Below are 230,686 nucleotides of genomic sequence, written 5' to 3' on the forward strand. Positions count from 1 at the left end.
TACTTTCTGCATAACGCTGATTTTTCTTTATTTTATCTTTTAAGGTTTTACCTTGGCGTAGTGGCTTGCGTTCACTTGCCACTAAAGAAAAATCCACTTGACGTTGTTCAAGACTCACGGCTTCTACTTTAATACGTACTTTGTCACCAAGTCGATAGATCATACCACTATTTTCACCAATTAAGCGCTGCTTAGCTAAGTCAAATTGGTAATAATCATTATCTAAAGTCGAAATATGTACCAAACCATCGATGAATAAATCATCTAAGCGTACGAATAAGCCAAAGCCAGTGACAGAAGAAATAACACCACTAAACTCTTCACCGACATGATCTTGCATGTACTCACATTTCAACCAGTCAGCAACATCTCGAGTCGCATCATCGGCACGACGTTCAGTCATTGAGCAATGATCACCTAATAGATCCATTTCATCGAAGGAATAATGATATCCTCCAGTATCGGTTGTTTTGCGTTTTGAACCTTTTAATTTAGCTAAAATATATTTAATGCCACGATGGAGGGTTAAGTCAGGATAGCGCCGAATTGGTGAAGTAAAATGCGCGTATTCTTCTAAAGCCAGACCAAAATGACCAATATTATCAGGTGAATAAACAGCTTGGCTTAATGAGCGCAATAACATAGTTTGAATCAGTTCATGATCAGGACGTTCTCGTACTTGCTCTAACAATTCGGCATAATCAGCGGTTGTTGGTTTCGTACCACCACCTAAGCCTAAACCACATTCATTCAAGAAACCGCGGAAAGCGGTAATTTTTTCTTCACTTGGACCTGCATGAATACGGAATAGAGCAGGTTCTTGGTGTTTTTCAACAAAACTAGCCGCTGCAATATTGGCTAAGATCATACATTCTTCGATGATTTTATGTGCGTCATTACGAATAACAGGTTCAATACGTTCAATGCGTCCCATTTCATTAAAAACAAATTTACTTTCAATAGTTTCAAAATCAATGGCACCGCGTTGATGTCTTGCTGCGATAAGTGCTTGATACATTTTGTGTAGTTCTTGTAAATGCGGAACGAGGTTATGGTAACGCTCGCATAACTCTTGATCACCTTCCAGAATACGTGCAACTTTGGTATAGGTTAAACGTGCATGCGAGTTCATAACAGCTTCGTAAAATGTATAACCCGTGATTTTGCCTTTAGTTGAAACGTTAAGCTCACAGACCATACATAAACGGTCGACTTGTGGATTGAGTGAACAAAGTCCATTAGAGAGAATTTCGGGTAGCATTGGTACAACTCGGTTTGGAAAATATACCGAGTTACCGCGTGCATGTGCTTCGGCATCTAGTGCGCTACGTAGGCGCACATAATAGCTCACATCAGCAATTGCGACCCAAAGGGTCCAGCCACCACCTCGTTTTTTCTGACAAAAAACCGCATCATCAAAATCACGTGCATCTTCGCCATCAATAGTCACTAATGGGAATTGACGTAAATCGACGCGACCTTCTTTTGCTTGTTCTGGTACTTCTTCACTGAGTTTTGCGACTTGTTTTAACACCGCTTCAGGGAATTGGTGTGGGATATCGTGATTACGAATCGCAATTTCAACTTCCATACCTTTTGCCATGTTTTCGCCCAGTACTTCAGTAATCATACCGACAGGTTGAGTAAATGTCGCAGTACGAGGTTTTAATTCAACTACGACGACTTGTCCCATACGTGCACCTTGACGATGTTCATTTGGGATCAAAATATCGCGATTAATACGACTATCATCAGGCACAACATAGCCAATACCATCTTCAAGGAAAAAACGCCCTACAATTTGTTTTTTACGTTGTTGTAATACACGGACGATACGGACTTCTTGGCGACCTCGTCGATCAAATCCATTTGGTTGAGCAAGCACATAATCGCCATGCATGACACGTTGCATTTGGTTATTTGGGATGAACCAATCGCTGTCTTTGCCTTCCACTTGTAGAAAACCATAGCCATCACGATGACCTAATACGCTGCCTTTTAATAAATCTAATTTTTCTGGTAGGGCATAACGTTTACGTTTAGTAAAAACAAGTTGCCCATCATTTTCCATCGCACGTAAACGGCGGCGCATGGCTTCTTGTTGTTCTTCTTGTTTAAGTGAAAATATGGCGAATAACTCTTCTTTTGAAATAGGGGCATTATGTTGGCGAATAATGTCGAGGATGAATTCACGGCTAGGGATAGGGTTTTCATATTTGGCAAGTTCTTCTTGATAGTTAGGATCTTGCGATAACTTACTTTTCTTAATCTTTGACATAGGTTGTTCCTTTTTCAAATGAAAAACGACATACATTAAACTAGCGCAAGTTTGACACTCCGCTACCGTGAAAGCAAGCACAATACTAGGTAGAGAGAGAATCAATTGGATATTATGCTATTAAAGAATGCTTAAATAGGAAAGACAAGGCAATTTTCGATAATTTACAGAAAATTTTCTGTTATAAAGGTACATTTTTTGGTACATTTATGACAATTTTTTCAATACTCAAACTCGAGTATTCATCATTCAATTTAGTTCAGCGGAATTCTTATGTTATTCAAAAAAATTCGTGGTTTATTTTCAAATGATCTGTCGATTGATCTTGGTACAGCTAATACTCTCATTTATGTTAAAGGGCAGGGTATTGTCTTAGATGAGCCTTCTGTCGTGGCTATTCGGCAAGAGCGTTCTGGTGCGTTAAAAAGTATTGCTGCTGTCGGTAAAGATGCAAAATTGATGTTAGGACGTACGCCCAAAAGCATTGCCGCAATCCGCCCAATGAAAGACGGGGTAATTGCCGATTTTTTTGTGACTGAGAAAATGTTGCAATATTTTATTAAACAAGTACATAGCGGTAACTTTATGCGACCAAGTCCACGTGTTTTAGTATGTGTACCTGCTGGCGCGACTCAGGTTGAGCGCCGTGCGATTAAAGAATCCGCTATTGGCGCGGGTGCGCGTGAAGTTTATTTAATCGAAGAACCAATGGCAGCCGCTATTGGTGCTAAGTTACCTGTATCGACGGCAACAGGTTCAATGGTGATTGATATCGGTGGCGGTACTACTGAAGTGGCAGTGATTTCATTAAATGGTATCGTTTATTCCTCTTCTGTACGCATTGGTGGTGATCGTTTTGATGAGGCCATTATTTCTTATGTACGCAAAACATTTGGTTCAATTATTGGTGAGCCAACTGCAGAACGTATTAAACAAGAGATTGGAACTGCATGTATCCAAGATGGCGATGAAATTCGTGAAATTGAGGTGCATGGTCATAATTTAGCAGAAGGGGCACCTCGTTCCTTTAAATTAACTTCTCGTGATGTATTGGAAGCTATTCAACAGCCTTTAAATGGTATTGTTGCGGCAGTACGTACAGCACTAGAAGAATGCCAGCCAGAGCATGCTGCAGATATTTTTGAGCGCGGTATGGTTTTAACTGGCGGTGGCGCGCTTATTCGTAATATTGATGCGTTGCTTTCGAAAGAAACTGGCGTGCCAGTCATTATTGCTGAAGATCCATTAACTTGTGTTGCACGCGGTGGTGGTGAAGCGTTAGAAATGATTGATATGCACGGTGGCGATATTTTTAGTGACGATATTTAATTTCATACAAAAGTGCGGTAAATTTGACCGCACTTTTCCTCACCTTTTTATTGCTGACATTACTAGTCTGATTCAGGTATGAAACCCATTTTTGGAAAGGCTCCGCCTTTAGGTCTTCGTTTAATTTTAGCTATTATTGCATCTATCGCATTAATTGTGTCTGATGGACAAACTAATGCGATGATTAAAGCTCGTAGTGTTATGGAAACAGCAATTGGTGGATTATATTACCTTGCTAATACACCTCGTACTGTACTGGATGAAGTGTCTGATAACTTAGTTGATACGAATAAACTACAAATTGAAAACAAAGTGTTACGTGATCAGCTACGCGAAAAAAATGCAGATTTATTGTTATTAGATCAACTTAAAGTCGAAAACCAGCGTCTTCGTTTACTCCTTAACTCACCTTTACGTACTGATGAATATAAGAAAATTGCTGAAGTACTGACCGCAGAAACCGATGTTTATCGTAAACAAGTTGTTATCAATCAAGGGCAGCGTGATGGCGCTTATGTTGGTCAGCCAATTATTGATGAAAAAGGTATCGTTGGACAAATTGTTTCTGTGGGCGAAAATACGAGTCGTGTATTGTTATTGACTGATGTAACCCATTCGATTCCAGTACAAGTATTACGCAATGATGTGCGTTTAATTGCAAGTGGCACAGGACGTAATGATGAATTAACGTTAGATAATGTGCCTCGTTCAGTGGATATTGTAAAAGGTGATTTATTGGTTACATCGGGATTAGGTGGACGTTTTTTGGAAGGCTATCCTGTTGCAATTGTTGAATCTGTATCACGTGATGGGCAAAATTATTTTGCTACAGTCACGGCAAAACCATTGGCTTCTATAGAACGCTTACGTTACGTATTATTATTGTGGCCAACGAATGAAGAGATGCGAAAAGTTCAATCTATTTCACCAGAGGATATTCGTCGCACAGTACAGCAACGTTTAGAAAACCAAGGCGCAGAAGCGGATAAAGTGAAAAAAACATTAGTAAAAGAAGAAGTAGATAATCATTTACCTGTAGGGGAAGATGTTAACCCAATCTTAGAGAATCCAGCCGAAAATAATCAAGCATTACCTGTGTCAGAGCCACAACAAAGAGAGGAAGAGTAATGGAAAAGCGCTTTTTATTACAATGGTTAATCCTCATTTGTACTTTTATTGTGGCATTAGTGATGGAAATTGCGCCTTGGCCTGCAGATTTCCAAAATTTTAAACCAGCTTGGTTAGTCTTAGTCTTGTTATACTGGGCGCTTTCAGTACCAAATAAAGTGAGTATTGGAACGGCATTTGTACTTGGTGTGGTTTGGGATTTAGTACTTGGCTCAATTTTAGGTGTACATGCATTAGTCTTATCGGTGTTTATTTATTTAGTTGCTTTAAATCACCTGATTTTACGTAATTTATCTTTGTGGATGCAAAGCTTGCTCGTAGTTTGCTTTGTATTTGCTATCAGAATTAGCATTTTTCTAATTGAACTATTCTTGCATAGTGCTGCATTTAATTGGCAAGAGATTTATGGGGCGCTGGCGAGTGGTCTATTATGGCCTTGGGTCTTTCTATTACTTCGCCGTATTCGTCGCCAATTACAATTACGTTAACAATAAATTGTGAGTAATTTTATACTATTGTTCTGTTTGACTCAGATGAGCGAATTTCTTTCTTGTGAAAGATCGTCTAACTTGGAGCTAAAAATAAGGCAGCTGATGTTAAGCTGCCTTTTTGATTGAATTGGTGTTGTATTATCAGTCACAATATTATTTAAGAAATAAACTGAGATCTTCCTCTTCAACTTCTTGTCCCTTTTTCCATTCTATTGTGCTAAATAATCCTAATGAATTATCGACTAAACGTACATATTCTAATTCAATTTCCCATACTGAAAGTCGGCGGATGAGCTGATGAGAGTAAGTCTCTTCGTAGAGTTGGAAAGCAGTTTCCGCTTCTTTACCATAGAGCTGTTTGGATTTGCCAGTAAATTGCACACCTTGCAATGAAGGAACAAAGCGAGTAGGAACAAAAATCGTCCCTGCTACTTGAGGATTTTTCATGATGATTTTAGCATGATGAGTTTGTTCACCAGTCACATAAATTAATCGCTTCAAGTCTTCATCAAAGACATAGTAAAGTCCGTTTGCCCAAGGTAAGTCGTTTTCTGTACAGGCAAGAGTAAATGCATATTGCTTTTTAATAAAGTCCACAAGGCGTTTTTGCATGTTTTATTCTCATTATTTTTACAAAAGCGTTTTTTAAAATCCTTGGTATTCTGACACAATTTTGTACAGTGAGTAAATAACTTTTATCAGGGAATACAAGGATATAGCTATTTTTGTTATTCCGGATAAATGTACTTGTTTTTTTTATTTAATGAAATACATGGAGTTGACAAAAGGAATGAAGATTATCTTTTGTTGGCAGAGAAGCTGTTTTAATTTTATTCGTGATTAGTTAACAGATTACTGTTAATGCAAATGATCACTTAAAGGAACCAATTGATGTGAAGTAAAATTGAGATCTGAAATTAAAAAAGAGATGGGATTCCATCTCTTTTTTAAAATTAGCGTAAAAATACAGGAATTTTACTTTCATATTCGGCAATTTTACTTTCATGTTGTAATGTTAAGCCAATATTGTCTAAACCATTTAATAAGCAATGGCGGCGGAAACTATCGATTTCAAATGGATAAATTTTGCCATTTGCCCTGACTGTTTGTGCTTCCAAATCTACAGTAATTTTCGCCCCTTCATTGGTGACTACAAATTTAAATAATTCGTCTACTTCTTGCTCACTTAAACGAATAGGTAACATCTGGTTATTTAAACTATTACCGTAAAAAATATCAGCAAAACTTGGTGCAATAATGACACGAATACCATAATCATCGAGCGCCCAAGGTGCGTGTTCACGAGAAGAACCACAACCAAAATTTTCACGAGCTAATAAAATACTTGCACCTTGATAGCGAGGATAGTTAAGTACGAAATCTGGATTGGGTTGCTTTCCTTCATCATCTAAGAAACGCCACTCATGGAATAAATGCGCGCCAAAGCCAGCTCGAGTCACTTTTTGTAAAAATTGTTTTGGAATAATTGCGTCGGTATCGACATTCGACGCATCAAGTGGAACAGCGATACCAGTATGTTGTTTAAATTCTTTAGGCATATCGTTTTTCTCTCTTAATTACTGTTATCTTTACTTTTACCATTATCGTTACTTGCGTCCTCTCTCTTTTTGGCTTGTACAAAAAAGGAGTAAAAACACACTCTGATTAAACTACTTTTATCTCTTTCCGTGTGGATTTTCTTCACGGAAAATAAGTTGTCTCCACTTTGCTACGCAACATTATTCCCCTAAAAATTCCCACTGCATTTGGGCAAGTTTACATGGGGTGATCGTTGAGTAGCTGTGAAAAGTACGGTTGATTTTAACAAGTTTAATTTAATTCCACGTTGCGAATATCAACAAACTTACCATAAACCGCTGCCGCCGCTGCCATTGCTGGGCTAACTAAGTGAGTACGTCCTCCACGCCCTTGGCGCCCTTCGAAATTACGGTTACTTGTTGAAGCGCAACGCTCACCTGGTACGAGTCGATCATTGTTCATAGCTAAACACATTGAACAGCCTGGTAAGCGCCATTCAAAACCTGCTTCAATAAAGATTTTATCTAAGCCTTCTTTTTCTGCTTGTTCACGTACTAAACCTGAGCCGGGTACGACGAGAGCTTGGACACCTGCTGCGACTTTACGCCCTTTAGCTATCGCTGCTGCTGCACGCAAATCTTCAATACGTGAATTAGTGCAAGAACCAATGAAAACTTTGTCAATCGTAACATCTGTTAATTTGATACTATGTGGTAAGTTCATATAAGCCAAAGCTTTTTCTGCTGATTGGCGTTCGATTGGATCAGCCATCTCAGCAGGGTTGGGGATGGTTTGCTCAATACCAATGACTTGTCCGGGATTCGTTCCCCAAGTAACTTGAGGCTGAATGTCGCTAGCTTCTAAAGTCACTATTGTGTCAAATTGCGCATCGTCATCGCTATACAACGTTTGCCAATAAGTGAGAGCATCATCCCAATCTTTACCTTTTGGTGCATAGGGTTTATCTTTCAAATAAGCAAATGTGGTTTCATCTGGCGCAATAATGCCCGATTTGGCACCTAATTCAATCGCCATATTACACACAGTCATGCGACCTTCCATAGAAAGATCACGAATAGCTTCACCACAGAATTCCACAACATGCCCTGTGCCACCACCCATTGTTGTTTTGCCGATAATAGCTAGCACGATATCTTTAGCTGTTATGCCTTCACGTACTTTACCGCGTACCTCAATTTTCATTTTTTTCGCACGGGCTTGCTTAATGGTTTGGGTGGCTAACACATGTTCTACTTCCGAGGTACCAATACCAAAAGCTAATGCTCCAAATGCGCCATGCGTTGCAGTGTGAGAATCACCACATACAATGGTCATACCGGGTAAGGTTAAGCCTTGTTCAGGTCCCATAACATGTACGATCCCTTGATTGATATGGTTAATATCATAAAGGGTGATACCAAATTGATCGGTATTTTTGGCTAATTCCACCATTTGAATACGCCCCATTTCACCAGAGCCAGCTAAATCACGGCTATCAGTAGGCACGTTATGATCCATTGTTGCGACAGTTTTACTTGGTTGACGAACTGCTCGTCCCATTGCTCGTAAACCATCAAAGGCTTGTGGCGATGTGACTTCATGTACCAAATGGCGATTAATATAAATCAGCGGTGTTTCACCAGCAGATTCGTGGACGATATGAGCGTCAAAGAGTTTTTCGTATAGGGTTTTGGACATTGTATTATTCCTAATAAAGTTTGGGATTTAATGATGTTATTCTTCATGCTTTCTCTATTACTTTTCTTTGTTTGACCAAAGAAAAGTAACCAAAAGAAAGGTGCCCCTGCGATTTTGCTTTTCTTTACTTAAAGGACATTTTCCTAAAAGTTTCCTGACACTCAGGCGAAACCGAAGGGAATTTATCTGAATATCAATGAAAAGTGCGGTCAATTTTTTAAAAGTTTTATTTCACCGCTTGTGCGATTAAATCGCCCATTGCTTTGGTTGAAATGGGTTGGCTTTCATCGGCTAAGTCTGCGGTCCGGTGTCCTTCTACGAGGACTTTTTTCACTGCGTTTTCAATTGCTGTGGCCGCATCGTTTAAGTTAAAACTATGACGTAACATCATGGCAGCAGAAAGAATTTGTGCAATTGGATTAGCAATACCTTTGCCTGCAATGTCAGGTGCTGAACCACCAGCAGGCTCATATAGACCAAATCCTTGTTCATTAAGACTAGCAGAAGGCAACATCCCCATCGAACCTGTGATCATGGCACATTCATCTGAGATGATGTCACCAAAGATATTTGAACACAGTAAAACATCAAAAAATTCAGGTTGTTTGATCAATTGCATAGTCGCATTGTCAATATAGATATGATCTAGTTTCACTTTTGGGTAATCTTTTGCGACTTCAGTGACGACTTCACGCCATAATACGGAGCTAATTAATACGTTAGCTTTATCAACTGACGTGACGTGTTTGCTCCTTTTCATCGCGGTGTCAAAAGCAACACGAGCAATACGTTCAATTTCATAACGGTGATACACTTCTGTATCAAAGGCTTTTTCAGTAGCTCCTTCGCCTTCACGGCCTTTTGGTTGACCAAAATAAATGCCACCTGTTAATTCTCGTACAGTCACCATATCAAAGCCTTTCGCTGCAATATCGGCACGTAATGGACAGAATTTCTCTAAACCTTGATAAAGTGTGGCTGGGCGTAAATTACAAAATAACGCAAAGTGTTTACGTAATGGTAATAATGCTCCACGTTCAGGTTGTTGAGTTGGTGGTAGATTTTCCCATTTCGGACCACCAACTGAGCCAAACAAAATTGCATCACTTTCTTCGCAGCCTTTTAACGTAGCCTCTGGTAGTGGTGTAGCATGGCGATCAATCGCAATTCCACCTACATCAAACATGCGGTAGTTTAATTTGAAATGGTATTTTTGTTGAACAACATCTAATACTTTAATGGCTTCTGCCATGATTTCTGGACCAATTCCGTCACCGCTTAAGACGGCGATATTGAATGTTTGCATTTAGGATTCCTTTGTTTTTTGATTAAACTTGATTGTCTTAAGCTTGTTTATTTGCTTTGTGTTATTTGCTACTTTTCTTTGTTTTGTCAAAGAAAAATAACCATAAAGAAAGATAACCCTGCTAAGTTTTTTTCCCCTCTTTCTATTCACATTTTTTGACGAGAAGTTTAGAACTCACCAACCTCGTTAGTTCAAACAGGCTAAATTTTCTTAAAAATATGAATTCCATTCAGTGGTTTAGAAGGAAAACCATCACACTACTGCAAAAGTGTGGTGTTTTTTTATACACTTGCAATTTTATGTAATTTTAAATCTGCTACTTTTTGTGAACGATAAATCGCATTGATGGCATGGATTAATGCTCTAGCGGAGGATTCGACAATATCTGTTGCTAAACCAACACCGTGAAAGCGTCTGCCATCGTGTTCGACTACAATGTCTACTTGCCCTAAAGCTTCTGCACCTTCACCTTTAGCTGTTAAATTGTAGTTCAACATTTTTATCTCTAGGCCTGTGATCGCCAAAATCGCATTGTAAACTGCATCCACTGGACCATTTCCACCGTTTGATACTTGACTGACTTTCTTACCATCTAATTCAACTTGCACAAATGCCGAAGCAGGTAAGTGGCTAATACATTGTGAAGTGATCACATCTAAGGTTAAGCGATCTTCGTCGCCTTGCTGCATGTCGATAAATGCTAATGCTTCTAAATCGTAATCAAAAACCTGACCTTTTTTATCCGCCAATTTTAAGAAGGCTTGGTAAAGTTTATCTAAATTATAGTCACTTTCTTGATAACCCATTGTTTCCATATGACTTTTTACTGCTGCGCGCCCAGAACGGGCAGTTAAGTTTAATTGTTCTTTTTTCAAGCCAATACTCTCTGGAGATAAAATTTCGTAAGTATTTTTATGTTTTAGCATACCGTCTTGATGGATGCCCGATGAATGTGCAAACGCGTTAGAACCCACGATAGCTTTATTTGGCTGGATTGGCATGTTGCATAGTTGACTCACCATTTGGCTAACACGATGAATCTCTTGAGTATTAATTTTACTATCTAATCCCTTGAATATATCTTGACGAGTTTTGATTGCCATCACGACTTCTTCTAATGCCGTATTACCTGCACGTTCGCCAATACCGTTAATCGTACATTCGATTTGTCTTGCACCATATTGCACCGCTGTTAAGGAGTTTGCTGTTGCCATACCTAAGTCGTTATGGCAATGCACTGAAACAATTGCTTTATCGATATTGGGTACACGGTTCATCACATTATGAATAATGTCGCCAAATTGGGTTGGTAAAGTGTAACCTACTGTATCAGGGATATTGATGGTTGTTGCACCAGCATTAATAGCAGCCTCAACAATACGACAGATATTATCAACGCCAGTACGCCCCGCATCTTCACAAGAAAATTCAACATCATCAGTATAATTTCTGGCACGTTTTACTGCCTGAATTGCCATATCCACCACATCATCAAAAGTACGACGTAATTTGCTCTCTACATGTAATGCTGAGGTTGCAATGAAGGTATGAATACGAAATGCTTCTGCAACTTTTAAGGCTTCAGCAGCAGCATCAATATCTTTATCTACAGCACGAGATAATGCACAAACACGACTATTTTTAATATGGCGCGCAATAGTCTGTACAGATTCGAAGTCTCCTGCCGAAGAAACGGGGAAGCCGACTTCCATTATATCAACGCCTAAACGCTCTAACGCTAACGCAATTTGTAATTTTTCTTTTACTGTTAAGCTGGCTTTTAAGGCTTGCTCACCGTCACGTAATGTTGTATCGAAAATGATGATATTATTGTTTGCCATGTTGTGTTCCTTACGTTTAGTTTTTTGACTAAAGTGCGGTGTGTTTTTAGAAAATTTCGATAAAAAAACCCGCCTATTTAGTGCGGGTCAAATTGATTGGATTTTTTGTTTACTGTTTTTTATCCACAACTTAGCCGCACAACTGAGGTGAGAGCAGAAGATTGAGTGATAAAGAAACAATATTGCACATAAAATCAAACCATTATTGGAAACTGGATGTTTCTCATCTTACTGATAAAAAACGGGCTGTCAAATAAAAATTTGGTATTTAATTTGCTTTTTAGTGCATTTATTATAATTTCATTAGTGTTAAATTCTAATTGTTTTTTAATTTTTGAATTTTAATTCTGTTATTTTGGTTGTGGATGCAGTTTTGTACTAGCTTTTGTTTAGATAAGATACAAAATATTTGTTTTTTATTTTTACAAAAAATTAACAAAAAGTACGGTCAAAATGTTATATTTTTTGACCGTACTTTTAACAACGATGAAAATGAGTAGACATTATTGGAATGTATTACATTGGTTCGGATCACCTGTATTTAAACCACGTTTAAACCATTGTAAACGTTGTGCTGAAGTGCCATGAGTAAAGCTATCTGGTACAACATAACCTTGGCTGCGTTTTTGTAAACGATCGTCACCAACTGCCTCGGCAGCATTAAAGGCTTTTTCGATATCACCACTTTCAAATAAACCTGTTTTCGCTGCTTGGTGTCCCCACACCCCAGCAAAGCAGTCTGCTTGTAATTCTAATTTGACTGATAAGCGGTTCGCTTCGCTTTGGTTTGTTTGTTGACGTAGACGGTTGACTTGTGGAAGGATACCTAATTGATTTTGAATATGGTGTCCGACTTCATGGGCAATGACATAAGCGAAAGCTGCTTCACCACCGGCACCAAGCTTATGTTTCATGTCACTATAAAAGGATAAATCAAGATATACTTTGTTATCATTTGGGCAGTAAAATGGTCCGATCGCGGATTGTCCTGTGCCACAAGCAGTATGAGTAACACCGTTATATAACACCATAATAGGTGCTTGATAGCGTTGATTGTGACGAGCAAAATAGTTATCCCACACAATTTCTGTGTCAGCCAGTACTACGCGAGATAAGCTATTTAGTTCTTGTTCTTCTTGTTGATTAAGAGCAGAAGACTGCTGTAAACCAAGATCTGGTGTACCGACTAAGCCTGATAAATCAATACCATAATAGGCACTAATAAGGAGGATAATTAAGCCTAGAATGCCCGATTTTTTACCTCCACCATGACCTACTGCGGAACGCCTATCTTCCACATTTGTACTTTCTCTACGACCACGCCAACGCATGTGAATACCCTTTCATTGAATTTAAAACTAATATTCTAGCGCAAATTGCTTAAAGTGCAGTCAAATTTAAGAAAGAATTTTCAAATAGTGTAAATATTCTGCTTAACAATGGACTTCATCAAATTATTTAGTTAAGGTGGTTGACGAGTATTTAATAACAATGAGGAATTTAATATGGGATTATTTGATTTCGTTGGTGAGATTGGTCGTAAACTATTTTCAAAAAAAGAAGATGCTGCTGATGCAGTTGCTCAGCATATCAAAGAAGACAACCCAGGCATTGAAGATGTTGTTGTGAAAGTCGAAGAGGGTGTTGCAATTATTGAAGGCACAGTCGATTCAGCGAGCGTGTTAGAGAAAGTGATATTGATGGCTGGTAATGTTGCAGGTATTACGGAAGTGAAAGTCGATAATGTGACCATTAAAAATGGTGAACGTTTAGCGGGTGAAGATGAATTTTATGTGATTCAAAAGGGTGACACGTTGTGGAAAATTGCGGAAAAAACTTATGGCAATGGCACAAAATATACCGCGATTGTTGAGGCTAATAAAGAAGTCATCAAAGATGCTGATAAAATTTTTCCAGGACAAAAAATCCGCTTACCAAAAGCGCTGTAATCAGTCAGTAAACATGAGAAAGGAAAGCCCTCAATGCTTTCCTTTTTATTTTAGTTCAAAAAATGTACAAATATACGTTTTTGTTCGGCATTTTCTCGACTGATGTGTTTTATCTCGTTATAATTCGTCGGTTATTTTTAACTTTAATTTTTACTAACGTGTTCGGTGTGTGCGTTCGCCGAGTGCAAATTCATTTTGAGGTAATATAATGTCATTTACTATTGAAACAACTCAAGGTCTTGAGCGTCGTGTTCAAATCACCGTTCCATCTGACACTGTTGAAAGCGCAGTACGTGAAGAATTAAAACGTGTTGCAAAAACTGCGCGCGTTGATGGTTTCCGTAAAGGTAAAGTACCACCACACATTATTGAAAAACGTTTTGGACCATCTGTCCGTCATGATGTATTGGGCGAATTATTACAAAGCCACTTTTTCAATGTAATGATTGAACAAAAAGTTAATTTAGCGGGTCGCCCGTCTTTTGCAGTTGAGCAGTTTGAAGCAGGTAAAGATTTAGTTTTCACTGCTACTTTTGAAGTGTATCCAGAAGTTGAATTAAAAGGTTTAGAACAAATCAAAGTAGAAAAACCAGTTGTTGAAATTACGGATGCAGATATCGAAAAAATGATCGAAGTATTACGTAAACAACAAGCAACTTGGGCAGAAAATACTGATGCGGCTAAAGCAGAAGATCGCGTTGTGATCGATTTCGTTGGTTCTGTTGATGGTGAAGAATTTGAAGGTGGTAAAGCAGAAGACTTTACTTTATTCATGGGTCAAGGTCGCATGATCCCAGGTTTTGAAGAAGGTATCGTTGGTCATAAAGCAGGTGAACAATTTGATATCAATGTGACATTCCCAGAGGAATACCATGCTGAAAACTTAAAAGGTAAAGCAGCTAAATTTGCAATTAATTTGAAAAAAGTTGAAGTGATGGTATTACCTGAGTTAACAAATGAGTTCGTAGCGAAATTTGGTCCAAATACGAAAACTATCGATGATTTACGTAATGAAATTCGCAAAAATATGCAGCGTGAATTAAAAAATGCATTAACAGCTAAAGTAAAAGGTCAAGTTATTGATGGTTTACTCGAGCAAAATGTCATTGAAGTACCTGCTGCTGCAGTAGAACAAGAAATCGAAGTATTACGTGGTCAAGCTGCACAACGTTTTGGTGGTAACAATGAACAAGCCGCACAATTACCGCGTGAGTTATTTGAAGAACAAGCGAAACGCCGCGTGCAAGTTGGTTTATTATTAGCAGAAGTCATTGCATCTAACGAATTAAAAGTGGATGAAGCTCGTGCAAAAGCAATGATCGAAGAAATTGCTTCTGCTTATGAACAGCCAGCTGAAGTTATTGAATATTACAGCAAAAATAAAGAGTTAATGAATAATATTCGTAACGTTGTATTAGAGGAACAAGCTGTTGATGCAGTACTTGCACAAGCACAAGTGACTGAAAAAGCTGCTTCTTTTGATGAAGTGATGAATACACAAGCATAATTTATTAGTGTTTTAAACAATTAATTTTTGCGTGATTAAGTGCGGTCAGAATTTTAATAATTTTGACCGCACTTTTTTATCGCGATAAGAAATATTCGAGTTAGAAAAATTTGAATTTTCAGGTAGAATAACTGAATGCATTAAATTTTATTAAATTGGATTGAAAGAGGTAAATATGAGTGTAATTCCTATGGTTGTAGAGCAAACCTCAAGAGGTGAACGTTCTTACGATATTTATTCGCGTTTATTGAAAGAACGAGTCATTTTCTTAAGTGGCGAAGTAGAAGACCGTATGGCTAATTTAATTGTCGCTCAGTTGTTATTTTTAGAATCAGAAGATCCAGAGAAAGATATCAATATTTATATTAATTCGCCGGGTGGTTCTGTCACCGCAGGGATGGCAATTTACGATACTATGCAATTTGTTAAACCTGATATTCGAACACTTTGTGTTGGGCAAGCCTGTTCAATGGGTGCATTTTTGTTAGCGGGTGGTACAGCAGGTAAGCGTATTGCGCTACCTAATGCTCGAGTCATGATTCACCAGCCCCTCGGTGGTTTCCGTGGTCAAGCATCAGACATTCAAATCCATGCACAAGAAATTCTAAAAATCAAACATACTTTGAATGAGCGTTTAGCATTTCATACTGGTCAAAGCATTGAACGTATTGAACGCGATACAGATCGTGATAATTTCATGTCAGCAGAAGAAGCGAAATTATATGGTTTAGTTGATGAAGTGTTAGAAAAACGATAAGAATTTAGGATACAAAATGGAAAAAGACACTGAATTACATTGTTCTTTTTGTGGTAAAGAGCAAAAAGAGGTCAGTAAATTAATTGCAGGTACTTCGGGTTATATTTGTAATGAATGTATTGAGTTGTGCCATCATATGCTGTTATCAGATGAAACAGAAGAAACAAGCTCAGAAAGTGTAGAACAACAAAAGCTACCAACACCACATGAAATTCGGGCACATTTAGATGGTTATGTGATTGGGCAAGATTACGCAAAGAAGGTGTTAGCTGTAGCGGTATATAATCACTATAAGCGTTTACGTTCTGATAAAAAAATTACCGATGTGGAACTTGGTAAAAGTAACATTTTGTTAATTGGACCAACAGGAAGCGGTAAAACCTTATTAGCCGAAACAATGGCTCGTATGTTAAATGTTCCTTTTGCCATGGCTGATGCAACAACATTAACTGAAGCAGGTTATGTTGGTGAAGATGTTGAGAATGTATTACAGAAATTAGTACAAAGCTGTGATTATGATGTAGAGCGTGCAGAGCAAGGTATTATTTATATTGATGAGGTTGATAAGATCACGCGTAAATCTGAGAATCCCTCTATTACACGTGATGTGTCAGGTGAAGGTGTACAACAAGCTTTATTAAAATTAATTGAAGGTACGGTTGCATCAATTCCGCCACAAGGTGGTCGTAAACATCCGCAGCAAGAAATGTTACGAGTGGATACGTCAAAAATTTTATTTATCTGCGGTGGTGCATTTGCGGGCTTAGATAAAGTCATTGAAAAACGGGTACATGTGGGTTCTGGCATTGGCTTTAGCGCTGAGGTTAAAGGTAAGCAAGATAAAGCCACGTTAAGTCAATTATTTGAGCAGGTAGAGCCAGATGATTTAATGAAATTTGGCTTAATTCCTGAATTCATCGGTCGTTTACCTGTAGTCGCGCCACTTGCTGAATTAGATGAAGACGCGTTAGTGAAAATTTTAACTGAGCCGAAGAATGCATTAATTAAGCAATATCAAGCGTTATTTGGTTTAGAAAACGTGGAATTAGAATTTACACCACAGGCTCTAACCGCGATGGCGAAGAAAGCCTTAGAACGTAAAACTGGGGCAAGGGGATTACGCTCTATTGTTGAAGCAATCTTGTTAGACACTATGTATGACTTGCCTTCTTTGGAAAATCTGAATAAGGTGATTGTGGAAGAAAGTACAATTACTGAAAAACAGCCGCCAAAGCTAGAATATAAAAATTAATCATTCAATCAAATAAAAGTGCGGTTAATTTCACCGCACTTTTTGTTTATTCACTTGATTTATTAAAAATTATCCTCATATTAGACAAAATGTCCTAATTTAACTAAGAGAGTTCGGAATGAGCGTCAAAAAACAGAAACAAACCATTCCAGTGTTACCATTGCGTGATGTCGTCGTCTTTCCTTATATGGTGATGCCATTATTTGTCGGTAGAGCAAAATCAATTCGTAGTCTTGATGAAGCAATGGAAACTGGTAAGCAATTATTATTAGTTTCACAAAAGCAAGCCGATTTAGAAGAACCGACCATAGATGATGTTTATGATGTTGGTACTGTAGCAAATATTATTCAGTTATTGAAATTGCCTGATGGTACAGTCAAAGTATTAGTCGAAGGGCAGCAGCGTGCCAAAATTAACCATTTGGAAGATAATGGCGAGTTTTTCTGTGCAGAAATTAAGCCAATTGAAACAGAATTTGGTGATGATAAAGAACTTGCTGTAGTTAAGAAAGCCACGTTAGCTGAATTTGAAAAATATGCGAAGTTAAATAAAAAGGTGCAACCAGATGTGCATTCAGCGTTAGAACGTATTGATGAATTTGATCGTTTAAGTGACACTTTGGCAGCACATATGCCAGTAGCAGTGAAACATAAGCAAAAAGTGTTAGAAATTCCAAATGTCGTTGCACGTTTTGAGTATTTGCTTGGTTTAATGGAATCAGAAACAGATTTATTACGGGTTGAAAAACGTATTCGTGGTCGCGTAAAAGAGCAAATGGAAAAAACACAGCGTGACTACTATTTGAATGAGCAAATTAAAGCGATTCAAAAAGAGCTTGGTGAAACGGATAGTGTTGATGAAATTGAACAGCTTCGTCAAAAAATTGAAGAAGCGAAAATGCCTGCGGAAGCAAAAGAAAAAACAGAGGCAGAACTACAGAAATTAAAAATGATGTCACCAATGTCTGCTGAAGCTACAGTAGTACGTAGTTACATTGATTGGATGATACAAGTTCCTTGGAACAAACGTACAAAAGTGAAAAAGGATCTTGCTAAAGCACAGCAAGTATTAGATGCCGATCATTATGGCTTAGAGCGTGTCAAAGAGCGCATTTTAGAATATCTCGCAGTACAAACGCGTTTAAATCAAATCAAGGGTCCTATTTTATGTTTAGTCGGACCACCAGGCGTGGGTAAAACCTCATTGGGGCAATCTATTGCACAAGCAACGGGACGTAAATATGTACGCATGGCATTAGGTGGTGTGCGTGATGAGGCGGAAATTCGAGGTCACCGTAAAACGTATATTGGCGCTTTGCCGGGTAAATTGATTCAAAAAATGGCAAAAGTAGGGGTAAAAAACCCATTATTCTTGCTTGATGAAATCGATAAAATGAGTTCAGATATGCGTGGTGATCCTGCTTCTGCCTTATTAGAAGTACTTGATCCAGAGCAAAATACTACATTTAACGATCACTATTTAGAAGTGGATTATGATTTATCCGATGTGATGTTTGTGGCAACTTCAAATTCAATGCGCATTCCTGCGCCATTGTTAGATCGTATGGAAGTTATTCGTCTTTCTGGCTATACCGAAGATGAAAAATTGAATATTGCGACACGTCATTTATTGGCAAAGCAAATGGAGCGTAACGGCTTAAAAGCAGGTGAGCTTGAGATTGAAGAGAGTGCAATTCTCGATATTATCCGCTATTACACACGTGAAGCTGGTGTGCGTAGTCTTGAACGTGAGATTTCAAAAATCTGCCGTAAAGCAGTGAAGAACTTATTATTAGATAAGAAGTTGAAATCAATCAAAGTGAATACTCTCAATTTAGCTGAATTTTTAGGTGTGAAGCGTTTTGAATTTGGTCGTGCGGATACACAAAATCGTGTGGGAGAAGTAACAGGGTTAGCTTGGACAGAAGTTGGTGGGGATTTACTCACTATTGAAACGGCATCCGTGCTTGGTAAAGGTAAGTTAACTTACACGGGTTCATTAGGCGATGTCATGAAAGAATCAATCCAAGCAGCAATGACAGTCGTACGAGCAAGAGCAGAAAAATTAGGTATTGCTTCTGATTTCCATGAAAAACGTGATATTCATATTCACGTACCAGAAGGCGCTACGCCAAAAGATGGTCCAAGTGCTGGTATTGCAATGTGTACAGCGTTAGTGTCTTGCTTAACAGGTAACCCAGTGAAAGCTGATGTCGCAATGACTGGTGAAATTACATTGCGTGGAAAAGTATTACCAATTGGTGGACTAAAAGAAAAATTATTAGCTGCACATCGTGGCGGTATTAAAACTGTGATTATTCCGAAAGAGAATGTAAAAGATCTTGAGGATATTCCAGATAATGCAAAAAATAATTTAACTATTCACGCAGTGGAAACGATTGATGAAGTGTTAACTATTGCATTAGAAAACGCACCAACAGGAGTTGAGTTTGTGAAGCTTTCACCAGTGAGTGCGGCAAAAGCAGTACGTAAAAGCCGTTCAACTTCACGTAAAAGTGCGGTCAATTAATTGATACTTTTGTAAATTAAGCCAAGTTGTTATGATTTGGCTTAATTTTATTTTGCCCGTGCGAATAGAGGGACTTTCTATTATAATCGTAGGCATTTTCTGTTGATTAAAATAATATTTATAGGATAACGACAATGTTAATTGAAAAACTTCACAGTATGACAAGCAGTTGGGTATCAAAGTTACTGCTGGGTATCATTGCTGTCGCTTTCGTGCTAAGTGGTGTGACAGGCTATGTGTTTACTCGTGTGGATACATCTGCAGTAAAAGTAAATGGCGAGGAAATTTCACAGCAAACTTTTTATCAACGCTATGAGTCGGAGTCAGAACGTTTGAGACAACAACTTGGTGCTCAATTTGCCGCATTATCAGGTTCACCAGAATTTATTGCTGGTTTAAGACAAAGTGTATTAAATAATTTAATCAACCAAGAATTATTGCGTCAGTATGCAGATGATTTAAAAATTGGTATTAGTGACGAACGTATCAAACAACAAATTGTCACCAGCCAAATTTTCCAAACAGAGGGTAAATTTGATAACAATCTATACCAGAGAATGTTGCAATTAAATGGGTTCACTGCGGATGCTTATGCCAATATTGTGCGTGAGGCATTACGTTTAGAGCAATTACAAACAGGATTAGCAGAAAGTGAGTTTATTGTACCTGCCCAACAAGCACAGTTGACAGAATTATTTTTTCAAGCGCGTAAAGTGCGTTTAGCACCGTTTTCAGTAGAAGATGTGATGGCAAAGCAAAGTGTATCTGAAGAAGAAATTAAAGCCTATTATGAAGCAAATAAAAGTGCATTTTTAGTGCCAGAATTAGCGAAAGTACAATACATCACCTTGACCAGAGCAGATGTCGAGAAAAATATCCAAGTTTCTGATGTAGAAATTGCACAATATTATCAAGACAATAAAGCACTTTATGTTTCACAAGGTCAGCAACGTTTATCTCATATCCAAGTCGCCACAGAAGAAGAAGCACAAGCAATTTATAAAGAATTACAAGATGGTGCAAATTTTGCTGGTTTAGCCGGTGCGCGCTCTTTAGATAAAATTTCAGCACAAAATGGTGGTGATTTAAGTTGGGCTAGTGCCGGAACATTCCCAAAAGCTTTTGAAGACGCGGCAGATGTGTTGGCTGTGGGTCAATATAGTCAACCAGTGAAAGTCGATAATCACTATCACATTATCTTAGTCACAGAACGTAAAGAAGCTTCAGCTTTACCATTAGAAGTAGTAAAAACGCAAATTGCGGATCAAATTCGTCAAAATTTAGTAAATAATCAATATTATTCGATTGAAAAACAAATTGCTGAAAAAGCATTTGAGCATCCAGAAGGTTTAGAAAAAGCAGCAGAAGTGGCGGGTTTACAAATTCAACAAACGGATTATTTCTCTGCAAATGATGTGCCTGCTGAGTTAAATTATCCAAATGTGGTGGCTGCGGTATTCCACTCTGATATTTCACAAGGTGGTGTGAACTCTGAACCGATGAATGTTGGTGAGCAGCATGCGGTAGTAGTTCGTGTATTAGAACATAAAGCAGAAGGGACTAGAACATTAGAAGAGGCTAAAGCCGATATTACTGCGTATTTAACGCGTCAAAAAGCAGAAGAAATTGTGCTGGCTGAAGCATCTAAAGCCGCTGAAGTATTACGTACTGATTCTAAAGCCGCATTACCTGCAGGTATTCATTTTGCCGATGAAGAAAAATGGATATTTGCGGATAATCGCGATCCTGCATTAAATAATGTGATTTTCTCAATGCAGCTCAATGATGATAAGCCAAGCTATACCGCAGCAAAAGCGGGTAATGGTAATGTTGTATTGGTGGAATTAAGTGCGATTGAACATGGTGCTTTAACTGCAGCTGAAAGCGAAATCTTTACACAACAAATTGCACAAGCTCGTCAAATTGAATTACAAAATAAATTACTACAAGCTCTACGTGCTAAAGCCAAAATTGAAGTGAATGAACAATTCTTTAAACAAGCTGAAGAACAGTAATTCATGTTTATTTAAGCGCCTAGCATAATCCGCTAGGCTTTTTTGTCTCTGTGAGTGGTAAAGTGCGGTCAGTTTTGGTGAAGTTTTAAGATGATGTTGCACTGATATAGTACTCAAATCCTATCTGGATCAAGGGATACAATATACAATGTGTTTTGGATTTTAAGTCATACTTGAGTCTGATTTTAGTTATAAACGCGAATATGACATTATGACAATTTTTCTACATTGTACTTTGAACCATGCTAGAAATTTACGCTATCGACTCAAGCGATTTATTGTTCTGGCAGCCAACCTAAACCAATGGCTTTATATAATGAAATTAAGTTATTGGCTTTGGCTAATTGGTTGTCTAATAGTTTTTCTTCAAGCATGAATTGATCGAGTTTTGTTTGTAAAGTGCGATCAAATGTCTGTTCACCGTATTGAAACAGTTTCTGGCTATCGATACTTTGTCGTTGTTTAGTCGCTAAAGTTTGCGTTAATAAGTCATGCTGATGAGTAAGTGCAAATTGTAGTTGATAGCTACTGTCGACTTCCGCGAGTGCTTTCAGTAATGTTTGATCATATTGAAGTAAGGCTTGTTGTAAGCGTGCATCAGCAACTTTAATATTGGCTTGAATACGTCCGGCAGTAAAAATAGGGAGCTGAATTCCTGCACTGATAAAATTTTGCCATGCATTTAAAGTAGGTAAATCACTATCTAATTTAATTCGTCCTGTTTGCCATAAAAATTGAATATCGAATCGAGGTAATAAATCCGCTTTAGCACTGGCTAATTTTGCAGCATGGGCATTAACATTTGCTGCTTGTGCTTGAATATCAGGGCGTTGAGTCAATAAATCACTCGGATGAATTCCTTGAGGTGGTGCAGGAAGGTGGACCAGTACATCTGCTTTTTTCATTTGTGTTAGATTTAACTTGAACGTTTGAGGAACTGAACCAACTAAGATGGCAATAGCGCGCTGATATGTATCGAATTGGGCTTGCAATATTGCGCTTTTAGCTGTGATTGATTGTAATTGACTTTTTACTTCATTAAGCTCATAAGCTGTAGTTTGTCCCGCGTTAAAACGCCCAGTAACATAACGTTGTAAATCTTGTAGAGTCGTTAAGGTACGTTGTAAAAGCGCTTGTTGTTTTATGGTGTGTAAAGCTTTTAAGTAATAACTTGCAATCTCGCTAGCAATCAACATTTGGCTACCGTAAACCTGCTGTTGTGATGCGGCTACTGCAGCTTGTGCTGCATCCTCATCGCTTTGTTTTTGCCCAAAAATATCAGGTTCCCAAGCCGCACTTATACCTCCAACGCGATTTTGTGGACTCATATCAAATTGTTCAATATCTATATGCGCTTTTCCTAGATTGCCCGTTGCGGCAAGTGTTGGAAACAGTCTAGCATGTGCTAGTTGAGCAATAGCTTGCGCTTCTGCTAATTGACTTTTAGCAATAGCAATATCATAGTTGTGCACTAATCCTCGTTGAATCAAATCAACAAGCAGTGGATCTTGCCAACTTTCCCACCATTGTTGTATGGCTTGTTGACCAGAATTGATATTCGCTTGAGTATATTCGGTAGGTAATGTGATTTGCGATGGCAAATCAATTTGTGTATTTTGACAACTTGTTAAAAATGCGCTCAAAACAAGCGTAATCAACGTTTTTTGCATAATCTTTTTCCTTAGCTTTGGCGAGCGAGCATACTTCTAAAACGTAAAATAGCAATACTAATAAATAGTGCTCCCATCAATGTAATGATCAATACGCGTGGCCAAATTACAGCCATACCAGCGCCTCGAAACAACACATCTTGTCCTATGGCGATAAATTGAGTGAGTGGCGAAAACTGCATAATGTGTTGCACAATTAGAGGCATATTTTCTAGTGGAGATAAACTGCCAGAAAGCAAATAAAGTACGATATAAACAGGCAAGCAAAGTAAACTAAATTGTGGCATAGTTGGCGCATGTGTGGCGAGATAAATCCCCAGTCCTGCCATTGAGGAGAGAAAAATTGCTTCCGTTGCAATAAATAGACTAATAGAGCCATTAATAGGTACATCGATAAATTTGTGTACGACAAAATATAAAGACAGGAATGCCGCAATAAGAATGATTAAACCATTAGCCAAAATCTTTGAAATCACAATTTCACTGGCACTGACTGGCATCACTAATAAATGTTCAATCGTGCCATGTTCTCGTTCACGAATCACGGCAGCACCGACGAGAATTAACGTCAGTAATGTTGAATTCCCCGTGATTTGGGTGACGGGCATATACCATTCTGTTTTTAAATTACTGTTAAACAGGACATTTATTTTGGGGGTAATCAGCCTGGTGTCTATTGGTGTTTTAGTTAGATATTCGGTGATTTGTTGACTAATGATTTGTTGTAAATAGCTTGCTCCTACAGCCGCTTGTGACATGGCGGTGGCATCCACTAATAATTGTAATTCTGGTTGTTTATTCGCAAGTAAGTCTGCTGTGAAATTAGCTGGAATAGTCAACACAAAAATATATTCACCGCTGTCCATTGCATCATCAATTTGTTCAGGCTTGATTTCGACGACTTTGTTGAATTGTGGCGGTAACATCGCATCTTGAAAACGGAAAGAAAGTGCGCTTCGATCTTCATTTAAAATAGCAACTGAGGCATTTTTGACTTCTGTCGTAATTCCTTTTGCGATAGAGTAAATGGTGATGGTAAACATAATAATTACCAGTATGAGTAATGTAAAATCACTAAAGAAGCTGCGAATTTCTTTACCACATAAGAAATAAACATTTTTTATCCATTGTTGCATGTCATTTCTCCTGTTTTTTCAAAAGGATACAAGTTAGTGCTAAATAAATGGCAAAAAAGAGGAGTAGCACGGCGTATAAATCTAAAAAGTGGCTAAAACCTAATCCTTTAGTAAAGGCTCCTAAACTAATTAAATGATACCAACTTGTTGGAAAGCCTAATCCCATCCAATAACCAATGCCTGTAATTGTTGAACGTGGGTAAAGTAAGCCCGAAAAATTAATCGTTGGAATGATAGTGATAATGGCGGTAGCAAAAATCGCTGCAACTTGAGATTTAACAAAGGCAGAAATGAGTAAACCGAATGCTGTTGCGGCTAATACGAGGCACAGCGCACCTAAGCTCATTGCCCCAAAAGAGCCTGTCATTGGCACCTCAATGACCCAAATTACTAGCGCAACGAGCATTAAATAATTTAGCATAGCTAAAAAAACATAGGGTAGCTGTTTACCGAGTACATATTGTAAGATGCTGGCTGGTGAGCCATAGAGATTAGTAATTGAACCAATTTCTTTTTCACGTACTACGGCAAGGGCTGTCATCATAGATGGAATTAACATTAAAGTGACCATGATTAAGCCGGGAGAAATTGCATTTACGCTACGGAAAGTTTGGTTATACATAAATCGCACTTCTAAGCTAGCCACTTGTGGCAACGTAATGCTATTTTGCTGATAAAGCTGTTTTTGGTATTGGAACAGAATTTGTTGTATATAAGCAACCATATTTTCGCCAGTAAAAGGCATCGAACCATCGACATAAAAAGCAACTTCTGGCTTACGCTGCTGTAATAAATCTCGTCCAAAGTGGGGCGGAATTTCAATGATTAATCTTGCTTTGCCTGTCTTTAAAAATTCGCCCAAATTCGACCGCTCTTTGATGGGTTCAAGTGCTTTAAAATAGGCAGAGCTACTAAATTGCTCAATGAGTTGGCGACTTTCATAACTTTGATCTTGATCGAGTACGCTAAAGCTTAATTCATTGGTGTCAAAAGAAATTCCCCAGCTGCCAGTAAATAAAAGAATAATTGGACCTAAAATTGCAAAGATTAAACGGATACGATCACGGAGGATTTCTTTTCCTTCACGTAGTGCAAAGGTCCAAATGCAACTGAACCAATATAAAATGGGATGAGGAGTACTATTCTCTTGCAAGGATGTCACTTCGTTTGCTATAGGTTGATCTGGTGTTATTGTTTGTGAGATTGATTGATCAGATTGTTCTGCTAAAAAGTCGATAAAAGCTTGCTCTAAAGTGTCAGCATTACGTTGCTGGCGTAATTGTTCTGGCGTACCTACCGCTAATACTTTTCCTCGATGCATTAAAGATATACGATCACAACGTTGCGCTTCATTCATGAAATGAGTTGAGACAAAAATAGTCATTTTTTCTTCGCGTGAAAGCTGCGCTAGATATTGCCAAAACATATCACGTGCAGCTGGGTCAACACCAGACGTTGGTTCATCTAAAATTAACACTTTAGGATGGTGTAAACAGGCTGCGGCAAGTTGTAGGCGTTGGCGGATACCAAGTGATAATTGGCTGGGTAAGCTATCGGCAATATCGTCAAGTTGAAACTGAGTTAGTGCTTGATTGACTGCTTCGTGACCTCTTTTGCCTTCGAGTTCATACAGTTTGGCATGTAAGATAAGATTTTGGCGCAGCGTTAACTCTTCATAAAGTGAGAATGCTTGTGACATATAGCCCACTTGTTTACGTGTTTGCATGTTATCTGCATCAATAGGACTACCTAATAATGTGGCGCTTCCCGCTGTAACATCTAATAATCCAGTCAACATTTTCATAGTTGTGCTTTTGCCGCATCCATTTGAGCCTAAGAAACCAAAGATTTCACCTTGCGAGATTTGGAAGCTGACATTATCAACTGCAGTAAAATCGCCAAAAACTTTGGTTAATCCTTCTGCTTCAATGGCAAACGGCTGAGTTGGATCTGGCAAAAAAGGTGGAATTTGGCTTGAATCCCAGTGTGTTTGTTTAGATTCTGGTAACAATTTGATATAAGCTTGTTCAAGATTATTAGCTTGTGTTACTTTTAGTACTTGTTGTGTAGGCGCATGAATGAGAATCTGCCCTGCATCCATCGCAATTAAATATTCAAATTGTTCTGATTCTTCAATGTAAGCTGTCGCAACAACGACTGTCATACCTTGATTTTCATTGCGTAATTCATTGACTAATGTCCAAAATTGGCGACGTGATAGAGGATCAACACCTGTGGTTGGTTCATCTAAAATTAATAAATCAGGATCATGAACTAACGCACAACATAAACTGAGTTTTTGTTTCATGCCTCCGGAGAGTTTACCCGCAGCACGCTGGGCAAAAGGAGCTAATCCTGTGGCACGCAATAAACGAGTAATACGTATTTGGCGTTGTTGAGTATTTAAGCCAAAAAGACGCGCATGAAATTCGATATTTTCATAAACGGAAAGGGTTGGATAGAGATTTTTGCCTAAACCTTGTGGCATAAACGCAATCCGTTTCAATAAAGATTCGCGTTCAATCTTATTTGCTTGATTCAAACCAAAGACTTCAACGCTGCCTTGTTGAATGATTTTTACACCTGCAATAAGTGATAATAATGTTGATTTTCCGACACCATCAGGCCCGATTAACCCAACAGTACAGCCTATCGGTAGTGCCAGTGACACACGATCAAGTGCGGTCGTTTTTTGGTAAGAATGTGATACATTCACCAAGCGAATAGCATCCATTACGTACCTCTATTGTTATTTTGGTAGCTTAATTTGTAGTTCTGGTGTCCAATCGGTTGTGTTAAGACGGACAAAACCATTACCTGTCATACCGCCTTTCAGATAGTTAGCGTATTGTTGTGCAATATCAGCAGGGATTTGGAGCTTGACTTTGAACATCAATTTTTCACGTTCTGTATCCGTTTCAACAAATTTAGGGGTAAATTGTGCTTCTGCTGCAACATAGGTGACTTTAGCAGGAAAAACCGCCTCTAAACCATCAAACACAATACGTGCTTCCGTATTGAGTGGAATTTGATTTACTATTGGTGCAGGGAGGAATAAATTCATACTTGCATCAGTTAAATCTAGCAAGCTGGCGATTTTATGTCCTGCTGCAATGACATGACCATTATCGACTAATTTATATTCAACACGTCCAGCTTTAGGCGCTTTAATTTGTAAATCATTCAGCATGGAAGTGATTTGAGCGAGTTGTGCATTGGCTTGTTCAACAGCAGCTTGTGCTTCTGTCGTGGCAATTTCTAAAGCATGTAAGTTAGCTTTTGCGGCATCACGTAAGGCAATCCGCTTTTCTAATTCGGCTTGTGAGATTAATTTGTTACTTCGCAGTTGTGTTGCATTATCAACATCAAGCTGTGCAGTTTTGAGTTGCTGCTGTTGGGCTTCAATCTGTACTAACGTGCGTTTAACAGCTTGTTGTACTTGTTGTTTTCTTGCTGTGGCAGTATCGACTTGTGCTTGGATAGTGTCAGAAGAGAGTGTAGCAAGTAGGGCATCTTTTTTGACATATTCGCCTTCAGTGACGAAAACTTGTTGAATTCGTCCAGCATATAAACTAGCAACATCTAAGCGAGAAAATTCTAAACGTCCATTTGAATGGGCAAAATGAGTGGGTTCAGTACCTTGATGGTATTGATTCCAGTAGAAACCAAATCCAATGGCAATGAGAACAATCAGAACGAGTGCTTTTTTCATTACGATCCCCTTATAACTAAAGATATGTAATGTGGTGAAGATTATAACACAAATCGAATTCGAAGTGAAAAAATTGCTAGAATTTGACCGCTCTTTATGGTATAAAGCACCCCGTTATTTTGACTTTTGAAAAATAACATTGACATTTAATTTTTAACTTAGACATCACACACATATCTTGAGGGTAAATCGGGGTGCCAAACGGTCGATTTGCTTGGTATGTGGAGGCTAAACCCCAAATTTAAAAGGAAAATATTATGGCACAAGTTTCAATGCGCGATATGCTACAAGCTGGCGTTCACTTCGGTCACCAAACTCGTTACTGGAATCCAAAAATGAAACCATTCATTTTCGGACCACGCAACGGTGTACACATCATTAACTTAGAAAAAACAGTTCCTATGTTCAATGATGCGTTAGTTGAATTAACGCGTATCGCAGGTAACAACGGTAAAATCTTATTCGTTGGTACAAAACGTGCAGCAACTGAAGCAGTGAAAGCAGCAGCATTAGACTGTCAACAATATTATGTAAACCACCGTTGGTTAGGTGGTATGTTGACTAACTGGAAAACAGTTCGTCAATCAATTAGACGTTTAAAAGATTTAGAAACTCAATCTCAAGACGGTACTTTCGACAAATTAACTAAGAAAGAAGCATTAATGCGTACTCGTGAGATGGAGAAACTTGAATTAAGTCTTGGTGGTATCAAAGAGATGGGTGGTTTACCAGATGCGTTATTCGTTATCGGTGCAGATCATGAGCACATCGCAGTGAAAGAAGCAAATAACTTAGGTATTCCTGTATTTGCTATCGTTGATACTAACTCAGATCCAGATGGTGTTGATTACGTTATCCCTGGTAACGATGATGCAGCACGTGCAATTCAATTATATCTTTCAGCAGCAGCAGCGGCAGTTAAAGAAGGTCGTAATCAAAATGCTGTATCTGAAGAAAGTTTTGTTGCAGAAGCTGAGTAATTTAAGTAGATAAGGCGAAAGCCCTTATTATTAATCACAACGATTAATTGGTTAGCAGGGGGCTTGATTGAGTTCCCTGCTTTTTTATATAAAAGTGCGGTTAAAAAATTGCACAAAATAGAGTGGACAGAGGATTAAAAAATGGCTGAAATCACAGCATCATTAGTAAAAGAACTTCGTGAGCGTACTGGCGCAGGTATGATGGAATGTAAAAAAGCGTTAGTTGAGGCGAATGGTGATATTGAATTAGCAATTGACAACATGCGTAAATCAGGTCAAGCAAAAGCGGCTAAGAAAGCAGGTCGTGTAGCAGCAGAAGGTGTAATCCTTGCACGTGTTGGTGCAGGTTTCGGTGTGTTAGTTGAAATGAACTGTGAAACCGACTTCGTTGCAAAAGATGCTGGTTTCTTAGAATTAGCAAATGAAGTAGCAGATTATGCATTAGCAAACAAAGGTGTGACAATTGAAGCACTTCAAGCACAGTTCGAAGAGAAACGTGCAGCATTAGTTGCTAAAATCGGCGAAAACATGAACATTCGTCGTGTTCAATTCTTAGATGGCGATGTGGTTGGTTCATACTTACATGGTGCAAAAATTGGTGTGTTAGTTGCAGGTAAAGGTGCTGATGAAGAATTACTTAAGAAGATCGCGATGCACGTTGCAGCGAGCCGTCCAGAATTCGTAAAACCAGAAGATGTTTCTGCAGATGTAGTTGCTAAAGAACGTGAAATTCAAGTTGCTATCGCGATGGAATCAGGTAAGCCACGTGAAATTGCAGAGAAAATGGTTGAAGGTCGCATGAAGAAATTCACTGGTGAAGTTTCATTAACAGGTCAGCCATTTGTGATGGACTCATCTAAATCAGTGGGTGATTTCTTAAAAGAAAATGGTGCTGATGTAACTGGCTTTGTGCGTTTCGAAGTAGGTGAAGGTATCGAGAAAGTAGAATCAGACTTTGCAGCAGAAGTTGCAGCAATGCAAAAAATCTAATTTCTAAAATCAAGGCGAGGTAACTCGCCTTTTCTTTGTCAGAGAGATGGATATGAGCACTTACATCTCTTTTGAGAACCTGATATGAAGTGCGGTCAGAAATAACAAAAATTTGTTGCTTACAGAATCAAAAGAGGTACAAAATGAGCCAACCAATTTATAAACGAATTTTATTAAAACTCAGTGGTGAAGCATTACAAGGTGATGAAGGCTTCGGTATTGATCCTTCAATCTTAGATAGAATGGCATTAGAGATTAAAGAATTAGTTGCAATGGGCGTTGAAGTTGGGGTTGTACTTGGTGGTGGTAATTTGTTTCGTGGCGCAAAACTAGCAAAAGCAGGGATGAATCGTGTTGTGGGTGACCATATGGGTATGCTAGCAACAGTGATGAATGGACTTGCTATGCGTGACGCACTACATCGTGCAGAAGTCAATGCAAAGTTGATGTCTGCTTTTCAATTAAATGGTATTTGTGATACTTATAACTGGTCTGAAGCGATCAAAATGTTACGTGAAAAACGTGTTGTGATTTTTTCAGCAGGGACAGGTAGTCCATTTTTTACTACAGATTCTGCGGCTTGTTTACGTGGCATTGAAATTGAAGCAGATGTCGTATTGAAAGCAACTAAAGTTGATGGAGTATATAACTGTGATCCAACGAAAAACCCTGATGCAGTACTTTATCACAAACTGAATTATGCAGATGTGATTGAACAAGAACTACAAGTGATGGATTTAGCCGCATTTACTCTTGCGCGTGATCATCACATGCCAATTCGTGTGTTTAATATGGGGAAATCTGGTGCATTACGTCGTGTCATTTTAGGGGAAGTTGAAGGCACATTAATTTGTGACTAAAATGTTATCGTGATTTTTATATTAATTTAGATTAAACTTACAGCCAAGCTATTAACTCAGATTTATTGACTATAAAGAAGGAATTCTTGTGATTAATGAAATTAAAAAAGATACGCAAGCGCGTATGGAAAAAAGTTTAGAAACCTTTAAAAACCATATTTCTAAAGTACGTACAGGTCGTGCTCAACCAAGTTTACTTGATGGCATTCAAGTAGAATATTATGGTTCACCAACGCCATTACGTCAGTTAGCAAATGTCGTCGCTGAAGATGCACGTACATTAGCAGTTACGGTATTTGATCGTAGTTTAATTAGTGCTGTAGAAAAAGCGATTTTAACATCTGATTTAGGTCTGAATCCCTCATCAGCAGGTACGACTATTCGTGTACCATTACCTCCATTAACAGAAGAACGTCGTCGTGATTTAATTAAGATCGTAAAAGGTGAAGCGGAACAAGGTAAAATCGCTGTACGTAATGTGCGTCGTGATGCCAATGATCAAATCAAAGCATTGTTGAAAGATAAAGAGATCAGTGAAGATGAAGAGCGTAAAGCACAAGATGAAATTCAAAAAATCACTGATACTTATGTGAAGAAAGTTGACGAAGTATTAGCAGATAAAGAAAAAGAATTATTAGATTTTTAAGCTCTTTATTATAGATTAAAATTAAAGGCGCAGTAAGTTACTGCGTCTTTTGTTATGTTGGAAAAGAAAACAATAGAGCTAATTTAAATCAGGTTTAAATAATGAAAGTGCGGTCTAAATTTATGCAAAATAAACAAAATATCGTAGTGTTAGGATCGACAGGATCGATTGGAACAAGTACTTTATCAGTGATTGAACATAATCCTGAGAAATATCATGCTTTTGCGTTAGCTGGCGGGCGCAATGTTGAATTGATGTTCCAACAATGTTTGAAATTTCGACCGCACTTTGCTGCCCTCGATGATGAGTGTGCGGCAAAACAATTAGCCGAAAAATTAAAAGCCCATCAATGCCCAACGCAAGTTTTATCAGGTCAAACAGCTATTTGTGAACTATCCGCACATCCTGAGGTCGATATGGTAATGGCAGCGATTGTTGGTGCAGCAGGACTATTACCAACTTTATCAGCAGTGAAAGCAGGCAAGCGTGTTTTATTAGCGAATAAAGAAGCTTTAGTCACTTGTGGTCAATTATTTATTGATGAAATTCGTAATAATAAGGCGCAACTGCTACCAGTTGATAGCGAACATAATGCTATTTTTCAATCCTTACCTCCAGAGGCGCAACAACAAATTGGATTTTGCGCACTTTCTGAATTAGGTATTAGTAAAATTGTGTTAACAGGATCAGGGGGACCTTTCCGTTATATGGAATTAAGCGAGTTCGCACATATAACACCAGAACAAGCTGTCGCTCATCCAAATTGGTCTATGGGGAAGAAAATTTCGGTAGACTCTGCAACAATGATGAATAAAGGTTTGGAATATATTGAAGCGCGTTGGTTATTTAATGCTAATGCAGACGAAATAGAGGTGATTATTCATCCTCAGTCTATTATTCATTCAATGGTGCGCTATATTGATGGTAGTGTACTTGCGCAAATGGGAAATCCAGATATGCGGACTCCTATTGCTGAAACTATGGCATATCCAAATCGAATTTTTGCTGGTGTTGAAGCATTAGATTTTTATCAATTGAATGGATTGACTTTCATACAACCAGATTATCAACGCTACCCTTGCTTAAAATTAGCGATTGATGCATTTTCTGCTGGTCAATATGCAACCACTGCTATGAATGCAGCAAATGAAATTGCAGTAGAAAGCTTTTTGAACCATCAGATTAAATTTATCGAAATTGCACAAGTAAATCAGCAAGTTGTAGATAAAATTTCACCACAAAGAATTACTTGTATTGAGGATGTACTAGAAGTTGATCAAAAAGCACGGGAATTAGCAAAAACAGTAATTTTAAGTTTTTAACATCACTATCCCTTATGGTATAGTGGCGCAAAGTGCGGTCAGAAATTTGAGAATATATGATAGAACTTGATCCAAACAATATTCCACAGCATGTTGCCATTATTATGGACGGAAATGGGCGTTGGGCGAAACAAAAAGGCAAAATGCGTATTTTTGGTCATAAACATGGAATTAAAGCAGTACGAGAAGCCGTATCTTATGCTAGAAAAGTGGGAATAAAAGTCCTCACTTTATATGCATTTAGCAGTGAAAATTGGGCACGTCCAGAGCAAGAAGTAAGTGCATTAATGAGTTTATTCATGCAAGCTTTAGATCTAGAGGTGAAAAAGTTACATAATAATAATATTAAATTGAATATTCTTGGCGATGTAACAGGGTTTAGTTCTAATTTACAAAATAAGATTGCGCAAGCAGAAAAATTAACAGAAAACAATACGGCGTTAACATTAAATATTGCCGCGAATTATGGTGGATGTTGGGATATTGTGCAAGCAACACAAAATTTAGCACAACAAGTTAAAGAGAATAAAATTGATGTTTCAGATATTAGTGCAGAGTTATTGCAACGTTATTTAGTCACTAGAGAACAGCCACAAGTTGATTTGTTAATTAGAACGAGTGGTGAACAACGAATTAGTAACTTTTTATTATGGCAAATCGCTTATGCTGAATTATATTTTTCAGATGTACTTTGGCCAGATTTTAATGAAAAGGAATTTAGTAAAGCAATTATTGCTTATCAACAACGCCACCGCCGTTTTGGTGGCTCAGAATAATAAGAGGATTAAATTTTGCTTAAAGAACGTGTCTTATCTGCAATTTTTTTGATTGCAATTGTATTTGTGGCATTATTTTTCTTTTCTCCTTTCTACTTTGCTCTTGCCTTAAGTGCAGTTGTTATACTTGCTGTTTGGGAGTGGACGCAATTTGCACAGTTTAAGTTACCTTTTTGGCGTTTGGGGATTACAGGGCTTGCTGCTGCATTTTTATTTTTATGGATTTATGGCGAAAGCGATTATTTAAATGCGGGGCGAGTTTTTGAAGATTATATGCCTCTCATTCTTTTATCTTCAGTGATATGGTGGGCAGTCGCATTAGGTTTAGTGGTCAACTATCCTAAATCAGCAGCGAGTTGGGGAAAAAATAAGTTACTTCAGTTTATCTTTGCTTTTTTTACTCTTATTCCTTTTTTAGCTGCTGTATTGCGTTTACGTTTAGATCATTACATCACGGATCAATATCATGGCTTAGCACTTTTATTGTATGTCTTTATTTTAGTATGGAGTGCTGATTCAGGCGCTTATTTTGCTGGTCGTAAATTTGGTAAGCATAAACTTGCCCCTAAGGTATCACCAGGTAAAAGCTGGGAAGGCGTATTTGGAGGGTTAATTACAGCAGGTGTATTAGCCACAGTTTTCATTCAATTTACCCAACAAAGTTTGTTATCTGGTGTATCAATTCCTGCTTTTGTCGTGCTTTCTGTTGCAACTGTTGCCGTATCTATTTTAGGTGATCTGACAGAAAGCATGTTTAAACGTGAAAGTGGTATTAAAGATAGTAGTCAATTAATTCCGGGACATGGTGGAATTTTAGATCGTATTGATAGTTTAACTGCCGCAGTTCCATTCTTTGCTTATTTTTATTTTTTTGTCATTTAGTACTCAATTAGGAACTAAAGAATTATGTCGTTTTTGTGGTCGTTTACCTCTTTTATTATTGTTATTGGTGTATTAGTGGCAGTACATGAGTACGGCCATTTTTGGGCTGCTAGAAAGTGCGGTATAAAAGTACACCGATTTTCTATTGGTTTTGGTAAAGTATTATGGTCACATACAGATAAGCAAGGTACAGAGTTTGCACTATCTGTTATTCCATTAGGCGGTTATGTCAAAATGTTAGATGGCCGTAATGAAGATGTGCCTATGGCATTAAAATCACGGGCATTTGATCAAAAATCAGTAGCGCAACGCGCATTTGTCATTGCTGCGGGTCCTATTGCTAACTTTCTATTTGCAATTTTGGCTTATCTGCTGATTTATACTGTTGGAATTCCAAGTATAAAACCAGTTGTAGCTGAAATCACACCTAATTCTATAGCTGCTCACGCCCAAATTGAACCTCATTCTCAAATTATGGCAGTTGATGGTACGCGGACTGCAGATTGGGAAACGATCAATATGTTATTGGCAACTAAAATGGGTAACCAACAAATTGTACTTACAGTTGCGTCCTTTGGCTCTGAGCTTGAGTATCAAAAAACGCTTAATACATCTGGTTGGCGTTTTGATCCTGAAAAAGAAAGTGCAATCACAGCATTAGGTTTGCAACCAGTTCGAACTAAAGTAGAAATGACTTTGTCTAAGGTGCAGTCTGATTCACCAGCAGAGAAAGCAGGATTGAAAGTCGGTGATAAAATTTATGAAGGTTCAAGCTTAATGAACTGGCAAGATTTTCTTAAATTGGTACAAGATGGTAAACCTTTTACAGTAAAAGTTGAGCGTGAAGGACAGTTTTTTTCAACGTTACTGACGCCCGAATTAAATAATAAAGAACGTTGGTATGTCGGAATTGCACCGACAGCTGATCCAATCTCTGATAAGTATCGAACAGAGCTAAAATATGATATTCTGGAGGCCTTGCAAAAAGCCGTTGAGAAGACGGTTCAGCTTTCATGGTTAACGATTAAAGTGATTAGCAAGCTGTTTACTGGCGATTTATCTTTGAATAATTTAGGTGGGCCGATTTCTATTGCAAAAGGCGCGGGTATCTCTTCTGAGATAGGGTTTATTTATTATTTGGGCTTTATGGCATTGATCAGTGTTAATTTGGGCATTATGAATTTATTTCCTTTGCCTGTGCTTGATGGAGGTCATTTAGTTTTTTTAGCAGCAGAAGCAGTGCGTGGTAAACCACTTTCTGAACGAATTCAAAACGTAAGTTATCGAATTGGCGCAGCATTATTAATTACATTAATGAGTTTTGCCTTATTTAATGATTTTTTACGTTTATAATTAATTTTTTACTTACAGGATAACATTCACGATGAAAAAACTTTTAATTGCGAGCTTATTATTTGGTTCAACCAGTGCATTTGCTGCGCCGTTTGTTGTTAAAGATATTCGTGTCGACGGTGTCCAAACAGGTACGGAAGGGAATGTACTAGCAGCACTTCCTGTTCGTATTGGACAGCGTGCAACAGATAATGATATTGCTAATGTTGTGCGCAAATTATTTATGAGTGGTCAATATGATGATGTTAAAGCAACACGAGAAGGCAATACGTTAGTTGTGACTGTTATGCCAAAACCGATTATTGCAGATGTTGTATTAGATGGTAATAAGTCTATCCCAGATGAAGCATTGAAGCAAAATTTAGATGCGAATGGTTTTAAAGTAGGGGATGTTTTAAATCGTGCGAAGTTGGAAGAGTTTCGTAAAGGTATTCTTGAACACTATCATAGCGTTGGTCGCTATAATGCGAAAGTCGATACCATTGTTAATACCTTACCAAATAACCGTGCTGAAGTGAAAATTCAGATCGATGAAGATGATGTTGCTTTATTTAAAGAAATTACGTTTGAAGGTAATACTGTTTTCAGTACAGGTAAATTAGTCGATCAAATGGAATTACAAACAGATTCGTGGTGGAAGCTGTTTGGTAACAAGTTTGACCAGACTCAATTTAACAAAGATCTTGAAACAATACGTAGTTATTATTTAGACCGTGGTTATGCACAATTTCAAATTGTAGACACTGATGTCCAGTTAGATGATAGTAAGAAAGAAGCACGCGTTACAATTAAAGTTAAAGAAGGTGATTTATTTATTGTAAAAAGTGCACGTATTATCGGTGACGTAGGTGGCATGTCAGCGGAGCTTGCCCCTGTTTTAGATACAATTCAAATTAATGGACCTTTCCGTCGGGCTGATATACTAGATGTTGAGCAACGTATCAAAGCAAAACTAGGTGAAAGAGGCTATGCAACCGCACAGGTAAATGTGCATCCTAGTTTTGATGAACAAAATAAAACAATTTCATTAGATTTCATCGTCGAAGCAGGTAAAACTTATACTGTACGTCAAATTCGCTTTGAAGGTAATACAGTCAGTGCAGATAGTACATTACGTCAAGAAATGCGCCAGCAAGAAGGGGCATGGTTATCTTCAGAATTAGTGGAACTTGGTAAGTTACGTTTAGACCGTACAGGTTTCTTTGAAAGTGTTGAAACAAAAACAGAAGCTGTACCAGGTTCAGATCAAGTTGATGTAATCTATAAAGTCAAAGAACGTAATACAGGTAGTATCAACTTTGGTGTCGGTTATGGGACTGAAAGTGGTTTAAGTTACCAAGCAAGTATTAAACAAGACAATTTCTTAGGAATGGGATCATCAATTAGTTTGGCTGGTTCACGTAATGATTATGGTACAACAATTAACTTAGGTTATAACGAGCCTTATTTTACGAAAGACGGTGTCAGTCTTGGTGGCAATGTCTTTTTTGAAGAATATGATAGCTCAAAAAGTAGCACTTCTGCTTCTTATGGTCGTACTACTTATGGTGGAAACTTAACATTAGGTTTTCCAGTAAACGAAAATAACTCTTATTATTTAGGTGTTGGCTACACTTTCAATAAATTGAAAAATGTTGTGCCTGAATACAATCGTGAGCTTTATTTAGCGGCAATGAAGTATGACAGTTGGACATTTAAAGCGCATGACGTTGATCTTTCTTTCGGTTGGAATTATAACAGTTTAAATCGCGGTTATTTCCCAACTAAAGGGATTAGAGCAAATGTAGGTGGACGTGTTACGATTCCAGGCTCGGACAATAAATATTATAAGTTAAATGCGGAAGCACAAGGTTTTTATCCACTTGACCGCGAGCATGGTTGGGTGATTTCTAGTCGTATTAATGCGTCCTTTGCTGATGGATTTAGCGGTAAACGTTTACCGTTCTATCAAAATTATAGCGCGGGTGGTATTGGAAGCTTACGTGGCTTTGCTTATGGTGCAATTGGACCTAATGCAATTTATCGTACTAAGAACTGCCCTAATGACTACTGTTTAGCCAGCACTGATATTATCGGCGGTAACGCAATGTTAACTGCAAGCGCCGAACTCATTGTACCGACGCCATTTGTAGCGGATAAAAACCAAAATTCAGTGAGAACATCATTATTCGTTGATGCAGCGAGTGTATGGAATACACGTTGGAAAGCTGAAGATAAAGCCAAATTCGCGAATTTAAAACTTCCAGATTATAGTGACCCAAGTCGTGTTCGTGCATCAGCTGGGGTGGCATTACAATGGCAATCACCAATTGGACCTCTAGTATTCTCTTATGCGAAACCAATTAAAAAGTATCAAGGTGATGAGATTGAGCAATTCCAGTTCAGTATTGGTGGCACATTCTAGTAACATGTTGGAACTTATGACAAAATTCGTAGTCTAAACGCGTATCTGTGCCTGACAGTAAAGGCACAGAATATAATTTAATATTATTTACTTAATAGGAAAATGAACCAATGAAAAAAGCATTAAAAGTAACCGCACTTTCTTTAGCATTAGCATTCACATCTTCTTTAGCTATGGCTGCTGAGAATATTGCATTTGTAAGTGGAGATTATTTATTCCAAAATCATCCAGATCGCAAAATGGTTGCTGAAAAGTTAGAAGCTGAGTTTAAATCAAGAGTTGAGAAACTTGCAGAAAATAAAAAGCAAGTAGATGAGAAAATCGCAGCCTCGCAGAAAAAAGTGGAAGCAAAAATTGCTGCATTACAAAAAGAAGCGCCGAAATTACGTAGCGCAGATATCAAAAAACGTGAAGAAGAAATTAACAAGTTAGGTAATGCAGAACAAGAAGCGATTAACAAACTGGTTGTTGCACACGATGAAGAAGTGAATAAATATCAAGAAGATTATGCAAAACGTGAACGTGAGGAAACAACAAAATTAGTTAACAGCATTCAAACTGCAGTGAATAACGTAGCTAAAGAGAAGAAGTTTACTTTAGTATTGAATGAAAGCGCAGTGGTATTTGCAGATGATGCAAAAAATATTACTGAAGACGTATTAAAAGCGATTCCTGCAACACAGGCGAAATAATGCAAGTCTATTCTCTACAAGAATTAGCACAACAAATCGGCGCTGCCATTCGTGGTAACGCCGATGTTGTTGTTGAAAGTATCGCGCCTTTAGATAAGGCAAATGACAAGCAGCTTACTTTTATTTCCAATACTAAATTTCGCACATTATTACCAGAATCAAAAGCCGCTATCTTGGTTGTTTCGGAAGCGGATATAGAATTCTGTGCAGCACACAGCAATTTATTAATCGTTAAAGATCCTTACGTCGCTTATGCTGTTTTAGCACAATATATGGATAACACGCCAAAAGCGGCTTCAGGCATTGCACCAAGCGCGGTTATTTCTGAAAGTGCAATACTAGGTAATAATGTATCAATTGGTGCCAATGCAGTGATTGAAGATGAAGTTCAACTGGGTGATAACGTTGTTATCGGGGCGAACTGTTTTATTGGTAAGAAGACTAAAATTGGTGCAAATACACAGCTTTGGGCTAATGTCAGCGTTTATCATGATGTTGAAATTGGACAACATTGTTTGATTCAATCAGGTGCTGTAATTGGTAGTGATGGTTTTGGTTATGCTAATGATCGTGGTCGCTGGATTAAAATTCCTCAGGTCGGGCAAGTGATTATTGGTAATCATGTTGAAATCGGTGCTTGTACTTGTATCGATCGTGGCGCGCTTGATGCAACGGTAATTGAAGATAATGTGATTATTGATAATTTATGCCAAATTGCACATAACGTACATATTGGAACAGGTACTGCAGTTGCTGGTGGTGTGATCATGGCTGGCAGTTTAACTGTTGGTCGCTATTGCTTAATTGGTGGGGCAAGTGTGATCAATGGTCATATGGAGATTTGTGATCAAGTGACGATTACTGGAATGGGCATGGTGATGCGTCCAATTACAGAACCTGGTGTTTATTCTTCTGGTATTCCGTTGCAAACCAATAAAGAGTGGCGTAAAACGGCTGCACTGACCTTAGGCATAGATAGTATGAACAAACGACTGAAAGCCTTAGAGAAGCAATTTGAGAAGAAGTAACGTAAAAAACGAGCCGCACTTTTTCGCGGTTCGTTTTGTATTCAACGGTTAAATACCGTATAATTTGGCTAGTTTTATCATTTTTATTTTTAATTGAAAGGTACTATTGTGACAACTGAAAATACTGTAGTAAAAACCATTGAAGCAAATGAAATTATGACCTTACTGCCACATCGTTATCCGTTCTTACTTGTGGATCGCGTAACGGATTATGAAGCAGGTAAGTGGTTAAAAGCAGTAAAAAATATCAGTGTAAATGAGCCTTGTTTTACAGGTCATTTCCCTGAACAGCCTATTTTTCCTGGCGTACTTATTTTAGAGGCAATGGCACAAGCGACAGGGGTTTTAGCTTGTATTACACACCGTAAATTAGAGAATGAACTATATTACTTTGCTGCAATTGATAATGCGCGTTTTAAACGCCCAGTGTTGCCTGGCGATCAAATGATTTTGGAGGTTCACTTTGTGAAAGAACGTCGTGGTGTAACGCGTTTCACGGGTGTTGCGACAGTGGATGGACAAGTTGTCTGTGAAGCTGAATTAATGTGTGCTCGTCGTCCTGCATAATAATTAAGGAGTCAAGAATGATCCACTCAACAGCGCAAATTCATCCAACTGCCATTATCGAAGATGGCGCTAAAATTGGTGAAAATGTTGTTATCGGTCCTTTCTGTATCGTTGGTGCAGAGGTTGAAATTGGTCGCGGAACAGTTTTACATTCTCATGTGGTTGTTAAGGGTATTACTAAAATTGGTTGCGATAACCAAATTTTTCAATTTGCAAGTATTGGTGATACTAACCAAGATTTAAAATATCAAGGTGAACCAACGAGGACAGTCATTGGTAATCGTAATCGTATTCGTGAAAGCGTGACCATTCATCGTGGGACAACTCAAGGTGGTGGTGTGACTGTTATTGGTGATGACAATTTATTGATGGTCAATGTGCATGTAGCACATGATTGCCGTATTAAAAATCGTTGTATTTTAGCTAACAACGCAACGCTTGCTGGTCATGTTGAATTGGATGATTTTGTGATTGTAGGTGGTATGTCTGCAATTCATCAATTTGTCATTGTAGGGGCGCATGTGATGCTGGGTGGTGGTTCTATGGTGAGTCAGGATGTTCCACCTTATGTGATGGCACAAGGTAACCATGCAAAACCATTTGGTGTGAATATTGAAGGGCTAAAACGCCGTGGCTTTGATAAACCAACACTACATGCTGTGCGTAATGTATATAAATTAATTTACCGCAGTGGCAAAACATTAGAAGAAGTGATGCCAGAGATTGAACAAGTTGCGGCGAAAGAATCGGCGATCAGTTTCTTTGTTGAATTTTTCAAACGTTCAACACGTGGAATCATTCGTTAATTTATTGAAATTTTACAAAAATCGACCGCACTTTTTTCGTTTAAAAGTGCGGTTGTTTTTTATTTAGGATCTGAATATGGAACAACTAACAAAATCAAATCCAACAATTGCGATTGTTGCTGGCGAAGTGTCAGGTGATATTCTTGGTGCGGGGCTAATTCGTAGTTTAAAAATTCGTTATCCCAATGCGCGTTTTATTGGTATCGCTGGGCAACATATGCTGGCAGAAGGTTGTGAAACTTTAGTTGATATGGAAGCGCTTTCGGTAATGGGATTAGCTGAGGTGGTAAAACATTTGCCTCGCTTATTAACTATTCGTCGCCAGCTGATTCAAACCATGTTAGTAGAAAAGCCTGATATTTTTATTGGGATTGATGCTCCCGATTTTAATATTGATGTAGAGTTAAAATTAAAACAGCAGGGAATTAAAACTATTCATTATGTTAGTCCATCAGTTTGGGCATGGCGGCAAAATCGTATTTATAAAATTGCTAAAGCAACTAATTTAGTATTGGCTTTTTTACCTTTTGAAAAAGCATTTTACGATCGTTTTGATGTGCCTTGCCACTTTATTGGTCACACTATGGCGGATGCGATTGCATTGAAACCGAGCCGTCGAGAGGCTTGCGCGTTTTTACAACTTGATGAAAAACAACGTTATGTCGCTATTTTAGTGGGGAGTCGCAGCGCAGAAGTTGAGTTTTTAACTCCTCCTTTCTTACAAGCAGCACAGCTGTTAAAACAACAATACCCTGATTTACAATTTTTAGTGCCATTAGTAAATGAAAAATGTCGTCAGCAGTTTGAGCAAATTAAGGCACAAGTTGCACCAGAACTCGAATTGATTTTATTAGAGGGTAAGGCGCGCCATGCCATGATTACCGCAGAGGCAACCTTACTTGCTTCGGGTACTGCCGCTTTAGAAGCGATGTTATGTAAATCACCAATGGTGGTTGGCTATCGTATGAAGAGCACAACTTATTTTCTTGCCAAACGTTTGGTCAAAACGGAATACGTATCGCTGCCTAACTTATTAGCCAATGAAATGTTAGTGCCCGAATTGATTCAAGACGATTGCACAGCAGAGAAATTAGCAGAAAAGCTTTCAGTTTATTTAAGTCAAGAGGAGAGTGCATTACAACAACGTCATCAGCTGATTCAGCGCTTTATTGATTTACATAAGTTGATTCAGTGTGATGCCGATCAACAAGCGGCGCAAGCGGTCGTGGATTTATTAGCAGAATAAGGAAATAACATGGAATTTAAATATCCTGCAGGTATTGAGTTAATTGCTGGTGTAGATGAAGTTGGACGTGGTCCACTTGTCGGTGCTGTAGTGACTGCGGCGGTTATTTTAGATCCACATAAACCAATTGAAGGATTAAAGGATTCTAAAAAATTATCTGAGAAAAAACGCTTATTGTTAGCTGAAGAAATTAAGCAAAAAGCACTTGCTTGGAGTTTAGGGCGAGCAGAACCCGAAGAGATTGATGAATTAAATATTTTACATGCCACGATGTTAGCCATGCAAAGAGCGGTAGAAAATTTAAAAATTCAACCGCACTTAGTGTTAGTCGATGGGAATCGTGTACCAAATTTAAAGGTTCCAGCACAAGCGATTGTGAAAGGTGATGGCTTAGTCGCTGAAATTAGTGCGGCTTCGATTTTAGCCAAAGTTGCGCGTGATCAAGAAATGAAAGAATTAGATCGGCAATATCCACAATATGCTTTTGCGCAACATAAAGGCTATCCAACTCAATTGCATTTACAAAAGTTAGCTGAATTTGGACCTTTACCACAACATAGACGAAGTTTTTCTCCTGTGCGAAAACTATTCGATAATGTATAATTAATCAACAAGTTAACTTTGGGAGTTCATCGTGGATCTCGACTTGCAAAATGGATTATGGGCTAGCCCATTGTTTTGGGTTTTAGCACTGTTATTTAGTGCAATTGTGTTATTTGTACGTAATAAAATCCGCATGGATGTGATTGCATTATTGGTGATGGTCGCATTTTCATTAAGTGGGATTTTGACAGTTAATGATGTACTGGCAGGCTTTAGTGATCCGAACGTGATTTTAATCGCTTTGTTGTTTATTGTTGGTGAAGGGATTGTCCGTACAGGTATTGCTTATCAAGTTAGTGAATGGTTACTGAAGGCGTCTAATAATAATGAAACCAAAGTACTCATTTTATTAATGTTAGCCGTTGCTAGTTTAGGCTCATTTATGAGTTCAACAGGGATAGTAGCAATTTTTATTCCTGTGGTATTAGTGATTTGCCAACAAATGAATATTTCACCAAAACGTCTTATGATGCCACTGAGTGTGGCTGGTCTTATTAGTGGCATGATGACATTAATTGCTACAGCGCCTAATCTTGTCGTGAATGCTGAGTTAATCCGTAATACTGAGTTTCGCTTTAAGTTTTTTGACTTCACGCCTATTGGTTTAGTGGTATTGACTATGGGCATTTTGTACATGTTAGTGGCTCGCCGTTGGCTGACAGATCCTAACGAACAAACAACGAAAGAGACCAGTCGTCGTTCTATGAATGACTTGATTAATGAATATGGTTTACGTGAACGGACTAAACGATTAGTGGTTAAGAAAGGCTCTTTGTTTATTGGCAAAAATCTAGATGAATTGCATTTGCGTTCCAGTTATGGCTTGAATGTATTAGCAATTGAGCGTTGGAAACGTTTTAGACCAAACTTTATTGCCGCATTAGGTACCTCAGAAATTCGTGAAAAAGACATTTTACTGATGGATATTAGTAATCCCGCATTCGATCTTGAACAATTTTGTCAGGAAAATCAGTTAGAAATTGCCGAAATTAGAACGCAAAACTTTTCGCAACAAGCAAAATCTATTGGTATGGCGGAGATCACTTTAGTCCCTGATTCAGATTGTATTGGTAAGACTACTGCAGAACTGCGCTTCCGTTCACAATTTGGTTTAAACGTAGTTGGCGTCAAGCGCGATGGTGAAGTGTTGGCAGGTAATTTTTCTGAGGTAAGTTATTCTTTAGGGGATTTAATTTTAGTCGTCGGTGACTGGAAAGCGATTGAGCAAATGCAGCATCATACTAAAGATTTTTATGTTTTAAATTATCCGTTAGAAATAGAACGCGCTGTCCCAGCAGCAAGTCAAGCGCCACATGCTGTGTTATCAATTTTGACGATGGTAGTATTGATGGTCACTGGTGCTGTACCTAATGTGATTGCTGCACTTATTGCTTGTTTAATGTTAGGTTATTTTCGTTGTGTTGATGGTAAAAGTGCCTATGAATCCATTCATTGGTCTAGCTTGGTACTCATTGTCGGCATGATGCCATTTTCTATTGCATTACAAAAAACAGGTGGTGTCGATTTGGCTGTAAAATTAATGCTAGATGCAGTTGGTGGACTTGGATTGCATGCTGTGTTAATGAGCTTATTCTTACTTTGTGCAGCCGTGAGTTTATTTATCTCTAATACTGCAACTGCAATTTTAATGGCACCTATTGCAATTACGATTGCCCATCAATTACAAGTTTCACCAATGCCGTTTGCGATGATTATTGCCGTAGCGGCTTCCGCTGCCTTTATGACGCCCGTTTCTTCACCTGTAAATACTATGGTACTTGGACCAGGTGGCTATAAGTTTGCTGATTTTGTCAAAGTTGGTGTGCCTTTTACGTTATTAGTCATGGTAGTAAGCGTATTTTTAATTCCCCTATTGTTTCCGTTCTAAATTGAGGAGGGAAAATGAGTATTTATGATTTAAAACCAAAATTTCAGAATCTATTACGTCCTATAGCAGTTAAACTCGCTATACGTGGCGTGACAGCAAATCAAGTGACGTTACTTGCTTGCGTTATTTCAGTGGTTTTGGGCATTGTATTGAGTATGCTTGCTTGGGTACATTGGTTGTTTATTTTGATTCCAATTTGGTTATTTGTGCGAATGGCATTAAATGCCATTGATGGCATGCTTGCACGTGAATTCAATCAAAAATCACGTTTGGGGGGGTATTTAAATGAAGTGACCGATGTGGTTTCCGATGCAGTATTATATTTGCCGTTTGCTTTAGTTGCACCTTTCGATCCCTTATTGATTGGTTTGATTATTTGGTTGGCAGCACTCACTGAATTTTGTGGTGTATTAGGGCAAGTACAAGGGCAAACCCGTCGTTATGATGGACCTTTAGGTAAAAGTGATCGCGCCTTTTTATTTGGTTTACTTGGTTTAGTTTATGTTTTTGTACCACAGTTACCTGATTGGCTATATTGGCTTGCATGGGCAGTGATTTTATTATTAGTACTGACTTGTGTGAAACGTGTTCGAGGCGGATTAGCTGAAGAACCAACGTTAAAGGCTGCGGAAACTTTCCAAAAACAGACCGCACTTGATATCCCAACTGATGTTGAACAAGGAGAAGACAATGCTCGCTAAATTGGTAGATTTTATCCTCTGTCGTTTTACTTCTTTTATTACAGGTGTTCGCGCACAAAAAAATATTGCACAACAAGCAACTGACAAACATCGTTTGTATTATGCAAACCATAATAGTCATGGTGATTTTATTTTATTGTGGGTGTCATTACCTTATGAAGTACGCAAAAATACACGTCCAGTTGCTGGTGCAGATTATTGGAAAAAAGGGAAAGTACGCCGCTTTTTAGCTGAGAAAGTATTCAATATGTTATTGATTGAACGTGGTAGTGATGATCCTAAAGTGATCACCGATAAGATCAGTGAAGTACTACAGGAAAGTTCATTAATTATTTTTCCAGAAGGTACGCGCAAAATCGATGACGATGTACAATTACAGCCATTTAAAAGTGGTTTATATCATGTGGCAAAACAGAATCCCGATTTAGAACTTGTCCCTGTTTGGATTAGCAATATGCATAATGTGTTACCAAAAGGCTTTATGCTGCCAATCCCATTGTTATGCGACTTATATCTAGGCGAGCCGTTGAGCTATCAACATAATGAAGACAAAGCAGATTTCTTAGTACGTGCTGAAAATGCATTATTAAGTTTAAATCCAAAGTATAAGGGAGAATAAAAATGGAAATATGGCAACTCTTTTGGGGATTAATTTTTACCCTTGTTATCGCTTCATCTATTGGTTATGCACTTAAATGGAAAGTCGGTTTTGCAACACCACATGCAGTAATTGATAACCTCAATGCGCGTATTAATGCATGGTGGGTCATGATTTTGATCATCTTTATCGCTGCATTTATGGGTTTTTATGGTGTCATTGCTTTATTTTTCCTCATTTCGTTTATGGCATTACGTGAGTTTCTCTCCTTAATTTATATTCGTCGTGGTGATCACCTTGCGTTGGCGGCTTGTTTTTATGTCATTTTACCTGTGCAATATTATTTTGTGGCGATTGATTGGTTTAGCATGTTTACCATCTTCATTCCTGTCTATGCTTTCTTATTTTTACCTATTTTGTCTGCGTTGTTAGGTGATGCTTCTCATTTCTTAGATCGCTCAACTAAAGTCCAGTGGGCGATTATGATTTCCGTATTTTGTATTTCACATATTCCAGCTATTTTAACGCTAGATATTGATGGTTTCGAAGGTAAGCATTTATTGTTGATGATTTTTTTAATTTTAGTCGTACAAGCAAGTGATGTGCTGCAATATGTTTGGGGTAAACTGTTTGGTAAACATAAAATTGCACCTACATTATCGCCATCAAAAACAGTGGAAGGGTTTGTGGGCGGTGTGATTAGTGCATCAATTTTAGGCGGATTATTATATTGGCTAACGCCATTTACACCCATTCAAGCTATATTAATGAGTTTGCTAATTTGCTTAATGGGTTTCTTAGGTGGATTAGTGATGTCTGCAATCAAACGCAGTATGGGCGTGAAAGATTGGGGTAACATGATTAGTGGACATGGAGGAATGTTAGATCGGATGGATAGCCTTTGCTTTGCTGCTCCAATCTTCTTCCATGTTGTTAGGTATTATTGGGTTTAGTCGTAGATAAAAAAGAGGAAAACATGACCGCACTTTTAAAGATTGGTTTAGTTTCAGTGTCTGATCGTGCTTCACAGGGAGTTTATCAAGATCAAGGCATTCCAGAATTACAAGCATGGTTAACAAATGCATTATGTGAGCCATTTGAAGTTGAAACCCGTTTAATTCCAGATGAACAAGCACAAATTGAAAAAGCATTATGTGAGTTAGTAGACGATTACCATTGTCATTTAGTATTAACGACAGGTGGGACAGGACCAGCGAAACGTGATGTCACTCCTGATGCTACTTTAGCAATTGCTGATCGTGAAATGCCGGGCTTTGGTGAGCAAATGCGTCAAGTCAGTTTGCATTTTGTGCCAACGGCAATTTTATCGCGCCAAGTCGGTGTCATTCGTAAAAATAGTTTGATTTTAAATTTACCGGGTCAGCCTAAAGCAATTAAAGAAACGTTAGAGGGCGTAAAAGATGAACAGGGCAATGTGATAGTGAAAGGCATTTTTAGCGCTGTGCCTTATTGTTTACAATTGATTGATGGCATTTATATTGATACTAAACCCGAAGTGATTGAAAGTTTTCGACCAAAATCAGCCCGTCGAGAAACCTACTAACGTGCGGTCAAAAATAGGAAAATTTTATGAAAAAGATCGAAGCAATTATTAAACCGTTTAAGCTCGATGATGTGCGTGAAAGTTTATCGGATATTGGAATTACTGGCATGACAGTTACTGAAGTGCGTGGTTTCGGTCGTCAAAAAGGGCATACCGAATTATATCGTGGTGCAGAATATATGGTGGATTTTTTACCCAAAGTGAAAATGGAAATCGTCGTGACAGACGAACAAGTAGAACAATGTATTGAAGCTATTATCGAAACCGCGCAAACTGGCAAAATTGGTGATGGTAAGATTTTTATCTATGATGTAGAACGTGTCATCCGCATTCGTACTGGCGAAGAAAATGAGGATGCGATTTAGGTATGCAAAATCAATCTTCGATTTTAAAGGTATTACTGGCATTAGCTGCGATAGTCATTATTCTTGCAGGAGTGAAAGCCGCAACTGAAATTGCTGTTCCTTTTTTGCTTGCTTTATTTATCGCGATTATTTGCGCACCAGTGATTAAATTCATGACAGATCGCAAAGTACCTCATTGGTTAGCGATTACGATCTTGCTAGTGATTATTTTTGTGATTGTGTTTTTCTTACTCGGTTTAATAAATAGTACGATTCGTGAATTTACTCAGTCGATTCCACAATACCGTCTTTTACTATCAGAACGTGTTGCGAGCGTAATGGCGTTAGCGCAAAAATGGAATATTCCATTGAGTATTTCACAAGAACGAATAATGGAGCATTTTGACCCAAGCATTATCATGAACTTTGTCAGCCGGGTATTTTTAAGCTTTTCGGGTGTAGTGACTAATATTTTTGTATTAATGCTGGTTGTGATTTTCATGTTAAGTGAAGCGCCATTTGCTAAACATAAATTAGCCGTTGTGTTTAGTTCAAATTCACAAGATATTGCGAAAGAAGAACGTTATATCAATCGTGTATTACAAGGAGTAATTAGCTATCTTGGCGTTAAAACACTGACAAGTTTATTAACAGGTTTTTGTATTTATCTATTACTGGAAGCGTCGAATGTTCAATATGCGATTCTATGGGCAACGTTAGGCTTTTTGTTAAACTACATCCCGAATATAGGTTCGATCATTGCGGCAATACCCATTGTTGTTCAAGCTTTACTACTTAATGGATTTCCGACTGGTATTGGTGTGGCTATTGGTATTACAGTGATTAATATGGTTGTCGGTAATATTCTGGAGCCACGTATGATGGGCAGAACCTTAGGTTTATCCACTTTAGTTGTTTTTCTTTCATTGCTTTTTTGGGGATGGTTACTTGGTACTGTGGGAATGTTACTTTCTGTTCCACTTACGATGGCACTTAAAATTGCCCTCGAAGCTAGTCCAACAACTTTAAAATACGCGCTATTATTAGGTGAAGTCGAAGAAGAGGACATTATCCCACCTTCAGAAGAACAAGTTTAAAATTACGAAAAAACGCACCGCACTTTTTGCTTTCTGCGATCCAGATCGTAAAAAAGTGCGGTGCGTTTTTATAGCATTTGGGGAAATTGCTAGATTAATACGCAGTAACTCTGTACAATCGCAACTCATTTTTACAGGCGATTATCTATGCCGCAATGTGTAATAACGAGGCTTTATGTTAGACAAACAAACTTGTGTTGAAAATGCAGTAACAACAATCAGTTGTGCCGCAGAATCGACAAAGAAAATTAATTTAATGAACTTAACACGTCAACAAATGCGTGAGTTTTTCAAAGAATTAGGCGAAAAGCCATTTCGTGCTGATCAATTAGTGAAATGGATTTATCATTTTGGCGAAGATAATTTCGACAACATGACCAATATTAATAAAAAGTTAAGAGATAAATTAAAACAAGTCGCTGAAATTCGCGCGCCAGAAGTTGCAGTAGAACAGCGTTCTGCTGATGGTACGATTAAATGGGCAATGCAAGTAGGCGATCAGCAAGTAGAGACAGTGTATATTCCAGAGGCGGATCGTGCCACCTTATGTGTTTCTTCTCAAGTAGGCTGCGCTTTAGCTTGTACTTTTTGCTCAACTGCACAACAAGGATTCAACCGTAACTTAACTGTATCTGAAATTATTGGTCAGGTATGGCGAGCATCCAAAATTATTGGCAACTTTGGTGTTACTGGTGTACGTCCAATTACGAATGTAGTGATGATGGGGATGGGGGAACCCTTATTGAATGTGGCGAACGTGGTGCCAGCTATGGAGATCATGTTAGATGATTTTGCTTATGGTTTGTCAAAACGTCGTGTCACTCTATCAACTTCTGGCGTCGTGCCTGCATTAGATAAGCTCGGTGAAATGATTGATGTTGCTTTAGCGATTTCATTACATGCTCCTAATGATGAGCTACGTGATGAGATTGTGCCAATTAATAAAAAATATAACATCAAAATGTTAATAGATTCAGTCAATCGTTATTTGACAGTATCTAATGCTAATCATGGTAAAGTGACGATTGAGTATGTGATGTTAGATCATGTGAATGATAGCATTGAGCACGCACATCAATTAGCGCAAGTGTTGAAGAATACACCATGTAAAATTAATTTGATTCCATGGAACCCTTTCCCAGCAGCGCCTTATGCCAAAAGCTCAAATACACGTATTGATCGCTTCCAAAAAACCTTAATGGAATATGGTTTTACTGTAATTGTACGTAAAACACGTGGCGATGATATTGACGCGGCTTGTGGACAGCTCGCAGGCGATGTGATTGATCGAACTAAACGTACTGCACAGAAAAAGCAATTTGGTGAGCCAATTTCAGTGCATAATCAATAAAAATTAAGTAAAAAGGAGAAAAAATGAACTGCACTTTAATACTGATTTGGCTTAATATTTTTTCTCTTTTACTTTCAGCTTGTGTATCACAAGTGGATACTGCGACATTTAATAAGCAACAGGCGGCGAAAGCACGAGTCGAATTAGGTTTAGGTTATTTAGCACAGCGTCAATTTACACAAGCTAAACTGAATTTTGATAAGGCCCTTGCTTATGCCCCTAATTATTATTTAGTACATTCCGCATTAGCTTATTTTTATCAGGAGCAAGGTGCATTTCAATTAGCTAACCAAGCTTATTTAGCAGCACTTAATCTCGCTCCCCAGCAAAGTGATGTTCTGAATAATTATGGTGTTTTTTTGTGTAAGCAAGCGAAGTTTGAACAAGCTTATACCCAATTTAATCATGCTTTAGCTACTGCTAATTATTATCAGCAAGCTGATACTTATGAAAATATAATTCTTTGTGCATTTTCGGCAAAAGATAGCGAACGTTATCAGCAGAATTTGCAATTGTTAGCTCAAATCGATGCTTCTCGAGCGCAAAAACTTCTTCGTTTATTCGCATTAAATTAGTAAATTATCGAAAAACGAGAATTAGGCTCAGTTATCTATGTAATTACTATTGCAAAAGCCACCTTACAACTTTAAACTTTACCCTTTGAATTTTGTATGAATCGATGGTGCTAAATGAATAATGCGACAAATAATCTTGAATCTAACGCCTTGACCCTCGGCGAGCAATTTCGCCAAGCTCGCGAGGCACTCAATCTATCTCTTGAAGATGTTTCTAAAAAAATCGCACTTAGACCCTCGATTTTACAATTGATTGAAAATAATGAATTAGTCCAAAGTACTATTCCTGCTGCTTTCATGAAAGGTTATGTGCGTAATTATGCAAAATTTTTGAAGTTACCTGAATCAGTTTGGGTACATGCAAGTTTTGGCGAAGACCACAAAAATGATTTGGGTAAAAATGCGCGTGCGACTAGGGCGGTTAATCACTATTCTTCACATAACCATTGGATTGGTTGGCTAAGCTTATTAGTCGTATTCATTGTCGCCGGCATGACAGGTCTTTGGTGGTGGGAAAATTATAAACAATCTAATGCTGAGCGTGATAGTTTAGTTCAAAGTTATGTAGAAACTGTGCCAAAAACGTCACCAATTGAAAATAGTACGCCTCCGACTATTATTGTGAGTAACCCTGTCGAGATTACTACACCAAGAACCGCAGAAACATCTCCTATAGAAACAAATATTAATTCAGTTGATATTCCAGTGGTGATTAATCCACAAGATAATCAACCAATTACTTCTGCGGGTGTATTAAAAGCAGAAATGGACAAATTAGATGAAAAAACAGATAAGCCTATCACTGATAATATGCCTGTTTTGACAGAATCAAATGTGCTTGATATTGAATTCACAGGAACTTGCTGGATTAGTGTGCAAAATGAACAAGGTAAAATTCTTGCACAAAAAGAATATAAGCAAGGTGATACATTGAGCTTTGATGAAGAGGGGAGTTACTCGCTTATTATTGGTGTACCTGGTAATGTAAAAATTACTTATAAAGGTGAAGATTATCCATTAAAAGTAGATGGTCGTGTCGCAAGATTTAAATTACCACAATAATGTGGAATATGGGATAACAAAGCAAAATGTTAGCAAAACCAACAATTAAACGCAGAGAATCAAGCAAAATTTATGTCGGTAATGTACCTGTTGGCGGTGATGCCCCTATTGCTGTGCAATCGATGACAAACACTCGTACAACCGATGTAGAGGCAACGGTCGCGCAAATTAAAGCACTAGAACGTGTTGGTGCCGATATTGTACGTGTTTCTGTGCCAACGATGGATGCGGCAGAGGCATTTAAATTAATTAAGCAGCAAGTAAATGTCCCTTTGGTTGCTGATATTCATTTTGATTATCGTATTGCATTAAAAGTGGCTGAATATGGTGTAGATTGTTTACGTATTAATCCAGGTAATATCGGACGTGAAGATCGTATTCGTGCGGTAGTGGATTGTGCGAGAGATAACAATATTCCAATTCGTATTGGAGTGAATGCAGGCTCGCTTGAGAAGGATTTGCAAGAGAAATATGGTGAGCCAACACCAGAAGCATTATTAGAGTCTGCATTACGTCATGTTGAGATTTTAGATCGTTTGAATTTCGATCAGTTTAAAGTCAGTGTAAAAGCCTCAGATGTATTTTTAGCCGTTGAATCTTATCGTTTATTAGCAAAAGCGATTAAACAACCATTACATTTAGGGATTACTGAGGCGGGAGGAGCGCGTGCTGGCGCGGTGAAAAGTGCGGTCGGTTTAGGCATGCTTTTAGCTGAAGGTATCGGCGATACCTTACGTGTATCATTAGCTGCTGATCCAGTCGAAGAGATTAAAGTGGGTTTTGATATTTTAAAATCACTGCGAATTCGTTCACGTGGCATTAACTTTATTGCCTGCCCAACCTGCTCACGCCAAGAATTTGATGTTATTGGTACAGTAAACGCACTTGAACAACGTTTAGAAGATATTATTACACCAATGGATGTTTCAATTATTGGTTGTGTTGTGAATGGACCTGGAGAAGCGCTAGTTTCAGATTTAGGCGTGACGGGTGGTAATAAGAAAAGTGGTTACTATTTAGATGGTGAACGTCAAAAAGAGCGTTTTGATAATGATGATTTGATTAATCAATTAGAAGCCAAAATCCGTGCGCGTGTGGCAACACAAGATCCAAAAAATAGAATTATTTAAAATAACAAGAGAAAGAAGTAGGACATATTATTGTGGCAAAAACAATTCAAGCAATTCGTGGTATGAATGACTGCTCGCCGACTGAAAGTCCATTATGGCAGTGGGTAGAAGGCAAAGTGCGGTCAGTTTTACAAAATTATGGTTATTCTGAAGTCCGTATGCCTATCGTGGAAAGTACCCCTTTATTTGCGCGTGCGATTGGTGAAGTAACTGATGTTGTTTCTAAAGAAATGTACACTTTTTGGGATAATGATGAACAGCTAACTTTACGTCCAGAAGGAACAGCCGGCTGCGTGCGAGCAGCGATTGAACATGGCTGGATTTATAATAATGAACAACGTTTATGGTATATGGGACCTATGTTCCGTCATGAACGTCCACAAAAAGGGCGTTATCGTCAATTCCATCAAGCTGGTGTCGAAGTATTTGGTATTGCTAACCCAGAAATTGATGCTGAATTAATCATTTTGACAGCACGCTTATGGAAAGAACTCGGTATTGATCAGCATGTGACTTTACAGCTGAATTCAATTGGTTCTTTAGAAGCGCGTAAAAATTATCGCTCTGCATTAGTGGCATTTTTACAGCAGCATGTAGCGTTATTAAGCGAGGAAGAAAAAGAACGTTTAGAGAAAAATCCGTTACGGATTTTGGATACGAAAAATCAAGCATTACAAGAGGTGTTAAACGATGCACCTAAACTATTAGATTATTTAGATGATGACAGTCGTGAGCATTTTACCCAGCTTTGCGAGTTACTTGATGCGGTAGGTATTCCATATGAAATTAATCCTAAATTAGTACGCGGCTTAGATTATTATAATAAAACTGTATTTGAGTGGGTCACTTCTGCATTAGGTGCACAAGGCACAGTTTGCGGCGGTGGACGCTATGATGGTTTAGTTGAGCAGCTTGGTGGTCATGCAGCTTGTGGAGTTGGTTTTGCAATGGGGCTAGAGCGTTTAGTGTTGTTGGTACAAGAGGTGAATGCTGAAATTAGCTTGCCTAATGCCGTCGATATTTATCTTGTTTATCAAGGAGAAGGAACAACGCTTGCTGCTTTCCAATTAGCAGAAAAACTTCGTACTACCTTACCGCACTTACGTACTATGTTACATTGCAGTGGTGGTAACTTTAAAAAGCAATTTAAACGCGCAGATAAAAATGGAGCGACGTTAGCATTAGTGATTGGCGAAAGCGAAGTGCAAAATCAGCAGGTTGTGGTGAAGCATTTACTTGGTGGTGCGGAACAACAAACACTTGCATTGACTGATGTTGTTGATTACATTAAGAATCATTTTTAAGCAAGAGGAAAGAGTAAGATGGCTTATACTCCAGAAGAAGAACAAGAACTAAATGAAATTAAAGCGTGGTGGAAAGAAAATTATAAAGTCTTAATCGCTTCGATTGTGGTGGCATTTGCAGGTGTGTTTGGTTGGAATTATTGGCAGAGTTACCAAGCTAATAAGATTCAGCAAACATCAGTATTTTATGAGCAAGCAATTTATAGCTCACAAGATTTTGCCACTAAAAGTGCACAAATTGATCAGTTTGTACAAGCACATAACAAAACGAGTTATGCTGTTTTAGCGTTATTAGAAAAAGCAAAATTAGAAGTTGAAAAGGAAGAGTTTGCTCAAGCAGAACAGTCATTAAAACAGGCATTAGCACAATCATCAGATCAAACGCTATCTTCAATTAGCGCATTACGTTTAGCCTCTGTGCAATTTCAACAACAAGCATTTGATGCTGCGTTAGAAAGTTTACAATTGGTTAAGGAAGCAAGTTGGGATAGTCGTAAGAGTTTATTAACAGGCGATATTTTACTTGCTAAAGGCGATAAAATTGCGGCTAAAGCCAGTTATGAGCAAGCGCTGCAAAATGCCTCTGCTCTAGAAGCTCAATGGTTGCAAGTGCGGTTAAATAATTTATAGTTTTCATTGAATTGAAAAAATCCCCAAAAAACTTGGGGATTTTTTTATGACTAGAATTGTTAAAATCATCTTCACATTTTGTATTATTTTTATGCTATATTGCCACTTTTGTTGTACTGTAATAATGAATTAATAAAAAAATGGATACACAATTTTATTTACCTCTTGAGAGCCACCAATTACCCGTTCCTTATCAAACTATGTCTAGACGCATTCGCGTTTTGTTACCAAAAGATTATGCAGTAAATCCAAATAAATTTTATCCCGTTGTTTATATGCATGATGGGCAGAATGTGTTTTACAGCAAAGAGTCTTTTAGCGCGCATTCTTGGAAAACGATTCCTTTGATTAAAAATAATGTTGCGTTGGCGGATATGATCATTGTGGGTATTGATAATGATGGTGCTAATCGTGTAAACGAGTATTCTACTTGGCAATTTGATACGAATGTATATTCGGGAAAAGAAAATATTGGCGGAAAAGGTAGGGAATATGCGGATTTCATTATTCATGTTGTCATGCCTTTTGTGAATAGCACTTATCGTACTAAGCCTCAGAAAGAATATACAGCGATGATTGGTAGTTCATTGGGTGGCAATATTACTCAGTTTATGGGGATCGAATATGCAAATTATATCGGTTGTTTAGGTGTTTTTTCATCAGCCAGTTGGTTGACACCAAACGATTTCCAGCGCTATTTTGAGAATCATGATTTAGATTTGAATCAAAAAGTTTATATTCAAGTGGGAACGCAAGAAGGTGATGATACAGATAGCCAATTTACGACAAGTAATATACAGCAATTGTATATTGATGCATCGTTAAGTTATTATCAAACTTTATTACAAAAAGGAATGCCGATAAATCAAATAAAACTCGAAATTATTGCTAATGGTATTCATTCAGAAACACAGTGGGCACAACATCTTCCGAATTGTTTATATTTTTTAAGTCAGGATTGGTAATATGCATTTTGAACGTTTAAGCCACTACAGTGGTTATCTTCAGCGAGAAATGAAATTAAATCGTTATGGTCATACAGGACTGCCTATTTTAGTTTTCCCAAGTTCAGGTGGTACGCGTAATGAATATGCTGATTTTGGTATGATTGACGCCTGCCAGCAATTTATTCATCAAGGAGCGGTACAGTTTTTTACGTTATCAAGTGTTGATAGCGAGAGTTGGTTAGCGAATTGGAAGCACCCTCATGATCGCGCTCAAATGCATACTGCTTATGAAAAATACCTGATAGAAGAAGCTATTCCTTTTATTAAACATCATGCTCAATATTTTGCTCCCATGATGGTTACTGGCTGTAGTATGGGTGGGTTTCATGCTGTCAATGTGTTTTTACAACATCCAGATGTGTTTAACAAAGTTATTGCATTAAGTGGTGTTTATGATGTGCGTTATTTTGTTGGTGAGTATGGTGATGATCCATTAGTCTATCGTAACTCGCCAAGCCAGAATTTATGGCTGCAACAAGATGAGTGGTTTTTAAATAAATATCGTGAAGCTGATATTGTTATTTGTACAGGCCTTGGTGCTTGGGAACAGGATGGCTTACCTTCATTTTATCAATTACAACAAGCGTTTGCTGCAAAACAGATCCCCGCATGGTTTGATACTTGGGGACATGATGTCGCGCATGATTGGGATTGGTGGCGGATCCAAATGCCTTATTTTTTAAATAAATTGAATTTTTAGGAGGTCCTATGAATTACATTGTGATTTCACCTTATTACCCTGCAAATTTCCAAACATTTTCCATAAAAATGCATGAATTAGGCATCAATGTATTAGGCATAGGGCAAGAACCTTACGAGCAACTACCTGAAAACTTACGTGTTTCTTTAACTGAATATTTTAGAGTCAATAATCTTGAAGATATTGATGAAGTAAAAAGAGCGGTTGCTTTTCTATTTTATAAACATGGACCGATTGATCGTATTGAATCACAAAATGAATATTGGCTTAATAATGACGTATTATTGAGAGAACAATTTAATGTATTTGGTTTGAAATCAAGTGATTTGCTAAAAACCAAACGTAAATCAGAAATGAAAAAAATTTTCCAGTCTATTCCAGTCCCTGTTGTTGAAGGTGCATTAATTAGAACAGAAAAAGAACTTGATAGTGCAGTGAAAAAATTGGGCTTACCTTTGATTGCAAAACCTGATATTGGTGTGGGAGCTGGTGGTACATTTAAATTAGCATCAAAACAAGATGTGGCTGATTTTAAACAACAATGGCAAGGACTTGATTATTTTTTAGAGCCATTTGTTGAGGGAGACATTATCACTTATGATGGATTATTGGATCAAAATGGGAATATTTTGTTTGAAACCAGTTTGGTCTACACCATTAGCCCAATGGAATTGTTTAAGAGAACACATGATATTGGTTATTATGTTATCAAAAATGCCGACGAAAAATTAAAGCAATATGGACGAGCAATTACTCAAGCTTTTGGTATGAAAGAGCGCTTTTTCCATTTAGAATTTTTTCGCTTACCTAATGATGAATATGTGGTGATTGAATATAATAATCGTCCACCTGGCTCTTATATTTTAGATATCTACAATATGGCATATCAAATTGATTTATATAAAGAATATGGTCGTGCAGTACTTGGTAATCGTGAAAAAGTTAGCGTATTTGATGAGATGATTTGTGTAGCACAATCAAGACGTTATGATATTACATATTGTTATTCTGAAGCGGATATCTATCAGAAATACGGACAATATATTATTGCAAGATTAGAAACTCCACGCGCATTTGCCGATTTGCAAGGGGATGTTGTGTATATAATAAAAACGGATAATGAAGACTTAGCGCATGAAATCATGCAAGCAGTCTATCTTCGTGCTTAGGATAAAATGCCCAACTATTTTGGGCATTTTTGTTGTTTTGATTGAATGGTTTTAAGGTTTTTAATATGGCATTGCAAATTGGTATTGATTTAGGTACGACAAATAGTTTAATTGCGCAATTTATAGATGGAGAAACACGTTTAATTCCTAATCGATTAGGTCATTATTTAACTCCTTCAGTGATTAGTGTCGGTGATGATGATTCTCTTTTAGTTGGCTTGCCTGCTCGTGAGCGTTTATCGACTAAACCTCATTTAAGTGCGGCTGCTTTTAAGCGTTTTATGGGCACGGATAAAGTATTTTATTTAGGACAAAAGCAGTTTCGTGCAGAAGAATTATCTGCACTTATTTTAAAAAGTTTGAAGGAAGATGCGGAGGCGTTTTTAGACGAAGAAGTCACTGATGTCGTGATTACTGTACCAGCCTATTTTAATGCAATTCAACGTCAAGCGACGAAAGCTGCTGCACAAATGGCTGGGTTAAATGTACTACGTTTGCTTAATGAACCCACTGCAGCAGGACTAGCTTATAATTTACAAGAAAAACCAGATGATACTCGCTTTATGATTTATGACTTAGGAGGCGGGACATTTGATGTTTCAATTCTAGATTACTTTGATGGTGTGGTGCAGGTGTCTGCCAGTGCAGGTGATAATCATCTTGGCGGCGAAGATTTTGTGCAAGTGGTTTATCATTGTTTCCTGCAACGTTGTAAAACATTGACAGAAAAAGAGCGTGCTAAAATCAGTGAAAATAAAGAACTTTGGCAAATATTTGAAAGTGCAAAGCGTACATTGAGTCAGGAAAAATTTGTTGATATTACCTTAGTTATTGATGGAAAAGAACACGCTGCCCGAGTGACTTTTGATGAATTTCATCAAGCTTCGCAAGGGTTGTTAGCACGTTTACGTAAACCTTTAGAAAGGGCATTACGTGATGCTAAATTACGTCCGAGTCAAATTGATGGCATTATTCTTGTTGGCGGTGCAACCAGAATGCCGATGATTCGTAACATGATTGGGCAGCTTTTTCAACGCATTCCGCAAGCCAGTATTCATCCTGATGAAGCTATTGCTCGTGGTGCCGCAGTACAAGCCGCTTTAATTGCGCGTCATGCAAGCGTAGAAGAAGTTGTGCTCACTGATGTGATGCCTTTCTCATTAGGCACTAATACAGTAAAAGAATTTGATGGGCGCAATATCGGAGGGCAATTTGCCCCTATTATTGAGCGTAATATGCCAGTTCCTGTTTCTCGTGTACAAACTTTTAGCACGGTATTTGATAATCAAACACAGATCCGCTTTGAAATCTTGCAAGGTGAATCGCCATTGGCAAAAGAAAATTTGCAGTTAGGTGAGATGAGTATCCAAGTTCCTGCAAAACCTGCGGGAGAAGTTTTAGTGGATGTACGTTTTAGTTATGATTCTAATGGACTATTGGAAGTGGATATTAGTAATCAAGATTTAAAGTTACAAGTATCTGATGTTTTCCAACAAAATGCACAAAGTTTAACAGTAGAGGAAATTGAGCAATCTCGCCAAAAATTGACCGCACTTAAGGTACATCCACGTGATCAAGAGCAAAACATTTACTTGTTAGAGAAAGCAAAACGCTTATATGAAGAATATTTAGGTGAGAATCGTCAAATAATTAGTGAACATATGGGATACTTTTTAACCGCGCTTGATAGCCAAGATGAAATTCAAATTCGTCGAGCACAAAAACATTTTAGCGAGTTTTTATCTCGTTACGATAGTGGTTGGTTATTATAAGCAAGTGGGCGGTGATTTTTTATGAACTGTTGGGATATTTTAAGTATTGAGCCGACGAGTGATGAGCGAACGATTCGTCGTGCCTACGCCAAGCAACTCAAAATAACACGCCCTGACGAAGATGCTGAAGGATATCAACAATTACGCGCAGCTTTTGATGAGGCTTTATCTATTGCACCTTATTATCAAGAACAAGAGCAAGAAGAATGGGAATGGCAGGATACAACGGAAGATATTGCTGTATCAGATGTACAACAGCAATCTGTAGTTATCGAACTTGAACAACCACCCGTTGCGGTTGATTTAGCAGTAAGTAATCTATTGGATGACGTTCCGAATCAAGATGATGTTTTACTGAGCTTTGAGCATGAGCCGACTCTTCATGTTATCGAACAAACTGATGAACAGTCAGCTTCAACACAAGATGAATCAGCATTTGCACCAACTTTGTTAGCGGTTGAGTCTACTGATGAGCCAGTAAGTCAACAAAATATGAATATTGCATTAACTTCAGTAGATCAAGTGTTAGCCGATATACAACAACGTTTTGATCAAGCGGGTGTTCAAGGATTGATTGCAGATTGGGGGTTGATTCAGGCGCAATTAGCACTTTTACCTTTGGAAGATAGCGATTATGCATCTTGGTCATTATTGCAATTTTTAAAACACAATTTAATTGGAAACCCTTATTTATGGGCGCAATGGTCAAATTATTTTCATTGGCATGATGATTACCAAGTCGACACTTTTTTATCTTTTGATGAACAAGAACAATTGAGAGAGCATTTGTTTATTGCAGATTTAGTCAGTGATAGCTCATTTGGTGTTGAAGAATATCCAGTTGCAAAGAAATTGATGAGCCAAATAGCGAAAGGTCGTCACTTTTTACTTAATGTTTTTTATACTTTCTTAGTTTATCCATTCTTGCTTTATGAGCAGCCAAAGGGTTACCGCTTTTTATTTGATGAATATAATTTCACTTTTTTAAAAATACATCAGCGCAGTAAGTATTTAAGAATACTGTTGCGCGCTTATCTGATGTATATTTTGTGTTTTTTACCTATTCAAGCCGAAGCAGAGTTTTCTGGGCAAGTACTTGCGACGAGTTTTTTATTTTTATTGATGATGGGACTCTTTTCTATTTTTGCTCCGATGATCTTGCTTTTTGCACCAAAAAATCAGAAGTTTAGGTTGATTGTGGGCGTAATATTGCCTGTTGTATTGCTTATCCCACTCTATTTTCAACAATTAGATAGCTTCATCGTACAGCAACCTTTGTTATGTTTTGTTATTGTCTGTTTTTTATGGGGCTGTGTAGATAATGAAACAGGTTGGCAAAAGTTTGGTTATAACCTAGCAGCATTTGGACTATTTTTGCTATGTGGTTTGAAGGAAGTAAATGCAGGATTAGATGCGTTTCTTATTATGTTGGCGTTAGTTTGGATTAATAGTAATTTATTTTTGACACAATATTATCCTGCTGTTTATGCCAGTTTATATGACAAAATGAATACGCCTTTCGTACCATCACCTAAAAAAGTGACTGAGCTGCCTTTGTTAATTTTGAATAGCTTAATCAGCATGTTATTGTGGTTTTATTTATTACCATCGTTAGTGGGGCATTGGTTAGCAAGAACACATGATCGTGGCAGTATTTTTGAGATTTTGGCAACGACGCTATTCATATTAGCCTGTTTAAGTCAATTTACCGCCTACGCATTATTTTTATTTTATCCTGTGTTGTTATGCATTTACTTGTTGCAACTGGGCATCAAGAAAATAGTTTTTTATTTGTGGGATCGTAGATAAGGAAAACACATGATGAATAAAGTTAAACTGCCTCCTCCCGTTGTGTTTATATGCTGTGCGATAGCGATGGCGTATATTCCTGTCTTAATTAGTTTTCCGCAATGGCTGTGGCTGATAGTCAGTTTAGTTTTAGTGAGTATGTTAATTGCAGGGATGAGTTTGTGGCAATTTTTACAAGCGAGAACAACGGTGAGTCCACTTGCATTAGAGCAAACTTCCACATTAGTGGTGACTGGCATTTATCAAATCAGTCGCAATCCTATGTATTTAAGTTTAGCATTGTTGCTATTAGCTTGGGCGCTCTGGTTGGGGAGTTTAAGTGCGGTCATTTTTTTCATTATTTTTGTTGCGGTCATGACAAAGTGGCAAATTAAACAAGAAGAACAAGTATTAGAGCGTTTATTTGGGCAAACTTATTTAGATTATAAACAGAAAGTGAGACGATGGTTATAATGAGCGTGCGATAAAAAAAGCAAAGTGAGTGAACACTTTGCTTTTTTATGTAATGGCAATAAGTTATTTGGTTAAATCGACTTGATAGACTGCGAATCCGACTTCATCCGTTCCGACTTGTTTTACTGGGTATTGTGCTTTGTCTTGAATAAATTGTTTTGCTTTTTCGCTTAGTGATGTTTCAAAACGAATATCCAATTTTGCTTTTGTGTTAATTGGAGCAATACGCCAGTTTTTATCTGCACTTGGGCGAACTTGACCTTGTGCTTTACTTTCTGCCGAAATATAATTAGCCAAAATTTGACGGTTTTCATCTGGTGCAGCAAAGACAATATGGTTATCACCTGTGCCAGGGAATTTAGCGCCATAAGCACGATAGTTATTCGTTGCAATTAAGAATTCCGCTTTTGGATCTACTGGTTTGCCTTGATAGGTTAAGTTGATAACACGATGTGATTTATCGTTAATCAATTTACAATCGCCGTCGTAACGTGCCGGTTGAGTGATATCGAATTGATATTCTACACCGTCAATCACGTCAAAATTGTAAGTACGGAAACCTTCCCAATCTAATAAACTTTGTGGTTGTTCATTATTTGGATCGATTTGTTTAAACATACCCGCGCTACATTCCAACCATTCTTTTAATTCAGCACCAGTGACTTTTACAACAACCAATGTGTTTGGATAGAGATATAGATCTGCTGCATTACGGAAAGTGAGATCACCTTTATCTACTTCAGTGTAACCCGTTGGATCATTTTTACGACCGCCTGCTTTAAATGGTGCGCCTGCACTTAACACAGGTAAGCCCGCTAATTCAGGTAAACCTTTTACGACATTCTCAACATAGGCTTTTTGTGCTTGGTTAACAATTTGTACTGTTGGATCATCTTGTACTAAGGCCAAATAGCTGTACATATTGTCATCCGCTTTACCAATTGGTTGAGAAACGAATTCACGAGTTGCTTGGTGAACTGGTGCTAAAAGTGCACTGATTTCTGGATGATTTTCAACTGTCGCTTTTTTGTTTTCTGCATCATAAATTGGGCGTAGTTCTGCTTTACCATCTGTCACCAACCATTTGCCATTGACTTGTGATAAAGTTAAATCGACGACACTAATGTTGTTGCCCCAATAACCTGCCATACTTTCTGGCACGCCTTTGACAGTGCCTTTCACAATATCTACATTGGCTGATTTCGCAAATTCTTTATTTGGGAATAAACGGTGTGCATGACCAAAAATAATGGCATCTAACCCTTTTACGTCAGCAAGATGGAATGCCGCATTTTCTTCGCCTTCTTGGTATGGCTCATCTGATGGACCTGTATGAGCAAGTGCAACAATAATATCTGCACCCTTTTGTTTTACAATTGGCACGTATTTTTCAGCGGTTTTCTTAATATCATGCGCAAGTACTTTACCATCAAGATTGGCTTTATCCCAAATCATAACTTGTGGTGGCACAAAACCAATATAGCCAATTTTGATCATGTGTTTTTGACCATTGCTATCAACAACTGCTTTGTCTTGGATAAAATAAGGTTGGTAACGCGGCTCACCAGAATCTGCTTTGACTACGTTGGCATTAATGATAGGGAATTTGGCTTGACGGATGGAATCATCAAGGTAGTCTAATCCATAGTTAAATTCATGGTTACCTAAAGTTCCTACATCATATTGCATTGCATTTAATGCATCAATCGCTGGATTAGATTTACCTTCTTTATAACCTTTAGCTGCTTGATAATCAGCGATTGGGTTACCTTGAATTAAGTCACCATTATCGACTAATACGCTATTTGGAACTTCATTGCGTGCTTGTTTGATTAACGATGCGGTACGAGTAAAGCCAAACTTTTCTGTTGGCGCATCTTTATAATAATCAAAATCTGTTAAGAAACTATGTACATCTGTGGTTGCGATAACACGTAATGAAACAGCATTTTGCGCGGCAGCAGATACATATTTAGATGCAGTAAACGTTAAAATACTGCACGCACCTAATTGTAGAAAACGTCTTCTATCCATAATGACTCCTTAATATAGAAATGAGAAAAATTAGGGGGTATTCATTCTAGAGAAATTGTGGCTGCTTCTCTAGTGGTTTCTGCTCAGATAATGTGATCTTTCTCATAAAATAGAGAAAAAGTGCGGTCTGTTTTCGTGAAATTTTGTAATAAAAAAATCCCCTCGCTTGAGGGGATTGAGTAGAAATTAGTTTGAACAGTTGCAATGTTCTGTTTTTTTAGCAAAACGTTCTGCAACGAAATCCCAGTTTACCACATGCCAGAATTCTTTGATGTAGTCTGGACGACGATTTTGGAATTTTAAGTAATACGCGTGTTCCCACACATCTAAACCTAATAATGGATAGCCTTCACAGCCTGCGATTTCTTTACCCATGATTGGTGAATCTTGGTTTGCAGTCGAAACTACGGCTAATTTACCATCAGCTTGTAAAACTAACCATGCCCAGCCAGAACCGAAACGTGTTGCTGCTGCTTTTTCAAATTCTGCTTGGAATGCTTCAACTGAACCGAAGTCACGAACGATAGCGTCTTTTAATTCACCTTGCAAAGTTGTGCCTTTCTTCAAGCTTTTCCAGAATAAAGTGTGGTTTAAATGACCACCTACATTGTTGCGTAATACTGTGAATTTATCAGCAGGAACTTGAGCAAGTTTTGTTAATAGTTCGCCCGGACATGCAGTTGTTAGTTCTGGTAAGCTTTCTAAAGCGACATTCGCATTGTTAATGTAAGCTTGATGATGTTTAGAATGATGGATTTCCATTGTCATTGCATCAAAATGAGGTTCTAATGCATCGTAGGCATAGCCTAATTCAGGTAGAGTATAAGCCATAGTGATTTCCTTTAATTGAATAAAAGTAAGGGCATTATTGCCATAGAAAGTAACAATATTTTAACAGAAAAATTGATTGAGATCATTATTTCTCTGTATTTTTAACAAAAAATCTCGGGGCAGATATCAGAACCTGCCCCGTATTTATTGCATAACGCGTTAAGCACAAGTGGATTGAACATTGGCGGCAGCAATCGCGACCATATTAATGATCCGACGCACAGAAGATGCGGAGGTGAGAATATGAACTGGTTTATTCATCCCCATTAAAATTGGTCCGACTGTAATTGGAGTGGCGGTGCCCTGTAATAGGTTCAAACTGATCCGTGCGGCTTCCATATTTGGCATCACCAATAGGTTTGCCGCGCCTTTTAATGGACTGTCTGGCATGATGTCCTGACGCAATTTCTCATTTAAAGCGACATCACAATGCATTTCGCCATCAATGATTAAGTGCGGTGCTTTTTCCTTCACTAGAGTTAAAACTTCGCGCATTTTGACCGCACTTGGATCATCAAAAGTACCAAAGTTAGAATGTGACACGAGTGCAATTTGCGGTTCAATACCAAAACGACTCACTTCATTTGCTGCCATAATTGTAATTTCAGCAAGCTCTTGTGCAGTTGGATTTTGATTGACAAAGGTATCTGTAATAAACAAATTACCCGTTGATAACACTAATCCATTGACGGTGGCAGGCGTCGGTACACAAGGTTGGACACCAATCACTTCTTTAATGTTGCTTAAATGTGAAGCATAAGGACCGACCAGACCACATAACATCGCATCTGCTTTACCTAGTTCTAATAAAGTGGCACCAATAACCGTTGGGTTATGTAACATTTTGCGCTGGGCACCAGCAGGCGTAATACCTTTACGTTTGAGTAAGTTGTAATAAGCATGACAACATTCTTCAAAATAAGGATTATTTTCAATGTCGATTAATTCAAAATCTCGTCCTTCTTGTAGTTGCAAGCCAAGTTGTTTGATTTTTTGCTGAATGACAGTTGGGCGTCCAAGTAAAATAGGATTGGCGATACCTAACGTAGCAATTTCTTGTACTGCATGTAGCACACGTGATTCTTCACCGTCAGTCAGTAAAACGCGTTTTTTATTTTGTTTTGCTTGGGCAAACACAGGTTTCATAAATAAGTTTGTTTTATATACAAACTGTGTCAGGTTTTCGATATAAGCATCAAAATCCGTAATTGGACGCGTGGCGACACCAGAATCCATTGCCGCTTTGGCTACTGCTGGTGCGATTTTGACAATCAGACGTGGATCAAATGGTTTTGGAATTAAATATTCTGGACCAAAAGATAGCTCAGTTTCGCCGTAAGCTGATGTGACTACTTCGCTTTGTTCTGCTAAGGCAAGATCAGCAATTGCATGGACTGCCGCTAGTTTCATTTCTTCATTAATCGCAGTTGCACTCACATCTAGTGCGCCACGGAAAATAAATGGGAAGCAAAGTACATTATTGACTTGATTTGGATAATCGGAACGACCAGTACACACAATTGCATCAGGGCGAACTGCTTTCGCGAGTGGTGGTAAAATTTCTGGCTCAGGATTAGCAAGCGCAAGAATTAATGGGTTTGCAGCCATCGTTTTGACCATATCTTGTGTCAATGTGCCCGCGGCAGAACAGCCTAAAAAAATATCTGCGTCATTAATCACTTCAGTGAGTGTACGTTTGCCATTATCTGTAATGGCATAGCGTTTTTTGGTTTCATCCATTCGCTCATCACGACCATGGAAAATTACCCCTTTGGAATCACATACCACAATGTTTTCACGTGGTAAGCCAAGACTCACTAATAAGTTTAAGCATGCGATAGATGCCGCACCTGCACCAGAAGCCACTAATTTTACTTTAGCAATATCTTTTTTTACGATACGTAAACCATTTAGTACTGCAGCAGCACTAATAATCGCAGTACCATGTTGGTCATCATGGAAGACTGGAATTTTCATGCGCTCACGTAGTTTTTGTTCAATATAAAAACATTCAGGCGCTTTAATATCTTCTAAATTAATACCACCAAAAGTAGGCTCAAGTGAGGCGATAATATCAACTAATTTATCTGGATCACTTTCATCAATTTCGATATCAAATACGTTTACCCCTGCAAACTTTTTAAAAAGGACACCTTTTCCTTCCATGACGGGTTTGCCTGCGAGCGCCCCAATGTTGCCTAAGCCTAATACAGCACTACCATTAGAAATCACTGCGACTAAATTACCACGTGAGGTATAACGATAAGAGGCAGCAGGATCAGCTTGAATTTCCAAACAGGGAACCGCAACACCCGGTGAATAAGCTAACGCAAGATCACGTTGTGTGGCGAGAGATTTAGTTGGGGTTACTTCAATTTTCCCCGGTGTTGGATATTCATGAAAATCAAGTGCAGCTTGGCGTAATTGTGCATCCATAAAACAGTCCTCTTGTGGATAGATAAATAAAGATTGAGATTCAACATTATAAATAAAATAACAATAAAAAATGTGATATGAAACACAGTATTCATATTTTAGTTACAAAGTGTTATTGCTTATTTTTTGACAACATATCGCTTTGTCGCGGAAAAGTAGTAGAATACTTGAGTAGATAACTTGGTGTATTAGGATAAGAAGTTAGGATTGTAAATGCGATTAGATAAGTTTTTAGCTGAGAATACAGGATTAACACGTTCACAAGCAAATAAAGCCTTAAAGCAAAGTGCGGTGACAGTAAATGGCAAAATTGAAAAAAGTGGTGCACTGAAAGTGAATTCTGAAGACCAAATTTACTTTGATGGTGAGCGATTATCTTGGGTTGAAGCGGGGCAGTATATTATGTTGTATAAGCCACAAGGCTATGTTTGTTCTCATGATGATGGTGATTATGCCACGATTTATCAATTGATTGATTATCCTTTGGCAAGCAAATTACATAGTGCAGGGCGTTTGGATGTGGATACTACAGGGTTGGTCCTGCTAACTGATGATGGTCAGTGGTCACATCGAATTACTTCGCCAAAATATCATTGTGAGAAAACTTATTTAGTGACGCTTGCTGATCCTGTAGAAAGTCACTATCAACAAGCTTGTGCCGAAGGCATTTTATTACGTGGTGAAAAATTACTAACCAAACCCGCAAAGCTCGAAATTATTGATGATTACAATGTAAATTTAACGATTAGTGAAGGGCGCTACCATCAGGTTAAGCGAATGTTTGCGGCGTTAGGTAATAAAGTGGTTGCTTTACATCGCTGGAAAATAGGAGATGTTGAGTTAGACGAAAATTTAGCCGAGGGGGAATATCGTTCTTTGACTGCCTGTGAAATTAGTTGTTTTAATAAAGGATAATATGGCTATTGAACATAAATCGGCGCAAGTAAGTACTGTTTTTATTATCACTTTAGGGATTTTATCTATGTTACCGCCCTTAGGTGTTGATATGTATTTGCCTGCTTTTCTGTTAATTGCGAAAGATTTAGCAGTTACACCAGAACAAGTACAACATACTTTGACATTTTTTGCTGCAGGAATGGCAATTGGGCAGCTATTTTGGGGACCTGTGGGGGATAGTTATGGTCGTAAACCTATTATCTTACTTGGTGTGATGATCAGTACAATTGCCGCCTTTATTTTGACGAATACTTATTCTATTGGTAATTTTACCCTACTTCGTTTTATTCAAGGTTTTTTTGGTGCTGCGCCTGTTGTTTTAGTTGGTGCTATTTTGCGAGACTTGTTTAGTAAAAACGAACTGTCAAAAATTATGTCATCGATTACGCTTGTCTTTATGTTAGCCCCCTTACTCGCTCCAATTATAGGTGGTCATTTAGTTTCTTGGTTTCATTGGCATGCTATTTTTTATGTCATCAGTATCATGGGATTATTATCCTGTTTACTTGTCTCGATTATCATCCCAGAAACACATCATAAAGAAAAACGTATTCCTTTAAGATTAGGCGTAGTAGGCAGAAATTTCTTAAGCTTGTGTCAGCAAAAAGAAGTGCTTGGCTATATGTTTGCTTCTGCTTTTGGTTTTGGTGGTTTATTTGCCTTAATTACAGCAGGCTCAATTGTTTATGTCGGGTTGTATGGTGTGCCAGTCGATCAATTTGGCTATTTTTTCATGTTTAATATTGCAGTGATGGCAATTGGCTCTTTTATCAATGGACGAATTGTCAATCGTGTTGGGACTGAAGTGATGTTACGAGCTGGATTGATGGTCCAATTTATGGCAGCGATTGGTTTAGTGATGGTTTCTATTTTTGATCTTGGTTTTTGGGTTATGACGTTCTGTTTAGCTATTTTTGCAGGACAAAACCCATTAATTTCTTCTAATGCAATGGCCTCAATTTTAGAAAAATTTCCTAAAATGGCAGGTACAGCAAATTCTATGGTGGGTAGTGTGCGTTTTGGCACTGGCGCAATAATTGGCTCATTAGTCGCATTAATGCCCATGAAAACGGCTGCACCTATGCTATTAATGATGGCATGTTGTAGTGTTGCGGCAGTGAGTTGTTACTATTTTTTAATTTATCGGGATGCGAAGAAATAAAATGACGAAGCTCACTATTAAAGATATTGCGCGTTTAAGTGCGGTAGGAAAATCGACAGTTTCACGCGTGTTAAATAATGATCCTAATGTCAGTGATAACACCCGCGAGCGCGTCCAAAAGATTATTGCGCAATATGGTTTTCAACCTTCTAAATCGGCACGTGCGATGCGAGGGGTTAGCGATCGCGTGATTGGGATCATTGTTACTCGCTTATCTTCCACAGCAGAAAATCAGGCACTATCAAGTATTTTACCGTTGCTTTATGCACAACAATGTGAACCCATCATTGTCGAAAGTCAATTTAGCCCACAATTAGTGGATGAGCATCTTGCTTTTTTTCATCAGCGCAGAGTTGATGGTGTCATTTTATTTGCTTTCAGCGAATTAGAAGAACAATGCCTACGAGCTTGGCAGCATAAAATGGTCGCTATTGCCAAAAATTATTCTTCACTTTCTTCTGTTTATTATGATGATCAAAAGGCGGTACAGTTATTAATGACACACCTTTATGCACAAGGACATCGCAGGATCAGTTATTTAGGTGTGGATGATCGAGATATGACAACGGGTTATGCCCGCCATCAAGCTTATTTGCGTTTTTGTCAACAGCATGATTTACAACCTTGCGCGTTACAAGGTGAATTAGGTTATGAGTGGGCTTATCAGCATACAAGTGCGGTCATTTTTCCAGAAGTTTCTGCTTTAGTTTGTGCTACTGATACTTTAGCTATTGGCGCATTAAAATATTTGCAAGAACAGCAATTAACGCATATTCAAGTTTGCGGAGTGGGTAAAAGCCCATTATTACATTTCTTATTTCCTAATGTGTTAAGTGTTGATTTAGGTTTCGCACAAGTCGGCGAAATTGCGGTAAAACAATTATTTGCTTTACTGGAAAATCAGCCAATTCAACAACACTGTCTTGATTGTCGATTAGTTTTTTAATGTGATAATTCGATCTTTTTTATTAAATTTGTGATCTTGATCGCATTTATTTGATTACATTTGGGAACGTTCCCATTGATTAAATAATCAACATATTTATAATAAGCAATAAGTTAATTTCTTCTCCCTTCGATTATGAAAAAAGAGGCTATTTATGGCAAAAATCGATCCAAATGCAGTAGATAAAATCATTGAATATGTTGGTGGTCGTGACAACATTGCAGCGGTAACACATTGTATTACTCGTTTACGTTTTATTTTAAATGACGATGCAAAAGCGAATGCGGAAATGCTTAAAAGTTTACCAATGGTAAAAGCCAGTTTTGCCACAGGTGGTCAGTATCAAGTTGTCATTGGGCAAGAAGTGGGCGATTACTACAAGATTTTACTTGAAAAAACAGGTTTAGCGAATGCGGATAAAGAGCAAATCAAAGCGGCTGCGCGTCAAAATCAAAAATGGTATGAGCGCAGTATTTCTCATTTAGCCGATATTTTTATCCCATTATTGCCTGCATTGATTAGCGGTGGTTTGATTTTAGGTTTCCGTAACGTGATTGGTGACATCAAAATGTTTGAAGATGGCACTAAAACATTAGTGGATATTAGTGCATTTTGGGCAAGCATGCACAGCTTCTTGTGGTTAATTGGTGAAGCGATTTTCCATTTCTTACCTGTTGGGATCTGTTGGTCAATTGCACGCAAAATGGGAACATCGCCTATTTTAGGTATCGTATTGGGGGTAACGCTTGTTTCGCCGCAATTAATGAACTCTTATGCATTAGGCTCACAGCTACCTGAAGCATGGGATTTTGGCTTCATGGCAATTGAAAAAGTCGGTTATCAAGCACAGGTCATTCCCGCGATTATGGCAGGATTAGCATTATCCTTTATTGAGCGCTATTTAACCAAAATTGTGCCAAGTTATTTGAATTTAGTTATTGTGCCTGTCGTATCAATTATCTTATCTGTTTTCCTTGCACACTCTATTATCGGTCCTATTGGTCGCGAAATTGGTAATGGTGTTGCTTTTGTTGTGAAACATGCAATGACAGGTGATTTTGCCCCAATTGGTGCGGCACTCTTCGGTTTCTTATATGCGCCATTAGTTGTGACAGGGGTACATCAAACGACATTAGCTATTGACTTCCAAATGATTGGTAGTATTGGTGGTACACCTGTTTGGCCTTTAATTGCACTATCCAATATTGCACAAGCTTCCGCAGTACTAGCGATTATCTATGTGAATAAAACGGCAGAATCGCGTGAAGTGTCAGTACCAGCGGCTATTTCGGCTTACTTGGGGGTAACAGAACCTGCAATGTATGGGATCAACTTGAAATATCGTTTCCCAATGTTGTGTGCAATGGTGGGATCAGCGGCGGCTGGTTTAATCTGTGGTTTAGCGGGCGTATTAGCAAGTAGTATTGGGGTTGGTGGCTTGCCGGGAATTCTCTCTATCCAACACCAGTATTGGGCTGTTTATGCCTTAGCAATGGCAACAGCGATTGTGGTGCCATTTATCCTCACTACGATTGTTTACAAACGTAAAGAAAAAGCAGGTACTTTGAGCTAATCATTCCACTTTCTCTTCTTACTCAGCTGGAGGGAAAGTGCGGTCTGTTTTTACAGAATTTAGATAAAAGCATTGTTCAACGGGGGGAATAGGTGTTAACGCGTGACGTTATTTTAGAATACATCGCGAATAAATATGCTATTTGCCCCGACTATCCTTGGCAAGATAAGCCTGATTACGCGGTATTACGTCATCAACATAATCGTAAATGGTTTGCATTGATTTTAACTGTACCAGCAGTCAGTTTAGGATTATCAGATACAGAACAAATCGATATTGTTAATTTGAAATGCGAACCTGCAGTAATTGATAGTTTACGTCAAAGTGAAGCGATTTTTCCCGCCTACCATATGAACAAAACACATTGGTTTAGCTTACGTCTGAATAGTACTTTTTCACAACAACAAGCTTATCATTTAATCGACTGGAGTTTTGATTTAACTCGTTAGTTGATATCAATACAATTTTATAAGGGAACAAGATGAGTAGTAAAAATTGGTGGCAAAACGGCGTGATTTACCAAATTTATCCGAAATCTTTCCAAGATACGACAGGGAGTGGTACAGGGGATATTCAAGGCATTATCAAGCGATTAGATTACTTAAAAGAATTGGGAGTTGATGGGCTTTGGATTACCCCAATGTATGTTTCGCCACAAGTTGATAATGGCTATGATATTGCTAATTATCGTGATATTGATCCAAGTTATGGCAGTATGGCTGATTTTGAGCAGTTAATTGCTCAAGCACACCAACGTGGTATCAAAATTGTAATGGATATGGTGTTTAACCATAGCTCTACTTTCCATCCATGGTTTGTTGAAGGTGAAGATCCAAATAGTGCTTACCATGATTATTATATTTGGCGTGAAGAACCCACTAATTGGAAATCTAAGTTTGGTGGTTCGGCATGGAAATGGTCTGATAAAGCACAGAAGTACTATTTACATTTATTTGCTCCAGAACAGGCAGATTTAAATTGGGAAAATCCAAGATTGCGTGAAGAATTGTTTGCGATTTGTCAGTTTTGGGCAGAAAAAGGCATTGATGGTTTGCGTTTAGATGTGGTGAACTTGATTTCAAAACCTGAACAATTTGAAGATGATGACGAAGGTGATGGACGTCGTTTTTATACCGATGGACCTAAAATTCACCAGTATTTGCAATTATTAAATCAACGTGCGTTAACGCCTTATGGCTTAATGACTGTTGGCGAAATGTCTTCCACCACATTAGAAAATTGCCAACAATATGCCAATTTAGCAGGCACAGAGCTGTCGATGACTTTTAATTTCCATCACTTAAAAGTAGATTATCCAAAAGGTGAAAAATGGAGCTATGCCAAACCAGATTATGTGCAATTAAAATCTATTTTTAACTATTGGCAACAAGGTATGCATGGTCAGGCATGGAATGCATTGTTCTGGTGTAATCATGACCAGCCACGTATTGTGTCGCGTTTTGGTGATGAAGGGCAATGGCATCAACAGTCAGCCAAAATGCTGGCGATGATCTTACACGGTTTGCAAGGAACGCCTTATATTTATCAGGGTGAAGAATTTGGTATGACAAATCCAAACTTCACTACGATTGAACAATATCGTGATGTAGAAAGTCTGAACGCCTATGCAGAATTGCGAGAGAAAGGGATTGATGAAGCATTAATCATGCAAATTTTGGCACAAAAATCCCGTGATAACGGTCGTACACCAATGCAATGGGATGACTCAGAACAGGCGGGATTTACTACGGGAACAGCTTGGATTGAAGTAGCGAAAAATTATTCACAAATCAATGCAAAAGCCGCTTTAGCGGATAGAAATTCCGTGTTCTATACTTATCAGGCATTGATTGCATTGCGGAAAAAATTGCCTATTTTAACTGAGGGAGATTATCAAGATCTAGCACCTGAACATCCAGCGTTATGGTGCTACCAACGCCAAACAACACATGAAAAATTACTCATTTTGGCTAATTTAAGCGAAGTAGAACAAGTCGTTGCGCTACCACAAATGTGGTGTAATCAACATGTTACTTGTTTGATGAATAACTATGATGAAGATGTCATACCTGAAGCCAGAATGACATTAAAGCCTTATCAAGCCATCTATCTGTATAAATGATTTTTTCCAAATCATGTGATAGCAAAATATTGTGTTGACTAAAGTGCGGTTGATTTTCGCACTTTTTTATTTATTGCTTTAACCGTGTTTCTGTGGATAGATAACTAGGAAAGTGTAATGGCATGGGGAAAATGGCAAGTTGATATGAGCCTGAATTATCACTTTTTGCTAATGAAGCGATACTAGAAGAAGGTAAATTGTAAGATCAAAAAATGGCAGAAATGATACAACGATTATTGGAAGAAGAACGAAATAAAACGAGTGATGATCTAATTAATTAGCTAGTTTTATTTAAATGAATGAAATTGTCTATTGAATAAATAGGCGATTTTTTTGTTAGAAATCATAACTTTTGTTTTAAATCAATAAACCCTATGATCCACCTCTAAAGAGGTAGCATTTTCCGAGTTCGATCACTACGCCAAGTTTATTGCTTATGATAGAATGCGAGCCATTAATAGGTGGAATTGATTAATTATGCAAAAATCTTATCAATTAAAAACAGAAAAGCTAGCTTGCCAGCGTGGCGGCAAAATATTATTTACGGAATTAAATTTAATAGTGAATAGTGGCGATTTTGTACAAATTGAAGGGCATAATGGTATTGGTAAAACCAGTTTATTACGTATTTTAGTGGGATTAGCCCAGCAACTTGAAGGCAATGTGTTTTGGAATGATGAGCTGATTCAAAAACAGCGTGAAGCGTATCAATATGATTTGCTCTATTTAGGTCATCATTCAGGGATTAAACCCGAATTAACGGCTTGGGAAAATTTGAAGTTTTACCAACATATTAGTGCTTGTGAGCAGGATGAAGAGAGATTGTGGCAAGTGTTAGAAACCGTTGGATTATTAGGGCGCGAAGATATTCCTGCTGCGCAGCTTTCCGCTGGGCAGCAACGACGCATTGCATTAGCACGCTTATGGCTATCTAACGCACCCTTATGGATTTTAGATGAACCTTTTACGGCGATTGATAAAAAGGGTGTGCAAGTATTGACCGCACTTTTTGAACAACATGTTCAGCAAGGGGGAATTGTGATTTTCACTAGTCATCAAGATGTGCAAAGCCATTTACTCACTAAAGTGCGGTTAGAAAATTATAAATTTACGGATTGACTTGTTAGTGAAGTGAGCAAGTTAGCATAACAATTAAGTCATAATATGATATTTACTCAAATCATCAAACGAGAACTGCGCATAGCCATGCGCAAACAAGCGGAAATTTTAAACCCACTGTGGTTCTTTTTGATTGTGATTACTTTATTCCCTTTAGTTATTGGACCTGATCCAACATTATTATCACGGATTGCACCAGGAATCGCATGGGTTGCTGCACTCTTATCGGCATTATTATCATTCGAACGTTTATTCCGAGATGATTTTGTTGATGGCTCATTAGAACAACTAATGTTGACAGCACAACCTTTAGCATTAACTGCCCTAGCTAAAGTGATTGCGCATTGGCTATTAACTGGATTGCCATTAATTTTATTATCACCGATTGCAGCTTTGTTGCTTTCATTAGATATTCAAATTTGGTGGGCATTAGTACTCACATTGTTAATTGGTACACCAGTGTTAAGCTGTCTTGGCGCGATTGGCGTTGCATTAACTGTCGGATTACGTAAAGGTGGTGTGCTATTAAGTTTATTAGTTGTACCTTTATTTATTCCAGTTTTAATTTTTTCTGCTTCAACGCTTGAAGCGGCGAGTTTGAGTATGCCATATCATGGGCAACTCGCTATTTTAGGTGCAATTTTAGCGGGTGCAATGACCTTGTCACCTTTTGCTGTTGCGGCTGCATTACGAATTAGTTTAGATCAATAAAAGGATTGCTTTATGTGGAAGTGGTTACACCCTTATGCAAAATCAGAAACTCAGTACCATTTGTGTGGTAAATTTTTGCCAATTACTGCTATTTTGACCGCGCTTTTACTCGTCACTGGTATCATTTGGGGCTTGGCCTTTGCACCAGCAGATTACCAGCAAGGTAATAGTTTCCGTATTATGTATGTTCATGTACCAACAGCAATTTGGTCGATGGGCGTGTATGGTTCAATGGCTATTGCTGCATTTATTGCGTTAGTCTGGCAAATTAAACAGGCGCACTTGGCAATGATTGCAATGGCGCCTATTGGTGCGTTATTTACTTTCTTAGCCTTAGTGACAGGGGCGGTCTGGGGTAAACCTATGTGGGGAACTTGGTGGGTTTGGGATGCACGCTTGACTTCTGAATTGATTCTGTTCTTCTTATATTTAGGTGTGATGGCATTATATTCTGCGTTTCAAGATCGTGCTGTCGGTGCGAAAGCCGCAGGTATTTTATGCTTAGTTGGGGTGATTAACCTACCTATTATTCATTTCTCAGTAGAGTGGTGGAATACGTTGCATCAAGGCGCAAGCATTACTAAATTTGAAAAGCCATCTATAGCCACACCGATGTTGATTCCATTAATTTTATGTATTTTCGGCTTTATGATGCTTTATATTTGGTTAACTTTAATTCGTTATCGTACTGCTTTAGTGAGAGAGGACAGTAAACGTCCTTGGGTACAGGCTTTAGCGAATAACCTGAAGTAAGTGTTGGGGGAAAAGATGTTTTTTGAAACTTGGAATGATTTTTTTAGTATGGGTGGCTACGGCTTTTATGTCTGGTTAGCTTATGGTATTAGTTTAGTTGCTGTTGTGGTTTTGATTGTACAAAGTATAAAAGAACGAAAATCGATCTTAAAAGAGGTTATTCGTGAGCAACAACGCCAAGCACGTTTACAAAAAAATGAATCAAGAGGTGCACTATGAACCCAAGACGTAAATCGAGAATGGCAATTGTTCTTTTTGTTTTACTCGGTGTTTCTGTTGCATCGGGTTTAATTTTGTATGCATTACGCCAAAATATTGATTTGTTTTATACGCCAACTGAAATTGTGTATGGCAAAGAAGAAGATGGCAATAAAAAACCGCAAGTTGGTCAACGTCTGCGTGTTGGTGGCATGGTGGTTGCAGGCACTGTTGAACGCGATCCAACGAGTTTAAAAGTCAAATTCGATCTTAATGATATTGGTCCTTCTATTACGGTGGAATATGAGGGGATCTTGCCTGATTTATTTCGCGAAGGACAGGGCATTGTTGCTCAAGGGGTGTTGAAAGCACCGACTGTTTTAGCCGCAACCGAAGTCTTGGCAAAACATGATGAAAATTATGTGCCGCCTGAACTGGATGCACAAATGCAAAAAGTGCATAAGCCAATGGGAATCTCTGATCTCAAAGGTGAAAGTGAACGTGATCGCCAAGAAAAAGCTTATGAATATAAAACCGAACGAGAAGGTCAAAAATGATCGCTGAATTAGGAAATTATGCTTTAGCGTTAAGTCTTGCCATCGCTATACTGGTGGCAATTTTTCCTTTATTGGGGGCTGAAAAAGGCAATGTACAGTTAATGTCATTAGCTCGTCCAATGACTTATGGTTTATTCATTAGTTTAACTGTCGCTTTTATTGCGCTATCTTATTTATTTGCCGTAAATGATTTTTCTGTTCAATATGTGGTAAATAATTCAAACACAAATTTGCCTTTACATTATCGTTTATCTGCGGTTTGGGGTTCTCATGAAGGCTCGCTTTTATTATGGATTTGGCTATTAACTTTATGGGGGGCAGCGGTTGCCTTGTTTAGTAAACAATTGCCCCAAGAAGCAGTTGCTCGTGTGTTAGGTATTATGGGGATCATTAGTATTGGTTTCCTGATTTTTGTATTATTTACCTCTAATCCATTTAATCGTACTTTTCCTGATTTTCCTGTTGATGGCAAAGAACTCAACCCGCTATTACAAGATGTTGGATTAATTTTCCACCCACCATTACTTTACATGGGCTATGTTGGTTTTTCTGTTGCTTTTGCTTTTTCTATTGCTTCCTTAATGACGGGTAAGCTTGATACTGCATGGGCAAGATGGTCCCGCCCTTGGACAATGGCTGCTTGGGTATTTTTAACTTTAGGTATTGTGTTAGGCTCTTGGTGGGCATATTACGAACTTGGCTGGGGAGGCTGGTGGTTCTGGGATCCTGTCGAAAATGCATCTTTCATGCCTTGGATTGCGGGAACAGCATTATTACATTCATTAGCTGTGACTGAAAAGCGCGGTTCTTTTAAAGCATGGACTGTATTACTGGCGATTTTAGCTTTTTCGTTATGCTTACTAGGGACTTTCCTTGTTCGTTCAGGGATTTTAGTTTCAGTACACGCTTTTGCCTCTGATCCAACACGTGGGTTGTATATTCTTGCTTATTTGATTGTAGTGATTGGTGGGTCGTTGGCTTTATATGCTTATAAAGGGAGTCAAATTCGTTCACGAGATAATGCAGAACGTTATTCGCGTGAAAGCATGTTGTTACTGAATAATATTTTATTAATGACGGCGCTTTCCGTCGTGTTTTTAGGCACGTTGCTGCCTTTAGTGCATAAACAACTAGGGTTAGGTACAATTTCTATTGGTGCGCCATTCTTTGACCAAATGTTTTTAATTATTATGATCCCGTTTTCACTATTACTCGGTATTGGACCTTTAGTGAAGTGGCGTCGTGATGAATTCTCAGCGATTCGAACCCCTGTACTACTTAGCTTGCTTGTCATGTTGATTGCAGGCGTTGTGTTACCTTATTTTTTACATAATCGTATTACGGTAAGTGCAGTATTAGGTTGCATGATGGTGGTGTTCATTGTGATATTGAGTTTATATGAATTGCACCAACGCGCAACACATCGCTCGAGTTTCTTTGTTGGGTTAACTAAGCTTTCTCGTTCTCATTGGGGTATGGTATTAGCGCATTTAGGGGTAGCGATGTCTGTATGGGGAATTGCTTTTAGCCAAAACTATAGTGTGGAACGTGATGTGCGCATGAATGTAGGTGATACTGTACAAATTGCGGATTATCATTTTACTTTCCAAGGTATTACTGAAGCGAATGGACCTAACTATTTAGGTGGTAAAGCACAAGTCGATATTGCTAAAAATGGTAAGGTCGAAGCGATTTTATTTGCTGAAAAACGTTTTTATACAGTCAGTAAAATGACGATGACTGAAGCCGCTATTGATTGGGGATTCAGCCGTGATCTTTATGTCGCATTAGGTGAAAGTTTAGGAGATGGTTCTTGGGCATTACGCTTATATTATAAACCATTTATCCGTTGGATTTGGTTTGGTGGTGTATTTATGGTGCTAGGTGGATTACTTTGCATGTTTGATCGCCGTTATCGTTTTTCTAAGTTATTAAAAAAGGGTGAATAATGAATAGAAAACTTTATCTTCCCTTAATGTTATTTTGTGTATTAGTTATTACATTTGCGGTGCAATTGCAACGTAATGCACAAGGTGATGATCCTAAGGCATTGGAATCTGCTTTAGTTGGCAAAGCTGTGCCAATAAAATTGGCACCTGATCTATTAGAAAATAAGCAACATAACGCAGAGATTTTTCAGCAAGGTAAACCGATTTTGCTAAATGTCTGGGCAACTTGGTGCCCAACTTGTTATGCGGAACATCAGTATTTGAACCACTTGGCACAGCAAGGAGTGACAATTATTGGTTTAGATTATAAAGATAAAACTGATAAAGCGATTAAATGGTTGAAAGAGTTAGGTAATCCTTATCAAATTGTGTTGAAAGATGAAAAAGGTGCATTGGGACTCGATCTTGGAGTGTATGGGGCACCTGAAACCTTTATCATTGATGGTAAAGGCGTAATTCATTATCGTCATGCTGGTGATATAAATGAAAAAGTCTGGCGTGAGAAATTGCAGCCTATTTATCAAAAGCTAATGGAGGCAAAATAATGAAAAAACTGACCGCGCTTTTCTTATTATTGCTGAGCTTTTCAAGCACTGCTGCGATAGATGCGCTTAATTTTAGTTCAGTAGAGCAAGAAAAAGATTATCATGCTTTAACACAAGAACTACGTTGTCCACAATGCCAAAATAATAATATTGCTGATTCAAATGCGACTATTGCAGTTGATATGCGGCATAAAGTACTTGAATTATTACAAGAAGGGCATTCTAAGCAAGATGTCGTGAATTATATGGTTGAGCGTTATGGTCATTTTGTCACTTATGATCCACCACTTACGGTGGCAACCATTGCATTATGGGTCATTCCTACCATGTTGGTTATTTTAGGGGTGGTTGTGTTGTTTCGTCGCCAACCCAAAGCTGTACAAAGTGCGGTGGATCCTGAGTCAATGTTGAGTGATGACGAGAAACAACGTTTGCAAGATTTGTTAAAAGAGAAAATATCATGAGTTTTTGGTTAAGTGTAACAGTATTGACACTGGTTGTGGCATTAATTTGTTTTTATCCGCTGTTTAAAACAGTAAAACCAATCCGTACAGCAGCGCATGCAGTGAAACGTGATGAATTAAATAAAGCGCTGTATTTTCAGCGTTTAGCAGAAATTGAGCGTGATGAAGCGCAAGGTTTGTTAGTTAACGCAGAACAGTTAAAAACAGAATTGCAACAAGCGTTATTAGAAGATATTCCTGCTACGACTAAACCGCAATCAATGGCACAAAAAAGCTATGGCAGACTATGGTTTGTTTCTGGCTTGCTGACATTAGGTATTTTATCAACGATAACTTATTTAAGCGTTGGCTCATGGCAAGCCGAAGCAATGTTAGAAAAAACCTATCAAAAGTTACCGCACTTTTATGAGCGTTTGAAAGATGAACAGAATAACCCGTTAACAGAGAGTGAATTACAGCAATTTTCTACGGCATTGCGTTTACATTTACAAAAATCGCCTCAGGATGCTAAAAGTTGGTGGTTACTTGGGCAAGTAGCAATGAATACGGATAAAGCTCAATTGGCATTAGATAGCTATGCGAGAGCAAATAAACTTGAACCTGACAATAATGAATATAAGTTATCTTATGCACGTATCTTGATGTTTTCTGAAGATCCAACGGATAAATCACAGGGAGATAACTTGTTAAAAGAAGTCATTCGCCAAGATCATAGCAATCTTGAGGCTTTAGGTTTGCTTGCTTTTCGTTATTTTGAAGTAGAAGATTACAAAATGGCTGCAGTGACTTGGTCAATGATGTTACGTTTACTTGGTGATGATGATCCAAGAAAAGCGCTAATTGAGCGTAGTATCCATTCAGCAAGAGCTTCGCAAGAGGCACAAGACGCAGAGAAACATGAACAACTTGTGCCTAAACAATAATTAAGTTACTGATTTTTCTATCAATGGGGAATTTGATATTTACGTTGTAAGTAAAAGTGGAATTCCTCTCTTATTTTACATTTAATATAAAAGGCGTATAATCAATGGTATTTTTTAAAAGGGAAAACTATGAAATCGCCAATTATCGGCTTTCATCATATTGCGATTATTGTATCTGATTATCATAAGTCGAAGCAGTTTTATACCGAGCTTTTAGGTGCAGAAATCATTAAAGAAACTTATCGCACTGAACGAGGGAGCTATAAGCTTGATTTGAAGTTGAGCGATGGTAGTCAAATTGAATTATTTTCTTTTCCAAATTCCCCTTTACGTGTAACAAATCCAGAGGCTCGTGGGTTACGCCATTTAGCTTTCAGCGTAAAAGATCTTAATGCGGCTGTTGTATTTTTACAACATAATAGCGTTGTTTGTGAACCAATTAGGATAGATCCTATCACAAGTAAGCGTTTTACTTTTTTTCGAGATCCAGACGGTTTACCTTTAGAATTATATGAAATATGAGAGAAAAAATGCATTTTAAAGTATTGTTGTTTGCAAGTTTATTATTATCTAATGTCAGTTTTGCAGAGTCTTGGTTTATCCATATTTCTGAGAATTCTTTTACGAAAACTTACGGTTCACCAGAAACACAGCACAGCGATGAACGCTCTTTATTAGATATCCATAATGAACAACCGACTCATATCGCTTATGTCAATCGTAGTTCTACACGTAAGTTAAATCCAGGGATGGATATTCAAGATGCAGAAGCATTGGGTAAAAGTATTGAATTTGAAGTATTCCAAATTAATGAAACAAAATCCTCACATACTATTTTTGAATCAGGCGCGGGTATTTGCAAGGGGTTTAATTCAAGAGTAGGTGTTGATGTGACTGATGCGACTACCTATTATGTCGTGCCAGTTAATAAAGCAGAGTATTATACCAATATTTCGACGGCAACCGTTTCATCAAAAGCAGATGCTAAAAATATGCAGTATGTACCAGTGTTTTATATTCAAGATCCTAAGTTGGCGAAAAAAGTGCAAGCAGAGGAAAATAAGCAAGGTAAGAATTTGGCAGATCAAAACATTCAACATCGTAAGAATATGTTATCTGGTGTAATTTGTCGCTAAATGATGAGAGGAGTATTTATGAAAAAGTTAGTCCTATTATTTGCTATCGTGTTGTTAGTTGGTTGTGCACAAAAAGCTGAGCAAACGAATGTGCAAATGGATTTGAAAACATTAGAACAGTATAACCAGCGAGTAAAAAGCGGTGATACAGTGCCAGTAAGTAAAAAGCAGGCTTATTCAAAAGAAGTTGAGTATCCATTAAATGCCAGCGACAATCGTCCAAAAGCTGAATCTCGCCCAAGATACCAACAACCATCGGTAGTATTGGTGCCAAGCATAGGTTATCATTATAGTCGTTGGTACTAAAGCCGTTCATATCTTGTTAAGACTGCATTAAAGTGCGGTCTTTTTTTTACAAATTTAGAATTTCTTTAACGAAAGGAATCGTGAGTTTGCGTTGTGCTTGCAATGACGCATGATCTAGCTTTCTTAGTGCATCAAATAAAGTTTGCATATCGCGTGCTAAACGCTTGAGGAGAAAGCTAGCCACTTCATCTGGTAGCTCAATACCACGTTGATGTGCATTTTGTTGTAATACGTGAATTTTTTGTTGATCATTTAATGGATTGAGTTGATAGCTTTCGCCCCAACGTAAACGCGAAGCCAGATCGGGTAATTTCATCCTAAGTGCAGTTGGTGACTGGTTAGCGCTAATTACTAAAATTGTTTTACCAACAGCTTTAATTCTATTAAATAGATCAAAAATAGCTAATTCCCATTCTGAATTTGTTGTGACTGCATGCAAATTATCTAAACAAACTAATTGTTGGTATTCTAGATTTTCCAATACGGCAGGAGAAAAATATTGCGATTTTTCTAAAGGTACATACATCGCAGGGCGCTGATGAATGAAAAACTCATTAGTAATTGCTTTTAATAAATGGCTTTTACCACTGCTTTGTTCTCCCCAAATATAAAAGAATTGTTGTTCCGGTTGGGCAAAATTTTTACGCAATGAATTGAGCAACAATAAATTATTGTCAGGGTAAAAATTCTCTAACGTTTCATCATCAAGTTGATGAATAGGTAAAGGTAATTGAAAATTATCTAACAAAAAATAGCCTATTTAATGCGGACAAAGAGTGTTAAGAGTAAACGAAAAAGGAAGGGTTAAGCAAGGCTTAACCCTAATTTTCTTTATTGATTGTCTTCGACGAAAGTGTTTTTCGCTTTTGGTAGAATTAAATTGAGTAAGATCGCAACCACTGCACATAAGCTAATTCCTTTTAATGAAACCTCACCAAAGTTTACAAACATGCCGCCAATACCAAATGTCATGACGACTGAGATAATACAGAGGTTGCGTGCTTCGGTCACATCTACTTTACCGCGAATAAGTGTACTCATTCCTACAACTGCGATAGAACCAAACACTAACATCATAATCCCGCCCATCACAATAGTAGGAATGGTTGATAAAAAGGCGCCAACTTTCCCACAGAATGAGATTGCAATTGCCCAAACGGCAGCCCAAGTCATAATGTTTGGGTTAAAATTACGAGTTAACATGACTGCACCTGTAACTTCTGCATACGTTGTATTTGGTGGACCACCTAAGAATGCCGCAGTACTTGTTGCCACACCATCACCTAATAACGTGCGATGTAGCCCCGGTTTTTGTAAGAAGTCTTTGCCTGTGACTGAACTAATCGCCATGATTCCGCCAACATGTTCAACTGCTGGCGCAATTGCAATTGGTAATAGATATAAAATCGCTTCAAGTTTGAATTCTGGCGTTGTAATTTCAGGGATACTAAACCAAGGTGCCTCTAAAACTGGCTGGAAATTGATCAGACCTAAGAATAAACATAAAACGTAACCAACAGTAATCCCAAACATGATTGGAACCAGCTTCATAATCCCTCTAGCAAAAACAGCAACACATAATGTCGTGAGTAGTGTGACCATTGAAACGAGAACGGCATCATTATATTCATAATTGCTATTTTTCCCTAATGCCATATCTACTGCGACTGGGGCTAATCCCATTCCAATAATAATGATAACGGGACCTACAACTACAGGTGGAAAAACGCGTTGTAATGCGCCGGCACCTTTTAATTTCACTAAGGTACTAAGCGCAAAATACGCCATACCCGTGAATACTAAGCCGCCCATTGTCGTGGCGATTCCCCAAGTGGCAACGCCATATTGAATAGGTGCAATAAAAGCAAAAGAAGAGGCAAGGAAAATAGGGACTTGTCTACCTGTGCAAAGTTGGAATAATAAAGTACCAATACCCGCTGTTAATAATGCGGTATTAGTATTTAACCCAGTAATGAGTGGAACCAACACGAGTGCACCAAATGCAACGAAAAGCATTTGTAGACCGACGAAGGCTTGTTTAGCTTGATTTTGATTTGTCATTTAAGTTTCAACTCTCTGTCTGAATTAACTTTTAATTTACAACGACGTAAATTACATGGAAAAAAGCAGCATTTGAAATGCTGCTTACATTTAAATTATTTCGTACCAAAAATTTTATCACCTGCATCACCAAGACCAGGAATGATGTAGCCATGTTCGTTTAAGTGGCTATCTATTGAAGCGGTGTAAAGCTCGATATCGGGGTGAGCTGCTTCTAGTGCTTTAATACCTTCTGGTGCGGCGACCAGAACTAATACTTTGATATGCTTACAACCTTTTTCTTTTAATAGATTAATCGTGGCGATCATAGAACCACCAGTTGCTAACATAGGATCAACGACAATAGCCAAACGCTCTTCTAAGTCGCTGGCTAATTTTTGGAAGTAAGGGACAGGTTCAAGTGTTTTTTCATCACGATACATCCCCACGACACTAATACGTGCACTTGGTACGTGCTCTAATACACCATCCATCATGCCTAAACCTGCTCGTAAAATAGGTACGACGGTTACTTTTTTCCCTTTGATTTGATCGATTTCGACAGGACCACACCAACCATCAATAATCACTTTTTCTGTTTCTAAATCTGAGGTTGCTTCATAAGTGAGTAAACTGCCGACTTCCGTGGCTAACTCACGAAATTTTTTAGTATTAATATCAGCAGAACGCATTAAACCTAGTTTATGCTTTACCAGAGGATGCTGTACTTGTACTAATTTCATTGTATGCTCCTTTATTCACAAAGTTAAAAATAAAATCAGTAAATTCTAAAACAGAATGAATAAAATTAATAGTAAGTAAGCGCATTAATTTTATATTTTTTATAGATAAAAAAACGGTCTGAAAACAGACCGCTCTTTTTATGATGTTATTCTTCTTCAGCGGCATAGCCTTGTGCAGGTAGCAACTGATGATCAAGAAAGGCTTGTCCATTAATCAGTTTTAGTCGATCTTCGACGAACCATTTAACTACTAAAGGATAGATACGGAGTTCTTGTTCTTTTACTCGTTCTTCAATGTCAGTCATTTCATCATCAGCAAAAATAGGCACTTTAGCTTGCAAGATAATTGCACCACTATCTACTTCTTCATTAACAAAGTGAACGGTCGTGCCATGCTCCTGCTCACCAGCATCTAATGCTTGTTGATAGGTATGTAGACCTGGATATTTAGGTAATAAAGAAGGATGGATATTCAGAATTCGTCCAGTAAAACGTTGAGTGAATTCTGCACTTAAGATTTTCATGTAGCCAGCTAGAACAATTAAATCCGCTTGGACAGATTCAATGTAATCGGCAATTTGCTGATCCATTGCAAGATGGCTATCAAATTCTTGGCGTAGAAAAACTTTGCTAGGAATAGCCGCACTTTTAGCACGTTGTAAGCCAAATGCATCTGCTTTATTACTGATAACTGCCACGATTTGTGCTGGAATTGCACCTGATCTACAGGCATCAATTAATGCCTGTAAATTAGTGCCTTGACCTGAAATTAAAACAACGATCTTTTTCATTAGCGCATGATCACTTGTGCTTCATCTTGTGTAGCAGGTTCAACTTGACCAATTAACCATGCATTTTCACCAGTTTGCTTTAATAGAGCTAAAGCCGTGTCGACATCTTGTTGCGGTAAAGCAATGATCATCCCCACACCACAGTTAAATGTGCGATACATTTCGTGTGTATCAATATTGCCTTTTTCTTGTAGCCATTTGAAGATAGGTTGCCATTGCCAGCTTGCTTCATTAATCACTGCTTTCACATTATTTGGTAGTACACGTGGAATATTTTCCCAGAAACCACCGCCGGTTAAATGTGAAATTGCATGCACATCAACTTGCTTAATTAATTGTAGGATGGATTTGACATAGATTTTGGTAGGTGCCAGTACTTGATCTGCTAGGGGTTTGCCTGCAAGTTGTTCTTCAGCGGGATTAATACCTGCTACCTCAATGACTTTACGGATTAAGGAATAGCCATTAGAGTGTGGGCCGCTAGAACCTAGTGCGATAAGTGCATCACCCGCTTTCACCTTGCTGCCATCAATAATTTCAGATTTTTCAACGACACCGACACAAAAACCAGCTAGGTCGTAATCGCCAGCATGGTACATACCTGGCATTTCTGCAGTTTCACCACCAACAAGCGCACAACCTGATTGTTCACAACCATTAGCGATACCTTTGATGACGCTCGCTGCAATATCGACATCTAATTTACCTGTGGCATAGTAATCAAGGAAAAACAACGGTTCTGCACCTTGTACGACTAAATCATTTACACACATTGCAACTAAATCAATACCGATGCTCTCATGGCGGTTTAAGTCGATGGCTAAACGTAATTTAGTCCCAACACCATCTGTACCTGAAACTAAAATAGGTTCTTTATATTTACTTGGTATAGCACAAAGTGCACCAAATCCGCCTAGTCCGCCGATCACTTCTGGGCGGGTAGTACGTTTTACATCAGCTTTGATTTTTTCAACGAGTGCATTACCTGCATTAATATCAACACCAGCATCTTTGTAACTTAATGATTGTTTACTCACAATAATTTCCTATAAAGTAATAGACGATAAATTTCAACCGCGTGAATTGTATCACGCTTAAGCAAACGTTTGCGATAGTTGTTTTATAATTTTTTCTTGCTTTTAAATTTGTTTGTTATTTTCATAAAAGTGGATAAAGTGCTTTTACCGGTGGGATTCTCTCGTTAGAATAAGAAATTTGCATATTGTTGAGATTTTTTCTCAACGGAAATGATTTTACAAGGAGTGAATCATGAAAAAATTAATGTTTATTATATTGGGCATTCTGAGTTTCAGCGCCTGTACTCAGCGACCAGTAGCAGAAAAGATAAAACCTGAAGAAGTGAATTTTACTCCACCTTCATTAGTTCAATCTGGTTTTGTGCGTTTAGAAGAAAATCAATTTATTGACACTTATAGTGTAAAGAAAGAACAGGAAAATGAACATCTGGTTTCTTTTGATCTTGTTGAAAATCTGACACAAAGTGTATACGCCTATCCTGAACAACCACAACAATATGCCAAGTCACTACGTAAAGCTTTTTTTGTTAACTGTGAAAGTCATGGATTAACTTTACTTAATAGCACTTACTACACTGAGTTTTGGGGCAAGGGGATTCAATCGCCAGCGACTATCCAAAATAGATCTTTAGCTAGAGTGTATAAAAATTCTCCGTTTCGAATCTTAGGTCAAGTGGTCTGTACGGGTATTTATCAGCATTAAATCAAATCTTTTTCATTGTGATAAAAGAAAAATGCAGTCAATTTACACTGCATTTTTTTATATAATTTAATTATAAGAATAAATTATATTAGATTTTATTTTTATGTAGCATATGTTTTTGTATACCTCAAAATGGTTATCTTGGTGTTTTCTGAAAGAAATCTTGTCAAAACACTTTAATTTCTGGCATTTAAAGTACTTTTTATACTCATTTAGAGGTATTTTTTATGCTACAAATTCTACCCTTCTAATTAGTTCCATACAAAATTTTGATCCAAAACAATAAATTATTAAATACCTAAGCAAAATTGATGCTTATTTGTTATTTTTAGGCTGACTTAGATCTCTTTTTTATTAATTATCATATTGTTTTTAATGATAAAAATTCTCATTAGCAACATTGTGATAATTGATAGTTTTGTTGGCATTTGTATACACAAATCATCTTAAGGTTAAACCTGTTTTATGGAGTAATTATCGTGAACGCATTCAAAAAAAGCCTACTTGTTGCTGCTTCGCTAGCATGGGGTTTCTCAGTTGTGCCAAGTGCTATAGCTGAATATAAGCCTATTGCGCAGCCTGTTGAACCAGCAAATCCAAATTTGAAGATTGAATCTAGAAATGATCTCTTCAAAGATAAATACCCTAAACAGTATCAAAGTTGGGCTGATACTGCTAAATCCACTGATCTTGATTCTGTTAATTACGAAGATCCTCGCGTCGTTGTCTTATGGGCAGGCTATGCTTTTGCTAAAGATTACAATAAACCACGTGGACACTTTTATGCAGTGACAGATGTACGCAATATTTTACGTACGGGGGCACCAATGATACCAGATGCAGGTCCAATGCCGATGGCATGCTGGGCTTGTAAGAGTCCAGATGTTCCACGCTTAATTGCAGAACGTGGTGAAGCAGGTTATTTTGGTGCAACTTGGGCAAGTGGTGGCGCTGAAGTGGTGAATCCAATTGGCTGTGCAGACTGTCACGACACGACTTCCAAAGAATTTGCCGAAGGAAAACCAGCATTACGTATCGCACGTCCATATGTATTACGTGCATTAGAAAAAATTGATCACAAATTTGAAACCGCAGATAAAACGGATCAGCGTGCGGCTCTTTGTGCTAACTGTCACGTTGAATACTATTTTGCCGGTGATTTAAAACAAGTCACCTTCCCTTGGGATAATGGAATTACCGTAGATGCGATGGAAAAATATTATGATGATATTGGTTTCGTCGATTGGACCCATGCAGTCTCAAAAGCTCCAATGTTAAAAGCCCAGCACCCAGATTATGAAACTTGGATGTTAGGTGTACATGGCAAAAATGGTGTCACTTGTATTGACTGTCATATGCCAAAAGTACAAGGGGCTGATGGTAAAGTGTATACAGACCACCAAATCGGTAATCCATTTAATGCTTTTGAAAGCACCTGTGCAAACTGTCATGATCAAAGCAAAGAAAAATTAAAAGAAATGGTGAAATCACGTAAAACAGAAATTAAAGATGTGATGTTACGCCTTGAAGATCAACTTGTTGCAGCACATTTTGAAGCAAAAGCGGCATGGGAAGCAGGTGCAACAAAAGAAGAAATGAAAGATGCGTTACAATCAATTCGTCATGCACAATGGCGCTGGGACTATGCAGCGGCAGGTCATGGTGGTCATATCCATGCACCAGATGTATTGCTTAAAGTACTTGGTACTGGATTAGATCGTGCAACTGATGCAAGAACGGAACTCGTGCGTGTTCTTGCAAAACATGGCATTACTGATCCTGTCAAATTACCAGATATTTCCACTGCTGAAAATGCATGGAAAGCGACTGGTGTAGATATTGAAAAAGATCGTAAAGCAAAAGCAGAATTCCTCAAAACTGTAGTTCCTCAATGGGATAAAGAAGCTCGTGAAAAAGGCTTACTTCCAGCAGAGAAATAAACAGAGGCTTTGTAAAAATTGACCGCACTTTGATGTGCAAAAGATAAAGTGCGGTGCTTTTAACACTAATTTTGAGGTAATGAAAATGAGCTTAAATTCCCTTTTTAAACAAGGAATTGCTGTGGTGATTGGTATAACTGCTTTGGGGCTTGTTTCTGTAGCAAATGCAGCACCAGCAAAAAGTGGTGAAATCAGTCCGCTAGTTTATGAGCCACAATTAGAACACCAACGTGATCCAAACCAATATTGTGCGAAGTGCCATAAATTAGAGGCAAATGATAGCCAATCAGGTGGTGATCTCCATTTTGGTAAATTCCTTGGATCACATTTATCTGAAAAAAATCCAAATACGGGTAAACCTATTACTTGTGTGAATTGTCACGGTAATATTTCAGAAGATCACCGCCGTGGAGCAAAAGATGTGATGCGTTTCCATGGTGATATTTTCGGTGATAAACAGCCGATGTATACCGTACAAGAACAAAATCAAGTATGTTTTGCTTGTCACCAACCGAAAAAATTACAGGAAAAACTATGGGTGCATGATGTGCACGCGATGAAATTGCCTTGTGCGAGTTGCCATACGTTACATCCTGCAAATGATAAGATGTCAGGTATTCCACAAAAAGAACAAGTGAAACTTTGTGTTGACTGCCATGGTGAACAGCAAAAACGTAAAGCGGCGTTAAAATCGCCACATATTTATGCGATCGAACAAAAGGATAAAAAATGACAGCTTGCTCACGCCGAAACTTTGTTTCCGGCATGGGAGCGTTAATCCTCATGACGGGAACATCAATTAAATCAGTGGGACAACAGGTTAGTGATGAGAAAAAGCCCATTCGTTACGCCATGTTACATGACGAAACTGCTTGTATCGGGTGTACTGCTTGTATGGATGCTTGTCGCGAAACAAACCAAGTTCCAGAAGGTGTTTCACGTTTGGAGATTATCCGTAGTGAACCTTATGGCGAATTTCCAAATGCGGAATATGAGTTTTTCCGCCATTCCTGTCAACATTGTAGTAATGCACCTTGCGTTCATGTATGCCCAACAGGCGCATCTTTTGTTGACCCAGAAACTGGCATTGTCGACGTTCATAAAGACTTGTGTGTAGGCTGCCAATATTGTATTGCAGTGTGCCCATATCGTGTACGTTTCATTCACCCAGTATATAAATCTGCGGATAAATGTAACTTCTGTCGTGATACAAATCTTGCACAAGGTAAACAACCAGCTTGTGTAGAATCTTGCCCGACGAAAGCATTGACCTTTGGTGATATGAATGATCCAAACAGTGAAATTGTGCAAAAAGTGAAAGAAAAACAAGTGTATCGTACAAAAGTAGAGTTAGGTACTGATCCGAATCTTTATCATGTACCAGCGAAAAGAGGGGAGCTAAGACGATGAATAGTCCATTTCATTTCCCGTCTTTAGTATGGGATCATACCATTGCGATTTACTTGTTCTTACTTGGCATTTCAGCAGGTGCTGCGATGTTAGCGGTGTTGTTAAAGCGAGCTGGTCTAGCTGGTGATGATCCTGCTGAAAATAATGTGCTTCGTTGTACAGCTTTGTTGGCACCAATTAGCATTATTATTGGGTTAGTGATTTTGATTTTCCACTTAACTAAGCCTTGGACATTCTGGTATTTGATGTTTAATTACAGCACAACATCCATTATGTCGATGGGGGTAATGCTATTCCAAGTATATATGCTGTTCTTAATTGTTTGGCTAGCGATTATTTTCCATAAATTGGTAGCAAATTTAATTGAGAAATATGCAAAACCATTAGCATTTGTGAACAAATTGATTGCGATTGCGGCAAAATTTACAGGTCTAATTGAGATTATTTTAATTGTTTTATCTGTATTACTTGGCGCTTATACTGGCTTTTTATTATCTGCTTTAATAAGCTATCCAATGCTGAATAATCCAGTGTTGCCAATTTTGTTCTTAGCCTCTGGTACATCATCTGGTATTGCTGCATTGATTTTCTGTACGTTACTCTTTACCAAAGAAGATACGCATTCTAAGTCACTTAGTTTTTTACATAAGTTTGAACTGCCAGTGATTTGCATCGAAATCTTCTTACTTGCGGCATTCTTTATTGGTTTGTATTTAGGTGGTGGACAGAAAACAGTTGCATTTGAAACCGCACTTTTAGGTGGTTTCTGGTCAAATGTATTTTGGATTGGCGTTGTGGCAATTGGGTTGTTATTACCGCTTTTCCTCAATACGATTGCAACCGACAATTTAAAACATAATAAAGGCTTTATGTTATTGGTTTCTTGCTTAGGATTAATTGGCGTGCTATGTTTGCGCTTCTTTATCCTCTATGCAGGACAAATGACATTGGCATAATGTCGTCATAGTTAATGATAAAGGCGGATTTCTTTGTATCACATTGGATTCGCCTTTTTAATTAGTAAGAATGTAATACTCAATTTATCTATAGTCATGAGTTGAATGATATGATCCCTGAACTCGGTTTTTATGCACTGATTATTGCAAATTTTACTGCGTTATTACTTGCCGTCGTGCCGCAGGTCGGTATTGTTCAGCGTAAACCAACCACGATTAGTTTTGCATGGAATTTGAGCTATTTGCTCGGGATCTTTACTTCAATTGCCTTAATCAGTTTAGCTTATTCTTTTGCGGTAGATGATTTCTCAGTACAATATGTTGCCCATCATTCTAACTCTCAATTACCTTTATTTTTTAAACTGTCAGCAACATGGGGTGGACACGAAGGTTCCATGTTGTTTTGGCTGTTTGCCCTCGCATTTTGGACTATGCTGTTTGCTTTTGCTAGCCGTAAGATGGATCCTATTATTGCTGCACGAACTTTGTCTGTTTTAGGACTGATTTGTTTAGGCTTTTGTTTATTTATTCTCTTTTTCTCTAATCCATTTGAACGTGTTTTCCCGCAAGCTTTTGAGGGACGTGATCTTAACCCGATGTTACAAGATGTGGGGTTAATTTTTCATCCACCATTATTATATTTAGGTTATGTTGGCTTTGCGGTGAATTTTGCTATTACCGTTTCTGCTTTACTAAGCGGACATTTAGATGCAGCCTTAGCTCGCACAATGCGTCCTTGGGTCTTAGTTTCTTGGTTATTTCTCACCTTAGGCATTGTACTCGGTTCATGGTGGGCATATTACGAATTAGGTTGGGGAGGCTGGTGGTTTTGGGATCCTGTAGAGAATGCCTCTTTAATGCCTTGGTTGTTAGGATTAGCTTTGTTGCATAGCTTATCTATTACTGAGCAGCGTGGTATTTTTAATTATTGGACTATTTTGTTTTCTTTGCTTGCTTTTTCTTTTAGCTTACTTGGCACATTCATTGTCCGCTCTGGCGTATTAACTTCTGTTCATGCATTTGCTGTTGATGGTGAACGTGGGATTGCCTTACTGATTTTCTTCTTTCTGTTGACAGTCAGTGCATTAACGTTGTTTGCATTACGAGTGAATTTGCAGCAAAGTGCGGTTCGTTTTGGCATAATTTCAAAAGAAAACGCAATGCTATTGCTGAATATTCTGTTAACTGTTGCGACATTAAGCGTATTTCTTGGTACTTTCTATCCTATTTTGTTTACGGCTTTTCAGTGGGGGTCAATTTCAGTTGGTGCGCCATATTTTAATACGATTTTTTTACCACTGTTTGTCATTACAGTTCTGGCGATGATTATTGCCTTGTCATTACGCTGGAAAACTTATCATAAACGTATTTTGTTGCAGCATAGCCTATTATTTATACCTGCTTTAGTTGTTGCTTATTTAATGATCAATCAATATGTACAAACTGATGAAGGGCTACACTTTAATTTGAATGCTTATATTTTATTAAGTTTAAGTTTGTGGTTGTTATTGGCAACGCTTTGTGTAAATTGGCGTAAATTGTATCTCAGACAATTGGCAATGGTATTCGCACATTTAGGTGTTGCTGTCACCGCTATAGGCGCTATTATGAGCAGCTATTATAGTAGTGAAATTGGTGTGCGGCTTGCCCCAAATCAACAGCAACAGTTAGGACAATATCAATTTCATTACTTAGGTTTTAACAATGAAATTGGTCCGAATTACACCAGTGAAAAAGCCCAATTTGTGGTTTATAAAGATCAGCAAAAGTATGCGAGCATTTACCCAGAGCGCCGTCATTACGCTGTACGTACGATGAATATGAGTGAAGTAGGCATTGATTGGGGCTGGTTTGGTGATGTGTATATTGTCATGGGAGATAAGCTTGGTGAGGGGGAATTCACTTTCCGTTTACAATATAAACCCTTCATTCGCTGGTTATGGTTTGGTGGAATTTTAATGGCGTTAGGTGCATTATTAGCAACCTTCGGATTACGGCGCTCAAAACCAGAGTAGCCTAAGCAAAATAATACAGAGTAAGAGAAACCTTATGCCGCATAATAATATGAAAAGAGTACTTTTATTTTTGCCTATTTTGGTCATTTTAGCTGTTTGTTTATTGCTATTTATCGGTTTACAACAAGATCCTAAAAAAATCGCTTCTGCGTTGATTGATAAGCCTGTGCCTGAGTTTTATCAAGCAGATTTATTGCAAGCAGAGAGAGTCTTAACTCATAAAGATTTGCCAAAGAGGGTGTTTTTATTAAATGTGTGGGGGAGTTGGTGTGGCTATTGTAAACAGGAACACTCATTTTTAATGGAACTGGCAAAATCTATTGATATTGTGGGGTTGAATTACCGTGATAAGCCTCAAAATGGCTTGGCAATGTTAACACAAATGGGTAATCCTTTTATATTGACTATCAATGATAGTAAAGGTGAGTTGGCGTTAAATTTAGGTGTGGATGGTGCACCTGAAACTTACTTAATCGATCAACATGGTATTGTACGTTATCGCTATTCTGGTTCGTTAAATCCACAAGTATGGCGGCAGTGGTTTGTGCCAGAGTTGAATAAACTAGAGGCAAAATGATGAAAAAGTGCGGTTGGTTTTGGACGAGTTTTTTGTTGTTGATGAGTACGTTAGGGCAAGCAGGCATTGTTGATACTTACCAGTTTAAAAATAGTGAGGATCGTGTACGCGCAGTTGAATTAGCCAAGTCATTACGTTGTCCTCAGTGCCAAAATCAAAACTTAGTTGAGTCGAATTCACCTATTGCTCATGATTTACGTATTGAAGTCTATAAAATGGTTGATGAAGGGCAAACCAATCAGCAAATTATTGACAGCATGACTGCGCGTTTTGGTCATTTTGTGTTATATAAACCGCCATTTCAATGGACAACCCTTATTTTATGGGGGTTGCCATTTGCATTGTTGCTTTTTGCGGTGGGATTGATGGTAAGGTATGCACGTCGTCATACTCTGACTGAAATGGAATCTGTCGAATCAGTGGTTGAACAACAGCAAGCATTACAGCAATTGTTAAAACAAGTTGAGCAAAAGGAAAAAGAAAAATGATGTGGTGGGGATTACTGATTTTTGCTGCGATTATTATTATGGTTAGCAGCTTACCTTTTGCAAAATGGAAGGATTGGCAACGTAATTATCGGCAGCAACAAAATGTTGCATTGTATCGTGAGCAAATGGCAATGAATCCTAGTCAGGAGTTAGCTCAAGAGCTAAGTCAACGTTTGTTGGAAGATGAAAAATATTTACAAAATCGACCGCACTTTGAACAACAGACTACACGCCAGCCAATCGCCGTTTCTATTAAGTCAATGTTGTTTATTACGCTATTTCTATTGGTGCTGCCTGCAGTGTATTATTTTTCCCTCGATCGCTATCAGGCAGTACGACAAGGGGAACAAGCGTTTTTGCAGCAACAGATGACGCTAATGGAGCAAGCAATTTCACAGCAACATGAAGACAAAATTGTACAAATCCAGCAACAATTACGCCAAGATCCAAATCATGCAGAAAATTGGTTAGCTTTAGGGCAAGCTTATGTGGAGAATAATGAATTTGATCATGCTTTGATTGCTTATCGTAATGCCGAAGGATTAATTGGTTCTCAGCCTTATATTTTAAGTGCGATCGCTACTACGCTTTATTATCAGTCGAATCAACAGCTCACGTTGCCAATCCAAGATTTATTGCAACGAGCATTAAGTCAAGATCCATTAGATACTGCCAGTTTATCTTTAATGGCAACGGATGCATTTGTACAAAAAAACTATCAACAAGCGGCACAGATCTGGCAAAAAATGTTAGACTCTGAACGTTCAAATTTAGATCGTAAAACGTTGATTCAACGTATTCAAATGGCTGAGATGTTACAGCAATCAAAATAACAAAGTATATTCACTGGTTATCATGAATAGTAAAGCTAGTCTTGAGAAAGTGAGCACAGCTATGTTAACCAGTGAGTGTTTAACCAATCTCCTAAATAGATAAAGGCAATGTGTTCACTTGCACTTAACAACATGAGTAATTATTCAGAAATTATTATTATTGGCGCAGGTGCGGCAGGTTTATTTTGTGCTGCACAAAGTGCTAAATTCGGTAAACAAGTTACTATTTTTGACAATGGTAAGAAAATTGGACGTAAAATTTTGATGTCTGGTGGTGGTTTTTGTAACTTCACCAATCTTGATGTCACATCACAACATTATCTTTCTCAAAATCCGCATTTTGTTAAATCTGCGTTAGCGCGTTATACCCAATGGGATTTTATTGCGATGGTCGCTGAGTATGGTATTGCTTATCATGAGAAAGAGTTAGGGCAATTATTCACTGACGAAGGTGCAGAAAAGATTGTTGCGATGTTGGAGACTGAATGCAACAAATATCACGTTAATATTCAATTACGCCAGCAAATTAGCCATGTTGAACAAGTGGAATATCATGACAAAGCACGTTTCAAGCTAGTTGCGAATGGACAGACTTGGTATTGCTGTTCATTAGTGATTGCGACGGGAGGACTATCAATGTCTGGACTCGGTGCTTCGCCATTTGGCTATCAGGTGGCTGAACAATTTGGACTTTCTATTATTACGCCAAGAGCAAGTCTTGTACCTTTTACGTGGCGTGAAACGGATAAATTTTATAGTGCACTTTCAGGCATCTCTCTCCCTATCGTTGCTACTGCACAATGTGGCAAATCGTTTGCTAACAATATGTTATTTACTCATCGTGGTCTTTCAGGACCTGCTATTTTACAGATTTCAAACTATTGGCAACCAAATGAGGCAGTGGAAATTGATTTACTACCTCAGCAAAGTATTACTGAGTTTTTACGACAATTACGCATAGCTTCACCCAACTTATGGCTTAAAAATGCATTAGTAAAAGTCTTACCAAAGAAATTGATTGAACTGTGGCTTGAACAGCACTTGATTCAAGATCAGGTAATTGCACAGTTGAGTAAAGCAGGTTTACAGCAGCTTGAAGATTTCATTCATCACTGGCAATTTTTACCTAATGGTACAGAGGGTTATCGTACGGCTGAAGTCACGATGGGCGGGGTAGATACTAAGCAGATTTCTTCTAAAAGCATGGAATGTAACAAAATCAAAGGGCTATATTTTATTGGGGAAGTAGTCGATGTGACAGGTTGGCTTGGCGGTTATAACTTCCAATGGGCATGGAGCTCTGCTTATGCTTGTGCAATGGCATTGGCTGACACTTAGTTTAATAGGTTTGTTTAATTGATGTTGAATTTTTAATAGTCACTTTCGATTGAATTGATAGATTGAGTTCACAAGGCAAGTCGATATAATGCAGGCAAAATTTAAAGGATTCGGATAAATCCCTTTATTATTTTGTAATCCGTTGTACTTCTACTCACTCTCTAAAATTATAAGGAGTTATATTATGTCTAAATGCCCATTTGATCATGGCTCAGCGACCTTAACTAATGCAGCAGGTGCCCCTATTGTTGATAACGATAATACAATGTCAGCCGGTGCAAAAGGTCCATTACTATTACAAGATGTTTGGTTCCAAGAGAAATTAGCTCACTTTGCACGTGAACGTATTCCTGAGCGCGTTGTTCACGCAAAAGGTTCAGCTGCTTACGGTACATTCACTGTGACTCAAGATATCAGTAAATACACTAAAGCCGATTTATTTAACGGCGTTGGTAAACAAACTCAAGTATTATTACGTTTTTCAACAGTAGCGGGTGAGCGTGGTGCAGCTGATGCAGAACGTGATGTACGTGGTTTCGCATTAAAATTCTATACAGAACAAGGTAACTGGGATTTAGTGGGGAACAACACACCCGTATTCTTTATTCGTGATCCATTGAAATTCCCAGATTTCATTCATACTCAAAAACGCAACCCACAAACTAACATGCGTGATGCAAATGCAGCGTGGGATTTTTGGTCACGTCATCCAGAATCATTACATCAAATTATGATTCTATTCAGCGATCGTGGTATTCCTACAGATTTACGTCATATGAATGGTTACGGTAGTCATACATATAGCTTCATTAACGCACAAAATGAGCGTTTCTGGGTGAAATTCCATTTTAAAACGCAGCAAGGTCATAAATTCTATACTAACGAAGAAGCTGCCAAAGTGGTTGGTGAAGATCGTGAATCAAGCCAAAGAGATCTTTATGAAGCAATTGAACGTGGTGAATTCCCGCGTTGGAATGTTCAAGTTCAAATCATGCCAGAAGCAGATGCACACAAACATAACTATGCATTTGACTTAACTAAAGTATGGCCACATAAAGATTATCCAATGATTGATGTCGGTGTATTAGAGTTAAATCAAAACCCAATTAACTACTTTGCCGAAGTTGAACAGGCAGCGTTTGCACCTTCTAACATTGTGCCAGGAATTGGTTTCTCGCCAGACCGTATGTTGCAAGGTCGTTTATTCTCGTACCAAGATGCGCAACGTTACCGTTTAGGGGTTAACCATCACCAAATTCCAGTTAATGCACCAAAATGCCCATATCACACCACACATCGTGATGGCGCAATGCGTGTAGATAACAATGGTGGTACGCATCCTAACTATGCGCCGAACCGTTTTGACACTTATGTACCGACACATCAACAAGAGCCTGCATTAGAGTTAGAGCGTTCAGCAGCACACTTTGATTTCCGTGGTTATGATGAGGACTACTATACACAACCAGCAGCGCTTTATAACTTATTCGATGTGGATCAAAAAGCACGTGTTGCAGCAAACTTTGCTGCAGGTTTATCTGGTGTAACAGATTGTGCGATTGTTGAAAGACAATTAGCGCATTTTGAAAAAGTGAGCACAGAATTAGCGAATGCGATCCGTGCGAATTTAGCAAAATAATTTTCTTATAAGGACTTTATGATTTTGGGCTTGAGGTAACTCAAGCCTTTTTTATGATTGAAAACAAGATTGCTATATAAAGTCGGTTTTTGCTTGCTGAGATGTGTTTAGTATCGTTTAATCCAATAATGCTGAATTACTTTATTCTCTAAGTGCACTTCATTTTCTAATATGCCATTATTTTTCATAATGACTTTACTTGAGGCAATATTATTCTTATCACATGAAAGCATCACTCTTTTGATTCCAAGTGCATCTGTTTTTTCTAACGCGAGTGCGAGCATTTCAGTGGCATAACCTTTTCCCCATTCTTGTGGATGGATAGAATAACCAATATGACCACCATATTTTAGCAGGTGCTGATTTAATTCATGTCGAATATTGATAATACCAATCATACGATTTTCATTCTTATGCCACGCGAGATAAGTACTATCACTGACTTTGTCATAGCCAAAAAGGTGAGTACCCGCAGGGGCATGAAGATAATCTAGCCAATCAGCAAAAGTTTCTGCTGAAAACTGTGCTAACTGATTTGCGCCATGTAAAACGAGATTGGTCGCTCGATAAGCTTGTTGATAATTTAGAATTTCATTTTTATGAGTTAGACTCGGTTTAATTAATATTAAACGTTGCATAGATTCCCTTTCATTTTGACTACTCATAACTTAGTATAAAGACTTCTTTTCACCCTAGTCAAATTTGTACTGTTGATAAAATCTCGCTAAAATAGACCGCACTTTCCGCCTGAATTTATGCGTTTCAAGGATACTGTTTTATGTCACAACCCCGTTTTGTTCATCTTCGAGTTCACAGTGATTTTTCAATGATTAATGGGATCGCCAAAGTCAAACCATTAATTAAAGCCTGTGTAGAAAATAATATGGTGGCGATGGGATTAACTGACTTTACCAATTTTTGTGGTTTAGTTCGCTTTTATGGTGAAGCACTTTCTGCTGGTATAAAGCCTATCATTGGCGCAGATGTGTTAGTCAAAAGTGAGCTTTGTGGCGATGAACGTTTTGAACTGACATTATTAGCAAAAAATGATGCAGGTTATAAAAATATTACTTTATTGCTTTCTAAGGCTTATGAACGAGGTTACCAAGATTTACCTTACCTTGATCAAGATTGGCTAGTTGAACATCGTGAAGGGATTATTATATTGTCTGGCGGACATAATGGTGATGTAGGGAAAAAGTTATTAAAAGAGAACCAAGCCGAATTGGAAAGTGCGGTCGCTTTTTATCAAAAATTCTTCCCTGATCATTTTTATTTAAGCCTAAGCCGAACAGGGCGTTATGAAGAAGAACGCTATGTCAGCCTGGCTTTAAAACTAGCACAATCCCATGGTATACCTGTTGTTGCTACAAATGATGTGATGTTTTTACAATCTGATGATTTTGAGGCACATGAAATTCGTGTTGCGATTCATGACAGCTATACCCTCGATGATCCTAAGCGTCCAAAACGTTATACTGAGCAGCAATATTTCCGTTCAGAACAGGAAATGTGTGATTTATTCGCTGATGTACCTTCTGCTTTAGAAAATACGCTACTGATTGCTCAACGTTGTAACGTTACTATACGTTTAGGAGAATATTTCTTACCTCAATTCCCAACAGGTGATCTTTCCACAGAAGCATTTTTAGTGAAAAAATCAAAAGAAGGCTTAGAGGAACGCTTAAAAGTATTATTTCCCGATGAGAAAATCCGTTTAGCAAGACGCGCTGAATATGATGAACGTTTACAAGTTGAATTGGATGTCATTAACCAAATGGGTTTTCCGGGTTACTTTTTGATCGTGATGGAATTTATTCAATGGTCAAAAGACAATGACATTCCTGTTGGACCGGGGCGAGGTTCTGGTGCGGGTTCACTAGTTGCTTATGCATTAAAAATTACTGATCTTGACCCGTTAGAATTTGACTTACTTTTTGAACGTTTTTTAAATCCTGAACGTGTATCCATGCCAGACTTTGATGTGGATTTTTGTATGGATGGACGTGACCAAGTGATCGAACATGTAGCAGATACTTATGGACGAGGCGCAGTATCACAAATTATTACTTTCGGTACGATGGCAGCTAAAGCAGTAATTCGTGATGTTGGGCGTGTATTAGGTCATCCTTACGGCTTTGTTGATCGTATTTCTAAATTAATTCCACCTGATCCTGGTATGACACTTGCTAAGGCATTTGCTGCGGAGCCACAATTACAAGCCGTGTATGATTCTGATGAGGAAGTCAAAGCCTTAATTGACATGGCGCGTAAATTAGAAGGGGTCACTCGAAATGCAGGTAAACATGCTGGTGGTGTAGTCATTTCGCCAAGCTTGATTACGGATTTTTCACCTTTATATTGCGATTCTGAAGGTAAACATCCTGTAACACATTTTGACAAAAATGATGTGGAATATGCGGGTTTAGTGAAATTTGACTTCTTAGGATTACGAACGCTGACGATCATTAAATGGGCATTAGATATGATTAATACGCGTTTGGCGAAAGAAGGTAAACCTGCAATAGATATTGCCACCATTCCACTTGATGATCCTGATTCGTTTGAATTATTAAAGCGCGCTGAGACGACGGCAGTCTTCCAGCTAGAGTCACGTGGTATGAAGGACTTGATTAAACGCCTACAACCAGACTGTTTTGAGGATATTATCGCATTAGTTGCTTTATTCCGCCCGGGGCCATTAGAGTCAGGCATGGTACAGAACTTTATTGATCGTAAACATGGTAATGAAGTGGTGGCTTATCCTGATAAGGATTATCAACATGAAAGCCTAAAACCGATTTTAGAGCCGACTTATGGGGTTATTGTATATCAAGAGCAGGTTATGCAAATTGCGCAGGAACTGGCAGGTTATACCTTAGGTGGCGCAGATTTATTGCGTCGTGCTATGGGTAAGAAAAAACCAGAAGAAATGGCAGCACAACGTGAAATCTTTGAAAAAGGTGCTATTCAGAAAGGGATCGACGGCGAACTTGCAATGAAAATTTTCGACTTAGTGGAAAAATTTGCTGGTTATGGCTTTAACAAATCTCATTCAGCAGCTTATGCACTGGTTTCTTACCAAACGCTTTGGCTAAAAACTCATTACCCTGCCGAGTTTATGGCAGCAGTAATGACTTCTGAAATGGACAATACAGATAAAATTGTTGGCTTGTATGACGAATGCTTACGCATGGGATTAAAAGTTGCACCGCCAGATATTAATACTGGTAAACATCATTTTAGTGTTAATGAACATGGCGAAATCGTGTATGGGATTGGGGCGATTAAAGGTGTGGGCGAAGGTCCGATTGAAGCTTTAATTTACGCGCGTAATCAGGGGGGAATTTTTAAAGATCTATTTGATTTATGTGCACGAGTCGATCTGAAGAAAATTAATCGTCGTACTTTTGAAAGTCTCATTTTATCAGGAGCATTTGATAAGTTAGGCCCCCATCGTGCCGCATTATCAAAAAACCTGGAGGATGCCTTAAAAGCCTCAGATCAACATGCTAAAGATGCTGCAATGGGTCAAACCGACATGTTTGGTGTATTGACAGAAAGCTATGAAGAAGTAGAAAAAGCCTATGCTAGTACACCACCTTGGCCTGAAAAAGTGATTTTAGATGGTGAAAGAGAGACGCTAGGTTTATATCTCAGTAGTCATCCTGTAAGCCGTTATTTAAAAGAACTTGCTCATTATAGTTCTACACGTTTAAAAGATTTAGTACCTAACTATCGCGGTCAAATCAGTACCGCAAGTGGTTTAGTTGTTGCTTCACGCTTTGCCGTGACTAAGAAAGGGAATCGTTTAGGTATTGCAACCTTAGATGATCGTTCAGGACGTTTAGATATTACTTTGTTTGCCGATGCATTAGAAAAATTTGGCGATAAATTGCAAAAAGACAGCGTAGTCGTAGTATCGGGGCAAGTGAGCTTTGATGAGTTTTCAGGTGGATTGAAAATGGCGGTACGTGACTTGATGACATTAGACGAAGCACGTAGTCGTTATGCCAAAGGATTAGCGATTTACTTATCGCATGATAAAATAACACCAGTGTTTATTCGTGAATTTAAAACGATGTTAACTCCTTATAGTGGCGGTACATTACCCATTCATATTTATTATGATAGTCCCCAAGGTCAATGCCGTGTCAAAATGGGCGTACAATGGTCAGTGAATCCAACTGATGAGTTATTAGCCGAATTAGCGAAAAAGCTAGGTGAAAGTGCGGTGGAGTTGGAATTTAAATAATGAAAAATAAGTTGATTGGCACAGCTATTTTTTTTCTTCCTATATTGAGTATTGCGATAAATTCTCATCAATTAGTCAATGATGCACGCAAACAAATTAATGTGACGGTGAGTTATGATTCCACTTATCGTAAGATGGCTTTTCCAATGGGTGATGTGCCACAACATACTGGTGTCTGTACAGATGTGGTTATTCGAGCTTATCGCCAGCAACAAATTGATTTACAAAAACTAGTTCATCAAGATATGAAGAAAGCGTGGGTAAGCTATCCCAAAATTTGGGGACTGAAAACAACAGATACGAATATTGATCATCGCCGTGTGCCTAATTTGGAAACCTTTTTCAAGCGCCATGGAAAATCACTTTCCTTAACGGATTTGTCTTCTTTTAAAGCTGGGGATATTGTGACTTGGCGTTTGCCACGTAATTTACCGCATATTGGGATTGTATCAGATAAAAAGAATAAAGAAGGTATCCCACTGATTATTCATAATATCGGGCAAGGAACACAGGAAGAAGATATTTTATTTAAGTATAAAATGATTGGACATTATCGTTATTGAATACTCTTGCCCTAAATAATAGGGCTCAATGTTGAGCCCTGATTTTTTTATTAACAGACCACTTTAATTGCTAAACCACCTTGTGATGTTTCACGGTATTTCGCATTCATGTCTTTACCCGTTTCATACATCGTTTCAATCACTTTATCGAGTGTTACCCTTGGGCTGGTTGTACGGCGAAGTGCCATACGACTAGCATTAATCGCTTTTACTGCTGCGATAGCATTGCGTTCAATACAAGGTACTTGTACTTGCCCTCCTACTGGATCACAAGTTAGACCGAGATTATGCTCCATGGCGATTTCTGCTGCAATACAAACTTGTTCTGGGCTACCGCCAAGAATTTCAGTTAATCCAGCAGCAGCCATAGAACAAGCAACACCTACTTCACCTTGACATCCCACTTCTGCCCCAGAAATAGAAGCATTCAGTTTGTAGAGCGAACCAATAAAACTGCAAGTTAGTAAGTAACGCTCTGTAATTTCAGCAGTAATGCTTTCAATAAATTTTTCATAATAAGCAAAAACGGCAGGTACAATGCCACAAGCACCATTAGTGGGTGCAGTGACTACACGTCCACCAGCCGCATTCTCTTCGTTAACGGCTAATGCATACATATTGACCCAGTCAATAACACTCATCGGGTCATTAGATAAGCTACTATTGGCTTTTAACATACGATATAGACTAGCTGCACGACGTGGTACTTTTAATGAGCCAGGTAATAGTCCCTCAGTTGTTATTCCACGTTGAATACAAGATTTCATATTTTGCCAAATTTGTTGTAAATAGCTGGTTAATGCAATTTGACCATGTAGCGCAGTTTCATTTTTCATTACCACACTAGAGAGTGTTAAGCCATTATCATGACAATGTTTTAGCATATCTGCCGCATTACGATAAGGGAATGGGATGGAATATTCATTATTATTGGCTTGATGAAAGTTTTCTTCATTAACAATAAAACCACCGCCAATGGAATAGTAAGTTTGCTGATATAGCGTAGTATTTTGTTGGGAAAATGCAGTAATGCGCATGCCATTTTCGTGTAAAGGTAAAAAAGTCTGGTGAAAAATTAAATCTTCGTCTAAATTGAATTGCACAATTTTTTGATTTTCTGCTATAGAAAGAAGTGCGGTCTGTTTGAGAGTGGAAATAAAAATTGGGATTAAATCGATATCGACGTTATGTGGTAAATAACCTGCTAGTCCCATGATGATTGCTATATCAGTATTATGTCCACGTCCTGTCATTGATAATGAACCATAAACATCTACTTGAATTTTCGCAATTTTCTCCAATTGATGCCTTGCAATTAAATCATCAATAAATTGCTTACTTGCTTTCATCGGTCCTACAGTGTGTGAGCTTGAGGGGCCGATACCGATTTTAAATATATCAAAAACACTAATCATAAAGTTCTATATTTTTATTAATTAAAAAAAGGTCGTGTATTCTACACGAATTTATAAACTTTAAAATAGTTTATAAATGATTGCTGAAGTAGTAAACAATCCCAGGCTTGTGATAAATAAGTTAGATAAACGACCTCGATAATGTTGCATGGCATGGACTTTACGTATGGCATACATTGGCATAAGAAATAAGATTGTTGCAATAATAGGACCACCAAATGATTCAATTAGCCCTAAGATACTCGGATTAATAATTGCAACGCTCCATAAAGCGAGGAAGAAGAAAAGTGCGGTCAAATAATTTAATGTTTTGGCATTAAATTGTTTATATGGTATGACTTTTGTGATTAATCCAATTAAGCCTTCTTTTGCACCTAAATAATGACCAAAGAAAGAACTAGTAATAGCAAGAAAGGCTACTAAAGGACCTAAGTAGGAAATATAAGGGTTATGAAATTTGTTGGCTAGGAAAGAAAGGATACTAATATTTTGGTTTTTAGCTTGATTGAGCTCGCTTGGTGTTAAACTCAATACACAACTAAATACAAAAAACATTACAAAAACAAGTAATAGTGTTGAAGTTAACTTTAAGGTGCGACTTGAATGTTTTTCTATGAGTCCAGCATAACTATATCGATACTGTTGAGATTGAGTAAAAGAAGAAATTGCTGGCGAATGATTAAACGAAAAAACTAAGACAGGTAGTGTAACCCATAACGTGCTGATAAAGTTAGTGAATGTTGGTAATTCAGTCAAAATGGCAATGTTCCATTCTGGAATAAGGTATATCGATAAAGCAAATAAAATGCAGACTAATGGATAAACTAAAAACTCAGTGATTTTGAGCATGATTTTCTCACTCGTTAGCATGACTCCAATTAATGTAGAAATCAGAATAAGAGAGAGGAGTATTCTATGAGGTGGAGTGATATCAAGTTGATGAACCAGAAAGGAGTCTATGGTATTTGTAATGCCATTGCCATAAATTAATAGAATCGGAAAAATAGCAAAAAAGTAAAGCAAGGTAATGAGCTTTCCTGCGGCTTTGCCAAAATGTTCTTCAACAACTTCAGTAATGTCACTGCCTTTCTTTGAAGAAGAAAGTACGAAGCGTGCGAGTCCGCGATGTGCAAAGTAAGTCATGGGACCGACAATGATCGCCATGATGACTAAAGGCCAAAAGCCGCTTTGTCCTGCATTGATAGGGAGAAACAGCACACCTGCACCAACAGCTGTACCAAATAAATTAAGCGCCCAAAGGAGATCGAATTTATTCCATTTTACATCAGACTTCTCTGTCATATACAACTCCATATTGATATAAAAATTCACAAGGATGAGTAAATAAGAAGAGTGATATATAGTAAAGGGGTTGAACAGTAAATTCAAAAGGATAGGCTAGTTAAATGTAATAAATATGATTTAGATCGTTTTTTTATATGCTGTTTGCATAAAAAATAATAGATAAATAACGGGAAATTAACAATAAATAGAATATTTCTCTGCGAATAATCAAGTGTGATAGTCATTTATTACGCTATAATTTTTAGGCGCACTTTGCTAAACCTAATGTACCATCATCAATAGTTTCTGTTTTTATACCCGTGATTTCAGCAATTTTTTCCCCTTGTTTGAAGAACACAAAACCACCATATTCCATTTTAGTCCAAGTTTCATCTTTAGTGAGAGGAAAAGTCGTAATAATAGTGACACGATCGCCTTCTTTTGCATAATCATTGAAATCAATAATGCCATCATCATCAATACGTTGTGCTTTACCAAAAGGGGCTTTTCTAGTCAGATAATGGAGATTGGTAGCACAGTGTGCAATCATCCATTCGCCATTAGATAGGATAAAATTGAAAGTACCACCTGCCGAAATCGTTTTGGTGATTTGCTGCAATGCATCAAATAGCTCATTTTCTGTTGGTTTCTGATTAAAACGAGTTTTAAGCTGGCTTACCATATAGCAGAAAGCCGCTTCAGAATCTGTACTGCCAATAGGCTGATAGAGTGAATCAGTTAAATCAGGGTGTGTAGTTAAGTTACCATTATGAGCAAATACCCAGTTTTGTCCCCATAATTCACGGATAAAAGGATGCGTATTTTCAATGTTTACTTCGCCTTGTGTCGCTTTACGAATATGGGCAATTACATTAAGTGATTTAATATGATATTGTTTAACACAATCTGCGATAGGGGATGAGTGCGCTGCATGGTTATCACGGAAAATACGGATTCCTTTGCCTTCAAAAAATGCAATTCCAAATCCATCAGAATGGCAATCTGTTAAGCCAGCTCGGCGACGAAACCCCTCAAAAGAAAAAACGATATCCGTTGGGGTATTACAATTCATTCCTAATAATTGGCACATAAAAACAACATCTAAAATAACCTTATAATTTGCACAGATTTAACACTATAATGTAGAAATTTTCAACATAAAAAACAAAAACTTATTAGATGAAAAAGTTATAAGTCATAGCGAGCTAATCACTTATTTGCTTGAGTACATTCACCAATTTTATTGCCTGTTTTGATGGAATAAATTTCACAATCATTGGCAAAAGCAATGTTACCTTTAAATTGTGTTTTAATTGCTTGTTCTGTTTGTGTTTTAACATGCTCAGTGCGTCGCATTAAATGACTAAGTACGAGATTTTTTATGTTGCCATCATGTGCAATTCGCCCAATTTCAGAAGGGCGCATATGGAGTTTTTGGGCAACATTATCTTGGCTGCTTTCTGGCACAGCATTGTGGGCAATAAATAAGTCTGCATTTTGTGTAATCAAATCTAAAGTACGCCCTTGATTACTGGTATCACCTGAAAAAACAACGGCACAGCCTGCTTTTTCGATGCGCCATGCAAGCGCTGGTAAAAGCCCGTGTTCTGTACCAACAGCTTGGATATTAAAGCCATCAATAGTGGTATGAAAAATTACTGGCTGTTGTTTATTCGCATTCACTGAAATAGGTTTTATTTGATAATTTTCTTCACCAGTTAAAAAATCAGACAGATAAGCATAGGCACCTTGTTCACCTAATAAACGAGTTAAAAACATAGTTGTATCAGGGATAACTTCATTACCCGTTGGACCATAAATCGGCAGATCTTGCTCTCGTTGCGAGAAAAAAGAGGCTTTGATTAGTGCAGGGAGATCGTTGATATGATCAACATGAAAATGGCTGACTAAAATTCCTTGGAGATCTTCAATTTTTGCTTGAGCTTGAGCAAAGCGCTGTAAGGCACCTGAACCAAGATCAACCAGAAACTTAGCTTGCCCATTTTCACGTACTAAGTAGCTTGCTGAAGCACGAGTTTGGACTGGAGAAGTGGATCTAAAAAGTGCAATTTCAGGTCCACCTGAACCTAAAATCACGACATCTAAATTTGAAGTTGTACAGCTTTTTCCTTGTGCATTGAAGGCACATGCGAATAAGAAAAGTGCAGTGGCCTTTTTCCAATAGTGCATCATATTTCCTCACCTAAGCATAATTACAATTGAATGATAAGAATGCATTATACAAAACTTTGAAAAAAACAACCGCACTTTGCGCATGTGACGCCAAGTGCGGTTCGTTTTAGATGCATTTTAACTTATCATTAGAACACGCCTTGTGCCAACATAGCATCAGCTACTTTAACAAAGCCTGCGACATTTGCACCCACTACGTAGTTAATATTGCCTCTGTCATCAGTGCCATATTTTTTACAGTTAGCATGAATATCAAGCATGATACGATGTAATTTTGCATCGACTTCTTCACGAGTCCAACTTAAGCGCTGGGCATTTTGTGACATTTCTAACCCAGAGGTTGCAACACCACCTGCATTAGCGGCTTTACCTGGTCCGAATAATACACCTGCTGCTAAGAATGCGTCAGTTGCTTCAATCGTAGTAGGCATGTTGGCACCTTCAGCTACAAGTTGTACACCGTTTGCAATTAATGCGTTAGCATCTGCGAGTTCAAGTTCGTTTTGTGTTGCACAAGGGAGCGCAATATCTACTTTTACTTCCCAAGGACGTTTACCTTCTACATATTTCAAACCAAATTGCTCAGCATATTCTTTTACACGACCACGCTTGACGTTTTTGATTTCCATTAATGCGGCGAGTTTTTCTGTAGTAAAGCCAGCTTCATCATACACATAGCCTGCTGAGTCTGAGCAAGTGACAACCTTTGCACCAAATTCCAATGCTTTCTCAATGGCATATTGAGCAACATTACCAGAACCAGAAACCGCGACGCTTTTACCAGCAAAACTTTGTCCTTTTTCGGCAAGCATGGCTTGTGCAAAATAAACTAAACCATAACCTGTTGCTTCTGGACGAATTAAGCTTCCACCAAAAGTCAACCCTTTACCAGTGAACACACTACCAGTTTGGTTAGATAATTTCTTCATCATGCCAGCTAAGTAACCGACTTCACGTCCCCCGACACCAATATCACCCGCAGGTACATCGGTATCTGGACCTAAATGGCGATATAATTCAATCATGAGTGCTTGGCAGAAACGCATGACTTCAGCGTCACTTTTTCCTTTTGGGTCAAAGTCTGAACCACCTTTACCACCGCCCATTGGTAATGTTGTTAAGGCATTTTTAAAGACTTGTTCAAAACCTAAGAATTTTAAAATAGATAAGTTAACTGAAGGGTGGAAACGCATCCCGCCTTTGAATGGACCAATTGCACTATTATATTGTACGCGAAATGCGCGGTTTACTTGCACTTGACCTTGATCATCTGTCCATGCCACACGAAATTGAATTGCACGTTCTGGTTCAACTAAGCGCTCTAATAAGGCTTGTGAGCGGTATTTTGGATTTTTTTCTAAGAAAGGCCAGATTGAAGTTAATACTTCTCTGACTGCTTGTAAAAACTCTGGCTGCGCGCCATCTCGCTGCGCAACTTTTTCTAAAAATGCTTCTAATGATGCAACTTGAGACATAATGATTTCCTTCTAAATATGATATTTGGATATGCTTGCAATTTATTGTAATTGTTTGCCTGATTCGGCACAGAACAAAGTATTCAACAGAATGAAATACTTATGCAAATATTTTTTTTCTGTATTTTTAAAAAAATAAACTTAAATTAGAATTATTCTAAGTAAGTGGTTTGTTTGTTAGATTTATTTCAATTTTAGGTTGTTATAGTGGTGAAAAGTATATTTTTTTGACGGAGAGATTGGAAATGGATAAAAAATAGTAAGTTGTTTTATTATTCATAGATTGATAGCTTGATGACTAGTATGTTGTATCAGATGTTGCCTTTTTGATAGCCGCTTAGTGTGAGTAAAATCAGTTTGTTATTTCAGAGAATACTGCTTTTAGATAATCCTATCATGATGTGATTAAAAAGATGCTGTTATAGTTGCTTATATTGCAACTATAACAACGTCTTTTTTAAGATTGAGAGGTTATACAATACCTAAGTTTTTTAACCCACCGATAATGATTTCGATACCAAGTGACATTAGTAACAAGCCCATAATACGTGTAATCACATTCGAACCTGTTTTACCCAGTTTTTTGATAACGGGTTCAGAATAACGAAACAAAATATAACACCCTAGCCCAAATAACATAATCGTAATAGATGAATAAAAATAATCTACAATGCCATGCTGTGTTGAGCCAAACACAATCGTGGCGCTAATAGAACCAGGACCAGCCATGATTGGCATCGCAAGAGGGACAACTGCAATATTATTGTAATCATCAAAGTTTTCATTTTTTTCTTCTTTGTTTATTTTATGTTCACCAATTTTCCCGTTAATCATGGTTAAAGCAATTAAAATTACAACAATGCCACCAGCAATACGGAAAGAGTCAATAGAAATATGAAAGGCATTTAAAATAAAATTACCAAAGAAAAAACTCACGAGCAGAATGATAACGATGGAAATACAAGTGATTAACCCTGTTTTGTTTTGCTGTTCTTTTGACAGTGTTGCAGTCATTGAATAAAAAATTGGTACAACACCTAGTGGGTTGACGAGTGCAATCAGTCCAATAAAGAACTGAAGATAAATGGCGAGATCCATCGTAATCACCTAAATTATAGTAGGAATATATGTGCGCACATTATATGAATGTGCCTCTCAATAAACAAGAAAAGCCACAAAAGAGAGTTGTGTTTTAACAAACTCTATGTAGTTTGTTAGCGTAGTAAAGCTATTCTCAGCATAAAGTTTGTGTATGAGGATGATGTTTTCGTAGCAACAAAATCTTGAGCTATTGCCGCAACATATCAAAAATTTGATAAAAAACGACCGCACTTTTTGATTTGTCTAATCTCAATTTAATGGTTAAAATGCCTAAATTTAAGGTCATCAAGCAAAAAGAGGTCATTTGAAAGGTTTATTTATACGTATTATCGCGATAGTAGCGTTGCTATTGTGGGCGGTAGATATGGTATTCCCTTGGCAACAAATAATGCGCTCGGAAGAGAATCGTTATACAGCGATCCAAAGTCGCGGTAAGTTAGTTGTGGGAACGATTAATAATCCGATTTCTTATTTTATTGATCATTCCGGACAGCCCGCTGGGATTGAATATGAATTGAGCAAAGCCTTTGCTGATTATCTTAATGTTGAACTTGAAATTTCAGCGATGGTAAACGGAGATGAATTATTCCAAGCCTTAGAGAATAATAAAATTGATATTGCTGCGGCTAATTTGTTATATCAACCAAAGAAGCTCGATAAGTTTCAAGTTGGACCTACTTATAACTCTGCCTCTTGGCAATTGGTCTATCGCAAAGGTACAGAACGCCCACGTGGTTTAGGTGAGTTAAAAGGTACGCTGAGTATTGCCTCTGGCTCTGAACTCACAGACTTGTTAGAAGAAGCAAAAGAAAAATTTCCCTCGTTGAGTTGGCATGTTAATGAAAAATTAACGCCTGAAGAACTGTTAATTCAGATGGCTAATGGCAAAATTGACTATGTGATTGCAAATTCTATTGATGTGTCAGCCGTTCAGCAAATTAAGCCTAATGTCGCTGTGGCATTTGATGTGGCTGATGAATCGACTGTACATTGGTACTTACCAAGTAATTCTTATAGTGAGTTACAAGCGTCTTTACTTGATTTCATGAATAATGCAATTGAAACGGGTTTAATTGCGCGTATTGAGGAAAAATATTTTAATCATTTGGCGCAATTTGATTATGTTGATACGCGGAGCTATTTAAGAGCGATTGAAACAGTATTACCTAAATTCGCGCCACTATTTGAAAAGTATAAAGGCGATTTAGATTGGCGTTTATTAGCCGCTATTGCTTATCAAGAATCTCATTGGAATCCTGATGCGACTTCACCAACAGGGGTGCGTGGTATGATGATGTTGACGAAGGCGACTGCGGATCGCATGCGTATTAAAGATCGTACCGATCCAGAACAGAGTATTAAAGCAGGTTCAGAATACTTGCATTGGCTTATTACACAAATGCCTGATACTATTGCAGAAGATGAGCGTATTTGGTTTGCCTTAGCGGCATATAATATGGGATTAGGACATTTACTTGATGCTCGTCGTTTAACTAAAAGCTTAGGCGGCGATCCTGATAATTGGTTAGATGTGAAAAAGAATTTACCATTATTAGCTGAAAAACGTTATTACACAAGTTTAAAATATGGTTATGCGCGAGGTTATGAAGCCTATCATTATGTTGAAAATATTCGACGTTATATGAATAGTATTGTGCATTATTATCGTATTCAGCAAGCACATATTGAAGAGATTGAGTTAGAAGAAAATATTAAAACAGAAGAAATCAACACAGAAGTTGAAGCAATAACAAAAACAGTTGCAACACAATAAGAGGGATGCTATGGCTAGACGTAAAAGCTTTTTAAAGCCAACAAAGAAATTGTATCGTTTATCGCAAGGACGTGCATTACGTTTAAAGCGCTTAAAACAACGTAAAGCAAGGTTATTAGCGAGGCATTCACTGCAATTCGTAGTCCAAGAAATTCAATGTTAGTGAATATAAAAAATGGTGTAGTTAAAACTACACCATTTTTATTTTTAATGAAATAACATCCGTTGCTTTGGTTTAAGGCGTTTCACTTGGCTAATAAAGAGGATAGCCAACAGCAGTGTATAGAAGCCAAAAATTACAACTAACCACTGCACCATTGAAAAGCCTAAAAATTGCCAAGAGATTTCGCTGCACGAGCCATAAGGTTGAAAGAGATAAGGAAACCATTTATCTAAAGGCAGTGTTTCTGGAAACTCAGCAAATGCAGAGCATTGTTTCCATGGTGCTGGGTGAAGTTGTAGATCTAAATGGGTTAATGTGATGAGAAGCCCTTTTATAGCACTGCCTAAACCCATCACTAAAGCAATTAAGCGTAAAATCATTGCGCTAGGATAAAGCAAGCCAAATAAGCCTGCAAAAGCAATGCCAAGTATTGCGACTCGTTCATAGATACACATCACACAGGGTTGTAATCCCATTCCATGCTGAAAGTAAAGCGCAGTCCCTTCTAGCGCTAATGCGGAAAGTAATAATAGAAACCAACCACTTCGTTTTGTTGAAAGTGTCTTAAAAAAGCTTAGCATGCTTCCTCCTGCTAGCGATTACATTGATGCAATCAGACCAAGTTGAACTAGCGCCGTCGTTGCGCTTGGTAAAAGAAATTCAACTGCTAATAAGCCAATAATAGATAATACAATAGTATAAGGTAATGCCATATAAACCATTTTACTATAAGACAAACGAATTAATGGTGCTAATGATGATGTTAATAAAAATAAGAATGCCGCTTGACCATTTGGTGTGGCGACTGAAGGTAAGTTAGTGCCTGTATTGATAGCGACAGCTAATAATTCATATTGCGATTGCGAAATCAATCCAGCTTCAAGCGCTGCTTTAGTTTCATTGATATATACTGTAGCAACAAAGACATTATCTGAAATTGCAGATAATAAGCCATTAAATGTATAGAATAAAACTAATTGGGCGTTTTCACTTGCAGCGAGAACGAATTGAATTATTGGCGCAAATAATTGTTGATCGATAATGACGGCTACGACTGAAAAGAAAACAACTAATAATGCAGTAAACGGTAAAGATTCTTGGAAGGCTTTTCCGATTGCATGTTCACTGGTGATGCCGCAGAATGAGGTCGCGAGGATAATAACCGTCAAACCAATAATACCGACTGCCGCTAAATGGAACGCTAAACCGCTCACTAACCAAATACCGATTAAAGCTTGGCATAAAAGTTTTAAGCGATCTTGCTGTGACATTTTCTGCTGATTATTGCGATCAAACTTAGCTAAGATTCCCCAGACTTTACGTGGTAATTTAGTGCCATAACCAAAAATACGAAATTTTTCTACTAATAAACAAGTCATTAAGCCACAGAACAAGACGGGCAGGGTAACTGGTAACATACGTAAAAAGAATTCTGCAAAGCCCCATTTGGCTTGTTCAGCAATAATTAAGTTTTGCGGCTCACCTACCATTGTCATGACGCCACCAAGTGCGGTACCGACACAGGAGTGCATCATTAAACTACGTAAAAATGAACGAAACTGTTCCAATGTTTCTTTATTAGTTCCTATTTTGTCATCTTTGGTAATATCAGTTGAATCATTAAAGTTATTACCAGAAGCGACTTTATGATAAACCCCATAGAATCCCATTCCTACACTAATGATCACTGCAACAACTGTCAATGCATCCAGAAAAGCAGAGAGAAAAGCAGCGCTAAGGCAAAATGCCAGTGAAAGTGTCAGTTTGGAGCGAATACTTAGCAGTAATTTAGTGAAGACAAAAAGTAATAATTGCTTCATGAAATAAATACCAGCCACCATGAAAATTAAGAGTAACAGTACCTCAAAATTAGCTAATATTTCAGCTTTTACATGCTCAGGATGGGTCATGCCTATGGCGACAGCTTCAAAAGCAAGTAAACCGCCAGGTTGGAGAGGATAACATTTCAGGGCCATTGCTAATGTGAAGATAAATTCTGCGACAAGTAGCCAACCTGCTACAAATGGACTAATCAGGAAAAAGACGATTGGGTTGATGAGAAGAAAGGTAACAATTGCGATTTTGTACCAATCAGGACTTGTTCCTAAAAAATTCTTTAGGAAAGCTTGAGTATAACTCATTTGTACTACCACCTTAGTTTAATACTTAATATTTTGAAAAAATTTTGCATATAATTGGGATAATTGTAATATATACTTCATTATACGATAATACCTAAAATAACTATTTGTTAGCTGTATCACATTTTAAATTCAATCAACTAGAAGAAACGTATGAATAATGATCAACCTCTTTTAAAAGCACAAAGCCCGGCTGGTTTAGCGGAAGAATATATTGTTAGAAGTATTTGGAATAATCATTTCCCCCCCGGTTCCGATTTGCCAGCAGAGCGTGAATTAGCGGAGAAAATAGGGGTGACTCGCACTACGTTACGTGAAGTTTTGCAACGTCTTGCTCGTGATGGCTGGTTGAATATTCAGCATGGCAAGCCAACAAAAGTCAATGATATCTGGGAAACATCAGGTTTAAATATTTTGGAAGTCTTGATTCGTTTAGATAGTACAAAATTACCGAGTTTTATTTCCAATGTGCTATCAGCGAGAACAAATATTTCAGCAATTTATATCCAAAAAGCGTTTAAATTGGAACCAGAAAAATCGCTAAGTGTCTTTAGTGCACTCGAAACGTTAGAAGATAGTGCAGAAGCCTATACTAATTTTGACTATGATTTATTCCGTAAGCTAGCTTTTGCGTCAGATAACCCTGTCTATGGTTTGATTTTAAATAGTTTAAAAGGATTGTACTCAAGAGTTGGCTTGTTTTATTTTTCAAATCCCGCAGCGCGTGCATTGGCTAACGCTTTTTATGTGCAATTACGGCAGCTTTGTGAAACACAGCAAGCCTCTGAAGTGAAAGAATGTATCCGTCAATATGGTAAAGACAGCGGTGTAATTTGGGCACAAATGCAAGAATTTTTACCAGAGAATTTTGGTGAATAATAAAAAACAGCGCATCATGCGCTGTTTTTGTTTTTACTATTTATATTATTTTTCAAATAAAACAGGCAAAGTACATTTATAATTTAAACGTACTTTTTCACCAACAGGGAAATGTTTTGGACTTTGTACGCTAAATATTGCCTTGTCTATTTTCACTTCGTATTGGCAATAAGGTCCAAGAAAACGTTTTTTAATAATCATACCTGAGCCATTGCTATCACTATGAATTTGGAAACTTTGTGGACGGACTAACCAATGAACTTGTTTTGTGTCATTAATGAGTTTGCCATTAGAAAATCTCAGTGCTTGCTCAAATTGGTATGATCCAACAGGGGACTCAAAGCGATTTTCTGCCTTGATTTCACAATCTAAATAATTCACATTGCCTAAAAATTCGGCAACAAATTTATTGATAGGCATTTGATATAACGCATCAACATTACCGATTTGAACTATTTTGCCTTTGTCCATAATGGCAAGTTTATCTGCAAAAGCAAAGGCTTCTTCTTTACTGTGAGTGACAAAAATAGCGGGAATTTGTTGGCTTTTCAAAATCTCTTTAATTTCATCAATCATTTGGTAGCGCACTTGACTATCAATATTAGAGAAAGGCTCGTCTAGCAGTAATAAGCGTGGTTCACAAGCTAATGCCCGTGCAATCGCTACACGCTGTTGTTGACCACCTGAAAGCTCATAAGGATAACGTTCTAATAAGCCTGTTAAACGCACAAGTGCGGTCATTTTTTCAATAATTTTTTGTTTTTCAACATTGCGTTTATGTTGTAAACCAAATGCAATGTTCTCTTTAACAGTTAAGTGAGGAAATAAGGCATAGTCTTGGAAAATTACCCCAATTTGACGTTTCTCAACGGGGAGTGCAGCTAAGTTTTGTTGATTAAATAAGATTTCACCTTGTTCAATATCTTGTAAGCCCGCAATTGCTTTCAATAAGGTTGTTTTGCCACAGCCACTTGCACCGAGTAAACACAAAATCTCGTTTTGTGCCATCGTGAGATCTAAATTTTTTAGTACATTTTCAGCACTATAGCCACAAGTAAGTTGAGAGATTTGTAATATAGTCATAATTAGCGATCTTTTTCTGAATTAAGTACTAGTGAACGGGTTAACCAAATCACGGGTAAGAGTCCCACCAAAACTAAAGCAATAGCAGGTAATGCAGCTTGTTCAAGCTGTTCATCTGAGGTAAAAGTAAATACATGCGTTGCTAGCGTATCAAAATTGAAAGGGCGTAATAATAATGAAGCATTAAGTTCTTTCATCGTTTCAATAAAGACCATCATCAGGGCGGTTAAAATGCCTTTGGAAAGTAATGGCATATGAACACGGCGTAGCATACCAAAACCGTTATGACCTAATGTTCGGCTCGCCATATCTAACGAAGGCGAAATTTTTTGGAAAGAGGTTTCAATGCCTCCAATTGCCATCGCAGAAAAACGCATAGTATAAGCTGAAATTAACGCGAACATTGAGCCAGAGAAAATCAAACCAACAGGTGAAAGTCCAAGCGATTTACACGCATAATTTACGATATGATCGGCACTGGTATAAGGAATAAGAATCCCAATGGCTAATACGGTACCAGGAATCGCATAACCTAATGAAGATAGCTGTAATCCATAATAAGCTGTTCGTTGTTGCAGGGGGGGGCTTTGTAATGCTAGGCGATTGAAAAAATGTAAGAATAGGGCTAAAAGTACGCAAACTATTGCTGCAATCATCGAACTGGATAAGCTGTGATAGGCGTATTTCAGGAAATTATCTGCCTGAGTAATATCAAAATAAGATATCGCCCAATAAATCAACTTAGCAAAAGGAATAAAGAAAGCAATACTGACTAATCCCCAACAATAGGCTTGAGCAAAGAACAATTTCACACCTGAAAGTGGTTTTAGACTACGTTTTTTTTCATAGCCACGTTGATATGTTTTTTGTTTACGACGGCTATAACGTTCTAACCAGAGTAAGCTAAAAATCATTAACAACATTAATAACGAAATCTGGCTTGCAGAACCTAAATCACCATAACCTAGCCAAGTATCATAAACTGCCGTCGTTAGTGTGGGTACAGCAAAATAATAAACTGTGCCAAAATCACCTAAAGTTTCCATTGCAATTAATGACGCACCTACTGCAATCGCAGGGCGAATTAAAGGAAAAGTCACTTTTCTAAATAAATAAAATGTATTTGCACCTAATGTTTTAGCACTATGAATTAAGTTTTCTGATTGCTCTAATAAAGCAACACGAACTAGTAAAAATAAATAAGGATATAACACGAGTGCTAAAACAAAACAGGCACCACCGAGTGAACGAATGCTAGGAAACCAATAGTCTTGTGGGCTATTCCAGCCAAAAAGTTGGCGCAATACGGATTGAATTGGACCTGCGTAGTCAAGTAAATCGGTGTATAGATAGCCAACGAGATAAGCTGGAATTGCTAAAGGTAAACACAACACCCATTGTAATATTTTTTGTCCAGTAAATTGGTAAGTTGAAATGATCCAAGCCGCAGGGATAGCAAAAATTAAGCTCAAGAAAACAGTACCTAAAACAAGTAGAAGTGAATTTAAACTATAGTCAGTGAGTACAGTTTGCCAGAGGTGTTGAATATTTCCCCAGTCAGCTTGCCAAGATTGGTAGAAAATGGACAATAAGGGTAGAAGGAAAAACAGCACAATGAAAAGTGCGGTCAAATTCCAGCCTGTTTTTTTGAGTAAATGCATCTTAAAATCGCAAATGTAAGTAATATCTAAAGGGCGACTAAAAAGTCGCCCTTAAATTTAATTATTCAGCATGAGTGCTAAATTAAAGATCAAATTTTACTTCGTCAATGAGTTTTAATGCTTTGTCGTAATTTTCTGCGACTTTTTCTAATGCAATATTATCTGCTTTAAATTCACCCCAAGAAGACACTAATTTAGAACGCTCAACGCCCGGTTTTACTGGATATTCGTGGTTTAACTCAGCATATAAATGCTGTGCTTTGTCACCACTTAAATATTCTACTAATTTCACTGCGTTTTCTTTATTTGGTGCATGTTTTGCAATTGCGACACCACTGATATTAACGTGTGTACCCTGTGCTTTTTGGTTAGGAAAGTTGATATAAACTGCTTCAGCCCAACTACGTTGTTTTTCATCATCTAGCATTTTACCAAAGTAATAGCTATTACCTAATGAATAGTCGCAAATTCCTTCTTTGATCGCTTTGACTTGATCACGGTCACCACCTTGTGGTTTTTGTGCCAGATTTGCTTTCAAACCTTCTAAGAATGCTTTTGCTTTTGCTTCTCCATCATGTGCAATCATTGATGCAACTAAAGACACGTTATAAGCATTCTTACCTGAACGAACACAAACTTTACCTTTATATTCTGGTTTGGCTAAATCATAATAAGTAAAATCAGCAGGTAATTTACCCACACGATCTTTTGAAGTATAGATTGCACGTGCACGTGTAGTTAACGCGAACCACTCATCTTTTGAATCACGGAAATGGGCAGGAATATTTTTCTCTAATGTTTCACTGTGAATTGGTTGTGCTAAACCAGCTTTAACAATTTCCATTACGCGACTAATATCAACGGTTAATAAAACATCTGCTGGGCTTAATTCACCTTCACGTTTTACGCGATCTACTAAACCTTTATCAGCAAAGATAACATTTACTTTTACGCCTGTCTCTTTTTCAAAGTCTTTTAACATTGGCTCGATTAAATAGGGTTGACGATAAGAATAAACGTTAACTTCGTTTGCAGCCATTGCTGATGTTGAAATAACCGCAGATAAAGCTAATGCAAGTATTGAGATTTTTTTCATAATCACATTCCTCATGATGAGTGTTGACAGTTAAAAGTGCGGTCAATTTAACCAATAATTTGATTTAAGTCAATGAGAATTATTTTTATTTAATTTTTTGATAGAAGGGACTTAATTGGACATAATAATTCGAGTAAAGTGAATAATCTATTTTGGTATCTATACGTACAGGATGGCATTTTATTGGTATTTAAAAGACTAGTTCAATTAATAATAGATACTAGTCCAACTATTTGTAGTCTTTATAAAGTAAGCTGTTCAGGCTTGCAGTGATATATTTTCGCTAATCGTTCGCAAGTTTTTCGTTGAGGTTTAGAATTTTGTTTTTCAGCTTGAGATATTACAGATTGTGTTAACCCTGTTTTTTTCGCAGCATCATGTTGCGATAATTTACGATATATACGCCAAGCTGCTAGTAAGCTCACATTTTGTTCTAACATAATGGCAAGTACATCATGAGGAATTGTGATCTCATCATGACTACTTGCCTCATAAGGCACATCTACCCAGATAATTTGGTTATCATTTAACATTGCGATTTTTTTATATTCTTCAATAAGTAAAATAACAAATAATTATTTCTTTTATTATTTATATGCATAGAAAAGGACTCGTTTTCATCAAAGCGAGTCCCTAACTATCAAGATTGGCAGCGAACAAGATTATTCTTGTTTTTTACTGACGATAAGTTCCTAAGAAACGTGCCAATTTACTTAATGCTTCTTCAATTTGATGAACATAAGGTAAAGTAACAATACGGAAATGGTCAGGAGAATGCCAGTTGAAACCACGTCCGTGCACGAGTAATACTTTTTCTTGGGTTAATAAATCAAACACCATTTTTTCATCATCATAGATATTAAATTTCTTAATATCAATTTTAGGGAACATATAAAGTGCACCTTGTGGTTTCACACAACTTATGCCTGGAATTTGATTGACTAGTTCATAAGCTTTATTGCGTTGTTCTAATAAACGCCCACCCGGTAAAATAAATTCATTAATACTTTGATAACCACCAAGCGCAGTTTGGATCGCATGTTGCATTGGAACATTGGCGCATAAACGCATAGAAGCAAGCATATCTAAACCTTCAATATAACCCGCCGCTGCTTTTTTAGGACCATTTAAAATCATCCAGCCTTGACGGAAACCTGCTACTCGATAAGCTTTTGATAAACCGTTGAATGTCACAGTTAATAAATCAGGCGCGAGGGCTGCTACATGATGGTGTATGGCATCGTCATACAAAATCTTATCGTAAATTTCATCTGCAAAAATGATTAAGTTATGCTGACGTGCCACTTCAATAATATCTAACAATAATGCTTTACTGTAAACCGCACCTGTTGGATTGTTAGGATTAATAATCACAATGGCTTTAGTACGATGTGTAATTTTGCTTTTAATATCAGCAATATCAGGGAACCAATTAGCTTCTTCATCACATAAATAATGTACAGCTTTACCACCAGAAAGTGTTGCCGCAGCGGTCCAAAGTGGATAGTCAGGCATTGGAATGAGCACTTCATCACCATCATTTAATAATGCTTGTAATGACATTGTGATCAGTTCGGAAACGCCATTGCCAATATACACATCATTGACTGTTGCACCATGAATACCTTTCGATTGATAGTATTGCACAATAGCTTTACGTGCTGAATATAAGCCTTTAGAGTCACAATAGCCTTGCGCAGTTGGAAGATTGCGAATCACATCAACTAAAACTTCATCAGGTGCTTCAAATCCAAATGGCGCGGGGTTACCAATATTAAGTTTTAAAATTTTATGCCCTTCTTCTTCAAGACGAAGAGCTTCTTTATGCACTGGTCCACGAATATCGTAACAAACGTGTTCTAATTTATCTGATTTAGGAAAATGCACCATGGGATTGACCTTATGTTTGCGCTGTAGGAATAAAGTTAGTTTAAAATAACGACACTTTACGCTTATTTGTGTAAGGAGAAAAGATTTTGTAAAACTTTCTATTAAAGTGCGGTAGAATTAACGTTTATTTTTAACTTATTTTTTTGCTAAAAACAATGCTTTTTCAACATGGATAATTTGCAAACAATTAAAGCACAGTTAATTACTCTAATTAATGCTTATCAGCCGCGTGAAAATCAAGAGATCGCAGTTTTCCAAATTCACTCGACAACGCCTCTTTGTTTGTTGTCTTGGTTGAAATCGCAACAAAGTTATCCCCAATTTTATCTGAATATTCGCGATGGTTCTTCAACTTGGGCATCTGTTGGGAAAGTTCGCTCATTTTCTGATGTGGCGTTAGCTGAACAATTTGTGCAAACCTATGATTTATCATTAATTGGTGGCTTACAGTTTTATGGCGAAACCTTATTTGTATTACCTCGCCTTTTATTGCAACAAACGCCAACAGGTTTAACGGTTACTTTATTTATTGATACTCAAGATTTTATTCAAGATAAACGGCTTGCCATTCATTGTTTAGAAACTTTTACAAAACAGACTGCACTTCAACCTGTTCAACAGCAAATTCACTTAGTCGCACAAAAAGCAAATCAAATAGAGTGGTGTCATTGGGTTGAATTAGGTTTACAAAAAATTCAGCAAGGTGAAGTGAGTAAAATTGTATTGGCTAATGAAAGTTGTTTTAAAACCTCTGAATTACTTAATCCAAATGATTTTTTGGCAGAAAGTGAAAAATACAATTTAGGCTGTTACCACTTTTTATTCGCTGAAAGTGAAAAGCGTGCTTTTATTGGTTCAAGCCCAGAGCTGTTGTATCGTCGTCAAGGATTATGTCTCAAAACCGAAGCACTTGCTGGCACTGCTTTTATGGGAGATGATGTGGAACAGAATCAACAGCAAAGTGATTGGTTATTGCACGATAAGAAAAATGAATATGAAAATCAGTTGGTTGTAGAAGGGATTTGTCAAAATTTACAACCCTTTGTACAACAAATTGTGGTTGAGGGTGTCGAACTAAAAAAGTTGCGTAAAGTACAACATTTAAGACGTAAGATCTCAGCTGAACTAAAAGCAGGGTGTGGCGATAAAGATGTACTTTTAGCCATTCACCCTACTGCGGCAGTAGCAGGTTTACCACAACTGGAAGCAAAGCAAGTATTACGAAATTTAGAAAATTTCGACCGCACTTGGTATGCTGGGACACTTGGATTTATGAATGCCTCACAGGCGGATTTCTGTGTCACAATTCGTTCTGCTTTTATTGAACAAGTAGAAAACTATAGCCAATTATGTGTTTTTGCTGGTGCGGGGATTGTTGAAGGCTCAGTACCACTGTTAGAATGGATAGAAATTGAGCATAAAGCTGCAGGCTTAGTTTCATTATTGCAACAGAATCAATTATAAATAGGGAACAATTATGTCAATAAGCGTATTTAATCGTTGTTGGTCAAAAGTGATTTTAGAGACCCTTGTACGCCAAGGGGTATCGCATTTTTGTATTGCCCCTGGTTCTCGTTCAACCCCTTTAACTTTAGAAGCTGTGCGTTTACAAGAAAGTCAACGTGTGACTTGTCATACTCATTTTGATGAACGTGGCTTAGGCTTTTTTGCTTTAGGACTCGCTAAAGCAAGTAAAAAACCCGTTGCCGTGATTGTGACGTCGGGGACTGCGGCGGCAAATTTATACCCTGCAATTATTGAAGCTCGCCAAACGGGTATCAATTTGGTTATTTTAACTGCGGATCGCCCGCTTGAGTTACTTGAATGTGGCGCAAATCAGGCTATCTTGCAGCAAAATATGTTTGCGGATTATCCAGTTGCCGCTATTAATTTACCCAAACCAAGCCAAGACTATTCTGCACATTGGTTGATCTCAACTTTAGATCAAGCTTGTTATCAACAAAAACATCAAACTGGTGTTATTCATATTAATGTGCCTTTTGCGGAACCTTTGTATGAGGCTAGCAATGATGCTGTGGATAGCCATCCATGGCTAGAAAATATTCATCGTTGGCTAACTCAGCAAAAACCTTGGATTGTACAGCAATCAGACCAAAAAGAAGTATTAATGCATGCGAATTGGGATCATTGGCGTACAATGCGTGGCATTATTGTGGTTGGTCGCTTGTCCACTGAACAAACTATGGGGATTATGGCTTGGGCAAGTACAATGGGCTGGATTGCATTAACTGATATTCAATCCAGTGTGGAAGCTAGCTTGCCTTATGCTGATATTTGGCTTGCAAATCAAACAGTGAAGCAAAAATTGTTACAAGCTGATATCGTGATTCAGTTTGGTTCTGGTTTTATCAGTAAACGTATTAACCAATTTTTAGCTGAGTTCAAGAGTGAATATTGGATTGTAGAACACAGTGAGCGTCTAGTTGATCCTATCCACCATGCGCATACACGTTTTAATGCAAAAGTTCATCATTGGTTACGAGCGCATCCGCCGCTACGTCAAAAACCATGGTTGCTCGAACCATTAGCGCTTTCTAAATTCTGTGCAAGCTTTATTGAAAAACAAGTAGGTGGGAATTTAAATGAAGCTTCTTTAGCACATCATGTTGATCGCATTTTGCCAAATAATGGGATTTTATTTTTAGGCAACAGCTTATTTGTCCGTTTAGTTGATGCTCTTGCCAAATTACCCGAAGGTTACCCAATTTACACTAATCGTGGTGCAAGTGGTATTGATGGTTTATTAGCCACTGCAGCAGGTGTTGGTATTGGTGCGAATCAGCCCGTAGTGGCAATTTTAGGTGATCTCTCTGCTTTATATGATATCAATTCGCTGGCTTTATTTAAAAAAGTCACTCAGCCAACGATCATTTTTGTGATCAATAATAATGGTGGCGCAATTTTTGATATGCTTCCTGTGGATACAGAGGTAAAAGATAAGTATTACCGTATGCCACATCATTTAGAGTTTTCTCATTTAGCTCAAACTTTTGATCTCAAATACGCTCGCCCTTACACATGGGCCGATTTAGGTGCAGTATTAAAAATGGCTTATTCACGTCGTGAAACTACATTAATCGAAATAAAAGTAGGACCGAGTGATGGAAGTAATATTTATAAACGTCTCATTGAGCAAATTAGTTATGCTGTCATCGGTGATTAAATAACCGCTTAGTAAAATGCACGTATTATGTGAGTATTTTAATAAGGATATGTCATGCCTATACTTGTTTTCTTACATGGTTTACTTGGGAGCAGCGATGACTGGCAAAAAGTCATTGAAAACTTACCGCACTTTTCTTGCCTTGCGCTTGACCTCCCTTTTCATGCTAAGGCAAAACATCATCATGTTAACAACTTTGAAGACACTTGCGATTACCTTACCCTACAACTTAACAACAACGTAGGTGATAAACCTTATTACCTCATTGGTTATTCACTTGGCGGTCGGATTGCCTTGTATTACGCGTTACAATATCTCAAGGCAAACACTACATTACAAGGGTTAATTTTAGAGGGAGCCCATCTAGGATTAACGTCGGAGCAGGAAAAGCAAGCACGTTGGCAACATGACCGATCTTGGGCGCAACGTTTTCGTACTGAACCTGTAACAACGGTACTTAATGCATGGTATCAGCAACCTGTTTTTGATGATTTAACTGAAACAGAACGTACTATATTAATTGAAAAGCGAGCAGAACATTGTGGCAATAATATCGCTAATATGCTACTTGCAACCAGTCTTGCTAAACAACCTGATTTCCGTCAGAAAATCCAGACAACATCGCTACCCATTCATTATTTTTGTGGTGAAAAAGACCACAAGTTTAAACAACTCGCCTTAGCAGCACAGTTAGATCTCACCTTGATTAAAGACGCAGGGCATAATACACATCTAGAAAAAAGCCAACGATTTGCCGAAATGATACAAAAAAAGATTATTTTTTAATCTGTTTGACCTTTAATTTAATGTTGTTTTTCTAAACGCTTAATTTATTTGCTGACGATTTCATTTATTATGATTATAATAAATGTGATTTATTTGATTTATCGCAATGATTAATTAATCATTTTTTCTGAAAATAATCATCTCATCTAAATTCAATAGGTTACCATCATTTCTTGGTAAGACTTTATTATCAAATGAAACGTATTTATTTTTTATTCTTTTAGCTATTTTATTGTTTTATTTTTGTTCAATTTTATATTTTATACTGGTACGATCAGCTGCCTAAATATATTTCATTTTTTTGTAGTAAAATTTCACCCTTCGTTAAAATATGGAGATTTTATGAGACGACATCAATATAGGAAATTAAATCCTTTCTTTTGGGGTTGTTCTACCACCATTCTTTTAGTTTATTCAGCAATCGCTCATACCAATGAACTAAATCCATTGACACAAGAGTTATTGCTATTGAAAAACAAACAACAATTTGAAAATGTTGATGCCAACTTTAAAAAAGCGCAACAGTTTTTAGAAGATAAGCAAGTTGCTGAAGAAAACGCGTTTTCTCACCTTGATGCAGCCACTACGGCTAAACACAAAATCACTAGCATATCCGTTGATCTTGCTAGTGAAAACATATCACTTGATTTTGGTGATGTCATCCAGGCTTATCAAGGTCAACCACTTTCAGCGAATGTTGTTTTTCAGTTGGTTAAAGAACTAACTGAAGTCGTTTATCGCTCTGGTTATGTCACTAGCGCAATTGGCTTAAAGAACACCAATATTAAAAATGGTGATCTTGAGTTTGTCGTACTCTGGGGCAAAGTGAAGGAGATATTAGTTGAAGGTGAAAAGCCAAAAGGTTTTAGAGATAACGCCATGGTCTCTGTATTACCTAATTTAAAAGATAAAGTTTTACGCATTTACGACATCGATCAGCTAGTTGAAATATTAAACACAACGAATAAAACAGCTAAAGTGAATGTTGTTGCAAGTGAAGAAAAAAGTATTTCAGATTTGAATATTCAAAGACAACGTTCTTTTTTTCCTGACTTAACTCTCGGTTTTAATAATTCGGGCACAGAAAGCAATGCTAATGGTCGTAATCAAGTCACAGCAAATGTTTCATGGAGTGATTTATTCGGAACGAATGATCGTTGGAATTTTTCAACAGGTTATAGATTGTATAAAGATAAACGAGCTAATCAACAACGTAATTATGCCTTGTCTTATATTCAACCTTTTTCTTTTTCAACATTAGAACTTAAAGTATCAGAGTCAGAATATAAAAAAGCATTACAAGGAATTGATACTTATTTTTCAGAAGGAAAAACTCAAACAGCAACGGTAAAATTATCAAATACTTTATTACGCAATAAAGAAACTATTCTATCGATTTATGGTGAGTTGGAGTTCAAGAAACGTTTAAGTTACTTTGCGGATATTTTGATTGGTAATTATCATAATTATAAAGCAAATTTAGGTGTCTCTTATGTGACAAATTTAGGTTATGGTAAATTATATAGTGACATTTCATATTCAAATGGTTTGCGCTGGTTTGGCGCGGATCGCTCTGCTTATGATTCAACTCGCGAAAAAACATTAAGATTATTTTCAGGGAGTATCAACTGGTATCGCCCTTTTTCACTTTTTAACCATCAAATGAATTATCAAATGCGAATTGGTGCACAATATAGCTTCGATAGTTTGTACTCAGAAAATCAATTTTCTATTGGTGACGAATATACGGTCAGAGGATTTAAAGGTAGTGCAGCCTCAGGTGATCACGGTGCTTATTTATCGCAAACGTTGACTGTTCCTTTTTATCCACAAAAAGTTTATCTCTCTCAAATCTCACCTTTTTTGGGATTTGATATTGGTAAAGTTCACTTGAAGCAAACTCATAAAATGGACACGCTAGCAGGTACAGCTTTAGGAGTGAAAGCACAAGTGAATCGACTAGCATTGTCGTTGACATATGCAAAGCCACTTAATCACGTTCGTAACGTTGATGCCCGTAATAGCAAACCTGTTTATTACTTTAGTGGCTCAGTTTCTTTTTAATATTTTAAGTTGAAGGATTAACTTATTATGAATAAAAATCGTTATAAACTTATTTTTAGTAAATCAAAAGGTTGTCTAGTCCCTGTTGCTGAATGTATTAAATCAGCAGTAAACAATGGCTCATCAGATAGTCTTTCAGAAGCGGATGCGGAGGAACCTCCCCTCGTTGAACAACATGATTTATCCGCCCTTTCATTGCTAATTAAAACCGCACTTAATCCAGTTTCCTCCGTTATGCAATTAACATGGAAACAGTTTTCGATTTTGTTACTTACGGTTGCAACAGTACCTGCGTTAGCTCAAGAGCAAGAAAAAAATAATGTTGTTGTTCAAGATGAAAATGGAAAAGCACTATTAACGGAAATTAAAGATGGGAATAATTTCATAAAATTAGATAATAATAACTCAACATCTAATGACAAAACAAAATTGTATGAAACATCAAATAAAGTTATTGTTATTGATATCGCAAAACCTAATGGTAAGGGAATTTCAGATAACCGTTTTCAGAAATTTAGTATTGAGAATGGTGCAGTCTTTAAGAATAATAAAGCTCAACAGAAATCTGCATTGGTTGGATATTTAGAGGGAAATACCAATTTAACTGAACAAGAAGCTAAAGTTATTTTAAATCAAGTCAAAGGATCTGAGTTAAGTAAAATTGAGGGGGCTCTTGAAGTTCTAGGACAAAAAGCGGATTTGGTAATTGCGAACCAAAATGGAATTACATTAAATGGTGTACAAACTATTAATACTGATCGTTTTGTTGCTACTACTAGTAAAGAAATTGATCCTTCTAAAATGATCTTGGATGTAGAACAAGGGAAAGTCACCATTGATGTGAATGGATTTGCAACAGATGGTTTGAAATATTTAGATATTGTTGCGAAGACTATTGAGCAAAAAGAAGCCATTACAAATAAAGATAAAACTAAGAAGGCAGAAACAGAAATTACTTTTATTGCAGGTAAAAGTAAATATGATTTTGATAAACGTGAAGTTGTAAAAGACTCTAATAGCACCAGTTCCACTGACATTGCAATTACTGGCGCAAGTACTGGAGCGATGCATGGCAAAAACATCAAGTTAATTGTCACGGATAAAGGTGCTGGAGTAAAACACGACGGGATTATTTTATCTGAAGAAGACATCCATATTGAAATTCATGATGGTGATGTTGAATTAGGTAATACACAGCAAATTGCTGAAACAGACAATGCTAAAAAAGTGCATGCTAAAAAAGCCGTTAAAATTACAAACAGCAACCGCACTATTATTGGTAGTGAAGTGAAAGCAGATAGTGTGGAGATTAAAGCAAAGGAAACTACACTAAGAAAAAATACGAAAGTGAGTGCGAAGTCTGCAAAAATCGATGCACAAAAGTCAATAAAAGTTGAAGAAGATGCAAAACTGGTTGCAACAAAAGCTGATATAAAAACAGCAACTTTAACTAATGACGGTCGTATTTATGGACGTGAAGTTGATATTGATGCTAATAATTTAGCAAATAATAAAGAGATTTATTCAGAGAGCAAATTAAAAATTAAAACCAAAGGTAAAAGTTTTTCCGTTTTTGAAGAGAATAAACATAAGCCTATTACATTAGTGAAAGAAGAAGCCAGTTTAAATACAGGTTTTGTGAATAAAGGAGTTATTAGTAGTAAGGGGGATGCAGAATTAACATTTAAAGATAAAACCAGTTTTATCAGCCGTGGTAATAACTTCATTAATGCTCGCGATAATCTAAAAATTAATGCTGAAAATGTAGAAATTGCGAAAGATGATGATGTTCAGTTGAGTGCTAATATTGAAATCAATGTCGCTGCCAATTTTGTCAATTATGGTACGCTAGCCAGTGGTCAGGCACTGAAAATTTCTTCTCAAGGTGGCAACATTTATAACGTTGGGGGGATTTTAGGCGCTGCTAGCTCACTGAGTTTATTTGCTAAAAAAGCTAACAGTGATAATACGGGTAACATCATTAACCAAGCTAATTCCTTATTGCATACTAATGGTCAGATGAATTTAGAAGCTGATCGTTTAGTGTATAACCTCGGTAACATTTTTTCTAAACAAAAAATGCTGATCAAGGCACACGAATTAGTTAATGATGTACAGTTATCTGGTGGAGCTGAAACAACAGGACCAGATGGAAGAATCCCTCCATTATATCGACGCAGTAATATCGCAAACCATGGTTGGCACAACAATTTCTATAATTTAGAAATGAACTTAACTGAATTAGGCAAATCTACAGTTAAAGTAGAGAATATGGGTTATATCCGTTCAGAAGGTGATTTAGAATTTATTAGTGGTAAAGGGGATAAATCCACTTTGAGAATGATTAACCATGGGGTGATTAATGTCAAAGGTACTTTGAATTCTGATGCCGATGAAATTGATAACTCAATGGTTGGGTTAGATGCTAACCTGCTTACGTCTTTCTTTAAACAGCCAGCTAATATTACATTTTATTACCAGCCAAAAGCGCGTTTTTTGTTAACCGCACTTTCAGGTAAAGCAAGTCGTAAGTTTGAGTCATTAGAAGCCTTTTTAGATGCTTTGTTAAGTCCAAATACGATTTTAACTTCCAGTAGCTACCATGCAGATAATGCTCAAGCAACATTATTACTAAAAGAAATCAACTCACCTACATTTAAACAGGCAATGGGGTTAGTGTTTGGAGCTGGGTGGCAACAAAAGTCTCATAATGAACTGTCTAAACGCTGGCGTGAGTTTAAAGAAAAACAAGATGTCAGTTTTGTATATCGTCCAGAGCAAAAAGCGAAAATTCTTGCCTCTAAATTAGGGGGAAAAATCTCCACATTACAAAATGGAGAGTATTCAGAACGTGGGCAATTCTCAGAAACTATTCAAATTGGTAAACACGTAATTGAGTTACCAAAAGCAGAATTTAGACCTCAGATTGCTGAAGACGAGTCTTTAGATGATAACGGTATTGATCTTTCTACAATTGCAGAAATACTGTCTGTTCCAAATTTATTTATTGATGACAGTGTACAATTGAAAAAACCAAATAAACTAAGTGACTCTCCAAAAATAGATGAAGAAGATGCTAATCTATTAAGTGAACCAGATTATGATAACCCAGATGAAGTTCAAAATAATGCGAAATTATTAAAAGAATTGTTAATTGAATTAAAAGAAGAGCAATATCTTAATGATGATGAATATTTTGAAAGTCGAAGAGATGCTAATCGTAAGTTTGAAAGTTTACCGAGAGATGTTCAAAGACGTTTACATGAACAGTTTGCAAAGAAAAGAGAAGAGCAAGCGGCTCGTCGTAAAGAATTAGTCGAAAAGGCTAGAGCAGAAAAAGAAAAATTGCAGCGTGAGCGTCTTGATGGCTTTAAAGAGGAAGAAGTTCGTCAAGAACGGGATAAAGTTGAAAAGCAAAAAGAAATTAAAGAGGCAGAACAACAAGAACAATTAAAGAAAGAAAAAGAAGCTGAACGTGCAAAAGAGATTGCAGAAAAACAAGCAAAAGAGAAAGAAGTACAACGTTTAGCGAATGAAAAAGCCAAAAAAGAAGCGGAATTAAAAGCTGAGGCGAAGAAAGAAGAACTCGAAAAATTAGCAGAATATGAAAAAATTCTAGAAGAGGAACAGAAAAAAGAAGCTGAAGTGTCGAAAAATCGTTTCCTAAAAGATGTGGATGATAACCGTCCTAAAGTCGAGACAGATCCGCTGTATCGGACTAAATTACAATACATTAACCAAGACGATTATTTTGGCTCTCAGTATTTCTTCAATAAAGTCGCACCAAAACCAGAGAGTGAAAAATCTGTTAAAGTCATTGGTGATAATTATTTTGAGCATGAATTAATTAATCGCAGTATTGAGAAAAAAGTTGAGAATCATCTCGCATTGAAATACAACTTAACTGATGCACAATTAGTGAAAAAATTGATGGATAATTCTTATTTCGAAGCGAAAGAACTTGGATTAGAAGTCGGTCGTGCATTAACCAAAGAACAGCAAGCAAATTTAAAACAAGATATCGTGTGGTATGTGAAAACAAATCTTAATGGTAAAGAAGTGTTTGTGCCACAAGTATACTTGACTTCGCAAACTTTAAATAATGCTGCGAAATTCAAAGGATTAGGCTCCGCATTAATTAGTGCTCGTGAAATCACACTTTCTGCGAAAAATGTACGCAATGCAGGAACAATTTCTGGTCAATCTGTACATATTGAAGCAGAAGAAAAAATCCAGAATAAAGGTGATATTTTAAGTTCCCAAAAAACGCGTCTAGTTGGTCGTAAAGGAATTGAAAATTTATCACGCTCTTATATTAATGAAAAAGGTAATGTAGAAGTTGTTCGTTCAAGAATTGAAACGGATGGGCATGTCCATCTTGAAACTGATTTAGATTCAACAATTGACTCTAGTGCATCTGTTATTAAGGGAAAAACGGGTTTTGTAAAAACAAAAGATCTAAATGTTACTGATACTTATACAGTAGAAAGGTCAAGTAAAAAAGAGAAACTATTCTCTCAAGCTGGTAGTTATATTGGTTACGCTACAGAAGATAAAACATCGGCAAATTCAGTTGCTTCTACTACGCAGTTTGATCATTTACATTTAGCTGTAGAAAATAATGTTAATCAAGTAGGTAGTAAAATTAAAGCGCGTGTACTAACAGGGATTACAAAAGGAGATTACAATACAAAAGCTGGTCAGAATTTGGCAGAAGTAACTCGTGAAGAACATATCGAACAAGTTTATTCATCTGCACATGCGAGTGGAGGAGGTAAGTCGGTTCGTCATGGAGCAGTAGGGGCTCCAACAACAAATACGGGATTAGGGGCTTTACTTGGTTTTTCGATCAGTGATAAAAAAGAAACTGAAAGTTTACTTTCGCATACAAATAGTGATTTAGAAGCTGATATGGGTAAGTTCCATGTTCTAGGTAATGCTGATATTGGTGGTGTAGATATTAATAAGCATCTTATTCAAACAGAAGTAGGAAAACTAGAATCGTCAAGTAAATCATCAACGGAAAATAAAGATGTATCAGTGGCTACTGATACTGATAAAGAAGAAAGACCATTACCAAAATTTAATACGTTAACTGCTGAAGAAATCGTAGATTTAATGTCCGAAAAAACAGATGGTTTTTATAAACAATATCAATCAGATGTTTCACAAAAAAGTTTTGAATTATCCGCGAAAGAAATTAAATCAACTAAACAAAAAGATGAATATCATCTTGATTCGCAGCGTTCTGAAACAAAATTTGGTGCAGAAATAGAAGGTCATTCTGCTATTGCTGACGCTGCAAGTCATTTAGCTAAACAGTTTATTGATGCACAAAATGGTATTAAACAAGATGGTACTGTCGCATTACAACAAGTTAGTGATGCTGTAAATCTTATTACAGGCGATTTAATAGGTAGTTCAGCAAAAATTAGTTTTGAAACTAATAAAGAAACTAAGAAACTAGTTGAAACTGGTGATATTCGTACGAAAATTGGTGGAAATGTGACCCTCTCTGCCCGAGAGGGGAGTGTGACACTAAAAAATGTTGAGAGTGGTGTAAATACAAATCTTACTTTGAATGCAAAACAAGATGTTAATATTCAAGCTGGAGAAAAAACTACTGAAATAGAAGAAACACAGTCTAGACAAAAAGTTTCTGCTGGAGTGAATGCTGGTTGTAGTGTTATGAGTGCAGGTTGCAATGTAGGTGCATCTGTTACTACCGAAGGAAATGAAAGTTTTACTCATGAAATTGCAAAAAAATATAACAATAGTTTATTGCAGGGTAAAAATGTAAATATCAATGCTGGCGGTAATTTTAATTTAGAAAGTTCAAATATTGATGCAGATTACCTTGATTTAAACGTAAAAGGTAAAACTAATATTATTTCGAAACAAGATACAGTTGATAGAAAACATGAAAGTTATGATTATAATGCTTCGGTAGGTGCATCCCTTTCAACAGCTACTGTTGTGAAGCCAACAGCTAACTTTGGTGTGGGTTATACAAATGAAGTTGAACAAAAACGTACAGTTAACAAACAAGCTGGTGTTAAAGCAAATAAGATTACTGGTAAAATTAATGACCTAAATCTTGAGGCTGGTTATATCATTAATAATGATAAAAGCAGTGATTTCAGGGTTGTTGGTAATGTTACGAGTAACGAAATTCATGATTTCCATGATAAAGATGGTGGTACTATAGGGGCTTCTGTTGGACTTAATGAACGTGGTACATCTGCCTTTAATGTTCGTGGTGGACGCGCTGAACAGAAACATTATGCTGCGACTCAAAAATCAACGCTTTCTGGTATCAATGTTGATAAGAGTAAAATCTCTGGTACTGTCACTGAAGATTTAACAAAGTCAAAAGAAGTTACTCGTGATGATACTTATGCAAGTACAGAGTTTAATTTTGAAGTTGCCGATATCGCTGAACTTGGTCAAAAAGCGAAGAATAGGCTTAAATCGTCTGATAGCCATGTTGATAACGATAGTAGTACAAATCTTTCAACTCCAAAATCTCGTGTAGCAGACGATGCGGATTCTGTGAATATTAAAAATCCAATCTATGAAAGTGTAGATTCTGTTGCACCAACAGCAAGATCTCGAAACGTTGAATCGTCAGAGATGGTGGATAACCCACTTTATAGTACGGTAGCTACGAGAAAAAGAGGTGTTAATGATGATTTACCAGAAGTACCTTCAACGAAATCACGCAGTGGTACAGCAGAAGTAGAGAGTACTTATGCGGAGATCAATACAGGTGCAAGAAGAAAAGCAAATGATCTGTTACCTGAATTACCAAATAGTGCGCAAAGCCGTGCCAAATCTATTGCAGATACTTCAGACAATATTTATGAAGACGTTAGTTCATTGAATAGTAGAACACAACGTCCATTACCAGAAGCACCAAATGCGAAAGTAAAATCTATTGACAGTGAAGGTATTTATTCTCAAATTGATGATGTAGCAACTATTCAGCCAAGAGCGAAATCAAAATCTGATGAGTCTGATTATGAATCTATCCCACTAGATGGTGGTGATCAAGCTCAGCCAAGAGTCAAACCAAGAAGTGTTGAATCTGATTATGAAACTATTCCATCTTTTGATACAGATTCTCCAACAGTAGAGCAACCACGCTCACGCTCAAGACGTGCTATCAGTGAAGAGAATGCACAAGTTGACTCTAAAGTGCAGTCGATTTTTGAGTCAACTGCCAATAAAGCGAGATCATCAAGCACGGAAGATGTGTACGCGACACTTGATAAAACACCAGAAGGTCGTGCAAGAGCGAAAGCTAAAGGTGACGAAGCCGCAGCACAAAATCCAGTGAGCAAAGCGCGTGTTGAGGATGATCTTCCACCTGCATTACCGAAACGCCCTAATGAGTTAGGCTCGGAAGTAGATTCAGGTGTGAAAGCGAAATCATCAAGCACGGAAGATGTATATACTACGCTTGATAAGACACCAGAAGGACGTGCGAGAGCAAAAGCTAAAGGTGACGAAGCTGCAGCGCAAAATCCAGTGAGCAAATCGCGTGTTGAAGATGATGTTGCACCAGCATTGCCTAAACGCCCTAATGATCTAAGTGCAGATGTTGAGTCAAGTGTGAAAGCGAAAGCTGAGCGTCCATTACCAGAAGTACCAACCACGCAGGCGTTGAGCAAAAATCGTATTACTACAGAGGGTGATTATGCTCAAATTGAAGAAAGTGTAGCGAAGCCAAATTCGAGAGCGAAACGTGAATTGCCAGACTTACCAAGCGATAATGTAGCGAAGTCTCGTCAATTGCAGAACTCAGAAGGTGATTACGCTGAAATTGGTCATGTAGCAAATAAATCGCGTTCACAAATTGATGCTTCTGTAGTAGAACCGCAATCTACACCAACTGAAGCGAATACAAATAACAATAGTAATCGTGCGAAGAAAGTTGAAACACAAGATACAACAACTGAACTTCCTGCTGTTGCAAAAGCGGAGAAAACAGAGAAATCTTGGCTCAGCAAAGTCAAAGACTTCTTTACAAGTAGTTCAAATAAAGAACAAACAAAAGAGAAAGTAAAAGCCTCAAAATCGGCAAAAGCTGAAGAACAAGATGCGCAAGCGAATGCTAAACCACGTTATGACGATTTAGAAGATAATCTGAATCTGAAAGGGTTATTGGCGTTAGAAGATCAGCGTAATAAAGCATTCGATACAACCGTATTGAAAAATGCTGAGTTCTTGGCTGAAGCAAGAGAGGCAGCGAAGAAATACATCCCAGAAGCAACCATCAAACAAATGGGTAATTCACCAGAGTTTGATGACATCATGACTGAAGGGGCGCGTAAAATCGAGAAACGTATCAATGATGCGGTGACTTTTAAACCAACAGTAGAAGAGTTCTCAGAAATTCAAGGCTTAGTGAAGAAATTACCGAAAGGTGATGTAATAGATGATGTGAGCGTTAAAACACAAAATATTACTGAAGCATTGGCTGAAACGTCAAAAACGATCCAACGTAATCCGAAATTAAAAGAGGAAGTACAAGGTGCCATTGAAGAATTCTTGAAGAGCAGTCAAGGTAAAGACTTAACAGTTGAGATGGTTGAAAAACTCAATCATGGTTTACGCCCAGATGAAGGCAGCGATCGTCAGTTGTATAAGAAAGAGACCTTGACGAAAGAGAATGCAGTATTCTCAAGTCCAGAAGCGTCAAAAATCCAATTAAGTGAAACTGTGGATTTCATTAACCAAGCGAAACATCAAGGTGTTGAGCCAAGTGTATTAGCAGGCTTAGTGTATCAACGCTTAATTGCTTACCATCCGTTTGCGGAAGGTAATGGTCGTATGGCACGCGTAATCGTGAATAAACTGTTATTAGATGCAGGTTATCCGCCATTTACGAAGTTTAATTCAGACTTTGAAACACAAATTATTCCACAAACTTTGAAATCAGCGAAATCAGCGACCAGTGCAGAAGTGGTGAAAGAATTCTTAACAGAGTTAGGTAAAAAACCTTTACCAGAAGCTTCAACACAGCCACGTGTGAAAAACACAGTGAGTGATGAAAGTGATTATGCAGAAATTGGTAATGTGGTTGCACCATCTAATAGCAAAGCAACACGTGCTTTACCTGAATTACCGTCAGAGGTGAAAGGCAAAGCAAGTCGTGACAGCGATTATGCAGACATAGATGATTTTGCTTCGACAGCAAAACGTCATTCAACGGTTGTTGAAGATGATGTTGTGAATAAAGTGGTAACAGAAGAGCCTATCTATGCAACAGTAGATAAAAGTGCGGAAGCGCGTGCTAAAGCGAATGCTCGAAGTGATGCAGCAGAAGCCGCGAACCCAAAACCGAAAGTTGCAACTTCTGAAGCAGAAGAGGATTTTGCGCCATTATTACCAATTCGCCCAGAGTTAAAAGATGCAGCAGGCGGAAATAAAAAGGCGAAGGTAAAATCTGAAGAGGCTACCTCAGAGCAAGCAGAAAAATCGTCGTTATTCCAACGTGTTAAACAATTCTTTACTGGAAAGGATTCTGCTCATGCGCAATCCTCTAAAGTAGCTAAAACGGCAGAACAAGATCTACAAGCCGCAGCGAAACCACGTTATGATGATTTAGAAGATAATATTAATCTGAAAAATCTCTTAGCTTTAGAAGATAAACGCAACGAAAGCTTTGAAAGTAATGTGTTGAAAAATGCGAAGTTCTTAGATGAAGCCAGAGAAGCAGCTAAGAAAAGTATTCCAGAGGCAACCATCAAACAAATGGGTAATTCACCAGAGTTTGATGAGATCCTGACAGATGGTGCGCGTAAAGTAGAAAAACGTATCAATGATGCGGTGAGCTTTAAGCCATCAGTAGAAGAGTTCTCAGAAATTCAAGGCTTAGTGAAGAAATTACCGAAAGGTGATGTAATAGATGATGTGAGCGTTAAAACACAAAATATTACTGAAGCATTGGCTGAAACGTCAAAAACGATCCAACGTAATCCGAAATTAAAAGAGGAAGTACAAGGTGCCATTGAAGAATTCTTGAAGAGCAGTCAAGGTAAAGACTTAACAGTTGAGATGGTTGAAAAACTCAATCATGGTTTACGCCCAGATGAAGGCAGCGATCGTCAGTTGTATAAGAAAGAGACCTTGACGAAAGAGAATGCAGTATTCTCAAGTCCAGAAGCGTCAAAAATCCAATTAAGTGAAACTGTGGATTTCATTAACCAAGCGAAACATCAAGGTGTTGAGCCAAGTGTATTAGCAGGCTTAGTGTATCAACGCTTAATTGCTTACCATCCGTTTGCGGAAGGTAATGGTCGTATGGCACGCGTAATCGTGAATAAACTGTTATTAGATGCAGGTTATCCGCCATTTACGAAGTTTAATTCAGACTTTGAAACACAAATTATTCCACAAACTTTGAAATCAGCGAAATCAGCGACCAGTGCAGAAGTGGTGAAAGAATTCTTAACAGAGTTAGGTAAAAAACCTTTACCAGAAGCTTCAACACAGCCACGTGTGAAAAACACAGTGAGTGATGAAAGTGATTATGCAGAAATTGGTAATGTGGTTGCACCATCTAATAGCAAAGCAACACGTGCTTTACCTGAATTACCGTCAGAGGTGAAAGGCAAAGCAAGTCGTGACAGCGATTATGCAGACATAGATGATTTTGCTTCGACAGCAAAACGTCATTCAACGGTTGTTGAAGATGATGTTGTGAATAAAGTGGTAACAGAAGAGCCTATCTATGCAACAGTAGATAAAAGTGCGGAAGCGCGTGCTAAAGCGAATGCTCGAAGTGATGCAGCAGAAGCCGCGAACCCAAAACCGAAAGTTGCTGAGGTGAAAGAAGATGTTGCGCCTGAGTTACCTCCTCGCACAAGTGAATTTGCTTCAACGAGTGAAAATGCAGGTAAAACAGGAAAACCTCCAGTGCCACCGAAGCCGAAATTTAAAGCTCTAGTAGAGAGTGATAATGACACTAATAGTATAGTTACTACCGCGAAAACGAAAGAAAAACCACCAGTAGCACCAAAACCAAAAGTGAAAGTCATTGTTGAAAATGATGCAGATGGTGTGGCAAAAACACGTGTCGTTGTACAACCAGAAGTAGCAGAAGGAGCACAATTGCGTTCTCGTTCACTTGCTAACAGTGATTATGCTGAAGTCACAGAAGCTGTAGTACAAGTACAACCACGTGCTAAAGCGCGTCAAAGCAATGGTAGTGACTATGAGGATATTTCTGAAGTTATAACTCAAAGTCAAGCACAAGCAAGTACAAAAGCTCGTACAGCTGAAGAGTCAGTAACTGCTCTAAACAAAATTAAAGTAGATGATGGTTTGTATGCAACTATTGATAAGAGTCCAGAAGCACTTGCAAGAGCAAAAGCGAAAGGGGATGAGGCAGCTGCTGCACAACCACCAGTTACTCAAAAAGTGCAATTAGAAGAGCAGGCTCCAGCCTTACCAAAACGTTCTGCTGATTTAATGGCAGATGATAGTGCAACTCTACAGGGAAACATTGACGCAAAATTCAGAAGTTTGCCAGTAGATGCAGAGATTGCTGATACAGCAAATACAGCTCAAGCACCTGCGAAAGCAACACCTGTGAGTGATCGTATTCAACAAAAAGAATTAGTTGAACAATCACGTGGTGTATTGAAACAAGTGCAAGACCAATTCCAACCACTGAAGGTGAAAGGCAAAATTGATGCGGTTCGTTCGTCAGTAGAAGAATATGGCGGTGAAGTGAGCTTTAAATATGCACAATCTAAAGGCGAAGTTTATAAGGAAATTGTAAAACATCTAGAAACGCAACATGGTGTGTGTGAGTCAACTTGTGCTCACTGGATTGCGAAGAAAGTTGATCCTCAAGATGACAATTTCTGGACAAGCTTATATGAAGGTGGTCAAAAAGGACACTTGAAGAAAGAAGCGATTGATTCTATTAAGAAACTTCAAACTGAATTTATTAATAGTGGTAGTGCAACTCAGCAATTTAAATTAACTGATAGTTGGCTACAAGAGCAAGGTGTTGTGCCAAAAGAGAAAAAATTTGGTAACTTAAGTCGCCGTGATGAAGTCGCTGGCACTGTTTCAAAAACAGACGTTTCAGCATTATCAAAAGCAATTTTAGATACTGGTAATGAAACTTCTGCTGTGAAGAAAATCTCTATCAATCTTGAGGGGGGGTCACATACAGTTTCAGCTGCGATTCAAGGACAAAAAGTCGTATTCTTTGATCCAAACTTCGGTGAAATGACTTTCCCTAGCCATCAAAAATTTGAAGCATGGTTGAAAGACGCGTTTTGGAATAAGAGTGGTTATGCTGGTAAACAAGATGGCAAACGTTTCTTTAACGTTGTGAATTATGAATTACCAGCAAAAACGACAAATAACACAAGTAAAGTTAAACCAGCAGCAGACGCATCTGATATTAATGCTAAAACAGGCATTAAGTCAGATTCGCAAAGTCGCTTGACTGATGAAACACATCAGATAAAAAGAGATGAAACGCGTGGTGAAAGTTATGTCGCAAAAGATAATGTGGTGACTGCAATAACAAATACCAGCTACATTCCAAAACCTGTGACTGATGTAGATGCTCAATTTGAGAAAGTCAGACAAAAAGCAAAATCTACGGATAGTGCGAAGGAGGCTGAGAAAAAATTAGCTCTTATTGCTAAAGAGTCTAAAAACCTTCCCAAAGAGCATCTATTGAAAGCAACCGATGAACTCATTAATGGTATGAGTTCAGAAGATAGACGTGTTTTAAGACAGCAAGAGCATAAAGCTGGTGCAGTATTGCCGAATAAGCATGTGATACAAGGTTTCGAAGGTGAAAATGTCAAGAGTATGGGTAAAATTCTGAAAAATATCCAATTTGACGAAAGTTATGTAGAAACAAGAAAGCAAATCAATGAGAAAATTATTGAGAAGCTTGATTCAAACAAAGAATTCCACGATTTGATGAAAGGAAAACTTTCTGGTAATGAAGAAGGTATTCGTAAATTGTTTGATATTGTTGAAACTGCAAAGCGTGAATCGCTTAAAGAAGTAACGGGTATTGAAGGTACGAAAGCAAAATTAGAATTAAATACTAAGAATGGACCATTATCTATGGGACAAGGACATTATTCTAATGATGAAGTGCATATGAATTCAACACCTATTGCAAGCTTCTTAAGAAGTAAGAAACGCAATAATCAAGAGATTCTAGATACGATTGTTCATGAATTAACACACCATGATCAAGCTCAGATCTCTAAAAATAAATATGATAAGAACCTTTCTGACAACTTGAAAAAGGATGCTAATTTATTGGCATTAAATGAAAACTATTATATTGATGCGGATGTATCAAATTTCGGGGCTTATAAAAAACAGCCATTAGAAAGAGAAGCATTCAGTTCAGGTCATAGTTTGAGCAAAGAGCTAAGTAAATTAGTCGAGAGAGGTTATCAAGGAAAAGTTCAGGAAATTCAAACTATTGAGCACTTACCAAACAAACTCAATAATTTAGAATCACCTAGAGCGGCTCAATCTGATTTGAGTGAAAATGCATTAATCTATGGATTGCAACAAGGGCGAAAAGAATTAATTGCTAGAGCCAATGCTGCAGATGTTGAAGGCAAAAATGCGATTTTAGCAGATAGCTATATTGGTAAATTAAACTTAGGTTTTGAATTTTCTCAATTAAGCTCATTTGCGAAACAAGTCAAATCAGGCAATGTAACTGAGCAAGATATTCAAGAAATTGCTTCATTTAATGAACCTACAGCAAAACTTGCACGTAGAGATGATTCTAAAAATCGTATTAATGATGCAAATATTGAAGATAATCAACGTATTATTCGTGAATTGATTAAGAATGAGAATGCAGTGGATGCATTGAAGAGAATTGCGACGCTTACTGATCAAGAGCAAAATATGTATGATGCTTTGAGAAAGAATGATAAATTCGATATGGAAGAGTTACAAGAATCTTCAAATTATACTACTGCAGAAAATCGCGCAATTCGTGAATATAAAGAGACACAAAATGCGTTAAATGATGCAAGAATGGACTTCTTTACGGAAAAAACGAAATTTATTGCAAAAGAAACGCTTGAACGTGGTGGACAGCTCTATTTTGCATTAGATGGTCTTGCGACAGATACCGCGACTTTCAAACAAAATACGCAAATTGATTTGAATCGTTTAAAAGCGGTATTTGAACCAAGTAATCCGCATTATGATTCTGTGACTTCAAGAGAGCTAAGATATTTGTATGAAAATTACAAAGATCATCCGAACTTGAAATTCACTATTAAGGATCATGTTATTGAGAATCCGCTCAAAACATTAGAGATTCCAACAGCGAATAATACTGCATCGGTAAGTGGCGAGCAAAGTACGGCATATAAAAAACAATTATTGCCAAATCTGTTCAAACGAAAAGTAAAAGCTGAGGGACCTAAAATTGAACATCTTGGTGGTAATAGCGAAAAAGATGCGTTCTATTTCCCATTAGATAAAATCGTGACGAAAGATCGTAGTATTTCTAAGGATATGAAAGTTAATATGGATAATATTAAGAAAGCCTTCAATCCTAAAGATAAACACTATAATAGTTCAGAAGCGAAAAACTTAAGAGCGTTGTATGCACAGGATCCAACGATGTCTTCTACTCGGTTTGTGATTGGAAACCAAGTGATTGAAAATCCATTTAAATCACCTGAGTTACAAGAATATATCCAGAAGCATCATGTGAGTGAGGTCGCAACGGTGAGAAAAGCGAAACCGTTACCTGCATTACCTAATAAGGCAGCTGCAAGTAAAGAGACTGCTTTGAAACAAGCAAATACCAACGCGAGAAAACCAGTGCAACCACCTAAGCCAAAAGTGGAGCAAATTGCAGATCCAAATGCAATTTATGCACAGGTAAATAAAAACAGAAAATCAAATCAAGTTGATGGTTTTTACTCAGAATCACAGCTAAGAACACGCAGTGATAAAATTGTAGAGCAAGTTAGCAATGTACTTACGACAGAGCCAACTTATGCTGACTTACAATTCTCTCATAAAACAAATCGTTCTCAGCCTAAAGGTTCAGATAATGTTGTTTATGGTGAAGTGGCTTCTAAAGTAAAAGGTAGCACACCTAACGCCTCAGAAAAGCTACAAAAATCTAAACAAGAATTGAGTAAAGGGATTATTCCTGAGTCACAGCTGAAAACCAGAAGTGATAAGGTTGTAGAGCAGGTTAGCCGAGTACCAACCACAGAACCTGTTTATGCGGATTTACAATTCCCAGCTTCAGGAATGCAGACAAAACAAGTCATTTCTTCTAGTGAGGAGACAATTTATGCAGAAGTTGGTAAGAAATCTCAAGAAGAACCTATTTATCAAAATGTTATTAGAAAAGGAGCAAAATGATAATTGAATAATTAATCACATTTTTCTAAAACAATAATGAAAAGCTAGAGTCTTGTAGTAAGACTCTAGTTTTTTTATTGTTAGTTTAAAGTGATTTAACACATTAGTAATGTAGAAGCGGAATTATGTATGAGTATATAGATGGATTGGCAATGGAGTAGATAGCAATAATAATTCAATTTACCTAAAACAGAGAGCCAATATTAAGTAGAACGCATTTGATTAGTGAGCTTTAATTAAGAGAGTGAAAGAAAACTAATCTTTAAATATACAAAAAGCAGCTATTATAGCTGCTTTTATTAATTTTCATATTGCATAGCAATATTTTTCTCTTAAGTATTTAAAAGATTATTCATCCATGTAGCCTAAACTACGTAATGCTCGTTCATCATCAGCCCAACCAGATTTCACTTTTACCCAAAGTTCTAAGTGTACTTTATTGTCAAAAAGGCGTTCCATATCTGCTCGGGCTTCTGTTCCAATTTGTTTAATTTTTTGCCCCTTATTACCAATCACCATTTTTTTCTGACCATCGCGTTCAACGAGAATCAACCCATTGATTTCATAAGTCCCACGTTCATTGAGTTTAAATTGTTCGATTTCGACAGTAACAGAGTAAGGTAATTCATCTCCAGTAAAACGCATGAGTTTTTCACGAATAATTTCAGAAGCCATAAAACGTTGTGAACGATCTGTAATATATTCTTCAGGGAAATGATGTTCACCTTCACGTAATGAATTACGTACAATTTTTTCGAGTTCATCAATGTTTTTACCTTTTTCTGCAGAAATAGGTACAACATGAGCAAAATTGAATTTGGCAGTGAGTTCAGTGATAAACGGCAACATTTCTTCTTTATTTTTGATGTTGTCAATTTTATTGATAGCTAATACAACAGAGGCTTTTGCAGCACGGAGTTTATTGAGCACCATTTCATCATCTTCATTCCAATGCGTCCCATCGACAACAAAAATAATTAAATCAACATCACCAATAGCACTGCTTGCTGCACGATTCATTAAGCGGTTAATTGCTCGCTTTTCTTCAATATGTAAGCCTGGTGTATCGACATAAACAGCTTGATATGCACCCTCAGTGTGAATCCCTACAATACGATGCCGCGTGGTTTGTGCTTTACGTGATGTGATCGAAATTTTTTGCCCTAAGATTTTATTGAGTAAGGTCGATTTACCGACATTTGGACGACCAACAATCGCAATAAAGCCACAGTAAGTTTGTTGATTGTCCATTAAAGTTGTTTCTGTCATTTGTTTTCCAGTTCTTGTAAGAGTTTTTCTGCCGCGGCTTGTTCTGCTTTACGACGGCTTGAACCCACACCAATAAAAGTGCGGTCGATATTTTGAATATTACATTCAACAGTAAATGTCTGGCAGTGCGCTTCGCCTTTTATATCAATGACATTATAAGTTGGTAGTGGTAAACGTTTACCTTGTAAATATTCTTGTAAACGTGTTTTAGGATCTTTTTGATTATTACCCGGTTTGATGTGATTTAACAGCTCTTGGTACCAATTTTGTACCACTTTACTCGCTATTTCGAGATTGCTATCTAAAGACATTGCACCAATAATAGCTTCTACACAATCAGCTAAGATGGACTCACGCCGAAATCCACCACTTTTCAGTTCACCTGGTCCCAGTGCCATATAATTACCAAGTTCAAATTGGCGCGCTAAAATCGCCAGTGTGGGTTCACGTACAAGCGTTGCACGCATTCGACTTAATTCACCTTCGTTACATTTAGGAAATTGGTGATATAAGGCTTCTGCAATAGTGAAATTTAAAATAGCATCACCTAAAAACTCTAAACGTTCATTGTGTTTAACTGCTGCACTACGATGAGTTAATGCCTGTTTTAATAATGCAATTTGATTAAAGTGATAACCAATTTTGCGTTGTAAACGTTCTAAATTTTGATTCATTCTCTCTTACTTAATTTCTGTGAATAAGCGTTCAAATCGAATGCCAGTTGGCCATTCATCTTGTTTTTTATCTAGACTTAACCAAATATAGGTTGCTTTACCAACAATATTTTTTTCTGGTACAAATCCCCAAAAACGACTATCTTCACTATTATTACGATTATCACCCATCACAAAGTACTCACCTTCAGGAACAACCCATTCTGTCACACCATTGTCTTTTGTGCGATAAGCTTTATAACGGAATCCTTCATTGGCGATTTCTTCAGGGTTAGGATACCAATGAATTTGGTGAGTCACATCACCTATTTCGGTTGTTTCTAATGGACTAGGACCATATAAGTATTCGCCTTTATGATTACGCCCAATAATGAAGTTAAATTCAGGATTTTCTACGGGTTGGCTGTAGGTAAATGCCTTAGTAACACAGTCAAGGGTACATTCTTTACCAGCTTTAGCATAAGTGAGAGTTAATTGGCGTGTATACTCATTATATTGTACTTTATCGCCTGGAGTACCAACCACTCGTTTAATATAATCTACATTGGGTTGCAGAGGCGCTTTAAATACAATGATATCGCCGCGTTCAGGTTTACCTGTTTCAATCAATGTATGTTGGAATACTGGATCTTTAATGCCATAAGCATATTTTTTTACTACCAAAAAATCGCCAATACGCAAGGTTGGTTCCATTGATGAAGAGGGAATTTGAAATGGTTCAAATAAAAATGAACGTAAGATTAATACAAACGCAAGCACAGGAAAGAGTGAGGCAATAAATTCACCTCCTTCAGAAATAGGCTCAATTTTGGCTTTTTCTTCTTCAGTTAATGCTTGCCCAGAGCGTTGTTCAGCGCGCGCAATTTGTCTTGCACGTTTTGGCAGCACCGTAAAACGGTGGTAGCACCATAAAATACCAGAAATGAGGGTGAAAATGATTAGCAAAATAGAAAAGGTATTTGGTAATGCAAAGTAATCTAATACTTTCCATATACCAAACCCCACTGCCAATAAAATCACGAGAAATAAGTTAGACATAATAGTTCCTTATTTATCTTTTCCAACATGTAGGATAGCTAAGAAGGCTTCTTGTGGTACTTCAACGTTACCTAATGATTTCATTCGTTTTTTACCTTCTTTCTGTTTTTGTAACAGTTTTTTCTTACGGCTAACGTCACCGCCATAACATTTTGCAAGCACGTTTTTACGTAATTGTTTTACTGTTGAACGTGCAATAATGTGATTACCAATTGCGGCTTGAATTGCAATATCAAATTGCTGACGTGGAATTAATTCACGCATTTTTTCTACCAATTCACGACCACGATATTGAGCATTATCTTTGTGGACGATTAAAGCAAGAGCATCAACACGTTCGCCATTGATCATAATATCTACTCGTACCATGTCGGCAGCTTGGAAACGTTTGAATCCATAATCCAATGAAGCATAGCCACGAGAAGTGGATTTTAAGCGATCGAAGAAATCAAGCACCACTTCTCCCATTGGAATTTCATAAGTCAGGGCAACTTGATTACCATGGTAAACCATGTTGGTTTGTACGCCGCGCTTTTCAACACATAATGTAATCACATTACCTAAATAATTTTGTGGTAATAACATATTACATTCTGCAATTGGTTCACGAATTTCAGTAATGTTGTTTAATGGCGGTAATTTAGATGGGCTATCAACATATAACACTTCGCCGCTTGTCAGTTCGACTTCATAAACAACTGTTGGTGCAGTTGTGATTAAGTCTAAATCGTACTCACGTTCTAAACGCTCTTGAATGATTTCCATATGTAATAAACCAAGGAAACCACAGCGGAAGCCGAAGCCAAGCGCGGTTGAATTTTCTGGTTCATAGAATAAGGAAGCATCATTTAAGCTTAATTTGCCTAAGGCATCACGAAATGCTTCATAGTCATCTGAGCTAATTGGGAATAAGCCAGCATAAACTTGTGGTTTAACTTTTTTAAAGCCCGGTAATACTGACGTCGCAGGATTATTGTGTAATGTTAGCGTATCACCAACAGGCGCACCTAAAATATCTTTAATCGCACAAACAAGCCAGCCAACTTCACCACAGTTCAACAAAGTTGTATCGACTTGTTTTGGTGTGAAAATACCGAGACGATCAACGTTGTAAGATTGTCCTGTTGACATCACTTTAATTTTATCGCCTTTGCGTAACGTGCCATTTTTTATCCGCACAAGGGAAACAACCCCTAAGTAATTGTCAAACCAAGAATCGATAATTAATGCTTGTAACGGTGCATTAGGATCACCTTCTGGTGCGGGAATTTTATGTACAATTTCTTCTAATACATCTTCAATACCAAGTCCTGTTTTCGCAGAACAACGTACTGCTTCCATTGCATCAATACCCACGATATCTTCAATTTCTTCTGCCACACGTTCAGGATCTGCTGCTGGTAAGTCAATTTTATTTAAAATTGGCACGACTTCTAAATTCATTTCGATAGCAGTGTAGCAATTAGCGAGCGTTTGTGCTTCAACTCCTTGTCCCGCGTCCACAACAAGTAATGCGCCTTCACAAGCAGCAAGCGAGCGAGATACTTCATAAGAAAAATCGACATGTCCTGGTGTATCAATAAAGTTTAATTGGTATGTTTCACCGTCTTTGGCTTTGTAATTCAAAGTAACACTTTGTGCTTTAATTGTGATACCACGTTCACGTTCTAGGTCCATTGAGTCTAAAACTTGCGCTTCCATTTCACGATCTGATAAGCCACCACAAGTTTGAATTAAGCGATCAGATAATGTCGATTTACCATGGTCAATGTGTGCAATAATTGAAAAGTTACGTATATTCTTCATATTTGAATCAATTTTATTCATTAAAAATTCGATAAAGTTAAACTGGACGATTTTACCTGAATATTCATTAGTTCGCTAGCAATAGCTAATAAGCATAATAAAATAGGTTCAGTTAAGATAGTTTTTAAGATAACAAAAATGCCTCATATCAATTTGAGGCATTTTTTATAAGATAGGTAAGTGATAGAAAATTATAAACTTTCAGTGAAAGTACGAGTAATTACATCACGTTGTTGTTCAGGTGTTAAAGAGTTAAAACGTACTGCATAACCTGAAACACGGATTGTTAATTGTGGATATTTTTCTGGGTTGTTAACCGCATCTTCTAATGTTTCGCGACGTAATACGTTAACGTTTAAGTGTTGTCCACCTTCTACTTTTACTGTTGGCGCAACATCAACTGGTAACTCACGATATTCGATTTGACCTAATTCACTTACAGCAACGATTTGATCTTCAACGAATTCACCTTTAGCACATAAACAACGCGCTTCACCTTTTTCGCTATCTAATAACCAGAATGAATTTAATAGATTGTCATTAGCCGCTTGGGTAATTTGAATACCTTTAATCATTGTATGCCTCCTAAGTTGGCGATTTGTTAATCAGTTTAAATTGGTCAGGATTTTATCAAAAATTTTGATGATTTCAAATTGTTTTGACATAGGACAAGGTATTTTTCTCGAGTAATTTTTTAATTTTGATGTAAATCAAGTTTAACAGTAAGTTTATGATTTTAAAAAAACTTTTATTTAACAATAAATAAACAATTGTTTAACATGAGTAATTCTGTAACTGTCAATTTTGCGTGAAGTTATTTATAATCAGCAATTCGCTGAAAGGAGATAACAAGAGGAGATAAAAATGAGAACGTGGAAAGATGTCATTGGTATAGAAAAAGAGCAGCCTTATTTTAAACAAATTCTTGCGTTAGTTCATCAAGCCAGAGCATCTGGTCGAGTTGTATATCCTCCTCCACAAGAAGTGTTTAGCGCTTTTCAATTAACGGAATTTGAACAAGTCAAAGTAGTTATTTTAGGACAAGATCCTTACCATGGTCCAAACCAAGCGCATGGTTTGGCTTTTTCAGTGAAACCGGGCATTGCTCCTCCTCCTTCTTTAGTCAATATGTATAAAGAATTATCACAGGATATCGCTGGTTTTCAAATTCCAAATCACGGATATTTAGTTCCTTGGGCAGAACAGGGCGTATTGATGTTAAATACTGTATTGACAGTTGAACAAGGGCAAGCTCACTCACATGCTAATTTTGGTTGGGAAACTTTTACTGATCGTGTAATTGCCGCATTAAATGAGCAACGTGAGCATGTCGTTTTTCTGCTTTGGGGAAGTCATGCACAGAGAAAAGGGCAGTTTATTGATCGCCAGAAACATTGCGTATTAACAGCGCCACATCCTTCTCCGTTGTCGGCACATCGAGGTTTCTTTGGTTGTCATCATTTTTCTAAAGCAAATCAGTATCTTGTGCAGCAAGGATTAGCACCAATTCAATGGCAATTAAATTCAATTTGAGATAGGAAATAAACATATGTTAGCTATTATTTCGCCAGCAAAAACCTTAGATTTTGAAAGTGCGGTACCAAAATTTGATTTTTCTCAACCGCACTTAACTGATTATAGTGCGCAATTAATTGAAGTTTGTCGCCAACTGTCACCAGATCAAATAGCTTCATTAATGTCAATTAGTGATAAGCTTGCAGGCTTGAATTTTGCACGTTTTGCAGAATGGCAGAAAGAACATAATCAACAGAATGCACGTGCGGCAATTTACGCGTTTAAAGGTGATGTTTACACGGGATTAGAAGTAGAAAGTTTATCACACCAAGATGTGCGATTTGCTCAACAACATTTACGTATGTTATCTGGATTATATGGTTTACTAAAACCGTTGGATTTAATGCAGCCTTATCGTTTAGAAATGGGAACAAAGTTAGCCAATAAAAAAGGCAAAGATCTCTATGCTTTTTGGGGCAATATTATCACGGCTTCATTGCAGCAAGCTCTTGATGAACAGGGGGATAATGTGTTAATTAATTTAGCTTCAGATGAATATTATAAGTCAGTGAAAGAAAATACATTAAATGCAACCATTATTAAGCCTGTGTTTTTAGATAATAAAAATGGTAAATATAAAGTCATCAGTTTTTATGCGAAGAAAGCAAGGGGATTAATGTGCCGCTATATTATTCAGAATCGTTTAACCAAAGTTGAACAGTTAAAAGAGTTTGATTTGGCTGGCTATTGGTTTGATGCAACAAGTTCTAGTGAAACAGAGTTAGTGTTTAAACGTGATTTGGTGGAATGATATGCAAAAAATTTTCTTAATTTTGACCGCACTTTTAGGGCTTTTATTGAGTGGCTGTGCAGCAGTACCGCAACTTTCAGCACCACAGCAAATTGTACATAATAAGCATACTTATGAATTAGTCGCGCAGCAAGATTTAGGACCGATGGCACGTTTCTTTTATTTGGAAAAGGGGGAAAGTTTAGCGCGTTGGAAAAGTGCGGTGGAATTATTATTGGATCGTAATAAAGCGAAAATAACCTTAGATGAGCGAGTTGCCTTACGCGAACGAGTTTACCAAAATACAGGTGTGAAGAATTTTAAATTACAAATACAAGATGACAGTTTATATGCTTTCGTTATCTATGAGCCAACGGTTAAAAATAATGATTGGCAAGTCGATGTGGCTAAAGGTAAAACAGTACAAGGTTGTGGATTTGTGCAATATCAGTATTCATTAAAAGTGCCAAGAACGAAGAAGATCCGCAATATGAGTAATGAGAAAGTTGTACGTTATTTGAAGAAGTATGTGGTAGAAAAAGAAATGAAACGTGTTAAAAATCGTGATTGGCAATGGATTTGTGCATAAATGGAAGAACAGATTTATTCTTCCCAAGTGAAAAAAGCGGCTAATTGTGCTGTTTATACTGCTTTAATGTTGATTGTTGTAAAAGGATTTGCTTGGTGGGAAACGGGTTCAGTCAGTATGTTGGCATCAATTGTTGATTCCACTTTAGATTTGGCAGCTTCGTTTCTTAATATGCTCATTTTACGCTTTGCGTTAATGCCTGCCGATGAAAACCATTCTTTTGGTCATGGTAAAGCAGAATCACTTGCTTCTCTTATTCAAAGTGCATTTATCTCTGGTTCTGCTGTTTTTCTATTATTACAAGGGATTCATCGTTTTAATGAACCACAACCTTTAACAAATACAAATTTAGGTATTGCTGTTATTTGTTTTTCCATCGTAGTAACTTCCGCATTAGTTTATTACCAAAGTCGAATTGTGAAAAAGACGGGAAGCCCTGCTATTAAAGCTGATCGCTTACATTATCAAACAGACTTATTTATGAATGTGGCAATCTTAATTTCATTAATTTTGACAGTATTTGATTTTATGCTTGCTGATGCGATTGGCGCAATTTTAATCGCGATTTATATTCTGATAAGTGCACTTAAAATGTTATTTGAGGCAGTCCAATTGTTATTAGATCGCGCTTTGCCAGAAAATGAGATCCAACAAATTGAACAAATTATTTTATGGGATAAGCGGATTTTAGGCTTCCATGATTTACGTACGCGTCAATCTGGTGCTGTGCGTTTTATTCAATTTGATTTAGAGTTGGATGATCATCTCTCTTTTTTAGAAGCACATGATATTACAGAACAGCTTGAACAGCGCTTGCGTCAAGCATTTTCGCTAGTAGATATTGTGATTCATCATGAGCCAACGAGTGTGGTTCAGGCTGAAAAATTGGAAAATGCGAAACTAGATCAAATGTAATTAGTTTTTTGATAAATTTTGCTAGAGCAGTTGCAGTGAATAGTGTAATCTTAGCGACGATTTTGAATTCATTTTTAGTTTAAAAGGTTTAGGTTATGATAAAGAAAATAGCAGTATTAACCAGTGGTGGTGATGCGCCAGGTATGAATGCCGCCATTCGTGGTGTTGTGCGTTCTGCGCTCGCGGAAGGTTTAGAAGTATATGGCATTTATGAAGGCTACTATGGTTTATATCACAATAAAATCAAACAAATGACTCGTTATAGTGTGTCAGATATTATTAACCGTGGTGGTACATTTTTAGGCTCTGCCCGTTTTCCTGAATTTAAAAATCCAGAAGTACGTGCAAAATGTGCAGAAATTTTACGCTCACATGGTATTGATGCTTTAGTTGTGATTGGTGGTGATGGGTCTTACATGGGCGCAAAATTATTGACTGAAGAACATGGTTTCCCATGTGTTGGTATTCCTGGGACTATTGATAATGATGTCGCAGGAACAGACTATACCATTGGTTATCAAACCGCACTTGAAACTGCAGTAGAAGCAATTGACCGTTTACGTGACACCTCAAGCTCTCATCAGCGTATTTCGATTGTCGAAATTATGGGACGTCATTGTAGTGATTTAGCGATTTCTGCAGGGATTGCTGGTGGCTGTGAATATATTGTTGCTTCTGAAGTTGCTTTCAATCGTGAAGAACTTATTCAACAAATTGAACGTAGTATTATTAAAGGTAAGCGTCATGCGATTATCGCGATTACTGAATTGATTTGTGATGTGAATGAGCTTGCTCGCGAAATTGAACAGCGTGTGAAACATGAAACTCGGGCAACTATTTTAGGACATATTCAACGTGGTGGTACGCCTTGTGCTTTTGACCGTATTTTAGGTTCTCGTATGGGAGTTTATGCGGTTGATTTGTTAATGCAAGGTAAAGGTGGCTATTGCGTGGGTATTCAAAATGAGCAGTTAGTACACCATGACATTATTGATGCGATTAACAATATGCGCCGCGAATTTAAAGCAGATTGGTTAGCGCTTTCTAAACGTTTAGATTAACACGTGCTTTCTAAAAACGGTGGAAATTGTCCACCGTTTTTCATTTCTTTTTTAATAAACACAATACTTCATAATGATAAGAGTGTGGGAACATATCAAATAACTGAATTTTTTCAAGTTGATAATGAGTTAAATCACCTAAATCCTTGCCCATAGTTTCTGCATTACAACTTGAATATAAAATAAAATCAGGTGCTAATTGATTGAGAAATTGCGCAAGTTTACTGCCAATGCCACGTCGAGGCGGATTGACAATCACTAATTCGGGTGTTTGATGTTGCTCAAGCGCAAAATGTGTGGCATCTAGAGATTGAAAGCGTACATTTTCTAAACCTAATTGGCGGGCAGAGAGTGTCGCTGCGGCAATAGCTGAAGCAGAAATTTCAATACCAATTAATTCAATTTTTTTAGTTGGATTGGCTTGTTGTAAAGCATTTGCACAATGTAAGCCAAAGCCACCAACCCCGCAAAAAAGATCCCAGAGCGTTTTAATAGGTAAGTTTGCTATCCAATTTTGTGCAGTCGCATATAAACCCGCAGCAACAGTCGGATTTGTTTGAAAAAATCCTTGTGGACGAATAAAAAGTGGGATTTGATTAAAAGATTCCTTCAGTGTTTGTTGGTCAGTGAGAAAAATTTCTTTATCACCTTCTAAAATGGCAGCGTGCTGTGGTTGGATATTTAGACTTACTACTTTTAGTTGCGGTAATTTATTTAACAAGCCTGTAAATTCGCGTTGAATTAAGGGTAATTTTGTTTCTGAACGTCATACAAAACGCAGCATTAAGCCACCATCAAGCTGGCTTTCTGTGAGCAGAATATACTTTAATTCCCCTTTTTGTTTTGTAATGTTGTAAGGCACTAAACCTGCTCGTGCGATAAAGTCTTTTAAAATGTGAAAAATGTTAACGAAATGTGTTGGATAAAGCGGGCAATCCGTTAAATCGACATAACTTTGTGGATGGCTCAAAATTGGACGTTCGACCACACCACTAACTGCCATTTTCGCTTTGTTGCGAAACGCACTTAATGCTGATTGATAAGGTACAAGCCATGTTGCTTGTGAACAATCTAAATGGATCAATTGTTGTTTTAAATGCTGTGTTTTGCGCTCAAGTTGGTTGGAATAAGGGTATTCTAGCCATTGGCAAGAGCGACAATGATTGGAACTGTAATGCTGGCAAGGAAGTGTTAACTGCATTTTAATTCGCATATTTAGCTTTATATTCAAGCCAATCTTGTTGAAGTGCGGTCAGTTTTTTGCGATTTTCCAGCCAACGAACATTGCTTTCTAAGCTTGGCCAATGGAATGATTGACGCTTGAATAATTGTTGTAATCGGATTTGGCGTAGTGCAAAGTGCGGTTGATTTTCGTTAAGTTTTAGGTGATCTAGCACTTGAATGACTCCTTCACGTTCATTACAGAGTAAGAGTAAGTCACAACCCGCATTGAGGGATTGCTCACAGCGTGCTACAAAATCTCCCATGAAACCTGCACCTTTCATTCCTAAATCATCGGAGAAGATTGCGCCTTGAAAGCCGAGTTGTTCACGTAATACTTGTTTTAACCAGTAGTGAGAGCCACTCGCAGGTTGAGCGTCACATTGACTGTAGATGACATGAGCGGGCATAACAGCATTTAATAAATTTTGTTCGATGAGTTGTTGAAATGGCATGATGTCTTGAGCAAAAATGTCTACTTGATTACGCGCATCATAAGGAGTTTCCAGATGAGAATCCGCGATTACATGACCATGTCCTGGAAAGTGTTTACCTGTTGTAGCCATGCCCGCTTGTTGCATACCTTGAATGAATGCTTTGGCAAGTGATGTGGTTTTTTGAGGATGGGGATGGAAGCTACGATCACCAATCGCTTTACATTGATGACCTAAATCCAGTACAGGAGCAAAGCTTAAATCAATATCTAGTGCCGCAATTTCTGCTGCCATTTGCCAGCCAGCTTGTTGTGCTATTTCTTGTTGTTGCTGTGGATCTTCAATCAACTGAGCAAATGCTTGCATCGCAGGTAGTTGAGTGAAGCCCTCGCGGAAGCGTTGTACTCGTCCGCCTTCCTGATCAACGGTAATTAACAGATCTTTTTTCACTTGTTGGCGTACAGATTTTACTAAAGCTTGGATTTGTGCGCGATCATGGAAATTTCGTGTAAACAAAATTAAACCCGCAACAAGCGGGTGGCTGAGTAATTCAATTTCTTCTGGTAAGAGTTCAGGACCTTGTAGATCGATCAGTAATGTCGACATATGACCTCTTTTTTTATTGCAAACCAATATATAAGCGATAATTTACGCTCTGTTCTGTTGGTTTTATTAATAGTATTTGTTGCTTTTCATGAGCAAGCAGGGACAAAAAGGACGCTTCTGCAAACTTTTGCTGAGTCACACCGTTTTTATCATACCAAAATAAGTGATAAGCCAAGTTCAATGGCTGTGCAGTTTTATTTTTAATCCATGCTGAATCAGCGTTGAGGTTCGCTTCAATTGCTGAGGCGATATTGGCTTCAATATTTAAAATCGGCTGTGTGGTTTTTAATAAATTAGTTGGTTTACTTGAACTACAGCTGATTAGTAGTAAACACGTGAATAAAAGTGCGGTCAGTTTTTTCATTATTTTGCCAACATTTTTCCTAAGGGTTCACCACCAACAAGGTGCATATGTAAATGGAACACTTCTTGACCACCATGTTTATTACAGTTCACGATTAAACGATAACCCTCTTCAGCAATACCTTCTTGTTTAGCGAGTTTCGCTGCAACAGTGAATAAGCGACCTAAACTCATTTCATCTTGTTCACACACATCATTTATGGTTGGAATCAGTTTATTTGGGATAATCAAAATATGGGTATTAGCTTGTGGTGCAATATCGCGAAATGCAGTAACTAAGTCATCTTGATAAACGATATTGGCAGGAATTTCTTTACGAATAATTTTACTAAAAATAGTTTCTTCAGCCATGTTGATCATCCTTTTTTAATTGAAATTGAAGATTGTGCTTTTTTAACAGAAAAAGGTAAAAATAGCAATTTTTTGCTGTAAGTTGGATTAGTAATAAGGTTGGTTAAAAATTAAGTTAAACATGGTTAAGAAATGAGTGTTAATAATTTGTTGTTTATATTTTGTCTTTGTGTTAATTCCATGAAAATAAAAGAGAATTTTGGATAAATTGATCTAGCATAAGGAAATCTTGTTTTGAATATTTTTTAATCTGTAAAATGCTTTTATTTTAGTGTAAAACTTCCTATAATTAACAAATCTTATAAAAAATAAAATTTTTTTAAATTATTCGTGCTTGCATGTTTTGTAACCGACAGCCGTTATAATGCTATTCATGTTTAGGGAGATTAAGGATGAAAACTGAAGATTCAACGTCAACCTGCATTGTGCCGCCAGTGAAGATGGCACAGATTGGCGAGGATGTCGGTGTTTATAAAGCAACTAAAAAACAACTCTATTCTTTCTTTTCTGCGATTCCAGCAGGTGCTTTTATTGCAATTGCTTTTGTCTTTTATGCCACAACTCAAACTGGTAATGGTGATGCACCTTGGGGACTCACCAAATTAGTTGGCGGTATTGTTTTCTCATTAGGTGTCATTATGGTCGTGGTTTGTGGCTCCGAGTTATTCACTTCTTCTACAATGACAGCAGTTGCACGTGTGAGTGGTCGAATTTCAACTATTCAGATGTTGCGTAATTGGGTTGTCGTGTATTTGGGCAATTTTATTGGTGCAATTTTTATTGTGTTGTTGACATGGTTTGCAGGGCAAATTACGGCTGCTAATGGACAATGGGGATTAACGATTTTAAAAACAGCACAGCATAAAATTCATCACACGTGGGTCGAAGCATTTGCTTTAGGTATTTTCTGTAACATTATGGTGTGTATTGCGGTATGGATGACTTATGCAGGACGTACGTTATTAGATAAAGCAATTATTATGATTTTGCCAATTTCAATGTTTGTGGCATCTGGTTTTGAGCACAGCGTGGCAAACATGTTTATGATTCCAATGGGGATGATGGTGGTCAATTTTGCTTCTGCTGAATTTTGGCAAGTCATTGCAATGACACCAGCACAATTTGCAGATTTAGATGTATATCATTTTGTTGTAAAAAATTTAGTTCCCGTGACGTTAGGGAATATTGTGGGCGGTGCAGGCTGTGTTGCATTAGCACAGTGGTATATTAATCGTCCACATTAGTCGGTTTTAGGTTGCAAAGTGCGGTCTGTTTTATTGTAGTTTTGATCGGCTTTGTGTAGGTATCACAGATTTTTTATTCTAATTAATAGAAGGTAATTCAATATGAGTCAATTAACTGAAGCTCAACAAAAAGCTTGGGAAGGCTTTACTCGTGGTGACTGGCAAACTGAAGTTAACGTACGTGATTTCATCCAGAAAAACTACACTCCTTATGAAGGTGACGAATCATTCTTAGCTGATGCAACTGAAGCAACTACAGCGTTGTGGAATGATGTCATGGAAAAAATCAAAGTTGAGAATAAAACTCACGAGCCATATGATATTGATTGCGACACGCCATCAACTATTACTTCACATGCACCAGGCTATATCGACAAAAGTTTAGAGAAAATTGTTGGTCTTCAAACTGATGCGCCATTAAAACGAGCAATCATGCCATATGGCGGTATCAACATGGTGAAAGGTTCTTGTAAAGTTTACCGTCGTGAACTCAAACCTGAAGTTGAACATATCTTTACTGAATACCGTAAAACACATAACCAAGGTGTATTTGATGTGTACACGCCAGATATTTTACGTTGCCGTAAATCTGGTGTCATTACGGGTTTACCTGATGCTTATGGTCGTGGTCGTATCATCGGTGACTATCGTCGTATGGCACTTTATGGTGCAGATTTCTTAATGAAAGATAAAGTTAAGCAATTTAACTCATTACAAGAAAAATTAGAGCGTGGCGAAGATATCCAAGCAACTATTCAGTTACGTGAAGAAATTGCAGAACAACACCGTGCATTAGGCAAAATGAAAGAAATGGCAGCGTCTTATGGCTATGACATTTCAGGTCCTGCAACAAATGCGCAGGAAGCGGTTCAATGGACTTATTTTGCTTATTTAGCGGCAGTGAAATCACAAAATGGTGCGGCGATGTCATTTGGTCGCGTATCAACTTTCTTGGATATTTATATTGAGCGTGATTTAAAAGCAGGCAAAATTACTGAACAAGAAGCGCAAGAATTAATTGATCATTTAGTTATGAAATTACGTATGGTGCGTTTTTTACGTACCCCTGAATACGATCAATTATTCTCAGGTGACCCAATGTGGGCAACAGAAACATTAGCGGGTATGGGCTTAGATGGTCGTACATTGGTCACTAAAAACAGTTTCCGTATCTTACATACCCTTTACACAATGGGGCCGTCTCCAGAGCCAAACTTAACTATTCTTTGGTCTGAACAATTACCAGAAGCCTTTAAACGTTATTGTGCTAAAGTGTCTATTGATACTTCTTCTGTACAATATGAAAACGATGATTTAATGCGTCCAGATTTCCAAAACGATGATTATGCGATTGCTTGCTGTGTATCGCCGATGATCGTAGGTAAAATGATGCAATTCTTTGGCGCACGTGCAAACTTAGCGAAAACATTATTGTACGCAATCAATGGTGGTGTAGATGAGAAATCTGGTGACCAAGTTGGGCCAAAAACAGATCCAATTACAAGCGAATATTTAGATTATGATGATGTAATGACTCGCTTAGATAGCTTTATGGATTGGTTAGCGAAACAATATGTGACAGCATTAAATATCATTCACTTTATGCATGATAAATATGCTTATGAAGCAGCTTTAATGGCGTTACATGATCGTGATGTATTCCGTACAATGGCTTGTGGTATCGCGGGTCTTTCTGTCGCAGCAGACTCACTTTCTGCAATCAAATATGCCAAAGTCAAACCAGTTCGCGGTGATATTGAAATTAAAAATAAAGCAGGCGAAGTGGTTGGTGTTGCGAAGAATGTGGCAGTCGATTTTGAAATTGAAGGTGAATATCCACAATTTGGTAACAACGATAACCGTGTCGATGAGATTGCTTGTGACTTAGTAGAACGTTTCATGAAGAAAATCCAAAAATTGGGTACATATCGTAATGCAACGCCTACACAGTCAGTACTTACTATTACATCTAACGTAGTTTATGGTAAGAAAACAGGTAATACACCAGATGGTCGTCGTTCAGGTGCACCATTCGGACCTGGGGCAAACCCAATGCATGGTCGTGACCAAAAAGGTGCAGTCGCTTCATTAACTTCAGTGGCTAAACTACCATTTGCCTATGCAAAAGACGGTATTTCATATACTTTCTCAATCGTGCCAAATGCATTAGGTAAAGATTATGAAGCCCAAAAACGTAATCTTGCGGGCTTAATGGACGGTTACTTCCACCATGAAGCCACTATTGAAGGCGGTCAGCACTTAAATGTTAACGTAATGAACCGTGAAATGTTGTTAGACGCAATGGAAAATCCAGAAAAATATCCACAATTAACAATTCGTGTTTCTGGTTATGCTGTACGTTTTAACTCTTTAACTAAAGAGCAACAACAAGATGTGATTACACGTACATTTACGCAAGCAATGTAAAGCGCTATATCTAAGTCTAGTATAAAGCCTCTGTATTTCATACAGAGGCTTTTTTATATTTTGAATCTTGATCCTTGTTTATCTAGCTGCTCATACCAGTACTGGTCTGGCTAGGTATCTGCCTATTGCGACTTTATGATTGCTCCAATTTTTTGCGTATAAATTAACCTTTAAGGAATAAAGCATGAAAATAAGTAAACTTTCATGTGCACTATTATGTGTATTTAGTACTGCGAGTTTAGCACAGGATGTTGTTGTATTTGGTGATAGTTTAAGCGATATGGGGCAATCAGGTTGGAATAAAAAAGCCTCTTATTTAGATGTTGATGGGCGCTACCACTTACTATATGATGAGTACCTTGCTCAAGCATTAGGCAATAAATTAACGCCTTCGACACAAGGGGGAAATAGCTATGCTTATAGTGGTGGAGTAATTGTTGGGCATAATAGTGCAAATATTAACACTCAGCCAAATTTAGCTTTGCAAAATCAAGTTAAAAATTATTTACAAGCACCAGTTAAGAAAGAGGCGTTACATGTGCTTTGGGCTGGAGGGAATGACTTAGCTACGGTATTAGCAACTGCTGTAACTAAAACCACTCCAGAGGAAAAACAAGCCTATGTATTAAGCAGTATCAAAGAAATGGCTCAAACTATGGCACAGCAGTGGGGGAGATTACAACAGGCTGGCGTGAATCAAATCATTGCACCAACTATTCCAAATATCACTTATACCCCCGAGTTTTTTGATAAATTAGGTGCTGCGGCTGGCGCACAAATCCAGTCAAAATCTTTAGGTTTAATTAAACAAGCAGATTTTATTGCAAGTTTTAAAGGCGCTGTAGAACAGCTTTTAAGTCAACCAACTCATGATTTCCAAGAATTTGAACAACATCGAGTAAAAACATTAGAAAAAGCAGCAGAGGATTTTTATAATAGCCGTTCTTGGCTGACTCAATGGGCATTATCTGCTGCTGGTTATAATGCAAAAAGTATCGCAGAAACGTTGATCAAAGAATATAAAGAAATTGTCCAACAAGCAGCACAAGCGACGGCATTATTGAATGCCAGTATTACTGCCGCATTAAATCAAGTAGGGAGCAATATTGTGCGTATTGATACGGATGGGCTATTAAAAGATATGATTACACGTCCAGCGGAATATGGCTTAACTAATACCACCACAGTTGTTTGTCAAGAGAGTACCGCGGATCCAAATAAAGCAGCTTGTAATCCAACAGATCAAAATATCGCAAATCAACGCTTATTTGCAGATAGCTTCCATCCAGGACCAAAAGCTCACAAAGCAATGTCTGATTATATTCTCAATGTATTACAGACACCAAAAGACATGGCCATTTTAATTCCAATTGTACAACAACAAACTGATCTCGCTTTTGACTTTATTCGTACGGAAAGTAATCGAAATCGCTTGAAACGTCAAACTGAACAAACAGTTGATACTATTGTAGCTTATCAAAAGCAGAAGGGTGGTCATAGTTTACATGTCGGCGCTAAAGTACAATTTAATCCACAGTGGCAATTAGCACTGGTTGCAAGCCAGCAAAAACAGGATGTACAGAGTGGTTTAATTAATGTTGATACTAAAAATCGTGTATTAAGTGCAGCACTACGTTATGACGCAGAGAGTTGGTGGCTAGCCAGTGCTTTACAAATCAATAATACACAGTTAACAACTCAGCGTGTTGCTTATATTGGTCAATCCACTCATCAACAAAGTGGGGAAACAGAAGCGCAAAGTTTGAGTATGGGACTATTCGCTGGCTATGAATGGCAATTTAATGAGTTAGCTGTTGCGTTAGTTGCAGATCTCAATAAAACGAAAACGGATATTGCCGCATTTAACGAACGCAATAAAGGCATTACACAAATGCAATTTGCCGCTCGAACAGAAAAAAGTATACGAAGTGGTGTTGGCGTTGATCTTCGTTATCAGGCAACAGATTGGCAACCTTATTTGACGACCCGTTGGGTGAAAGAATGGCAGAATGATACACCATCTATTAAGGCTAGTTTGAATGGTAGTTCGTTTACAACCACTTTAGCGTCACAAGATAAAACATGGGTGAATGTTGTCGCAGGATTACAATTTAAACCAACGAATAGTAGTTTATATGCAAATTTGGGTTTGAGTCGTGATCTTGGGCGTAAAGATAACCTATCAAATACCACATTACAAGCTGGTATTGGTATAGAATTCTAAAAAAAGTGACCGCACTTTTCACTTTTTAATGAACTAACTCGATATTTCTTTATAAAGAAATATCGAGTTGTTGTTATTGCTTTTATCAATTCTATTAATCATCTCTTACTTTTTAGTCTTATTTATGTCTTAATTGTATTTAATTAAGAATCTATTCTAATCTCAATTTTTTTATAACAATTTTGCTCATTTTCTTTTCTTCTTGGTTAATTTTTTAGCAAACTTTAGCTTAATTATTTCACAATATTAGCTTTAGTAGTAAGCGATATTAAATATGTCTTTGTAAAAATAAGTCATTAAAATACAACCTGATTCTTTATTATGCTGCATTACTAACTTGCTTTCATTTTAATCTTTTTTTAGGTGAAAATAAGACATAAATAAATTTGATTATATTTTATATTGTGCAAGGTGTTTTTTATGCATTTGATTTGTTTTTATTAGTGAAATTTTTTATTTGTTTTTATTTTTTTTGTAGAATGCCAATCTTTAATTTATTAATGACTTATTTAACTATGAATCGAATTTTTAAAATAATCAAAAAATATATATGGGAAATATATTGTGGTATCTGAATTTGCTAAGCAAGCAGGTAAAAGTAAATCCTTAAAATTAATTTTACCTCTCAGCTTAGTTTCTTTAACTGCCAGTGCTTCTTTAGTCACAGATCAAATTCCGTATGAAGATTTTCGTAATTTTGCTGAAAATAAAGGGCGTTTTCACATCGGAGCAACCAATATTCCCGTCTATGATAAGCAACGACAAAAAGTAGGTACGGTTTTACCAGATGGGGTACCAATGCCAGATTTTAGTGCAGGACATAGTCTTTCTCTAAATAAATATAAGCAACATCAATTAGGTATTTTGACTTTAGCTCATCCTCAATATGTATCCACGGCACAACATCAATATGTTGCTAAATATGACATGATTCATTTTATCAATAATCCTTATGGCTATCGGATTGTTAATTTGAATAATACTGAGCCTGATAATACAAAATTTACTGGGACCTCAATTAGTAAACATGATTTTAGTACGCCTCGTTTAAGTAAAATGGTTACGGAGATCGTGCCAAGTGAAACTATCACTGATAATGAATGGGGCTTAGTGACAGAAGCAGAAGCTATTACAGTTAGAACTGGCAGTGGAACTCAATGGGTTTGGAATTCTGCCGAGAATCATTTAACACAACAAGCAGATACTTATCAGTATTTAACTGGTGGGCTTTATTCAAGCTTTAATGTAATGTTTTATAATAATCATTTCTGGCAAAAATATAATGTGCTGACAAAAGCAAAGGATATGTTGTTTACCCATATAGAGCCAGGAGATAGCGGTAGCCCGCTCTATGTATTTGATAAAACAAAAGGTATTTGGAAATTAGCTGGAGTTACTTCTTTTGGTTCCCATACTAATATCTCTGATAATTTGAATACTTTTGAGCATGAAACGGGTTATGCTATTTTTAAAAGAAGTATATTTGATGCAAGTGTAGCTAAAAATAAAGGGACTGAGCTTACTTTAAGTAATAATCAACAAGTCGTTTGGACAAGAGAAAATGGTGAAACAGAGGGGCATAGCCAATTAAAAGACAATAATAGTGAACAGAATTTTAGTATTGCTCGGCAATCCAGTTGGAAAGTAGTTGGGGCAGATGAAGGAAAAGATCTTTATGTTGATGGCGGTAGCAAAAACGCTCTAGCTGAAATTGATATAAAAAATGATATTGATCAAGGTGCTGGAGGAATCTTTATTGGTACTAAAAAAACAAGCCACATTCGCTTATATAGCAGCAATGGTGCATCTTGGTTAGGCTCTGGAATTTGGATTGGTAAAGGCAGTGAAGTTGAGTGGCAATTAAGACAAGGGGCTAAAAGAGACTATGAGAATAATGTTATTTTCTATAAGAACTCTGATGAAAAAATCGAATTCAATGGTGACCGTTTATCTAAGTTAGGTAAAGGGACGATGAAAGTGAGTGGTGAATACACAGGGAATTATATAAATAGTGGGTTGAGTATTGGTGATGGTGAAGTTATTTTAAATACAATAGGAGCGGAGTCCTTTTTCTTATATTGAGTTAGTCAGTGGACGGGGATTGTTAACATTTGGTCAATCTAATAATCAAACCATTAATCAACGTTATGGCGACTTAAGCCAATATATTTATTTTGGTTATCGTGGCGGTAAACTTGATTTAAATGGGCAAACCTTGTCATTGAATTTGTCAAAAAGCCTGAACAATGATGAAGGGCTGAATATTGTTAATCATCACTCAAACCAGCTAGCGCGACTTGAACTTAAAGCTGAAAAAGGAGAGAAGCATATTATTAATGGCTTGTTTGGTACACGTGGTTATTCCGTCTTATCAGATTTAGATGATGCAATCGTTAATGAAGCTAATTTGATGGATAAAAAGCGTGAAGAAAGAGTAAATTTCGAGTTAGTAAAAGAGCTATTAAATAAAAAGCTTGAGTCTGATAGAAAAGATTTTATTACTAAAGCTAACAAAAAAATTTACTTATTACCACATAATGGTATTCCCATGTGGTGGGGTGTAGAAGCGAATAATTATTGGTTAGAAATTTACAGCAAACAGTTTGAAAATCGCCATAATGGACAGTTTGATATTAGTTATCAGGGTAATAGTAAAGTAAATGATAAAGTAACTAGTAACACTGACAGCATGTTACTCCTTTCAGGTGGTTTAAATCTGAACGGTAATTTTACTATTGAGAAAGGCAAGGTAATTTTCTCTGGGCAACAGGTCAGTTTTGCTGATGAATATGAAAAAATGTCATCCGTTGCTAAACCAGTGATCAAAGAGAATGAGTGGATTACTCGTGATTTCGTGATGAAAAAACTGGAACTTAAACAAGATGCAAAAGCAGAAATTGGGCGTAATGTAGGGATTTTTAGCGCAGAACAAATTATTACCAATGGTAATAATGATATTAAGTTAGGCTATTAAAAATAGTGATTCAACAGTTTGCTACAGTGGCGAAACTTTTTGGAAAAATGAATGCCAAGTTAAGGAATGGGATAAAACCACTTACGATAGTATGCCGCAGAGTTTGATATACGTAAAAGAAGGAATCCAATCAAAAGGTTCCAATAACAATATTCGAGTAGGCAAAGCGATTTTATACTCAGGAATGAATCGAGAGAATTCAAGTAATAATAATTTAGTTAATTTGACCTTATCTAAAGATGCAATTTGGCAATTGCCACGAGCAACGAAAGCAAATGAAGCTCATTATTTAGGTGATTTAACATTGGAAGCAGGTTCGAAAGTACTGCTTAATCCAGAGAATGAGTTTCATACATTTAACCAACTGAATATCCAAAAGCTTTCTGCTGGTAACGGATATTTTCGCTTTAATACGGATTTAGCTTCTTTAATTGGAAATAAAGTGATCATTCAAGAGGCTCAGGGTGAGCACATGATCTCTGTACAAGACTCAGGTAAAGAGCCTTCATCAATTAATGAACAGTCATTCGAATTTTTTAAGGTTTCTGGTAATAATACAGCTTCATTTAAATTAGAAAATGGACATATTGATGCTGGTGCATTTCGTTACAAAATGACCGATTTATTATCTCCTCGCATAAAGCTTGCTGAGCTTAAAAGAATAGATAAATCTTTTGAAGAAAAGCAACAAGCAAAACGTATTCGTGCGCTAACTGAAGAGGATAAACATGCGGCGGAGTCTTTTATTATAGAAACACCATTGTTTAAAGTAAAAGGACTTTCCCACGTTATAGAAAAATCATTTAAAAAAGAAATCAGTAAGTACACTAATACTGCAATGTCAGAGTTTTCTGCTGCGTTACATAATTTAGCTGAGGTAAATTCGAGCATTCATCAACATTTGGTACAAGAAAATTTGACAGGTAAGTCTTTTAATGTTTGGAGTGCGGTAAAAACATTAAATGCCGATTACCATAGTATGTATCATCGTGATTATCGTAAGACAGGCTCACAACAACAATTTGGTGTTGATTTTTCGGCTAACCATAACCTGTCATTTGGTACTATGCTAACTCATTCCCAAGAAAATAATCGTTTTGCGGATGTTTCTAGCAGTCGGGGACGCTTAACAATGTTTTCGGTTTATGCTAAGCATCAGCTAATGGATAGTTTATCAATTGCTATGGATTTGGGTATGGGTCAGTTGAGTAATCAAATTGTGCAAGATGAGCAATCAGTTGCAGTGAAACACAACGTTAAACAACTGGGCGCAACTTTGGCAAAAACTTTTGCGTGGGATGCTGCTGAAGTAAAAACATTAGCTGGTGCTCGATATAGTATGTTTGGAAAAACGAATTATGTACAAAATCAAGCGGTAGTACATCTTGATTCAACTCGCTTGTTGTCTTATTTCAGTGGGCTTAATTTAGGTTATCGCTGGCAAGCCAATCCAAGCCTAGTAATCAAGCCTGTTTTAGGTTGGTATTATATGTTACATCATACTAATGCGAAGCTGACAGTGAATGATCATCCGTTTAATCTCCAGTTAGGTAACCAGCAACAACTTGAAGCAGGGATGAATATTGGTATAAATAATATTCGTGTTGAATTGCTTGCTGGAGTGACAAAAGGAGAACATCTTAAACAACAGCGACGTTTCAGCGCCAAGCTCGCTATTTCATTCTAAAAGTGATGGGGATGTTTTGATCCCCATCATCAATTTTTATTTTATTTTGTAAAAAAATTGTCCGTGATTTCTGATCTGATGTAGTAGAATAAGCATAATTTGAATTGAAAATTTGCTTAAGGGAATACAATGTCAGTTTTGGCACGTTACCATTCTTATGAGTCCTGTGGCACCGTTGATGGACCAGGCATTCGTTTTATTTTATTTTTGCAAGGTTGTTTAATGCGCTGTAAGTATTGTCACAATCGAGATACGTGGGATTTACATGATGGTAAAGAAATTTCCGTTGAAGAGCTTATGCAGGAAGTAGTGACATATCGTCATTTTATGAAAGCATCTGGTGGTGGTGTCACGGCATCTGGTGGTGAGGCGGTGTTACAAGCAGAATTTGTTCGGGATTGGTTTCGCGCTTGTAAAGAAGAGGGTATTCATACTTGTTTAGATACGAATGGTTTTGTGCGTCATTATGATCATGTTATTGACGAGCTAATGGATGTGACGGATTTAGTCTTGCTTGATTTAAAACAATTGAACGATAAGATTCATCAAAATTTAATTGGTGTACCAAATAAACGTACTTTGGAATTTGCTCAGTATCTTGCAAAACGTAATCAACCAGTTTGGATTCGTTATGTTGTTGTGCCCGGATATACGGATGCAGATGAAGATATTCATTTGTTAGGTAATTTCATTAAAGATATGAAAAATATTGAGAAAGTAGAATTACTTCCATATCACCGTTTAGGAGCACATAAATGGGAAGCGTTAGGTGAAAAATATGAGCTAGAGAATGTTATGCCACCAACGAAAGAATCTTTAGAGCATATTAAGACGATCCTTGAAAGATATGGACATATTGTGAAATATTAAAAAATTTATAGATATAATAAAAAAGGCTAATAATTTAATTATTAGCCTTTTTTATTATAGTTAGGCAATGTCTAGCTATGAGTAAATATACTTTATGCTTATGAAACAAAAGGGATTTAGAAATGAAAAAACTCACTTATGCTGTAAGTATTGTATAACTTTTATTTCTATTTTCATTAGGAAAATAATTCAAAATATTTTTATTATTTAAATAAATTTATAAAAAATACGATATAAAGAAACTATTGATAATGAGAATATTTTAGCATCGATAAAATTTATAAAAGGCTATACATTAACCTATAACTGTGTAAAATACCGACACTTACTCTTTTGGTTTCTTACCTCTATGAGAGGAAAGAAAATATTTTTTAGTAAATTATCATTATAAATCATATGGTTATAATTAGGTGTTTAAGCTATGAATAAAATTATTTGGAATCATACTTCTCAAAATTGGGTGATCGTTTCTGAATTAAGTCCTGTAAAAAGTAAAACTAAGCCAGTATCAGTAGCGAAAATAGTTAAAACTACCGCTACTACGGCAGCGCTCTTGTTAGGTTTCGGATTACCTACCGCCAACGCTACATTAGGGGTAGATCTACACTTTTATAGTGTACAAACAGGGCAAACTCAAGGTGGTAGTAATTATAAAAATGACGGTGCGACAGGTGAAGATTCTTTAGCAGCTGGTATTCAAACTAATGCAACTGCTCAACAAGCTATTGCTATCGGTAGTGAAGTTACAGCCTCAGGAGAACAATCATTAGCTATTGGTAATAATGTTGTTGCAAATATGTTAGGTGCAACTGCAATTGGTAATAATACCAGAGCTACTGCTATAGGCGCTCAGGCTTTTGGTCAAAGTTCTAAGGCAACTGCAAAAAATTCCGCAGCTATTGGTCGATTAGCAACAGCTACAGGAGAACGGGCCTCTGCTTTTGGTGTTGGTAATACCGCATCTGGCATTTCATCTTTTTCTGGAGGTGATAAAAGTAAAGCGTCAGGTTCTGCTTCTATTGCAATTGGTTTAGAAGCTGATGCTTCTGGCAATGATACTATTGCATTGGGTTCAAAAGCGAAATCTAGTGGTATCAATGGAATTGCGATTGGTAAAGATGCTGCAGTGACAACAAAAAATAGTATTGCCTTAGGTTCTGGCTCAAAAGATCGTGAGGCAACTTCAGAAGATAGTGCAACAGTCAATGGTATTTCATATTCTAATTTTGCAGGTAATAAAAAAGCGGATGGAACGACTAGGAATGCTAATGAAATTAGTGTAGTAAGTGTCGGAACACAATATAATGAACGCCAAATTATTAATGTTGCACCTGGTAATATTTCAGCAACATCAACAGATGCAATTAATGGCAGCCAGTTATATATGACTCAAAATGTGATTGGTAATATTAGTAAAGGTGTAGCAAATATTGTTGGTGGAAATACGATAGTAAATCAAACAACAGGTGCTCCAGAAGGTTTTACTCAAACATTAAATATGACAGGCGATACAAAAGATACGGCTGATTATAAGCCAGCAGCTTCTGCAAAAAATGTTTCTGAAGCAATTACCCAATTAAATAATTACGTCAACGCGGGATGGAAACTGGGTGACGCAAATGGGACTGTTGTTGATCGTGTTACACCAAATGATCAAGTTAATTTCAAAAACGGTTCAAATACGAACATTCAAGTCACAAGCGATGGTAAAACCAGTAATGTCACTGTCAATATAAATGGTTTACCAATTACTTACACAACTAAACAAAATGGTAAAGATGTTCCTGTTGTTAAAGTCGGAGATAAATATTACCCAGTAGGCGAAGAAGGCAAACCTGATATGACGAAGCCAGTAGCTGATTTGAGTACATTATCAACGAATCTAGTTAATCCAGAGGCTGGTGAAAATGAGATTGGTAAAGCATCTCAATTGAGTAATGTTGCTAATGGGGCAAATACTTTTGTTTCGCCAAAAGTTGATAATAAAGATATCAAACTTGCAAATGATGGCAAATGGTATTTCTCTACTCAATTAGAACCGAATGGTTTACCAAAAGCAAATAGTGTTCCTATTACATCAGATAAAGTAAAAAATGCTTTGAATGCAACAAATAATGGTGGCCTTATTAATTTTGCGGAATCTAATCCAAATAATGCTGCTACTGTGGGAGATTTGCAAAATTTGGGTTTTGTTATTAGTACTGCAGATGATCAATATAAAGAACAAGTTCGTAATAGCAATCGTATAGAATTTGTGAGTGCAAATAAAAATGCGACTATGACAGGTACAACTCGTCCAGATGGTGTACGAGAAGTGAAAGTTACTATTTCAGATACTCCAGTATTTAAAACAGTTCAAATTGGTGGGGATAATGGACCTAAGATTGGAGCAACTACTAGTGGAGATATTGTTATTAGCAAGCAAGAAAATGGCAATGAGAATGCACCTGCTCGTATTACTAATGTAGCTCCTGGTGTTGATGGTAATGATGCTGTGACCATGAATCAACTTAAAGAGGTTAAACAAAATTTAGGCGATATAAATAACCTTATTAAGAAAAATAATAAGAAATTACATGCAGGTATTGCCGGTTCTAATGCAGCAGCAGGATTACCTCAAGTTTATATTCCGGGTAAATCAATGATAGCAGCAGCGGCAGGTACTTACGGTGGTCAAAATGCGGTTGCGATTGGCTATTCTCGATCAAGTGATAATGGTAAAGTGATATTGAAGCTCCAAGGTAATGCAAATACTAATGGGCGTTTTGGCGGTTCTGTGGGAGTTGGTTATCAATGGTAGAATTAATGTGATTTTATCATTATTAATTAAATAATAGCCACTTTTAAAGGTGGCTTTTTTATTTACCAACCGTTATAGATAATTATAGTAGTTAAAAATATGCCTTAACATAATGTGCAGGTAAAATAAAAGAATAGACTCTTTTCCATAAAAGTGCGGTTAATTTTAAACAAATTTTGGAAGACAGAAACGAGAAACTGAACTTCATTTTTCAATGTTATTCTTTTGTTTAATCACTTTTTTCTGCTCTCTACGTTTTTGGAAAAAAGTACTGAGTTTTTGGCTACATTCTTCTTGTAGCACGCCGCTGGTAATTTCAATACTGTGATTCATTTTATAATCATCAAAAAAATGAAAGCGGGAACCAACGGCGCCTGTTTTGTAATCAGAAGCACCAAAAACTAGCCGTTTGATACGACTATGTAAAATTGCACCCGCACACATTGTACAAGGTTCGAGGGTGACATAAAGAGTGGTGTTAAGTAAGCGGTAGTTCTGTAAGCTTTTACCGCCTTGCCGTAACGCAACGATTTCTGCGTGAGCGGTGGGGTCAGAATCGGTGATCGATAAATTCCACCCTTCACCAATAATATTGTCTTCATCATCAACTAAGACGGCACCTACAGGAATTTCGCCTAGGGCTTCGGCGTTATCTGCCAATGTCAAGGCATGTTGCATCCATTTCTTGTCTAACTCTGACCGCACTTTTACCTCTAACTTTGATTAAACAGAGAAGGGATATTTAATTGGATCATGGCATTGATAGCCAATAACTTTGAAATCATCCATAGTGACCCAAGTTTCTAAGTCTTCTAACGTTTTGATATCTGGATTAATTTCTAATTTTGGCAGTGGCAGTGGCTCCCGTTTTAATTGTACATTTTTCATCAGCTCGAGCTGATCTTCATAAATATGTGCATTAATAATCTTGTGATAGGCTTTACCTGCTTTTTTACCAGTAATTTGTGCCATTAATGCTAAGAAAGTGAATACTTGGATTTGATTGAAATTTAACCCCAGAGGTACGTCACAAGAACGTTGATAACTGGTAAGATAAAGCGTATCACCTAAAAGTGAGAAAGTGTGAGTATGCATACAAGGGCGTAAGCAACCGAGATCAAATTCACCTGGATTGAAAAAGGTCATGATTTCGCCGCGATCATCAACGCCTTTGCTCAAGTTATTCACAATTTTACGTAGTTGGTCAATCGTTTCCCCATTTGGTTTACGCCATGCGCGTCCTTGTACGCCATAAACACGTCCCATATCATCTGTGCCTTTACGATGTGGATTATTTAACCAAGCTTCATTTTCATTGGCATTTGCATCCCATGTTTTTGTACCAAGCTTGCGAAAATCTGCGGCATTGTCATAACCACGGATATAGCCTAAAAATTCTGCGATAGCAGCTTTCCAGTAACTTTTTCGCGTTGTAATTAATGGGAACTGATTATTAGCAACATCATAAGTCAGATCTGCATCAATGACAGTTAGACAACGTTTACCTGTACGCGCATTTTCAACCCAGACACCTTCATCAACGATACGTTGGCAGAGTGCTAAATAGTGTTTCATGAAATTTCTCCTTTTTTGACCGCACTTTTGTAGGCAAGCATAACAATGACTGCACCAATGATGATCATCGGCATAGAAAGAATTTGTCCCATCGAAATTTGCTGACCAAAATACAAGCCAAGCTGAGCGTCAGGCTCGCGGAAAAATTCAACAATAAAGCGGAATAACCCATAGAAAAATAAGAATAACCCCGCAACTGAGCCTGTTGGACGCGGTTTTTGTATAAACCAATTTAAAATGAAGAATAAAACTAAACCTTCTAGAAATGCTTCATACAATTGGGAAGGGTGACGAGGTAAATAACCACCTGATGGGAATAGCACTGCCCACGAAACATCAGTAACACGGCCCCAAAGTTCATCATTAATAAAGTTACCGATTCTGCCCATTCCTAAACCAAAAGGAATTAATGGAGCAACAAAATCCGCAGTATGCCAAAACCCACGCTTTTGTATTTTTGCTGTGATGAGCATAGATAAAATAACCCCAATTAATCCACCATGGAATGACATCCCACCTTCCCATACACGCAATAAATAAGCAGGATCTTGGAGGAAATAGTCCAATTGGTAGAAGAAGACATAACCAATGCGGCCACCTAAAAAGACCCCCATGAAACCATTAAATAATAAGTTATCAACTTGTTCTATTGTCCAGCCACTATGGGGCTGATTAGCACGACGTACAGCGAGCCAACGCGCAAAAATAAAGCCAATAAGATACATTAAACCATACCAGCGTAAACCAATAGGACCGAGTTCAAAAATCACAGGATCAAACTGTGGAAAAGATAAATAATTTGATTGCATAGCATTCCTTTATTTAAAAATCATATTTATTGCAAGAATAAGTAGCAGTACCGCAAAGGCTTTTTTCAAGATAGGCACAGGTAGTATAGTCGTCACTGTGGCACCAATTTTGGAGGTGAAAACAGAAGTGAGCGTGATACCCAATAGGGCAGGTAAGTAAACATAACCGACAAAATAATCAGGTAATCCTTCCGCTCCCCAGCCTGCGATCATAAAACTAAGCATCCCAGCAATAGCTAATAAACTGCCACAAACAGCAGAAGAGCCTATCGCTTTTTTCATATCAATGCCTCTTGAGTTTAAAAAGGGTACAATAAAGCCACCACCACCAATACCTGCTGCACTGGATGCCATGCCAATTAAAATACCTGCAATGATAGTAGATGTTTTAGTGAGCGCTTTAGTAACAGAGTTTGGTTTGACTGATAAGAACATTTTGATTGAAAGGTAGACAACTAAACAAGCAAACAATTTGGCTGAAATGTCTTTCGGTAAGTAACTGATAAAAAAGCCTGAAATAAAGGTTGAAATCATGATAACTGGAGCAAGAATTTTTACGACATCCCATACCACATTACCTAACTTATGATGCCGTTGTGCAGAAGAAAAACCTGTAATCACAATGGTGGCAAAAGAGGTACCTAGTGCACATGCCATTAGCATTGAATCTGGTACGCCGATATATTTAGGCATGAGGTAAACAAGAATGGGCACAATAATTAAGCCACCTCCAATACCAAATAAGCCAGCTAAAAAGCCAGCAAATGCACCAACTGCCAGACATATAAGAAAAAAGGTGAGCATAATCAACCCCTATATTTATGATGTTGTCTTTTAGAATTTTTAGACGAAAATGAGGATTTTTTAGCTGAATGAATTTGTTTTACATCAGTTTCAGGCTTGCTACTCAAGAAATTATAGTCTTTATTTGTGTCAAATAGGACAGCGGCAAATTCTTTCATTGCTTTACGATAGACTTCTTTTTTGAAAGCGACGACTTGACGTACTGGATACCAAAAACTGACCCAACGCCACCCATCAAATTCAGGTGATTTGCTGGATTGTATATCAATATTTTTTTCATCGGAAACTAGTTGCAGTAAGAACCAACGTTGTTTTTGCCCAATACACATTGGTTTACTGTCATGGCGTAACAAGCGCTTAGGTAATTTATAACGCAACCAATGTTTGGAAGCATATAAAATCTTAACATCTTTGGGTGATAAACCAACTTCCTCAAATAATTCTCGATACATGGCTTGCTCGGCACTTTCATTATCATTAATGCCGCCTTGAGGAAATTGCCAAGAATTTTGTCCGTACCTTTTTGCCCAGAGTACCTGTCCTTTGCTATTGCAAATGACGATACCCACATTTGGACGGTAGCCATCGAAATCGATCACCAGCCTTCACCTTAAAAAATATCTATTTAATTCATTATAAAATAATTTATCGATTGTTTCATATAATCGTTCTTTTCTCAACTGCTAATCCAAGTAGGTCGAGGCTTTATTCTCATTTTGTGAGACACACCAATTCTTTCTTACATATGCACATTATTTGCCAGCTGTGGACAACGTTGTTTATAACTACTATATAACCACAAAATAACAGAAAATTTGTGAGAAAAAACATGATATAGATCCTACGGTTATGTTATTTAGTCTCATGAGCTTTCACTTTTTAATCAAGCTGATACTTGACATTTTAATCGCTTGTTTTTTTAGGGCTTAAATTGATGTTCGAAAATACATTTTTTTCAGCAGAATAGCAGACTATTTTACTGCTTTTTTAAGATGATGAGTTATTCACTTTTTCTGTGGATAAAATTGTGGCTGAACCCATGAATTCGTTTTAATAACTCAAATTGATTAATTAATGTTTATCTTTAATTTATAATATTTTATTTAAAATCAAAGAGATATTAAGTTATCCCTTAGTGTATAGACTAGACTTAATCCTGATTATTAACTTGTTTGCTTTTTGAGCATTTTTCTAGTGCTGCACGATAACTTTGCCAATCAAAATATTGACCAGGATCTACTTTTCGACCTGGTGATACATCACAATGTCCAACAATTCGCTCTATTGTAATCAGTGGATAAGCTTGCATAATTTGTTGTGTGAGTGTCACGAGAGCATTGTATTGTTGAGAAGTAAAAGGCTGTAGATTACTTCCTTCAAGCTCAATACCAATCGCAAAATCATTACATTTCGCTCTCCCTTGAAATTCTGAAATTCCAGCATGCCAAGCACGATCACTAAAACTGACATATTGCGTAATATTACCTTGACGATCTATCAAACAATGGGCAGATACTCGCATTTGATAAATTTCTGCAAAATAGGGATGTTGCTTAGGATCAAGTTTGCCTTGGAAAAAATCATCAATATATTGCCCACCAAATTGTTCTGGCGGCAGACTAATATAATGAATAATTAACAGAGAGATATCCTGTGGATCAGGGCGTTGATCAAAGTGTGGTGAGGGGATTCTTTTGACACTATTTAACCACCCTTGTTGGATGTTTTTTTGTAATTTTTTCATCATAACATACTCATTTTGCGATCAAGATCGAGAAAAAGTGCGGTCAATTTTTTTCTATTTTTCCTTTTGTGACAGACTTTATTGGCTAAATTCATTCTTAGTCCGTTTAGCAATATTCATATTTTAGGGCTGTATCCCAGCCCATTTTTAACAAAAGGAATTTCTTATGCAACGATACATTTTTCTTACTATTCAAAAGGGATTTACTTTAATTGAGTTAATGATTGTGGTCGCCATTGTGGCCATTTTAGCGACTGTCGCAATCCCTTCTTATCAAAATTATACTAAAAAAGCTGCCATAGCTGAATTATTGCAAGCTGCCGCCCCCTATCGCGCTGAGGTCGAGTTATGTATTTATAATACGAATAACATTGCTAGTTGTAATGCGGGTAGCCATGGTATTGCAGCGGAGATTAATGCAGGTAAAAAATATTTAAAATCATTAAATGTGAAATCTGGCGTGATCACTGTAACTGGACAGAACAGTTTGGCTGGGGTGAGTTATACATTAACTGCTTCGGGCGATGCTGTTCAAGGTGTAACTTGGCAGGCAACTTGTGGTGAACATGTTGCCTTATTTCCAGCAGGGTTTTGTGCATAATGCGAGTTGATATGCCTTCATTACCTGTCACTACATTAAGTGGTGAATTGATTGAGATCCCTCCTTGTTTATGGCGGAGAAATCAGCAACAGCAAAAGATATTACTACGCTATTTTGCATTACCTTTGCAAGAGGATGAGAAAACGCTTTGGCTTGGTGTGGATTCACTGACTAATTTATCAGCTTGTGAAACCTTTGCTTTTTTGTCTGGTAAAATTGTTGAACCAATATTGTTGGCAACTCAGGAACTAAAAAATACGTTACAGCAGTTATTACCGCAACACTCGTCTATAGAAGAAAGTCCAAAAATTTGTTATCAAACGCTACAACAAACGGATGTTGAAACACAATTAGATGAACCTATTATTCAATTGTTAAATCAAATTTTTGAGCGCGCATTACAGCAAAAAGCTTCTGATATTCATTTTGAACCACAATCGAATGTATTACAGTTACGCTTTCGTGTAGATGGTGTATTGCAGCTACAACCACCATTAGCATTGTCATTGGCTAATCGATTAATCACTCGTCTTAAATTGCTCGCAAAACTCGATATTAGTGAAACACGTTTGCCACAAGATGGGCGTTTTCAATTTAAAACGGCGTTTTCTGATGTACTTGATTTACGTCTTTCTACATTAGCAACCCATTGGGGCGAAAAAGCCGTATTACGCTTGCAGCATAATAAGCCCGTTAATCTCACTTTTTCTGCTTTAGGCATGAATGAATTTCAACAACAATCTTTTCAGCGTGCGCTTAAGCAGCCACAAGGATTGATTTTAGTTACAGGACCAACAGGAAGTGGCAAAAGTATTTCACTTTATACCGCGCTAAATTGGTTAAATAGTACAGAAAAGCATATTTTAAGTGCGGAAGATCCAATTGAGATTGAGCTTGAGGGAATTATCCAAACGCAAATTAACCCTCAAATAGGGCTTGATTTTAGTCGTCTATTACGCACTTTTTTACGTCAAGATCCTGATATTATCATGCTAGGTGAAATTCGTGATGAAGAAACAGCAATCATGGCGTTACGTGCTGCACAAACAGGTCATTTAGTCCTTTCTACACTACATACCAATGATGCGAAATCAGCCCTTTCTCGCTTACAGCAGCTTGGGATTCAGCAACATGAAATTGAACACAGTTTGTTACTTGTTATTGCACAGCGTTTAGTACGCAAGTGTTGTATTGAGTGCGTAGGAAAGCCGCAAACTAATTGCAATTGCTATCAAGGTTATGCTGGGCGGAGTGGTGTGTATCAATTTCTGCAAAAAGATCAGAACGGCAATTTTGTACTTGATTTCAATACATTAAGAGAAAGTGCGATAGATAAAGTCCGTTTAGGTATTACGGATGAAAAAGAAGTCCTGCGTGTCTTGGGGGATAAATGAGTAAGTTAAAACTGTTTCGTTGGCGCGGGATTAATCGTTTAAAACAAACACAAAAAGGCATGATTGTTGCTGAAACAGAAGCTATCGCAAAACAACGATTAATTACTCGTGGTTTCCAGCAACTTAGATTACAACAAGATTGGCAGCTTTCGACTAAACCTAAAAATAGTGAGATTTGTGAGCTTTGGAGTCAATTTGCTTTTCTTTTACAATCAGCTTTGCCATTAAAAACCAGTTTGCAAATATTGCAGCAAAATTGCCTTAATATTCAATTAAATCAATGGGTAGTGAATTTATTAAAGAGCTTGGAGAATGGTATTTCATTATCAGTTGCTTTACAACATGCAGGTAATCATGTGACAACTCAAGAACGGCAATTGATCTATATTGGTGAAATGACAGGAAAATTGCCACAAATATGCCAACAAATTGCTGAACAACGTAAAAAGGCATTAGCATTACAGCGTAGAGTGCAGAAAATCTTATTTTATCCTGTTGTGGTATTAAGTATTTCTGTGATTTTAACGACTTTGTTATTACTATTTGTTGTGCCACAGTTTGCAGAAATATATGCTGAACAACCTTTACCTGTTTTCACTTCCCTATTATTAAGTTTATCCATGGGATTACAGAGGTATTTTTTACAAATAATACTGATATTGAGCTTACTCATCCTATTAATTCACTTGCAATTAAAATATTCTCTCTGGTTGAATCGGCAAAAAGTAAAATTGATTCAACGGATTCCATACTTGAATAAAATAACTCAGCTTAACCGTTTGGTACATTTTTGCCGTCATTTACATCTGATGTTGGCCGCAGGGGTTCCGTTAACTCAAGCATTAGATTGTTTTTTACCTAAACAACAAAGTTGGCAGAGAGAGACAACATTGCAATATGACTTTGTGTTAGTGAATGAAGTGCGGTCGGTTTTGCAGCAAATTTCCTATGGAAATACATTCTCTGATTCTATTAGTACCACGCTATTTCCAGATTCAGTACAACAGATGTTACAAGTCGGTGAGAAAAGTGGCAAATTTGTTGCTATGTTAGATTATATTGCTGATAACTATCAGCAGCAGTTAGAACATCAATTGGATTTGCTTGCTCAGATGCTAGAGCCTTTGCTGATGTTGCTCATTGGTAGTTTAATTGGATTAATTATGCTTGGTATGTATTTACCTATTTTTAGTATGGGAGCAGTGATGCAATGAATCTGTTGCTTTTTATCTTACTTGGTGGCATGGTGGGATTAGCAGTACGTTATTATTTATCGCATTTTGCGTATTGGGTTGCACAAGAAATTTATCAAGCATATCGTGCAATATTTGCGCCTAACATACCAGAAACTATGTCGCTATCATCAACACTCTCCCCAATAAAGTGCGGTCATTTTTTCTCTTTTTTCATCTACTTTGCTGCTGTGTTCATTATCTGCTATTGTGTGTTTAACCCACTATATCAAGCCTTGTTTATGGCCTGTTATATTAGCCTCTTAATTTGTATTTCATTGACGGATTGGTATTATCAATTGATTTCGTTACCTTTGTGTCAAGCATTGTTCGTTCTAGGGCTTGGGGCAGCATGGGCTAACATCAGTACTATTACACTTGAGCAGAGTCTGCAAAGTGCATTCAGTGGCTTTATGGCATTTTATGTGATTTATCTATTGGCTAAATGGGTTTATGCAAGAGAAGCATTAGGCAGAGGAGATTATTGGTTGATGTTAGGACTTAGTTCCGTCTTACATTGGTCACAATTGCCTTTATTAGTTTTGATTGCTTGTTGCTGTGCGATGGGATATGCATTTTTCGCAAAATTCTATAAACAGGCGTACTGTCAACTTCCCTTTGCACCTTTTCTCTGTTTAGCGGATATGGTCATGATATTGCTTAATTGGAAGCACGAAAGTATGATCAGCCTGTTTTAATAAGATAAGGAAAATAGATGACTTATATTGTTGGACTCACAGGTGGGATTGGAAGCGGTAAAAGTACAGTTGCGAATTTATTTATTGAACTGGGTGTACCTGTCATTGATGCGGATATAGTAGCAAGGCAAGTTGTACAGAAAGGCTCGCCATTATTGGCACAGATTGTGACACATTTTGGAGAACAAATTTTACTCGATAATGGTGAATTAGATCGTGCACAATTAAGAACACGAATTTTCCAACAACCAGAAGAAAAGATATGGTTAAATAACTTGCTTCATCCTGCTATTAGACAGGAGATGTTAAGGCAAATCTATGCCCAAACTTATCCTTATGTTCTTTGGGTTGTACCTTTGTTAATTGAGAATAATTTAACAGAGCTATGTCAGCGTGTACTGGTTGTTGATGTAAAGCTTGAAACTCAATTACAACGTACTAGTCAACGTGATGGCAATCAGATTGAATTAATTCAGCAAATTATTCATGCACAAGTCGATCGTTATACACGATTAAGTTTTGCTGATGATGTGATCAATAATGATGGAGATTTATCGCAAACATTAGTTGCTCTGAAACAAAAGGTGTTAGAATTACATCATCAATATTTAGCTTTAGCTAAAGCGTAAAGAAAGTGGTGAAAAATATATGTCAGAAATTTTTAATGTACCTTGTCCAATTTGCCAAAAAGCAGTGGAGTGGTCAGAGAAAAGCCCGTATCGTCCTTTTTGTAGTAAACGTTGTCAATTGATTGATTTAGGTGAATGGGCTGCGGAAGAAAAATCTATTCCTTGTGAAACAGCAGATTTTGCCATGAATGAAGAATCTGAAGATTGGAGAGCGCATTAATGCAAATTCAGCATCAACAAACTTATTGTGAAGGTGAGTTTTTCTTGTTAGATAAAATGGGTAATAAAGCAGCACAACTTACTTATTTTTTTATAGATGAGAAAACGATTAACGCTAATCATACTTATGTTTCTCCAACTTTACGTGGACAAGGTGTGGCAGAACAGTTATATCAAGCATTAGTTCGTTTTGTTGATCAAAATCAGCTTCATCTTATCCCAACATGTAGCTATATAGTAAAAAAATGGCAACGTGATAATCGATAATTCCATTTAAAGCAGGTTTAAAAGATCTGCTTTTCTCTATTTTTAAACTAACATTACACTTCTTGTTTTTTGCATTTTATCTGCTAAAATTTAACTCACTTTTTTTGAAAAATTCAACAAAAGTAAGTTCGGATGAAGGTAGCTGGAGAGTAGGGAATTGACCCTACGCCGACGAGGTAAAATCTTTCAGGCGCTGATAATAAGCAGGGACTGTTACTGGACGAACCCTTGGAGAGAGCCGTTATATTAAATTAAAAAATATAAAACGGCCGCCGAAGGCGCAAAAAGAGCGGTCAGTTTTTTCCGTTTTTTCAAACGCTCAGGCAAAAGGACAGGGGCAACAAGACTATTCGGTTTGATGTTTTACACACATTTTTTGTGTGTCATTCTATTTTAACTCTTCCGCAAAATGCTTTTGCCTCCTTGTAATTCGTTATTTTTTACGAGGATCTTTTAATGTCATTAGAATCAATTTTATCATCAGTCAACAGCTTTGTTTGGGGACCGCCCTTATTGATTTTGCTTTCAGGAACAGGGCTGTATTTAACTTTTCGTTTAAGTTTCATTCAATTTATTCATCTGCCACGTGCATTATCTTATTTATTCAAAAAAGAAAAAGGTACAAGTAAGAAAGGCGATGTTTCTTCTTTTGCTGCACTATGTACCGCATTAGCTGCAACTATCGGTACGGGGAATATTGTTGGAGTTGCCACTGCTGTGCAAGCTGGTGGTCCTGGTGCCGTGTTTTGGATGTGGTTAGTCGCATTATTGGGGATGGCAACAAAATATGCTGAATGCTTATTAGCGGTAAAATATCGAGTACGTGATAAGCAAGGCTTTATGGCTGGTGGACCTATGTATTACATTGAGCGTGGCTTAGGTATTAAGTGGTTAGCAAAGCTCTTTGCGCTTTTTGGTATTTTAGTAGCATTCTTTGGGATTGGGACTTTTCCTCAAGTTAATGCAATTACCCACGCAATGCAAGATACATTTAGTGTACCTATTCCATTAACGGCATCGATTATTACTGCGCTGGTTGCGTTGATTATCCTTGGTGGAGTGCGACGGATTGCAATTGTATCCTCCTATATTGTGCCTTTTATGGCTGTGCTTTATGTGGCGACATCTATCATTATTTTATTAATCAACTGGCAATTAGTGCCACAAGCTGTTGGGCTAATTATTCATAGTGCTTTTAATCCAAGTGCCGCATTAGGTGGTGCGTTAGGTTATACCGTAATGAAAGCTATTCAGTCTGGAGTAGCTCGTGGGATATTCTCTAATGAATCAGGTTTAGGTAGTGCGCCAATTGCTGCGGCAGCTGCACAAACTAAAGAACCTGTGCGTCAGGGATTGATTTCGATGACTGGGACTTTTTTAGATACTATTATCGTTTGTTCGATGACTGGAATCGTATTGGTGATTACCGGTGCTTGGCAATCGACAGATATAGCAGGTGCTGCCTTGACAAACTATGCTTTTACTGAAGGTTTAAGTTCTAATTTAGGCGGTACGATTGTGACTGTTGGCTTATTATTTTTTGCATTTACTACAATTTTAGGCTGGTGCTATTATGGTGAACGCTGCTTTGTTTATCTTGTAGGTACCCGAGGTATCAAGTTGTATCGTTTTGTCTTCATTGTATTAGTCGGTTGTGGGGCTTTTATTCATCTCGATTTAATTTGGATTTTAGCAGATATTGTAAATGGCTTGATGGCATTTCCAAATTTAATTGCATTGATTGGATTGCGCCACGTCATCGTCAGTGAAACGAAAGATTATTTTGATCGTTTAAAAATGAATAAAGCTGATGCAGATGAGTTAGCTTAATTTTTAATTGATTGAAATGTAAGCAAAAAGATTGAGAGGATATCAAAATAGAATCTTCTCAATCATAGCAACTTTCTTTTAATAATCTAGTATTAAATGATAATTTTTCTATCTAGATCATACTTTTGAACTTTTCCAAAAAAATTCAGCAAAAAAACTTGAAAACTGATGACAAGGGGACTATGTTGTAGTTAAGGATTATTAATCACAAGGGACATTAAGTCCCCTTTTCAACAGAGAGGTAAATGCTATGACTCTAAATATCACAAGCAAACAAATGGAAATCACCCCTGCAATCCGTGCTCATGTCGAAGATAGACTTGCTAAATTAGGAAAATGGCAAACTCAATTAATCAATCCCCACTTTATTTTAAACAAAATCCCCAAGGGCTTCTCTGTTGAAGCATCAATTGGCACGCCATTAGGTGACTTGTTTGCGAAAGCTGAGTCAGATGATATGTATAAAGCAGTTAATGAAGTCGAAGAAAAGTTAGAGCGTCAGTTAAATAAATTACAACATAAAGGTGAGGCGCGCCGCGCTGATGAACGTTTAAAAGATTCTTTTTAAACGATAATAAATTAGTAAAACTGCATCTTCTTGATGCAGTTTTTTTATTTTTATCCTCTTGGATGATAGCGTTGATGTAAATGCTTTAAGCGTTCTTTCGCAACATGAGTATAAATTTGAGTAGTAGAAAGATCGCTATGACCTAAAAGCATTTGTACTACACGTAAATCTGCACCATGATTCACTAAATGGGTAGCAAATGCATGGCGAAGTACATGTGGTGATAAGCTAGCTATATCAATTTCTGCAAGTAGTGCGTAATGTTTAATCCGATGCCAAAAAGTTTGGCGAGTCATTTGTACTGCTCTTTTACTTGGAAAAACCACATCTGAACTTTGTCCATTAAGCAAAAATGGACGACCATAAAGCATAAATTGTCGGATCCAATAAGTTGCTTCTTCTCCGATAGGCACTATGCGTTCTTTATTACCTTTACCGATGACACGTACAATGCCTTGATTAATATCTATGTTTTCGATAGTCAGTGAAACTAATTCGGTAACACGTAGTCCTGTCGCATATAATAATTCCATCATTGCTTTATCTCGTAATTCTAATGGAATTTCTACATCAGGTGAATTTAATAGAGTTGTTACTTGCTGTTCAGTTAAATACTTAGGCAAGCGAGTAGGCAGTTTGGGTGAGCTTAATACTGCGCTAGGATCATCAGCACGATATTTTTCTCGATACAAATATTGAAATAATTTACGCATTGCACTTAATAAGCGAGCTGTACTGGTTGCTTTATAACCTTGTGTTAAACGTTCTCCTAAAAAAGTTTGTAAATCTATTGCATCTAAATTCAGTAGCGTTAAGTTATGTTTTTCCAGCCATTTTGATAGTGCAGTCAAATCTAAACGATAAGATTGCACTGTATTTTCAGATAAATGTTTTTCTATCCACACTTCATTCAGAAAGAGTTCAATTAACGCGCTATCTTTCATAGTTAGCACCTTTTAAGCAAAAATGCATCTACTTTACGTGGAATAGCAACTAAAGCGAGTGCCGCAAAAGCCATCATAACAAGAAAAGTGATGGTAGGAGAAATAGGATATAACACACCTGAAAGCGCAGTGAGGAGTGCGACTGCGCCACAACCAGAAATACCATTATATAAGCCTTGGAGCTTGGCAATATGTGAAATAGGTTGTGTAGTGAAGTAGCGAATGATGGCATAGTGGCTTACTGCATAAGTAAAACTATGTAATGTTTGAATGAGGGCTAATGACATTATTTCTTCTGCGACACTGAGTGCTCCCCAGCGTATTACAGTAGCGATAGCGGATAAATAAAATAACGAACTAACTTTCCAAGTACGAAAGAGTTTGGTTGAGAAAAAGAATAACAACATTTCTGCGATCACACTTAATCCCCACAATAAGCTGGTTGTTTGTACAGAAATCCCTAAGCTCGTCCAATATAAGACACTATAGGCATAGTAAGTAGCATGTGACCCTTGAATTAATGAGATAGCGATAAGTAAACGCAGTGTCGTTTTGTTTTGTAATAAGTGTTTAAAGCTAACCTGATTTCCTATCGCACTTTGTTGATCTTCAGGCATGGGGGTTGGGATTGTCATTTGCATAGTAGCGTAAATCATTAAAAGTGCGGTTAAAATCCATACAATACTGCTTTCTCCTAATGTACCAATAACATAACCAAACACCACAACGCCGACGACAAAAGCAAGAGAACCGATCAAGCGGGCTTTACCATAGTCTAAATGGATTTGCTGTTGCCACACACTTGCAAGCGTATCGCTCAGCGGCATACCTGCAGAATTGACCATTGCAAATAAGGCGATAGCGATAAAGAGTAACCAAAAGCTTTCTGCAATGAAACTCATGCTGAAGACAATCAGGCAACTTATCCAAGCTAAATAGCGTAAAGCGTAGATCAGTTGAGAAGCTTTTTTAAGCAGGCTGGAAAAGAAAATACCACCAATAAAACGAAAGACATAAGAACTAGCGATAACTAATCCGATTAATTCTTCTCCATAAGATTGGGATTTTAACCACACGGGAAAGAAAGGGACAAACACACCGTAAGCACAAAAATAGCCGAAAAAGCTTAAAGCAAGCCAGTTAAATGCTGAAATTTTCATTAAAACAATTTTTCCATTTGTTGAGAGCGTTCGACACAAGCATGCATGGCTTGTTGAACAGTTTGTTGTAAATTTTGTTGATTAAATATAGCGAGTGCAGCAGCGGTTGTGCCTCCTTTGGAGGTGACGTTTTCACGTAGGGTGGAAATGGTAAGTTCTGGATTTTCTACCACCATTTTTGCTGCTCCTAATGCTGACTGCTGTACTAATAAACGCGCAGTAGTTTCATCTAAATTCATCGCTAACAAGGCTTTTTGCATTGCCTCCATGAATAAGAAAAAATAGGCAGGACTGCTTCCTGAACCTGCTGTAATTGCATGCATTTGATCTTCATCTGCCACCCAACAAGTTTTACCTACCGCAGCTAATAAATCTTGTGCAAAATTTTTGAGTTCAATAGGTAAATTGGTAGGCGCAAATAAGCCTGACATCCCTTCTGAAACGAGTGCTGGTGTATTAGGCATCACTCGAACAATATGTTGAGCTGAGGGTAAAAGCTGACTTAACCTTGCCTGCGAGATACCCGCTGCAATGGAGATCACCAATTTTTGGGTAAAATTGACCGCACTTAAACTGTGACAAACATCGGCGAGTACTTGTGGTTTGACGGCAAGCAGTAAAACTTCTGATTCTCTGACCGCAGTTTGATTGTTTATTTCTGTGCTTTCGACTACTTGAATACCTTTTTGGGCAAATTGCGTTAGTTTGTCAGTATTAGGATCACAAACCGTAATTTGTGCCGCAGGATAGCCTTGTTTGAGTAAACCGAAAATAATCGCTTGCGCCATATTTCCGCCACCAATAAAGCAAATGGATTTAGTTTGCATATTTTATCTCGAACTACGTTACAATATGAGGGATATTGTCGCGAATGCGACACAGAATTTGCCTATTCTACCTGAAAAAAAGAAGGAACAAACTATGTTTTGGTTTAAAAACGCCATGATTTATCGTTTAACTAAAGATTTGGATTGGTCAGCTGAATTACTACAAAATCAATTACAACGATGTGAATATCATCCTTGCCAGCAATCAGATATGAGTAAATTTGGCTGGACAAACCCTTTACGAGGCAGTGAATTGTTATATTTTTCAGTTGGCAAACAACTCTTATTGGTCGCACATAAAGAAGAAAAAATCTTGCCAGCTCAGGTAGTCAATGCTGAACTTGAACAGCGTGTGACTCAGTTAGAACAAAAAGAAAATCGCAAATTAAAGAAAGTGGAAAAACAAACGTTGCAAGATGATGTCATCGCTGGATTATTGCCGCGCGCATTTAGTAAAAGTCAACAAACCGCATTATGGATTGATACAGAGAATAATTTGATTTATGTGGATTGTGCATCAAGTAAACGCGCAGAAGATACATTGGCATTATTACGCAAATCACTCGGTTCTTTACCTGTCGTGCCGTTAGCTTTTGCTAATGAACCTAGTTTAATTATGACAGATTGGATCAGTCATGATAGTACGCCACAATGGTTGATACCTTTAGAAGAAGCAGAGTTAACTGGCAGTAGTGATACTGGGATTATTCGTTGTAAGCAGCAAAATTTAGATTCAGAAGAAATTCAATCATTATTAGTAGCAGGTAAACTTGTCACTAAATTGTCTTTGGCTTGGGAAGAGCATCTCAGTTTTGTGTTAAATGAAGACGGTACTTTGAAGCGCTTAAAGTTTGCGGATCAAATTCGTGAGAAAAATGATGATATTTTAAAAGAAGATTATGCGCAACGTTTTGATGCTGATTTTGTGTTGATGACAGGGGTGTTAAGCCAATTGATTGAGAATTTACTTGATGATTTTGGTGGTGAAAAAGAACGGTTATAAAGTGAATTTTTGACTACACAAGAGAAAGCCTGTGATTACACAGGCTTTTTTACATGTCCTTATTTTTTATAAAGATAACTACCATCTGCTTGGCGAATAAATCTTGCACCATTTTCTAAGCGAAGTTCAGTGACTCGCCCTTGTGCATTTACTGCAACTTGCACTTTATCACCTGCTTTAAAGCTGCTTAAGGCATTACCTGCTCCAGCTGCTTTTGTCATGGCGTTTACATCTGCAATATTTAAATTATGATTGCGAAAAACTTGCATTAAACTCACGCCTTGTGGAATGGTTAGCGTTTTCCCTTTATTTGATTTAGCTGGTTCAGCATCAACAACAGGTGCGGCTTTCTTTTCAGCCTTTACTTTTTCAAGGGGTTTTATTTTTTCTACTGGTTTAGTTTGTTCAATAACTTTTGCTTTTTCCACCACTTTCGGCTTTTCAACTGCCTGTACTTTCTCAACAACTTTTTGTGGTTCCACTGGTTGTTTTACTGGTTGAGGTTTTATTTCAATAGGCTGTTCAATTTTAGGTTGCTCAGTTTCAGTAGATTGTATTGTTGTCGGTGGCACGGCTATATCTGGCGCTGTTGACATATTATTTAATGTCGTATCATTTTGTACACGTTCAACAGGCATAGTCGTTGGCTCGTTTATCTTTTGCGGTTTCTTTAAATCATCCAAAATTGAATTTTCAAGTGCTTGCTGCTTATCTAAAGGCTGGAATTGAATTGGTACCGCATTACTATTTTGTTGTTCAAATGATTGGACTGTTTCAGAGCTTGGTTTTAAGGCAAAGAAAATAATCAGTAATAAAATGAGGGCTAATAATGTGACAAATAAACGACGGTGTTGTTGTGGTAATACTTGTAACATTGGCCAAGTTTCTGGATTTTTCCAGTTGATTTTCGTTGCAACAGCAACAGACGTTGCTTCGGGTTGTGCATACTGAACGTCTGCTGTTGTTTCTTGAGTATCATTTTCAGTATTAGCTATTGCTGCTTCACTGAATGTAGGTTCTTTACGTGCACTAAATTGAGATTCTGCTTGCTCCTTTTTAGCAAATAAACTTTTTGCTTTATCAAAAATTGATGGCTCTGGTTTAATCACTTTTTTCGGTGTAATTGGCTCAACTTGGTTAAACTCTAAATCCAACTCATTCTGTGCTGGATTATGTTCAACCTCTGGCTTTTGTTTTTCTGAATCCACGATAGTACCTCAATTCTAAATAGCTTAACTTATATACACTTTAAAGTGCGGTCAAAATTTGGTTTATTCTAAAGGATATTTATTGATTTTCCTATGCTGTATAAAGGGTTTTATTTGGCTCTTTCGCAATTTCACGGGCTAATTTCGGTACCAAATAGCCTGAAGTGATACTTTGTAATTCTTTGTAAATTTTTATTGCTTGTTTATCATCAATATAAAAATGGCTTGCGCCTTCTACTTTATCTAGTAAATGTAAATAATAAGGCAGAATATTAGCGGTAAACAGTTTATCACCTAATTGTTTTAAAGTATCAGCATTGTCATTGATCCCTTTAAGTAACACTGCTTGGTTTAATAAGACCACACCAACTTGTTTTAGTTTAATTATTGCTTGTGTTAATTGTTGGTCAATTTCATTTGGATGGTTGATATGTGTCACCATGACACTTTGTAAACGACAGTTTGCTAACATGTGACAGAGTGCATCTGTAATGCGTTGTGGAATCACAACAGGCAAGCGTGTATGAATGCGCAGACGTTGTAAGTGCGGTATGTTTTCTAGCTTTTTTATTAACCAGGCTAATTCATGATCTTTTGCCATTAAAGGATCGCCACCAGAAAAAATCACTTCTTCAATTTCTGGGCGAGTAGAAATATACTCTAATGCTTTTTGCCAGTTTGCTTTATTACCTTTGTTATCAGCGTAAGGAAAATGGCGGCGGAAACAGTATCGACAATTTACAGCACAGCCGCCTTTAACCATTAATAACAAACGGTTACGATATTTATGTAAAACGCTAGGTATAACCGCATTCTGTTCTTGCAGAGGATCTTGTATAAAGCCTTCTACTTGCAAAAACTCATCATTGGCAGTCATCACTTGTAGGAAAAGAGGATCTTTCGGGTTGCCTTTTTCCATTTTAGCGACAAAAGGCAATGGCACTCGCATAGCAAATAGGCGGCGTGCTTCAATATCTTTTTCAAAAGAGGTAATGGGTAAATTGAGTGTTTTTAATAATATTTTCGGATCGGAAATGGCATTTGCTAGATGATCTGTCCAACTTTGTTCTTCTCTAATTGCTATATTTTGAGTTAAAATGTGCACTTTTGAAAACAATCTCTTTATAACTTGAGGATAATATGGCTACATATACTACCAGTGATTTCAAACCAGGTCTAAAATTTATGCAAGATGGTGAACCTTGCGTGATCGTTGAAAATGAATTTGTTAAACCTGGAAAAGGTCAGGCATTCACTCGCACGCGTATCCGTAAATTAATTTCTGGCAAAGTATTGGATGTGAACTTCAAATCTGGTACTTCAGTTGAAGCTGCTGATGTAATGGACTTAAACTTAACTTACTCATACAAAGATGATGCATTCTGGTATTTCATGCATCCAGAAACATTTGAACAATATTCAGCTGATGCGAAAGCCGTTGGTGATGCAGAAAAATGGTTATTAGACCAAGCAGATTGTATCGTGACATTATGGAATGGTTCTCCTATCTCAATTACACCACCAAACTTTGTAGAATTAGAAATTGTCGATACCGACCCAGGCTTGAAAGGTGATACTGCGGGTACAGGTGGTAAACCTGCAACATTAAGTACGGGCGCGGTAGTCAAAGTCCCTTTATTCGTTCAAATTGGCGAAGTTATCAAAGTTGATACACGTTCTGGTGAATACGTTTCACGTGTAAAATAAGCAAATTTTGATTGCTATAATGTGATAAGTGAAGGCAAGCAAAGAAGCTTGCCTTTATTTTTCTTTGTCAAGATAAAATCTCTTTCTATTTATCCTTGTTACAATCTCACCTAGCAAATTCGGGCTAATCTCTTTACAATACAGACAATTTTAAATTTTATTTTGAGGTTTAGCTTTGAGCGATTTACTCACTGAAATATTTACACTGGAGCCACAGGATAATGCGCGTTTGCAAGCATTGTGTGGGGCATATGAAGGTAATTTACAACTGATTGAAAAATCATTGAACTTAACAATTTTACGTCGTAATTTTACTTTTACTATTCAAGCTAACACGCAGGAAAATAAGCTTCATCATGCTACTTTGCTGAAAAGTGCGGCTAAATTAATTCAAGTTTTGTATTTAGAAACCGCACCTGTGCGTGGCCAAATTAAAGCGCTGGATTTAGAAGATGTACATATCGCTATTCAAGAAAGTCGTATTTTAGTACAACAGAGTGAAGATACTGAAGGCAGCAAAGTATATGCTTCTTCAATTAAAACCAAACGTGGTTTGATTAAGCCACGTGGTCCGAATCAAGTTCAATATTTACATAATATTTTTCGGCATGATATCAGTTTTGGTATTGGTCCTGCGGGGACAGGGAAAACTTTTTTGGCAGTAGCGGCAGCGGTTGAGGCTTTAGAAAAGCAGGACGTCCGTCGAATTTTGTTGACTCGTCCAGCAGTAGAAGCAGGCGAAAAATTAGGTTTTTTACCTGGTGATTTAGGGCAAAAAATTGAACCTTATTTACGTCCACTGTATGACGCACTTTTTGAGATGTTAGGTTTTGAGCGTGTGCAAAAATTAATGGAACGTAATGTGATTGAAATTGCACCTTTAGCTTATATGCGTGGTCGTACTTTGAATGATAGCTTTATTATTCTTGATGAAAGCCAAAATACCACAGTCGAACAAATGAAGATGTTTTTAACGCGTATCGGTTTTAATTCAAAGGCAGTTATTACGGGTGATATTACGCAGATTGACTTACCACGTAGCCAAAAATCAGGCTTACGTCATGCTATTGAAGTATTAGAACATGTACCAGAACTGAGTTTTAACTATTTTGAAAGTAAAGATATTGTCCGCCATCCAGTAGTGGCAAAAGTGGTGCAGGCTTATGATGTTTGGGAAGCTCAAGATGAAATGCGTCGTGCTGCAATTGCTGAGCAACGTCGCCAAGAGTTTGCTGAAAAAGAGCGGTCAGAAAATTCGCTTAATGAGAATACATAAATGAAACAAGTGATCATTGATTTACAAATTGCTACTGAACATCGAGAAAACTTACCGAGTGAAGCACAAATTCAAGCATGGGCAAATCGAGCATTACAGCCTAAATTGTCAGATGTGGAAATGACAGTACGCATTGTAGATGAAGCTGAGAGCCATGAGTTAAACTTGACTTATCGTGGTAAAGATAAACCCACAAATGTGCTTTCTTTTCCCTTTGAGTGTCCAGATGAAGTCGAACTTAGCTTGTTAGGCGATTTAGTTATTTGTCGCCAAGTTGTAGAAAAGGAAGCACAGCAGCAAGGTAAAGCGCTGATGGCACATTGGGCGCATATGATTGTGCATGGGAGTTTACATTTACTGGGTTATGATCATATTGACGATGCGGAAGCAGAAGAAATGGAGAGCCTAGAAACTGAAATTATGCAAGCTCTTGGCTTTGATGATCCTTATTTGAGTGAGAAAGCATAAAAATTTTGTAAAAATAGACCACACTTTTAAACCATTTTGTAAAATAGTGGTCAAAGAAAACCTAAATTTAATCAGGGGAAAATAGGTAATCTTGTATTGGATTTTCCCTCGTCATGAGCAAGATAGGAAGAAATGATGTTTAAAAAATTACTAATTGGCTTATCGATGTTAAGTTTAACAGCATGTGTTGCTTATTATCCTTATCCACAATATGAGCCTCAATATGAACCTAAATTTGAGCCTCCTTTTGAGCACAGTGAATCCCCAAGAAAGCCAAAAGTGAATACGCCGCAATATAAAATTTCTACTGAACAAATGCACAAGTTCGTTTTGGCGCAAAATAATACGCATAGTTGTTTAGACCCAGAATTAGGAAAACAACAAGATCAGCGTTTAACTGCCTTAGAAAAACAAGTATTGAAAGATTTAGTATATGAAGAATTAGTGAAAATTGTTGGAAAAGAGAATGCGCAAACGATTTATGATGACCCTGAATCTTATCGCTATTTTCAGTTCAAATATAAACAAGTAAAACATGATATTACCAATATTCGTGAGCGTGATTGCCGTACATTAAAAGAACGTTATCAACAGCGATTTAAAGAAGCTAGACGTGCACGTGGATTAGAAGAGCCGCGTGATACTTCAATTCATGGTCGTATCCAAGAACAACAAAAATCGATTGAACGCCGAATTCGTGATCAGCAAGAAGAAATGGAACGTCGTATGAAATCACCATTTTAATGGGCATGAATTGATATGACCAGACATGTGGTTTTTTGGCAAGGTACTGAAGCACTACTTGTACAGCAATGTTTATATCAGATTGATCATTTAATACAACAAAAAAGTGCGGTATGGATTGGTGAATGTTTACCGCACTTTACTTCTATTCCTCATTTTCCTTTTCACACAGCAAAAAATTTGCTAGGTCGTGAGTTTTCATTAATTATTTATAATGGTTGGCAAGGGCTAAATTTAGAAGCCTTAGCAGTAGCAAGTGGTACTTTAACCCTGCAAGGTATCTTGTTGATTTTACTTCCTGACTGGCAGGATTTAGTGAGTCAGCCTGATCAAGATAGTTTACGTTGGTGTGGTGAAGAACAACCAATTACAACACCGCATTTTAGCCGCTTTTTCCAACAAAAAGTGGCTAAATATGCGTTTCCAGTTTATCACAAACAGACAATTCCCCCTTTTGTTTTAGCTTCTCTCCAGACAACGATATCTCAACATACACAACATTTAAGCAATAAAGTACCTACTTTTGAACAGCAGCAGATTTTATCTCAGCTGATACAAGAAAGTGTGCCCATTTTTATTGTGACAGCAAAACGTGGACGTGGTAAATCTGCTTTAGCTGGTTTATGGGCAAAATATTTAGTACAACAAAAGCAGCCTGTGATTCTGACTGCGCCAAATAAAAATGCGGTCAATGTGTTACGAGAATTTGCTGATGTGGATGTGCAATTTCTGTCGCCAGATCAACTTTATGCGCAAATTCAACAAAACCCACAGCAATTTGAACAACATTGGTTATTAATTGATGAAGCTGCCATGATTCCTTTGCCATTACTTAATCATCTCACTGCAAGTTTTAAACAAGTTTTATGTACCACAACAATGCAAAGCTATGAAGGTACTGGACGAGGGTTTTTACTTAAATTCATGGCAAATCTTAAGCGTCCTTTTGTACACTTGCAATTGCACACTCCTTTGCGTTGGCAAAAGCAGGATAAATTAGAAGCTTTTATTGATGAGTTACTGTTATTGCAAGCTGAGGATCAATTGTTACAACTCGAAAAGAGCGTGACAACTACATTCACTTACCAAGCCTACACGCAACAACAACTGGTTACACAACAAAAAATAATACCTTTTTATGCGTTGTTAACATTAGCGCATTACCGTACTTCACCCGTTGATCTACGGCGTTTATTTGATGCACCAAAACAGCAATTTTATGTTGCAGAAAGTGCACATCAGCTTGTCGGTGCGATTTGGTTGGTAGAGGAAGGGGGGCTTATCGATGAGCAATTGATTTGGGCAATTGAACGTGGTATTCGTCGACCAAGAGGTAATTTAGTTGCACAAGCCCTTTGTTTTCAAGCACACTTGCCTGATGCTTGCCGTTTGAAATCTGGGCGTATTTCACGTATTGCCGTGTTACCACAATGGCAGCAGCAAGGAATAGGGAGGCAACTTGTTGATACCTTAGTACAAGACTGCCAAGTCGATTTTCTTTCTGTCAGTTTTGGTTACACCACCGCATTAGCGTATTTTTGGCAAAAGTGCGGTTTCTTTTTGGTGAATTTAGGCGAGCAAAAAGAGGCGAGTAGTGGTTGTTATTCAGTGATTGCTGTAAAACCATTAACTGCACAAGGTGAACAGTTTTGTCAGCAGGCTAAATCCCAATTTGAACGTAATTTGGCATTTTCTTTTCATCCTTTGCGAACTGAATTTGTATTATCTACACAAGATTGGCAATTATTGCCACAAGATATTACTATTTTACAGAAATTTGCTGATTATCATACTACGCTGTCCGCTTGCTTACCTTCAATTCAGCGTTTAATGGCTGTTTCCAGCGAACAAGATTGTCCAAGCTTAAGCGCATATTGCCAACATCGCCACACCACTCAATTAGCACTAAGTAAACAAAATTGGTTGAAAAGTTGTCGTTTAGAAGTCAAGAAAATGTTGCAAAAATATACAACAGTTTTATGATATTGTTATCTTACTAAAGCAATGGGGGAGGAAGCATAATGAGCGAAAACACTAAGAAAAAAAGCTTATTGCGTAGAGTTTGGGATGAATATAATAAATTCTGTAAAGATATTGGTGTAGAACGTGGTGGGGGTAGAGGTTGTTGTTGCGTGCCAGTTGTGAAATTTGATGAAGATTGGACACCAGAAGAAAAAGCGGCGCAAGAAGCAAAAAAGAAAACATTTTAGAGAGGAAACCAAGTTTAGCTTGGCTTTTTTACTGGTTTTTTATACAGATATTTATTGGAAAAAAGCCTAAACTAGGCTACACTGTGCTCCATCTTTTCATTTTATTTTATCTCACAATATACTGTAGTTATGACAACCACCTATTTTGATTTAACTATTCCAACCGAAGCTAATGATCATAAAATTTTAGGTAATGTGCTATCTGGAGCTGAGGCGTTGATCATCAGTGAAATTGCTAGTCAGTATCATGGATTAAGTATCGTAGTGACTGCGGATACTCGAAGTGCGGTACGTTTAGAAAAAATTTTGTCACAATTCAGTCAACAAAAAATTACTTTCTTTCCTGATTGGGAAACTTTACCGTATGATGCATTTTCCCCCCATCAAGAGATTATCTCCTCACGTTTAAGTGCCTTATTCCAATTGCAACATAGCCAAAATGGGATTTTCATTTTACCTATTAGCACGTTAATGCAGCGTTTATGTCCACCAGAATTTTTACAACATAATGTTTTATTAATTAAAAAAGGCGATCGTCTAAAAATTGAGAAAATGCGTTTGCAACTGGAGAGCGCAGGTTATCGTGCAGTAGAACAAGTTTTGGCGCATGGAGAATACGCGGTTCGTGGTGCATTGTTAGATTTATTTCCTATGGGGAGTACACAGCCGTTTCGCTTGGATTTTTTTGATGATGAAATCGATTCTATTCGCACTTTTGATGTTGATACGCAACGCACATTAGCTGAAATTAACTCGATTAATTTGTTGCCCGCACATGAATTTCCTACGGATGATAAAGGGATCGAGTTCTTCCGAGCGCAATTTCGCGAAACTTTTGGCGAAATTCGCCGAGATCCAGAACATATTTATCAGCAAGTAAGTAAAGGCACGTTAATTTCAGGGATTGAATATTGGCAACCACTTTTTTTTGAACAAATGGTAAGTCTGTTTGACTATTTACCTAAGCAGAGTTTATGGCTGGATTTAGGTGACATTCAAGCACAGGGTGAGCGTTTCTATCAAGATGCACAACAACGCTATGAAAGCCGCAAAGTGGATCCTATGCGTCCATTATTGCCCCCAGAGCGCTTGTGGCAACGCATTGATGAGATTTATCATCAGTTAAAACAATACCCAAGGATAAGCTTAAAAAATGAGAAGCTCCGCTCTTCTGCTCGTCAGAAAAATTTAGCGTTACAAGCTTTACCTGAACTCACTATTCAATCGCAACAAAAAGAACCTTTGAAATTGTTACGTCAATTTACGGAACAGTTTGCAGGCAGCATTGTCTTTTCAGTAGAAACAGAAGGACGGCGTGAAACCTTATTAGATTTGCTATCTCCACTTAAAATAAAACCTCAAAAACTGACCGCACTTTCGCAAGTTACACAGCCTTATAACTTATTAATCAGTGCGTTAGAGCAAGGATTTGTGATAGCGCAAGAACCACCTTTGGCAGTAATTACTGAAACAGAGCTATTAGGCGAACGAGTACAACAGCGTAACCGAGATAAACGGAAATCTGTGAACCCAGATACGTTAATCCGCAATCTTGCTGAGTTAAAAATTGGGCAGCCAGTAGTACATTTAGAGCATGGTGTAGGGCGTTATGCTGGCTTAGTCACTCTTGAAAATGGTGGGATTAGTGCTGAGTATTTGTTACTAAATTATGCAAATGAATCTAAGCTTTATGTGCCAGTTTCATCATTGCATTTAATTAGCCGCTATGTCGGTGGTTCAGATGAAAGTGCGCCATTACATAAGCTTGGTAGTGACGCATGGGTGAGAGCACGTCAGAAAGCGGCTGAAAAAATTCGTGATGTGGCAGCGGAATTACTTGATGTGTATGCACAGCGCGAAGCGCAGAAAGGTTTTGCTTTTCAGTATGATCGAGAAGAGTTTCAACAATTTGCAGCTACTTTCCCTTTTGAAGAAACTGTTGATCAAGAAATAGCAATTAATGCAGTGATTTCTGATATGTGTCAGCCAAAAGCGATGGATCGACTAGTTTGTGGTGATGTGGGTTTTGGTAAAACAGAAGTCGCAATGCGAGCGGCATTTTTAGCCGTCATGAACCAGAAACAAGTTGCTGTATTAGTGCCTACGACATTGTTAGCACAACAACATTATGAAAATTTTAAAGATCGCTTTGCGAATTTGCCCGTAAATGTGGAAGTACTTTCTCGCTTTAAAACAGCAAAAGAACAAAAGCAAGTATTGCAACATTTAGTCGAAGGAAAAGTCGATATTTTAATTGGCACCCATAAATTACTTCAATCAGATGTGCAATTTAGTGATCTGGGATTGTTGATTATTGATGAAGAACACCGATTTGGGGTACGTCAAAAAGAACGTATTAAGCAATTACGTGCCAATATTGATATTTTGACTTTAACTGCTACGCCAATACCACGTACGTTAAATATGGCAATGCATGGTATTCGTGATTTATCCATTATTTCAACACCACCAGCACGCCGTTTAACAATTAAAACTTTCGTTAAACAAGCTGATGATAGCATTATTCGCGAAGCCATTTTGCGTGAAACTCTGCGCGGTGGGCAGGTTTATTATTTACATAATGATGTGGCAAGTATTGAAAATTGTGCTGAAAAACTGACCGCACTTGTACCTGAAGCACGTATTACGATTGGACATGGACAAATGCGCGAGCGTGAACTTGAGCGTGTTATGTCAGATTTTTATCATCAGCGTTTCAATGTACTTGTTTGTTCAACGATTATTGAAACGGGTATTGATGTGCCTACGGCAAATACGATCATTATTGAACGTGCGGATAATTTTGGTTTAGCACAATTACATCAGCTACGTGGTCGGGTAGGTCGTTCTCATCATCAAGCATATGCTTATTTGTTAACGCCGCCTGCAAAAGCGATGACGAAAGATGCTCAAAAACGTCTTGAGGCATTAGAAAGTCTAGATAATTTGGGAGCTGGTTTTATACTTGCTACACATGATCTGGAAATTCGAGGTGCTGGGGAATTATTAGGCTCCGAGCAAAGTGGACAGATTGAATCCATTGGTTTCTCACTTTATATGGATTTATTGGAAAGTGCGGTGAAGGCGTTAAAAGCAGGTCGTGAACCTTCGCTAGATGAATTGACTCAGCAGCAAGTAGAAATTGATTTGCGCTTACCTGCCTTATTACCAGAAGATTATTTAGGTGATGTGAATATGCGTTTGTCTTTTTATAAGCGTATTGCAGGTGCTGAACATAAAAATGCCTTAGATGAATTGAAAGTGGAACTCATTGACCGTTTTGGCGCACTACCAGAAGCAACACGCCATTTATTTCAGATTGCTGAATTACGTCAATTAGCGAAGCAGATCCAGATTCAAAAAATTGATGGTAATGCACAAGGTGGCTTTATTGAGTTTCTAGCAACAGCTGAATTGGATCCAATGAAATTTTTACAGCTAATTCAAGCTGAACCAACGGTTTATCGTTTTGATGGTCCAACAAAGTTTAGATTTAATAAAGCGTTTAGTAGTCACAAAGAGCGGTTAGATTTTGTGGAAAATCTACTGAAGGCGATTTTAGGTTAGCATTGGTTATCAGAGTAAAATGTCTTGAGTAAATTGTGAATAACAGCAAATAAGACAGTTTGCGGTTATTCAACTTACACGAGAATTTCCACTTTATTGTATGGCACTAAAAAAGAAAGGCAATTGTAACAATCGCCTTTTTGTTGCTAGTGCTATACGTCTTTTTATTTTTTCTTCGCGTATTTGAGAGAGTCGATAGCAACGGCAAGAATGATAATGCTACCTTTGATGATATATTGCCAGTACGGATTAACACCGATGTAGGTTAAACCATAGTTGATTACAGTGAAGATAATTACCCCAGTCACTACACCGATGACAGTACCTACACCGCCCGCAAATGACACACCACCAACCACACAAGCTGCAATAGCATCTAACTCATACATGAAACCTAAGTTGTTAGTGGCAGAACCGATACGACCTGCTTCTAACATACCACCAAAGCCATAGAACATACCTGCGATCATGTAGATGACAACTAAGTTACGTGCTACGTTGACACCAGATACACGTGCAGCTTCTGGGTTACCACCAATAGCAAAGATGTTTTTACCAAAACGTGTCTTATTCCAAAGAATCCACACTAAGAAGGTGGCGATAGCCGCATAGATAGTGATGTAAGATAGTTTAAATGTACCAAATTTAAAGAAACCTTGTGCAAAAGCAGAGAATGTTTCGTTAAAACCTGCAATTGGCGAGCCTCCGACAGCATCATAGTAAAGCGAGTTAATCCCATACACAATGATCATTGTCCCCATAGTGGCAATAAATGGCGTGACATTTAAGTAAGCAATAACCAAACCATTCACTAGACCAATGATGGCACCAATTGCACATACAGTTAAGATAACCACCGGAATTGGCAATTCTGGGAGATCTGGAAAAACGCGGTTAAAGTTATCCATCGCCTGTAATAACGTTGCAGAAATTACCGCAGCTAAACCAACTTGGCGACCTGCGGATAAGTCGGTTCCTTGTGTGACTAACAAGCCTGCAACCCCTAAAGCAATGATTAAGCGCACGGAGGATTGAGTTAAAATATTACTAAAGTTTCTTAAGTTTAAGAACGTTGGATCTTGAACAATGATGATCCCTAAGAGAATCAACAATACAAAGTAAATTGCATTTTGTTTAAAGAAATCAAGGGATTTATTTTGTTTTAACGCAGCCATAATTATTTCCTTAATTCTGTGCTTTATAAATATTTTGCAGCGAGTTGTAAAATTTCTTCTTGTGAGGTTTCTGCTGTATTAACAATACCTGCTACTTTACCATTACTCATCACGAGAATACGGTCTGTTACTCCTAATAATTCTGGCATTTCAGAAGAAATCATAATGATACCTTTATCTTTTTTTGCCAATTCCATGATGAGTTGGTAAATTTCATATTTCGCACCAATATCAATACCACGAGTTGGTTCATCTAACATTAAAATCTCAGGTTGAGTTAGTAACCAGCGACCAATAATCACTTTTTGCTGGTTACCTCCAGATAAGGAACCAATATTCGTTTTGTGTGAAGGTGTTTTCACATTCATTGAATCAATTACCCATTGAGTATCGCTTTTCATTTTCGCGTTACTGAGCAAACCAAGCTTACTAATGTAAGATTTCATATTAGAAATCAAGGAATTAAATTCAATGCTGAGATTGGCATAAATTCCAGTAGAGCGGCGTTCTTCGGTGACTAAAGCAAAACCATTATTAATTGCTTCAAAGGCATTACGATTTTTCACTTCCTTATCATGTAGTTTAATGACACCTGATTTGCGTTCACGTACACCAAAAATTGTTTCAACGATATCAGTACGTTTAGCCCCAACAAGCCCTGCAATACCTAATACTTCACCTTTACGCAGTTCAAAACTAACATCTTGAATAGAGGGTTGGTTAAGTGCGGTTAGATTTTCTACAGTTAAGATCGTCTCTTTTGGTTCATTGGTTTTCGGTGGGAAGCGTTGAGTTAATTCACGTCCAACCATCATAGACACAATTTGATCCATCGTGCTGTTTTTTACTTCAACGGTATTAATCCATTTGCCATCACGTAAAATCGTAATTTCATCACAAATTTTGAAGATTTCGTCCATTTTGTGCGAAATATAAATGATGCCACAACCACGCTGTTTGAGTTTTGCAATGATTTTAAATAGATGTTCTACTTCTTTTTCAGATAGAGAGGAAGTTGGTTCATCCATAATCACGATTTTGGCATCATAAGAAAATGCTTTAGCGATTTCGATCATTTGCATTTGTGACACAGAAAGCTTTGCCACTTTTTCTTTTGGATCGATATCGATATCTAATTCTTCAAAGATTGCTTTCGTGTCACGGTACATTTTTCCATGATCGACGAAGCCTGCTTTTAATGGGTAGCGACCAAGCCATAGATTGTCCATAACGGTGGTTTGCTTCACCAAATTAAGCTCTTGGTGTACCATAGAGATTCCGTTTTCTAAGGCCTCTTTTGATGTTTTAAAATTGACTGGTTTATCTAAGAACAGGATATCGCCTTCGTCTTTACTGTAAATACCGAATAAACATTTAAGTAATGTTGATTTACCTGCGCCATTTTCACCCATTAATGCGTGTACAGAATGAGAGCGAACAGTAAGATTGGCATTATCTAATGCTTTAACGCCAGGAAAGGATTTACAGACATTAGTCATTGTGAGCAGTATTTCACTGTCTTGATTTGGAATTTGAGTGGTCATATCCAACCTCACATAAAAAAGAGGGGAGGGTTTACCTCCCCGAGAGTTACAACTTATTGTTATAGATTATTATTTTAAGAAATCGCCTAAATTATCAGCGTCGACACCAACGTAAGGAATACGTACCACACGGTCTTTTAATTGCCATTTTGTTCCTTCAGTAGCTGGTTTACCTTTTGCAAGATTATTTGTTAATTGGACAACGGCTTTACCTTGGTTAACACCATCGTTTAATACAGTTCCTGCAATTTCGCCTTTTTTGATTAACTGTAGTACTTCTGGTAATGCGTCAACACCAAAGATTGGTAATTTTTTACCATGTGCTTTTGTGGCTTCTAATGCACCCATTGCCATACCATCGTTGTTAGCGATGATAACTTCAATTTGACTTGCTTTAGAGCTTGATAGCCAAGCATCCATTTTATCTTTTGCTAAAGCAGCGTCCCACATCCCTGTATCGATAAATAATTGTTCAGTTTGAATACCTTTATTATTTAATTCTTCGATAACAAATTTAGTACGTGCTTCTGCATCTGGGTGACCTGGCTCACCTTTTAACAATACATATTGAATTTTGCCATCTTTATTTAAGTCATAATCAGGGTTTGCTTTCCAATGTTTAGCAATTAATGAACCTTGGATTAAACCTGATTCTTTCGGATCAGTACCTACATAGTAAGCATGTTCATAGCTACCAATTGCTTTTGCACCAGGATCTTTATTGAAGAATACAACAGGAATGTCATCAGGTTTTGCTTTACCGATAATAGTTGGTGCAGCAGCAGGGTCAACTAAGTTAATTGCTAATGCTTTTACACCTTTAGAAATCAATCCATCAACTTGGTCATTTTGTACGGCTTGTGCATTTTGTGAGTCATTCATTAATAACTCAATATCTTTAAATTGTTCAGCTTCTTTATTAATTTCTTTACGCATTAGTGACATGAAGTTATCGTCATATTTGTAAATGGTTACACCAATGCGATCTGCTGCTTGAGCTGCTGAGGCAGCAACACCTAGACCTACTGCTAAAGCTACTGCGCTTAATACGGTTTTTTTCATAATAACTCTCCTGTTTGGGACTAATGGATGTTGTTATCTTTTTGCTTTTTAACCCACTTTGCCTAGATAACTGGTTGGCATGATACTGGAAAATAGTGTTCAAGACTGTGATCTCACTCACATTTGTGAAAACGATTACAATTGACTAATGAAAGTGTTAGATTGATCACATTTTTTATTTGTTTTCTTTTCAATAAATGCAAAAAGTGCGGTGAAATCTTATGAAATTTCACCGCACTTTTTATATGGTTAAATGAAAATGTTTACGTTTTCATAGCTAATGAATCCACATGGCTATTTTTGTTCTACGGAAAAACGCCTTACCAGTGTTGGATTAAATTGAATGTGGGTTGGTGCTTTGACTTCTTGATCAACTAAACTGAGCGCTAATTTGGCAGCGTAAGTTGCCATTAAATCAATCGGATAGCGAATAGTCGTTAATTTAGGAATAAGATAACGCGCAATAGGCATATCATCAAAACCAATAATAGAACATTGTTTTGGTACGTTAATGTTGTTTTCACTTAACACTGAAATTGCTCCTGCTGCCATTGAGTCATTATAAGCCACTACGGCAGTGAGATCGGAGTTATAACTTAATAGATTTATCATGGCTTCTTCTCCACCTTCAAAGTCAGGTGAACTATGAGTAATCGCATGTTCAATGATCGGGATATGATAATGTTTGAGTGCCGCGAGATAACCTTGTTTTCTTTCCACTTCATCACTAATGTAGTGATTTGAACCAATATAGCCAATTTTACAGTGTCCTAATTTAATTAAGGTTTCTGTGGCGACAAAGGTGCCTTTTTCATTATCTAAACTAACGCAACGGTGTTCATAGCCTTGCACAATGCGATTAATGATGACCATGCCTGGTACTTTTGCTAAATATTGGCTAAGTATTTCATCACTCAGTGCCTTGGAGTGAACAACAAGGCAGCTACAGCGTTTACGTAATAATGTATCAATAGCTTCTTTTTCTGCATTGTGGTAACCAATCCCAATCAAAATTGTTTTCTTATATTCTTCAGCGACTTTATCAACAGCTTTAACCAGTATAGCAAAAAAGGAGTCGGTCACATCGGTGACAACGACACCGATAGTATCAGTATTTTTCATTGCAAGAGCTTGTGCATTTGCGTTAGGTTGATAACCTAATTTTTCTACTGCCGCTTGTACTGCTAAGCGAGCTTTGGCACTGGCAGAAGGGTGGTTGTTGAGCACGCGAGACACGGTGGCGACAGAAACGCCTGCGTGTTGTGCTACATCATGAATAGTAACCATAATTAATATGACCTTTCCTTTGAGAACAACTTAATCTCATCATATAAAATTTTTGTTATGTTTGAAAACGCTTACCTTTGAATTTGACAACTAAATCACAAAAATAACGGCAAATCTGTTGAGATTTATTGATTTTGTGATCTAGTTAACAGTTTATTTTTGGTAATTTGTTATCTTATACAAATAACAAAATGTAACCGTTTTCAGTTATTGGGAGTATAAAAGATGAGTCATCAACTATTTGAACCAACCGATCACCCACATCGTCGTTATAATCCATTAACTGATCAATGGGTGCTTGTATCGCCACACCGTGCTAAACGTCCGTGGCAAGGACAACAAGAGAAAGTTGCAGAGGATGAAAAGCCAAGTCATGATCCAAGTTGTTATTTATGCCCGAATAATAAGCGGATTACAGGCGAACAAAACCCAGATTACCAAAGGCCTTTCGTGTTTAAAAATGACTTTTCTGCGTTATTAGAAGATACACCTAACCCAGAAAAAACGACAGATCCTTTATTTCAAATTTCAAAAGCACAAGGCGAAAGTCGCGTTATCTGCTTTTCGCCAGATCATAACAAAACCTTACCATTATTAACAGTCTCGGAAATTGTGGATGTGGTTAAAGTCTGGCAAGATCAGTTAGCTGAATTGGGTAAAAAATATCAATGGGTACAAATTTTTGAAAACAAAGGGGCAGCCATGGGCTGTTCAAATCCCCATCCGCATGGTCAAATTTGGGCGAATAGTTTTTTACCAAATGAAGTGGCACATGAAGATCAGACGCAACGTGCTTATCTAGAAAAATATGGTTCAGTCATGTTAGTTGATTATGCTAAGCGTGAGTTAGAGTTAAAAGAGCGAATTGTGGTTGAAACAACACATTGGTTAGCTGTCGTGCCTTATTGGGCAGTTTGGCCATTTGAAATTTTATTGTTGCCTAAAACACAAGTTAAACGTCTAACAGAATTAGATGAAGAACAGTCACAAGACTTAGCTCTAGCATTGAAAAAGTTAACAACAAAATACGACAATCTGTTTGAAACCTCTTTCCCTTATTCAATGGGATTTCATGCTGCGCCATTTAATGGTGAAAGTAATGATCATTGGCAATTACATGCGCATTTTTATCCGCCTTTATTACGTTCTGCGACGGTACGTAAATTTATGGTGGGTTATGAAATGTTAGGCGAGTCGCAGCGTGATTTAACTGCGGAGCAGGCAGCAGAACGATTGCGCATATTAAGTGAAGTACATTATAAACAAAAATAAAAGCATTATGTTAACTGGGGTTGAATACCCTTAAATAGAATTAAGAACTCTGTAAAAGAACAATAAAAAAGGAATATGAAATGACACCACAGCAATCAGCTCAAACTTTATTCCAACAAAAATTTAATACTGAACCGACTTTAAATGTTTATGCGCCAGGACGAGTGAATATTATTGGTGAACATACAGATTATAACGATGGTTTTGTCATGCCTTGTGCGATTAATTATGGTACAGCAATTAGCGGGCAAGCGCGCGAAGACAGCATTTTTAAAGTGTTTGCAGCTGATCTTGCCCAATGGGATGAATTTGATTTAGCCCAACCAATTGAACCAGAATTAAGTAAAAAGTGGACTGGTTATGTACGTGGTGTTGTGAAATTTATTCAACAGTGCTGTCCAGAATTTAAGTGCGGTGCAAATCTAGTGATTTCAGGTAATGTTCCTTTATCTGCTGGTTTGAGTTCATCTGCATCATTAGAAGTGGCAGTGGGTAAATTCTGTCAACAGTTAGCAAATTTAGCGTTGACTAATACTGAAATCGCCTTGATTGGACAACAAGCCGAAAATCAATTTGTGGGTTGTCAATGTGGCAATATGGATCAGTTGATTTCAGCACTAGGTCAAAAAGATCATTTATTAATGATCGATTGTCGTAGTTTAGAGACTATCCCTACGCCTATTCCTGAGAATATTGCGGTAATGATTGTCAATTCTCATGTGAAACATGACTTAGTCGCAGGTGAATATAATACCCGTCGTCAACAATGTGAAAAGGCTGCTCAATTTTTTGGAGTAAAAGCGTTACGCGATGTTTCCATTAAACAATTTAAGCAAAAAGAAGCAGAATTGACTGCACTTGATCCAGAAGTGGCTAAACGTGCTCGTCATGTCGTGACAGAAAACCAGCGCGTGCTAGATGCAGTTAAAGCATTACAAGCTGGTAATCTCACATTATTAGGTGAATTAATGGCACAGTCTCATGCTTCAATGCGTGATGATTTTGAGATTACTGTACCACAAATCGATTATTTAGTTGAACTTGCGCAAGTTGCCATTGGTAATGCTGGGGGCGCTCGAATGACTGGTGGCGGTTTTGGTGGTTGTATTGTTGCTGTTGCACCAATTGAAAAAGTAGAGGCTGTGCGTCAAATCATTGCAGATAACTATGAAAAACACACGGGTTTAAAAGAAGATTTTTATGTATGTACAGCATCGCAAGGAGTGGCTGTATGTTGATTCAAACTGCACAAGGAAATGCGCCAGATGGCTTGCCATTTCAGGTCTTCACTTTAACAAATAGTCATGGTATGTCCATTCAAATGATGGATTGGGGCGCAACATGGATATCTTGCAAAGTGCCCGTTAAAAATCAATTACGCGAAGTATTATTAGGCTGTCAATTAGAAGATTATCTCGTACAGCAAGCTTATTTAGGGGTGACTGTTGGGCGTTATGCAAATCGTATTGCACAGGGGCAGTTTGAGCTAAATGGCAAATCTTTCCAATTGAGTCAGAATCAGGGAAAACATCAATTGCATGGTGGTTTGCATAGCTTTGATCGGCAACGTTGGCAGTTGGTTAAGTGCGGTCAGAATTTTGTGAGTTTTATGTTGTATTCTACTGATGGTGATCAAGGTTTTCCTGGAAATGTTGAGGTTGCCGTGACTTATACATTGACTGAGAGCAATTGTGTTGAAATTACGTTTGATGCTAAAGCGGATCAAGATACACCGTTAAATTTAACGAACCATGCTTATTTTAATTTAAATGATGCAGATTATGGTTGTGATATTCGTAACCATCATTTGCAGTTAAATGCTGCTCAGTATTTGCCTGTTGATCAAGCAGGTATACCGAATGCACCATTAAAGTCTGTGCAACAAACAAGCTTTGATTTTCGGCAGATGAAGCAAATTGCACAAGATTTTTTACAAGATGAGCAATTATTAGTAAAAGGCTACGATCATGCTTTCTTATTGGGCGACAATAAAGAGGAAATGTGTGCGATTTTAACAGCACAAGATGGTTCACTGAGTTTACGAGTATCGACTTCGCAGCCAGCACTACAAGTGTATACAGGTAACTTTCTTGCTGGAACGCCAAATCGCTTTGCTGGAGTTTATACTGACTATGCAGGTATAGCGTTAGAAACACAGGCATTACCAGATACACCTAATCATCCAGAATGGTGGCAGTTAGGAGGAATAAGTCGCGCAAATGAGAAATATCATCACTGGACACAATTTCAATTTTTATAACATTATAATAATCAATGCGAATTGTTGTTTTGCCCCACTGTCTAGGGGCTTTTTTTTGCTATTATTGAGGAAATATGTTAATTTTCAACGGTCAATGTTGACGGAAACTTATTCAAATTTTTATGATAAACGAAGACCACTCGAATACTAATCAAACTGAACATTTGCAAAAGAAAAGTTTTTTTCAATCTTTATTTGGGCGTTTTTTCCAAGGGGAGCTAAAGAATCGCGAGGAGCTTGTTGAAGTTATTCGTGATTCAGAACAAAATGATCTTATTGATCAGGATACACGAGAGATGATTGAAGGCGTGATGGAAATCGCCGAATTACGAGTACGTGACATCATGATTCCTCGTTCACAAATTGTGTTTATTCAAACTGATCAAAATCTCGATTCTTGTCTTGATACGATTATTGAATCTGCTCACTCTCGTTTTCCTGTGATTGCCGATGAGCGAGATAATATTGCGGGGATTTTACATGCTAAGGATTTACTCAAGTTTTTACGCTCTAATGCTGAAGAGTTTGATTTAATGCCATTACTTCGCCCTGCGGTAATTGTGCCAGAAAGTAAGCGTGTTGATCGGATGTTGAAAGATTTTCGTTCTGAACGTTTTCATATGGCTATTGTCGTAGATGAGTTTGGTGCAGTATCTGGCTTAGTGACTATTGAAGATATTCTTGAGCAAATTGTTGGTGATATTGAAGATGAATTTGATGAAGAAGAAATTGTCAATGTACGTCAGCTTTCGCGCCATACTTACGCAGTACGCGCATTAACAGACATCGAAGATTTTAATCAACAATTTAATACGCATTTTGCCGATGAAGAAGTGGATACTATCGGTGGTGTGGTAATGCAAGCTTTCGGTTATTTACCGAAGCGCGGTGAAGATATTACTCTGGAAGGTATTAATTTTAAAGTGACTTCAGCTGATAGCCGCCGGCTTATTCAATTGCGTGTGACTGTTACGGATGAACAATTAGCCGAGATTGTGAAAGCGGAAGAAGCGAAAGAAGATTAATCGTTAATGAGTTTAACAATTAGCACGAGTTTTTACTCGTGCTTAATTATTTGGAACAAAATGAAGAAACATATTTGGGTTTATTTAATCGCAATTATTTCTGGGGCAATGGGTGTTTTCGCATTTTCTCCTTTTGATTATTGGGGATTTGCTTATATCGCTTTACTGGGCTTGATTTTTGTTGTGAAAACTGCTGAAAAACGGACCGCACTTTGGGGAGCATTTTGGTGGGGGGTAGCTTTCTTTACCTTTGGCGTGAATTGGTTACATGTGAGCATACATCACTTTGGAGGAACGCCTCTCATTGTGAGTTATCTACTTGTTGTTGTGTTAGCCGCATATCTCGCGCTCTATCCTGTACTTTTTGCCTATTTAGTACGCCGTTTTCAAGTTAACAGCCTAGCAATGTACCCTGTGATCTGGACTTTTACAGAGTTTCTACGAGGCTGGATTTTTACGGGGTTTCCATGGTTACAATTTGGTTATAGCCAAATTGATAGTCCATTTGCCCATTTAGCACCTTTATTTGGTGTGACGGGTGTCACTTTCTTTGTTATGTGGGTCAGTGCAATCATCTTTAGCATTATTACTGCATTACTTCATCAACCAAGAAAATTAAATGTTGCTCTGATTAATGTTGCGTTACTGGTCGTAGTGAGTAGTTTGAGTGCTTATACATCACAAATAAATTATGTGAAGCAAGTGAAAGAGAAAGGACTTAAAGTAACTTTAGCACAAGGCAATATTGAACAAAATTTGAAATGGGATCCTGATTATCTTTATAAAACCTTAGATATTTACCACAAGTTAATCGCGCGACACTTAGGTAAAACAGATGTTATTATTTTGCCTGAATCTGCATTGCCTGTATTAGAAAATCGTATTCAGCCTTTTTTTAAAGGATTACAAGAATTAGCTTATCAAAGCGGTACAGAAGTGATCGTTGGTACAGTATATCAAGATGAAATACAAGATAAGCTATTTAACTCGATTGTCACATTAGGTAATAAAACTCAGTCTTATTCACTTGACACGGCAAATCGTTACAATAAGCATCATCTTGTACCTTTTGGTGAGTATGTGCCCTTAGAAATGATCTTGCGCCCACTCGGTAACGTATTTAATTTACCAATGTCTGCTTTTCAAGCTGGTGATGAGGTACAATCGCCATTACAAGTGAAAAATCAGCATTTCACTGCTGCGATTTGCTATGAAATTATTTTAGGTGAACAGCTACGCCAAAATATGCAAAAAGAAACAGATTTTATTTTAACAGTTTCAAATGATGCATGGTTTGGTGATTCAATTGGTCCTTGGCAGCATTTGCAGATGGCGAGAATGCGAGCATTAGAACTCGGAAAACCAGTTATTCGCGCAACGAATACAGGCATTAGTGTATTTATTGATGAACAGGGTAAAATTGTGGCGCAAGCACCACAATTTGTTGAAACGACATTAACCTATCACATAAGCCCAACAGAAGGTAAAACACCTTATTCTGTTTTAGGCAATCTACCAATTTATGCTTTATCTCTATTACTTTTGTTAATGAGAGGATTTAATGTATTGATTCGACGTCGCCTTCAAGCCAATATTGATTTAAGTACAAACTAGAAACTAAAAACCACTTTTTAAAAGTGGTTTTTTATTAGCATTAAAAAAGCACTAATCATCAGTGCTTTTTAGTGACTATTGATTAACGACTACGGAAAATAATACGCCCTTTATTTAAGTCATATGGTGTCATTTCAATAGTTACTTTATCACCAGTCAAAATGCGAATATAGTTTTTACGCATTTTGCCAGAAATATGAGCGGTCACAATATGACCATTTTCTAATTCAACACGAAACATCGTGTTTGGCAAGGTTTCTAAAATTGTCCCTTGCATTTCAATGCAATCTTCTTTTGCCATTGGTTCCTCTGAATAAACTACAAATGTTTACCGCACTGATTAAGTTGGCGGAATCTTTTTAATAAATACTCGCGAATTATACAGTTTTTGTCTTGTTCAGGAAAGTTTTTATTATATTGGTTTCAAGAACAAGGTAAGATAAGCTACTGTGAATAGTAGCTCTTAAAATAAAAGAATAAAAGTAATGAAAAAAATTTTAATCACAGGTGGTGCTGGTTTTATTGGTTCAGCGTTAATTCGCTATATTCTGGCTCAAACGCAAGATTGGGTGATTAATGTAGATAAATTGACTTATGCGAGCAATCTTGATGCTTTAAAAATAGCAGCTGAACAGCCACGTTATTTTTTTGAACAAGTTGATATCAATGATGACAAGAATATGAAGCGTATTTTTCAGCAATATCAACCTGACTGTGTGATGCATTTAGCAGCAGAAAGTCATGTGGATCGTTCCATTGCTGGTGCTGAGGCATTTATCCAAGCGAATATTGTTGGTACTTATCGCTTACTAGAAGTTACACGAGGTTATTGGGAAACTTTGCCTGAATCTAAAAAAGCGAATTTCCGTTTTCACCATATTTCCACAGATGAGGTATTTGGTGATTTAAATCTAGATGAGTCTGCATTTACAGAGACTTCAGCTTATTGTCCAAGTAGTCCTTATTCTGCTTCGAAGGCAGCAAGTGATCATTTAGTTCGTGCTTGGCAGCGTACTTATGGTTTACCTATATTAGTGACGACTAGCTCAAATAATTATGGTCCTTATCAACATGCTGAAAAATTGATTCCATTTATGCTTCAACAAGCATTACATGCAAGACCTTTGACGCTATATGGGAACGGACAGCAGCGGCGAGATTGGTTATTTGTCGATGATCATGTTAAAGCACTCTATTTAGTCTTGACCCAAGGGCAAGTGGGTCAAACTTATAATATTGCAGCACAAGATGAACGAACGAATTTTTGTGTTGTGACTGAGATTTGTTACATATTAAATCACTTAAACGAAAGGGGAAAATTGTCTGATTTTTCAATTGATCTCGCTGATATTGATGATTTTAATCGGCTGATTACTTTTGTGACTGACCGTCCTGGTCATGATGTACGTTATGCGATGGAAACAAGTAAGATTTATACTGAATTAGGGTGGAAACCTGAAATTTCTTTTGCAGTTGGTTTACGAAGAACAGTTGAATGGTATGTGAATTATTTTTCACAGAAATGTTAAAGATATTTTTATAATTGGATACTAAAGTGCGTAAAAACTGGTATAGTGAAACGCACTTTATTTTTGTTATCACAATTCATGTAATAAAAGGATGTTTTATGCCAATGCAAATTAGCCTATCAACTCAAGCTGCAAGTGAAGTTTGGGGGAAAAATGCACTACTGAGTTTTCATCATGATCAAGCCATCATTCATATTTCTGCCAATATTGACCGCACTTTAGTACAAAAAGCAGCACGTAAATTACGTAATCAAGGAATTAAAGATGTAGAATTAGTTGGTGAAAACTGGGATTTAGAGAGTTGTTGGGCGTTTTATCAAGGCTTTTATACTGCAAAACAAGATTATGTATTGGCGTTCCCACATCTTGATGATGAGCCACAAGCAGAGTTATTGGCACGTATTGAATGTGGCGATTTTGTACGTGAAATTATTAATTCACCGGCAGAAATTATTACGCCTCTTGTATTAGCAAAACGTGCGGCTGAATTCATTGAACAGCAAGCAGAAGAATATGCAGATAAAAGTGCGGTAAGTTTTACGATTATTTCTGGTGAAGAATTAAGAGCGAAGAATTACCAAGGTATTTGGCATGTAGGACGAGGTTCGGCAAATCCACCAGCAATGTTGCAATTAGATTTTAATCCAACAGGTAAAGTAGATGCACCAGTTCTTGCTTGTTTAGTCGGTAAAGGGATTACTTTTGATAGTGGCGGGTATAGCATCAAACCAAGCGAAGGTATGAGCACCATGCGTACTGATATGGGTGGGGCAGCACTTGTTACTGGAGCATTGGGGTTAGCTATTGCACGTGGTTTGCAACAACGTGTTAAGTTATATTTATGTTGTGCAGAAAATTTGGTGAGTAGTAATGCTTTTAAATTAGGCGATATTATTACTTATCGTAATGGTGTAACAGCTGAAATTTTAAATACAGATGCGGAAGGGCGTTTGGTATTGGCTGATGGTTTAATTGAGGCTGATGAGCAGCAACCACAAGTGATTGTTGATTGTGCCACTTTAACTGGTGCAGCAAAAATGGCAGTTGGTAATGACTATCACTCAGTGCTGTCTATGGATGATAAATTAGTCGAAGCTTTATTTACTTCAGCACGTGCAGAACAAGAGCCTTTCTGGCGTTTGCCTTTCGCTGAATTACATCGTTCACAAATTAGTACTGCTTTTGCTGATATTGCTAACATAGGGACTGTACCAGTTGGTGCTGGAGCAAGTACTGCAACAGCATTTTTGTCTTACTTTGTCAAAAATTACCAACAAAATTGGTTGCATATTGATTGTTCAGCAACCTACCGTAAAACAGCAAGTGATGTATGGGCAGTTGGCGCAACAGGTATTGGTGTGCAAACATTAGCACATTTCTTATTAAATAAAGCACGTGTTTAAGGATTAAAAATGGCATTAGAAAGAACATTATCTCTTATTAAGCCCGATGCAGTACAACGCAATTTAATTGGCACAATTCTCATGCGTTTTGAGCAGGCTGGTTTTCGAATTGTAGGCGCTAAAATGTTGCGTTTAACGCAAGAGCAGGCAGAAGGGTTTTATATTGAACATCAAGGCAAAGAATTCTTTGCTGATTTAGTGGCTTATATGATGTCAGCACCTGTAGTTGCGTTAGTGTTAGAGAAGGAAAATGCAGTTAAAGATTACCGCACTTTGATTGGTGCAACGAATCCAGAACAGGCAGCTGTTGGTACGATTCGCCGAGATTTTGCTTTGAATGGTCGACATAATTCAGTACATGGCTCCGATAGTTTAGAAAGTGCTAAAAGAGAAATTGCTTATTTCTTTGTGGAGCAAGAGCTTTTTTAACCTGAAGTAATTTTTAGCATAAAAATACCACAATAAGCCCTACTTAGTGTAACTAGTGGGGCTGTTTATTATCTGTCCAAACCTAAACCTATTCTAGGTTAAACCACCCTTATTTCATCATAACTATGATGTAAACTTACAATTTCTCTTTGTAATAAATACTTGCCTTTTATATTTAAAAGCGTATGATTAGCCGTCTAGATGGCGATGCCGCTTAAAGTATTTTAAAATTAGTTAGGGAATATTCATGTCAAGTTATTTATTTACGTCTGAATCGGTGTCAGAAGGGCATCCAGATAAAATTGCAGATCAAATTTCTGATGCTGTACTCGATGAGATTTTAAAACAAGATCCTAAAGCACGTGTCGCTTGTGAAACTTATGTAAAAACAGGTATGGCATTAGTCGGTGGCGAAATTACGACATCTGCTTGGGTAGATATTGAAAATCTTGCACGCCAAGTCATTTGTGATATTGGTTATACTTCTTCTGAAATGGGCTTTGATGGCCATTCATGTGCAGTATTAAATGCGATTGGAAAACAATCTTCTGATATTAATCAAGGAGTGGACCGTGAAAATCCATTAGATCAAGGAGCTGGTGATCAAGGCATCATGTTCGGTTATGCGACAAATGAAACAGATGTATTAATGCCTGCAGCAATTACTTATGCACATCGCTTAATGGAACGTCAGGCAAATGTGCGTAAAGCAGGAACATTGCCTTGGTTGCGTCCTGACGCGAAAAGTCAAGTGACTTTAAAGTATGAAGATAACAAGATTGTTGGGGTGGATGCAGTAGTGCTTTCAACTCAGCATTGTGACAGCATTACGCAGAAAGATTTACATGAAGCTGTCATGGAAGAAATCATCAAACCTGTTTTACCAAATGAATGGCTATCAAAAGAAACGAAATATTTTATTAACCCTACTGGCCGTTTTGTTATTGGTGGCCCAATGGGAGATTGTGGCTTAACAGGACGTAAAATTATTGTAGATACCTATGGTGGTGCTGCTCGTCACGGTGGTGGCGCATTCTCTGGTAAGGATCCATCAAAAGTAGATCGTTCTGCAGCTTATGCGGCACGTTATGTCGCTAAAAACATTGTGGCTGCTGGTTTAGCTGATCGTTGTGAAATTCAACTGTCTTATGCAATTGGTGTTGCAGAGCCAACATCTATTATGGTGGAAACGTTTGGTACGGGTAAAGTAGCGAACGAATTATTAGTTAAATTAGTACGTGAATTCTTCGATTTACGTCCGTATGGTTTAATAAAAATGCTTGATTTAATTCAACCTATTTATCGTGAAACTGCGGCTTATGGGCATTTTGGTCGTGAACAATTCCCTTGGGAAAAAATTGATCGTGCTGAAGAATTGCGTAGCGCAGCGGGTTTAAAATAATTTCATCGTAATAACGTAAGGCGACATAGTTCGCCTTCTTTTTTATATGCAACAAGACACGCAATTTCGTCATTTAAAAATGCAAGTACAACGTAAATTAATCCATTGTTTACAGCTTGCTGAAATACATTTCAAATGCACCTTCCCTGTTCCAGTTGTAACATATCAGATACGTGGAGTAAAAGCGGGTGTCGCTTATTTACAACGCAATGAAATTAGATTAAATCCTATTTTATTATTAGAAAATCGTGAAGAATTTATTGCTCAGGTTGTACCACACGAATTAGCACATTTAATTGTCTATCAAGTTTTTGGACGAGTGCAACCGCATGGTAAAGAATGGCGAGAAGTTATGGCGGTTGTGTTTGATTTAGAGCCAAAAGTATATCATCAGTTTGATATTACTGGTGTGAAAGGAAACACTGTAACCTATCATTGTGCATGCCGAGAACATCATCTTACAATGCGAAGGCATCATAATGTACAAAATAAAAAAGCTGTTTATTTATGTAAAGATTGTAAATCTAGGTTGAATTTAAAGCTAGATTCTATATGACTATGCTATACTCAGTCTGCATTTAATCATTAATCAAAGAGGATGTTATAATGAAAAAATCATTACTAGTATTAGCAATGGGGACATTATTTGCTACGACAGCCAGTGCAAATTTTTATGTTCAAGGTGATATTGGTGTATCTAAAACTAAATTCAGTGCATATCCAGTGTTAGGTGATACAAAATTTGAGCCTCGTATTAGCGTTGGCTATGATTTTGGTGCTTTTCGTTTAGCAGCTGATTATACTCATTATGGTAAGTTTTCTGGTAAACATTATAATGAATCGATTACTGCAAAAGTATATGGTTTAGGTTTTTCGGCATTTTATGATTTTAATGTGAATTCTACAATTAAACCTTATATTGGGGCTCGTTTAGCATCAAATGTTTTTGATATTCAAAATACGGGTCCAAGCTATTTTAGAGATTCTAAAACGTCAAAATTAGGTTATGGTGCTATTGTTGGTGCTCAGTATAATTTGGCAAATAATTTATCTCTAAATGGTGGTATTGAATATAATAGTTTAGGTCATTCCCCAGATACTAATATTAATCAATACGGTGCTAAAGTCGGTCTACGTTACGACTTCTAATCTAGATTAATTCACAGAGTATTCATCCAAGTGCGGTCAAAAAATCAAAAATTTTGACCGCACTTTTCTTTTTCTTATTGTAATAAAATTTTCTCCTGACTCTTGAAATTCGTGTTTCTGTACTTATATCAGACTGCACTTATGTATGATTTATCAGAAAAGGAAAATATTATGTCGAATAATCAAGAAACACGTGGTTTTCAATCAGAAGTCAAACAACTTTTGCAACTCATGATTCATTCTCTCTATTCTAATAAAGAAATTTTCTTACGTGAGCTGATTTCAAATGCTTCTGATGCAGCAGATAAACTACGCTTTAAAGCGCTTTCTGCACCAGAGCTCTATGAAGGCGATGGCGATTTAAAAGTACGTATCAGTTTTGATGAAGATAAAGGCACGTTAACAATCAGTGATAATGGTATTGGTATGACGCGTGCACAAGTGATTGATCATTTAGGGACGATCGCCAAATCTGGGACAAAAGAGTTTTTAAGTTCATTAGGCAGTGATCAAGCAAAAGATAGCCAATTAATTGGACAGTTTGGGGTTGGTTTCTATTCTGCTTTTATTGTAGCAGATAAAGTAACAGTGAAAAGCCGTGCAGCAGGTGAGAGTATTGATAAAGCGGTACTTTGGGAGTCTGCGGGAGAAGGGGAATATTCGGTAGCCGATGTTGAGAAAAAACAGCGTGGTACGGAAATTACCTTACATTTACGTACAGATGAAAAGGAATTTTTAAATGAATGGCGTTTACGTGAAATTATCAGTAAATATTCTGATCATATTGGTCTACCAGTAGAAATTCTTGCTAAATCTTATGATGATGAAGGGAAAGAAACAGGTATTAAATGGGAGAAAATTAATAAAGCGCAAGCATTATGGACTCGATCAAAAAATGAGATTTCAGAAGAAGAATATAAAGAGTTCTATAAACATGTGAGTCATGATTTTGCTGATCCTCTCTTATGGGCACACAATAAAGTAGAAGGCAATCAGGAATATACCAGTTTGCTCTATGTACCAGCTAAAGCACCTTGGGATTTGTTTAATCGAGAACATAAACAGGGCTTAAAACTCTATGTTCAACGCGTATTTATTATGGATGACGCCGAGCAATTTATGCCAAATTATTTGCGTTTTATGCGTGGATTAATTGATAGTAATGATTTGCCATTGAATGTATCACGTGAAATTCTACAAGATAATAAAGTGACTGCGGCGTTACGTAAAGCCTTAACGAAACGTTCATTGCAAATGTTAGAAAAATTAGCGAAAGATGATGCACAAAAATATCAATCATTCTGGCAAGAATTTGGTTTAGTATTAAAAGAGGGACCCGCAGAAGATTTCGCGAATAAAGAAACCATTGCAAAGTTATTACGTTTTGCTTCAACACATAATGAGAGCAGTGAGCAGACTGTGTCGCTAGAAGATTATGTGGCACGTATGAAAGAAGGACAAAAAGCGATTTATTACATTACCGCAGATACTTACATTGCGGCTAAAAATAGTCCGCATTTAGAGCTATTTAATAAGAAAGGTATTGAAGTGTTGTTACTTTCTGATCGTATTGATGAGTGGATGCTAAGTTACTTGACTGAATTTGATGGCAAAGCGTTGCAAACAATTAGCAAAGCTGACTTGGATTTAGGTGATTTAGCGGATAAAGAGCAAGAAAATCACAAGGCACAAGATGAACAATATGCTTCATTTATTGAACGAGTGAAAAATTTATTAGGTGAGCGTGTGAAAGAAGTACGTTTAACTCACCGTTTAACGGATACACCAGCAGTTGTTTCGACAGGTAGTGATCAAATGACTACTCAAATGGCTAAGTTGTTTGCTGCGGCGGGTCAAACTATGCCAGAAGTAAAATATACATTTGAATTAAATCCTGAGCACAGTTTAGTTCAGAAAGTCGCAGATATTGCTGATGAACAACAGTTTGCCGATTGGATTGAATTGCTGTTAGAACAGGCGATGTTAGCTGAGCGTGGTTCGTTAGAAAACCCAGTTGCATTTATTAAACGTATGAATGCATTACTTGGAAAATTGACAAACCACTAAGTTAAAAAAGTGATAAACTAAATCCTCGATAAAAAATCGAGGATTTTTGTTTATTAGCTCAAGATAAAAGGACATACAATGATTACAGTTTATGGTATTAAGAACTGCGATACTGTCAAAAAAGCCTTGAAATGGCTTGTGGATAATAATGTTCCCCATCAATTGCATGATTACCGTGTAGCAGGCTTAGATAAGAATTGGCTGATACAAGCAGAAAAACAATTTGGCTGGGATAATTTAGTGAATAAACGCAGTACGACTTGGCGCAATCTTGATGAATCAATCAAAGAAACTTTATCAAAACAGACCGCACTTGATGTGCTTTTAGCACAGCCAACGTTGATAAAACGTCCAATTATTTTGCAGCAAGATAAAGCGTTAATTGGTTTTAATGTAAAAGAGTACGAAGCTTGTTTTAAATAAGAATACAGTTAGGGCAGATTGCAAAGTCTGCCCTTTGTTATGTGAAAGTGCGGTGTGAAATGAAACAAAATATAATTTCTCTAGCAAGTGAGTTAATTCGTCGACCTTCGATTAGCCCTGATGATCAAGGTTGCCAACAAGTGATAGCAGAACGTTTGGAAAAACTTGGATTTCAGATTGAATGGATGCCTTTTAATAAAACATTAAATTTATGGGCAAAACATGGTTCTGGCTCTCCAGTAATTGCTTTTGCGGGTCATACTGATGTTGTACCTGTTGGCGATGAAAAGCAATGGCAATATCCACCTTTTTCAGCACAGATTGTAGATGATATATTGTATGGGCGTGGTGCAGCCGATATGAAAGGTTCTCTCGCTGCAATGATTGTTGCGCTAGAAACCTTTGTACAAGCCAAGCCTGAACATCAAGGTACTATTGCATTGCTAATAACCTCAGATGAGGAAGCTGCTGCAAAAGATGGTACGGTGCGTGTGGTTGAAACCTTATTGGCTCGTGAAGAAGCGATTGATTATTGTATTGTTGGTGAACCTTCTAGTAGTCAACAATTAGGTGATATTATCAAAAATGGTCGTCGAGGTTCAATTACTGCTAATCTTTATATTCAAGGCATTCAAGGACATGTGGCTTACCCCCATTTAGCAGAAAATCCCGTACATAAAGCATTAGCATTTTTAACGGAATTAACGGCTTATCAATGGGATCAAGGCAATGCATTTTTTCCGCCGACATCTTTGCAAATTGCCAATATTCAAGCGGGTACGGGCAGTAATAATGTGATTCCTGGGGAATTATATGTGCAATTTAATTTACGTTATTGTACGGAAATTACTGATGAGCAGATCAAATCAAAAGTAGCAGTAATGCTAGAAAAGCATCAATTACGCTATCGTATTGAATGGCATTTATCTGGTAAACCGTTTTTAACGGCAAAAGGCAAATTAGTGGACGCGACTGTGAGTGCAGTAAAAAAAGTGACCCAAAATATACCGCACTTAGATACTGGTGGTGGCACTTCTGACGCACGTTTTATCGCTTTAATGGGAGCAGAAGTCGTTGAGTTTGGTCCATTAAATAAAAGTATTCATAAAGTGAACGAATGTGTTGATGTGAACGACTTAGTTCAGTGTGGAGAAGTGTATCAACAAATTTTAAACAATCTTTTGGATTCAGTATGAGTATTAAATTAAGTGCAATGCAGTTAACGGGTAAAGTACGTAGCCATTTAGTTCATCTTCCTTGTTCTTTTTCAACTCAACATTTTTTACACAAAGATGGAGTCAAGGCATTCCAAGGATTACAACAACACGCCTTGAAAAATGGGTTTAATTTACAACCTGCGAGCAGCTTTCGTGATTTTCAACGCCAACAATTAATTTGGAATAGCAAATTTCATGGTGAGCGTAAGGTACATGATGATCATGGCAACTCCTTAGATTTGAGCATATTTTCTGATTGGCAGAAAGCGCAAGCAATTTTACGTTGGTCTGCTTTACCGGGTGCGAGTCGTCATCATTGGGGCACTGAAATTGACATTTTTGATCCAAATTTATTACCTATGGATTGTCATTTACAACTTGAACCATGGGAATATGAGCAAGGCGGATATTTCTTTGAATTGAGTCAATGGTTACAGCTGAATTTAGCGCAGTTTGATTTTGTCTTACCTTTCACAAATTTACCCTCTGAAAAACAAATTGGTTATGAGCCTTGGCACATTAGTTATTTACCTATTGCTCAATATGCAATGCAACAGTTTTCACAGGCAGTATTATTGCAGGCATGGCAGAATGAAGATATTGCAGGAAAAGTCTGTCTTGAACAGCACTTAGATGACATTTTTCAACGATTTTTAATTTAATCGTTCAATTTTTTATGAGGAAAGCATAGAAAAGCGCACGCCAGAACGCTTAAGAACAAGTTAAGGGGACAATCATAAAATGGAAATTCAACAATTTACACAACAAGATATTGAGATTTTAAATGAAGAAACCTTGTATAAGGGGTTTTTTGAGCTGAAACGAGTTCAATTTAGACACAAATTATTTGCAGGTGGTTATAGTGGAATTGTGACGCGTGAGCTATTAGTCAAAGGGGCTGCGTCAGCTGTGATTGCTTATGACCCTCAACAAGATAGCGTGATTTTAGTTGAACAAGTCCGTATTGGGGCTTATCAACCTAACTCGAATCGATCCCCTTGGTTATTAGAACTGATTGCAGGAATGGTTGAAGAAGGAGAGAAACCAGAAGAAGTCGCATTGCGTGAAAGTGAAGAGGAAGCAGGGGTAAAAGTCAGTCATTTACAGCACTGTTTAAGTGTATGGGATAGCCCAGGTGGTGTAATTGAGCGTATTCATTTATTTGTAGGAAAAGTGGATAGTACACAAGCAAAGGGTATTCATGGTTTAGCCGAAGAAAATGAAGATATCCGTGTACATGTGGTGAGCCGAGAAATAGCCTATCAGTGGATCAATGAAGGTAAAATTGATAATGGTATTGCCGTTTTAGGACTTCAATGGTTACAGCTAAATTACTCAACATTACAAAATCAGTGGAGTGAAGATAAGTTCAATATGTAAATAAAAAAATGTGATTTAGGTTTAATTTTTAAAAAAATTTCATAAAGAAATATGACCTAGCTAACACTTTTTTATTTTGGTACGTGCAATTTACTTGATAAGTCGGTAATTTATAACGAGTTTTGTATTTTTTAAATTTTAGTAGTAGGAGTTCGCTTTGTTCAGTACTTATACATATGATACATCAGCGGAAGTATTCAAATTCGTTCAAATTACTGATCCGCATTTGTTTAAGGATGAAAAGGGTGAGTTATTAGGCATCAATACACTTCAAAGTTTTAAACAGGTATTGGACGAAATCAAAGAGAGTTGTTTTGATTATGATTTTGTTCTTGCCACAGGTGATCTTGTGCAAGATAGTAGTCATGAAGGCTATTTACATTTTTGTGAACAAGTAAGAATGCTTGAAAAAATGGTGTTTTGGATTCCCGGTAATCATGATTTTCAGCCTAAGATGTTTGAAATACTCAATCAAAATCAAGGTAATTTGAGTGCTAAAAAACATATTTTACTGGGAAAACATTGGCAAATTCTGCTGTTGGACAGTCAAGTGTTTGGTGTGCCACATGGTGAATTAAGCCAATATCAAATTGATTGGTTACTTTCTAAATTAAAAGATCATCCTGAACGCTATGCTTTGATTGTTTTACATCATCATATTTTGCCAACAAATTCGGCATGGCTTGATCAACATAATTTACGTAATGCGCATGACTTAGCGGACGTGTTAGCGCCTTTTAATCATGTAAAAGGCATTTTATATGGTCATATCCATCAAGAAATGGAAGGGCAATGGCATGGCTATAAAGTAATGGCAACACCTTCTACTTGTATCCAATTCAAACCAGATCATCATAGTTTTACTTTAGACTCAGTACAACCAGGTTGGCGGGAGGTTGAACTACATCCTGACGGGCGAATTGAAACAAGAGTAAAACGAATTCAGAAAGCACAGTTTTTCCCAAATATGCATGAAGAAGGATATTAATCATAAAAAAGAGCGGTCAAAAAAATCAAGATTTTGACCGCTCTTTTTTAGTATCACTTTATAAGCCTAATGCATATTTTAAAGCTTGTTTTTTTAGTAGAGTGGCTTTGTTAGTGGCAAATAAGGCGAGATTGCGTGCAATTTTGAGTGGCAAAATATCTTCTTTAAAAGCTTTATAAAAGAGATCCATACCTGATTGCATTAACAAATTATCTGCTTTGCGTTTATGTTGATAGCGCATAAGCACTTCATCACTTGCTGGGTTTTCACCTTTTTGTGTTGCTTGTTGTAAGACCTCTAATAATGCTTTGACATCTTTAAAACCAAGATTAACGCCTTGCCCTGCTAAGGGATTGATTGTGTGAGCAGCATCACCCACTAATACGATCCCTTGTTTGAAATATTCTTGTGCATGACGGCGTGTTAATTCAAAACTGTTCGCACATTTTACTTGGACTTTTCCTAAACGTGCAGGGAAAGCCTGGTTAACTTCAGTTGTGAGTTGTTCTAGTGGAAGCTGTGTTAAGGTTTGGATACGTTGTGGACTGTCATACCAGACTAAACAGGCTTGCTGATCAAGCAAAGGTAAAAAAGCTCTTGGTCCAGAGGGATAAAATTGCTGCCATGTAATATCTTGCTGTTCCAATTCAGTGTCTACAATCATTAACATACAACTTTGGCGATATTGCCAACCTGTTAAACCAATGCCTGCAATTTGGCGGAGCTGTGAATTTGCGCCATCTGCGGCGACAATCAAAGGTGCTGAATACATATCACCATTTTCAAGTAAAATTTGCCAATGTTGACCGCACTTTGTCACTTCTTTGATTGGTGAGCAAAGTGTGGTTTGTATGGTTTTAACTGACTGAATTGCCTGCCATAATCCTAATTGAATTAGATTGTTTTCGACCATAAATCCTAATTCAGAAAGTTTTAGTTCATCACTATGAAAATAGGTTGAAAAACCCTCTATTTCCCAAGTTTCTAAAGCACGATAAGGACAAATTCTCGTTTTCTCAATATGTTGCCACGCAGTTAATTGTTTTAATAAATTAACTGAGGCGACACTAATTGCAGAAATACGCAAGTCGTAAGGAGAATGAGGCGAAAAGTGAGGCAAAGCCTGTTGTTCGATGAGCTGGATATGATGTCCTTGCTGACCTAATCCTAACGCACAAGCTGCACCAACCATCCCGCCGCCTATTACAATAATGTCTTTTGGTATGACCGCCATTGTTTCTTTCCTTTTATTTTTTGCCAACTATTCTACCGCCAACGAAGGAAATTCAAAAGAAATCTCTTTTTTAACTAGCCAGCATACTGACGAGCCTGTAAAATAGCCAGTCAAATTTTTTATAGATTAACTGAATTTTTTAAAACAATATGACGCAAAAACTACATATTAAAACCTGGGGTTGTCAGATGAATGAATACGATTCATCAAAAATGGCAGATCTTTTAAATACTACTCATGGTTTAGAATTAACAGAAATTCCAGAAGAAGCAGATGTATTATTATTGAATACTTGCTCGATCCGAGAAAAAGCGCAAGAAAAAGTCTTTCATCAATTAGGTCGCTGGAAAGAATTAAAAAAACAAAATCCAGCACTTGTCATTGGTGTTGGTGGTTGTGTTGCATCACAAGAAGGCGAACATATTCGTACTCGTGCCCCTTATGTTGATATTATTTTTGGACCTCAAACCTTACATCGTCTACCTGAAATGATTAATCAAATTCGTGGGGGGAAAAGTTCGGTTGTTGATGTTAGCTTTCCAGAAATTGAGAAGTTTGATCGCTTGCCTGAACCTCGAGCTGAAGGTCCAACTGCCTTTGTTTCTATTATGGAAGGGTGTAATAAATATTGCTCATTTTGTGTGGTCCCTTATACCAGAGGTGAAGAAGTTAGTCGTCCTGTTGATGATGTGTTATTTGAAATTGCGCAATTAGCAGAGCAAGGGGTACGCGAAGTCAATTTATTAGGTCAAAACGTGAATGCATATCGTGGTGCCACTCATGATGATGGTATTTGCACTTTTGCTGAGTTATTACGACTGGTCGCTGCAATCGATGGTATTGATCGTTTACGTTTTACCACAAGTCATCCAATTGAATTTACAGATGACATCATTGATGTCTACCGTGATACGCCTGAATTAGTCAGTTTCTTGCATTTACCAGTGCAGAGTGGTTCAGATCGTGTGCTTTCCATGATGAAACGTAATCATACCGCACTTGAATATAAATCCATTATTCGCAAATTAAGAGCGGTTCGTCCTGAAATTCAAATTAGTTCAGATTTTATTGTTGGCTTCCCAGGTGAAACAGCAGAAGATTTTGAACAAACAATGAATTTAATTGCTCAGGTGAATTTTGATATGAGCTTTAGCTTTATTTATTCCGCTCGTCCTGGCACACCTGCTGCTGATATGCCTGATGATGTATGTGAAGAAGAGAAAAAACAACGTTTATATGTATTACAGCAGCGTATCAATAACCAAGCAGCACAATTTAGCCGTGCAATGTTGGGGACAGAACAACGAGTATTAGTAGAGGGACCATCGAAAAAAGATATCATGGAACTTACTGGGCGGACAGAAACAAATCGTATTGTTAACTTTGTTGGAACACCAGATATGATCGGTAAGTTTGTTGATATTAAAATTACTGATGTCTTCACTAATTCATTACGTGGTGATGTGGTTCGTACTGAAGAACAAATGGGGCTGCGTGTGGTGCAATCACCACAAGCGGTGATTAATCGTACACGTAAAGAAGATGAGCTCGGGGTAGGGCGTTATCACGCTTAATTTTGATTACTCCCATCAATAACAAAGCTGCTCAAGGTAAATCATCTGAGTAGCTTTTTTCTTTTTATTAGAAAAAAATTGTAATTTGACTTTTCTTTTAATTCTTATCATTTTCCAAACATAGGATTAAATTTATTTTAAGCAAAATTTGCTTTTATTTTACTCCATTAATAAATAGATAAATTTTGTGCATTTATCAAAAATGTTAATTTTCTCGTTTTTATGTTGATTATTTGTTGTATTTTTATACATAAATGGAGTCTTATTTCATTTTTTACCTTAAAAACTGTGATAACACTCTAAATATCGTCATTTACTCCTTTACTCCATTTTGTAACCTAATTAGTTTTAAGGCAGTTGTAGTGACAACATGCTTAATATGATGATTGGATTGAGGTATTTATGAAAAAATTTAACCCTAGTCTTTTAACACTTGCATTATCAAGTACTTTACTTTCTTCTACATTCGCTTTTGGTCAAATTACTGATACGGATAGGCTTACTTTAGGCGCAATATCACACCCAGAAATTAAGCTGTTTGATAAAAGTTTAACCGAGCAAGGCAGTGAAAATGTGCCAATTTGGCGTATTCCTTCTTTATTGAGAACAAAAGACGGTGTATTAATTGCCGCAGCAGATAAGCGCTGGCAACACCGCGGAGACTGGGGAGATATTGATACTGCAATCCGTATTAGCCATGATGATGGTAAAACATGGGGAAATATTACAACGATTTTGGATCTGCCATCACAAAATGGAGATAAATCACCAATTAGAGATGATGCGCCAACGTTTAATCCCTGGGGAATTCGTAGTAGTAATAGTGCTGAAAATAAGAAATACAGGAATTCAGCTTTTCTTATAGATGCTCAAATGGTTCAAGATCAACGTAATGGTCGAATTTTTTTAGCTGTTGATATGTATCCTGAAAGTACTGGATTATCTGGAGTTAATGATAATGGAATAAAAGAGCTAGGCAGCGGATATGTAAATATTGGTGGAAAAAATTATTTGAAGCTTTATCAATATGGACAAGCTAATGGAAATCATTGGACATTACGTGATAATGGAGAGGTTTTTGATGAAAATAATGAAAAAACAGAATATCGAGTAGAAGTTAATGGAAAAGCTGAACTAAATTTCAAAGATTTAGGCAATGTATATAAAAATGGCGAATATTTAGGAAATATCTATTTAAAGAAAGAAGATAAGAATAAAAATGTCCCATTTGTTGCGCCAAATACAGCCTATATCTGGTTGACTCATTCAGATGATAATGGGAAAACTTGGGCGAATCCTGTCGATATTACTTCTCAAGTTAAGAAAGATTGGATGCGTTTTTTTGGTACAGGACCTGGAGTTGGTCTTCAAACAAAAAATGGAAACTTAGTTTTGCCTGTGTATTATTCTAATCTTGCTGGCATGGAATCAACAGCTTTGATTATTAGTCAAGATGGTGGTAAAAGTTGGGAATTAGGTAAAAGTCCTAATGATACTCGTTTAAATGGCTATGATTCGAGAACTTCTCCTAGTAATACTAATAGGCTAACGGAAGCTCAACTTGTTGAATTAGATAATGGAGACATTAAACTTTTTATGAGAAATCAAAGTGGTAAAGTAATGATGTCAACATCTAAAGATGGAGGTTATACATGGGTTAGTACTGAAAAAATTAATGAACTGAATCATGGTTATTCACAGCTATCAGTTATTAAGTATTCTAAAAAAATTAATGATAAAGAATATGTTATTTTTTCAGGGCAATCTATATCAGGAACAAGTGGAGATGATAAGCGTCGTGATGGTAAACTTTTCTTGGGAGAAGTTCAAGCAGATGGCTCTATTAAATGGAATACTACAAAATTAGTTAGAGAAATAAAAAGTTCTGGAAAAGCAAATAGAACACATCCAAACGGCTATGTTTATAGCTCAATGGCAGAACTTGGTGATGGCAGTATCGGATTAGCGTATGAAAATACTACTGATTACACAACGATCATGTACTTACCAATTGAAATGCAAGAATTTTTCTGGCGCGATGGCAAAATATTTAGTGACATCCGTCAAAAAACGCCATTAACAGTCACTTATAATGGTACAGATTCCCTTGAGAAAATAGGTGATGGTATTGCAGTTAAACAAGGTGTGGGAGAAAGTCTAGGAGGCGTGACTGTTAGTGAAGGTACTTTAGTTTTAGCGCAAAAGGCTGAACAAAATAAAAATAAAGCTTTCACTGATGTTACGCTAAATAAAACAGGTGTTCTACAAGTTGAAGCTATGCAAAATATTGATGTATTAACTGTAAATAATGATGCTTCAGGGCATATTCAACTTACCGTTTCTGATGAGAAGACATCAAAGTTAAATATTACAAAAGCCGTATATGGTAAAGAAGTTAGGTTGCAAGTTGATTTACAGAAAAAACTGAAGCCAAATGATAAAGGTTACTATCGTGCTCAAGGTGAAGAATTACTCACGTTTAAGGATGATGGTCAAGTGAAATGGCGTTTAGTTGATAATGAATTAGCTTATGGTATGTATGTTTATACTGTTGCTTCAGTGGCTAAGCCTGGTGTATTACGTGCGCCAGCGGTACCCCATTCACTTTATTTAACAAATAAATTAATTACGGCAGACGGTAAAGCTGTATCAACAGTCGCACCGCTTAAAGCACCATCAACAGTAAATGCACGTCCACAAGTGAACCCTGTATTAGCTTCTTATTTAACCGCAAATCTTGCAATCAATAAAATGAGTGAGCAAATTCAACAAGGTTTTATGCGGGAAACACGTTTATTGCATGATAAAGAGCGCAGTATTTTTGTTAAATATCTCAATGGTAAACAAAAATATGGTTCAAATTTAAGTTTTGTTGACTATGGTTATGATTTTAATTCAAGTTATAACGGTGTAATGTTAGGTGGTAAAGTATGGCAGTCTGAAGGTGGTAATAATGCGGTTTATGTGGCATTGAATAAAACCTCTTATAAAGTGACGCCAAAAGCAGTAGATGGTGATACCAAAGCGAAATATCAAAGTTGGGGGGGAAGCGCAAATTGGCATAGTAACTTGTCTCACAATTTGATGGTAGATTTATCAACTGGCTATCAAAAACATAAGGGCGATATCGAAAACGCAAGTAATGTAAAAGGTCATACCTTTAATATTGGTGCTGATTTGGGTTATCGCTATCAATGGATGCAAAATACCTCGATTACTCCAATGTTTGGTTTACACTATTTACATGCATCTCTTTCGGATGTCAACGATAAAACCAATGACGCGTTGTTGAAGTATAATAATTTGAATGTATTAAAAACGAATCTTGGTGTTGATGTGAGTTATCGAGTTGAGATGTTTGAAGTCAAAGGACAGCTTTCTTACGATATGTACCAACAAAAAACACATCAATTATATGTTGATGGTGTAACATATAAACAAGGTAAACTCGCTGATACATTAAATTTAGGTACACAAGTTATTGCAAATATTACGCCTAAGTTTGCTTTATCAACAGAGGTCGGTTTCCAACATGCACGTAATAAAGGACAGTATTCTTTAGCAATTGGTGCTCGTTACCAATTCTAATGAAGAAAAATCACTGCATATTACAGAGTAGTGATTGGACTAAAAGAGCAATGAATATTGAGAAGGAGCTCATATTTATTGCTCTTTTTATATTGTTTAAATGGTTCCTATAAAGATGAATACTGCTTTTTAATGTTGCCTTTAGCAATAATACAGATTTAATTGCTTTTTACTGGTTTAAGATTATCGAAATGATCTTTAGATATATGATCAATATCTTGCTGCTGCGTGAATCAACGTTTTAACAGAGAAAGGGTGGTCAATTTTGAACATATTTTGTAAAGCGTTATATCTATTACTATATAATATTGTTGTTATTTGAGACAAATTTAATAAAAAATCGACCGCTCTTTTACTTTTTATACATTATTCGCAATTATCTAGTGTCATTTAAAATAAACTTTGGTAAAGTATATATATCAAAAATATGTTTATTTTTAGTTAAAATGATTTAAATGAAATGTATACTTCTAACTTCCTCAATCTTATTTTAAATGTTGACAGCTATAAAGCGTCTCATTGGCTACAATATCCGCCTAATACAGAGCATGTATCTTATTATGTTGAAGCGCGTAGCGGATATTTTGATGTTGTTGTATTTGGTTTACAAGCGTTCATCAAAGAATATTTATTAACACCAATTAGTCAACAAGATATTGAAGACGCAGAAGTAGTTCTAAGTATGCATGGTTTACCATTTAATCGTAGTGGTTGGCAGTGTTTAATTGAGAAGCATCATGGATTTTTACCATTAAAAATAGAAGCGGTACCAGAAGGTACTGTGTTGCCTGTAGGGAATGTGGTTTGTCAGATTGTCAATACTGACCCAGAGTTCTATTGGCTTGCAGGCTATCTAGAAACTGCATTATTGCGTGCCATTTGGTATCCTTCTTCTGTTGCAAGCATTTCTTATTTTTGTAAGCAAAAAATTAAACAAGCACTTGAAAAATCTGCAGATAATTTAGATGGGTTGCCGTTTAAACTACATGATTTTGGCGCAAGAGGCGCGTCTAGTTTAGAAACAGTGGCTTTAGGCGGTTTGGCTCATTTAGTTAATTTTAACGGAACAGATAGTGTTTCCGCATTGCTTGCTGCTCGTCGTTGGTATAATGCAACACAAATGCCCGCTTTTTCTATTCCAGCAGCAGAACATAGTACGATCACCTCATGGGGAAAAGAAAGAGAAGTTGCTGCTTATGACAATATGTTAAATCAATTTGCTGGTAAAGATAAGATTTATGCAGTCGTATCAGATAGCTATGATCTTTGGTATGCGCTAGAAAATATTTGGGGAAGTAAACTTAGAGATAAAGTAAAACAATTAGGTGGCACGTTAGTTATACGTCCAGATAGTGGAGAGCCAGTAGAAGTGATATGTCGAGCACTAACGATTTTAGAAAATAAATTTGGCTCAACAATAAATAGTAAGGGCTACAAAGTGCTGCCTGATTGTATACGCCTTATTCAAGGAGATGGGATCAATTGCAATTCAATTGTTCCGATTTTGGAAGCGATAATGGCACATGGATTTAGTGCCGATAATGTGAATTTTGGAATGGGAGGTGGTTTATTACAACATGTTAATCGAGATACGATGAGTTGGGCAATGAAAGCAAGCGCAGCCAAGATTGTGAGTAAATGGCAAGATGTGTATAAAGATCCAATTACTAATCGTGCAAAACGTTCAAAAAGAGGTGTACTTGCTTTAGTTAAACAACAGGAACGCTGGCAAACGGTACTTCAGCAGGAGTTAGGCGAGCGAGAAAATCAATTACGCACAGTCTTTTTGAATGGGCAATTATTGATTGATGATGATTTAGAAACGATTCGCACAAGAACTGAGAGATAAGAATATCTTTATCAAACTATTTCTCTGAATTCATTTTGATTTATTGTTTAGGCTTTTAGAGCGAAATAACTCCTGTAAATTTATTGATATTACATTTATATAGTAAGTAAAAATCCATTTTCATAGAATGGTTTTTAGTTGACAATAAAAATTTAATTTAGAGTGGACAATTTGGTACAAGCGTATAACAGTTTTATAGTAAAGTTGATGACATAGGAAATTTGCTTCCTCCCTATGTAGTTTTTTTATGCTTAGTCTATTTTACGGAAAACTGAAAACTAGGACAAAAAAGAAAAATGGATTGTATGTAGTATGTTATCTCTTCTTTAATTGAAAAACTAAAATAATTTGTTCAAGCATGATAAAAAGCGATTTGTCATTTCTAATATATCTAATAAGTTGGCTATACTGCTACTATAGCGAAATTCCTTATCAAAAATTAATCAATAAGAACGCACTGTATCGCAATTCAATAATCTTACTAAGTAAGAATTGAAAAATAAGAAAGATAAATTTTAGATATAAAAAAGACGCTTTATTGACTATCTTTTTGTATTTATTGATGTTTTGATGGTGCCCGAGGCCAGACTTGAACTGGCACGCTTCGAAAAACGAGGGATTTTTAGTCGTCTCTGTTTTTATTAGTAAAGGGGCTTTTATGTTGAATAGTTTAATAACATTTTTAAACATAAATGATTTTCTCTATATTAGAGAATGATTAAATCAAAGATGGGAAGGGAATGTATTGACATGTTTTTATCTTTTAGAGGTCTTTATGC

At 37.4% G+C, this 230,686-nt stretch carries 191 protein-coding genes, 1 pseudogene and 1 riboswitch (2 of these 193 cut by a window edge); of the genes and pseudogenes, 133 read left to right on the plus strand and 59 right to left on the minus strand.

All coding sequences use genetic code 11. The features are described 5' to 3' along the window. A protein-coding gene (gene rnr, locus C0975_RS04885) for a ribonuclease R (RefSeq protein ID WP_101775273.1) crosses the window boundary here: on the minus strand, positions 1 to 2,278 show its 5' portion. 116 nt of this gene lie to the left of the window's left edge; 2,278 of the gene's 2,394 nt are visible here — the first part of the coding sequence; its start codon is at positions 2,276 to 2,278; the stop codon falls past the left edge of the window. A 273-nt stretch (positions 2,279 to 2,551) separates the two neighbouring features. On the opposite strand from rnr, the gene C0975_RS04890 reads away from it, so the two are divergent. From C0975_RS04890 to mreD, 3 genes are all read left to right on the plus strand, one after another. Then, the gene (locus tag C0975_RS04890; RefSeq protein WP_101775274.1) at positions 2,552 to 3,607 is read left to right on the plus strand and encodes a rod shape-determining protein; all 1,056 of its coding nucleotides are present in this window, start codon (positions 2,552 to 2,554) and stop codon (positions 3,605 to 3,607) included. Positions 3,608 to 3,685: 78 nt separating this feature from the next. Continuing rightward, positions 3,686 to 4,735, plus strand: coding sequence for a rod shape-determining protein MreC (gene mreC / locus C0975_RS04895; protein ID WP_101775275.1), 1,050 nt, complete (start codon positions 3,686 to 3,688; stop codon positions 4,733 to 4,735). Further along, a complete protein-coding gene (mreD, locus tag C0975_RS04900) occupies positions 4,735 to 5,223 on the plus strand; it encodes a rod shape-determining protein MreD (protein WP_101775276.1) in 489 nt (162 codons plus the stop codon). Before mreC ends, mreD begins: the two co-directional genes overlap by 1 nt. Positions 5,224 to 5,379: 156 nt before the next feature. On the opposite strand, the gene C0975_RS04905 is transcribed toward mreD, so the two are convergent. The 6 genes from C0975_RS04905 to ypfJ all read right to left on the minus strand — a co-directional run bounded on the left by C0975_RS04905 (position 5,380) and on the right by ypfJ (position 12,941). Continuing rightward, positions 5,380 to 5,838 (minus strand): pyridoxamine 5'-phosphate oxidase family protein, encoded by a 459-nt coding sequence (locus tag C0975_RS04905; protein ID WP_101775277.1) that lies wholly within the window; start codon positions 5,836 to 5,838, stop codon positions 5,380 to 5,382. A gap of 341 nt (positions 5,839 to 6,179) precedes the next feature. Then, positions 6,180 to 6,785, minus strand: coding sequence for a 3-isopropylmalate dehydratase small subunit (leuD, locus tag C0975_RS04910; RefSeq protein ID WP_101775278.1), 606 nt, complete (start codon positions 6,783 to 6,785; stop codon positions 6,180 to 6,182). A 271-nt stretch (positions 6,786 to 7,056) separates the two neighbouring features. Beyond that, a complete protein-coding gene (gene leuC, locus C0975_RS04915) occupies positions 7,057 to 8,463 on the minus strand; it encodes a 3-isopropylmalate dehydratase large subunit (protein ID WP_101775279.1) in 1,407 nt (468 codons plus the stop codon). Between the two features lie 226 nt (positions 8,464 to 8,689). Then, positions 8,690 to 9,769: a 3-isopropylmalate dehydrogenase gene (leuB, locus tag C0975_RS04920; RefSeq protein WP_101775280.1), complete on the minus strand. Its 1,080-nt coding sequence runs from the start codon at positions 9,767 to 9,769 to the stop codon at positions 8,690 to 8,692. Positions 9,770 to 10,050: 281 nt separating this feature from the next. Next, a complete protein-coding gene (gene leuA / locus C0975_RS04925; RefSeq protein WP_101775281.1) occupies positions 10,051 to 11,610 on the minus strand; it encodes a 2-isopropylmalate synthase in 1,560 nt (519 codons plus the stop codon). Between the two features lie 503 nt (positions 11,611 to 12,113). Next, complete coding sequence (ypfJ, locus tag C0975_RS04930; RefSeq protein WP_101775282.1) at positions 12,114 to 12,941, minus strand: KPN_02809 family neutral zinc metallopeptidase; 828 nt, start codon at positions 12,939 to 12,941, stop codon at positions 12,114 to 12,116. 174 nt (positions 12,942 to 13,115) lie between these two features. Here ypfJ and lysM point away from each other — a divergent pair, with 174 nt between their 5' ends. The 6 genes from lysM to ppiD all read left to right on the plus strand — a co-directional run bounded on the left by lysM (position 13,116) and on the right by ppiD (position 21,620). Then, the gene (gene lysM / locus C0975_RS04935; protein ID WP_101775283.1) at positions 13,116 to 13,559 is read left to right on the plus strand and encodes a peptidoglycan-binding protein LysM; all 444 of its coding nucleotides are present in this window, start codon (positions 13,116 to 13,118) and stop codon (positions 13,557 to 13,559) included. Positions 13,560 to 13,767: 208 nt separating this feature from the next. Beyond that, positions 13,768 to 15,066, plus strand: a complete 1,299-nt coding sequence (tig, locus tag C0975_RS04940; RefSeq protein WP_101775284.1) for a trigger factor — start codon at positions 13,768 to 13,770, stop codon at positions 15,064 to 15,066. A gap of 175 nt (positions 15,067 to 15,241) precedes the next feature. Beyond that, the gene (gene clpP, locus C0975_RS04945; protein ID WP_101775285.1) at positions 15,242 to 15,823 is read left to right on the plus strand and encodes an ATP-dependent Clp endopeptidase proteolytic subunit ClpP; all 582 of its coding nucleotides are present in this window, start codon (positions 15,242 to 15,244) and stop codon (positions 15,821 to 15,823) included. Between the two features lie 16 nt (positions 15,824 to 15,839). Further along, the gene (gene clpX / locus C0975_RS04950; protein ID WP_101775286.1) at positions 15,840 to 17,075 is read left to right on the plus strand and encodes an ATP-dependent protease ATP-binding subunit ClpX; all 1,236 of its coding nucleotides are present in this window, start codon (positions 15,840 to 15,842) and stop codon (positions 17,073 to 17,075) included. A gap of 118 nt (positions 17,076 to 17,193) precedes the next feature. After that, entirely contained in the window at positions 17,194 to 19,605 is a 2,412-nt protein-coding gene (gene lon, locus C0975_RS04955) for an endopeptidase La (protein ID WP_101775287.1), read from the plus strand. 134 nt (positions 19,606 to 19,739) lie between these two features. Further along, positions 19,740 to 21,620, plus strand: coding sequence for a peptidylprolyl isomerase (gene ppiD, locus C0975_RS04960; protein WP_101775288.1), 1,881 nt, complete (start codon positions 19,740 to 19,742; stop codon positions 21,618 to 21,620). A gap of 275 nt (positions 21,621 to 21,895) precedes the next feature. Here ppiD and C0975_RS04965 read toward each other — a convergent pair whose 3' ends face one another. From C0975_RS04965 to C0975_RS04980, 4 genes are read right to left on the minus strand one after another with little or no spacing between them, the layout of a single operon-like run. Continuing rightward, a complete protein-coding gene (locus C0975_RS04965) occupies positions 21,896 to 23,290 on the minus strand; it encodes a TolC family protein (protein ID WP_101775289.1) in 1,395 nt (464 codons plus the stop codon). Between the two features lie 11 nt (positions 23,291 to 23,301). Next, positions 23,302 to 24,426 carry an ABC transporter permease gene (locus C0975_RS04970; protein ID WP_101775290.1) on the minus strand — a complete coding sequence of 375 codons (1,125 nt, stop codon included), beginning with the start codon at positions 24,424 to 24,426 and terminating at the stop codon, positions 23,302 to 23,304. A 1-nt stretch (position 24,427) separates the two neighbouring features. Then, the gene (gene rbbA, locus C0975_RS04975) at positions 24,428 to 27,160 is read right to left on the minus strand and encodes a ribosome-associated ATPase/putative transporter RbbA (RefSeq protein ID WP_101775291.1); all 2,733 of its coding nucleotides are present in this window, start codon (positions 27,158 to 27,160) and stop codon (positions 24,428 to 24,430) included. 15 nt (positions 27,161 to 27,175) lie between these two features. Further along, positions 27,176 to 28,138 carry an HlyD family secretion protein gene (locus C0975_RS04980; RefSeq protein ID WP_101775292.1) on the minus strand — a complete coding sequence of 321 codons (963 nt, stop codon included), beginning with the start codon at positions 28,136 to 28,138 and terminating at the stop codon, positions 27,176 to 27,178. A 257-nt stretch (positions 28,139 to 28,395) separates the two neighbouring features. Here C0975_RS04980 and rpsB point away from each other — a divergent pair, with 257 nt between their 5' ends. The 34 genes from rpsB (at position 28,396) to C0975_RS05150 (ending at position 62,447) form a co-directional block, all read left to right on the plus strand. Then, positions 28,396 to 29,118 carry a 30S ribosomal protein S2 gene (gene rpsB / locus C0975_RS04985; protein ID WP_101775293.1) on the plus strand — a complete coding sequence of 241 codons (723 nt, stop codon included), beginning with the start codon at positions 28,396 to 28,398 and terminating at the stop codon, positions 29,116 to 29,118. Between the two features lie 141 nt (positions 29,119 to 29,259). Beyond that, complete coding sequence (gene tsf / locus C0975_RS04990; protein ID WP_101775294.1) at positions 29,260 to 30,108, plus strand: translation elongation factor Ts; 849 nt, start codon at positions 29,260 to 29,262, stop codon at positions 30,106 to 30,108. 143 nt (positions 30,109 to 30,251) lie between these two features. Beyond that, the gene (gene pyrH / locus C0975_RS04995; protein WP_101775295.1) at positions 30,252 to 30,968 is read left to right on the plus strand and encodes a UMP kinase; all 717 of its coding nucleotides are present in this window, start codon (positions 30,252 to 30,254) and stop codon (positions 30,966 to 30,968) included. Positions 30,969 to 31,056: 88 nt separating this feature from the next. Beyond that, the gene (gene frr, locus C0975_RS05000) at positions 31,057 to 31,614 is read left to right on the plus strand and encodes a ribosome recycling factor (protein ID WP_049215235.1); all 558 of its coding nucleotides are present in this window, start codon (positions 31,057 to 31,059) and stop codon (positions 31,612 to 31,614) included. Between the two features lie 122 nt (positions 31,615 to 31,736). Continuing rightward, on the plus strand, positions 31,737 to 32,936 hold the full coding sequence (gene ispC, locus C0975_RS05005; protein ID WP_101775458.1) for a 1-deoxy-D-xylulose-5-phosphate reductoisomerase: 1,200 nt from the start codon (positions 31,737 to 31,739) through the stop codon (positions 32,934 to 32,936). A 56-nt stretch (positions 32,937 to 32,992) separates the two neighbouring features. Further along, positions 32,993 to 33,712 (plus strand): polyprenyl diphosphate synthase, encoded by a 720-nt coding sequence (gene uppS / locus C0975_RS05010; RefSeq protein WP_101775296.1) that lies wholly within the window; start codon positions 32,993 to 32,995, stop codon positions 33,710 to 33,712. Positions 33,713 to 33,727: 15 nt separating this feature from the next. After that, positions 33,728 to 34,594, plus strand: coding sequence for a phosphatidate cytidylyltransferase (locus C0975_RS05015; protein WP_101775297.1), 867 nt, complete (start codon positions 33,728 to 33,730; stop codon positions 34,592 to 34,594). Between the two features lie 24 nt (positions 34,595 to 34,618). Beyond that, positions 34,619 to 35,947 carry a sigma E protease regulator RseP gene (rseP, locus tag C0975_RS05020; RefSeq protein WP_101775298.1) on the plus strand — a complete coding sequence of 443 codons (1,329 nt, stop codon included), beginning with the start codon at positions 34,619 to 34,621 and terminating at the stop codon, positions 35,945 to 35,947. Between the two features lie 31 nt (positions 35,948 to 35,978). Beyond that, positions 35,979 to 38,351, plus strand: a complete 2,373-nt coding sequence (gene bamA / locus C0975_RS05025; protein WP_101775299.1) for an outer membrane protein assembly factor BamA — start codon at positions 35,979 to 35,981, stop codon at positions 38,349 to 38,351. 110 nt (positions 38,352 to 38,461) lie between these two features. Further along, complete coding sequence (locus tag C0975_RS05030) at positions 38,462 to 39,043, plus strand: OmpH/Skp family outer membrane protein (RefSeq protein ID WP_101775300.1); 582 nt, start codon at positions 38,462 to 38,464, stop codon at positions 39,041 to 39,043. Then, positions 39,043 to 40,071 carry a UDP-3-O-(3-hydroxymyristoyl)glucosamine N-acyltransferase gene (lpxD, locus tag C0975_RS05035; RefSeq protein ID WP_101775301.1) on the plus strand — a complete coding sequence of 343 codons (1,029 nt, stop codon included), beginning with the start codon at positions 39,043 to 39,045 and terminating at the stop codon, positions 40,069 to 40,071. The genes C0975_RS05030 and lpxD overlap by 1 nt, the downstream gene beginning before the upstream one ends. Positions 40,072 to 40,179: 108 nt before the next feature. Next, the gene (gene fabZ, locus C0975_RS05040) at positions 40,180 to 40,638 is read left to right on the plus strand and encodes a 3-hydroxyacyl-ACP dehydratase FabZ (protein ID WP_101775302.1); all 459 of its coding nucleotides are present in this window, start codon (positions 40,180 to 40,182) and stop codon (positions 40,636 to 40,638) included. A 17-nt stretch (positions 40,639 to 40,655) separates the two neighbouring features. Beyond that, positions 40,656 to 41,444, plus strand: a complete 789-nt coding sequence (gene lpxA / locus C0975_RS05045; protein ID WP_101775303.1) for an acyl-ACP--UDP-N-acetylglucosamine O-acyltransferase — start codon at positions 40,656 to 40,658, stop codon at positions 41,442 to 41,444. Between the two features lie 76 nt (positions 41,445 to 41,520). After that, a complete protein-coding gene (gene lpxB / locus C0975_RS05050; RefSeq protein WP_101775304.1) occupies positions 41,521 to 42,690 on the plus strand; it encodes a lipid-A-disaccharide synthase in 1,170 nt (389 codons plus the stop codon). Between the two features lie 9 nt (positions 42,691 to 42,699). Then, on the plus strand, positions 42,700 to 43,293 hold the full coding sequence (gene rnhB / locus C0975_RS05055) for a ribonuclease HII (protein ID WP_101775305.1): 594 nt from the start codon (positions 42,700 to 42,702) through the stop codon (positions 43,291 to 43,293). A gap of 31 nt (positions 43,294 to 43,324) precedes the next feature. Next, positions 43,325 to 45,181, plus strand: a complete 1,857-nt coding sequence (locus C0975_RS05060; RefSeq protein ID WP_101775306.1) for an SLC13 family permease — start codon at positions 43,325 to 43,327, stop codon at positions 45,179 to 45,181. A gap of 14 nt (positions 45,182 to 45,195) precedes the next feature. Continuing rightward, positions 45,196 to 45,882 carry a CDP-alcohol phosphatidyltransferase family protein gene (locus C0975_RS05065; protein ID WP_101775307.1) on the plus strand — a complete coding sequence of 229 codons (687 nt, stop codon included), beginning with the start codon at positions 45,196 to 45,198 and terminating at the stop codon, positions 45,880 to 45,882. Further along, positions 45,872 to 46,501 (plus strand): lysophospholipid acyltransferase family protein, encoded by a 630-nt coding sequence (locus tag C0975_RS05070; protein ID WP_101775308.1) that lies wholly within the window; start codon positions 45,872 to 45,874, stop codon positions 46,499 to 46,501. The genes C0975_RS05065 and C0975_RS05070 overlap by 11 nt, the downstream gene beginning before the upstream one ends. Before the next feature lie 2 nt (positions 46,502 to 46,503). After that, complete coding sequence (locus C0975_RS05075) at positions 46,504 to 47,433, plus strand: phosphatidate cytidylyltransferase (protein ID WP_101775309.1); 930 nt, start codon at positions 46,504 to 46,506, stop codon at positions 47,431 to 47,433. A 23-nt stretch (positions 47,434 to 47,456) separates the two neighbouring features. Further along, complete coding sequence (mog, locus tag C0975_RS05080; RefSeq protein ID WP_101775310.1) at positions 47,457 to 48,044, plus strand: molybdopterin adenylyltransferase; 588 nt, start codon at positions 47,457 to 47,459, stop codon at positions 48,042 to 48,044. 26 nt (positions 48,045 to 48,070) lie between these two features. Further along, a complete protein-coding gene (gene glnB / locus C0975_RS05085; protein ID WP_101775311.1) occupies positions 48,071 to 48,409 on the plus strand; it encodes a nitrogen regulatory protein P-II in 339 nt (112 codons plus the stop codon). Positions 48,410 to 48,411: 2 nt separating this feature from the next. Beyond that, entirely contained in the window at positions 48,412 to 49,485 is a 1,074-nt protein-coding gene (locus tag C0975_RS05090; protein ID WP_101775312.1) for an AI-2E family transporter, read from the plus strand. 175 nt (positions 49,486 to 49,660) lie between these two features. Next, the gene (gene rlmN, locus C0975_RS05095; RefSeq protein WP_101775313.1) at positions 49,661 to 50,836 is read left to right on the plus strand and encodes a dual-specificity RNA methyltransferase RlmN; all 1,176 of its coding nucleotides are present in this window, start codon (positions 49,661 to 49,663) and stop codon (positions 50,834 to 50,836) included. A gap of 23 nt (positions 50,837 to 50,859) precedes the next feature. After that, positions 50,860 to 51,411 carry a type IV pilus biogenesis/stability protein PilW gene (gene pilW, locus C0975_RS05100; RefSeq protein ID WP_101775314.1) on the plus strand — a complete coding sequence of 184 codons (552 nt, stop codon included), beginning with the start codon at positions 50,860 to 50,862 and terminating at the stop codon, positions 51,409 to 51,411. Between the two features lie 114 nt (positions 51,412 to 51,525). Next, positions 51,526 to 52,473 (plus strand): RodZ domain-containing protein, encoded by a 948-nt coding sequence (locus C0975_RS05105; protein ID WP_101775315.1) that lies wholly within the window; start codon positions 51,526 to 51,528, stop codon positions 52,471 to 52,473. Positions 52,474 to 52,499: 26 nt separating this feature from the next. After that, positions 52,500 to 53,603 carry a flavodoxin-dependent (E)-4-hydroxy-3-methylbut-2-enyl-diphosphate synthase gene (gene ispG, locus C0975_RS05110; protein WP_101775316.1) on the plus strand — a complete coding sequence of 368 codons (1,104 nt, stop codon included), beginning with the start codon at positions 52,500 to 52,502 and terminating at the stop codon, positions 53,601 to 53,603. Positions 53,604 to 53,635: 32 nt separating this feature from the next. After that, positions 53,636 to 54,907, plus strand: coding sequence for a histidine--tRNA ligase (hisS, locus tag C0975_RS05115; protein WP_101775317.1), 1,272 nt, complete (start codon positions 53,636 to 53,638; stop codon positions 54,905 to 54,907). Positions 54,908 to 54,925: 18 nt separating this feature from the next. After that, positions 54,926 to 55,537, plus strand: a complete 612-nt coding sequence (locus C0975_RS05120) for a YfgM family protein (protein ID WP_101775318.1) — start codon at positions 54,926 to 54,928, stop codon at positions 55,535 to 55,537. 140 nt (positions 55,538 to 55,677) lie between these two features. Beyond that, complete coding sequence (locus C0975_RS05125; protein WP_101775319.1) at positions 55,678 to 56,502, plus strand: alpha/beta hydrolase; 825 nt, start codon at positions 55,678 to 55,680, stop codon at positions 56,500 to 56,502. 1 nt (position 56,503) lies between these two features. Further along, the gene (locus C0975_RS05130; RefSeq protein ID WP_101775320.1) at positions 56,504 to 57,244 is read left to right on the plus strand and encodes an esterase family protein; all 741 of its coding nucleotides are present in this window, start codon (positions 56,504 to 56,506) and stop codon (positions 57,242 to 57,244) included. A gap of 8 nt (positions 57,245 to 57,252) precedes the next feature. Continuing rightward, positions 57,253 to 58,413 carry an ATP-grasp domain-containing protein gene (locus tag C0975_RS05135; RefSeq protein WP_101775321.1) on the plus strand — a complete coding sequence of 387 codons (1,161 nt, stop codon included), beginning with the start codon at positions 57,253 to 57,255 and terminating at the stop codon, positions 58,411 to 58,413. Positions 58,414 to 58,478: 65 nt separating this feature from the next. Further along, positions 58,479 to 60,185, plus strand: coding sequence for a molecular chaperone HscC (locus C0975_RS05140; RefSeq protein WP_101775322.1), 1,707 nt, complete (start codon positions 58,479 to 58,481; stop codon positions 60,183 to 60,185). A gap of 21 nt (positions 60,186 to 60,206) precedes the next feature. Beyond that, positions 60,207 to 61,994, plus strand: a complete 1,788-nt coding sequence (locus C0975_RS05145; RefSeq protein WP_101775323.1) for a J domain-containing protein — start codon at positions 60,207 to 60,209, stop codon at positions 61,992 to 61,994. Positions 61,995 to 62,003: 9 nt separating this feature from the next. Then, positions 62,004 to 62,447 carry a methyltransferase family protein gene (locus tag C0975_RS05150; RefSeq protein ID WP_245853303.1) on the plus strand — a complete coding sequence of 148 codons (444 nt, stop codon included), beginning with the start codon at positions 62,004 to 62,006 and terminating at the stop codon, positions 62,445 to 62,447. A 63-nt stretch (positions 62,448 to 62,510) separates the two neighbouring features. Here the strand turns inward: C0975_RS05150 and cpdB are convergent, their stop codons facing one another. The 3 genes from cpdB to C0975_RS05165 all read right to left on the minus strand — a co-directional run bounded on the left by cpdB (position 62,511) and on the right by C0975_RS05165 (position 67,748). Further along, a complete protein-coding gene (gene cpdB, locus C0975_RS05155) occupies positions 62,511 to 64,484 on the minus strand; it encodes a 2',3'-cyclic-nucleotide 2'-phosphodiesterase (protein ID WP_101775324.1) in 1,974 nt (657 codons plus the stop codon). Between the two features lie 183 nt (positions 64,485 to 64,667). Next, positions 64,668 to 65,312 (minus strand): superoxide dismutase [Mn], encoded by a 645-nt coding sequence (gene sodA / locus C0975_RS05160; protein ID WP_101775325.1) that lies wholly within the window; start codon positions 65,310 to 65,312, stop codon positions 64,668 to 64,670. Positions 65,313 to 65,471: 159 nt separating this feature from the next. Then, positions 65,472 to 67,748: an NADP-dependent malic enzyme gene (locus C0975_RS05165; protein WP_101775326.1), complete on the minus strand. Its 2,277-nt coding sequence runs from the start codon at positions 67,746 to 67,748 to the stop codon at positions 65,472 to 65,474. Between the two features lie 213 nt (positions 67,749 to 67,961). Here C0975_RS05165 and rsuA point away from each other — a divergent pair, with 213 nt between their 5' ends. The 18 genes from rsuA (at position 67,962) to C0975_RS05255 (ending at position 83,169) form a co-directional block, all read left to right on the plus strand. Further along, positions 67,962 to 68,663: a 16S rRNA pseudouridine(516) synthase RsuA gene (gene rsuA / locus C0975_RS05170; RefSeq protein WP_101775327.1), complete on the plus strand. Its 702-nt coding sequence runs from the start codon at positions 67,962 to 67,964 to the stop codon at positions 68,661 to 68,663. A gap of 1 nt (position 68,664) precedes the next feature. Continuing rightward, positions 68,665 to 69,867: a Bcr/CflA family multidrug efflux MFS transporter gene (locus tag C0975_RS05175; protein ID WP_101775328.1), complete on the plus strand. Its 1,203-nt coding sequence runs from the start codon at positions 68,665 to 68,667 to the stop codon at positions 69,865 to 69,867. 1 nt (position 69,868) lies between these two features. After that, a complete protein-coding gene (gene treR, locus C0975_RS05180) occupies positions 69,869 to 70,813 on the plus strand; it encodes a trehalose operon repressor TreR (protein WP_101775329.1) in 945 nt (314 codons plus the stop codon). 154 nt (positions 70,814 to 70,967) lie between these two features. Further along, entirely contained in the window at positions 70,968 to 72,386 is a 1,419-nt protein-coding gene (gene treB, locus C0975_RS05185; protein ID WP_101775330.1) for a PTS trehalose transporter subunit IIBC, read from the plus strand. Between the two features lie 92 nt (positions 72,387 to 72,478). Beyond that, entirely contained in the window at positions 72,479 to 72,835 is a 357-nt protein-coding gene (locus tag C0975_RS05190) for an MmcQ/YjbR family DNA-binding protein (RefSeq protein WP_101775331.1), read from the plus strand. A gap of 32 nt (positions 72,836 to 72,867) precedes the next feature. Beyond that, on the plus strand, positions 72,868 to 74,508 hold the full coding sequence (treC, locus tag C0975_RS05195) for an alpha,alpha-phosphotrehalase (protein ID WP_101775332.1): 1,641 nt from the start codon (positions 72,868 to 72,870) through the stop codon (positions 74,506 to 74,508). Between the two features lie 477 nt (positions 74,509 to 74,985). Beyond that, positions 74,986 to 75,627: a cytochrome c biogenesis heme-transporting ATPase CcmA gene (ccmA, locus tag C0975_RS05200; protein WP_101775333.1), complete on the plus strand. Its 642-nt coding sequence runs from the start codon at positions 74,986 to 74,988 to the stop codon at positions 75,625 to 75,627. 45 nt (positions 75,628 to 75,672) lie between these two features. After that, positions 75,673 to 76,338, plus strand: a complete 666-nt coding sequence (ccmB, locus tag C0975_RS05205) for a heme exporter protein CcmB (protein WP_101775334.1) — start codon at positions 75,673 to 75,675, stop codon at positions 76,336 to 76,338. A 12-nt stretch (positions 76,339 to 76,350) separates the two neighbouring features. Beyond that, positions 76,351 to 77,091, plus strand: a complete 741-nt coding sequence (locus C0975_RS05210; RefSeq protein WP_101775335.1) for a heme ABC transporter permease — start codon at positions 76,351 to 76,353, stop codon at positions 77,089 to 77,091. A gap of 15 nt (positions 77,092 to 77,106) precedes the next feature. Continuing rightward, on the plus strand, positions 77,107 to 77,310 hold the full coding sequence (gene ccmD / locus C0975_RS05215) for a heme exporter protein CcmD (protein WP_101775336.1): 204 nt from the start codon (positions 77,107 to 77,109) through the stop codon (positions 77,308 to 77,310). Continuing rightward, on the plus strand, positions 77,307 to 77,846 hold the full coding sequence (gene ccmE, locus C0975_RS05220; protein WP_101775337.1) for a cytochrome c maturation protein CcmE: 540 nt from the start codon (positions 77,307 to 77,309) through the stop codon (positions 77,844 to 77,846). Before ccmD ends, ccmE begins: the two co-directional genes overlap by 4 nt. Continuing rightward, positions 77,843 to 79,795, plus strand: coding sequence for a heme lyase CcmF/NrfE family subunit (locus C0975_RS05225; protein WP_101775338.1), 1,953 nt, complete (start codon positions 77,843 to 77,845; stop codon positions 79,793 to 79,795). The genes ccmE and C0975_RS05225 overlap by 4 nt, the downstream gene beginning before the upstream one ends. Next, positions 79,795 to 80,340, plus strand: a complete 546-nt coding sequence (locus C0975_RS05230) for a DsbE family thiol:disulfide interchange protein (protein WP_101775339.1) — start codon at positions 79,795 to 79,797, stop codon at positions 80,338 to 80,340. The genes C0975_RS05225 and C0975_RS05230 overlap by 1 nt, the downstream gene beginning before the upstream one ends. Next, on the plus strand, positions 80,340 to 80,804 hold the full coding sequence (locus C0975_RS05235) for a cytochrome c-type biogenesis protein (RefSeq protein WP_101775340.1): 465 nt from the start codon (positions 80,340 to 80,342) through the stop codon (positions 80,802 to 80,804). The genes C0975_RS05230 and C0975_RS05235 overlap by 1 nt, the downstream gene beginning before the upstream one ends. Beyond that, positions 80,801 to 81,727, plus strand: coding sequence for a c-type cytochrome biogenesis protein CcmI (gene ccmI, locus C0975_RS05240; RefSeq protein ID WP_101775341.1), 927 nt, complete (start codon positions 80,801 to 80,803; stop codon positions 81,725 to 81,727). Before C0975_RS05235 ends, ccmI begins: the two co-directional genes overlap by 4 nt. Before the next feature lie 129 nt (positions 81,728 to 81,856). Beyond that, positions 81,857 to 82,249: an SMU1112c/YaeR family gloxylase I-like metalloprotein gene (gene gloA2 / locus C0975_RS05245; protein WP_101775342.1), complete on the plus strand. Its 393-nt coding sequence runs from the start codon at positions 81,857 to 81,859 to the stop codon at positions 82,247 to 82,249. An 8-nt stretch (positions 82,250 to 82,257) separates the two neighbouring features. After that, entirely contained in the window at positions 82,258 to 82,863 is a 606-nt protein-coding gene (locus C0975_RS05250) for a DUF8095 domain-containing protein (protein ID WP_101775343.1), read from the plus strand. Positions 82,864 to 82,881: 18 nt separating this feature from the next. Beyond that, the gene (locus tag C0975_RS05255; RefSeq protein WP_101775344.1) at positions 82,882 to 83,169 is read left to right on the plus strand and encodes a hypothetical protein; all 288 of its coding nucleotides are present in this window, start codon (positions 82,882 to 82,884) and stop codon (positions 83,167 to 83,169) included. A 46-nt stretch (positions 83,170 to 83,215) separates the two neighbouring features. On the opposite strand, the gene hda is transcribed toward C0975_RS05255, so the two are convergent. The 5 genes from hda to purM all read right to left on the minus strand — a co-directional run bounded on the left by hda (position 83,216) and on the right by purM (position 87,780). Next, complete coding sequence (gene hda, locus C0975_RS05260) at positions 83,216 to 83,917, minus strand: DnaA inactivator Hda (RefSeq protein WP_217349315.1); 702 nt, start codon at positions 83,915 to 83,917, stop codon at positions 83,216 to 83,218. An 83-nt stretch (positions 83,918 to 84,000) separates the two neighbouring features. After that, positions 84,001 to 85,230, minus strand: coding sequence for a nucleobase:cation symporter-2 family protein (locus tag C0975_RS05265; RefSeq protein WP_101775346.1), 1,230 nt, complete (start codon positions 85,228 to 85,230; stop codon positions 84,001 to 84,003). A 95-nt stretch (positions 85,231 to 85,325) separates the two neighbouring features. After that, positions 85,326 to 85,952: a uracil phosphoribosyltransferase gene (upp, locus tag C0975_RS05270; RefSeq protein ID WP_101775347.1), complete on the minus strand. Its 627-nt coding sequence runs from the start codon at positions 85,950 to 85,952 to the stop codon at positions 85,326 to 85,328. 146 nt (positions 85,953 to 86,098) lie between these two features. After that, positions 86,099 to 86,743 (minus strand): phosphoribosylglycinamide formyltransferase, encoded by a 645-nt coding sequence (purN, locus tag C0975_RS05275; RefSeq protein WP_101775348.1) that lies wholly within the window; start codon positions 86,741 to 86,743, stop codon positions 86,099 to 86,101. Continuing rightward, positions 86,743 to 87,780, minus strand: coding sequence for a phosphoribosylformylglycinamidine cyclo-ligase (purM, locus tag C0975_RS05280; protein ID WP_101775349.1), 1,038 nt, complete (start codon positions 87,778 to 87,780; stop codon positions 86,743 to 86,745). Before purM ends, purN begins: the two co-directional genes overlap by 1 nt. A 232-nt stretch (positions 87,781 to 88,012) precedes the next feature. Between purM and C0975_RS05285 the strand changes: the two genes are divergently transcribed. From C0975_RS05285 to C0975_RS05335, 11 genes are all read left to right on the plus strand, one after another. Next, a complete protein-coding gene (locus C0975_RS05285) occupies positions 88,013 to 88,483 on the plus strand; it encodes a surface-adhesin E family protein (protein WP_101775350.1) in 471 nt (156 codons plus the stop codon). 479 nt (positions 88,484 to 88,962) lie between these two features. Continuing rightward, the gene (gene nrfA, locus C0975_RS05290; protein ID WP_101775351.1) at positions 88,963 to 90,423 is read left to right on the plus strand and encodes an ammonia-forming nitrite reductase cytochrome c552 subunit; all 1,461 of its coding nucleotides are present in this window, start codon (positions 88,963 to 88,965) and stop codon (positions 90,421 to 90,423) included. A gap of 85 nt (positions 90,424 to 90,508) precedes the next feature. Continuing rightward, the gene (nrfB, locus tag C0975_RS05295; RefSeq protein WP_101775352.1) at positions 90,509 to 91,156 is read left to right on the plus strand and encodes a cytochrome c nitrite reductase pentaheme subunit; all 648 of its coding nucleotides are present in this window, start codon (positions 90,509 to 90,511) and stop codon (positions 91,154 to 91,156) included. Then, positions 91,153 to 91,833, plus strand: coding sequence for a cytochrome c nitrite reductase Fe-S protein (gene nrfC, locus C0975_RS05300; protein WP_101775353.1), 681 nt, complete (start codon positions 91,153 to 91,155; stop codon positions 91,831 to 91,833). Before nrfB ends, nrfC begins: the two co-directional genes overlap by 4 nt. After that, positions 91,830 to 92,789 (plus strand): cytochrome c nitrite reductase subunit NrfD, encoded by a 960-nt coding sequence (gene nrfD, locus C0975_RS05305; protein ID WP_101775354.1) that lies wholly within the window; start codon positions 91,830 to 91,832, stop codon positions 92,787 to 92,789. The genes nrfC and nrfD overlap by 4 nt, the downstream gene beginning before the upstream one ends. Before the next feature lie 110 nt (positions 92,790 to 92,899). Further along, entirely contained in the window at positions 92,900 to 94,804 is a 1,905-nt protein-coding gene (gene nrfE / locus C0975_RS05310; protein WP_101775355.1) for a heme lyase NrfEFG subunit NrfE, read from the plus strand. Positions 94,805 to 94,853: 49 nt separating this feature from the next. Next, on the plus strand, positions 94,854 to 95,381 hold the full coding sequence (locus C0975_RS05315; RefSeq protein WP_101775460.1) for a DsbE family thiol:disulfide interchange protein: 528 nt from the start codon (positions 94,854 to 94,856) through the stop codon (positions 95,379 to 95,381). Next, positions 95,381 to 95,869: a heme lyase NrfEFG subunit NrfF gene (gene nrfF, locus C0975_RS05320; RefSeq protein ID WP_101775356.1), complete on the plus strand. Its 489-nt coding sequence runs from the start codon at positions 95,381 to 95,383 to the stop codon at positions 95,867 to 95,869. Before C0975_RS05315 ends, nrfF begins: the two co-directional genes overlap by 1 nt. Further along, on the plus strand, positions 95,866 to 96,702 hold the full coding sequence (locus C0975_RS05325) for a tetratricopeptide repeat protein (protein ID WP_101775357.1): 837 nt from the start codon (positions 95,866 to 95,868) through the stop codon (positions 96,700 to 96,702). Before nrfF ends, C0975_RS05325 begins: the two co-directional genes overlap by 4 nt. A 132-nt stretch (positions 96,703 to 96,834) precedes the next feature. Further along, positions 96,835 to 98,040 (plus strand): BaiN/RdsA family NAD(P)/FAD-dependent oxidoreductase, encoded by a 1,206-nt coding sequence (locus C0975_RS05330; protein WP_101775358.1) that lies wholly within the window; start codon positions 96,835 to 96,837, stop codon positions 98,038 to 98,040. 184 nt (positions 98,041 to 98,224) lie between these two features. Next, the gene (locus tag C0975_RS05335) at positions 98,225 to 99,679 is read left to right on the plus strand and encodes a catalase (protein ID WP_101775359.1); all 1,455 of its coding nucleotides are present in this window, start codon (positions 98,225 to 98,227) and stop codon (positions 99,677 to 99,679) included. A 107-nt stretch (positions 99,680 to 99,786) separates the two neighbouring features. Here the strand turns inward: C0975_RS05335 and C0975_RS05340 are convergent, their stop codons facing one another. Continuing rightward, positions 99,787 to 100,317 (minus strand): GNAT family N-acetyltransferase, encoded by a 531-nt coding sequence (locus C0975_RS05340; RefSeq protein ID WP_101775360.1) that lies wholly within the window; start codon positions 100,315 to 100,317, stop codon positions 99,787 to 99,789. A gap of 140 nt (positions 100,318 to 100,457) precedes the next feature. On the opposite strand from C0975_RS05340, the gene dnaE reads away from it, so the two are divergent. Next, positions 100,458 to 103,934 (plus strand): DNA polymerase III subunit alpha, encoded by a 3,477-nt coding sequence (gene dnaE, locus C0975_RS05345; RefSeq protein WP_101775361.1) that lies wholly within the window; start codon positions 100,458 to 100,460, stop codon positions 103,932 to 103,934. Next, positions 103,934 to 104,497, plus strand: a complete 564-nt coding sequence (locus C0975_RS05350; protein ID WP_101775362.1) for a DUF1287 domain-containing protein — start codon at positions 103,934 to 103,936, stop codon at positions 104,495 to 104,497. Before dnaE ends, C0975_RS05350 begins: the two co-directional genes overlap by 1 nt. 50 nt (positions 104,498 to 104,547) lie before the next feature. Here C0975_RS05350 and C0975_RS05355 read toward each other — a convergent pair whose 3' ends face one another. From C0975_RS05355 to C0975_RS05380, 6 genes are all read right to left on the minus strand, one after another. Beyond that, positions 104,548 to 105,912 carry an L-serine ammonia-lyase gene (locus C0975_RS05355; protein WP_101775363.1) on the minus strand — a complete coding sequence of 455 codons (1,365 nt, stop codon included), beginning with the start codon at positions 105,910 to 105,912 and terminating at the stop codon, positions 104,548 to 104,550. A gap of 60 nt (positions 105,913 to 105,972) precedes the next feature. After that, complete coding sequence (locus C0975_RS05360; RefSeq protein WP_101775364.1) at positions 105,973 to 107,214, minus strand: serine/threonine transporter; 1,242 nt, start codon at positions 107,212 to 107,214, stop codon at positions 105,973 to 105,975. 244 nt (positions 107,215 to 107,458) lie between these two features. Then, positions 107,459 to 108,286, minus strand: coding sequence for a class II glutamine amidotransferase (locus tag C0975_RS05365; protein ID WP_101775365.1), 828 nt, complete (start codon positions 108,284 to 108,286; stop codon positions 107,459 to 107,461). A 119-nt stretch (positions 108,287 to 108,405) separates the two neighbouring features. Then, the gene (locus C0975_RS05370) at positions 108,406 to 109,386 is read right to left on the minus strand and encodes an MBL fold metallo-hydrolase (RefSeq protein WP_101775366.1); all 981 of its coding nucleotides are present in this window, start codon (positions 109,384 to 109,386) and stop codon (positions 108,406 to 108,408) included. A gap of 131 nt (positions 109,387 to 109,517) precedes the next feature. Continuing rightward, on the minus strand, positions 109,518 to 110,864 hold the full coding sequence (gdhA, locus tag C0975_RS05375) for an NADP-specific glutamate dehydrogenase (protein ID WP_101775367.1): 1,347 nt from the start codon (positions 110,862 to 110,864) through the stop codon (positions 109,518 to 109,520). Between the two features lie 471 nt (positions 110,865 to 111,335). Continuing rightward, on the minus strand, positions 111,336 to 111,962 hold the full coding sequence (locus tag C0975_RS05380) for a YchE family NAAT transporter (RefSeq protein ID WP_101775368.1): 627 nt from the start codon (positions 111,960 to 111,962) through the stop codon (positions 111,336 to 111,338). Between the two features lie 307 nt (positions 111,963 to 112,269). Between C0975_RS05380 and mltF the strand changes: the two genes are divergently transcribed. Next, the gene (gene mltF / locus C0975_RS05385) at positions 112,270 to 113,739 is read left to right on the plus strand and encodes a membrane-bound lytic murein transglycosylase MltF (RefSeq protein WP_101775369.1); all 1,470 of its coding nucleotides are present in this window, start codon (positions 112,270 to 112,272) and stop codon (positions 113,737 to 113,739) included. 10 nt (positions 113,740 to 113,749) lie between these two features. Continuing rightward, positions 113,750 to 113,902: a hypothetical protein gene (locus C0975_RS11355; protein WP_162837296.1), complete on the plus strand. Its 153-nt coding sequence runs from the start codon at positions 113,750 to 113,752 to the stop codon at positions 113,900 to 113,902. Positions 113,903 to 113,946: 44 nt separating this feature from the next. Here the strand turns inward: C0975_RS11355 and dsbB are convergent, their stop codons facing one another. Then, the gene (gene dsbB / locus C0975_RS05390) at positions 113,947 to 114,483 is read right to left on the minus strand and encodes a disulfide bond formation protein DsbB (RefSeq protein ID WP_101775370.1); all 537 of its coding nucleotides are present in this window, start codon (positions 114,481 to 114,483) and stop codon (positions 113,947 to 113,949) included. An 18-nt stretch (positions 114,484 to 114,501) separates the two neighbouring features. Then, complete coding sequence (nhaB, locus tag C0975_RS05395) at positions 114,502 to 116,043, minus strand: Na(+)/H(+) antiporter NhaB (RefSeq protein ID WP_101775371.1); 1,542 nt, start codon at positions 116,041 to 116,043, stop codon at positions 114,502 to 114,504. 153 nt (positions 116,044 to 116,196) lie between these two features. On the opposite strand from nhaB, the gene fadR reads away from it, so the two are divergent. After that, positions 116,197 to 116,922 carry a fatty acid metabolism transcriptional regulator FadR gene (gene fadR, locus C0975_RS05400; RefSeq protein ID WP_101775372.1) on the plus strand — a complete coding sequence of 242 codons (726 nt, stop codon included), beginning with the start codon at positions 116,197 to 116,199 and terminating at the stop codon, positions 116,920 to 116,922. Positions 116,923 to 116,967: 45 nt separating this feature from the next. Here fadR and C0975_RS05405 read toward each other — a convergent pair whose 3' ends face one another. From C0975_RS05405 to C0975_RS05425, 5 genes are all read right to left on the minus strand, one after another. Further along, positions 116,968 to 118,005 carry an ABC transporter ATP-binding protein gene (locus tag C0975_RS05405; RefSeq protein ID WP_101775373.1) on the minus strand — a complete coding sequence of 346 codons (1,038 nt, stop codon included), beginning with the start codon at positions 118,003 to 118,005 and terminating at the stop codon, positions 116,968 to 116,970. A 2-nt stretch (positions 118,006 to 118,007) separates the two neighbouring features. Then, positions 118,008 to 119,666, minus strand: coding sequence for an ABC transporter permease (locus C0975_RS05410; protein WP_101775374.1), 1,659 nt, complete (start codon positions 119,664 to 119,666; stop codon positions 118,008 to 118,010). 82 nt (positions 119,667 to 119,748) lie between these two features. Continuing rightward, positions 119,749 to 120,762, minus strand: coding sequence for a Fe(3+) ABC transporter substrate-binding protein (locus C0975_RS05415; RefSeq protein WP_101775375.1), 1,014 nt, complete (start codon positions 120,760 to 120,762; stop codon positions 119,749 to 119,751). Between the two features lie 242 nt (positions 120,763 to 121,004). After that, positions 121,005 to 121,295, minus strand: coding sequence for a helix-turn-helix domain-containing protein (locus tag C0975_RS05420; protein WP_101775376.1), 291 nt, complete (start codon positions 121,293 to 121,295; stop codon positions 121,005 to 121,007). 142 nt (positions 121,296 to 121,437) lie between these two features. Next, complete coding sequence (locus C0975_RS05425) at positions 121,438 to 122,652, minus strand: pyridoxal phosphate-dependent aminotransferase (protein WP_101775377.1); 1,215 nt, start codon at positions 122,650 to 122,652, stop codon at positions 121,438 to 121,440. Positions 122,653 to 122,820: 168 nt separating this feature from the next. On the opposite strand from C0975_RS05425, the gene C0975_RS05430 reads away from it, so the two are divergent. From C0975_RS05430 to C0975_RS05450, 5 genes are all read left to right on the plus strand, one after another. Beyond that, positions 122,821 to 124,116, plus strand: a complete 1,296-nt coding sequence (locus C0975_RS05430) for an isochorismate synthase (protein ID WP_101775378.1) — start codon at positions 122,821 to 122,823, stop codon at positions 124,114 to 124,116. 13 nt (positions 124,117 to 124,129) lie between these two features. After that, positions 124,130 to 125,836: a 2-succinyl-5-enolpyruvyl-6-hydroxy-3-cyclohexene-1-carboxylic-acid synthase gene (gene menD, locus C0975_RS05435; protein ID WP_101775379.1), complete on the plus strand. Its 1,707-nt coding sequence runs from the start codon at positions 124,130 to 124,132 to the stop codon at positions 125,834 to 125,836. 54 nt (positions 125,837 to 125,890) lie between these two features. Then, positions 125,891 to 126,622, plus strand: coding sequence for a 2-succinyl-6-hydroxy-2,4-cyclohexadiene-1-carboxylate synthase (gene menH / locus C0975_RS05440; protein ID WP_101775380.1), 732 nt, complete (start codon positions 125,891 to 125,893; stop codon positions 126,620 to 126,622). Positions 126,623 to 126,964: 342 nt separating this feature from the next. After that, the gene (locus C0975_RS05445; RefSeq protein ID WP_101775381.1) at positions 126,965 to 128,686 is read left to right on the plus strand and encodes a ShlB/FhaC/HecB family hemolysin secretion/activation protein; all 1,722 of its coding nucleotides are present in this window, start codon (positions 126,965 to 126,967) and stop codon (positions 128,684 to 128,686) included. Between the two features lie 27 nt (positions 128,687 to 128,713). Further along, on the plus strand, positions 128,714 to 144,094 hold the full coding sequence (locus tag C0975_RS05450; protein WP_101775382.1) for a YopT-type cysteine protease domain-containing protein: 15,381 nt from the start codon (positions 128,714 to 128,716) through the stop codon (positions 144,092 to 144,094). Positions 144,095 to 144,442: 348 nt separating this feature from the next. On the opposite strand, the gene era is transcribed toward C0975_RS05450, so the two are convergent. From era to grcA, 5 genes are all read right to left on the minus strand, one after another. Beyond that, positions 144,443 to 145,345, minus strand: coding sequence for a GTPase Era (gene era, locus C0975_RS05455; protein ID WP_101775461.1), 903 nt, complete (start codon positions 145,343 to 145,345; stop codon positions 144,443 to 144,445). A 14-nt stretch (positions 145,346 to 145,359) separates the two neighbouring features. Then, positions 145,360 to 146,037 carry a ribonuclease III gene (gene rnc, locus C0975_RS05460; RefSeq protein ID WP_101775383.1) on the minus strand — a complete coding sequence of 226 codons (678 nt, stop codon included), beginning with the start codon at positions 146,035 to 146,037 and terminating at the stop codon, positions 145,360 to 145,362. Between the two features lie 6 nt (positions 146,038 to 146,043). Continuing rightward, positions 146,044 to 147,075, minus strand: a complete 1,032-nt coding sequence (gene lepB, locus C0975_RS05465) for a signal peptidase I (RefSeq protein WP_101775384.1) — start codon at positions 147,073 to 147,075, stop codon at positions 146,044 to 146,046. A 9-nt stretch (positions 147,076 to 147,084) separates the two neighbouring features. Then, complete coding sequence (gene lepA, locus C0975_RS05470) at positions 147,085 to 148,881, minus strand: translation elongation factor 4 (RefSeq protein WP_101775462.1); 1,797 nt, start codon at positions 148,879 to 148,881, stop codon at positions 147,085 to 147,087. A gap of 191 nt (positions 148,882 to 149,072) precedes the next feature. Beyond that, a complete protein-coding gene (gene grcA, locus C0975_RS05475) occupies positions 149,073 to 149,456 on the minus strand; it encodes an autonomous glycyl radical cofactor GrcA (RefSeq protein ID WP_101775385.1) in 384 nt (127 codons plus the stop codon). A gap of 289 nt (positions 149,457 to 149,745) precedes the next feature. On the opposite strand from grcA, the gene ung reads away from it, so the two are divergent. From ung to pfkA, 5 genes are all read left to right on the plus strand, one after another. Next, positions 149,746 to 150,414 carry a uracil-DNA glycosylase gene (ung, locus tag C0975_RS05480; protein WP_101775386.1) on the plus strand — a complete coding sequence of 223 codons (669 nt, stop codon included), beginning with the start codon at positions 149,746 to 149,748 and terminating at the stop codon, positions 150,412 to 150,414. 16 nt (positions 150,415 to 150,430) lie between these two features. Further along, positions 150,431 to 151,207, plus strand: coding sequence for a peroxide stress protein YaaA (gene yaaA / locus C0975_RS05485; RefSeq protein WP_101775387.1), 777 nt, complete (start codon positions 150,431 to 150,433; stop codon positions 151,205 to 151,207). 1 nt (position 151,208) lies between these two features. Next, positions 151,209 to 151,775: a hypothetical protein gene (locus C0975_RS05490; RefSeq protein WP_101775388.1), complete on the plus strand. Its 567-nt coding sequence runs from the start codon at positions 151,209 to 151,211 to the stop codon at positions 151,773 to 151,775. Then, positions 151,776 to 152,690: a cation diffusion facilitator family transporter gene (locus C0975_RS05495; RefSeq protein ID WP_101775389.1), complete on the plus strand. Its 915-nt coding sequence runs from the start codon at positions 151,776 to 151,778 to the stop codon at positions 152,688 to 152,690. 95 nt (positions 152,691 to 152,785) lie between these two features. Further along, positions 152,786 to 153,751, plus strand: coding sequence for a 6-phosphofructokinase (pfkA, locus tag C0975_RS05500; RefSeq protein WP_101775390.1), 966 nt, complete (start codon positions 152,786 to 152,788; stop codon positions 153,749 to 153,751). A 40-nt stretch (positions 153,752 to 153,791) separates the two neighbouring features. On the opposite strand, the pseudogene rlmC reads toward pfkA, so the two are convergent. From rlmC to hinT, 4 genes and pseudogenes are all read right to left on the minus strand, one after another. Further along, a pseudogene (gene rlmC / locus C0975_RS05505) lies at positions 153,792 to 154,952 on the minus strand (23S rRNA (uracil(747)-C(5))-methyltransferase RlmC). 1 nt (position 154,953) lies between these two features. Then, positions 154,954 to 156,012: a beta-N-acetylhexosaminidase gene (gene nagZ, locus C0975_RS05510; protein ID WP_101775391.1), complete on the minus strand. Its 1,059-nt coding sequence runs from the start codon at positions 156,010 to 156,012 to the stop codon at positions 154,954 to 154,956. Positions 156,013 to 156,025: 13 nt separating this feature from the next. After that, complete coding sequence (locus C0975_RS05515) at positions 156,026 to 156,376, minus strand: YcfL family putative periplasmic lipoprotein (protein ID WP_101775392.1); 351 nt, start codon at positions 156,374 to 156,376, stop codon at positions 156,026 to 156,028. Continuing rightward, positions 156,376 to 156,726: a purine nucleoside phosphoramidase gene (hinT, locus tag C0975_RS05520; protein ID WP_101775393.1), complete on the minus strand. Its 351-nt coding sequence runs from the start codon at positions 156,724 to 156,726 to the stop codon at positions 156,376 to 156,378. The genes C0975_RS05515 and hinT overlap by 1 nt, the downstream gene beginning before the upstream one ends. Positions 156,727 to 157,118: 392 nt before the next feature. Here hinT and focA point away from each other — a divergent pair, with 392 nt between their 5' ends. The 8 genes from focA to C0975_RS05560 all read left to right on the plus strand — a co-directional run bounded on the left by focA (position 157,119) and on the right by C0975_RS05560 (position 170,952). Then, positions 157,119 to 157,970 carry a formate transporter FocA gene (gene focA / locus C0975_RS05525; protein ID WP_101775394.1) on the plus strand — a complete coding sequence of 284 codons (852 nt, stop codon included), beginning with the start codon at positions 157,119 to 157,121 and terminating at the stop codon, positions 157,968 to 157,970. Between the two features lie 102 nt (positions 157,971 to 158,072). After that, a complete protein-coding gene (pflB, locus tag C0975_RS05530) occupies positions 158,073 to 160,397 on the plus strand; it encodes a formate C-acetyltransferase (RefSeq protein WP_101775395.1) in 2,325 nt (774 codons plus the stop codon). Positions 160,398 to 160,581: 184 nt separating this feature from the next. After that, the gene (locus C0975_RS05535; protein WP_101775396.1) at positions 160,582 to 162,621 is read left to right on the plus strand and encodes an autotransporter domain-containing protein; all 2,040 of its coding nucleotides are present in this window, start codon (positions 160,582 to 160,584) and stop codon (positions 162,619 to 162,621) included. A gap of 564 nt (positions 162,622 to 163,185) precedes the next feature. Continuing rightward, on the plus strand, positions 163,186 to 164,703 hold the full coding sequence (locus C0975_RS11675; RefSeq protein WP_167383036.1) for a S6 family peptidase: 1,518 nt from the start codon (positions 163,186 to 163,188) through the stop codon (positions 164,701 to 164,703). A 19-nt stretch (positions 164,704 to 164,722) separates the two neighbouring features. Further along, positions 164,723 to 165,595, plus strand: a complete 873-nt coding sequence (locus C0975_RS11680) for a S6 family peptidase (RefSeq protein WP_167383037.1) — start codon at positions 164,723 to 164,725, stop codon at positions 165,593 to 165,595. Positions 165,596 to 165,779: 184 nt separating this feature from the next. Then, positions 165,780 to 167,282, plus strand: a complete 1,503-nt coding sequence (locus C0975_RS05550; protein ID WP_167383038.1) for a pertactin-like passenger domain-containing protein — start codon at positions 165,780 to 165,782, stop codon at positions 167,280 to 167,282. 129 nt (positions 167,283 to 167,411) lie between these two features. Further along, on the plus strand, positions 167,412 to 168,152 hold the full coding sequence (pflA, locus tag C0975_RS05555) for a pyruvate formate lyase 1-activating protein (RefSeq protein WP_101775400.1): 741 nt from the start codon (positions 167,412 to 167,414) through the stop codon (positions 168,150 to 168,152). Positions 168,153 to 168,573: 421 nt separating this feature from the next. After that, on the plus strand, positions 168,574 to 170,952 hold the full coding sequence (locus C0975_RS05560; RefSeq protein WP_101775401.1) for a YadA-like family protein: 2,379 nt from the start codon (positions 168,574 to 168,576) through the stop codon (positions 170,950 to 170,952). Between the two features lie 204 nt (positions 170,953 to 171,156). Here the strand turns inward: C0975_RS05560 and tadA are convergent, their stop codons facing one another. The 6 genes from tadA to ampD all read right to left on the minus strand — a co-directional run bounded on the left by tadA (position 171,157) and on the right by ampD (position 175,884). Then, positions 171,157 to 171,657, minus strand: a complete 501-nt coding sequence (tadA, locus tag C0975_RS05565) for a tRNA adenosine(34) deaminase TadA (RefSeq protein WP_101775402.1) — start codon at positions 171,655 to 171,657, stop codon at positions 171,157 to 171,159. A gap of 18 nt (positions 171,658 to 171,675) precedes the next feature. Continuing rightward, entirely contained in the window at positions 171,676 to 172,527 is an 852-nt protein-coding gene (locus C0975_RS05570; protein WP_101775403.1) for a thymidylate synthase, read from the minus strand. Continuing rightward, positions 172,524 to 173,336 carry a prolipoprotein diacylglyceryl transferase gene (lgt, locus tag C0975_RS05575; RefSeq protein WP_101775404.1) on the minus strand — a complete coding sequence of 271 codons (813 nt, stop codon included), beginning with the start codon at positions 173,334 to 173,336 and terminating at the stop codon, positions 172,524 to 172,526. Before lgt ends, C0975_RS05570 begins: the two co-directional genes overlap by 4 nt. Before the next feature lie 9 nt (positions 173,337 to 173,345). Next, on the minus strand, positions 173,346 to 174,140 hold the full coding sequence (locus tag C0975_RS05580; protein WP_101775405.1) for a sulfite exporter TauE/SafE family protein: 795 nt from the start codon (positions 174,138 to 174,140) through the stop codon (positions 173,346 to 173,348). Positions 174,141 to 174,142: 2 nt separating this feature from the next. Beyond that, complete coding sequence (rppH, locus tag C0975_RS05585) at positions 174,143 to 174,739, minus strand: RNA pyrophosphohydrolase (protein ID WP_101775406.1); 597 nt, start codon at positions 174,737 to 174,739, stop codon at positions 174,143 to 174,145. 551 nt (positions 174,740 to 175,290) lie between these two features. After that, positions 175,291 to 175,884, minus strand: coding sequence for a 1,6-anhydro-N-acetylmuramyl-L-alanine amidase AmpD (gene ampD / locus C0975_RS05590; RefSeq protein ID WP_465263159.1), 594 nt, complete (start codon positions 175,882 to 175,884; stop codon positions 175,291 to 175,293). Between the two features lie 166 nt (positions 175,885 to 176,050). Between ampD and ppdD the strand changes: the two genes are divergently transcribed. The 9 genes from ppdD to raiA all read left to right on the plus strand — a co-directional run bounded on the left by ppdD (position 176,051) and on the right by raiA (position 183,322). Continuing rightward, complete coding sequence (gene ppdD / locus C0975_RS05595; RefSeq protein ID WP_101775408.1) at positions 176,051 to 176,485, plus strand: prepilin peptidase-dependent pilin; 435 nt, start codon at positions 176,051 to 176,053, stop codon at positions 176,483 to 176,485. After that, complete coding sequence (locus tag C0975_RS05600) at positions 176,485 to 177,879, plus strand: GspE/PulE family protein (protein ID WP_101775409.1); 1,395 nt, start codon at positions 176,485 to 176,487, stop codon at positions 177,877 to 177,879. The genes ppdD and C0975_RS05600 overlap by 1 nt, the downstream gene beginning before the upstream one ends. Beyond that, entirely contained in the window at positions 177,876 to 179,093 is a 1,218-nt protein-coding gene (locus C0975_RS05605; RefSeq protein WP_101775410.1) for a type II secretion system F family protein, read from the plus strand. Before C0975_RS05600 ends, C0975_RS05605 begins: the two co-directional genes overlap by 4 nt. Continuing rightward, complete coding sequence (locus C0975_RS05610) at positions 179,090 to 179,809, plus strand: prepilin peptidase (protein WP_101775411.1); 720 nt, start codon at positions 179,090 to 179,092, stop codon at positions 179,807 to 179,809. The genes C0975_RS05605 and C0975_RS05610 overlap by 4 nt, the downstream gene beginning before the upstream one ends. Positions 179,810 to 179,826: 17 nt before the next feature. Then, positions 179,827 to 180,438: a dephospho-CoA kinase gene (gene coaE / locus C0975_RS05615; RefSeq protein ID WP_101775412.1), complete on the plus strand. Its 612-nt coding sequence runs from the start codon at positions 179,827 to 179,829 to the stop codon at positions 180,436 to 180,438. Positions 180,439 to 180,457: 19 nt separating this feature from the next. Further along, on the plus strand, positions 180,458 to 180,658 hold the full coding sequence (yacG, locus tag C0975_RS05620) for a DNA gyrase inhibitor YacG (RefSeq protein WP_101775413.1): 201 nt from the start codon (positions 180,458 to 180,460) through the stop codon (positions 180,656 to 180,658). Next, a complete protein-coding gene (locus tag C0975_RS05625) occupies positions 180,658 to 180,924 on the plus strand; it encodes a GNAT family N-acetyltransferase (RefSeq protein WP_101775414.1) in 267 nt (88 codons plus the stop codon). The genes yacG and C0975_RS05625 overlap by 1 nt, the downstream gene beginning before the upstream one ends. Before the next feature lie 218 nt (positions 180,925 to 181,142). Beyond that, a riboswitch (glycine riboswitch) is annotated at positions 181,143 to 181,269 on the plus strand. Between the two features lie 111 nt (positions 181,270 to 181,380). Continuing rightward, positions 181,381 to 182,754 carry an alanine/glycine:cation symporter family protein gene (locus tag C0975_RS05630; RefSeq protein ID WP_101775415.1) on the plus strand — a complete coding sequence of 458 codons (1,374 nt, stop codon included), beginning with the start codon at positions 181,381 to 181,383 and terminating at the stop codon, positions 182,752 to 182,754. 250 nt (positions 182,755 to 183,004) lie between these two features. Continuing rightward, positions 183,005 to 183,322 carry a ribosome-associated translation inhibitor RaiA gene (gene raiA / locus C0975_RS05635; RefSeq protein WP_049216463.1) on the plus strand — a complete coding sequence of 106 codons (318 nt, stop codon included), beginning with the start codon at positions 183,005 to 183,007 and terminating at the stop codon, positions 183,320 to 183,322. Between the two features lie 50 nt (positions 183,323 to 183,372). On the opposite strand, the gene xerD is transcribed toward raiA, so the two are convergent. From xerD to proC, 3 genes are read right to left on the minus strand one after another with little or no spacing between them, the layout of a single operon-like run. Further along, positions 183,373 to 184,266, minus strand: a complete 894-nt coding sequence (gene xerD, locus C0975_RS05640) for a site-specific tyrosine recombinase XerD (RefSeq protein ID WP_101775416.1) — start codon at positions 184,264 to 184,266, stop codon at positions 183,373 to 183,375. A gap of 2 nt (positions 184,267 to 184,268) precedes the next feature. Then, complete coding sequence (locus tag C0975_RS05645; RefSeq protein WP_101775417.1) at positions 184,269 to 185,426, minus strand: 3-phenylpropionate MFS transporter; 1,158 nt, start codon at positions 185,424 to 185,426, stop codon at positions 184,269 to 184,271. Continuing rightward, entirely contained in the window at positions 185,426 to 186,253 is an 828-nt protein-coding gene (gene proC, locus C0975_RS05650; RefSeq protein ID WP_101775418.1) for a pyrroline-5-carboxylate reductase, read from the minus strand. Before proC ends, C0975_RS05645 begins: the two co-directional genes overlap by 1 nt. A 94-nt stretch (positions 186,254 to 186,347) precedes the next feature. On the opposite strand from proC, the gene rdgC reads away from it, so the two are divergent. Then, on the plus strand, positions 186,348 to 187,256 hold the full coding sequence (gene rdgC, locus C0975_RS05655; RefSeq protein WP_101775419.1) for a recombination-associated protein RdgC: 909 nt from the start codon (positions 186,348 to 186,350) through the stop codon (positions 187,254 to 187,256). Positions 187,257 to 187,315: 59 nt separating this feature from the next. On the opposite strand, the gene C0975_RS05660 is transcribed toward rdgC, so the two are convergent. Together C0975_RS05660 and epmB are read right to left on the minus strand one after the other, a co-directional pair. Then, positions 187,316 to 188,464: a LysM-like peptidoglycan-binding domain-containing protein gene (locus tag C0975_RS05660; protein WP_101775420.1), complete on the minus strand. Its 1,149-nt coding sequence runs from the start codon at positions 188,462 to 188,464 to the stop codon at positions 187,316 to 187,318. A 91-nt stretch (positions 188,465 to 188,555) separates the two neighbouring features. Further along, positions 188,556 to 189,569, minus strand: coding sequence for an EF-P beta-lysylation protein EpmB (gene epmB, locus C0975_RS05665; RefSeq protein WP_101775421.1), 1,014 nt, complete (start codon positions 189,567 to 189,569; stop codon positions 188,556 to 188,558). Positions 189,570 to 189,604: 35 nt separating this feature from the next. On the opposite strand from epmB, the gene efp reads away from it, so the two are divergent. From efp to mfd, 7 genes are all read left to right on the plus strand, one after another. Then, on the plus strand, positions 189,605 to 190,171 hold the full coding sequence (gene efp / locus C0975_RS05670; RefSeq protein WP_049216457.1) for an elongation factor P: 567 nt from the start codon (positions 189,605 to 189,607) through the stop codon (positions 190,169 to 190,171). Positions 190,172 to 190,346: 175 nt separating this feature from the next. Next, on the plus strand, positions 190,347 to 191,447 hold the full coding sequence (locus tag C0975_RS05675) for a PhoH family protein (protein ID WP_101775422.1): 1,101 nt from the start codon (positions 190,347 to 190,349) through the stop codon (positions 191,445 to 191,447). Then, positions 191,448 to 191,915: an rRNA maturation RNase YbeY gene (gene ybeY, locus C0975_RS05680; RefSeq protein ID WP_101775423.1), complete on the plus strand. Its 468-nt coding sequence runs from the start codon at positions 191,448 to 191,450 to the stop codon at positions 191,913 to 191,915. Positions 191,916 to 192,050: 135 nt separating this feature from the next. Beyond that, on the plus strand, positions 192,051 to 192,659 hold the full coding sequence (locus C0975_RS05685) for a DUF5358 family protein (protein ID WP_101775424.1): 609 nt from the start codon (positions 192,051 to 192,053) through the stop codon (positions 192,657 to 192,659). 15 nt (positions 192,660 to 192,674) lie between these two features. Then, positions 192,675 to 194,642: a tRNA(Met) cytidine acetyltransferase TmcA gene (locus tag C0975_RS05690; protein ID WP_101775425.1), complete on the plus strand. Its 1,968-nt coding sequence runs from the start codon at positions 192,675 to 192,677 to the stop codon at positions 194,640 to 194,642. Between the two features lie 38 nt (positions 194,643 to 194,680). Beyond that, positions 194,681 to 194,869 carry a DUF5363 family protein gene (locus tag C0975_RS05695; RefSeq protein WP_101775426.1) on the plus strand — a complete coding sequence of 63 codons (189 nt, stop codon included), beginning with the start codon at positions 194,681 to 194,683 and terminating at the stop codon, positions 194,867 to 194,869. A 129-nt stretch (positions 194,870 to 194,998) separates the two neighbouring features. Further along, positions 194,999 to 198,436: a transcription-repair coupling factor gene (gene mfd, locus C0975_RS05700; protein ID WP_101775427.1), complete on the plus strand. Its 3,438-nt coding sequence runs from the start codon at positions 194,999 to 195,001 to the stop codon at positions 198,434 to 198,436. A gap of 164 nt (positions 198,437 to 198,600) precedes the next feature. Here mfd and mglC read toward each other — a convergent pair whose 3' ends face one another. The 4 genes from mglC to C0975_RS05720 all read right to left on the minus strand — a co-directional run bounded on the left by mglC (position 198,601) and on the right by C0975_RS05720 (position 203,504). Then, on the minus strand, positions 198,601 to 199,611 hold the full coding sequence (gene mglC / locus C0975_RS05705; RefSeq protein ID WP_101775428.1) for a galactose/methyl galactoside ABC transporter permease MglC: 1,011 nt from the start codon (positions 199,609 to 199,611) through the stop codon (positions 198,601 to 198,603). A gap of 23 nt (positions 199,612 to 199,634) precedes the next feature. Next, positions 199,635 to 201,155, minus strand: a complete 1,521-nt coding sequence (gene mglA / locus C0975_RS05710; RefSeq protein WP_101775429.1) for a galactose/methyl galactoside ABC transporter ATP-binding protein MglA — start codon at positions 201,153 to 201,155, stop codon at positions 199,635 to 199,637. 69 nt (positions 201,156 to 201,224) lie between these two features. Continuing rightward, positions 201,225 to 202,217, minus strand: a complete 993-nt coding sequence (gene mglB, locus C0975_RS05715) for a galactose/glucose ABC transporter substrate-binding protein MglB (protein ID WP_101775430.1) — start codon at positions 202,215 to 202,217, stop codon at positions 201,225 to 201,227. Positions 202,218 to 202,511: 294 nt separating this feature from the next. Beyond that, entirely contained in the window at positions 202,512 to 203,504 is a 993-nt protein-coding gene (locus C0975_RS05720; RefSeq protein ID WP_101775431.1) for a substrate-binding domain-containing protein, read from the minus strand. 225 nt (positions 203,505 to 203,729) lie between these two features. On the opposite strand from C0975_RS05720, the gene galT reads away from it, so the two are divergent. The 5 genes from galT to lnt all read left to right on the plus strand — a co-directional run bounded on the left by galT (position 203,730) and on the right by lnt (position 209,675). Continuing rightward, the gene (gene galT, locus C0975_RS05725) at positions 203,730 to 204,776 is read left to right on the plus strand and encodes a galactose-1-phosphate uridylyltransferase (RefSeq protein ID WP_101775432.1); all 1,047 of its coding nucleotides are present in this window, start codon (positions 203,730 to 203,732) and stop codon (positions 204,774 to 204,776) included. An 80-nt stretch (positions 204,777 to 204,856) separates the two neighbouring features. Beyond that, a complete protein-coding gene (galK, locus tag C0975_RS05730) occupies positions 204,857 to 206,014 on the plus strand; it encodes a galactokinase (RefSeq protein WP_101775433.1) in 1,158 nt (385 codons plus the stop codon). Beyond that, positions 206,008 to 207,036, plus strand: coding sequence for a galactose-1-epimerase (gene galM / locus C0975_RS05735; protein WP_101775434.1), 1,029 nt, complete (start codon positions 206,008 to 206,010; stop codon positions 207,034 to 207,036). Before galK ends, galM begins: the two co-directional genes overlap by 7 nt. A 122-nt stretch (positions 207,037 to 207,158) precedes the next feature. Then, the gene (corC, locus tag C0975_RS05740) at positions 207,159 to 208,061 is read left to right on the plus strand and encodes a CNNM family magnesium/cobalt transport protein CorC (protein WP_101775435.1); all 903 of its coding nucleotides are present in this window, start codon (positions 207,159 to 207,161) and stop codon (positions 208,059 to 208,061) included. 60 nt (positions 208,062 to 208,121) lie between these two features. Beyond that, positions 208,122 to 209,675, plus strand: coding sequence for an apolipoprotein N-acyltransferase (lnt, locus tag C0975_RS05745; RefSeq protein ID WP_101775436.1), 1,554 nt, complete (start codon positions 208,122 to 208,124; stop codon positions 209,673 to 209,675). An 82-nt stretch (positions 209,676 to 209,757) separates the two neighbouring features. Here lnt and infA read toward each other — a convergent pair whose 3' ends face one another. After that, positions 209,758 to 209,976, minus strand: a complete 219-nt coding sequence (infA, locus tag C0975_RS05750; RefSeq protein ID WP_101775437.1) for a translation initiation factor IF-1 — start codon at positions 209,974 to 209,976, stop codon at positions 209,758 to 209,760. Between the two features lie 184 nt (positions 209,977 to 210,160). Here infA and rfbB point away from each other — a divergent pair, with 184 nt between their 5' ends. From rfbB to cpdA, 12 genes are all read left to right on the plus strand, one after another. Further along, positions 210,161 to 211,204 (plus strand): dTDP-glucose 4,6-dehydratase, encoded by a 1,044-nt coding sequence (gene rfbB, locus C0975_RS05755; protein WP_101775438.1) that lies wholly within the window; start codon positions 210,161 to 210,163, stop codon positions 211,202 to 211,204. A 104-nt stretch (positions 211,205 to 211,308) separates the two neighbouring features. Next, the gene (gene pepB, locus C0975_RS05760) at positions 211,309 to 212,607 is read left to right on the plus strand and encodes an aminopeptidase PepB (RefSeq protein ID WP_101775463.1); all 1,299 of its coding nucleotides are present in this window, start codon (positions 211,309 to 211,311) and stop codon (positions 212,605 to 212,607) included. 9 nt (positions 212,608 to 212,616) lie between these two features. Then, positions 212,617 to 213,036 carry a nucleoside-diphosphate kinase gene (gene ndk, locus C0975_RS05765; RefSeq protein ID WP_101775439.1) on the plus strand — a complete coding sequence of 140 codons (420 nt, stop codon included), beginning with the start codon at positions 212,617 to 212,619 and terminating at the stop codon, positions 213,034 to 213,036. A 247-nt stretch (positions 213,037 to 213,283) separates the two neighbouring features. Beyond that, on the plus strand, positions 213,284 to 214,438 hold the full coding sequence (gene metK, locus C0975_RS05770) for a methionine adenosyltransferase (protein WP_101775440.1): 1,155 nt from the start codon (positions 213,284 to 213,286) through the stop codon (positions 214,436 to 214,438). Between the two features lie 46 nt (positions 214,439 to 214,484). Continuing rightward, positions 214,485 to 214,994, plus strand: a complete 510-nt coding sequence (locus tag C0975_RS05775; protein ID WP_101775441.1) for a SprT family zinc-dependent metalloprotease — start codon at positions 214,485 to 214,487, stop codon at positions 214,992 to 214,994. Positions 214,995 to 215,044: 50 nt separating this feature from the next. After that, the gene (locus C0975_RS05780) at positions 215,045 to 215,587 is read left to right on the plus strand and encodes an opacity family porin (RefSeq protein ID WP_101775442.1); all 543 of its coding nucleotides are present in this window, start codon (positions 215,045 to 215,047) and stop codon (positions 215,585 to 215,587) included. A 171-nt stretch (positions 215,588 to 215,758) separates the two neighbouring features. After that, the gene (gene htpG / locus C0975_RS05785) at positions 215,759 to 217,654 is read left to right on the plus strand and encodes a molecular chaperone HtpG (protein WP_101775443.1); all 1,896 of its coding nucleotides are present in this window, start codon (positions 215,759 to 215,761) and stop codon (positions 217,652 to 217,654) included. A gap of 78 nt (positions 217,655 to 217,732) precedes the next feature. Then, on the plus strand, positions 217,733 to 218,077 hold the full coding sequence (locus C0975_RS05790; protein ID WP_101775444.1) for an ArsC family reductase: 345 nt from the start codon (positions 217,733 to 217,735) through the stop codon (positions 218,075 to 218,077). 59 nt (positions 218,078 to 218,136) lie between these two features. Then, a complete protein-coding gene (gene dapE / locus C0975_RS05795; RefSeq protein WP_101775445.1) occupies positions 218,137 to 219,273 on the plus strand; it encodes a succinyl-diaminopimelate desuccinylase in 1,137 nt (378 codons plus the stop codon). Beyond that, a complete protein-coding gene (locus C0975_RS05800) occupies positions 219,270 to 219,956 on the plus strand; it encodes a M15 family metallopeptidase (RefSeq protein ID WP_101775446.1) in 687 nt (228 codons plus the stop codon). Before dapE ends, C0975_RS05800 begins: the two co-directional genes overlap by 4 nt. Positions 219,957 to 220,035: 79 nt before the next feature. Next, a complete protein-coding gene (gene nudF / locus C0975_RS05805) occupies positions 220,036 to 220,674 on the plus strand; it encodes an ADP-ribose diphosphatase (protein ID WP_101775447.1) in 639 nt (212 codons plus the stop codon). 157 nt (positions 220,675 to 220,831) lie between these two features. Then, positions 220,832 to 221,662 carry a 3',5'-cyclic-AMP phosphodiesterase gene (gene cpdA, locus C0975_RS05810; RefSeq protein WP_101775448.1) on the plus strand — a complete coding sequence of 277 codons (831 nt, stop codon included), beginning with the start codon at positions 220,832 to 220,834 and terminating at the stop codon, positions 221,660 to 221,662. Between the two features lie 58 nt (positions 221,663 to 221,720). Here the strand turns inward: cpdA and C0975_RS05815 are convergent, their stop codons facing one another. Continuing rightward, entirely contained in the window at positions 221,721 to 222,896 is a 1,176-nt protein-coding gene (locus C0975_RS05815) for an FAD-dependent monooxygenase (protein WP_101775449.1), read from the minus strand. A gap of 149 nt (positions 222,897 to 223,045) precedes the next feature. Here C0975_RS05815 and miaB point away from each other — a divergent pair, with 149 nt between their 5' ends. The 4 genes from miaB to C0975_RS05840 form a co-directional block, all read left to right on the plus strand. Beyond that, on the plus strand, positions 223,046 to 224,470 hold the full coding sequence (gene miaB / locus C0975_RS05820) for a tRNA (N6-isopentenyl adenosine(37)-C2)-methylthiotransferase MiaB (RefSeq protein ID WP_101775450.1): 1,425 nt from the start codon (positions 223,046 to 223,048) through the stop codon (positions 224,468 to 224,470). Between the two features lie 402 nt (positions 224,471 to 224,872). After that, entirely contained in the window at positions 224,873 to 228,058 is a 3,186-nt protein-coding gene (locus C0975_RS05825; protein WP_101775451.1) for an exo-alpha-sialidase, read from the plus strand. A 460-nt stretch (positions 228,059 to 228,518) separates the two neighbouring features. Continuing rightward, entirely contained in the window at positions 228,519 to 229,907 is a 1,389-nt protein-coding gene (locus C0975_RS05830; protein ID WP_101775452.1) for a nicotinate phosphoribosyltransferase, read from the plus strand. 775 nt (positions 229,908 to 230,682) lie between these two features. Then, on the plus strand, positions 230,683 to 230,686 hold the beginning of the coding sequence (locus C0975_RS05840) for a ShlB/FhaC/HecB family hemolysin secretion/activation protein (RefSeq protein WP_101775454.1). The gene runs 1,304 nt beyond the window's last position; the window shows 4 of its 1,308 coding nt (coding positions 1-4); its start codon is at positions 230,683 to 230,685; the stop codon falls past the right edge of the window.

The organism is Pasteurella oralis, assembly GCF_002850605.1.
Lineage (GTDB): Bacteria > Pseudomonadota > Gammaproteobacteria > Enterobacterales > Pasteurellaceae > Pasteurella > Pasteurella oralis.

Bases quoted from the DNA above. Each gene is read 5' to 3' on its own strand.
- C0975_RS04890 (WP_101775274.1), top strand. From the start codon at position 2,552: ATGTTATTCAAAAAAATTCGTGGTTTATTTTCAAATGATCTGTCGATT.
- mreC (WP_101775275.1), top strand. From the start codon at position 3,686: ATGAAACCCATTTTTGGAAAGGCTCCGCCTTTAGGTCTTCGTTTAATT.
- mreD (WP_101775276.1), top strand. From the start codon at position 4,735: ATGGAAAAGCGCTTTTTATTACAATGGTTAATCCTCATTTGTACTTTT.
- C0975_RS04905 (WP_101775277.1), bottom strand. From the start codon at position 5,838: ATGCAAAAACGCCTTGTGGACTTTATTAAAAAGCAATATGCATTTACT.
- leuD (WP_101775278.1), bottom strand. From the start codon at position 6,785: ATGCCTAAAGAATTTAAACAACATACTGGTATCGCTGTTCCACTTGAT.
- leuC (WP_101775279.1), bottom strand. From the start codon at position 8,463: ATGTCCAAAACCCTATACGAAAAACTCTTTGACGCTCATATCGTCCAC.
- leuB (WP_101775280.1), bottom strand. From the start codon at position 9,769: ATGCAAACATTCAATATCGCCGTCTTAAGCGGTGACGGAATTGGTCCA.
- leuA (WP_101775281.1), bottom strand. From the start codon at position 11,610: ATGGCAAACAATAATATCATCATTTTCGATACAACATTACGTGACGGT.
- ypfJ (WP_101775282.1), bottom strand. From the start codon at position 12,941: ATGCGTTGGCGTGGTCGTAGAGAAAGTACAAATGTGGAAGATAGGCGT.
- lysM (WP_101775283.1), top strand. From the start codon at position 13,116: ATGGGATTATTTGATTTCGTTGGTGAGATTGGTCGTAAACTATTTTCA.
- tig (WP_101775284.1), top strand. From the start codon at position 13,768: ATGTCATTTACTATTGAAACAACTCAAGGTCTTGAGCGTCGTGTTCAA.
- clpP (WP_101775285.1), top strand. From the start codon at position 15,242: ATGAGTGTAATTCCTATGGTTGTAGAGCAAACCTCAAGAGGTGAACGT.
- clpX (WP_101775286.1), top strand. From the start codon at position 15,840: ATGGAAAAAGACACTGAATTACATTGTTCTTTTTGTGGTAAAGAGCAA.
- lon (WP_101775287.1), top strand. From the start codon at position 17,194: ATGAGCGTCAAAAAACAGAAACAAACCATTCCAGTGTTACCATTGCGT.
- ppiD (WP_101775288.1), top strand. From the start codon at position 19,740: ATGTTAATTGAAAAACTTCACAGTATGACAAGCAGTTGGGTATCAAAG.
- C0975_RS04965 (WP_101775289.1), bottom strand. From the start codon at position 23,290: ATGCAAAAAACGTTGATTACGCTTGTTTTGAGCGCATTTTTAACAAGT.
- C0975_RS04970 (WP_101775290.1), bottom strand. From the start codon at position 24,426: ATGCAACAATGGATAAAAAATGTTTATTTCTTATGTGGTAAAGAAATT.
- rbbA (WP_101775291.1), bottom strand. From the start codon at position 27,160: ATGGATGCTATTCGCTTGGTGAATGTATCACATTCTTACCAAAAAACG.
- C0975_RS04980 (WP_101775292.1), bottom strand. From the start codon at position 28,138: ATGAAAAAAGCACTCGTTCTGATTGTTCTCATTGCCATTGGATTTGGT.
- rpsB (WP_101775293.1), top strand. From the start codon at position 28,396: ATGGCACAAGTTTCAATGCGCGATATGCTACAAGCTGGCGTTCACTTC.
- tsf (WP_101775294.1), top strand. From the start codon at position 29,260: ATGGCTGAAATCACAGCATCATTAGTAAAAGAACTTCGTGAGCGTACT.
- pyrH (WP_101775295.1), top strand. From the start codon at position 30,252: ATGAGCCAACCAATTTATAAACGAATTTTATTAAAACTCAGTGGTGAA.
- ispC (WP_101775458.1), top strand. From the start codon at position 31,737: ATGCAAAATAAACAAAATATCGTAGTGTTAGGATCGACAGGATCGATT.
- uppS (WP_101775296.1), top strand. From the start codon at position 32,993: ATGATAGAACTTGATCCAAACAATATTCCACAGCATGTTGCCATTATT.
- rseP (WP_101775298.1), top strand. From the start codon at position 34,619: ATGTCGTTTTTGTGGTCGTTTACCTCTTTTATTATTGTTATTGGTGTA.
- bamA (WP_101775299.1), top strand. From the start codon at position 35,979: ATGAAAAAACTTTTAATTGCGAGCTTATTATTTGGTTCAACCAGTGCA.
- C0975_RS05030 (WP_101775300.1), top strand. From the start codon at position 38,462: ATGAAAAAAGCATTAAAAGTAACCGCACTTTCTTTAGCATTAGCATTC.
- lpxD (WP_101775301.1), top strand. From the start codon at position 39,043: ATGCAAGTCTATTCTCTACAAGAATTAGCACAACAAATCGGCGCTGCC.
- lpxA (WP_101775303.1), top strand. From the start codon at position 40,656: ATGATCCACTCAACAGCGCAAATTCATCCAACTGCCATTATCGAAGAT.
- lpxB (WP_101775304.1), top strand. From the start codon at position 41,521: ATGGAACAACTAACAAAATCAAATCCAACAATTGCGATTGTTGCTGGC.
- rnhB (WP_101775305.1), top strand. From the start codon at position 42,700: ATGGAATTTAAATATCCTGCAGGTATTGAGTTAATTGCTGGTGTAGAT.
- C0975_RS05065 (WP_101775307.1), top strand. From the start codon at position 45,196: ATGAGTATTTATGATTTAAAACCAAAATTTCAGAATCTATTACGTCCT.
- C0975_RS05070 (WP_101775308.1), top strand. From the start codon at position 45,872: ATGCTCGCTAAATTGGTAGATTTTATCCTCTGTCGTTTTACTTCTTTT.
- C0975_RS05075 (WP_101775309.1), top strand. From the start codon at position 46,504: ATGGAAATATGGCAACTCTTTTGGGGATTAATTTTTACCCTTGTTATC.
- mog (WP_101775310.1), top strand. From the start codon at position 47,457: ATGACCGCACTTTTAAAGATTGGTTTAGTTTCAGTGTCTGATCGTGCT.
- glnB (WP_101775311.1), top strand. From the start codon at position 48,071: ATGAAAAAGATCGAAGCAATTATTAAACCGTTTAAGCTCGATGATGTG.
- C0975_RS05090 (WP_101775312.1), top strand. From the start codon at position 48,412: ATGCAAAATCAATCTTCGATTTTAAAGGTATTACTGGCATTAGCTGCG.
- rlmN (WP_101775313.1), top strand. From the start codon at position 49,661: ATGTTAGACAAACAAACTTGTGTTGAAAATGCAGTAACAACAATCAGT.
- pilW (WP_101775314.1), top strand. From the start codon at position 50,860: ATGAACTGCACTTTAATACTGATTTGGCTTAATATTTTTTCTCTTTTA.
- C0975_RS05105 (WP_101775315.1), top strand. From the start codon at position 51,526: ATGAATAATGCGACAAATAATCTTGAATCTAACGCCTTGACCCTCGGC.
- ispG (WP_101775316.1), top strand. From the start codon at position 52,500: ATGTTAGCAAAACCAACAATTAAACGCAGAGAATCAAGCAAAATTTAT.
- C0975_RS05120 (WP_101775318.1), top strand. From the start codon at position 54,926: ATGGCTTATACTCCAGAAGAAGAACAAGAACTAAATGAAATTAAAGCG.
- C0975_RS05125 (WP_101775319.1), top strand. From the start codon at position 55,678: ATGGATACACAATTTTATTTACCTCTTGAGAGCCACCAATTACCCGTT.
- C0975_RS05130 (WP_101775320.1), top strand. From the start codon at position 56,504: ATGCATTTTGAACGTTTAAGCCACTACAGTGGTTATCTTCAGCGAGAA.
- C0975_RS05135 (WP_101775321.1), top strand. From the start codon at position 57,253: ATGAATTACATTGTGATTTCACCTTATTACCCTGCAAATTTCCAAACA.
- C0975_RS05140 (WP_101775322.1), top strand. From the start codon at position 58,479: ATGGCATTGCAAATTGGTATTGATTTAGGTACGACAAATAGTTTAATT.
- C0975_RS05145 (WP_101775323.1), top strand. From the start codon at position 60,207: ATGAACTGTTGGGATATTTTAAGTATTGAGCCGACGAGTGATGAGCGA.
- C0975_RS05150 (WP_245853303.1), top strand. From the start codon at position 62,004: ATGATGAATAAAGTTAAACTGCCTCCTCCCGTTGTGTTTATATGCTGT.
- sodA (WP_101775325.1), bottom strand. From the start codon at position 65,312: ATGGCTTATACTCTACCTGAATTAGGCTATGCCTACGATGCATTAGAA.
- C0975_RS05165 (WP_101775326.1), bottom strand. From the start codon at position 67,748: ATGGATGCACAATTACGCCAAGCTGCACTTGATTTTCATGAATATCCA.
- rsuA (WP_101775327.1), top strand. From the start codon at position 67,962: ATGCGATTAGATAAGTTTTTAGCTGAGAATACAGGATTAACACGTTCA.
- C0975_RS05175 (WP_101775328.1), top strand. From the start codon at position 68,665: ATGGCTATTGAACATAAATCGGCGCAAGTAAGTACTGTTTTTATTATC.
- treR (WP_101775329.1), top strand. From the start codon at position 69,869: ATGACGAAGCTCACTATTAAAGATATTGCGCGTTTAAGTGCGGTAGGA.
- treB (WP_101775330.1), top strand. From the start codon at position 70,968: ATGGCAAAAATCGATCCAAATGCAGTAGATAAAATCATTGAATATGTT.
- treC (WP_101775332.1), top strand. From the start codon at position 72,868: ATGAGTAGTAAAAATTGGTGGCAAAACGGCGTGATTTACCAAATTTAT.
- ccmA (WP_101775333.1), top strand. From the start codon at position 74,986: ATGCAAAAATCTTATCAATTAAAAACAGAAAAGCTAGCTTGCCAGCGT.
- ccmB (WP_101775334.1), top strand. From the start codon at position 75,673: ATGATATTTACTCAAATCATCAAACGAGAACTGCGCATAGCCATGCGC.
- C0975_RS05210 (WP_101775335.1), top strand. From the start codon at position 76,351: ATGTGGAAGTGGTTACACCCTTATGCAAAATCAGAAACTCAGTACCAT.
- ccmD (WP_101775336.1), top strand. From the start codon at position 77,107: ATGTTTTTTGAAACTTGGAATGATTTTTTTAGTATGGGTGGCTACGGC.
- ccmE (WP_101775337.1), top strand. From the start codon at position 77,307: ATGAACCCAAGACGTAAATCGAGAATGGCAATTGTTCTTTTTGTTTTA.
- C0975_RS05225 (WP_101775338.1), top strand. From the start codon at position 77,843: ATGATCGCTGAATTAGGAAATTATGCTTTAGCGTTAAGTCTTGCCATC.
- C0975_RS05230 (WP_101775339.1), top strand. From the start codon at position 79,795: ATGAATAGAAAACTTTATCTTCCCTTAATGTTATTTTGTGTATTAGTT.
- C0975_RS05235 (WP_101775340.1), top strand. From the start codon at position 80,340: ATGAAAAAACTGACCGCGCTTTTCTTATTATTGCTGAGCTTTTCAAGC.
- ccmI (WP_101775341.1), top strand. From the start codon at position 80,801: ATGAGTTTTTGGTTAAGTGTAACAGTATTGACACTGGTTGTGGCATTA.
- gloA2 (WP_101775342.1), top strand. From the start codon at position 81,857: ATGAAATCGCCAATTATCGGCTTTCATCATATTGCGATTATTGTATCT.
- C0975_RS05250 (WP_101775343.1), top strand. From the start codon at position 82,258: ATGCATTTTAAAGTATTGTTGTTTGCAAGTTTATTATTATCTAATGTC.
- C0975_RS05255 (WP_101775344.1), top strand. From the start codon at position 82,882: ATGAAAAAGTTAGTCCTATTATTTGCTATCGTGTTGTTAGTTGGTTGT.
- C0975_RS05265 (WP_101775346.1), bottom strand. From the start codon at position 85,230: ATGACAAATCAAAATCAAGCTAAACAAGCCTTCGTCGGTCTACAAATG.
- upp (WP_101775347.1), bottom strand. From the start codon at position 85,952: ATGAAATTAGTACAAGTACAGCATCCTCTGGTAAAGCATAAACTAGGT.
- purN (WP_101775348.1), bottom strand. From the start codon at position 86,743: ATGAAAAAGATCGTTGTTTTAATTTCAGGTCAAGGCACTAATTTACAG.
- C0975_RS05285 (WP_101775350.1), top strand. From the start codon at position 88,013: ATGAAAAAATTAATGTTTATTATATTGGGCATTCTGAGTTTCAGCGCC.
- nrfB (WP_101775352.1), top strand. From the start codon at position 90,509: ATGAGCTTAAATTCCCTTTTTAAACAAGGAATTGCTGTGGTGATTGGT.
- nrfC (WP_101775353.1), top strand. From the start codon at position 91,153: ATGACAGCTTGCTCACGCCGAAACTTTGTTTCCGGCATGGGAGCGTTA.
- nrfD (WP_101775354.1), top strand. From the start codon at position 91,830: ATGAATAGTCCATTTCATTTCCCGTCTTTAGTATGGGATCATACCATT.
- nrfE (WP_101775355.1), top strand. From the start codon at position 92,900: ATGATCCCTGAACTCGGTTTTTATGCACTGATTATTGCAAATTTTACT.
- C0975_RS05315 (WP_101775460.1), top strand. From the start codon at position 94,854: ATGAAAAGAGTACTTTTATTTTTGCCTATTTTGGTCATTTTAGCTGTT.
- nrfF (WP_101775356.1), top strand. From the start codon at position 95,381: ATGAAAAAGTGCGGTTGGTTTTGGACGAGTTTTTTGTTGTTGATGAGT.
- C0975_RS05325 (WP_101775357.1), top strand. From the start codon at position 95,866: ATGATGTGGTGGGGATTACTGATTTTTGCTGCGATTATTATTATGGTT.
- C0975_RS05330 (WP_101775358.1), top strand. From the start codon at position 96,835: ATGAGTAATTATTCAGAAATTATTATTATTGGCGCAGGTGCGGCAGGT.
- C0975_RS05335 (WP_101775359.1), top strand. From the start codon at position 98,225: ATGTCTAAATGCCCATTTGATCATGGCTCAGCGACCTTAACTAATGCA.
- C0975_RS05340 (WP_101775360.1), bottom strand. From the start codon at position 100,317: ATGCAACGTTTAATATTAATTAAACCGAGTCTAACTCATAAAAATGAA.
- dnaE (WP_101775361.1), top strand. From the start codon at position 100,458: ATGTCACAACCCCGTTTTGTTCATCTTCGAGTTCACAGTGATTTTTCA.
- C0975_RS05350 (WP_101775362.1), top strand. From the start codon at position 103,934: ATGAAAAATAAGTTGATTGGCACAGCTATTTTTTTTCTTCCTATATTG.
- C0975_RS05355 (WP_101775363.1), bottom strand. From the start codon at position 105,912: ATGATTAGTGTTTTTGATATATTTAAAATCGGTATCGGCCCCTCAAGC.
- C0975_RS05360 (WP_101775364.1), bottom strand. From the start codon at position 107,214: ATGACAGAGAAGTCTGATGTAAAATGGAATAAATTCGATCTCCTTTGG.
- C0975_RS05365 (WP_101775365.1), bottom strand. From the start codon at position 108,286: ATGTGCCAATTATTAGGAATGAATTGTAATACCCCAACGGATATCGTT.
- C0975_RS05370 (WP_101775366.1), bottom strand. From the start codon at position 109,386: ATGCACTATTGGAAAAAGGCCACTGCACTTTTCTTATTCGCATGTGCC.
- gdhA (WP_101775367.1), bottom strand. From the start codon at position 110,864: ATGTCTCAAGTTGCATCATTAGAAGCATTTTTAGAAAAAGTTGCGCAG.
- C0975_RS05380 (WP_101775368.1), bottom strand. From the start codon at position 111,962: ATGGATCTCGCCATTTATCTTCAGTTCTTTATTGGACTGATTGCACTC.
- C0975_RS11355 (WP_162837296.1), top strand. From the start codon at position 113,750: ATGGCTAGACGTAAAAGCTTTTTAAAGCCAACAAAGAAATTGTATCGT.
- dsbB (WP_101775370.1), bottom strand. From the start codon at position 114,483: ATGCTAAGCTTTTTTAAGACACTTTCAACAAAACGAAGTGGTTGGTTT.
- nhaB (WP_101775371.1), bottom strand. From the start codon at position 116,043: ATGAGTTATACTCAAGCTTTCCTAAAGAATTTTTTAGGAACAAGTCCT.
- fadR (WP_101775372.1), top strand. From the start codon at position 116,197: ATGAATAATGATCAACCTCTTTTAAAAGCACAAAGCCCGGCTGGTTTA.
- C0975_RS05405 (WP_101775373.1), bottom strand. From the start codon at position 118,005: ATGACTATATTACAAATCTCTCAACTTACTTGTGGCTATAGTGCTGAA.
- C0975_RS05410 (WP_101775374.1), bottom strand. From the start codon at position 119,666: ATGCATTTACTCAAAAAAACAGGCTGGAATTTGACCGCACTTTTCATT.
- C0975_RS05415 (WP_101775375.1), bottom strand. From the start codon at position 120,762: ATGAAAAAAATCTCAATACTTGCATTAGCTTTATCTGCGGTTATTTCA.
- C0975_RS05420 (WP_101775376.1), bottom strand. From the start codon at position 121,295: ATGTTAAATGATAACCAAATTATCTGGGTAGATGTGCCTTATGAGGCA.
- C0975_RS05425 (WP_101775377.1), bottom strand. From the start codon at position 122,652: ATGGTGCATTTTCCTAAATCAGATAAATTAGAACACGTTTGTTACGAT.
- C0975_RS05430 (WP_101775378.1), top strand. From the start codon at position 122,821: ATGGATAATTTGCAAACAATTAAAGCACAGTTAATTACTCTAATTAAT.
- menD (WP_101775379.1), top strand. From the start codon at position 124,130: ATGTCAATAAGCGTATTTAATCGTTGTTGGTCAAAAGTGATTTTAGAG.
- menH (WP_101775380.1), top strand. From the start codon at position 125,891: ATGCCTATACTTGTTTTCTTACATGGTTTACTTGGGAGCAGCGATGAC.
- C0975_RS05445 (WP_101775381.1), top strand. From the start codon at position 126,965: ATGAGACGACATCAATATAGGAAATTAAATCCTTTCTTTTGGGGTTGT.
- C0975_RS05450 (WP_101775382.1), top strand. From the start codon at position 128,714: ATGAATAAAAATCGTTATAAACTTATTTTTAGTAAATCAAAAGGTTGT.
- era (WP_101775461.1), bottom strand. From the start codon at position 145,345: ATGGACAATCAACAAACTTACTGTGGCTTTATTGCGATTGTTGGTCGT.
- rnc (WP_101775383.1), bottom strand. From the start codon at position 146,037: ATGAATCAAAATTTAGAACGTTTACAACGCAAAATTGGTTATCACTTT.
- lepB (WP_101775384.1), bottom strand. From the start codon at position 147,075: ATGTCTAACTTATTTCTCGTGATTTTATTGGCAGTGGGGTTTGGTATA.
- lepA (WP_101775462.1), bottom strand. From the start codon at position 148,881: ATGAAGAATATACGTAACTTTTCAATTATTGCACACATTGACCATGGT.
- grcA (WP_101775385.1), bottom strand. From the start codon at position 149,456: ATGATTAAAGGTATTCAAATTACCCAAGCGGCTAATGACAATCTATTA.
- ung (WP_101775386.1), top strand. From the start codon at position 149,746: ATGAGAACGTGGAAAGATGTCATTGGTATAGAAAAAGAGCAGCCTTAT.
- yaaA (WP_101775387.1), top strand. From the start codon at position 150,431: ATGTTAGCTATTATTTCGCCAGCAAAAACCTTAGATTTTGAAAGTGCG.
- C0975_RS05490 (WP_101775388.1), top strand. From the start codon at position 151,209: ATGCAAAAAATTTTCTTAATTTTGACCGCACTTTTAGGGCTTTTATTG.
- C0975_RS05495 (WP_101775389.1), top strand. From the start codon at position 151,776: ATGGAAGAACAGATTTATTCTTCCCAAGTGAAAAAAGCGGCTAATTGT.
- pfkA (WP_101775390.1), top strand. From the start codon at position 152,786: ATGATAAAGAAAATAGCAGTATTAACCAGTGGTGGTGATGCGCCAGGT.
- nagZ (WP_101775391.1), bottom strand. From the start codon at position 156,012: ATGTCGACATTACTGATCGATCTACAAGGTCCTGAACTCTTACCAGAA.
- C0975_RS05515 (WP_101775392.1), bottom strand. From the start codon at position 156,376: ATGAAAAAACTGACCGCACTTTTATTCACGTGTTTACTACTAATCAGC.
- hinT (WP_101775393.1), bottom strand. From the start codon at position 156,726: ATGGCTGAAGAAACTATTTTTAGTAAAATTATTCGTAAAGAAATTCCT.
- focA (WP_101775394.1), top strand. From the start codon at position 157,119: ATGAAAACTGAAGATTCAACGTCAACCTGCATTGTGCCGCCAGTGAAG.
- pflB (WP_101775395.1), top strand. From the start codon at position 158,073: ATGAGTCAATTAACTGAAGCTCAACAAAAAGCTTGGGAAGGCTTTACT.
- C0975_RS05535 (WP_101775396.1), top strand. From the start codon at position 160,582: ATGAAAATAAGTAAACTTTCATGTGCACTATTATGTGTATTTAGTACT.
- C0975_RS05550 (WP_167383038.1), top strand. From the start codon at position 165,780: ATGAATCGAGAGAATTCAAGTAATAATAATTTAGTTAATTTGACCTTA.
- pflA (WP_101775400.1), top strand. From the start codon at position 167,412: ATGTCAGTTTTGGCACGTTACCATTCTTATGAGTCCTGTGGCACCGTT.
- C0975_RS05560 (WP_101775401.1), top strand. From the start codon at position 168,574: ATGAATAAAATTATTTGGAATCATACTTCTCAAAATTGGGTGATCGTT.
- C0975_RS05570 (WP_101775403.1), bottom strand. From the start codon at position 172,527: ATGAAACACTATTTAGCACTCTGCCAACGTATCGTTGATGAAGGTGTC.
- lgt (WP_101775404.1), bottom strand. From the start codon at position 173,336: ATGCAATCAAATTATTTATCTTTTCCACAGTTTGATCCTGTGATTTTT.
- C0975_RS05580 (WP_101775405.1), bottom strand. From the start codon at position 174,140: ATGCTCACCTTTTTTCTTATATGTCTGGCAGTTGGTGCATTTGCTGGC.
- ampD (WP_465263159.1), bottom strand. From the start codon at position 175,884: ATGAAAAAATTACAAAAAAACATCCAACAAGGGTGGTTAAATAGTGTC.
- ppdD (WP_101775408.1), top strand. From the start codon at position 176,051: ATGCAACGATACATTTTTCTTACTATTCAAAAGGGATTTACTTTAATT.
- C0975_RS05600 (WP_101775409.1), top strand. From the start codon at position 176,485: ATGCGAGTTGATATGCCTTCATTACCTGTCACTACATTAAGTGGTGAA.
- C0975_RS05605 (WP_101775410.1), top strand. From the start codon at position 177,876: ATGAGTAAGTTAAAACTGTTTCGTTGGCGCGGGATTAATCGTTTAAAA.
- C0975_RS05610 (WP_101775411.1), top strand. From the start codon at position 179,090: ATGAATCTGTTGCTTTTTATCTTACTTGGTGGCATGGTGGGATTAGCA.
- coaE (WP_101775412.1), top strand. From the start codon at position 179,827: ATGACTTATATTGTTGGACTCACAGGTGGGATTGGAAGCGGTAAAAGT.
- yacG (WP_101775413.1), top strand. From the start codon at position 180,458: ATGTCAGAAATTTTTAATGTACCTTGTCCAATTTGCCAAAAAGCAGTG.
- C0975_RS05625 (WP_101775414.1), top strand. From the start codon at position 180,658: ATGCAAATTCAGCATCAACAAACTTATTGTGAAGGTGAGTTTTTCTTG.
- C0975_RS05630 (WP_101775415.1), top strand. From the start codon at position 181,381: ATGTCATTAGAATCAATTTTATCATCAGTCAACAGCTTTGTTTGGGGA.
- raiA (WP_049216463.1), top strand. From the start codon at position 183,005: ATGACTCTAAATATCACAAGCAAACAAATGGAAATCACCCCTGCAATC.
- xerD (WP_101775416.1), bottom strand. From the start codon at position 184,266: ATGAAAGATAGCGCGTTAATTGAACTCTTTCTGAATGAAGTGTGGATA.
- C0975_RS05645 (WP_101775417.1), bottom strand. From the start codon at position 185,426: ATGAAAATTTCAGCATTTAACTGGCTTGCTTTAAGCTTTTTCGGCTAT.
- proC (WP_101775418.1), bottom strand. From the start codon at position 186,253: ATGCAAACTAAATCCATTTGCTTTATTGGTGGCGGAAATATGGCGCAA.
- rdgC (WP_101775419.1), top strand. From the start codon at position 186,348: ATGTTTTGGTTTAAAAACGCCATGATTTATCGTTTAACTAAAGATTTG.
- efp (WP_049216457.1), top strand. From the start codon at position 189,605: ATGGCTACATATACTACCAGTGATTTCAAACCAGGTCTAAAATTTATG.
- ybeY (WP_101775423.1), top strand. From the start codon at position 191,448: ATGAAACAAGTGATCATTGATTTACAAATTGCTACTGAACATCGAGAA.
- C0975_RS05685 (WP_101775424.1), top strand. From the start codon at position 192,051: ATGTTTAAAAAATTACTAATTGGCTTATCGATGTTAAGTTTAACAGCA.
- C0975_RS05690 (WP_101775425.1), top strand. From the start codon at position 192,675: ATGACCAGACATGTGGTTTTTTGGCAAGGTACTGAAGCACTACTTGTA.
- C0975_RS05695 (WP_101775426.1), top strand. From the start codon at position 194,681: ATGAGCGAAAACACTAAGAAAAAAAGCTTATTGCGTAGAGTTTGGGAT.
- mfd (WP_101775427.1), top strand. From the start codon at position 194,999: ATGACAACCACCTATTTTGATTTAACTATTCCAACCGAAGCTAATGAT.
- mglC (WP_101775428.1), bottom strand. From the start codon at position 199,611: ATGGCTGCGTTAAAACAAAATAAATCCCTTGATTTCTTTAAACAAAAT.
- mglA (WP_101775429.1), bottom strand. From the start codon at position 201,155: ATGACCACTCAAATTCCAAATCAAGACAGTGAAATACTGCTCACAATG.
- mglB (WP_101775430.1), bottom strand. From the start codon at position 202,217: ATGAAAAAAACCGTATTAAGCGCAGTAGCTTTAGCAGTAGGTCTAGGT.
- C0975_RS05720 (WP_101775431.1), bottom strand. From the start codon at position 203,504: ATGGTTACTATTCATGATGTAGCACAACACGCAGGCGTTTCTGTCGCC.
- galT (WP_101775432.1), top strand. From the start codon at position 203,730: ATGAGTCATCAACTATTTGAACCAACCGATCACCCACATCGTCGTTAT.
- galK (WP_101775433.1), top strand. From the start codon at position 204,857: ATGACACCACAGCAATCAGCTCAAACTTTATTCCAACAAAAATTTAAT.
- galM (WP_101775434.1), top strand. From the start codon at position 206,008: ATGTTGATTCAAACTGCACAAGGAAATGCGCCAGATGGCTTGCCATTT.
- corC (WP_101775435.1), top strand. From the start codon at position 207,159: ATGATAAACGAAGACCACTCGAATACTAATCAAACTGAACATTTGCAA.
- lnt (WP_101775436.1), top strand. From the start codon at position 208,122: ATGAAGAAACATATTTGGGTTTATTTAATCGCAATTATTTCTGGGGCA.
- infA (WP_101775437.1), bottom strand. From the start codon at position 209,976: ATGGCAAAAGAAGATTGCATTGAAATGCAAGGGACAATTTTAGAAACC.
- rfbB (WP_101775438.1), top strand. From the start codon at position 210,161: ATGAAAAAAATTTTAATCACAGGTGGTGCTGGTTTTATTGGTTCAGCG.
- pepB (WP_101775463.1), top strand. From the start codon at position 211,309: ATGCAAATTAGCCTATCAACTCAAGCTGCAAGTGAAGTTTGGGGGAAA.
- ndk (WP_101775439.1), top strand. From the start codon at position 212,617: ATGGCATTAGAAAGAACATTATCTCTTATTAAGCCCGATGCAGTACAA.
- metK (WP_101775440.1), top strand. From the start codon at position 213,284: ATGTCAAGTTATTTATTTACGTCTGAATCGGTGTCAGAAGGGCATCCA.
- C0975_RS05775 (WP_101775441.1), top strand. From the start codon at position 214,485: ATGCAACAAGACACGCAATTTCGTCATTTAAAAATGCAAGTACAACGT.
- C0975_RS05780 (WP_101775442.1), top strand. From the start codon at position 215,045: ATGAAAAAATCATTACTAGTATTAGCAATGGGGACATTATTTGCTACG.
- htpG (WP_101775443.1), top strand. From the start codon at position 215,759: ATGTCGAATAATCAAGAAACACGTGGTTTTCAATCAGAAGTCAAACAA.
- C0975_RS05790 (WP_101775444.1), top strand. From the start codon at position 217,733: ATGATTACAGTTTATGGTATTAAGAACTGCGATACTGTCAAAAAAGCC.
- dapE (WP_101775445.1), top strand. From the start codon at position 218,137: ATGAAACAAAATATAATTTCTCTAGCAAGTGAGTTAATTCGTCGACCT.
- C0975_RS05800 (WP_101775446.1), top strand. From the start codon at position 219,270: ATGAGTATTAAATTAAGTGCAATGCAGTTAACGGGTAAAGTACGTAGC.
- nudF (WP_101775447.1), top strand. From the start codon at position 220,036: ATGGAAATTCAACAATTTACACAACAAGATATTGAGATTTTAAATGAA.
- C0975_RS05815 (WP_101775449.1), bottom strand. From the start codon at position 222,896: ATGGCGGTCATACCAAAAGACATTATTGTAATAGGCGGCGGGATGGTT.
- miaB (WP_101775450.1), top strand. From the start codon at position 223,046: ATGACGCAAAAACTACATATTAAAACCTGGGGTTGTCAGATGAATGAA.
- C0975_RS05825 (WP_101775451.1), top strand. From the start codon at position 224,873: ATGAAAAAATTTAACCCTAGTCTTTTAACACTTGCATTATCAAGTACT.
- C0975_RS05830 (WP_101775452.1), top strand. From the start codon at position 228,519: ATGTATACTTCTAACTTCCTCAATCTTATTTTAAATGTTGACAGCTAT.